Annotated in this window: 179 protein-coding genes, 1 tRNA gene, 2 pseudogenes and 3 CRISPR repeat arrays (2 of these 185 only partly in view); of the genes and pseudogenes, 109 read left to right on the top strand and 73 right to left on the bottom strand. The window is 41.7% G+C overall.

Annotation, left to right across the window (positions count from 1 at the left end):
* A protein-coding gene (locus ACWATR_RS16510) for a pseudouridine synthase (protein ID WP_460334452.1) crosses the window boundary here: on the bottom strand, positions 1-179 show its start. It extends 580 nt beyond the left edge of the window; the window shows 179 of its 759 coding nt (coding positions 1-179); its start codon is at positions 177-179; its stop codon lies beyond the left edge, outside the window.
* Positions 180-316: 137 nt separating this feature from the next.
* Between ACWATR_RS16510 and ACWATR_RS16505 the strand changes: the two genes are divergently transcribed.
* Positions 317-1030, top strand: a complete 714-nt coding sequence (locus ACWATR_RS16505; protein ID WP_460334449.1) for an LmeA family phospholipid-binding protein — start codon at positions 317-319, stop codon at positions 1028-1030.
* Between the two features lie 372 nt (positions 1031-1402).
* Here the strand turns inward: ACWATR_RS16505 and ACWATR_RS16500 are convergent, their stop codons facing one another.
* Together ACWATR_RS16500 and cbiT are read right to left on the bottom strand one after the other, a co-directional pair.
* On the bottom strand, positions 1403-2290 hold the full coding sequence (locus ACWATR_RS16500; RefSeq protein ID WP_460334446.1) for a phosphatidate cytidylyltransferase: 888 nt from the start codon (positions 2288-2290) through the stop codon (positions 1403-1405).
* 106 nt (positions 2291-2396) lie between these two features.
* Positions 2397-2999, bottom strand: coding sequence for a precorrin-6Y C5,15-methyltransferase subunit CbiT (cbiT, locus tag ACWATR_RS16495; protein WP_460334443.1), 603 nt, complete (start codon positions 2997-2999; stop codon positions 2397-2399).
* A 94-nt stretch (positions 3000-3093) separates the two neighbouring features.
* Between cbiT and ACWATR_RS16490 the strand changes: the two genes are divergently transcribed.
* Positions 3094-4497, top strand: coding sequence for a serine/threonine protein kinase (locus ACWATR_RS16490; protein WP_460334439.1), 1404 nt, complete (start codon positions 3094-3096; stop codon positions 4495-4497).
* A gap of 66 nt (positions 4498-4563) precedes the next feature.
* Positions 4564-4737, top strand: a complete 174-nt coding sequence (locus tag ACWATR_RS16485; RefSeq protein ID WP_181932761.1) for a Sec-independent protein translocase subunit TatA/TatB — start codon at positions 4564-4566, stop codon at positions 4735-4737.
* A 52-nt stretch (positions 4738-4789) separates the two neighbouring features.
* Here the strand turns inward: ACWATR_RS16485 and cphA are convergent, their stop codons facing one another.
* Both cphA and ACWATR_RS16475 read right to left on the bottom strand, forming a co-directional pair.
* Complete coding sequence (gene cphA, locus ACWATR_RS16480; protein WP_460340454.1) at positions 4790-7495, bottom strand: cyanophycin synthetase; 2706 nt, start codon at positions 7493-7495, stop codon at positions 4790-4792.
* Positions 7496-7666: 171 nt separating this feature from the next.
* Positions 7667-8530 (bottom strand): cyanophycinase, encoded by an 864-nt coding sequence (locus ACWATR_RS16475; protein WP_069072616.1) that lies wholly within the window; start codon positions 8528-8530, stop codon positions 7667-7669.
* A 538-nt stretch (positions 8531-9068) separates the two neighbouring features.
* On the opposite strand from ACWATR_RS16475, the gene trmD reads away from it, so the two are divergent.
* The 6 genes from trmD (at position 9069) to argH (ending at position 14876) form a co-directional block, all read left to right on the top strand.
* On the top strand, positions 9069-9803 hold the full coding sequence (gene trmD, locus ACWATR_RS16470) for a tRNA (guanosine(37)-N1)-methyltransferase TrmD (protein WP_460334434.1): 735 nt from the start codon (positions 9069-9071) through the stop codon (positions 9801-9803).
* 38 nt (positions 9804-9841) lie between these two features.
* Positions 9842-10327 (top strand): 2-C-methyl-D-erythritol 2,4-cyclodiphosphate synthase, encoded by a 486-nt coding sequence (gene ispF / locus ACWATR_RS16465; protein ID WP_460334431.1) that lies wholly within the window; start codon positions 9842-9844, stop codon positions 10325-10327.
* A gap of 63 nt (positions 10328-10390) precedes the next feature.
* On the top strand, positions 10391-12172 hold the full coding sequence (locus tag ACWATR_RS16460; RefSeq protein ID WP_460334428.1) for an ABC transporter substrate-binding protein: 1782 nt from the start codon (positions 10391-10393) through the stop codon (positions 12170-12172).
* A 114-nt stretch (positions 12173-12286) separates the two neighbouring features.
* Positions 12287-13075 (top strand): nickel pincer cofactor biosynthesis protein LarB, encoded by a 789-nt coding sequence (larB, locus tag ACWATR_RS16455; RefSeq protein ID WP_460334425.1) that lies wholly within the window; start codon positions 12287-12289, stop codon positions 13073-13075.
* A 107-nt stretch (positions 13076-13182) separates the two neighbouring features.
* Positions 13183-13389, top strand: a complete 207-nt coding sequence (locus ACWATR_RS16450) for a hypothetical protein (protein ID WP_069072611.1) — start codon at positions 13183-13185, stop codon at positions 13387-13389.
* 104 nt (positions 13390-13493) lie between these two features.
* Positions 13494-14876 (top strand): argininosuccinate lyase, encoded by a 1383-nt coding sequence (gene argH, locus ACWATR_RS16445; protein WP_460334422.1) that lies wholly within the window; start codon positions 13494-13496, stop codon positions 14874-14876.
* A 180-nt stretch (positions 14877-15056) separates the two neighbouring features.
* On the opposite strand, the gene ACWATR_RS16440 is transcribed toward argH, so the two are convergent.
* Positions 15057-15224 (bottom strand): hypothetical protein, encoded by a 168-nt coding sequence (locus ACWATR_RS16440; protein ID WP_012412073.1) that lies wholly within the window; start codon positions 15222-15224, stop codon positions 15057-15059.
* A gap of 731 nt (positions 15225-15955) precedes the next feature.
* Here ACWATR_RS16440 and ACWATR_RS16435 point away from each other — a divergent pair.
* The 4 genes from ACWATR_RS16435 to ACWATR_RS16420 all read left to right on the top strand — a co-directional run bounded on the left by ACWATR_RS16435 (position 15956) and on the right by ACWATR_RS16420 (position 20182).
* Positions 15956-16450: an NUDIX hydrolase gene (locus ACWATR_RS16435; RefSeq protein ID WP_181927776.1), complete on the top strand. Its 495-nt coding sequence runs from the start codon at positions 15956-15958 to the stop codon at positions 16448-16450.
* A gap of 252 nt (positions 16451-16702) precedes the next feature.
* Positions 16703-17515: an alpha/beta fold hydrolase gene (locus ACWATR_RS16430; protein ID WP_460334418.1), complete on the top strand. Its 813-nt coding sequence runs from the start codon at positions 16703-16705 to the stop codon at positions 17513-17515.
* Positions 17516-17656: 141 nt separating this feature from the next.
* A complete protein-coding gene (locus ACWATR_RS16425; protein ID WP_460334415.1) occupies positions 17657-18223 on the top strand; it encodes a PEP-CTERM sorting domain-containing protein in 567 nt (188 codons plus the stop codon).
* A 504-nt stretch (positions 18224-18727) separates the two neighbouring features.
* Entirely contained in the window at positions 18728-20182 is a 1455-nt protein-coding gene (locus ACWATR_RS16420) for an amidohydrolase (protein ID WP_460334412.1), read from the top strand.
* Between the two features lie 27 nt (positions 20183-20209).
* Here ACWATR_RS16420 and ACWATR_RS16415 read toward each other — a convergent pair whose 3' ends face one another.
* A complete protein-coding gene (locus tag ACWATR_RS16415; RefSeq protein WP_460334409.1) occupies positions 20210-21037 on the bottom strand; it encodes a pantothenate kinase in 828 nt (275 codons plus the stop codon).
* A 110-nt stretch (positions 21038-21147) separates the two neighbouring features.
* On the opposite strand from ACWATR_RS16415, the gene ACWATR_RS16410 reads away from it, so the two are divergent.
* Together ACWATR_RS16410 and ACWATR_RS16405 are read left to right on the top strand one after the other, a co-directional pair.
* Positions 21148-22872: a diflavin flavoprotein gene (locus ACWATR_RS16410; RefSeq protein WP_460334406.1), complete on the top strand. Its 1725-nt coding sequence runs from the start codon at positions 21148-21150 to the stop codon at positions 22870-22872.
* A 206-nt stretch (positions 22873-23078) separates the two neighbouring features.
* The gene (locus ACWATR_RS16405) at positions 23079-24791 is read left to right on the top strand and encodes a diflavin flavoprotein (protein WP_460334403.1); all 1713 of its coding nucleotides are present in this window, start codon (positions 23079-23081) and stop codon (positions 24789-24791) included.
* A 306-nt stretch (positions 24792-25097) separates the two neighbouring features.
* Here the strand turns inward: ACWATR_RS16405 and ACWATR_RS16400 are convergent, their stop codons facing one another.
* Both ACWATR_RS16400 and ACWATR_RS16395 read right to left on the bottom strand, forming a co-directional pair.
* On the bottom strand, positions 25098-25337 hold the full coding sequence (locus tag ACWATR_RS16400; RefSeq protein WP_460334400.1) for a type II toxin-antitoxin system HicA family toxin: 240 nt from the start codon (positions 25335-25337) through the stop codon (positions 25098-25100).
* A complete protein-coding gene (locus ACWATR_RS16395) occupies positions 25337-25561 on the bottom strand; it encodes a type II toxin-antitoxin system HicB family antitoxin (RefSeq protein WP_460334397.1) in 225 nt (74 codons plus the stop codon). Before ACWATR_RS16395 ends, ACWATR_RS16400 begins: the two co-directional genes overlap by 1 nt.
* A gap of 96 nt (positions 25562-25657) precedes the next feature.
* Here ACWATR_RS16395 and ACWATR_RS16390 point away from each other — a divergent pair, with 96 nt between their 5' ends.
* Positions 25658-25909 carry a BrnT family toxin gene (locus ACWATR_RS16390; RefSeq protein WP_460334393.1) on the top strand — a complete coding sequence of 84 codons (252 nt, stop codon included), beginning with the start codon at positions 25658-25660 and terminating at the stop codon, positions 25907-25909.
* 5 nt (positions 25910-25914) lie between these two features.
* Positions 25915-26157 (top strand): hypothetical protein, encoded by a 243-nt coding sequence (locus ACWATR_RS16385; RefSeq protein WP_460334390.1) that lies wholly within the window; start codon positions 25915-25917, stop codon positions 26155-26157.
* 109 nt (positions 26158-26266) lie between these two features.
* On the opposite strand, the gene ribBA is transcribed toward ACWATR_RS16385, so the two are convergent.
* Complete coding sequence (ribBA, locus tag ACWATR_RS16380) at positions 26267-27940, bottom strand: bifunctional 3,4-dihydroxy-2-butanone-4-phosphate synthase/GTP cyclohydrolase II (protein WP_460334387.1); 1674 nt, start codon at positions 27938-27940, stop codon at positions 26267-26269.
* 306 nt (positions 27941-28246) lie between these two features.
* Between ribBA and argC the strand changes: the two genes are divergently transcribed.
* Positions 28247-29305, top strand: coding sequence for an N-acetyl-gamma-glutamyl-phosphate reductase (gene argC, locus ACWATR_RS16375; protein ID WP_420758155.1), 1059 nt, complete (start codon positions 28247-28249; stop codon positions 29303-29305).
* 74 nt (positions 29306-29379) lie between these two features.
* Here the strand turns inward: argC and eno are convergent, their stop codons facing one another.
* Positions 29380-30669, bottom strand: a complete 1290-nt coding sequence (gene eno / locus ACWATR_RS16370) for a phosphopyruvate hydratase (protein ID WP_289796787.1) — start codon at positions 30667-30669, stop codon at positions 29380-29382.
* A 371-nt stretch (positions 30670-31040) separates the two neighbouring features.
* On the opposite strand from eno, the gene gloA reads away from it, so the two are divergent.
* Positions 31041-31475 carry a lactoylglutathione lyase gene (gene gloA, locus ACWATR_RS16365; RefSeq protein WP_460334383.1) on the top strand — a complete coding sequence of 145 codons (435 nt, stop codon included), beginning with the start codon at positions 31041-31043 and terminating at the stop codon, positions 31473-31475.
* Between the two features lie 332 nt (positions 31476-31807).
* Here gloA and ACWATR_RS16360 read toward each other — a convergent pair whose 3' ends face one another.
* Positions 31808-31978: a hypothetical protein gene (locus tag ACWATR_RS16360; RefSeq protein WP_460334380.1), complete on the bottom strand. Its 171-nt coding sequence runs from the start codon at positions 31976-31978 to the stop codon at positions 31808-31810.
* 146 nt (positions 31979-32124) lie between these two features.
* Between ACWATR_RS16360 and clpB the strand changes: the two genes are divergently transcribed.
* The 11 genes from clpB to ACWATR_RS16305 all read left to right on the top strand — a co-directional run bounded on the left by clpB (position 32125) and on the right by ACWATR_RS16305 (position 47971).
* Positions 32125-34767 carry an ATP-dependent chaperone ClpB gene (gene clpB, locus ACWATR_RS16355; RefSeq protein ID WP_460334377.1) on the top strand — a complete coding sequence of 881 codons (2643 nt, stop codon included), beginning with the start codon at positions 32125-32127 and terminating at the stop codon, positions 34765-34767.
* Positions 34768-35404: 637 nt separating this feature from the next.
* Positions 35405-40216, top strand: coding sequence for a hormogonium polysaccharide biosynthesis protein HpsA (hpsA, locus tag ACWATR_RS16350; protein WP_460334375.1), 4812 nt, complete (start codon positions 35405-35407; stop codon positions 40214-40216).
* A gap of 258 nt (positions 40217-40474) precedes the next feature.
* On the top strand, positions 40475-41206 hold the full coding sequence (gene hpsB / locus ACWATR_RS16345; RefSeq protein ID WP_460334371.1) for a hormogonium polysaccharide secretion pseudopilin HpsB: 732 nt from the start codon (positions 40475-40477) through the stop codon (positions 41204-41206).
* 65 nt (positions 41207-41271) lie between these two features.
* On the top strand, positions 41272-42288 hold the full coding sequence (hpsC, locus tag ACWATR_RS16340) for a hormogonium polysaccharide secretion pseudopilin HpsC (RefSeq protein ID WP_460334368.1): 1017 nt from the start codon (positions 41272-41274) through the stop codon (positions 42286-42288).
* A gap of 38 nt (positions 42289-42326) precedes the next feature.
* The gene (locus ACWATR_RS16335) at positions 42327-43016 is read left to right on the top strand and encodes a prepilin-type N-terminal cleavage/methylation domain-containing protein (RefSeq protein WP_460334365.1); all 690 of its coding nucleotides are present in this window, start codon (positions 42327-42329) and stop codon (positions 43014-43016) included.
* Between the two features lie 147 nt (positions 43017-43163).
* The gene (hpsE, locus tag ACWATR_RS16330; protein ID WP_460334362.1) at positions 43164-44123 is read left to right on the top strand and encodes a hormogonium polysaccharide biosynthesis glycosyltransferase HpsE; all 960 of its coding nucleotides are present in this window, start codon (positions 43164-43166) and stop codon (positions 44121-44123) included.
* A 21-nt stretch (positions 44124-44144) separates the two neighbouring features.
* Positions 44145-45137 (top strand): hormogonium polysaccharide biosynthesis glycosyltransferase HpsE, encoded by a 993-nt coding sequence (gene hpsE / locus ACWATR_RS16325; protein WP_460334359.1) that lies wholly within the window; start codon positions 44145-44147, stop codon positions 45135-45137.
* 4 nt (positions 45138-45141) lie between these two features.
* Positions 45142-46215, top strand: a complete 1074-nt coding sequence (locus ACWATR_RS16320) for a glycosyltransferase (protein WP_460334356.1) — start codon at positions 45142-45144, stop codon at positions 46213-46215.
* Entirely contained in the window at positions 46181-46744 is a 564-nt protein-coding gene (locus ACWATR_RS16315) for a pilus assembly FimT family protein (protein WP_460334353.1), read from the top strand. Before ACWATR_RS16320 ends, ACWATR_RS16315 begins: the two co-directional genes overlap by 35 nt.
* Positions 46745-46776: 32 nt before the next feature.
* A complete protein-coding gene (locus ACWATR_RS16310; protein ID WP_460334350.1) occupies positions 46777-47424 on the top strand; it encodes a TIGR04282 family arsenosugar biosynthesis glycosyltransferase in 648 nt (215 codons plus the stop codon).
* A gap of 151 nt (positions 47425-47575) precedes the next feature.
* Entirely contained in the window at positions 47576-47971 is a 396-nt protein-coding gene (locus ACWATR_RS16305; protein WP_460334347.1) for a hypothetical protein, read from the top strand.
* Positions 47972-47999: 28 nt separating this feature from the next.
* Here ACWATR_RS16305 and ACWATR_RS16300 read toward each other — a convergent pair whose 3' ends face one another.
* On the bottom strand, positions 48000-48122 hold the full coding sequence (locus tag ACWATR_RS16300) for a hypothetical protein (RefSeq protein ID WP_460334344.1): 123 nt from the start codon (positions 48120-48122) through the stop codon (positions 48000-48002).
* Between the two features lie 310 nt (positions 48123-48432).
* Here ACWATR_RS16300 and ACWATR_RS16295 point away from each other — a divergent pair, with 310 nt between their 5' ends.
* From ACWATR_RS16295 to ACWATR_RS16275, 5 genes are all read left to right on the top strand, one after another.
* Positions 48433-50202 carry a WD40 repeat domain-containing protein gene (locus tag ACWATR_RS16295; protein ID WP_460334341.1) on the top strand — a complete coding sequence of 590 codons (1770 nt, stop codon included), beginning with the start codon at positions 48433-48435 and terminating at the stop codon, positions 50200-50202.
* A 300-nt stretch (positions 50203-50502) separates the two neighbouring features.
* A complete protein-coding gene (locus tag ACWATR_RS16290) occupies positions 50503-51063 on the top strand; it encodes a Uma2 family endonuclease (protein WP_460340451.1) in 561 nt (186 codons plus the stop codon).
* A gap of 123 nt (positions 51064-51186) precedes the next feature.
* On the top strand, positions 51187-51378 hold the full coding sequence (locus tag ACWATR_RS16285; protein WP_460334338.1) for a hypothetical protein: 192 nt from the start codon (positions 51187-51189) through the stop codon (positions 51376-51378).
* Between the two features lie 90 nt (positions 51379-51468).
* Positions 51469-52620, top strand: a complete 1152-nt coding sequence (locus ACWATR_RS16280; RefSeq protein ID WP_460334335.1) for an AI-2E family transporter — start codon at positions 51469-51471, stop codon at positions 52618-52620.
* A gap of 526 nt (positions 52621-53146) precedes the next feature.
* The gene (locus tag ACWATR_RS16275; RefSeq protein WP_069072583.1) at positions 53147-54316 is read left to right on the top strand and encodes a homocysteine biosynthesis protein; all 1170 of its coding nucleotides are present in this window, start codon (positions 53147-53149) and stop codon (positions 54314-54316) included.
* Between the two features lie 174 nt (positions 54317-54490).
* On the opposite strand, the gene ACWATR_RS16270 is transcribed toward ACWATR_RS16275, so the two are convergent.
* Positions 54491-55516, bottom strand: a complete 1026-nt coding sequence (locus ACWATR_RS16270; protein WP_460334331.1) for a hypothetical protein — start codon at positions 55514-55516, stop codon at positions 54491-54493.
* A 378-nt stretch (positions 55517-55894) separates the two neighbouring features.
* On the opposite strand from ACWATR_RS16270, the gene ACWATR_RS16265 reads away from it, so the two are divergent.
* Positions 55895-56788, top strand: a complete 894-nt coding sequence (locus ACWATR_RS16265) for a tetratricopeptide repeat protein (protein WP_181927748.1) — start codon at positions 55895-55897, stop codon at positions 56786-56788.
* 106 nt (positions 56789-56894) lie between these two features.
* Here ACWATR_RS16265 and ACWATR_RS16260 read toward each other — a convergent pair whose 3' ends face one another.
* Positions 56895-57515, bottom strand: coding sequence for a TMEM165/GDT1 family protein (locus ACWATR_RS16260; RefSeq protein WP_460334328.1), 621 nt, complete (start codon positions 57513-57515; stop codon positions 56895-56897).
* A gap of 501 nt (positions 57516-58016) precedes the next feature.
* Entirely contained in the window at positions 58017-58976 is a 960-nt protein-coding gene (locus tag ACWATR_RS16255; RefSeq protein WP_435026586.1) for a protochlorophyllide reductase, read from the bottom strand.
* Positions 58977-59307: 331 nt separating this feature from the next.
* On the opposite strand from ACWATR_RS16255, the gene ACWATR_RS16250 reads away from it, so the two are divergent.
* From ACWATR_RS16250 to ACWATR_RS16225, 6 genes are all read left to right on the top strand, one after another.
* Positions 59308-60714 (top strand): AAA-like domain-containing protein, encoded by a 1407-nt coding sequence (locus ACWATR_RS16250; protein WP_460334324.1) that lies wholly within the window; start codon positions 59308-59310, stop codon positions 60712-60714.
* Between the two features lie 157 nt (positions 60715-60871).
* The gene (locus ACWATR_RS16245) at positions 60872-62434 is read left to right on the top strand and encodes an AAA-like domain-containing protein (protein ID WP_460334321.1); all 1563 of its coding nucleotides are present in this window, start codon (positions 60872-60874) and stop codon (positions 62432-62434) included.
* Between the two features lie 253 nt (positions 62435-62687).
* Positions 62688-64847: a DNA helicase RecQ gene (gene recQ, locus ACWATR_RS16240; protein WP_460340448.1), complete on the top strand. Its 2160-nt coding sequence runs from the start codon at positions 62688-62690 to the stop codon at positions 64845-64847.
* 193 nt (positions 64848-65040) lie between these two features.
* Entirely contained in the window at positions 65041-65445 is a 405-nt protein-coding gene (locus ACWATR_RS16235) for a hypothetical protein (protein ID WP_460334318.1), read from the top strand.
* A gap of 53 nt (positions 65446-65498) precedes the next feature.
* Positions 65499-66071, top strand: a complete 573-nt coding sequence (locus ACWATR_RS16230) for a Uma2 family endonuclease (protein ID WP_460334315.1) — start codon at positions 65499-65501, stop codon at positions 66069-66071.
* Positions 66072-66083: 12 nt separating this feature from the next.
* Positions 66084-67271 carry an MFS transporter gene (locus ACWATR_RS16225; protein ID WP_460334312.1) on the top strand — a complete coding sequence of 396 codons (1188 nt, stop codon included), beginning with the start codon at positions 66084-66086 and terminating at the stop codon, positions 67269-67271.
* A 262-nt stretch (positions 67272-67533) separates the two neighbouring features.
* Here the strand turns inward: ACWATR_RS16225 and ACWATR_RS16220 are convergent, their stop codons facing one another.
* Entirely contained in the window at positions 67534-67698 is a 165-nt protein-coding gene (locus ACWATR_RS16220) for a hypothetical protein (RefSeq protein WP_460334309.1), read from the bottom strand.
* Between the two features lie 438 nt (positions 67699-68136).
* On the opposite strand from ACWATR_RS16220, the gene ACWATR_RS16215 reads away from it, so the two are divergent.
* The gene (locus ACWATR_RS16215) at positions 68137-68817 is read left to right on the top strand and encodes a hypothetical protein (protein ID WP_460334306.1); all 681 of its coding nucleotides are present in this window, start codon (positions 68137-68139) and stop codon (positions 68815-68817) included.
* Between the two features lie 202 nt (positions 68818-69019).
* Here the strand turns inward: ACWATR_RS16215 and ACWATR_RS16210 are convergent, their stop codons facing one another.
* Positions 69020-69265, bottom strand: coding sequence for a hypothetical protein (locus tag ACWATR_RS16210; protein WP_460334303.1), 246 nt, complete (start codon positions 69263-69265; stop codon positions 69020-69022).
* 251 nt (positions 69266-69516) lie between these two features.
* On the opposite strand from ACWATR_RS16210, the gene ACWATR_RS16205 reads away from it, so the two are divergent.
* Complete coding sequence (locus ACWATR_RS16205) at positions 69517-71493, top strand: AMP-dependent synthetase/ligase (protein WP_460334300.1); 1977 nt, start codon at positions 69517-69519, stop codon at positions 71491-71493.
* 42 nt (positions 71494-71535) lie between these two features.
* The gene (locus ACWATR_RS16200) at positions 71536-71985 is read left to right on the top strand and encodes a YlqD family protein (RefSeq protein ID WP_069072569.1); all 450 of its coding nucleotides are present in this window, start codon (positions 71536-71538) and stop codon (positions 71983-71985) included.
* Positions 71986-72040: 55 nt separating this feature from the next.
* Here the strand turns inward: ACWATR_RS16200 and ACWATR_RS16195 are convergent, their stop codons facing one another.
* Both ACWATR_RS16195 and ACWATR_RS16190 read right to left on the bottom strand, forming a co-directional pair.
* The gene (locus ACWATR_RS16195) at positions 72041-72562 is read right to left on the bottom strand and encodes a hypothetical protein (protein ID WP_460334297.1); all 522 of its coding nucleotides are present in this window, start codon (positions 72560-72562) and stop codon (positions 72041-72043) included.
* Positions 72563-72658: 96 nt separating this feature from the next.
* A complete protein-coding gene (locus ACWATR_RS16190; RefSeq protein ID WP_460334295.1) occupies positions 72659-72823 on the bottom strand; it encodes a hypothetical protein in 165 nt (54 codons plus the stop codon).
* 135 nt (positions 72824-72958) lie between these two features.
* Between ACWATR_RS16190 and ACWATR_RS16185 the strand changes: the two genes are divergently transcribed.
* On the top strand, positions 72959-74260 hold the full coding sequence (locus ACWATR_RS16185) for a dihydrolipoamide acetyltransferase family protein (RefSeq protein ID WP_460334292.1): 1302 nt from the start codon (positions 72959-72961) through the stop codon (positions 74258-74260).
* Positions 74261-74359: 99 nt separating this feature from the next.
* Entirely contained in the window at positions 74360-74605 is a 246-nt protein-coding gene (locus tag ACWATR_RS16180; RefSeq protein WP_460334288.1) for a DUF4351 domain-containing protein, read from the top strand.
* Between the two features lie 123 nt (positions 74606-74728).
* Here ACWATR_RS16180 and ACWATR_RS16175 read toward each other — a convergent pair whose 3' ends face one another.
* On the bottom strand, positions 74729-74899 hold the full coding sequence (locus tag ACWATR_RS16175; protein ID WP_460334285.1) for an ATP-grasp domain-containing protein: 171 nt from the start codon (positions 74897-74899) through the stop codon (positions 74729-74731).
* Between the two features lie 66 nt (positions 74900-74965).
* Positions 74966-76147, bottom strand: a complete 1182-nt coding sequence (locus ACWATR_RS16170; protein WP_460334278.1) for an RtcB family protein — start codon at positions 76145-76147, stop codon at positions 74966-74968.
* A gap of 689 nt (positions 76148-76836) precedes the next feature.
* On the opposite strand from ACWATR_RS16170, the gene ACWATR_RS16165 reads away from it, so the two are divergent.
* The 3 genes from ACWATR_RS16165 (at position 76837) to ACWATR_RS16155 (ending at position 78587) form a co-directional block, all read left to right on the top strand.
* Positions 76837-77724 (top strand): class I SAM-dependent methyltransferase, encoded by an 888-nt coding sequence (locus ACWATR_RS16165; protein ID WP_460334275.1) that lies wholly within the window; start codon positions 76837-76839, stop codon positions 77722-77724.
* Positions 77721-78449 (top strand): HAD family hydrolase, encoded by a 729-nt coding sequence (locus ACWATR_RS16160; protein WP_460334272.1) that lies wholly within the window; start codon positions 77721-77723, stop codon positions 78447-78449. The genes ACWATR_RS16165 and ACWATR_RS16160 overlap by 4 nt, the downstream gene beginning before the upstream one ends.
* A gap of 65 nt (positions 78450-78514) precedes the next feature.
* Positions 78515-78587, top strand: a tRNA-Ala gene (locus ACWATR_RS16155).
* 176 nt (positions 78588-78763) lie between these two features.
* On the opposite strand, the gene ACWATR_RS16150 is transcribed toward ACWATR_RS16155, so the two are convergent.
* The 4 genes from ACWATR_RS16150 to ACWATR_RS16135 all read right to left on the bottom strand — a co-directional run bounded on the left by ACWATR_RS16150 (position 78764) and on the right by ACWATR_RS16135 (position 87443).
* Positions 78764-79519: an alpha/beta fold hydrolase gene (locus ACWATR_RS16150; RefSeq protein WP_460334268.1), complete on the bottom strand. Its 756-nt coding sequence runs from the start codon at positions 79517-79519 to the stop codon at positions 78764-78766.
* 288 nt (positions 79520-79807) lie between these two features.
* Positions 79808-80422, bottom strand: a complete 615-nt coding sequence (locus ACWATR_RS16145; protein ID WP_460334265.1) for a hypothetical protein — start codon at positions 80420-80422, stop codon at positions 79808-79810.
* 140 nt (positions 80423-80562) lie between these two features.
* Positions 80563-85890, bottom strand: a complete 5328-nt coding sequence (locus ACWATR_RS16140) for a WD40 repeat domain-containing protein (RefSeq protein ID WP_460334262.1) — start codon at positions 85888-85890, stop codon at positions 80563-80565.
* A gap of 203 nt (positions 85891-86093) precedes the next feature.
* Positions 86094-87443 carry an ATP-binding protein gene (locus ACWATR_RS16135; RefSeq protein ID WP_460334259.1) on the bottom strand — a complete coding sequence of 450 codons (1350 nt, stop codon included), beginning with the start codon at positions 87441-87443 and terminating at the stop codon, positions 86094-86096.
* A gap of 306 nt (positions 87444-87749) precedes the next feature.
* Here ACWATR_RS16135 and leuC point away from each other — a divergent pair, with 306 nt between their 5' ends.
* Positions 87750-89153: a 3-isopropylmalate dehydratase large subunit gene (leuC, locus tag ACWATR_RS16130; RefSeq protein ID WP_460334256.1), complete on the top strand. Its 1404-nt coding sequence runs from the start codon at positions 87750-87752 to the stop codon at positions 89151-89153.
* Positions 89154-89315: 162 nt separating this feature from the next.
* Positions 89316-89924, top strand: coding sequence for a 3-isopropylmalate dehydratase small subunit (gene leuD, locus ACWATR_RS16125; RefSeq protein WP_460334254.1), 609 nt, complete (start codon positions 89316-89318; stop codon positions 89922-89924).
* A 301-nt stretch (positions 89925-90225) separates the two neighbouring features.
* Here the strand turns inward: leuD and ACWATR_RS16120 are convergent.
* Positions 90226-90315: pseudogene (locus ACWATR_RS16120) on the bottom strand (IS982 family transposase); the annotation flags it as partial.
* 494 nt (positions 90316-90809) lie between these two features.
* Here ACWATR_RS16120 and ACWATR_RS16115 point away from each other — a divergent pair.
* From ACWATR_RS16115 to ACWATR_RS16105, 3 genes are all read left to right on the top strand, one after another.
* On the top strand, positions 90810-92894 hold the full coding sequence (locus ACWATR_RS16115; protein WP_460334251.1) for a calcium-binding protein: 2085 nt from the start codon (positions 90810-90812) through the stop codon (positions 92892-92894).
* Between the two features lie 73 nt (positions 92895-92967).
* Positions 92968-93132 (top strand): hypothetical protein, encoded by a 165-nt coding sequence (locus tag ACWATR_RS16110; RefSeq protein WP_460334248.1) that lies wholly within the window; start codon positions 92968-92970, stop codon positions 93130-93132.
* Positions 93133-93509: 377 nt separating this feature from the next.
* A complete protein-coding gene (locus ACWATR_RS16105) occupies positions 93510-94004 on the top strand; it encodes a DUF6174 domain-containing protein (RefSeq protein WP_460334245.1) in 495 nt (164 codons plus the stop codon).
* A gap of 476 nt (positions 94005-94480) precedes the next feature.
* Here the strand turns inward: ACWATR_RS16105 and ACWATR_RS16100 are convergent, their stop codons facing one another.
* Positions 94481-95674: an FAD-dependent oxidoreductase gene (locus ACWATR_RS16100; protein WP_460334242.1), complete on the bottom strand. Its 1194-nt coding sequence runs from the start codon at positions 95672-95674 to the stop codon at positions 94481-94483.
* A 767-nt stretch (positions 95675-96441) separates the two neighbouring features.
* On the opposite strand from ACWATR_RS16100, the gene ACWATR_RS16095 reads away from it, so the two are divergent.
* The 5 genes from ACWATR_RS16095 (at position 96442) to ACWATR_RS16075 (ending at position 101312) form a co-directional block, all read left to right on the top strand.
* Positions 96442-96945, top strand: coding sequence for a hypothetical protein (locus tag ACWATR_RS16095; protein WP_460334239.1), 504 nt, complete (start codon positions 96442-96444; stop codon positions 96943-96945).
* 5 nt (positions 96946-96950) lie between these two features.
* Complete coding sequence (locus ACWATR_RS16090) at positions 96951-97235, top strand: hypothetical protein (RefSeq protein WP_460334236.1); 285 nt, start codon at positions 96951-96953, stop codon at positions 97233-97235.
* Between the two features lie 378 nt (positions 97236-97613).
* A complete protein-coding gene (locus ACWATR_RS16085; RefSeq protein ID WP_460334233.1) occupies positions 97614-98162 on the top strand; it encodes a (2Fe-2S)-binding protein in 549 nt (182 codons plus the stop codon).
* Positions 98149-99126 (top strand): FAD binding domain-containing protein, encoded by a 978-nt coding sequence (locus ACWATR_RS16080; protein ID WP_460334230.1) that lies wholly within the window; start codon positions 98149-98151, stop codon positions 99124-99126. Before ACWATR_RS16085 ends, ACWATR_RS16080 begins: the two co-directional genes overlap by 14 nt.
* A complete protein-coding gene (locus ACWATR_RS16075) occupies positions 99123-101312 on the top strand; it encodes a xanthine dehydrogenase family protein molybdopterin-binding subunit (RefSeq protein WP_460334226.1) in 2190 nt (729 codons plus the stop codon). The genes ACWATR_RS16080 and ACWATR_RS16075 overlap by 4 nt, the downstream gene beginning before the upstream one ends.
* Before the next feature lie 175 nt (positions 101313-101487).
* Here the strand turns inward: ACWATR_RS16075 and ACWATR_RS16070 are convergent, their stop codons facing one another.
* Positions 101488-102504: a ribose-phosphate pyrophosphokinase gene (locus tag ACWATR_RS16070; protein WP_069074426.1), complete on the bottom strand. Its 1017-nt coding sequence runs from the start codon at positions 102502-102504 to the stop codon at positions 101488-101490.
* Positions 102505-103292: 788 nt separating this feature from the next.
* Here ACWATR_RS16070 and ACWATR_RS16065 point away from each other — a divergent pair.
* The 3 genes from ACWATR_RS16065 (at position 103293) to ACWATR_RS16055 (ending at position 107131) form a co-directional block, all read left to right on the top strand.
* A complete protein-coding gene (locus ACWATR_RS16065; RefSeq protein ID WP_460334223.1) occupies positions 103293-105044 on the top strand; it encodes a protein kinase domain-containing protein in 1752 nt (583 codons plus the stop codon).
* The gene (gene bioD / locus ACWATR_RS16060) at positions 105044-105724 is read left to right on the top strand and encodes a dethiobiotin synthase (protein WP_460334221.1); all 681 of its coding nucleotides are present in this window, start codon (positions 105044-105046) and stop codon (positions 105722-105724) included. The genes ACWATR_RS16065 and bioD overlap by 1 nt, the downstream gene beginning before the upstream one ends.
* 162 nt (positions 105725-105886) lie before the next feature.
* A complete protein-coding gene (locus tag ACWATR_RS16055; protein ID WP_460334218.1) occupies positions 105887-107131 on the top strand; it encodes a M20 family metallopeptidase in 1245 nt (414 codons plus the stop codon).
* A 723-nt stretch (positions 107132-107854) separates the two neighbouring features.
* Here ACWATR_RS16055 and ACWATR_RS16050 read toward each other — a convergent pair.
* From ACWATR_RS16050 to ACWATR_RS16005, 10 genes are all read right to left on the bottom strand, one after another.
* Positions 107855-108850, bottom strand: a complete 996-nt coding sequence (locus ACWATR_RS16050) for an NAD-dependent epimerase/dehydratase family protein (protein WP_460334215.1) — start codon at positions 108848-108850, stop codon at positions 107855-107857.
* Positions 108851-109285: 435 nt separating this feature from the next.
* Complete coding sequence (locus ACWATR_RS16045; RefSeq protein ID WP_460340445.1) at positions 109286-111163, bottom strand: TubC N-terminal docking domain-related protein; 1878 nt, start codon at positions 111161-111163, stop codon at positions 109286-109288.
* Between the two features lie 297 nt (positions 111164-111460).
* On the bottom strand, positions 111461-112795 hold the full coding sequence (locus tag ACWATR_RS16040; protein ID WP_460334212.1) for a phthiocerol/phthiodiolone dimycocerosyl transferase family protein: 1335 nt from the start codon (positions 112793-112795) through the stop codon (positions 111461-111463).
* 168 nt (positions 112796-112963) lie between these two features.
* Positions 112964-113269, bottom strand: coding sequence for a phosphopantetheine-binding protein (locus tag ACWATR_RS16035; protein ID WP_069074437.1), 306 nt, complete (start codon positions 113267-113269; stop codon positions 112964-112966).
* Positions 113270-113593: 324 nt separating this feature from the next.
* On the bottom strand, positions 113594-113881 hold the full coding sequence (locus ACWATR_RS16030; protein WP_460334208.1) for a 2Fe-2S iron-sulfur cluster-binding protein: 288 nt from the start codon (positions 113879-113881) through the stop codon (positions 113594-113596).
* Positions 113882-113930: 49 nt separating this feature from the next.
* On the bottom strand, positions 113931-115229 hold the full coding sequence (locus ACWATR_RS16025; protein WP_460334205.1) for a hypothetical protein: 1299 nt from the start codon (positions 115227-115229) through the stop codon (positions 113931-113933).
* A 14-nt stretch (positions 115230-115243) separates the two neighbouring features.
* Positions 115244-116905, bottom strand: coding sequence for a PfaD family polyunsaturated fatty acid/polyketide biosynthesis protein (locus tag ACWATR_RS16020; protein WP_460334202.1), 1662 nt, complete (start codon positions 116903-116905; stop codon positions 115244-115246).
* A gap of 49 nt (positions 116906-116954) precedes the next feature.
* Positions 116955-120302: a PfaB family protein gene (locus ACWATR_RS16015; protein ID WP_460334200.1), complete on the bottom strand. Its 3348-nt coding sequence runs from the start codon at positions 120300-120302 to the stop codon at positions 116955-116957.
* A gap of 286 nt (positions 120303-120588) precedes the next feature.
* Complete coding sequence (locus ACWATR_RS16010) at positions 120589-127950, bottom strand: SDR family NAD(P)-dependent oxidoreductase (RefSeq protein ID WP_460334198.1); 7362 nt, start codon at positions 127948-127950, stop codon at positions 120589-120591.
* A gap of 726 nt (positions 127951-128676) precedes the next feature.
* Entirely contained in the window at positions 128677-129018 is a 342-nt protein-coding gene (locus ACWATR_RS16005; protein ID WP_460334195.1) for a hypothetical protein, read from the bottom strand.
* A 1110-nt stretch (positions 129019-130128) separates the two neighbouring features.
* On the opposite strand from ACWATR_RS16005, the gene ACWATR_RS16000 reads away from it, so the two are divergent.
* The 4 genes from ACWATR_RS16000 (at position 130129) to ACWATR_RS15985 (ending at position 134004) form a co-directional block, all read left to right on the top strand.
* Positions 130129-130452 carry a hypothetical protein gene (locus ACWATR_RS16000; protein ID WP_069074443.1) on the top strand — a complete coding sequence of 108 codons (324 nt, stop codon included), beginning with the start codon at positions 130129-130131 and terminating at the stop codon, positions 130450-130452.
* Between the two features lie 312 nt (positions 130453-130764).
* Positions 130765-131970: an ABC exporter membrane fusion protein gene (locus ACWATR_RS15995; protein WP_460334192.1), complete on the top strand. Its 1206-nt coding sequence runs from the start codon at positions 130765-130767 to the stop codon at positions 131968-131970.
* A 145-nt stretch (positions 131971-132115) separates the two neighbouring features.
* Positions 132116-133288 carry an ABC transporter permease DevC gene (gene devC / locus ACWATR_RS15990; RefSeq protein ID WP_460334189.1) on the top strand — a complete coding sequence of 391 codons (1173 nt, stop codon included), beginning with the start codon at positions 132116-132118 and terminating at the stop codon, positions 133286-133288.
* Positions 133289-133311: 23 nt separating this feature from the next.
* Positions 133312-134004 carry a DevA family ABC transporter ATP-binding protein gene (locus tag ACWATR_RS15985; protein ID WP_460334186.1) on the top strand — a complete coding sequence of 231 codons (693 nt, stop codon included), beginning with the start codon at positions 133312-133314 and terminating at the stop codon, positions 134002-134004.
* A gap of 539 nt (positions 134005-134543) precedes the next feature.
* On the opposite strand, the gene ACWATR_RS15980 is transcribed toward ACWATR_RS15985, so the two are convergent.
* From ACWATR_RS15980 to ACWATR_RS15970, 3 genes and pseudogenes are all read right to left on the bottom strand, one after another.
* Positions 134544-136016 (bottom strand): sensor histidine kinase, encoded by a 1473-nt coding sequence (locus ACWATR_RS15980; protein ID WP_460334183.1) that lies wholly within the window; start codon positions 136014-136016, stop codon positions 134544-134546.
* A gap of 199 nt (positions 136017-136215) precedes the next feature.
* Positions 136216-136755: pseudogene (locus tag ACWATR_RS15975) on the bottom strand (sensor histidine kinase); the annotation flags it as partial.
* Complete coding sequence (locus ACWATR_RS15970) at positions 136733-136900, bottom strand: hypothetical protein (protein ID WP_460334180.1); 168 nt, start codon at positions 136898-136900, stop codon at positions 136733-136735. The pseudogene ACWATR_RS15975 and the gene ACWATR_RS15970, both read right to left, overlap by 23 nt.
* Positions 136901-137161: 261 nt before the next feature.
* Here ACWATR_RS15970 and ACWATR_RS15965 point away from each other — a divergent pair, with 261 nt between their 5' ends.
* The 3 genes from ACWATR_RS15965 to ACWATR_RS15955 all read left to right on the top strand — a co-directional run bounded on the left by ACWATR_RS15965 (position 137162) and on the right by ACWATR_RS15955 (position 140631).
* Positions 137162-137968 carry an SDR family oxidoreductase gene (locus ACWATR_RS15965; RefSeq protein WP_460334177.1) on the top strand — a complete coding sequence of 269 codons (807 nt, stop codon included), beginning with the start codon at positions 137162-137164 and terminating at the stop codon, positions 137966-137968.
* 436 nt (positions 137969-138404) lie between these two features.
* A complete protein-coding gene (gene dnaK / locus ACWATR_RS15960) occupies positions 138405-140309 on the top strand; it encodes a molecular chaperone DnaK (protein ID WP_335043889.1) in 1905 nt (634 codons plus the stop codon).
* Between the two features lie 133 nt (positions 140310-140442).
* Positions 140443-140631, top strand: a complete 189-nt coding sequence (locus tag ACWATR_RS15955) for a hypothetical protein (RefSeq protein ID WP_460334171.1) — start codon at positions 140443-140445, stop codon at positions 140629-140631.
* A gap of 392 nt (positions 140632-141023) precedes the next feature.
* Here the strand turns inward: ACWATR_RS15955 and ACWATR_RS15950 are convergent, their stop codons facing one another.
* Together ACWATR_RS15950 and ACWATR_RS15945 are read right to left on the bottom strand one after the other, a co-directional pair.
* Positions 141024-142904, bottom strand: a complete 1881-nt coding sequence (locus ACWATR_RS15950) for an ABC transporter ATP-binding protein (RefSeq protein WP_460334167.1) — start codon at positions 142902-142904, stop codon at positions 141024-141026.
* Positions 142901-143191: a hypothetical protein gene (locus ACWATR_RS15945; protein ID WP_460334164.1), complete on the bottom strand. Its 291-nt coding sequence runs from the start codon at positions 143189-143191 to the stop codon at positions 142901-142903. The genes ACWATR_RS15950 and ACWATR_RS15945 overlap by 4 nt, the downstream gene beginning before the upstream one ends.
* Positions 143192-143313: 122 nt before the next feature.
* Between ACWATR_RS15945 and ACWATR_RS15940 the strand changes: the two genes are divergently transcribed.
* The 3 genes from ACWATR_RS15940 (at position 143314) to ACWATR_RS15930 (ending at position 146548) form a co-directional block, all read left to right on the top strand.
* Entirely contained in the window at positions 143314-144336 is a 1023-nt protein-coding gene (locus tag ACWATR_RS15940) for a tetratricopeptide repeat protein (protein ID WP_460334161.1), read from the top strand.
* A gap of 133 nt (positions 144337-144469) precedes the next feature.
* Positions 144470-145420: a GNAT family N-acetyltransferase gene (locus ACWATR_RS15935; RefSeq protein ID WP_460334158.1), complete on the top strand. Its 951-nt coding sequence runs from the start codon at positions 144470-144472 to the stop codon at positions 145418-145420.
* 108 nt (positions 145421-145528) lie between these two features.
* Complete coding sequence (locus tag ACWATR_RS15930; protein ID WP_460334155.1) at positions 145529-146548, top strand: zinc-dependent alcohol dehydrogenase family protein; 1020 nt, start codon at positions 145529-145531, stop codon at positions 146546-146548.
* Between the two features lie 56 nt (positions 146549-146604).
* On the opposite strand, the gene ACWATR_RS15925 is transcribed toward ACWATR_RS15930, so the two are convergent.
* Positions 146605-147876, bottom strand: a complete 1272-nt coding sequence (locus tag ACWATR_RS15925) for a type IV pilus twitching motility protein PilT (RefSeq protein WP_460334152.1) — start codon at positions 147874-147876, stop codon at positions 146605-146607.
* Between the two features lie 729 nt (positions 147877-148605).
* Between ACWATR_RS15925 and ACWATR_RS15920 the strand changes: the two genes are divergently transcribed.
* Together ACWATR_RS15920 and wecB are read left to right on the top strand one after the other, a co-directional pair.
* Positions 148606-148977 (top strand): hypothetical protein, encoded by a 372-nt coding sequence (locus ACWATR_RS15920; protein ID WP_181927651.1) that lies wholly within the window; start codon positions 148606-148608, stop codon positions 148975-148977.
* A 523-nt stretch (positions 148978-149500) separates the two neighbouring features.
* A complete protein-coding gene (gene wecB / locus ACWATR_RS15915; protein ID WP_460334149.1) occupies positions 149501-150631 on the top strand; it encodes a non-hydrolyzing UDP-N-acetylglucosamine 2-epimerase in 1131 nt (376 codons plus the stop codon).
* Positions 150632-150834: 203 nt separating this feature from the next.
* On the opposite strand, the gene ACWATR_RS15910 is transcribed toward wecB, so the two are convergent.
* From ACWATR_RS15910 to ACWATR_RS15890, 5 genes are all read right to left on the bottom strand, one after another.
* The gene (locus ACWATR_RS15910) at positions 150835-151503 is read right to left on the bottom strand and encodes a peptidoglycan-binding protein (protein WP_460334146.1); all 669 of its coding nucleotides are present in this window, start codon (positions 151501-151503) and stop codon (positions 150835-150837) included.
* A gap of 321 nt (positions 151504-151824) precedes the next feature.
* A complete protein-coding gene (locus ACWATR_RS15905; RefSeq protein WP_460334143.1) occupies positions 151825-152235 on the bottom strand; it encodes a response regulator in 411 nt (136 codons plus the stop codon).
* Positions 152236-152397: 162 nt separating this feature from the next.
* Positions 152398-153132: a Crp/Fnr family transcriptional regulator gene (locus ACWATR_RS15900; protein WP_460334140.1), complete on the bottom strand. Its 735-nt coding sequence runs from the start codon at positions 153130-153132 to the stop codon at positions 152398-152400.
* Between the two features lie 81 nt (positions 153133-153213).
* On the bottom strand, positions 153214-153960 hold the full coding sequence (locus ACWATR_RS15895; protein WP_460334137.1) for a Crp/Fnr family transcriptional regulator: 747 nt from the start codon (positions 153958-153960) through the stop codon (positions 153214-153216).
* A 189-nt stretch (positions 153961-154149) separates the two neighbouring features.
* Positions 154150-154887: a Crp/Fnr family transcriptional regulator gene (locus ACWATR_RS15890; RefSeq protein WP_460334134.1), complete on the bottom strand. Its 738-nt coding sequence runs from the start codon at positions 154885-154887 to the stop codon at positions 154150-154152.
* Between the two features lie 706 nt (positions 154888-155593).
* Between ACWATR_RS15890 and ACWATR_RS15885 the strand changes: the two genes are divergently transcribed.
* Positions 155594-156361, top strand: a complete 768-nt coding sequence (locus ACWATR_RS15885; RefSeq protein ID WP_460334131.1) for a circadian clock KaiB family protein — start codon at positions 155594-155596, stop codon at positions 156359-156361.
* Positions 156362-156613: 252 nt separating this feature from the next.
* A CRISPR array of direct repeats spans positions 156614-158030; the repeat unit is 37 nt; unit sequence ATTGCAATCAACTAAAATCCCTATTAGGGATTGAAAC.
* Positions 158031-158081: 51 nt separating this feature from the next.
* On the opposite strand, the gene ACWATR_RS15880 is transcribed toward ACWATR_RS15885, so the two are convergent.
* Entirely contained in the window at positions 158082-159269 is a 1188-nt protein-coding gene (locus ACWATR_RS15880; RefSeq protein ID WP_460334128.1) for an RNA-guided endonuclease InsQ/TnpB family protein, read from the bottom strand.
* A 226-nt stretch (positions 159270-159495) separates the two neighbouring features.
* On the opposite strand from ACWATR_RS15880, the gene rpsO reads away from it, so the two are divergent.
* The 3 genes from rpsO (at position 159496) to aroF (ending at position 161589) form a co-directional block, all read left to right on the top strand.
* Complete coding sequence (rpsO, locus tag ACWATR_RS15875; protein WP_041565894.1) at positions 159496-159765, top strand: 30S ribosomal protein S15; 270 nt, start codon at positions 159496-159498, stop codon at positions 159763-159765.
* A gap of 11 nt (positions 159766-159776) precedes the next feature.
* A complete protein-coding gene (locus ACWATR_RS15870; RefSeq protein ID WP_460334125.1) occupies positions 159777-160247 on the top strand; it encodes a photosystem II biosynthesis protein in 471 nt (156 codons plus the stop codon).
* A 283-nt stretch (positions 160248-160530) separates the two neighbouring features.
* On the top strand, positions 160531-161589 hold the full coding sequence (aroF, locus tag ACWATR_RS15865; RefSeq protein ID WP_460334122.1) for a 3-deoxy-7-phosphoheptulonate synthase: 1059 nt from the start codon (positions 160531-160533) through the stop codon (positions 161587-161589).
* 259 nt (positions 161590-161848) lie between these two features.
* On the opposite strand, the gene ACWATR_RS15860 is transcribed toward aroF, so the two are convergent.
* Positions 161849-163504 (bottom strand): B12-binding domain-containing radical SAM protein, encoded by a 1656-nt coding sequence (locus tag ACWATR_RS15860; RefSeq protein ID WP_460334119.1) that lies wholly within the window; start codon positions 163502-163504, stop codon positions 161849-161851.
* A 161-nt stretch (positions 163505-163665) separates the two neighbouring features.
* Here ACWATR_RS15860 and ACWATR_RS15855 point away from each other — a divergent pair, with 161 nt between their 5' ends.
* The 3 genes from ACWATR_RS15855 (at position 163666) to ACWATR_RS15845 (ending at position 167747) form a co-directional block, all read left to right on the top strand.
* Entirely contained in the window at positions 163666-165285 is a 1620-nt protein-coding gene (locus tag ACWATR_RS15855) for a cyclic peptide export ABC transporter (RefSeq protein WP_460334115.1), read from the top strand.
* A 59-nt stretch (positions 165286-165344) separates the two neighbouring features.
* On the top strand, positions 165345-165575 hold the full coding sequence (locus ACWATR_RS15850; protein ID WP_460334112.1) for a DUF6737 family protein: 231 nt from the start codon (positions 165345-165347) through the stop codon (positions 165573-165575).
* Positions 165576-166652: 1077 nt separating this feature from the next.
* Complete coding sequence (locus ACWATR_RS15845; RefSeq protein ID WP_460334109.1) at positions 166653-167747, top strand: sensor domain-containing diguanylate cyclase; 1095 nt, start codon at positions 166653-166655, stop codon at positions 167745-167747.
* Positions 167748-167992: 245 nt separating this feature from the next.
* On the opposite strand, the gene ACWATR_RS15840 is transcribed toward ACWATR_RS15845, so the two are convergent.
* Together ACWATR_RS15840 and ACWATR_RS15835 are read right to left on the bottom strand one after the other, a co-directional pair.
* Positions 167993-168583, bottom strand: a complete 591-nt coding sequence (locus ACWATR_RS15840) for a thioredoxin family protein (RefSeq protein WP_460334106.1) — start codon at positions 168581-168583, stop codon at positions 167993-167995.
* A 188-nt stretch (positions 168584-168771) separates the two neighbouring features.
* Positions 168772-170682, bottom strand: a complete 1911-nt coding sequence (locus tag ACWATR_RS15835) for an acetate--CoA ligase family protein (RefSeq protein ID WP_460334103.1) — start codon at positions 170680-170682, stop codon at positions 168772-168774.
* Between the two features lie 313 nt (positions 170683-170995).
* On the opposite strand from ACWATR_RS15835, the gene ACWATR_RS15830 reads away from it, so the two are divergent.
* From ACWATR_RS15830 to purH, 3 genes are all read left to right on the top strand, one after another.
* Positions 170996-171199, top strand: a complete 204-nt coding sequence (locus ACWATR_RS15830; RefSeq protein WP_069074004.1) for a hypothetical protein — start codon at positions 170996-170998, stop codon at positions 171197-171199.
* 294 nt (positions 171200-171493) lie between these two features.
* The gene (locus tag ACWATR_RS15825; RefSeq protein WP_460334098.1) at positions 171494-172318 is read left to right on the top strand and encodes a cyanophycinase; all 825 of its coding nucleotides are present in this window, start codon (positions 171494-171496) and stop codon (positions 172316-172318) included.
* A 459-nt stretch (positions 172319-172777) separates the two neighbouring features.
* Positions 172778-174298 carry a bifunctional phosphoribosylaminoimidazolecarboxamide formyltransferase/IMP cyclohydrolase gene (gene purH, locus ACWATR_RS15820; protein WP_460334096.1) on the top strand — a complete coding sequence of 507 codons (1521 nt, stop codon included), beginning with the start codon at positions 172778-172780 and terminating at the stop codon, positions 174296-174298.
* 366 nt (positions 174299-174664) lie between these two features.
* Here purH and ACWATR_RS15815 read toward each other — a convergent pair whose 3' ends face one another.
* The 3 genes from ACWATR_RS15815 to ACWATR_RS15805 form a co-directional block, all read right to left on the bottom strand.
* The gene (locus ACWATR_RS15815) at positions 174665-175174 is read right to left on the bottom strand and encodes a PIN domain-containing protein (RefSeq protein ID WP_460334093.1); all 510 of its coding nucleotides are present in this window, start codon (positions 175172-175174) and stop codon (positions 174665-174667) included.
* On the bottom strand, positions 175171-175443 hold the full coding sequence (locus ACWATR_RS15810) for a hypothetical protein (RefSeq protein WP_194040393.1): 273 nt from the start codon (positions 175441-175443) through the stop codon (positions 175171-175173). Before ACWATR_RS15810 ends, ACWATR_RS15815 begins: the two co-directional genes overlap by 4 nt.
* Before the next feature lie 111 nt (positions 175444-175554).
* Positions 175555-175827: a P-loop NTPase family protein gene (locus tag ACWATR_RS15805; protein ID WP_460334089.1), complete on the bottom strand. Its 273-nt coding sequence runs from the start codon at positions 175825-175827 to the stop codon at positions 175555-175557.
* A 129-nt stretch (positions 175828-175956) separates the two neighbouring features.
* On the opposite strand from ACWATR_RS15805, the gene gatB reads away from it, so the two are divergent.
* The 5 genes from gatB to ACWATR_RS15780 all read left to right on the top strand — a co-directional run bounded on the left by gatB (position 175957) and on the right by ACWATR_RS15780 (position 184776).
* Entirely contained in the window at positions 175957-177432 is a 1476-nt protein-coding gene (gene gatB, locus ACWATR_RS15800; protein WP_460334086.1) for an Asp-tRNA(Asn)/Glu-tRNA(Gln) amidotransferase subunit GatB, read from the top strand.
* A 1104-nt stretch (positions 177433-178536) separates the two neighbouring features.
* Positions 178537-179799: a bifunctional ornithine acetyltransferase/N-acetylglutamate synthase gene (gene argJ, locus ACWATR_RS15795; RefSeq protein WP_460334083.1), complete on the top strand. Its 1263-nt coding sequence runs from the start codon at positions 178537-178539 to the stop codon at positions 179797-179799.
* A 589-nt stretch (positions 179800-180388) separates the two neighbouring features.
* Positions 180389-181777, top strand: coding sequence for a CmpA/NrtA family ABC transporter substrate-binding protein (locus ACWATR_RS15790; protein ID WP_460334080.1), 1389 nt, complete (start codon positions 180389-180391; stop codon positions 181775-181777).
* Between the two features lie 38 nt (positions 181778-181815).
* Complete coding sequence (ntrB, locus tag ACWATR_RS15785; RefSeq protein WP_460334077.1) at positions 181816-182655, top strand: nitrate ABC transporter permease; 840 nt, start codon at positions 181816-181818, stop codon at positions 182653-182655.
* A 114-nt stretch (positions 182656-182769) separates the two neighbouring features.
* Positions 182770-184776 carry an ABC transporter ATP-binding/substrate-binding protein gene (locus ACWATR_RS15780; protein WP_460334075.1) on the top strand — a complete coding sequence of 669 codons (2007 nt, stop codon included), beginning with the start codon at positions 182770-182772 and terminating at the stop codon, positions 184774-184776.
* 341 nt (positions 184777-185117) lie between these two features.
* Here ACWATR_RS15780 and ACWATR_RS15775 read toward each other — a convergent pair whose 3' ends face one another.
* The gene (locus tag ACWATR_RS15775) at positions 185118-185555 is read right to left on the bottom strand and encodes a hypothetical protein (protein WP_460334072.1); all 438 of its coding nucleotides are present in this window, start codon (positions 185553-185555) and stop codon (positions 185118-185120) included.
* On the opposite strand from ACWATR_RS15775, the gene ACWATR_RS15770 reads away from it, so the two are divergent.
* The 3 genes from ACWATR_RS15770 to ACWATR_RS15760 all read left to right on the top strand — a co-directional run bounded on the left by ACWATR_RS15770 (position 185554) and on the right by ACWATR_RS15760 (position 188067).
* Complete coding sequence (locus ACWATR_RS15770; protein ID WP_460334069.1) at positions 185554-186411, top strand: nitrate ABC transporter ATP-binding protein; 858 nt, start codon at positions 185554-185556, stop codon at positions 186409-186411. The two genes, ACWATR_RS15775 and ACWATR_RS15770, sit on opposite strands and share 2 nt — an antisense overlap.
* A gap of 170 nt (positions 186412-186581) precedes the next feature.
* Positions 186582-187061, top strand: a complete 480-nt coding sequence (locus ACWATR_RS15765) for a YbjN domain-containing protein (RefSeq protein ID WP_460334066.1) — start codon at positions 186582-186584, stop codon at positions 187059-187061.
* A 655-nt stretch (positions 187062-187716) separates the two neighbouring features.
* On the top strand, positions 187717-188067 hold the full coding sequence (locus ACWATR_RS15760) for a hypothetical protein (protein WP_460334063.1): 351 nt from the start codon (positions 187717-187719) through the stop codon (positions 188065-188067).
* 223 nt (positions 188068-188290) lie between these two features.
* On the opposite strand, the gene ACWATR_RS15755 is transcribed toward ACWATR_RS15760, so the two are convergent.
* Complete coding sequence (locus ACWATR_RS15755) at positions 188291-189292, bottom strand: cyanophycin synthetase (RefSeq protein ID WP_460334060.1); 1002 nt, start codon at positions 189290-189292, stop codon at positions 188291-188293.
* A 747-nt stretch (positions 189293-190039) separates the two neighbouring features.
* Between ACWATR_RS15755 and ACWATR_RS15750 the strand changes: the two genes are divergently transcribed.
* The 3 genes from ACWATR_RS15750 to ACWATR_RS15740 all read left to right on the top strand — a co-directional run bounded on the left by ACWATR_RS15750 (position 190040) and on the right by ACWATR_RS15740 (position 196529).
* Positions 190040-190276, top strand: a complete 237-nt coding sequence (locus ACWATR_RS15750) for a hypothetical protein (protein WP_460334057.1) — start codon at positions 190040-190042, stop codon at positions 190274-190276.
* Positions 190277-191244: 968 nt separating this feature from the next.
* Positions 191245-195564: a PAS domain-containing hybrid sensor histidine kinase/response regulator gene (locus ACWATR_RS15745; RefSeq protein WP_460334051.1), complete on the top strand. Its 4320-nt coding sequence runs from the start codon at positions 191245-191247 to the stop codon at positions 195562-195564.
* A complete protein-coding gene (locus tag ACWATR_RS15740; RefSeq protein WP_460334048.1) occupies positions 195561-196529 on the top strand; it encodes a GGDEF domain-containing protein in 969 nt (322 codons plus the stop codon). Before ACWATR_RS15745 ends, ACWATR_RS15740 begins: the two co-directional genes overlap by 4 nt.
* Before the next feature lie 41 nt (positions 196530-196570).
* On the opposite strand, the gene ACWATR_RS15735 is transcribed toward ACWATR_RS15740, so the two are convergent.
* Positions 196571-197707: a cob(I)yrinic acid a,c-diamide adenosyltransferase gene (locus ACWATR_RS15735; RefSeq protein ID WP_420762852.1), complete on the bottom strand. Its 1137-nt coding sequence runs from the start codon at positions 197705-197707 to the stop codon at positions 196571-196573.
* A gap of 371 nt (positions 197708-198078) precedes the next feature.
* Between ACWATR_RS15735 and fraC the strand changes: the two genes are divergently transcribed.
* From fraC to ACWATR_RS15720, 3 genes are all read left to right on the top strand, one after another.
* A complete protein-coding gene (fraC, locus tag ACWATR_RS15730; RefSeq protein WP_460334045.1) occupies positions 198079-198621 on the top strand; it encodes a filament integrity protein FraC in 543 nt (180 codons plus the stop codon).
* A gap of 63 nt (positions 198622-198684) precedes the next feature.
* Complete coding sequence (fraD, locus tag ACWATR_RS15725) at positions 198685-199692, top strand: septal junction protein FraD (RefSeq protein WP_460334042.1); 1008 nt, start codon at positions 198685-198687, stop codon at positions 199690-199692.
* Positions 199693-199864: 172 nt separating this feature from the next.
* A complete protein-coding gene (locus ACWATR_RS15720; RefSeq protein WP_460334039.1) occupies positions 199865-200644 on the top strand; it encodes an ABC transporter permease in 780 nt (259 codons plus the stop codon).
* Positions 200645-200754: 110 nt separating this feature from the next.
* Here ACWATR_RS15720 and ACWATR_RS15715 read toward each other — a convergent pair whose 3' ends face one another.
* The 5 genes from ACWATR_RS15715 to ACWATR_RS15695 all read right to left on the bottom strand — a co-directional run bounded on the left by ACWATR_RS15715 (position 200755) and on the right by ACWATR_RS15695 (position 210380).
* Positions 200755-201411 (bottom strand): pentapeptide repeat-containing protein, encoded by a 657-nt coding sequence (locus tag ACWATR_RS15715; protein ID WP_460334037.1) that lies wholly within the window; start codon positions 201409-201411, stop codon positions 200755-200757.
* A gap of 531 nt (positions 201412-201942) precedes the next feature.
* Positions 201943-203697 (bottom strand): asparagine synthetase B family protein, encoded by a 1755-nt coding sequence (locus ACWATR_RS15710; RefSeq protein WP_460334034.1) that lies wholly within the window; start codon positions 203695-203697, stop codon positions 201943-201945.
* A gap of 134 nt (positions 203698-203831) precedes the next feature.
* Positions 203832-204803: a CRISPR direct-repeat array (repeat unit 37 nt; unit sequence GTTTCAATCCCTAATAGGGATTTTAAGTAATTGCAAT).
* 102 nt (positions 204804-204905) lie between these two features.
* A CRISPR array of direct repeats spans positions 204906-206114; the repeat unit is 37 nt; unit sequence GTTTCAATCCCTAATAGGGATTTTAAGTAATTGCAAT.
* A 356-nt stretch (positions 206115-206470) separates the two neighbouring features.
* The gene (locus tag ACWATR_RS15705) at positions 206471-206794 is read right to left on the bottom strand and encodes a hypothetical protein (protein WP_069073361.1); all 324 of its coding nucleotides are present in this window, start codon (positions 206792-206794) and stop codon (positions 206471-206473) included.
* A gap of 637 nt (positions 206795-207431) precedes the next feature.
* The gene (locus ACWATR_RS15700; RefSeq protein ID WP_012407782.1) at positions 207432-207611 is read right to left on the bottom strand and encodes a chlorophyll a/b-binding protein; all 180 of its coding nucleotides are present in this window, start codon (positions 207609-207611) and stop codon (positions 207432-207434) included.
* A gap of 129 nt (positions 207612-207740) precedes the next feature.
* Positions 207741-210380: a CHAT domain-containing protein gene (locus ACWATR_RS15695; RefSeq protein ID WP_460334029.1), complete on the bottom strand. Its 2640-nt coding sequence runs from the start codon at positions 210378-210380 to the stop codon at positions 207741-207743.
* Between the two features lie 753 nt (positions 210381-211133).
* Between ACWATR_RS15695 and ACWATR_RS15690 the strand changes: the two genes are divergently transcribed.
* From ACWATR_RS15690 to ACWATR_RS15675, 4 genes are all read left to right on the top strand, one after another.
* Positions 211134-211808: a response regulator transcription factor gene (locus tag ACWATR_RS15690; protein WP_069073362.1), complete on the top strand. Its 675-nt coding sequence runs from the start codon at positions 211134-211136 to the stop codon at positions 211806-211808.
* A gap of 56 nt (positions 211809-211864) precedes the next feature.
* Entirely contained in the window at positions 211865-212062 is a 198-nt protein-coding gene (locus ACWATR_RS15685) for a CopG family transcriptional regulator (RefSeq protein WP_181927641.1), read from the top strand.
* 543 nt (positions 212063-212605) lie between these two features.
* Positions 212606-213973, top strand: a complete 1368-nt coding sequence (locus ACWATR_RS15680; protein ID WP_460334024.1) for a hypothetical protein — start codon at positions 212606-212608, stop codon at positions 213971-213973.
* A 54-nt stretch (positions 213974-214027) separates the two neighbouring features.
* A complete protein-coding gene (locus ACWATR_RS15675) occupies positions 214028-218758 on the top strand; it encodes a GAF domain-containing protein (RefSeq protein ID WP_460334021.1) in 4731 nt (1576 codons plus the stop codon).
* A 184-nt stretch (positions 218759-218942) separates the two neighbouring features.
* Here the strand turns inward: ACWATR_RS15675 and ACWATR_RS15670 are convergent, their stop codons facing one another.
* Positions 218943-219359 (bottom strand): ATP-binding protein, encoded by a 417-nt coding sequence (locus ACWATR_RS15670; RefSeq protein ID WP_460334018.1) that lies wholly within the window; start codon positions 219357-219359, stop codon positions 218943-218945.
* A gap of 150 nt (positions 219360-219509) precedes the next feature.
* On the opposite strand from ACWATR_RS15670, the gene ACWATR_RS15665 reads away from it, so the two are divergent.
* Positions 219510-220700 carry a SpoIIE family protein phosphatase gene (locus ACWATR_RS15665; RefSeq protein ID WP_460334015.1) on the top strand — a complete coding sequence of 397 codons (1191 nt, stop codon included), beginning with the start codon at positions 219510-219512 and terminating at the stop codon, positions 220698-220700.
* 42 nt (positions 220701-220742) lie between these two features.
* Here ACWATR_RS15665 and ACWATR_RS15660 read toward each other — a convergent pair whose 3' ends face one another.
* Positions 220743-221069, bottom strand: a complete 327-nt coding sequence (locus ACWATR_RS15660) for an STAS domain-containing protein (RefSeq protein WP_460334012.1) — start codon at positions 221067-221069, stop codon at positions 220743-220745.
* Between the two features lie 623 nt (positions 221070-221692).
* Between ACWATR_RS15660 and ACWATR_RS15655 the strand changes: the two genes are divergently transcribed.
* Positions 221693-222160: a VOC family protein gene (locus ACWATR_RS15655; RefSeq protein WP_460334009.1), complete on the top strand. Its 468-nt coding sequence runs from the start codon at positions 221693-221695 to the stop codon at positions 222158-222160.
* Between the two features lie 28 nt (positions 222161-222188).
* On the top strand, positions 222189-222485 hold the full coding sequence (locus tag ACWATR_RS15650; protein WP_460334006.1) for a hypothetical protein: 297 nt from the start codon (positions 222189-222191) through the stop codon (positions 222483-222485).
* A gap of 172 nt (positions 222486-222657) precedes the next feature.
* Here the strand turns inward: ACWATR_RS15650 and ACWATR_RS15645 are convergent, their stop codons facing one another.
* Positions 222658-223407 (bottom strand): class I SAM-dependent methyltransferase, encoded by a 750-nt coding sequence (locus tag ACWATR_RS15645; RefSeq protein ID WP_460334003.1) that lies wholly within the window; start codon positions 223405-223407, stop codon positions 222658-222660.
* A gap of 6 nt (positions 223408-223413) precedes the next feature.
* Between ACWATR_RS15645 and ACWATR_RS15640 the strand changes: the two genes are divergently transcribed.
* Positions 223414-223743: a methyltransferase domain-containing protein gene (locus ACWATR_RS15640; protein ID WP_460334001.1), complete on the top strand. Its 330-nt coding sequence runs from the start codon at positions 223414-223416 to the stop codon at positions 223741-223743.
* Positions 223721-223960 (top strand): hypothetical protein, encoded by a 240-nt coding sequence (locus tag ACWATR_RS15635; protein ID WP_460333998.1) that lies wholly within the window; start codon positions 223721-223723, stop codon positions 223958-223960. Before ACWATR_RS15640 ends, ACWATR_RS15635 begins: the two co-directional genes overlap by 23 nt.
* 8 nt (positions 223961-223968) lie before the next feature.
* On the opposite strand, the gene ACWATR_RS15630 is transcribed toward ACWATR_RS15635, so the two are convergent.
* The 5 genes from ACWATR_RS15630 to ACWATR_RS15610 form a co-directional block, all read right to left on the bottom strand.
* A complete protein-coding gene (locus tag ACWATR_RS15630) occupies positions 223969-225405 on the bottom strand; it encodes a TolC family protein (protein ID WP_460333995.1) in 1437 nt (478 codons plus the stop codon).
* Positions 225406-225521: 116 nt separating this feature from the next.
* Positions 225522-226193 (bottom strand): ABC transporter ATP-binding protein, encoded by a 672-nt coding sequence (locus ACWATR_RS15625; protein WP_460333992.1) that lies wholly within the window; start codon positions 226191-226193, stop codon positions 225522-225524.
* Positions 226194-226261: 68 nt separating this feature from the next.
* Complete coding sequence (locus tag ACWATR_RS15620; RefSeq protein WP_460333989.1) at positions 226262-227542, bottom strand: ABC transporter permease; 1281 nt, start codon at positions 227540-227542, stop codon at positions 226262-226264.
* A gap of 22 nt (positions 227543-227564) precedes the next feature.
* Complete coding sequence (locus tag ACWATR_RS15615; protein ID WP_460333986.1) at positions 227565-229139, bottom strand: efflux RND transporter periplasmic adaptor subunit; 1575 nt, start codon at positions 229137-229139, stop codon at positions 227565-227567.
* 101 nt (positions 229140-229240) lie between these two features.
* Positions 229241-229852 (bottom strand): hypothetical protein, encoded by a 612-nt coding sequence (locus ACWATR_RS15610; protein ID WP_460333983.1) that lies wholly within the window; start codon positions 229850-229852, stop codon positions 229241-229243.
* 441 nt (positions 229853-230293) lie between these two features.
* Here ACWATR_RS15610 and ACWATR_RS15605 point away from each other — a divergent pair, with 441 nt between their 5' ends.
* Positions 230294-230686, top strand: partial view of a tetratricopeptide repeat protein gene (locus tag ACWATR_RS15605; protein WP_460333980.1) — the 5' end (the start) only. 492 nt of this gene lie beyond the right edge of the window; only the first 393 of its 885 coding nucleotides appear in the window; its start codon is at positions 230294-230296; its stop codon lies off the right edge, out of view.

The raw sequence follows: 230686 nt of genomic DNA, 5'->3' as shown, positions 1-230686 counted from the left end.
TGCTTTTCGGATACGGGTTTACCATCAATTGCGATCGCATCTTTTTGGGGATCAACCTTTTGACCTAAATGGGCCAATACCCCATTGATCCGCACCCGTGACTGCCTAATCATTTCTTCGGCTTCACGACGTGAGGCGATACCCCATTGAGCAAGAATTTTTTGTAACCGTACCTCCATGTGGAAATTGCTTATTTACTGTTAACAATTAAATGATATTTGCATTTTGTAGCGAGTAGGCATAAATGTTACATTTAAGGCTTGTTTAATTTCTATTCGGTTGTTGAGCAAATACTCATACATAGATTGGTTAGTAGATGTCAGAGCAAAATTCACAAACAACAAATGCAAATAAAATCCGCATAATTACGCAGGTACTTACAAAAGCACTAAAGCTTTGGTTGAGAACACAAGTGAGCCAAATATCGGAATTAGAAGTGGAGATAAAAGCGAGCGATCGCCAACTTTTCTCTGGACGCATTCCGTTGGTATCTATTTTTGCTAGTCATGCAGTTTATCAGGGTCTCCTCATTACAAAAATTCAATTAATAGCAGAAAATATTCGGATAAATATCGGCTCAGTACTCAGGGGAAAACCCTTGCAACTGTTAGAAACAGTACAAGTAGCTGGTGATTTAATCGTAGACGAGAAGGATCTCAATGCTTCTCTCTCATCTGATTTATTATCAACTGCTTTGAGTGATTTATTGGTTAAGGTTGTACCAACACATTACCCACAGTCACAACCAATTAATTGGCAAGAAATTCTGATTGGGAACAACCAAATTATACTGCGAGGTTTGAGAGTAACCAATAGTGAAACAACGCCTCTAGAGATTTGTCTGGGGTTACAGTTACTCAGTGGACATGAGTTGCAAGTAGCACAGATCCAAATCAACCACGAGCAAGGAAATATATTGGAAGACAATCATGAGTACAATCTGGATCTTGGCTCAGATGTCGATATTGAAGAACTAACGCTGATCCCAGGAAAGCTGGTGTGTCGTGGGCGGATTAACGTTAACCCTTGATGATGACGGATTAGAAATATTAGTACCTTATTTTAAATAATATGGCGTCTCTCGAAAAAAGAGGGACTGGGGACTAGGGACTAGGAACTGGGAAAAAGTTTTCCAAATCCTTAATACCTAATACCCAGTACCCAATCCCAAACTTCCTCGTTCCCAGTCTCCGACTGGGAATGCATTCATTGAGTCTCTGACTCAACGTCTGACTAGAGGCAGCAGCCCCTAATAACCCATTCCCAGTCGGAGACTGGGAACGAGATAATGGCGTCTCTCAGAACAAGAGTAGGGGATGGGGAGCAGGGGGAAAATTCCTCTCCTCTGCACCCTTCCCCCTGCCCCTCTGCCTCTTATGCCCCATGCCCAATTCCCAACTAACTATTTACTAAGTAGTGGCAAAAGTAATGTCACAAAATAATAAACCAAAGGAGCAGTGAAAATATAACTGTCGGTACGGTCTAAAATACCACCGTGACCGGGGATTAACTGTCCAGAATCTTTGACTCCAGCATCTCGCTTGAGTAGAGATTCAGTTAGATCCCCTAAAAGACTAGCAATGCCAATCAGCAAACCCAATGCTAGACCAGTAAACGGGGATCTGGGCAAGTGGAGATAATAGGCTCCTGCTATAGCTACGGCAACACTTGAAGTAATGCCAAAGACAGCGCCTTCTACAGTTTTTTTCGGGCTAATATCAGACAGACGGGTTTTCCCAAAGAATTTACCAATGGTGTAGGCACCAATATCAGCTGCCCAAATACACAAAAAAGTCAGCAGTGTTGCTGTAAAACCTTGTGATAAAGAAGCGGAATTTGCCTTTTCCCAGAAATCTGTCCAGGTTGCGGGCCAGTATCCTCCGAAAGGGAGATTGCTAAAAGCAGCAGTATCAATTGCTCGTAACCGCACCCAGTAACTCGGCAAATAACCTACGTAAAATAGCCCCATAATAGAAGCGGAAACATCAGCGATCGTGGCAAACTTTGGCTGAAACAGCAGGTAAAAACAAATAAGTGTGCCAGCTATTGGCATTACAGGGTCAGCTAAACTGCCATCCAGGGTACAAATCACCAGCAATATTTGGCTGACAGCCATAGTGGTTTTTGCCGCAGGAGCAATGCCTCTGGCTCGCACCAAATTAAAATATTCCTGTTGACCCAAAAAGATGATGACCGCAAAGATGATGGTAAAGTACCAACCCCCCAAAAGGGTTGCGGAAAGAGCAAGAGCGATCGCAACAATTCCACTAATAATCCGAGACCAAGGCATAAAAGTATTTGGGATTGGGTACTGGGTACTGGGGATTGGGTATTGGGGATTGGGTATTGGGTATTTGGAAAACTTTTCCCAGTCCCTAGTCCCCAGTCCCTAATCCCTAGTCCAGTTTCTCACCACTGAGGATAAAAATGGGATCAACGGCGGTAAAGGTTTGAGAAAAGCCACGTGTCTCTAGGCGGTTAACCGCAGACTGGACGACTTCGATATTTCTAGCCCTCAACAGAGAAAAGCTCTGAGAAATAGCATACAGACTTTCTAGATTAGCAGCTGTGGCTACAACCCGACCGGATGGCGGCAAATAATGCCAAGCTGCTTGCAGTATTTCCTGAATGGGTCGACCTCCCTCGATACAAACACGGTGAGGGGTAATTTTGAGATCATGTAAACACTCTGGGGCACTGCCTTCAATAACTTCGACATTTTTCACATCAAAGCGATCGCAGTTACGCTTAATTAGATTAGCTACTTCTTCATCTCTTTCTATAGCGATAATCTTTCCACCTGGACACAATAGCCCCACTTCTACCGGAATTGTACCCGTCCCTGCGCCAATATCCCACAACACAGAATCTGATTTTAGTCGCAGTTGGGAAATTAATAGCAGTCGGACTTCTCGCTGACTCAGGGGAATTCCTGGCAAATGTTCAAACAATTCATCAGGAATACCAGGGGTAATATAGGGCCAAAGTTGGGAGGGCATAGAATTACGCAATTATACTAAAGATATCGATTTGCTAAATTGAAAAGCAATAAGCTATAAAAACTTTTCAACCGTAGCATTAGAAGAAAACATAATGATTGGCGAAATATTAAGCGATCGCTATGAAGTTCAGCAGCTATTAGGAAAAAAAGCAGGGCGGCGGACGCTATTAGCCCGTGATTTGCAAACTCAGGAATTAGTTGTAATCAAGTTACTCTCTTTTGGTAGTGACTTTGAATGGGATTCACTGAAGCTGTTTGAGCGAGAAGCCGAAACTTTAAAAAACCTAGCACATCCCTCAATTCCTGGCTATTTAAACTATTTTGAGGTAAATTTACCAACCATTAAAGGATTTGCTCTAGTACAAACTTATATCCCTGCACAAACCTTAGAGCAATGCTTACAAGCTGGGCGGACTTTTACAGAAGCTGAACTCAAAGATATAGCCAAAGCACTTTTAGAGATTCTCGTTTACCTACATAAGCTCTATCCGCCTGTGATTCACCGTGATATTAAGCCTAGCAATATTTTATTGGGGGAGCGCTCTGGTAATAGTATCGGTCAAGTTTATTTGGTAGATTTTGGCTCAGTGCAGACAGTCCTGGCTACCGAAACCGGGACAAGAACTGTGGTAGGAACTTATGGCTATATGCCACCAGAGCAATTTGGCGGACGCACTGTTGCAGCATCAGACCTTTATAGTTTAGGCGCAACCTTAATTTATTTAGTTACGGGCACTCACCCAGCCGATTTACCCCAAAAGGATTTTCGGATTCAGTTTGAACAACTGGCTAATTTGAGTCCCAGCCTGACTAGTTGGTTAAAGTGGATGATTGAACCAAGTTTAGAACGGCGTTTGAGTTCTGCGGGTGCTGCACTGGCAGCTTTGGAGAAACCACAACCGACAAACTTGCCTACTTTAGTTGTTGGCAAACCAGATGGGAGTAAGATTCAACTAACCAAAAATGCAGACTCTCTAGAAATTATCGTTCCACCTGCTGGTTTTGATCCATCAATAGTATTCACAGGTTTATTTGCGATCGTCTGGAATTCATTTATCCTTTTTTGGACAATTGGCGCACTCTCAGCGCCTTTTCCTGTCAACATCCCCTTTGCCTTGTTCTCACTTCCTTTTTGGGGTGCTGGCTTTATGATGGTGTATAAACTTTTCTTTAATTTGTTTGGACGCATCTGCTTACGCTTGAATCCCGAACAAATTGCCTTAACCTGGGAGTTGTTTGCTTGGAAATTTTATCGTCCTCGCGCATCGCCAAGACAAAGTATTACTAAGTTGGTTTATATTCCAAAACATTTCACTAAAGACTCAGAAGGCACTAGAATTGCCGTTCCAGCACAATTGGATATTTGGGTAGGAGTAAAAAAATATCAACTTGGTAGTATTGGTGGTGCGATTAAATCTGAAGCGGAACTGGAATGGCTAGCTCAGGAATTAAGCGATTGGTTAGGTTTGCCAATTACCAATCCAATTAGAAGTTAGTTGCACTCATCGGATTTGAGCCATCAATGTCTATATTTAATTACAGAAGCCTTAGAGGAAATTTATATGTTTGGATTGGGATGGCCAGAAATAGCTGTAATTAGCATAGTCGCTATTCTAATTTTCGGCCCAAAAAAAATTCCCGAACTGGGAACTGCACTGGGCAAAAGCCTACGAGGTTTTAAGGAGGAGATGAAAACTCCCAGCGAGGAAACCAATCAGGAAGAAGAAAAACAGTAATTAAAGGAGTCAGAAGACAGGAGTCAGCGCACTGCTTCCTCCTGATTCCTGACTACAGCAAGGTATTCACAACAGAAGAAGGTGTGATTCCATTTTGGGAATCGATGACAGTTGTGCCAGGATTTTGTTGGTGTGTCTCTTCTTTCGCTAAACCACGCAGCTTAATTAACTTAATAGCCCTAGTCACGCTTTCTGGTAAAATTACCACCAGACTGTTATCAGGAGCCATGTCTAAGCCTTTATTTATCGCTTGGGTTTCATCCAGAATTGATTCATAGCGGCTATCAGGCTTAACTTCGGTGATGCCTTGAATAATCAATTGGGCGGCTGATCCCCGTGCCCGTCCCCGTGTGTCATCGTCTTCTTTGATGATGATGTAATCAAAAATTTGTGCTGCTAATTTACCCAAAGTAACAAAGTCTTCGTCACGGCGATCGCCTGGGCCACCAATTACGCCAATCCGTTGCCCTGTAGTCCAGTTCCGCACAAAGGAACCGACAGCTTCATAACTGGCTGCGTTGTGGGCATAGTCCACTAAAGCATGGTAGTTTCCTAAATTAAATAGATTCATCCGTCCTGGTGTTTGACTAACTGAAGCCCGGAAGGTCTTCAAACCAGCCCGAATCTGTTCAATTGTGACGTTTTGCACGAATGCTGCCAAACTTGCAGCTAAAGCGTTGGCAATCATAAACGGCGCACGTCCGCCCATTGTTAAAGGTATATTTTCGGCTCTTTCTATGCGGTGTGTCCAATCACCTTTAACAATTGACAAATAGCCATTTTCATATACTGCGGCTACTCCACCCTTTTGGATGTGCTTCCGCACTAGTTCCGAGTCGGGGTTCATGGTGAAGTAAGCAATATTAGCCTTAGTTTTTTCTGACATGGCGGCGACGCGGCGATCGTCGGCATTTAGTACCGCATAGCCATCCGGGAATACGGCTTCTGCTACTACACTTTTGAGGTTAGCTAACTGCTCAATGGTATCTATATCGCCAATTCCTAAGTGGTCGGAGGCTACATTTAAAACCACGCCCACATTTGCTGCTTCAAAGCCCAATCCAGAGCGGAGAATGCCACCGCGAGCCGTTTCCAGTACCGCTACTTCCACTGTGGGATCTTGAAGGATGACGTGGGCACTTTGAGGGCCTGTGTTATCACCAGCTTCTACTAAGTAATCACCGATATATGTTCCATCAGTAGTAGTATATCCAACTACTTTTCCAGTCTGTTTATAAATATGTGCTAGTAGTCGGGTAGTAGTGGTTTTGCCATTAGTACCTGTGATACTGAGAATCGGAATTTGGCTAGATTGCTCGTTAGGGAACAGCATATCCATCACTGCGCCAGCAACGTTACGGGGAATACCCACGCTTGGAGCAACGTGCATCCGAAAACCTGGAGCGGCGTTAACTTCAACAATCACGCCATCGACTTCCCGCAACGGACGGCTAATATCCGTAGTGACGATATCGAGTCCGGCGATATCTAAGCCGATAATCTTGACTACCCGTTGTGCCAACCACAGATTTTCTGGGTGAATTTCATCGGTACGATCTACGGCGCTACCACCTGTACTCAAGTTTGCTGTTGCCCTGAGATAACAAATAGTGCCCTTGGGTGGCACGCTATTTAGGGTGTAGCCTTGCCTTTCTAGCAACTGGTAGCTAGTGCGGTCTAGTTCAATCTTAGTGAGGACGTTATCATGTCCTTCACCCCGATTTGGATCGAGGTTTGTTTCCTCAATTAGTTCGGAGATGGTTGATCTGCCATTGCCAATAACGTGAGCTGGGACGCGCTCGGCTACTGCTACTACTTTGCCATTTACCACTAATACTCTGTGGTCACGCCCAACATAATATCTTTCGACAATAATTGATCGGGAAACCTGTCTAGCAGCTTCGTATCCGGCTTCAGCTTCTTCCCAAGTTCTGATATCAATGGTGATCCCACGTCCGTGATTACCATCTAGGGGCTTGATAACGATGGGATAGCCGCCAACGTATTCAATGGCTTGTTCCAAATCGTCTAAGAAGTTGATCACCGTACCTCTGGGAACTGGCGCACCAGCGGCAGCGAGTATGCGTTTAGTGGCTTCTTTATCGCAAGCTAGTTCTACGCCCAGAATGCTGGTGTTGTCGGTCATTGTGGCCTGCATTCGCTTCTGATTCACGCCATAGCCTAGCTGAATCAAAAAGCGGGCTTCCAGAGACATCCAGGGAATACCTCTTTTTTCTGCTTCTTTGACGATCGCTTCCGTAGAAGGGCCTAAGGAAGCATCACGGGTGAAGTCTTTCAGGTCTTGGATATCTTGCTCTAGTTCTGCCTTGGGATAACGGCCTCGATCAACGATACTCTGGCACAGGCGGACTGCGGCTCGTCCAGCGTAACGTCCCGCTTCCTCATTCAGATACTCGATCACTACTTGGTAAATTCCGGGTGTGGCAGTTTCGCGGGTGCGGCCAAAGCCGACATGCATACCAGCTAATTCCTGGAGTTCTAGGGCTACGTGTTCCACTATGTGACCGATCATAGTGCCTTCTTTCACTCGCATCAGAAAACCACCACGACAGCCAGGCGAACAATAATGGCCTTCCAGACTCGGCAGCGCCTCAACTAATCCTTCATAAAAGCCAGGGATTTCATTCGAGGGCGTCTCGCCAAGGGTTTCTAAATCGAGGCGCATGACGATCAGTTTGTGGCGTCGAATGCTCCAATAGTTTGGGCCGCGTAAGGTCTGGATCTTGAGGATTCTCATGGGAATAGGTAGATGGAGATTCGGAACCAAAATTCTAGTTTCTTACTGGAATTGACCGCTAAACTGTTCATCACAAACAGTTTTTTCTCTTTACATGGTATTCTTATCATTTTTCTACGGTAAGAAATAAATGTGCGGTCAACTCAGTGTAACCTCAGATACTCTATCCCGTCAGCTGGAGATTCGGTGTACAGCAGGCAATACAGTCCGCTGGTACAAGTGGAAGCGATCGCCGTAGCTGAGGATATGGAGACGTAAATTATGCACGGTTAACGGTTCATTAGCACCGACATGGGGTTCGTTGGTGTGGGTCAGCTCAGTGGGATCAACAATGGTGACACTGCCTTTGCCCATAACTTGTAGCCAACCATCACGTTCAAACACAGCACAAGTATCTTCGTCAATGCCAATACCTAAGCGATCGGGATGAGCTGAGATCGCACTAATCAGTCGCCCCATCCGATTACGGTTGTGAAAGTGTTGGTCAACGATGACTTCAGGAATAAATCCCAAACCCGTTGCCATATCAACTAGGGAACGATTGGGCGACTCTCCACTACCGCCGCCAGCAATCATGTGATGCCCCATTACTGCTGCTCCTGCACTGGTGCCTGCTAACGTCAGTTGCCCCGCCCTCACCCGCTGACGAATAATTTCCATTGCTGGCGTATCTGCCAATACGCCACAAAGACGCAGTTGGTCTCCTCCTGTCAAAAATACCCCACTACAGGCTTCTAAGGATGCTTTGATCTGGGAGGCTTCACACTGTTCCCGTTCGCGGATGTCTAAAATCTCTACCTTCTGAGCACCCATTTCTTCAAAAATGCGAATATACCGACCACCGATGATAGCGGGTTCGCGAGAGGCAGATGGAATAATTGTAATATAAGCCTTACTAGCACCGGCACGTCCAAAAAAAGTTCGTAGGATTTCGCGCCCATGAACTTTATCTTCAGCACCTCCGATAACCAGAACGGCAGTTTTAGTTGCTTGGGGTGTCCTCATTTCTAGCGATTTAGCTTGTAATTGCGGCATTGTGTTTCTCCTGTCAACAACTCTCAGGTGAATTTAACAAGGCTCAGTTGCCTGATGATCTTTGCGCTTTGCTTTTTTGAGAGGACACTTTTTGGAAGTTTGGAACTGGGTCAGCCACTCTCCAAATTCTCGCTTAACGCTCGCGTTGCCTCAGTCTAAACGTGTTCGTTCCCGTTTCTCAAAGCCAGCGCCTTGTTTTTCACCTGTCCACTTGCAGCAGGGCAAAATAGTCTTTATGGGGCTAGATTCCCACTCTAGGGTTGGGGACGAGCAGTTAAGACTACGCTTTTTTCTGAGGCTGGCTCGATGCATCCTGGAAGTTGTTAACTTGATATGATTATTAATTTAAATGTAGTTGTGACAACATTTAAACATAAATTAAGTAATTAGAAAAACTTTTGATCCCATCTAAAATCCAAGAGGTCTGGTAGTTTTAGATACTATTGATAAAGTTTAACTGGAGTTTGCCCCGACCTTGGCTTGCTGATGTTTGCTAGACATTCAAATTTAAGATTAGTGTCCTCGAATACGAATAACTGTGCGCTTTGATATAGTTACGCTTTTTCCTGACTGTTTTTACTCTGTTCTCAATTCTGGGCTGCTAGGTAAAGCTTTAGCCAAACAGATTGCCGAAGTGCATCTGATTAACCCACGAGACTTTACCACTGACAAGCACCGAAAGGTAGATGATGAACCTTATGGTGGCGGCGTAGGGATGCTAATGAAGCCGGAACCTATCTTTAGCGCTGTGGAGTCGCTGCCGATTCTACCCCGAAGAGAAATAATTTTGATGAGTCCACAGGGTCAAACAATTAATCAACCTCTTTTAAAAGAATTGGCGACAAATTATGACCAGCTAGTGGTTATTTGCGGGCATTACGAAGGAGTGGATGAGAGGGTGCTGCATTTGGTAACTCGTGAAGTATCTTTAGGCGATTTTATTCTCACTGGTGGGGAAATTCCAGCAATGGCTTTGATTAATGGCGTGGTGCGGCTAATACCAGGAACCGTGGCCAAAACGGAGTCCCTCACAGCAGAAAGTTTTGAGGAAGGGTTGTTGGACTATCCCCAATATACTCGTCCTGCCAATTTTCGCGGTTTGAAAGTGCCTGATGTTTTGCTCAGTGGGAATCACGCAGCGATCGCCCGATGGCGTTACGAACAACAAATTCAAAAAACTCGCGATCGCCGCCCCGATCTCCTGGAGAAATTGGAGCAGGGGGGGCAGAGGAGCAGAGGGGCAGAGGAGCAGGGGGAGAATAATAATTCCTAACTCCTGACAAATGACAAATGACAAATGACTAATGACAAATGACTAACATTCGTATTGGTAACGGCTACGATATCCATCGATTGGTGAGCGATCGCGCTTTGATTTTAGGTGGAATTCAAATTCCTCATGAACTGGGTTTATTGGGACACAGTGATGCTGATGTGTTAACACACGCAATTATGGATGCCATGCTTGGGGCATTATCTTTGGGAGATATTGGCCATTATTTTCCACCTAGCGATCCCCAATGGGCGGGAGCAGATAGTTTAGTACTATTAACTCAAGTAAATAAACTGATTCGGGATCAAGGCTGGCAGATCGGAAATATTGACTCGGTAGTAGTAGCAGAACGTCCAAAATTAAAGCCGCATATTCACAATATGCGCGACAAACTAGCGGCGGTTTTAGAATTACAACCAAATCAAATTGGTATCAAAGCTACCACCAATGAAAAATTAGGCCCCGTTGGACGCGAAGAAGGGATCTGTGCTTATGCTGTCGTCTTGTTAGTTGCTTCAGAGTAACTTTTGTTTTAGCCCCTGATAAAGATGTTCAAGACTGAATAGGATGGAAATAAATTTGAAATTATGAAATTTTTTAGCACAATATTTCTGGCAATTAAACATTTTTGGTTACCAATAATTTTGACTTCAGCAACAGCACTTACACTTACCTCCTGCAACCCTACTAACTTCAAAAGTTCAGCCGCTCAAGTGCCACAATTGGTAAGTGCCATTCTCAGTGATCCTAAAACTTTTAACTACCCTCTCAGTCAGGAATCTCCCAATGTTTTTCCTCTGATTTATGAAGGATTAACTACTGAAAATCCCATAACTGGCAAAATTGAGCCTGCTTTATCAGAATCTTGGGAGATTGCTGATGATAAATTGCGGTTTGTTTTTACCCTACGTCAGGGATTGAAATGGTCTGATGGGGAACCCTTAACAGCAGATGATGTAGTATTTACCTTCAACCAAATTTACCTGAACGAAGCGATTCCCGCAAATGCTAGAGATGTGCTACGAATTGGTGAAAGTCGAGCATTACCAAAGGTACGAAAAATCGATGCTCAACGGATTGAATTCACAACTCCAGAACCCTTTGCACCATTTTTAGGAACTTTAGGACTGCCAATTTTACCTGCCCATACCCTCGAACCATTTATCAAGACAAAAGACCAAGAGGGTAAGCCCATATTTTTGTCAAAGTGGGGCGTTGATACGCCTCCAGAGCAAATTATCGTTAACGGCCCTTACAAGCTAGAGCGTTACGACACGAGTCAGCGTGTAGTGTTCAGACGTAACCCTTACTATTGGCGCAAAGGCCCGAAAGGAGAACCCCAACCTTATATTGAACGGGTTGTCTGGCAAATTGTAGAATCAACAGATACATCTTTGCTGCAATTTCGTTCTGGCGGATTGGATACTGTGGGAGTCTCGCCAGATTATTTTTCTTTGCTAAAGGTGCAGGAAGAACAAGGGAATTTCAAAATTTTTAATGGTGGCCCAGCAACTGGTACGACGTTTATTTTATTCAATTTGAATAAAGGTATAAGGAATGGAAAACCCTTAGTTGATCCAGTTAAATCGCGTTGGTTCAATACTGTAGAATTTCGGCAGGCAGTAGCATACGCAATTGACCGACAAACGATGATTAATAATACTTTTCGTGGTTTGGGTCAACCACAAAATTCACCCATTTCTGTACAAAGCCCTTATTATCTGTCGCCTAAAGAAGGACTAAAAGTTTATGAATACAATATAGAAAAGGCGAAAGAACTGCTACTAAAAGCAGGATTCAAATATAACAACAACCAACTAATTGATGCTCAAGGAAACCGCGTCCGCTTCTCGTTGCTCACCAATGCTGGTAACAAAATCCGCGAAGCAATTGGATCGCAGATTAAACAAGACCTGAGTAAAATTGGTATTCAAGTTGATTTCACTCCTCTGGCATGGAATACTTACACAGATAAGCTATCCAATTCATTAGACTGGGAAGTTTCTATGCTGGGTCTGACTGGTGGTTTAGAACCAAATGATGGAGCTAATGTCTGGTCGCCTGAAGGTGGATTACACATGTTTAATCAGAAACCTCAAGCTGGACAAAAGCCAATTGAAGGTTGGGAAGTTTCTCCTTGGGAAGCAGAAATCGCTAAGTTATACATTCAAGGAGCAAGGGAATTAGATCCAGCAAAACGGAAAGAAATTTATGCTGAAACCCAAAGGATTACCCAAGAAAATTTACCGTTTATTTATCTAGTTAATCCCTTATCAATGTCAGCAGTGCGTAATCGCTTTGAAGGTATCCAATACTCTGCATTGGGTGGCGCATTCTGGAACATTCATGAAATCAAAATAACAAATTAGTCATTGGTCATTAGTCATTAGTCATTGGTCATTACTTGTAGATAAAAACAAATGACAAATGACAAAGGACAAAGGACAAAGGACAAAGGACAAAGGACAAAGGACAAATGACAAATGAAAAATGAAAAAACCTTGCGATCGCTCCTCGAAGCGGTTGCCAATGGTAAAGTTACCCCAGATACGGCATTAGACTCACTCAAAGACTTAACTTATGAATCCGTGGGTGAGTTTGCCAAAATTGACCACCATCGCCAGCTAAGAACTGGTTTCCCTGAAGTGATTTGGGGCCCTGGTAAGACACCCGATCAAATTGCTCAAATTATGGAGGTGATGCGCCTCCGTAACCCGGTGGTGATGGCAACTCGCATTGAACCAGCAGTTTATACAGTACTGCAATCAAAAGTTAGTGGTTCGCGATATTACGAATCGGCGCGAATTTGTGCGATCGCTCCTCCTACCATCGAACCACAATTCCAGGGTGAAATCGGCATTCTTTCTGCTGGTACTGCCGATTTACCCGTTGCTGAAGAAGCCGCCGTCACCGCTGAACTTTCTGGTTTTCAGGTAAAGCGCCTCTGGGATGTTGGCGTTGCTGGAATTCACCGTTTATTAAGTAACCGTCACCTGATTGAGTCAGCATCGGTGTTGATTGTCGTGGCGGGGATGGAAGGCGCTTTACCTAGCGTTGTCGCTGGTTTAGCGAGTTGTCCAGTAATTGCCGTACCCACCAGCATCGGTTATGGTGCAAGTTTTGGTGGTTTAGCGCCTTTATTGACAATGCTCAACTCTTGTGCAGCGGGAGTAGGCGTAGTAAATATCGATAATGGTTTTGGTGCAGCAGTGTTGGCGGGGCAAATTTTGCGGACTGCCGAGAAATTGCGGTTGGCATCGGCTGTATCTTGAGTTAAGACATTGAAGTTATATCCAACTATTTCAGTAAATATCAGTATTTAATGTAAAAAATAAACTGATACTGGAATTTGCCACCCTTAACTTCTTAAGCACCAAATATGAGCCACTACAGCGATTTGACATCTCAGTTACTTTGGCATTTGCCTGTAAATTGGACAGCCCTAGCACAAACAATTACAGATCCAGACCTGATGGGTCAGATTCAAAAATCTTGGAACCACTTTATACAAACAGGTCAAGTGTGGGCATTGTTGATTGGTTTAGTCATTGGCTATATGATTCGGAATCTAACTAGCTACGGTTAAATTTAAAAGTTAGGAGTTGAAAGTGAGGAGTGAGAAGTTAAGAGTTAGAAACTTATAACTCCTCACTCTTAACTCTTAACTTTCCCCCACTTTTTTCATAATTTATGACCAAAGAACAAACTTGGAGCCAGCGGTTTGAATCAGCGTTGCATCCAGCGATCGCTCGTTTTAATGCCAGTATAGGTTTTGATATTGAATTAATAGAATATGACCTGACTGGTTCTCAAGCTCATGCCAAAATGCTCGCTCATACGGGCATTATCTCCCCAGAAGAAGGAGAGCAACTGGTTGCCGGTTTAGAACAAATTCGTCAAGAGTACCGCCAGGGTAAATTTCAGCCCGGTGTCGATGCTGAAGATGTACATTTTGCGGTTGAACACCGATTGACAGAAATTGTCGGCGATGTGGGTAAAAAGGTGCATACGGCGCGATCGCGTAATGACCAAGTTGGCACTGATACCAGACTCTACCTCCGCGACCAAATCCAACAAATTAAAAGCGAATTGCGAGAATTCCAAGGTGTTTTACTGGATATAGCCGAAAAGCACGTTGAAACCTTGATTCCTGGCTATACTCACCTACAACGCGCCCAACCCGTGAGTTTAGCTCACCACCTCTTGGCATACTTTCAAATGGCGCAACGTGACTGGGAACGCTTAGGAGATGTTTCTCGCCGTGTGAATATCTCACCTTTGGGGTGCGGTGCTTTAGCGGGAACCACTTTCCCCATCGATCGCCACTACACAGCCAAACTATTGAATTTTGACGATATTTATGCAAACAGCCTCGATGGAGTGAGCGATCGCGATTTTGCGATCGAATTCTTGTGTGCTGCTAGCTTGATTATGGTTCACCTCAGCCGTCTTGCAGAAGAAGTCATTCTTTGGTCATCTGAGGAATTTCGCTTTGTCACCCTTAAAGATAGCTGTGCTACTGGTTCCAGTATCATGCCCCAAAAGAAAAACCCCGATGTCCCAGAATTGGTACGGGGGAAAACTGGGCGTGTATTCGGCCATCTGCAAGCAATGTTGGTGATTATGAAGGGGCTACCCCTGGCATATAACAAAGACTTACAAGAAGATAAAGAAGGTCTATTTGATAGCGTTAACACAGTCAAAGCTTCTCTAGAAGCGATGACGATTTTGCTCAGGGAAGGCTTGGAATTTCGTACCCAGCGGTTAGCCGAAGCTGTGGCGGAAGATTTTTCTAACGCTACCGATGTAGCAGATTATCTTGCAGCACGGGGCGTTCCTTTCCGGGAAGCCTACAACCTTGTGGGTAAGGTAGTAAAGACTAGTATTGCCGCAGGTAAACTCCTGAAAGATTTGAAATTGGAAGAGTGGCAACAACTACATCCGGCATTTGCAGCAGATATTTATGAGGCAATATCCCCTCGTCAAGTTGTTGCAGCCCGTAACAGTTACGGTGGTACTGGCTTTGCACAGGTAAGCAAAGCACTCATAGCTGCCCGCGCTCAAATGGATTAATAGGGGTAGTGGACAATGGAGAAGAAGAAAGGGAGCAGGGGGAAAATTCCTCTCCTCTGCACCCTTCCCCCTGCCCCTCTGCCTTTTGTTCCCCATTACCAAAAATAAAATAAATAAGGGCGTACAAATGTACGCCCTAAAAAATAAATAATCTAAATAAAAAGAATTTAAGCAAACAGCTTAGTCAGTGTCAGCTGCTGTTGCTGCGCCTTCTTCTTCTTCACTCTTGGGTGGTCTTTGTTGGAACCTTCTCTGCATTCTTCCTGTCGTAGTTCGTTTACGAAACTTTCTGGCATACGCCTGGTTACGTAGCGCCTTTTCTTTTTTCGGGTTACGGCGCTTGGCCATGTTCACCTCATTAATAAACAACAAAAAAGTAGCAACTAGGCATCACGTAGGCAATATCAGTTACCAATGTTATTGATATACTTGTAGCCTAGTGCAGCAATAAATACGCTTTAAACAGTGTACTAGTCTACCGCATTCAACCTTGTTATGTCAATAATAATTCTGAATTATCCCCAGTAGCTAAATGAAAAATACCTTTTCTTAGATCCAAATCTGTAAAATCAGTTGGAAATTAGCTAACTAGTTGTTGTTCTTGAAACAAACCAATCTTATCAAGAAACAATTCAGAATTTAGTATTCATAACTCAGGAATAATAGCTGGATTTAAGCAATAAGTATAATATTTAATTTTGTGTTTTTTATTTAAGTGCAAATTTTAAATCCCCAAATTCAAAATTTTGAATTCTGGATTCTGAATTCTGAATTCTGACTTATTATTCATATTATTTTGTGAATGTGTAGCGAAAAACTATCAGTGATAGCTAGTTTTCAGAAGGCTAATGCTAGCGATCAACTGAAAATTTTACTGATTCAAAAAATTTTATGTATACATAAATACAGTGCTTCTATTGAAACTTGATGTTAGAATTAATAATATTCTACGTAAATCGTGAGAATAAAATCTCAACCCACAAACATTTTTGTATAAAACAAAACTCAACAAAAATTTTATTAGTTGAGTCTATGTAAGTGGTAGAGAACTATAGAATACAATACATAAATTTTGAAGATTGAACGTTATTGCTTTTTTTCCGGCAGCTGTCCAGTCCACACGTAGCTTATGGCGTATTGGACAAACAGTATTGGGTATAATATTTCGTCATCCCATTACTGGCACTAGTATCATCCCAATTTTACCCGATGGTCGGATAGTACTGATCCGGCGGCGTGATGATGGTCTTTGGGCATTACCTGGAGGAATGGTGGATTGGGGAGAAGATATTCCCAACACAGTCCGCCGGGAATTGATCGAGGAAACCGGGCTAGAATTGGTGAAAATTAACCGTTTGGTAGGAGTTTACTCTGCACCAGACCGCGATCCCAGAATCCATTCAATTTGTATTGTGGTTGAAGCCGAAGTACATGGGACAATGGAAATTCAGGATACTTTAGAAGTCATGGAAATCCAAGCTTTCTCTCCCAGTTTCCTACCTTCAGGACAGATGTCTCACGACCATACTCGTCAGTTGCAAGACTACTTGAATGGCTTGACAACACTGGCATAACAATATATTTAGTCATTAGTAATTAGTCCTACCCTGTGGGAAACTGCTGGCGCATCTATATCATTTGCTGCCAAAGTTATGATCTAAGGAAATCTCTCTTCTCTACTAGAGGCTGCCCCAAAGAGAGGCTACGCGAATGGTTCACACTTCTCTGTTTGTAATTGTCCAAAACTAATTGTTAATAACAAATGACAAATGACAAATGACAAATGACTATTTATTATGATGCTAAAAGTTAACTACTAAATTAAAATGGATACACTATTCCGTAACTCGCGGAGAAAGCTCTCTCAAGGGCTATTATTCTGGCGTGAAGTCGGTGAAAAAACTCCTATAATTTTTTTACATGGTGCTTGGAATGAAAGCAGTCAATGGTTATCTGTGATGGAGTCTCTTGCACAAGATTTTCATTGTTTTGCACCTGATTTGTTAGGGTTTGGTGAATCAGAGAATCCAAATATCCACCATTCGATAGATTTACAAGTAGAGTGTTTAGCTGAGTTTTTGCAAGCTGTAAAGCTAGAAAAGGTGTATTTAGTAGGGCATTCTCTTGGGGGGTGGATTGCTGCTAGCTATGCTTTAAAGTATCCAGAAAAAGTTGACGGTGTGGTACTGATAGCACCAGAGGGTGTAGAGATAGCAGGACAAGAACAGTATTGCCGGAAGATGCGGCGATTATTGAATTATCCACCACTAGTAGTTAAATTATTGCGATCGCTAATTCCCTTAACTAAAGTTCTGGGTTGGCATGAAAAAATTACCCAGGATTTGCAATTACGTCAGGAATTGCTGCGTTACCCCATAGCTTGTCAGTTACTTTTCAAACGGCGGCAAGTAGAAATTGAGGCGGAATTACTGCAAAAGCAGCTTTACATGATAGATGCCCCAGTTTTTATTTTACAAGGTGGTCAAGATACACCAGATGCTTTAGCCAAGAGCCGGGTTTATGCTCAACTGATGCCAAAAGTCGAGTTGAAAATGATTGCCCATGCCGGAAATGACTTACCTGAATCTTGTGCTGGGGTTGCGGCGATCGAGATTCAAGAGTTTATTAAAGGGAATTGAGCATTTGGACTAAAGACTACGGCAAAGTACGTAACTTTATAAAGAATTGGTATTTAAATTATTTTTAACGAAGCAATGCAATAATCTATACTAAGCACAGAGCGGCTTTACACAGATTATTAAATTGGAATAACTTTTCTGATGAAATTAACTCAAAAGCTTTGTATCGCTACTACTGCTTGGGTAGTGATGAGCCTGGGTTTACTAAAGGCTACCCCAGTCTACGCAGTTACACTCAACTTTGATTGGACTGGTAATGCTGGGTATTCAGCTACAGGCTCGTTTTCCTATGATGAAACTCAAGGTTACACAAGCATAGACAATTCAAAACTTCAATCCATTGGAGTTTCTTTTTTCGACCCAAGTCAAAAATTGTTGAATAGTTTTGCTCCAATTCGTGATGGAAATATTGTTTATGATTTTTTAGACTTCAACTATGATACAGCTACGAAGTCATTGTTTGGATACTTTGATGTAGGTCAGGATAACGCGCAAAGTACGGATTATTATCTGTTCGGAACTGTTGGTTTAGGACTTAGTCTAAGAAATCCTAGTGAGGGAACAATAGATCAGAACAATGGATTAATTAATGTTACCTCTACAACCCCGGTTCCTGAACCATTAACAACGGGTGGCATAATTTTTACCGGTGGCATCGCCTGGCTGGTGAAGCATAGACAAGTTGCTGCTGAAAAAGCCAAAGCTTAATCCTCTTGGTTCACTCTGATGAAAATTTAATTTTTCGTTAACTGAAACATCAAAAATTCTTTAATTTGTCTAAGACTTATGAAAGTCACTGTCACCAGCTTTCATAAGTCTTAGTTTAAGGCGGCAGGATAGCGCAGCGGTAGCGAGTTTGCGTGTCTCGTAGAGAGCGTCGGCAGGAGGCTTTTATCAATGAAAGCAGGAGGCAGAGGGCAGGAAGAAAACTGTCCTCTGTTTCCTGCCGTGACCAGACGGGTCTTGGGTTTAAGACCCATTCCAAAATTATGCCTATAATAAATTCTCTTTTTTAAAGAAAGTCTATGTAGCAGCGATTATTTTTCTATAGAGAGAGTGATTAAGAAGTGATTAAAAGCTCTATTAAAGACTAGTAATTTGTGAAGAAAATTTACGGATATATTAGCTTAAATCACAATTTTTAATTGTGAAATTAGTAGCAATTAGACGGATGATAAAATCACGGCAAAAATTCAACAAGGATATTTTAGTGTGAAATATCATCTGACAAAATACTATAAGCTATTAGTTCTTTTTGTCTGTACGACATTGTTCGTCTTTTTCGGTCAGATAGTTATTGCTCAGAGTAACTATAATCTAGTTGCTCAAGGGAAGCAAAGAGTACAACTGATTGTGGGTGGCGATTTCATCGTAACGATGAACGAAGCACAACCCGTCATCCAAAATGGTGCGATCGCTATTAGGGACGGCAAAATTGTTGCGGTAGACACACAATACAAAATCATGGCATCTTACAGAGCCGACAGGACGCTGCCAGGCGACGGTCTAGTGCTGATGCCGGGTCTTGTTAACGGTCACTCTCACTCTGCAATGGTTCTGTTTCGCGGTCTTGCAGACGACTTAGCGTTGCAAGATTGGCTCCAAAATTACATCTTCCCAGCGGAAGGGAGGTTCGTTGATGAAAATTTTGTCCGCGTCGGCGAACAGCTTGCCTGTTGGGAGATGATACGCGGTGGCACAACAACGTTTGTTGATATGTACTTTAAGCCAGATGTCGCTGCTAAAGTCGTTAGTGAATGCGGTTTACGCGCGATTATTGCGCCCTCGTCAATAGATTTTCCCAGCCCTGGTTTCCAAGGATGGGATGATGCCTTTGCCTCATCGATAAATTTTCTGAAACGTTGGAAAGGCAAGAACGAACGTATAATGCCAGCGATCGCTCCACATGCTCCCTACACTGTCTCGCCAGAGCATCTCGTCCAGGCTATTCGCGCTGCGCGTCATTATGATGTTCCGCTGACAATTCACTTGGCAGAGACACAAGCTGAAGTTAAAGATGTCCAGCAACGCTATAACGCAACCCCAGTAAAACATCTAGATAATCTCGGCTTCCTGGAACCGCGTGTATTTGCCGCACACGTTGTCTGGCCTAACGCAAGTGAAATCGCCCTGTTGGCTAAACGCGGTGTTGGTGTTATCCACAATCCTGACTCGAATTTGAAACTGGCTTCTGGCTTTGCGCCGATTCCGGCGATGTTGAAAGCTGGAATTAAAGTTGGTTTAGGTACAGATGGAGCCGCCTCGAACAACGTTCTGGATATGTGGAAGGCAATGCGCCTCACCGCCCTTATCCATAAAGGAACTACCCTTGACCCCACTGCTGTACCGGCTAAAACAGTTTTGCGTATGGCAACACTTGGCGGTGCAGAAGCACTCGGCTTATCAGATAAAATTGGTGCGATTAAGGTGGGGCTTCAAGCAGACTTAATTCAAGTCCAGCTTAAAGAACCACACTTGCTCCCGCTTTATGATGTCATCTCGCATCTTGTTTATGCAGCAGATTCCCAAGATGTTGATACTGTGATTGTAAATGGGCAAGTTCTCATGGAAAAACGCAGGATGCTCACGGTTGATCCTGAGAGGATTCGCCGTGAAGCTAATTCCATTGCTCAAAGAATAAAAGCTCAATTCCGACCTTCTAATTGATCAATCTTAAGCTGCTCTAAGTTAAACTTAGAGCAGTTTTACTATTTCTCGCATTCCCAAAAAAATTAAATTTTGTTCCACAATTAAGCGTGCTGTAATTTCAGGATATAAGGCTTGCAAATATTTTAATAAAAAAGTGCGATCGCCACCTTTAATTGCAATTTTCCCATCAGGAAACAATTGCCACCACGCTTCAATAAAATCTTTGATTCCAGCTAATATTGTATAAATAACTCCACTTTGAATAGCCTCTATAGTATTAAGAGCAAAACGCGGTGGTAGATACGAAAAACTTTGATTTTCTACTAATGGTAATTGTCCTGTTTGTTGACCGAGAGTCGCAAACTGCAAACCTAATCCCGGCAAAATTGCACCTCCAACTAGACACTTATTAGCATCCGCAGCCGTAAAAGTCAGCGCTGTTCCTGCATCAATCACCAACATTGGAAAACCCCAAGTTTTTCCCGCACCCCACAAAGCTAAAGCGCGGTCAATTCCTAATGTGGGATAGATACCTTTGAGCGCTACTTGGTTTAAATTAATAACGCGAGTATTTGGGTAAGTTTGCCAAATAGCAGTTTGGCTAGGAACTACGGATGCGAGGAGAAGAGGGTAGGGGGGAGGTGTGTTTGTGAGAAAATCACCTTGCTGACTAGGTAGAAAAATTTTCTCTAGAAAATAATTTAGAGTTTGACATTCAGCCAGTTGTTGTATAACAGACTCAGGAAGATAGTCAGTATCCCAGGCGGAATAAAGTGTTTCGCCAATAAACAATGCCCAATGCAGTCGGGAATTACCAATTTCCAACGCTAGGCAAATTTCCTCTCTGTGTTCTCCGTGCTTCTGCGGTTTCACACTTTTAACTTTTTTAAGTCAACCATAAATTTTTTAATAAAAATTAACATTCAAGCCGTGTCACAATAAAAGAAGAGGAAGAAATACTCATTGTGTTAAGGAGGGGAGTTATGGTAGCGCTCACCGAAAAAACTGAAAAACGGCTCACCATACAGACTGTGGACATTGCTCAAGAGACGACGGCTATTCGCTCTTTGGATTGGGATCGCGATCGCTTCGATATTGAGTTTGGTCTGCAAAACGGTACTACTTATAACTCGTTTCTCATTCGTGGAGAGCAGACTGCCTTAGTTGATACCTCCCACGAAAAGTTTCGCCAACTATATTTTGATACTCTTACCGGACTAATCAACCCAACAGATATTGATTATTTAATTATCAGCCACACTGAGCCAGACCATAGCGGTTTAGTTAAAGATTTGCTGCAAATTGCTCCAGAAATTACCGTTGTCGGTTCTAAGGTGGCGATTCAGTTTCTAGAGGATTTGGTACATCAGCCATTCAAACGGCGGATTGTGAAAAATGGCGATCGCTTAGATTTGGGTAATGGTCATGAATTTGAATTCGTGATTGCCCCAAATTTACATTGGCCAGATACAATTTTCAGCTTCGACCACAAAACCAAAACTCTCTACACCTGCGATGCTTTTGGTTTGCACTATTGCTCAGATACTACTTTTGATGAAGACTTAGCAGCTATCGAAGAAGACTTTCATTACTACTACGATTGCTTGATGGGGCCAAATGCACGTTCAGTTCTCTCTGCCTTGAAGCGGATGGCAGAACTAAAAACCATCGATATGGTTGCTACAGGACATGGGCCATTATTATCTCACAACGTTGAGGAACTAATTGGACGTTACCGCACTTGGAGCCAAACCCAAGCCAAGCCAGAAACAGCAGTTGGAATATTTTACGTTTCCGAATACGGATATAGCGATCGCCTGGCCCAAGCAATTGCCAACGGTATCAGCAAAACCGGTGTCGCCGTGGAAATTGTCGATTTGGGATCTGAAGTCGATTTACAAGAACTGCGGGAATTAGTTAGCCGTTGTGCTGGATTAATCGTTGGTCTACCTCCGGCTTCTGGCGCTGCGAACATTCAATCTGCACTCAGCACAGTTTTAGGATCAGCTAAAGAAAAGCAAGCCATCGGTGTTTTTGAAGCAGGTGGTGGCGATGATGAGCCAATAGATCCTTTGCTGAGTAAATTCCGCAATTTGGGTTTGACAACTGTTTTTCCAGCGATTCGGATTAAACAAACGCCTACGGAAAATACTTACAAGCTGTGTGAAGAAGCGGGTACAGACTTAGCTCAATGGGTAACACGCGATCGCAGTATCAAAGCCATGAAATCCCTTAGTGCTGACTTAGATAAAGCACTAGGTAGAATCAGCGGCGGACTATATATTATTACTGCCAAAAAAGGCGATGTTTCCAGTGCGATGCTAGCCTCTTGGGTGAGTCAAGCTAGCTTTAAACCCTTGGGATTTTCCATTGCAGTCGCTAAAGATCGGGCAATTGAATCACTCATGCAAGTAGGCGATCGCTTTGTTCTCAACGTTTTAGAAGAAGGCAATTTCCAACCACTCATGAAGCACTTTTTAAAACGGTTCGCCCCTGGTGCAGATCGCTTTGAAGGTGTAAGAACCCAGCCAGCTGAAAATGGTGCGCCTATTCTCAACGATGCCCTCGCCTACATGGAGTGTGAAGTCATCAGTAGAATGGATTGTGGCGACCACTGGGCAGTATACAGCACAGTCTACGCCGGACGAGTTTCTAAACCAGAAGCTTTGACTGCTGTGCATCACCGTAAAGTCGGAAACCACTACTAAAAAGTTAGGAGTTAGGAGTTAGAAGTTAGGAGTTAGAAGTTAGAAGTTAAAAATTAATAGTTGTACGGACGAGTTTAACAAAAAATATCGTCTGCACAACGGAAGTTACAAGATTTAGATTAACGACTTTCTTCAACTCATAACTCATAACTCATAACTCATAACTCATAACTCATAACTCATAACTCATAACTCTTATTTTAGCCATGTCAAAAAATAAACCCCGTGATGTTCAAGTTTATCCAATAGCTACAGATACAAAAATACTGCGATCGCGCAGTTGGTCAAGGCTAAGATTTGAAATTGAATATGCTCTTGCTAAGGGTACAACTGCTAATTCTTATTTAATCGAAAGCGATAAAAACGCAATTATCGATCCTCCAGGGGAAACGTTTACACAAATTTATTTAGAAGCGTTACAGCAACGTTTCCATCTCGAAGACCTAGATTATGTAATTTTGGGACACGTAAATCCTAACCGTGCTGCAACATTAAAAGCTTTGTTAGAAATTGCCCCGCAAATCACCTTTGTGTGTTCTAATCCAGGGGCAATAAATTTACGTGCGGCGCTGGAAAATCCAGACTTGCAAATTCTCGTGATGCGGGGCGAAGAAACTCTAGATTTGGGTAATGGGCATAATTTACAATTTATTCCCATCCCCAATCCCCGCTATGCAGATCAACTCAGCACCTACGATCCACAAACAGAAATTCTATACACAGATAAGTTATTTGGGGCACACGTTTGTGGAGATCAGGTATTTGATGAAGGCTGGGAAGTATATAACGAGGATCGGCGCTATTATTTTGATTGCCTCATGGCTCCTCACGCCCGTCAAGTTGAAACAGCGCTGGATAAACTTGTCGATTTTCCTGTGCGAATGTATGCCAATGGACACGGGCCTTTGGTGCGCTATGGCTTAATCGAACTGACCAAAGCTTATCGAGAATGGAGTCAACAGCAAACTTCTGCTGACTTGACAGTAGCGTTAATTTATGCATCAGCTTATGGAAATACAGCAACCTTAGCCCAAGCGATCGCTCGTGGGATTACAAAAGCTGGCGTCGCTGTAGAATCCATTAACTGCGAATTTACTGAACCAGAAGAAATCCGGGCGGCTGTGGAAAAAGCAGGTGGTTTCATCATTGGTTCTCCTACCCTTGGTGGTCATGCACCCACACCCGTGCAAACAGCTTTAGGAATTGTGCTATCCACCGCCACTAATAATAAACTTGCTGGTGCTTTTGGTTCCTTTGGCTGGAGTGGGGAAGCAGTTGATTTAATTGAGGGTAAATTGAAAGATGCTGGCTATCGGTTTGGTTTTGACACCATCCGCGTGAAATTCAAGCCCGACGATGCCACCTTACAATTATGTGAAGAAGCTGGAACCGACTTTGCCCAAGCATTGAAGAAAGCTAGAAAAGTGCGATCGCCAAGTCAACCTGCGACAACTGTAGAACAAGCAGTTGGTCGGATTGTGGGTTCCCTTTGTGTTCTCACAGCCAAAGAAGGCGATCGCTCCAGTGCCATGTTAGCTTCTTGGGTATCTCAAGCCAGCTTTAATCCACCTGGTTTAACCATCGCTGTTGCCAAAGACCGGGCAGTAGAAACACTGACGCATACAGGAAATAAATTTGTCCTCAATATCCTTAAAGAAGGGAATCATTTGGGATTGATGAAGCACTTCCTCAAACCTTTTGGGCCAGGACAAGACCGATTTGCTGATGTAGCCGCCCAAGAAACAGAAAGCGGTTCTCCCATACTTACCGATGCCCTGGCATATCTCGAATGTTCTGTACAAAACCGGATGGAATCTGGCGACCACTGGCTAGTTTATGCGACTGTCGAGAGTGGCAAATTGTTAGATACTGATGGCGTTACAGCTGTGCATCATCGCAAGTCGGCAACTCATTATTAATTGGGAATGGGGAATGGGGCATGGGGCATTGGGTATTGGTTATTAATTCTTCTCCCTCACTCTCTAATCCCCACTCTTCTTTAAAGAACTCAACTCTGGCGTTTTTATCTCGACACTTCGAGTTCCGAACTCGGTGTTTCGTGTTCTGATGTAAAAAGTTGAAGCTTGGAGAGCGATCGCGTATCATCTTGTTTTTACGAATCGTCTAATAATTAGCTTATCTGGAGAGACGTGATCGCCTAGTTCAAGAATTTATTTGTGACTGTATCTTTTAAAGTGTTGTGAGTGAAAACAGAATACAGCCTTTTAGATTTGCTCATAAGCAGACAAAAAATCCTCTCTTGAGATACCTGCTTGAGTACAGATTGATCTCAACGTCGAACCTTTAATTTGAGAGTGGTTAGGCATAGTCAGTGGAGTTTTTGTTCCATCTTCGTTTTCTCGCTCCATAACAATATGCTCCCGCTCCCTAATAATAGTAAATCCCAGAAATTCTAATGTCTTAATTACTTTAGTTTTAGGTGCGTCTACTGGAAACTTAACCATTAAATAGGAACCTCAGCTTCCGCCACAAAAGCTTCTAGCACTGGTGATTCCTCTTCTAAAACCTCTTGACCAAATGTCTCTATATGGCAGTGGATAGCAGATTTAACATCAGCTAGTGCTTCTTCATAGCTATCACCTTCGCCAACTACAACCCCCTTGATACCCAAGGGATATGCTACATAACCGTCATTATGTTTTTCAACAATAATTTTGATTGCTCTCATTGGTTTTCTTTGTAGTCCTATTTCATTGAACTTGCATATTCTATGCTCTCTTGTGATTTTATCAACTCTGCATAGTTAATAGGATATGATCTGGTCATGGAGTTCGAGTGGGATAAATCAAAAGCAGCCGCAAATTTGAAAAAGCACGGTGTCAGCTTTGAAGAAGCCAAAACTGTCTTTAGCAATTCTTTGGCAGTCATATTTGATGATAAAGCGCACTCTATAGATGAGCGGCGAGAAATCATTATTGGTCACTCTCAACAAAATCTCTTGCTGTTGATTTCTTTCACTGAACGTTCCAATGCCATCCGTATCAAGTGCCCGTCTAGCTACTCGAAAGGAACGTGAAGATTATGAACGAAACACCTTTTGAAAAATCAAAAAATTCTGACGACGAGCTTCAAGCTGAGTATCGCTTCGATTATCAAAAGGCAAAGCCCAATCGCTTTGCCGCCCGTAGTGGAACGCAACAATTAACAGTTGTAGTCTTAGATGAAGATGTGGCTCAGGTTTTCACGACACCAGAATCGGTTAACAAAGTGTTAAGGGCGTTAATTGAGTCAATGCCACAAGCAGCAAACGGTGAGACAGCATAATAATTTCGTTGCATCGGGCGATGGTTCGGAAGCGGCGCATCTGTTTGATGTAGTTATTCACAAAAAACATGATATGACCAACTAACGCATCGCTATATATAGTGTGTGGCTATTTGCTAAAGCTGTAAATTTGCTGCGTCTCCAAGCGATCGCTAATCGATGAAGGCAGTGTACCATCGGTGAATATCTGCCGATCTAGTTGGACTTGTAAATTACTCAAAGGATCGCAACCAGAAGAAATCAGAAATTCTAATTTCTGGATGTATGGCAAAGTTGCTAGGTTGTCCAAAATTTGGAAGATTGCCTGTATATAAGGATGACCACTTTGTTGATACCAATCAGAGCTAGCAACTTTTGCCTGATCAAAACCCAAGTGTACTGTTAGAGATGGCTCGTCAAATATAGCGATCGCTAATGGACGCGCTTCTTCCTGCAACAATAAATCATTACTTTTCGCTAAATGTCGCAGTTTCTCTAAGCGTTCATAACGTTCTGTCACAGCTTCCGGGTCATCTTGCCAGTGAATTGCTACTGTCACCAGATAAGTCTGTAACAGCATGTGACCCAGCTTTTTCGCCTTTGTCGCCAGATAATAGGAATTGTAGTCGTTTGCCTCAATCAACAACGGCAAGCGGTCAACTACTTCCAACCCATAGCCCTTGACTCCGGCAATTTTGCGGGGATTATTGGTAATCAGGCGAATCTTTTTGATGCCCAAGTCCATGAGCATTTGTGCCCCCATCCCATAGTCTCGCAAGTCCGCAGGAAATCCTAAGCGCTCATTTGCTTCTACTGTATCCAGCCCCATATCCTGCAACGAGTAGGCTTTCAACTTGTTAATCAAGCCGATCCCCCGTCCTTCTTGACGCAGGTATACAACTACACCTTGACCAGCAGTCTCAATCATTTTCAATGCAGCTTGTAACTGCATCCGACAGTCACAACGCAAAGAACCCAAAGCATCACCTGTTAAGCATTCTGAGTGCATCCGCACCATCACAGGCTCATCTTTGAAGTTAGCTGGATCACCCTTGACAATTGCAACGTGTTCTGTATTGTCTAAGGTGTGGCGGTAGGCGTAAATTTCAAACTGACCGAATTGGCTAGGCAGCTTAGTAACAACTTCCCGATATACTAAGCGATCGTGCTGTAGGCGATAACTGATTAAATCCGCAATACTAATAATTTTTAAATTGTGACGTTTAGCATATTCAACTAACTGCTGCAACCGCGCCATTGAACCATCAGGGTTTTGAATTTCACAAATTACCCCTGCTGGGTACAGCCCTGCTAGTCGAGATAAGTCCACAGCCGCTTCTGTATGGCCTGCGCGTTTGAGTACGCCTCCAGCCTTAGCCCGAATGGGAAAAATATGTCCAGGACGACGTAAATCAGTAGGTTTTGTGGCTGGGTTGAGAGTAACCTGGATAGTGCGGGCGCGGTCTTCTGCTGAAATTCCTGTGGTAACACCCAATTCTGGCCCCGCATCAATACTGACAGTGAAGGCAGTTTGGTTAGTATCTGTAATGTTGCTTACCATCAAAGGTAAGTCTAACTCGTCTAGGCGATCGCCTGTCATTGCCAAACAAATCAGTCCTCTCGCTTCCACCGCCATGAAATTAATCGTGTCGGGTGTAGCAAATTGGGCAGCACAAATCAAATCGCCTTCATTTTCTCTATTTTCATCATCTACCACTACAATTACACGACCAGCTTTTAGGTCTGCTAAAGCGGCATCAATCGAATCAAATTTAAAAACTTGTGTAGTATTAGGCTGTGACACAGAAAGATTTCCAGCTACCAACGTAAATTTTTTTAACAATTTCTTCTTTTAGATTGTAGCTCCTTTATAAGGCAGAGAAGTAGACTAGCAATGATTTGATAACCTAGCAACAAATTTTGCCATTAAAGAAAGTAGGGATATAGTGCAGCGAATGAAGAGGATGAGGAGAAAGAAGAATTTACTTTTTTTGCTCCCCCATCTCCCCCATCTCCAGCTTTGGGGCGTTTTGTACGCTGTGCGTCTAGTGGCTGATATTGTTGATAGCTGAGAACGAATTAACTATTCATGGGATAAGGATTTCAGATCATGGGCAAATTTAGACGCGTACCCGTTGGGATTGTTGGCGCGTCGGGCTATGGCGGAGTACAGTTAGTACGACTACTGATGGATCATCCAGAAGTCGAACTGGTTTATTTAGGAGGTGAGAGCAGTATCGGAAAATCCTTTGGGGATCTTTACCCGCATCTGGCTCATGCAACTAACCTGCTAATAGAGGCGGTAGAACCAGAAATAATTGCTCATCGCTGTGAAGTAGTTTTCCTGTCTTTACCAAATGGTCTGGCTTGCCAAATCGCGCCCAAACTGTTGGAAAAAGGATGTAAAGTATTAGATTTGAGTGCAGACTATCGGTTTAGTGATTTGACAACTTATACAAATTGGTATGGTATCGAGAGAAGCGATCGCACAATTGCAGCTACAGCAGTTTATGGATTACCAGAACTTTATCGCGATCGCATTGCCGAAGCTGAACTTATTGGCTGTCCTGGTTCCTATCCCACCGCTAGTCTCCTTGCACTTTCGCCACTCTTAAAGCAAGGCTTAATCAGACCAGAAACAGCCATTATTGATGCCAAGTCTGGCACATCTAGTAGTGGACGGCAAGCTCAAACCAACTTATTACTAGCTGAAGCAGACAACTCCATAACAGCTTTCAATGTTGGTCGTCACCGTCATACCCCAGAAATTGAGCAAATTTGTAGTGACTTAGCTGGTCACGAACTCATGATCCAATTTACACCGCACCTGATCCCAATGGTGCGCGGTATTTTGGCAACAGTATATGCCACAATGAGCGATCCCGGTCTAGTGCGAGATGACTTAATCACAATTTTCTCAGCCTTCTACCGCAACTCTCCTTGGGTAAAAGTCTGCGGTAGTGGCGTTTATCCCCAAACCAAATGGGCTAACGGCAGCAATCTTTGTTATATCGGTGTAGAAGTTGACCCGCGCACAGGTCGCGTGATTGTCATGTCAGCAATTGACAATCTAATTAAAGGACAAGCGGGACAAGCGATTCAGTGTCTAAACCTAATGATGGGCTGGGATGAAACCTTGGGGTTACCCAAGTTGGGGTTTTATCCTTAATTAGGGGACAGGGTACAGGGTACAGGGGACAGAAAATACCTATTCCCTATTCCCTATTCCCTATTCCCCATTCCCTACTTAGGCCCTAACCCCACAGCACCAGCATAAACGGCGCGATCGCCTAGTTCATCTTCAATTCGCAGCAAGCGATTATATTTTGCTACGCGTTCGCTGCGACAGAGGGAACCTGTTTTGATTTGACCGGCACGAGTTGCTACAGCTAAATCAGCGATCGTTGTGTCTTCAGTTTCACCAGAACGATGGCTAATTACTGAACGGATACTATTGCGAGTTGCCAAATCAATCGTTTCCAAGGTTTCGGTAAGAGAACCGATTTGATTGAGTTTAATCAAAATGGCATTAGCGGCTTTTTCTTGGATGCCTCTTTGCAAACGAGTAGCGTTGGTAACAAACAAATCATCCCCTACCAATTGCACCCGCGAACCTAACTTCTGGGTCAGCAATTGCCAACTTTGCCAATCTTCTTCGTGCAAGCCATCCTCAATTGACACAATAGGGTATTGGTCAACAAGTTGTCCTAAATAATCAATAAACTCAGCCGGAGCGTGAGGTTTACCATCGTAAACATACTGACCATTTTTGTAAAATTCGCTAGCTGCAACATCCAAAGCTAAAGCTACTTGTTCACCTGGCTTGTAACCAGCTTTCTTAATGGCAGCAACCAGCAATTCCAAAGCTACCTGATTAGATTCTAGGTTAGGAGCAAAGCCGCCTTCATCGCCCACACCAGTAAGCAAACCCTTCTCGTCTAATACCTGGCTAAGGGTAGCAAACACCTCTGCACCCCAGCGCAACGCTTCCCGAAAAGAAGTTGCGCCAATTGGGACAATCATAAACTCTTGAAAGTCCACGTTATTTGATGCGTGTGCGCCACCGTTAATCACGTTCATCAACGGTACTGGGAGCAAATTCGCTAAAGGGCCACCCAAATAGCGATATAGAGGAATATCTAAAGATTCAGCACCAGCTTTGGCTGCTGCTAAGGAAACCCCCAAAATCGCATTCGCGCCCAAATTGGATTTGTTAGGAGAACCATCTATGGCGATCATCGTGCGGTCTAGGAGTTCTTGGTTGAGGGCATCCAAGCCGAGTAATTTTGGTGCAAGTGCTTCTTTGACATTTTGTACTGCCTTGAGTACGCCTTTGCCCCCATAACGGCTTTTATCGCCATCACGCAGTTCATGGGCCTCAAAAGTGCCAGTAGAAGCACCACTGGGAACTTGCGCTAGTCCGACAACACCATTGGCTAAATGCACTTCGGCTTCAATTGTTGGTCTACCGCGAGAATCAAGAATTTCACGGGCTGCGATCGCCTCAATGGCAGTATCTAAAAATTTACTCATCTGTACTTTATCCTTTATTCGAGTGTGTTACGCATCCAGTCCAGTTGCCTAACCCAATCGCTAGCATAGGCGTTTAAGAGACTTTATTGGCTGAGATTAAAGAAGATTTCCATTGTATGGATAGGGAGCAACACCAAAAATGGGTAAAGGAATGTTTATGAAGAAGGGGAAGGGGGAAAGGGGAAGGGGAAAAGGTAAAAACCTCGCCCGCAAGTGGCGCGACCTGTTCATCCCTTTCCCCTTTTCCCTTTAACCTTTTCCCCTCTTGTTTATTTGGTTCTTTCCCTGATGGCATTTTTACCTGAAAACTTTCAGCTAGGTAAAATGTTGGCAGAGAATAACACTAAATCAATTACAGAGAAAAGGTCAATATGCGATTACTACACACAATGCTGCGAGTGGGCAACCTTGAAGAATCCTTAAAGTTCTACTGTGAAGTTCTAGGAATGAAATTACTACGTCGAAAAGATTATTCAGGGGGAGAATTTACCCTGGCTTTTGTGGGCTACGGCGATGAAAGCGACAACTCGGTGATTGAACTAACCTACAACTGGGGCGTGGAAAAGTACGAATTGGGTAATGCTTATGGTCACATCGCCCTTGGCGTAGATGATATTTACACTACGTGTGAAGAAATTCGCAATCAAGGTGGTAAGGTTGTACGCGAACCAGGGCCAATGAAACATGGTTCGACAGTAATTGCGTTTGTAGAAGATCCAGATGGGTATAAACTAGAACTGATTCAACTAGGAACTCAAGGGTCAGCAGTCAAACAGGAATCGCAAGAGCAACTAGTGAGTCAGTAATTCGGATTTAGATCCCCGACTTATTGAATAAATCGGGGATCTGGGCAGCAAGTTTTGCTTAAGATATATCTTGAAAAGTTTAACTAGACGCGGGGAGATTGACTTTTGCCGCACATTGACATTTCATGCTGGTAAACCCGAACGCGCGAGACTTTTCGATTTTTGCCTCACCTTTTTCGGCGGGTTAAGTGATCTCCTATGCGTAAATCTTATTAGTATAGGACTCATATTTGATTTCTGAAAAAACTCAGGACAACTAAGAAGCCTTCTTGACTGTTGCCTATTGCCTATTGCCTGCCTACGCAAATTAGTTCAGAAATCAAAGCGGATTCCTATATTATCTCCATACTGTTGTTGATGAGCAACACTAATAGCGACGCCGAATAGCCCGTCGTAGCGATCGCTCCAATAACACCATCTGGCAAAGTCCGTTCATAACAGTGTTTTCGTTTTAAATTAGAAAATAGGTAATGAATTAAACTATCACCAATTACCAATCCCAAATTGCCACCGGAGATACACGCGGATATCCGCTGACAATGTTTGGATAATTAGGGACTGGGGACTGGGGACTTAATTTTCCTACCAATCCTTAATACCCAATTCCACTCCATAAACAACTAAAAATCAAAATTCCAAAATTCTAAAGATGCAACCTACAGATCCGAATAAATTTACTGATAAAGCCTGGGAAGCAATTGTTAAATCTCAGGATATAGTCCGTGCTTATCAACAACAGCAACTAGATGTTGAACATTTAATTATTGCCCTGTTAGAAGAACCTACTAGTCTAGCAATACGCATTCTGGCTCGATCTGAGGTCGATCCAATCCGCTTGCAGCAACAGCTAGAAGCATTTACTCAACGCCAGCCCAAAGTTGGTAAAAGCGATCAGCTTTACCTTAGCCGCAATTTAGATATTTTACTAGACCGAGCCGAGGAAGCTAGAGCTAGGATGAAAGATTCCTACATTTCCGTGGAACATATACTCTTAGCCTTTGCTGAAGACGATCGCCTTGGACGAAAGATTCTCAAAGGCTTTAGTGCGGATGCAGCGAAACTAGAAGCTACTATCAAAGCCATTCGCGGTAGCCAAAAGGTGACAGATCAAAGCCCAGAATCGCGCTATGAAGCCTTACAAAAATTTGGCAGAGATTTGACAGAACAGGCAAAAGCTGGAAAACTCGACCCGGTAATTGGGCGGGATGACGAAATTCGGCGGGTAATTCAAGTCTTGTCTCGTCGTAGCAAAAATAACCCTGTATTGATTGGTGAACCTGGAGTAGGCAAAACTGCGATCGCAGAAGCTTTAGCACAGCGGATGGTAAATGGTGACGTTCCCGAATCCCTAAAAAACCGCCAACTCATCTCTTTAGATATGGGCAGTTTGATTGCTGGGGCAAAATACCGGGGTGAATTTGAAGATCGTCTGAAATCTGTTCTCCGGGAAGTTACGGAATCTAACGGTCAAATTGTCCTGTTTATTGACGAACTGCATACGGTAGTTGGTGCAGGTTCCAACCAACAAGGAGCGATGGATGCGGGAAATCTGCTCAAACCAATGCTGGCGCGGGGAGAACTGCGTTGTATTGGCGCTACTACCCTAGATGAGTTTCGCAAACACATTGAGAAAGATGCTGCCCTAGAACGCCGCTTTCAGCAAGTATTTGTCGATCAGCCAACTGTGGAAAATACTATTTCCATTCTTCGGGGATTGAAAGAACGCTATGAAGTGCATCACAACGTCAAAATTTCTGATTCAGCTTTGGTAGCAGCAGCAACTCTGTCAGCACGTTATATTAGCGATCGCTTCCTACCAGACAAAGCTATTGACTTAGTTGATGAAGCAGCAGCACAATTGAAAATGGAGATTACCTCCAAACCAGCCGAATTGGAAACTATCGATCGCCGCCTCATGCAGTTAGAAATGGAAAAGCTGTCATTAGCTGGCGAAGAAAAGGGTACTCCCCAAACGAAAGAACGTTTAGAGCGCATTGAGCAAGAAATCGCCAGTTTGACCGAAAAACAGCAAGTATTTAATGAGCAATGGCAAGGTGAAAAGCAGCTATTGGAGGCTATAAGCGCCTTAAAGAAAGAAGAAGATGCGCTGCGAGTGCAAATTGAACAGGCGGAACGTGCTTATGACCTAAATAAAGCTGCCCAACTGAAGTATGGCAAATTAGAAGGAGTACAGCACGATCGCGAAGCCAAAGAAGCAAACCTTTTAGAAATTCAAAACCAAGGTTCCACTTTACTTCGAGAACAAGTCACTGAAGCCGATATTGCCGAAATCGTTGCCAAGTGGACAGGAATCCCTGTTAATCGCCTGTTGGAATCGGAACGGCAAAAATTGCTGCAACTAGAAAGTCATTTACATCAACGAGTCATTGGGCAAGAAGAGGCTGTAGAAGCAGTCGCAGCGGCAATTCGCCGCGCCCGTGCGGGGATGAAAGACCCCTCTCGCCCGATAGGTTCATTTTTGTTCATGGGCCCTACAGGTGTGGGCAAAACCGAACTCGCCCGTGCTTTAGCTCAGTTTCTCTTTGATTCTGATGATGCATTGGTGCGCTTAGATATGTCTGAGTATATGGAAAAACACTCAGTTTCTCGGTTAGTGGGAGCGCCTCCAGGATATGTAGGATACGAAGAAGGCGGTCAACTTTCCGAGGCAGTTCGCCGCCGTCCCTATTCGGTGGTGCTGCTGGATGAAGTGGAAAAAGCGCACCCAGATGTGTTCAATATTTTATTACAGGTGTTAGATGATGGGAGAATTACTGACTCTCAGGGAAGGACAGTAGATTTTCGTAACAGCGTCATTGTGATGACTAGTAACATTGGCAGCGAACATATCTTGGATGTATCTGGTGATGACTCCAAGTATGAAACGATGCGAAAGCGGGTAATGGATGGATTGCGATCGCATTTCCGCCCCGAATTTCTCAACCGCGTTGATGATATTATTCTCTTCCATACCCTCAGCCGCACGGAAATGCGGCATATCATCCGTATTCAACTCAAACGGGTAGAAAATCTCCTCCGCGAGCAAAAAATCTTCTTTGAGATATCCCAATCAGCCTGCGATCACCTTGTCGAATCAGGCTATGACCCAGTTTATGGTGCGCGTCCACTCAAACGAGCAATTCAGCGAGAAGTAGAAAACCCCCTCGCCACCAAGTTATTGGAAAATACTTTTATTTCTGGAGACACGATTATCATTGACAAAAATGAAAACGGTCTGTCTTTTAGCAAAAAAATGCTGGTGAAAGTGTCAATACCACAGATTGCTACATAGCACTAGATGAATTCAATTGAAACCCACATCTGTGGGTTTTGCCTGTAGGGATGCAGTTTATAAACCAATACAGTTCAGATAGAGCAACAAAACCCTCATGTAGAGACGCGATTTATCGCGTCTTCAAAGACCAATTACCACACCAATAACCCTTAACCCAAGCATATTGGTTTATAACCACCCTTTTTAACTTTATAAATGACCTCTTAATAAAGGCAATGTAAACAAAAAGATTCCCGACTTCTCTAAGAAGTTGGGAATTTTGGCTGAACATCTGATTATTTTGTACCCACCTGATATTTTTCCTTTAGCCGATGGGTATTATAAGCTTACTCTGCTAACAACATCTTCATAAATTCGCCTTCAAATAAAATACATTTCCGCAATTTTACTGTAAAGTCATGCTCTTCCTCCTGATCAGACTTGAATTAAATAATTTTGAAAAAATCAGTGTTTACCGGATAAAATCAACAATTTATGAATGATATAACTTTAAGTAAATTGTCTTTTGTTTTACCTACTTTATTTGGAAATTATTAAAACCAGATGCAGTAGTTAGATAAATATAGTCTTATATTTTACCTGTAAAAATCATTGGCAGGTATAAATTAAGATGCAAAAAAATAGGGAAGCAGCTATGTCTCGAAAACGTCATTTATTCAAGGCAATCCAAAAAACCTTCAAACAAATTAGTAAGCAGTTTTTATCTGCAATTAACAAGCAAATTATTTGGCTCCTCCGCACTATTTTTGGTACTCGAAGAAGACCTGGATCGGCAAATGCTGGCTTTGTGTTACCAACAGTGGCAATGGTAACTTTAGTAGTCGTATTGTTAACAACTGCAATTTTATTTCGGTCTTTTGAACGCTCCAAAAACGCTAGTAATGTTCGGGTGAATGAAGCGACAATACAAGCCGCTACCCCTGCCTTAGAGAGAGCTAAAGCCAAAATAACTGCACTATTTGCTGACCCCACTTTGCCACGTTCTGTTCCATCAAACGTAACACTATACAGTACCTTAACTAATAAACTTCCTGTCTATACATTTGGTGATGAAACTCCCATAAGCCTGCCTTATGACCTTGATGGAGACGATACGATTGAAGCAGATAGTAGTGTCATTTTAGAGAATAAAGAAAACTTACAAACAGCCTGGAAATTTCCTGCCGATACAGATAATAACGGTAAATTTGATAGCTTTATTCTCTACGGTATCTACTTCCGCACTCCCCCCCAAAATGGTACAACCCAAGAGAGAAAGAGAAGCCCACTAGATGCTAGAACACCTCCAATGCTACCAGCTAAAGCCGGTGGGGCTTGTGATGTAGCTGGTGAAACTAGTGCCAGCTTGGTAGGTGCTTCTGGTTGGTATAAGTTACCAACTGGTGAATTGAAAAAAAGCTTTTTCGTATATGCAGCAACGGTTCCTATTAGTAGTCTAAATGACGATCTTGATACAAACAAATATGAACAGTATCGAGGCAATAAAGGCTTCTCGGCTTTAGAAATGCAACAAGACCGTAGTCAAGTTCCCATTACTAATAATGCTGTAGTTTATGAAGATGACTTAGATATTACACCTGGCCCTAGATTTCGTTTGAATGGGCGCATTTTCACCAACAGTAATCTATTGATGGGTAGAAGTAATCAAGATATTACGCTATTCCAGGTCAGCAGTAGATATTCTTGTTATTACGAGCGAGAAAACGGCAGAATAGTTGTTGGTGGTAATGTTGCAGGTAATGGGCCAATAAGTGCTTCAGATGTTGGGGCAGTTCAAGTAGATTTATTTAGAGAAAATAATGCCCCTTTACAAACATCACTCGCAAGCACAAATAAATCTACCTCGAATGCCCCAAATCAAATTGCCTATAACAGTCAGGCCTATGCTCAACGCATCGACTTGTTGGTAAATGCACAGACACAAGTAACTCACCCTACAACTACTGACCCCCAAGAGGTCGAAGATAATAGAACCAAGCGGATTGCAGCCGACCCAAGTTTAGACTCAGATAAAGTACGTCGAGAAGAACTGGAAACCTACTTCAAAAAACGTACCAGACGAGTACCATTTAATGAGGTAGCTTATGGTACTGATGGTGTTGGTAGTTTTACTACAGCAAATGTTCTGGAAGGATACGAAAGTTCAGCAAGAAGTAACGCCTTACGTCCACCAGATAGCTGGATATATCCTACGAATACCAATACAACACTAACGCTAACTACATCAGAGTTACCTGCTACAGACCCAGCAACCTTAGAAACTTCTCCTGTAGTAGAATCACGATTAGGCGATCGCATTGTAGTAGGAAACAATCTACCTGAACTAAGATGGGACAGCACAAAAGAAATTTTTGTCGGAGAAGAAGAACCTGAAACTATTACTGGTGTGAAATGGACAGGTAGCACTACTAAAGATCGTACTCGTACTACTAGCGTCAAACAGTTGGCAGATTTAGGGGTAACAGGACGTGACGGATTCTGGGAAATAGCAGCCGCTTCACCCCGCGCTGATGTTCTTGATGTAGTAGGCGGACTGCGAGTAATTACAGGCGCAGGAGTATATAGAAGTACTGGCTCTGGACTACCTACGACTTCATCATTAGTAGTCTGGCCTGACACTATGCCCATGCTAGTACCTGATCCTGCTAATCCTATCGACGGTACTCCAACACGTGGGCATTTGGTGATGCGTGCCACAGCAGTTTATCACTACAACCGTGATCCCTATGATCCTAATAATGCGACTACACCAGATCATTATCAAACACCTATAGCCTGTGTCAGCAGCTATTACAATCCCACTAATCAAACAACAGCAACCACAAACACCTACGATCCACTCGTTTCAACAACAGCAGCAGCTTCTAATAATGGGATCGTTTATGAAATTTCCGATACTACATCTGATGAAATAACTAGAGGACAGACTTTAACCAGTGGATTGTTTACAACTGCGGCGAATGCTGATGATGTAACGAACACTGCTGTAACTTTGCTAGATCGCTTAAAGTATCAAGCCAACTTGACATTTCCTAACGGTCGTTTTGTAAATCCGCTACTGCGTCAAGCACTACTCAAAGCAACAGATAAAGACCTCACATTATCTGAGCAATCAGCAATTGATTCGACAATCTGTGCAATAGAAATTGCCGATGGAACTCTCTCAACGAGTGAAACTTATGTTCCTAATGATGCAATTAAGGAAACTACATTTCTTGACGCCAGACAAATTAAAGCTATAGATAAAGGTGGCGCATTAACCGGAAACTACAATTTAGAAGTTGAACAGCGCCAACCTTTAGAAATTCGTGCCACTGTCATAGATTTAAATAAGCTTCGTACAACTCCAATCGCTGGTACTTGGTCTAACGAATATCTGTTACCCAATAGTGGCATTATCTATGCATCTCGTGATGATGCTCAAAAAGATGCCAGTAACTCAAGTGAAAATGTCAGTGCTACTGACTACAGGCTTGATCCAGAGCGGCGACCCAATGCCATTATGTTGATTAATGGCAGTGATTTGAGCCGCGAGAACGATTACAGAGCAGAAGAAAAAGGCTTAGTTTTAGCAACTGACCTGCCAGCTTATGTTAAAGGTAATTTTAATCTGCATACCAAGCAAGAATTTAAAGATGCGGGTCTTTTACCTCCTCCCAGTGATGCTACTTACGATAGTAAATTTTACACTCGTGCTGCGGCAAATCGCGATCCTGACTTTGCTTGTCGTCCAGAAGATTCTAGACTACCTAATTGCGAAGATGGCGAAACCTGGCGATCTGCATCAGTGATTGCTGATGCTGTCACCTTGCTTTCTGGTAACTTCCGCGAAGGTTTTCGTAATGAGGGTGATTACGACTTACGAAATAACCAAGGAAGTGACCCTAACATCGTACTCAGCCGACTGAGGGCGGGTTTCTGGAATAACAACTTCGTCACTTCATCTAAATTCTTCACTGACTCTGGTGGTGATGCCTACTACAAGGGTACTCCCACTAGTACTGACAATAACAGTTCTTATTTGAACAACTTTGTCACACCCATTCAGCGCCGAGGAAATTTCCCAGAGTATGTAATGGAAATGTGCTTCAAGATACCAGTTTCACAATGTGAACCAGGTGACTGGCATGTGGGTTTAGATAATGATGATAACCTAACCAATACTTTAACCTCAGCAGAAATCCTAAAAAGGTCTAGTGAGGTAATAGATGCAAATCCTGACAAACTCTTAGCTGGTACAACTGCGCGATCGCCAAGGGCTGGTTTTGAACGGTTTGCTCGTAGGGTCGCGTTCAAACGGACATACAATGCTGGTGCTGATTTTGCCAAGCTGGTTAATACTGCTAATACTCCCATAACTTTTAGTGCCGCTACTCCTATTCCAGTAGGTATCAAATCAGGTTTAGTAAAAGAACTTCCGCCATTTACTGCAAGTGGTACGCTAGACCCGAATAGCATACCTGACATAGCGACTAATGCTCTATGGTTTGCAACCACGACAAGTAATTCTACTAGCCCTCCAGGGTTCAACACTGGCGAGATAAAATACAACAATACTAATCGTCTATTCTACAGGTATCCGCAACTACCAGCTTCTGGTTCGCTTAGAGATTTCCCCGGAGCCACATCGCCATTCACGACTACACCCATCAGAAATGCGTTGTACCAGCCGCTATTAGAACCTGTATTGCAATTACAGGTAACAACCACTACAGGGCCTCAAGATCAAGATTATGCCAGTTTAGCAGGAGGATTATCCACTGTCGTTAAAAATACTAGATGGTTGTCTAGAGCAAGTGAAACAACTTTTAATCTAGTAATTGCAGCTGGTGATACTCCTGCTCGTGTGGGTGCAACTAGCTACGAAATCAATGGGGGTTTGCATAACTTTGTACGCTTCTTAGAAAATTGGGATGGGGTTAATGCCAATATCAGCGGTTCATTCATCCAATTTAAACGCAGTATCTATGCTACTGCACCATTCCAAGTTCTTGTCAGACCAGGACCAACAACTGCTCCTGCAACCTCTTCTAACCCTAATGCTCTTACCGCCACTGCCAATAACAGTATCTTTATTAGAATTCTGAATTCTAATAGACCTGGTTACACATCAGATAGTACTTCTATAAGTACTGCTGCTGCTGGGGAAGCGCCTTATTATATGCCTCCTAACCGTAACTGGGGTTTTGATGTGGCCTTACTGGCGCAAAATCCCGACTTGTTTGCCCAGCGTTTTGTAATTCCAGCAACAGATCCTCCAAATGAATACTTCAGAGAAGTAGGTCGGGATGACCTTTGGGTGAAAACTCTGTTGTGTGGTGTCCAAACTGAAGCAGCAGATGGGTTTGATATGCCTCCTGCGGACAGCACCTTCTTTGGCAGCGGTTTAAAATTTGCACTACCTGAAAGTGAACGTCCTGGTGACTGCAAACTCCAACCATCATAGTCATCTGTCTCATTAATTTTGCAAGGTTTGTAGTGAGCGATAAATCGCTCAATTTTAGGCACTGAAGTGCTTAAAATTCTAGGACTAAAGTCCTGACTACAAACTTATCTAACCTTCAAAACTAATGACATGAACTAGTAGTACAGCACGGCGCAAATAAACCACCCATTTGAAATATCTGAAACCCTTGCAAAAACGTAATTACGAATTACGCGCAGCGTTACTGGTACTATTTTAGATTTTGGATTTTAAATTTCTATGAACCCACACCAACTACAAGAATCATCTGCTCAGTCTAGCCAGTCTGGTTTTACGATCATTGAGTCGCTGGTGGCAATCCTCGTAGTTAGCGTTTTGCTGGTTGCGATCGCACCTGTCCTAGTCATCTCAACCGCAACTCGTGTGCAAGCTAGACGCATAGAATTGGCAACAGGAGCGGCTAAAGCCTTCGTTGATGCTATTAAGTCTAAAACAATCTCAGAAAATAGCATCACAGATACAATGTCCCCAGTACTCACAGCTGCAACCGCTACCACAAAACTTGCAACTGCAACAACTAATAGCGATTTACAGCGCTATTTACTAGGCAGTGCTGGTGTTCCCGCAAACACAAGTACATTGTATTGCTTTCACAACAATGGCAAAATCACTCTGCCAAGCGACTGTACAACCTATAAAACAACCAGCCCAGTTCAGTTTTACATTCAGGCTTTTGGCAATACAGTTGGAACTATCAGCACAAATAGCGCTCAAATTGATAAGGGTCAAGGCTATCGTTTGGGAATTCGGGTGTATCGTTCAGATGCCGAGTTTGGCTCTCTCAAGAAAAGTGATTTAAACGATGCTACCAATGGCAACCAAAAAACAGCAGCAACATTTACAGGGGGACTAGGCGACCGCAAAGCACCACTAGTAGAAATGACAACTGAAATTGTTAGGGGTCAAAGCTCCTATAGCGCTTTATGCGGAAGGCTTGGTGGTTGTCAATAATTAACCCAGCAAACATAAATAATTTTATGACTCAGTATCCGTCACTAAGGAGAAACTATAGCAAGATGAATATATTGAGGTGGCTGTTAAGTACTCAGCTAAAACTCTCTCACCAGCAAAACAAAAATAGTGGCTTCACCCTGATTGAACTACTAGTAGCTATGATCATTGCATTCCTGGTAATTACGCCGTTGCTAGGTTTTATGATCAGCGTTTTAAACACTGACCGCCAGGAACAAGCTAAAGCCACCTCTGAGCAAGAAATTAAAGCAGCGCTTGACTATATCACTCGCGATCTCCAACAAGCACTATATATATATGATGCTACTGGAATTGCTTGTCTAAGCGGTACTGTTGATACTATTAATACTCCTAGTACTTGCCCAAATGCAGGTACAACTGGGAATCAACTACCTAGTGCAACAGATAGAGTTCCTGTGCTTGTCTTTTGGAAACGAGAATTAGTTAATCAAGCAATTACAATTACAGGCACTCAAAAAGATGATACTTTTGTTTACTCATTAGTTGCCTACTATTTAATTAAAGACAATAATCCTAACTGGTCTAAAGCTGCCCGCATTGCCAGATGGGAAATTAAAGATGGCGTTCCAAATGCTGCTGCTACAGAAGGTGATTGCGATGGATTTGCCACCGAAAAATATCTTCCATGTCCAGATAAAGGTTTTAAACCATTTGACGTGTCACAAAAAGGCATAAAACTACAAGCAAAAATGAATAGTTGGACAAATAGTTTGGCAGGGGAACCTTACGATCAAGATGCCGTAGTTTTGGTTGATTTTATAGATCAAACAACAATAGCACAGGGAGCGCCAGCAGTGACATGCTCTGCTAACTTTAGTCAAATTCCAGTAGCAGCAACTAGTGTCAGAACAGGATTCTATGCTTGTGTAAATTCAGTTAGCGCAAATAATAGAAGTGCTGTTGAAGTTTATTTAAGAGGTAACGCACAAGCTCGCTTATTAGAAGATGAAACTAAAGTACGTTACGCCGAAAGTAAATCTAGTTATTTTCCGAGTGCAAACATTAAGGTTCAAGGAAGCAGCTTTATATTTAGCAAATAGCTTCTATCTTTGACAAAGATTAATAAAAGCAGGATAGTATGCAGAACATTTCTAGTTTAAAATTATTCGATTATTTCCAGTTACACAGCAAAAAAACAAAACAAAAGCAGCAATATTTAGTAAATCGACACTATAGCTACAATCGAGATGATCCTGGTTTTAGCCTGATAGAATTAACAGTAGTACTGTTATTGGTAGCAATTTTAGCAGCGATCGCAGCTCCTGGTTGGAGCGCTTTTGTAAATCGGCAACGGGTAAATAAGGTTAATGACGCTGTTTTCGCCGCACTACAAGATGCACAGCGCGAAGCTAAAAAGAAAAAACTCAGCTACAGTGTCAGTTTGAAAGTTGAAGACAACCTTCCCAAGTTCCTTATTCATCAAGGTTCTGTTCCACCAAGTTCGGGTGTTGTATGGAAGTCTTTAGGCGAGGATATGGCGTCTAATCCAGGGCAAGTTCTGTTGTATACAAATATTTCTGCTTCCAATACAAAAAATGCCACTGGTAACATAGTTGAGACTGCACCAGGAACTGGCACTATTACTTTTGACTACATAGGTGTTTTGGCAAATAAGTCTGGTGGTACTGTTGCCGATACGTGTCTAAAAGTGATGGTAGCTGCACCCAAAACAGGAACTATTGAGGCTAGTTCATTAAAACGCTATGTCATAGTGCAAACTCTTCTTGGGGGAATGCGGACAGCAAAAGATCCTGCGTGCAATAATTAAATATTTTTTTGTAGCGAAACCTATAAAAAATTCCATATAAATACGGTACATAAAACTGCACTTTGAGAGCAAAATTGTAACATCCAGTGCAGTTTTCTGATTTGTAATACCTGACAAATCGCCCTAATAAAACATAACTTTGGGAAAATGACTGAGAACCTTGACTTTACTGTAGCTATCCCAACTTATAACGGTGAAAGTCGTTTGCCTGAACTACTAGAACGACTACAAAACCAACTTCACACCGAAAATTTATCTTGGGAAATTATAGTTGTAGACAACAATAGCACTGATAACACAGCTAAAGTCGTTCAAAACTATCAAAATAGTTGGCAGTGTACTTACCCTTTAAAGTATTGCTTTGAAGCAAAACAAGGCGCTGCTTATGCCCGAAAAAAGGCAGTTGCAGAAGCTAAAGGTAGATTTATAGGTTTTCTAGATGACGACAACTATCCAGTATCAAATTGGGTATCCGCAGCTTATAATTTTGGTGAAAAATACCCCAAAGCGGGAGCTTATGGTAGCCAAATTCACCCGGACTGGGAAGTAGAACCACCGGAAAACTTTAAGCGAATTGCTCCATTTTTAGCCATTACAGAGCGGGGCAATCTACCGCTATTATATGAAGCATCTAAAAAATTACTGCCACCCTCTGCCGGACTTGTTGTTCGTAAACAAGCGTGGTTAGAAAGTGTGCCAGATAAGTCTATTTTAACTGGAAGAGTTAAAGGCAATATGCTTACCAGTGAAGACTTAGAAATGTTGTCTTATATCCAAAAATCAGGATGGGAGATTTGGTATAACCCAGAAATGGAAATTTCTCATAAAATCCCAGAATCTCGTTTACAAAAAGATTATTTAATTCCGTTTTTTCGAGGTATTGGACTTAGCCGTTATGTTACTAGAATGGTTAATATAAAACAGATATATAGACCAGTAGCTCTTTTATCTTATATGATAAATGACCTGCGTAAAATTACTTTTCATTTATTAAAATATCGAACTAAGCTAAAACAGGATTTGGTAGTTGCTTGTGAAATGGAACTTTTTGTTAGTAGCTTAATTAGTCCTTTTTATCTTTGGAAAAATGGATATTTCAAGAAATAAATTATCAAAATATTAGGTATTATGACTGAATTAGCAGTTGAAAATTTAGATGTTAGCATAGCCATTCCTGCATATAATGGAGCAACCCGATTACCTAAAATTTTGGATAAACTCTTATCCCAGACAGGAGTAGAAAATCTTAATTGGGAAATTATTATTGTTGATAACAATAGTTCTGATAACACATCTGAAATCATCCAGAATTACCAAAAAATATATGATGGAAACTGTCATTTAAGATATTTTTTAGAACCCGAACAGGGAGCAGCTTTTGCACGACTGAGGGCTGTACGTGAAGCTAAAGGGCAGCTAATCGCATTTTTAGATGATGATAACTTACCTGCACCTGATTGGTTAGCAGAAGCATATAAATTTGGATTAGAGCATCCTCAAGCAGGCGCTTGGAGTGGACAGATTCATGGTGATTTTGAAGTAAAGCCACCAGAACATTTTGAAAAAATTCAAGGTTTTTTAGCTATTAGGGAACATGGTTCAAATCCACATTTGTTTGATGCGGATAATTTAAGACTTCCTCCTGGTGCGGCGCTTGTTGTTCGCAAAGAAGTATGGCGCAAAAATGTCCCACAACGACCTAATTTAAGTGGCAAGCTGCCTGGTATTTTAGTGCAGGGTGATGACTATGAACCATTGCTTTACATACATTATGCAGGCTGGCAAATTTGGTATAACCCTACCATGCATACTTATCATCAAATACCACATTGGCGACTTGAGAAAGATTACCTCTTAACTCTGGCACGCGGCTGTGGCTTGTGTATTTTCCAGTTACGCTTGATAAATACCACAAATTGGCAAAAACCAATTGTGTTTATAAAAACTATTTTAGGAAATTTACGCCGAGCATTACAGCACTTGATTCACTATAGAGGGCAATTTAAAACTAATCTAATTGCTCTTTTTGAGATGGAGTTTTACTTAGCTAGTATGATGAGTCCTCTCTACTACTTAAAATGCCATTTTGGCAAAGTATTAAAAAATAAATTAGCCCTATAAAATTATGAAAACCAGCAAAAAATTGCCAAAAATCTCTGTAATCATCCCTGCTTATAATAGTGAAAAGACTATTAAGCAGACAATTCAATCTGTTTTAAATCAAACTTTTACTAACATAGAATTAATTGTAATTAATGATGGTTCACAAGACTCAACTTTAGAAGTTGTTACACAAATCCAAGACTCACGAATAAAAGTATTTTCTTATTCCAATGCTGGCGGAAACGTCAGCCGGAACCGAGGGCTACACCGTGCAGTTGGAGAATTTGTTAGTTTCTTAGATGCAGATGATCTTTGGATACCTGATAAACTTCACTCTCAGTTCAAGGCTCTGCAAGAAAACGTTACTGCAAAAGTTGCTTACAGTTGGACTGATTATATTGATACAAATGGTAAATTTCTGCTTTCAGGTAAGCGGATTAATGTAAATGGAAATGCTTATGATCAGTTGTTATTAAATAACTTTCTAGAAAATGGTTCAAATCCCTTAATTTCTAGAAAAGCTTTAATTACATTAGGTGGCTTTGACGAATCTCTCAATGCCGCTCAGGATTGGGATATGTGGCTGCGATTAGCCTCTAAGTTTGATTTTATATGTGTACCATCTGTACAAATCTTATATCGCATAAGTGCTAATTCAGTTTCCTCCAACCTTGTCAGGCAGGAAAAAACCTGCTTACAAGTGCTTGAGAGAGCCTATAAGCAAAGACCTTCTCTACGAGACACTACGCAAACTACACTTAAACAGAGTTGGAATATAAGCCTAGCGAATTTATATAAATACCTTACCTGCAAAGCCTTACAAGAACCCTTTAATCGGCAAAAAGGTCTAGCAGCTGCTAAATTTCTGTGGAAGTATTTTCTTAACGACCCCTCAAGAATTCAGAATATAAATTTCACCCTAAAATTGTTACTGAAAATTGTCATAATTTTTACTTCGCCCACCTTGCTCTACAGTATTCTTAATCGGCGCGAAGTCAGAAACGAAGAAGCTGAAACATTGCTCAATATCTGGGTAGCTGAAAATCGACCAGAAAGCAAAAATGGATACCCAGGTGCATTTACGATCTCTAGTTAATGCAAAAAATCTCTGCAATAAGCACTCTAACAGTGGTTTTACCTTACCAGAGATGTTAGTAGTTGTTCTATTAATTGGTATATTAGCTACGATCGCAATACCCAACTGGCTAGCTTTTGTGGAGACTCGCCGTCTCAACACTGCTCAAAACGAAGTCTATTATGCTATGCGCCAAGCTCAAAGGCAAGCCACCAAAGATAAATTCACTTGGCAAGCCAGCTTTCGCGAACAAAACGGCATCGTTCAATGGGCGGTTCATCCTGCTACAGTAAACCCATCTAATGCTAACTGGAATAACTTAGATGCCAATGTTCGCTTAGATTCTGAGACAAACTTTCAATCATCACTCAGTACTGTACAAGAAGTTAGATTTGACTACAGAGGTAACGCCAAAGATTTAGGACGGATCGCGCTATCGATTAAGTCTGGTGGTAAAACTAAGCGTTGTGTGATTGTTTCTACGATTTTAGGAGCAATGCGAATGGGCAAAGATAATGCGATAGCTAAAGACAATAAGTATTGCTATTAAGATATTCTTAGTTCATTCAAACAAGGTATTGTGTGCTGAACTTACCAGCAAACGCAAAACAACACCTGATTATTTTTACTCGCTATCCAGAACCAGGTAAGGCAAAAACCCGGCTGATACCTGCTTTGGGAAATGTTGGTGCTGCCAATCTTCAACGCAAGATGACAGAACATACAATATTTCAGGTTCAAGAATTGCAAAAAGCCATTGACATATCTGTGGAAGTGCGGTTTGCAGGTGGCAATTCGCAACTCATGCAAGACTGGCTGGGGTTGGATTTAGTTTACCAGTCTCAAGGTGAAGGGGATCTAGGTTTGCGGATGGCGCGATCACTTTTTGATGCATTTGAATCTGGTGCAGAACAAGTAATTATCATTGGTACAGATTGTCCTGGAGTGAATCCCCAGATTCTAGCAACAGCCTTTGAGAAGTTACATACCTTTGATCTTGTACTTGGCCCTGCGATCGATGGTGGATATTACTTAATTGGTTTGTGTCAACCTATCCCAGAATTATTCGTTAACATCGAGTGGGGAACTGCTCAAGTTTTCCAGAAAACTGTGGACATTGCTCAGAAACTTAATTTATCACATGTAAATTTGTTGCCTTTAGCTGATGTTGACCGACCGGAGGATCTACTGATTTGGGAACAAGCTCTTGCAAGGGATATGGAAAAATGAGGGAGAAGTCTCCAAACTGGAGAGAGTCCCCTTTATCCTGCACCTTCTTGACAAAAGTGCAATTATCTCAGCCTATTACAGATAAATTGTAGGAAGTATTTTAGTAAACATTTCTGCCAATGTAGCAAATAACTTTTCAACGGATTTACTTATGGCTAAAAAATCTCAACCCAATCTGGAACAATACCAAGATGTCAGATTATCTGCTACTACAAGAATTTGGGTCATTACAGTAGCTATTCTCGGAGTTTGCGTCCCCCTATCAGCAGTTACTAGAAGTGGTGCTATTCTTCCTTTAGTTGCTATTGGTGGCGCAGCTGTTGGTACAGTTGCTGTTTGGCGTTCTGATGAGCAAAAATCAAAAACTAACTATTTGCAACAACAGCAAATAGAACTGTTAGAGCGGAGATTAGCGAATTTAGAAACAATTGTTAGCAGTGATGACTTGAACCTGCAAATGAAAATTAAACAGATCGAAGCAAGGGATACTTTCGGTGACTCCTCTAATGTAAGTACTACACCCAGACAACCAAAACGTAAAGGTTAAAATAATTCGTAATCACACTCATTCCTCACTAATGCTGCGCTACGGTAATTCGTAATTCCTGTACCGCAAGGGTTTCATAGATTTGGAATGGGTGTTTTACTTCTGCCAAGCTGTACTCGGTTATTTTTGTGTGGGTATTTGTTGACTTCACGTTACTGTACCCCTTAAAATCCCTCTCACATCAAACTTTCCTTTGCAGCTAGAAGTGTTTCCCTAGAAACAGTATCTCTTTGTCCATCTCCGTTAGAATTAACAGACATCATCTAATTTTATATATCTCAGTTGCATCAGTTCATGAAATGTCTAAGTGCTATCCATCTATCTCTTTCCCGGAAACATCTGCCAATGGCTGTGTTTTATTAGACTGCTAACATTACTGAATTTTTAATTAACTAAGGTTATAAACTTGAGTAATTGCATTGGTATAGCTTACCGTAGGTATGCAATAGTTTGCCGCAGGAATGCAGATGGATTGGATTAGCTTGCTCAAAGCTCAACAAACTGACTTCCTTCAACGTGTGAAAAAACCTAAAACTTATGACTTATCTTTGCTAGAAAGTCAAGTCAAAGGTTGTCACACTGAGATTATGGCCTTTTGGGGCGAGCCTTTGGCTAGACTCCAAGAACTTTCTCGCCAACAAGCAGAAGTTCTCGCCAAAAATCCGCCGCCAACGCCGCCTGAATATCCTGAGCCTCCCGACTGGACAATACCTTTTCCCAAATACTTCCAAGGACAAGCGGAAGATTATCTTTTACGGGAGCATATTGTTGACCGAGTAATAACTGAACGCTTGGGCAAATTGGTAAAAAAGGTATCACAAGATACCTTACAAAACATGATTTTAGATGATGAGGGAAATTTGTGTGGCGAAAGCAAATTCTCTTATGTACTAAAAGATAATCCTCAGCTAAGTGTTCAAGTTTACGTTGCTGATGGAGAAAGTTTTAATGGTATTAAGAAAGACAAAATTCGATGGTCAGTTACTCAAGAAGATTTGAAAAATCACCAAGTATTAATTTTTCTGTGTTTGTTTTATCCATCTACAGGTAAATTAGGTTACGAGAAGCAAAGTGTAATAACAGGTTTTTTACCGACAAATCAACTTGAATTTACTGAACCAAAACTCTATATCACTCCGAGTAATTTGTTTTATGCAGGGGGATTGAGTTGGTATTTAGAATCACTTATTGGCAAAAAAGACACGTCACCAGCAATTAATGAGAGAGCGATCGCAGCGACAATACAGACTCTACCATCAGAGCATTGCCTTAAGAGTATAGTCGGTGACTGGGAATGCTGGCAAACTTTGCAAGGACACAACAGAGGCATTAATTGCCTAGCTTTCAGTTCCGGGTGTAACAATGGCCAGGCCTTACCCATATTGGCAAGTGGTAGTCGTGGAGAGACGAAACTCTGGGATTTAAGCAAGGGTGAATTAATAGAGACATTATCCGAGTATCCTTGGGTAATATCTGGGCTGGTGGATGAAGTGAATTCCCTGGCTTTTAGTTCAGATGGACAGACTTTAGTGAGTTGCGGTGCAGACTCCACAATTAAGCTTTGGCATGTAGGCGCTTTAGACTTAATAGATATTTTGCATAAACATAATGGGGTAGTGCGGTGTGCTGCTTTCACGCCAGACGGCAGAATGTTAGCTACAGGTGGAGATGATAGAAAAATTCTATTTTGGGATTTGATGCATCGTCAGGTTGCGATCGCACTTTCTTTAGATGATACAGCTGCTCATTCCCTGGTTTTGAGTCGAGACGGACAAACTCTGGTGACAGGTAGCTACCGCAAAATCAAAGTTTGGCACACTTCACCCCAGACGGGGATCAAAAGTTTAAAGGATGCACAACCGTTGCATACCCTCATGGGTCATTCTCACATCGTTCGTTCCTTAGCAATCAGTGCAGATGGTAAACTGCTGGTGAGTGGTAGCTGGGATCAAACGATTAAAATTTGGCAATTGGAGACTGGGGAATTACTTCATACTCTCAAAGGACATAGAGATAGAGTATATGCGATCGCTTTAAGTCCCGATGGACAAATTATCGCCAGCGGTAGTGCTGATAAAACCATCAAATTATGGCATCTACAAACTGGGGAATTGTTGGGTACGTTTACAGGTCATGGGAATATAGTCACAGCATTAGCTTTCACAGCTTCCGGTGAGATGTTGGTTAGCGGGAGTTTGGATAAGACAATTAAAATTTGGCAACGCAGTTAAACTAATTCGTAATTCGTAATGACGCTCTTACGTCGCTAACGTAATTCGTAATTGTGGGAAACTGAGGATTTAAGTTAAAGGGTTTGTTGGGTTTTGTTTACGCTCAACCCAACCTACGAATATTCTTAACCGATCTGTTTTTTGACGAAAATTACATATCACAAAGACGCGATAAATCGCCGTCTCTACAAAGAACTGATTATTATAAAGACGGCAATTTATCGCGTCTCTTGCCTTAATCAAACTGTATTGGGCGATCGCACGCCCATAATAAAACTATCCCCTCTATGCTATTTGCTTATGGCGATCGCAATTCAACCCCAACTAACTTTAGACGAGTTCCTCAAACTGCCGGAAACTGAACCAGCATCAGATTTTATCAACAGGGAAATTATTCAAAAACCTATGCCTCAAGGTGAACATAGTTTGCTCCAAGCTACTCTTTGCGAAACAATTAACGGCATAGCTAGAAGTCAAAAAATTGCTTTGGCTTTCCCAGAACTGCGCTGTACCTTTGGCGGCGCTTCTATCGTCCCTGATGTGTCTGTGTTTCGCTGGGATAGAATTCCTAAAACTCCATCTGACAGAATTGTTAATCGCTTTGAAATACATCCCGACTGGGCAATTGAGACTCTTTCCCCAGACCAAAAGTTAAAAAAAGTGTTGAGTAAATTATTTCATTGTTCGCGCAATGGTACTGAACTTGGCTGGTTAATCAACCCAGAAGACGAAAGTGTGCTGGGGATTTTTCCTGGACAGCGGGTGGAATTATACGAAGCTACCAATAAATTACCCATTCTTGAGGGTATGGAATTAGAACTAACTGTAGAACAGGTTTTTGGCTGGCTGAGTTTGACGTAAAAAAGCTTTCCGCAAGGTTGCCTAGAGAAAGTTGGAAAGGATTGTATCTGTAGGTTTATTGTAGAAACTGGGCGGTACAACGCAAAGTCGTGTGTAGCATAAAAATTTGTATGCCGTAAATTTATGGAAAATCAACTAGGATTGGTTCTGAAACTGCTTTTACTCTCGGCTTTGTTATCGGTATTGATTAAGTATGCAGGGCCAAGTCTATCAATTTCGGCGACAGCAACCAACGCGCTAATTATAGTATTGTTGCCGATTGTGATAATGGCGATCGCACTACTGTGGCGATTCCAAGCCCAGAAACAAAATTAACTCAAATCATCTACACACAAGTTACTAAAATCAGCTAACCTAGCTGAATTACAAGAAAATTGCATCTCGCCAACCGTTGGGAGTCAGCCTGTGAACCTCGGTCAATGGATCGGCTTAATCGCCATAGTTCTTTCTTTATACATCCTGTGGCAAATTCGGGAAGTGCTTTTGCTAATGTTTGCCGCAGTTGTCTTAGCCACCACCTTAAATCGGCTAGCGAAACGCTTCCAAAGCTTTGGGATGAAACGTGGATTCGCCGTCCTCCTAGCAGTAGCTATCTTTTTGGCAGGCGTCGTGGGTTTTTTCTGGTTAATTGTGCCGCCATTTGCACAGCAGTTTCAAGAACTAACCAATCAGGTTCCTAAAGGGTTTGAGCGCTTTAATGGTTGGCTTGACGCTCTGAGAACTCGTATTCCGAACGAATTAGTTCCTTATATCCCAGACATCAATAGCCTCATTCAACAAGCACAACCTTTCGTGAATCGGGTACTGGGAAACTCCTTCGCCTTTGTATCTGGCTCTTTGGAAGTAGTGCTCAAGATTTTGCTAGTGTTGGTTTTAACAGGAATGATATTAGCCGACCCACTAGCTTACCGCAAAGTCTTTATCCGGCTTTTCCCCTCATTTTATCGGCGGCGGGTAGAAGGAATTTTAAATAAGTGCGAAGTCTCTTTAGAGGGATGGATTACAGGTGCTTTCATTGCCATGTTTGTAGTGGCGCTGATGAGTCTAGTTGGCTTATCAATTTTGGGTATAAAGGCAGCGCTAGCTTTAGCAATTTTGGCAGGATTTTTGAACTTAATTCCCAACTTGGGGCCGACAATTAGTGTAATTCCAGCAATGGCGATCGCACTGTTGGATGATCCGTGGAAAGTTGTTGCTGTCTTGATTCTGTACTTTGTAATTCAACAGGTTGAGAGTAATTTCATCACGCCAATTGTGATGGCACAGCAAGTTTCTTTACTGCCAGCTGTAACCTTAATTGCCCAACTATTTTTCGTCACTTTCTTTGGATTTTTAGGATTATTTCTGGCGCTACCCCTAACTGTTGTTGCTAAGATTTGGTTGCAAGAAGTGTTGATTAAAGATGTTTTAGATCAATGGGGGAATAGCCATAGAAAGGAAACTGAGTTTGTCATAGTTTCTGAATCTCCTAGAGCAGATGATAATTGGACATCAGAAAATACAGATATTAATGAGAAGCCGTCTATTGATGATGATATTTTGAAACAAGAAGATTAGTCACTCGATTATCTAGCCATTTAAAATTATTCGTGAACAACAAAATCCCCGACTTTTTTAAGAGGTCGGGGATTTTGCAAGACGGCTCAATCTAAAATGCAAAATTCAAAATTAATTGACTGATTCGTGATGGTAATCAGTTCATCAACTATTTGAACCCTATCCAGGGTGTTAAGCTGTCGCGCAGAGATTAGCGACAACATTTCGAGATGAAATTAGGGACTTCCAAATCAAAAAACATCCCAAATTTTCTTGTGGGATGGGTGTCCCCACCACTGGTGTCAACTTAACGCGAAACCGCACATCCGCCAGGGATTTACAATCCCTGGCGGGTGAACAACACCCAATCAGTACGCTATTTTTGGCTTAAGTTGACACCAGTGGCTTTTCGGCCCACCCCACAAAATGGATAATTTATTTCTTGGAAGTCCCTTATGCAAGAGTAACCATAATCTGCGCTCACAAGGAGCAATGAAAATTTCTTTTCCCTATTCACCATTCACCAGGAAGCCTTAGCACTGATAAGATGCGAACAATTGCAGAAATTAACGAGAAAATCAGCCGCCAACGTGCGGTAGTGTTGACAACTGAAGAATTAAAAGCACGAGTTGTAGAAATCGGTGTTACTAAAGCTGCGAAAGAAGTTGATGTAATTACCACTGGCACTTTTGAGCCGATGGAATCCAGTGGTGCAATTATCAATCTGGGACACACTGACCCCCCGATAAAAATTCGCCGCTGCTGGTTAGATGGTGTACCAGCATACTCTGGTTTTGGGGCAGTAGATTTATATTTGGGTGCAAGTTCTGCTGTGGAGACGACGGACGGGGAAGAAGTCCGAGAACGTGGCGGCGGTCATGTAATCGAAGATTTGATCGCTGGTAAATCTATACACGTAAAAGCGCAAGGACAAGTAACAGATTGTTACCCCAGAGCAAATTTTGAAACTACCATTACCAGTGACACAATTAATCAGTTTTATTTATTCAATCCTCGCAATCTTTATCAAAATTTTATTGTTGGTGTAAATGGTGGCGATCGCCCCCTCTTCACCTATCTCGGCCCTTTACAACCGCGTCTGGGGAATGCCGTTTACTCTAATCCCGGTGCTATTTCCCCCTTACTCAACGATCCCGATTTGCAACTCGTTGGTATAGGTACTCGAATTTTTTTAGGTGGCGGTATTGGATATGTCGCCTGGGAAGGCACTCAGCACTTCCCCTTACAAAAGCGTTTAGCTAATCGTACACCGATTGGGCCTTCCGCCACTTTAGCTTTAATTGGTGATGCCAAGCAAATGGATGCTCATTGGGTGCGGGGGTGTTATTTCAAAAGTTATGGGCCCTCATTGATGTTAGGCGTTGGTGTCCCACTCCCTGTATTAAATGAACAAGTAGTTGAACACTGTGCCGTCCAAGATCAAGACTTGGTAGCCCCAATAGTGGATTTTTCCATTCCCCGGCGCGTCCGTCCCACCTTTGGTTTGGTGAGTTACGCCCAACTCAAATCTGGGCGGATCACCATTGAGGGCAAAGCAGTACGCTCTGCCCCCTTAGCGAGTTTGTTTTTTTCTAGGCAAGTTGCCCTAGAGTTGAAAAAGTGGATCGAAGCAGGTACGTTTACCCTCACAGAACCAGTTTCCCCAATTCCAATGGAGCGATCTTTTCTACCCCAAGACCGTCGGACGGATTTTTGATGTTGGGGACTGGGGACTGGGGATTGGGGACTAGGGAGCAGGGGAGCAGGGGAGCAGGGGAGACAAGGGGGACAAGGGGGGATGATTGAACAAGTCTCTCCCTTGTCTCCCCCTCTTCCTTGTCTACCTTGTCTCTTCTCCATACCCAATGCCCAATTCCCCATGCCCAATGACCTACTCTTGAGTCGGTTTTGGTCGCTTGATGGGTTTAGGAGCGGGCGTTCTTGGGATAGGTTTTGACACCACAGAGGTGTCGCCGCCTGCGCCTGTTTTTTTGATAGGACGAGGGGTTTCGCCACTGCGTCTGGGGGGGAATGGTTTTCTACCACCAGCACCACCACCACCGCCAGCACGAGGCCCACCTTTGAATGGTGGTCTGCGTTTTTTGGGCAAGTCAGCGATCGCCTCAGCTTTTTCTACTACCAAAACGTCAGCTTCCCGCTTGGCTTGGAAGTCCCAGAATTTTCCTACTGCTTTGGTGGTCAGCACACCCCTCAATTTCAACTTAAAATATTTGGGTTTATCAGTTGATTTGCGTGGAGCCTGCCTAATTTTGACTACCAAGCTTTTAGCATCAAAAGACTGGTATACTACTTCACCACGAACAGAAAAACCACCATCTACAACTTCTGATGAGGGTTTCAGAGCAATTGTACTTAATTCAGAGTTTTCGGATAAGCCATCATCGGGTTTCTGTAACTCTTGCAACTCAAAATCTGACTCGTCCTCATCTGTTGAGTTTTTAGCCAGATTTTCTGGCTCCCAAACTCCGACGATTTGGATGTGCAAGGTATCATTTTCTTGTCTTGTCCGTGGATATACTACCCACAAGTGTTCTTTTTCTAAGTCTAGGTGATTCTTGACTAAGCTCATAATCCGGCCTAGGAGGACGGCATTGAGTTCTACACCATCTGTGGTCAGCAGCGTACCTTGAGTAAATTGTTCGCTGCTAGCATGATATCGACCCCGGACTAACCCGATCGCTCGGTACTGCATCGGTTCGCTGGGAGGCGGAATCGGTTGCTGTCGATTGGCGAACCCATCATTGGAGTCAGTCTCGGTGGGTTTGACAGGCAAATTTTCAGGTTTAGAGGACTGGGCTGCTATGTGAACATTAGCGGCTGCCTCTACGTTAGTTGGGCCCTGGTTAGAGGCAGAAGAATTGGAGGATTCAGGCAACGGCATCAGGTCGGAATTCATAAAAACTCCTTGCGGCGGAGACACATCCCATTGTGGGATTTTACAAAGGCAGCTGGAAAGAGCATTTGTGCGACTGATGAAAGTATATTGGCTTTTAACAAAGTCACACTAGGTTACTCTACACAATCCTAAAGGCGCTAAATTTAGTGTATAAACACTAAATGTGTAATTTAGCGCCTTTACACTAGTTTCGGAAGCATATCATAGCTACAATTCTGACGGCTCCTCCTAAAGTCATCACTTACTTTAGCAGTGTAGATAGTTAATTGTTATAAAATTCACAGGCAATTGGCGGTATTCCGCAAAGTTTTGGAAATTTTTAACTTTACGATTTGTGTAAATGATCATGTCATTAAAATTCAGGAGAAAGACAAAACTGTGTCTCAACCGCGCAATCGTTGGATAGTTCGAGTCGTCTTGGCAGTGGCAATTCTTGCTTTTGTAGGTGTTTCGGTTATTCCTATAATTGGAGCATTTAATAATACGCCACCCTCAAGCCAGAATACCGCTAGCACCAGAGACAGTTTGCCCTCCGCTGACCAAAAATCAAAACTGGAAGACGTAGTACGGGGTTATGAACAGGTTTTGCAAAGGGAACCAGAAAATCAGACTGCGCTTGAGGGACTATTAAAGGCGCGGCTGCAACTACTGAGTCAAAAAGATAAAAGTGAGGTTAAACCAGCTGATATCCAAGTCGTTATTGAACCCCTAGAAAAGCTAGCGAAGCTGAATCCCGAACAGTCAGAATATTCAGTGCTACTGGCTCAAGCCAAACAGCAAATTGGCGATCGCGAAGGAGCCGCTCAAGCTTATCGTTCGATTTTGTCCACGAAACCGGGCGATTTGAAGGCTTTGCAAGGAATGGTGGCTTTGTTGATCAGTCAGCAACGCCCCGAAGCAGCCATTGGTTTGTTGCAAGAAACCCTCTCTAACGCAGCCCAAGCAAATACAATTCAACCTGGAAGTATTGATACAGTAGCGGTGCAGGTATTATTAGGTTCTGTTCACGCTTCCCAGAAACGCTACGCTCAAGCTAGCTCTGTTTATGACCAGGCAATTAAGAAAGATCCCAAAGATTTTCGCCCTGTTGTGGCAAAAGCAATGCTCTTGAAAGAACAGGGCAAAGACGCAGATGCAAAACCTTTGTTTGATAGTGCCGCAGCTTTAGCACCTGCTCAGTACAAAGACGGAATTAAAAAGGCGGCAACGGCTTCCTCCACGCCTAATCCGGCTCAATCTCCCGCACCTTCGCCGGAAAGTACGCCTAAGTAATGGATGTGGGGCATTGGGCATTGGGCATTGGGCATTGGTTATTAATTCTTCTCCCCTGTTCCCTGCTCCTCTGCCCCCTACTCCCCTACTCCCCTACTTCTTCCCCTCACGCTCCCTCAATGGCAGCGAGGACACCAAAGATTAAAAACAGGCATCCGCCAATAAAGGTGATCTGACGCTCAGAAATGCGTCCGGCTATCATTTTGCCGCCGATAACTGCGATCGCAGCACAAATGGCATGTCCTAAAATTGCACCTATTGTCACTCCAATTGGATTATTACCTGCTGCTAGGGCAATGGTGGCAATTTGGGTGCGATCGCCCCACTCTGCCATAAATGTCAACATAAAGGCTTCTATGACAATTGCCAAACCAGTTTTTTGCTTTGGTAACTGCAAATCTGCTTGTTTCACCGCAGCTTCAGCTTCTTCCACAACTTCTGTATCACAAGCCGCCGCCGACATCTTACTAGCGTCATACAGCAGCTTGATACCAAAGGCAATAAATAAGGCTATTTCGGCGTAATGAATATAAACTTTTGGCAACAAAGATACCACTTGTCCAAATAGCACTGAAAGGATTGTCATCGCAGCTAAAGCAGATGTCGCACCTATAAATACCAGCCGCCGAGGGTGGTGCATTGCCAAAATCACAGCAATAAAAAATGTTTTATCGCCTAGTTCTGAAACTGTAATTAGTAATAAACCTGCGGTAAAAGCTGTTAACACTCTCTCAAGCTCCTGAAGAATCGTTTACCGATGTGAAGCTTGATGAGAACCAAAAGACCTCACCAAGTTTACACGTTTCGGTGTGAACTTAGTGAAGGTCTCGCTTTCAAATATTAATTATTTGCCATCTGAACCAGGCTCATCGCCAGTATGTTGATTCAGATGTACTGGCTTTCAAGTTTTTTTGCCAGCAGCTACTCCCCTTCTATGCAAGATGCATTATACATTTTTTATAAGTATATGTCAAGAGTAGGGAATGAAAAGCATCAATAAATTAATTACCAACTCAATAAATAAGACACTATTTCCTACTTTTCTACTTTCTAGAAAAACCCACATATTTTAATTTTTCTGGCAACCAGTTAAAGAAATCTATCAATAAAGTCAGAGGTGACTTAAATAATCACCTCAACTATTCTTTACTTGTACATGATACCAATTCAAAAAAGTGGATTGATGAATCGATAAATTATGCACAAGGTAATACCAAGTCCTGTGTCATCATGCAAGCCCAACCAATTTTGCGCTTAGTTCCCACATGCGATCGCCTTTGTCGTCATCGCGGGCTTGAGGAGAGACTTTTTGCACAAAGGACTTGCCATCTTTCTTCTGGCGATTTCCCCAACTCCAATAGACACCGGATTGATTATACTCAGGATCGGCAACCACGGCTGCGACCCTTTCTCCCGCCAACTCTTGAGACACATATCCTCCAGTGATGTACTTCTGGAATAAGGGGAAGATTTTCTGAAACAGAGGATAGTGGTTTCTAAATAGCGGCGTTTCTGCAACACATCCCGGATAGAGAGAATTGAAGACGATACCGGTTGACTCGTGATAGCGCTCATGCAGTTCCCGCATAGTTAGCACGTTGCAAACCTTACTGTCCTTGTAAGCTTTGACTGGCTCAAATTTCTTGCCATCAATCATTGCGATCGGCTCTTTAAACCCTTCAGCAAAGCCATTTAGTTCGCCCAAATCGGGACGGGGTGGAATCTTCCCACCCAGTTCGTCTGGATTGTGCGTGACGGTTCCTAAAATAACCAGCCTTGGCTCTAAAGATGACTTCTTCAGATCCTCTAGCATCAGGTTACACAAGAGGAAATGCCCCAGATGATTGGTGGTGACAGTTAACTCGTAACCTTCTGGACTGCGTAACGGCTCCTTGATTAAGGGCATATAAATTGCGGCGTTGCATACCAAAGCATCTAGGGACTTTCCACTGGCTCGGAAGTTCTTCACAAACTGTCGAACACTTTCCAAGGAGCCAAGGTCGATATGTATGCTGGTATAACTGTTGTAAGGGATTTCCACAGCTTGGGCAGCTTTTTGTGCCTTTGCTAAATCCCGACAGGCCAGCACCACATACCATCCCCTTTCAGCAAGAGCTTTTGCAGCATACAGACCCACCCCCGAAGAGGCACCCGTAATTACAACCGTTGGCTTCTGATGTTGTTCCATTTTGTTCGCACTCCATTGACTGTCTCTAGGATCTCACACCAGTGAGCTATGATTATCACCAGCTTTTCAAAGCTGTATTAGGCTGAACGAACCTCGGACTCTAAGTAACAGAGACTAATCTTGGAAATAAAAATGTATAATTATACAAAGAATTTTAAAAAATAATATAAATATAATAATTATTGTGATGGATTAATAAAACTGAAAATTGTATCAATGCAATCTTGACTTTTGCTGTTTTCAAGTATTTTTTCAGATGTATTCAGATGTATATTATTACTAGTGAAAAAAGTATAAGTAAATTTCCTAGCTGTTTAATAATTTATACGCAGTGGATGAGCTTCTACAATCTGTAAAAAAAATTCTACAAGACAAACCTCTCGGTTCAATTCAGTGGTTTGTGCTCTATCAATCATGGTTGGGCAAAACTTACGGTGAAATGGCAGAGGCATCAGGCTATGGTAACAATTACATCAAGGAAGTTGGCTCTGAGTTATGGCAAGACCTTTCCATTGCACTTGGAAAAAGAGTAACGAAAAAAAATTTGCATTTAGCCTTGAAAAAACACCTGGAATATGAGATAGCTGATCCGGAAAATCAGATCCAACAAAAGTTCGGCGAAGAATCTAACTTAGAAATGGTTTCTCCAGACTTTTTTTCAGCAAACAAGATAGAATTTCCTAGCGGCCCTGTAGCACTGGGTTCTCCTCTTTATATCAATCGCCCTCCCCTGGAAGAACTTGTTTGTAACGAAATTTTACACCCTGGTTGCTTAATCCGGATCAAAGCACCTAGAAAGACCGGAAAAAGTTCTCTTCTCAATCGGATGATTGCTTATGCTAGAGAGCAAGATTATCAAATTGTCTATTTGGACTTTCAAGAAGCTGATCAAGACATTTTTGCTTCCCTGGATAAATTTTTGCGTTGGTTTTGTGTCAATGTCAGCAGGCAGTTAAATCTCCTTCCCTGTCTCGATGATTTTTGGGATACAGAAATGGGCAGCAAGGTAAGCTGCAAAATCTATTTTGAAGCATATCTTTTGCAATATATTCATGATAGTCCTGTAGTTTTAGCTTTAAATGAAGTCCATCGGGTTTTTGAACATCCCAATATTGCCCAAGATTTTCTGCCAATGCTGCGATTTTGGCATGAACAAGCAAAGCAAGATCAAACTTGGCAAAAACTGCGGATGGTGGTGGTTCACACAACAGAAATTTATATTCCGCTCAAGCTCAACCAATCGCCTTTCAATGTAGGGATAACAATTACGCTGCCGCCATTTACCCTCAAGCAGTTACAGAATTTAGCATTACGTTATGGACTAAATTGTGCAGCAGACTCCGAAGGTGCAAAACGCCTTGCACCACTACAAGCAATGGTGGGAGGACATCCCTATCTAGTGAGCCTTGCATTTTATCATTTATGTCAAGGGGAAATGACAATGGAGGTATTACTAGAAACTGCATCTACACCAGTGGGAATTTACGGTCAGCATTTACGAGAACTGTTGAGCTTACTGCAAAAAGAACCAGAATTAATGACAGCTATGCAACAGGTAATTGCAACAGATGAAAAAGTGGAGTTAGACGCGATCGCTGCTTATAAGCTAGAAAGCATGGGTTTGGTTCAACTCAATGGCAATCAAGCTAGCGCCATGTGTGAGTTATATCGTCTTTATTTTAGCCAACAGTTTGGAAAGCAAAATAGTGCTAATGCTTCTAGTAAATTTTCCAGCTAGTTTTGAGGGTTTGTAGTAAGCACTTTAGTGCTGATAATTTACTGCTTATATAAAGAAGGACTAAAGTCCTTACTACAAACTTTATTATATGAATTTTATCAACTGTTCCAATACAAGTTTTTTGATTTAGATATAGAACGAATTTAAAATAAATTAAATGAACAATTATCGATACCAAGTTGGTGGCACGCTTACCAGTGACGCTCCTAGCTATGTTGAGCGCAGAGCAGATGTGGAACTTTACGAAGCCTTGAAACAGGGTGAATTTTGTTACATCCTCAGCTGTAGGCAAATGGGCAAATCCTCACTTATGGTAAAAACAAAGCACCGCTTGCAACAAGAAGGCTTTAAATGTGCCACCGTTGATATGACTAATATTGGTTGTGAAAATATAACACCAGAACAGTGGTATAAGGGAGTTGTCGGGGACATCTGGTTGAGTTTCAAACTGTTAGGAAAAGTCAATTTAAAAACCTGGTGGCAAGAACAAAATGATATTTCTCTAGTTCAGAAACTCAGTCGGTTTATTTCGGAAAATCTGTTAGCTCAGTTTCCGAATGAAAGACTATTTATTTTTATTGATGAAATTGATAGTATTCTCAGCCTAAATTTCTCTGTTGATGACTTTTTTAACTTGATTCGATTCTGTTATAATCAACGAGCAATTGATCCAGAATATAATCGAATTACATTTGCAATTTTTGGTGTGGCGACACCTTCAGACTTAATTCTAGATCGAAATCTTACTACCCCATTTAATCTTGGGAAAACCATCCAAATAAATGGTTTTACTTTTGAAGAAGCTCAACCACTATCTTTGGGACTGGATATAAAAGACAATCATCCCCAGAAAGTTTTGAAAGAAGTATTAGGTTGGACAGAAGGGCAACCATTTCTTACCCAAAAGCTGTGTCGCCTACTTGTCAGTTTATCTCAAGATGATACGGGTAGAAAGCTCAAAATTCCCCCTGGCACAGAAGAATTTTGGATAGAAAATGTGGTGCGATCGTACATCATCGAGAAATGGGAATCGCAGGATGAACCGGAGCATTTGCGAACTATTCGCGATCGCATCCTCAGAAACGAACAATTTGCTGCCAGATTGCTAGGAATTTATCAGCAAATTCTCCAAGGAGTAAAAGTACCAGCCGACGATAGTCGAGAACAGGTAGAACTATTGCTCTCTGGTTTGGCGATCAAAAAGCAAGGTTTTCTCCAAATAAAAAACCGAATTTATCAAGAAGTTTTCAATTTAGAATGGGTTGGAAAAAAATTAGCTTACTTGCGTCCCTACTACGAAACCTTCAATGCATGGGTAGCCTCAGAAGAAAAGGATAAATCTCGCCTATTGCGCGGACAAGCTTTGATTGATGCCCAAACTTGGGCACATGGTAAAAGCTTAAGCAACTTAGATTATCGATTTTTAGCTGCTAGTGAAGAATTAGATCGACGAGAAGTGCAGCAAGCATTAGAAGCTGAACGTGCTCAAGAAGTCGAAGCACGACTTGCAGAACAACAAAAAAGGCTGGCTCAACAAAAGAAAGCTGCTACAATAGTGACACTTTTGCTCGTGGGAATGACAATCAAATTGGTGATTTCTATAGTGTGGGGAGTGTCGCTTTTACAAAAGATTGATGCTTTAGAATCACAACTAAAATGTACCCAGATAGGGGATAAGGGCAAAGTAATAAATGCAAATTCTCGCTTAGATGGATGCTGAGTGAATTTTAGATTTTGGATTTTAGATTAAAAGTATGCTAATTAAAGAACGCGGTAGAGTATTCCTTGGACAAGCACTGCTGCAAGCAGATCGTTAATTTTGTAGGTTGGCTTGAAGAAAGTACGATCGCCAACAGAAACGCAGTTCTTCTTAAAGCTACGTATGATGTGAGTTAAAATCCTGATATCTTCAATAATTACTCACACAGACAGCCACCGAAAAAGCGTTGGCAAAGACCACCGTAGGTATCGCTATGCTTCAGTATCCCCATCTCGAACAAGCGCTAAAATATCACTTCGGTTATGACCAATTCCGGCCCGGACAACGGCAAATTATCGAAGATGCGCTGCAAAATCGAGATTTAATGGTTGTGATGCCGACTGGCGGGGGGAAATCTCTGTGTTTTCAGCTACCAGCATTGTTAAAAAATGGACTAACAGTGGTTGTCTCGCCGTTAATTGCTTTGATGCAAGACCAAGTAGAAGCACTGCGAAATAATAATATTAACGCGACATTTCTCAATAGTAGTTTGAATCCTTACAAGGTGCGATCGCGGGAAGAAGCCATCCTCAGCGGTAAAGTAAAATTACTATACGTCGCCCCTGAACGTCTCCTCAGTGAAAGGTTTCTCCCATTTCTCGATTTAGTTAAAGAAAAAATCGGTATTTCTAGCTTCGCTATTGATGAAGCGCACTGCGTTTCTGAGTGGGGACACGATTTTCGTCCAGAATATCGTCAGTTAAAATCTCTGCGGAAACGCTATCCTGATGTTCCTACCGTCGCCCTCACCGCCACAGCAACGGATCGCGTCCGTAGTGATATCATTCAACAACTAGGACTAAAGCAACCTAGCATTCATCTTGCCAGTTTTAACCGTGAAAATCTTTATTACGAAGTTCGTCCTAAAACTAAATATGCTTACGCTGAATTATTAGAACTAATTCGAGAAACGGAAGGTTCGACAATTATTTATTCTTTAACTCGAAAAAAAGTTGATGAATTAACTTTCAAACTACAAAACGATAAAGTTATTGCTCTGCCTTATCACGCCGGATTAAGTGATGAAGAGCGTAGTAGTAATCAAACGCGATTTATTCGAGATGATGTCCGGGTGATGGTGGCAACAATCGCCTTTGGAATGGGAATTAATAAACCCGATGTGCGGTTGGTAGTTCACTTTGATCTGCCCAGAAATATAGAAAGTTATTATCAAGAATCGGGTAGAGCAGGTAGAGACGGAGAACCATCTCGATGTACAATATTTTTCAGCTTTGGTGATGTTAAAACAATTGAATGGAGTATCGATCAAAAAACCGATCCTCAAGAACAGTTGATTGCTAAACAACAACTGCGTCAGATGATAGATTACGCTGAAGGCACTGATTGTCGGCGAACGATTCAACTGGGTTATTTTGGAGAAAGGTTTCCTGGGAATTGCGGTAACTGTGACAATTGTCGTCATCCCAAACCGATGCAAGATTGGACAGTTGAAGCCATGAAGTTTCTATCTTGTGTGGCGCGTTGCAAAGAAAGATTTGGGATGCTACACATAATAGATGTGTTGCGAGGGGCAAAAAAAGACAAAATTCTCCAGTACGAACACGATAAACTTTCTACTTATGGTATTGGTAAAGATAGAACTGTAGATGAATGGCGAATGTTGGGGCGATCGCTTTTACATCAAGGGTTACTAGAACAAACTAGCGATGGTTACTCAGTTTTAAAACTAAATGCCTTAAGTTGGCAAGTAATGCGAAAACAACGCACAGTTTCGCTAGCTGTAACCACAGTGCAAAAGATTACCTGGGAACAGGGGAGCGAAAAAGCAGAAGTCGCAGAAATATTATTACAGAAGTTGCGATCGCTCCGTAAACAATTAGCTGATGAGCAATCTGTACCACCTTACGTGATCTTCCATGATTCCACTTTAAAATTGATGGTACAGGTGCAACCTCAAAACTTAGCTGAATTTGCCAAACTTTCTGGTGTAGGTAGTCACAAACTCGCTCAATATGGCGAAAAGTTTATTACAGAAATTCGCGCCTACCGCCAAGAAAAAGGTTTGCAAAATAAATCTGCTACTTCCGTGTCTTCTCCCAAATCATCTTCTTCGTACACCGAATTACAGACATTACAATTGCATCAACAAGGTTTAAATATTGCTCAAATTGCCAAAAAGCGGAACCTTAGTCCGGCAACAGTTAGCAGTCATCTAGAAAAATTAATTGAGAAAAATCAGCCAGTTGATTTAAATCAATTAGTACCTTTAGAACATCAACAAAAAATTTGGCAAGTTTTAGAAGTACTCGGTGACATTTCCCTCACTCCCATCAAAGAACAACTAGGCGAAAGCTACACTTTTGATGAAATTCGTTTAGTGCGGTGTAAGTGGCGGCGTGAAAATCGCAAGTGATGATTTGCTAAGGACGAGTAATACAAAGCAAAACAATTATTGTTTCATTATGAATGACAATAAAAAAATGAACGAGGGAGAGAAATCAAAACTCGCAAATTTGCCAAAATCAATACACTGCTTTAACTTTATATATTTGCTTTTTTGTATTTCGTTTATTGCATTTGGAGTCAAGTTAATATCTGCACCAAAGATGATTACAACTTTATCTTGTGAGCGAACACCAAAGCACATCAATTGTCAGTTGGCTAATCGAGATTGGTGGGAGTCCTCTGTAAAAATCTATTCTGAATTAGATTTGTGGATGGGCGTAGAAGTTAAGGCAATTCATGATGGTGGAGAGAACCGATATTATGTCAACCCTGTTATTAAACATGGGGAAGACTATCGCATTTCTCGACCCTCATACTGGCAACCAGAAGCACAAAAACTTGCTGACAAAATTAATGCTTTTCTAAACGATTCTCAACAGAAATTTCTGACGCTCACTCAAGACAATTCTAACGCACTTATATTAGGTGGCTGGTTTTGCATTTTATTTGGTGCATTTTGTTTAAGTCTTACTATTTGCTCATATATTTGTTTTTTGAAAAACTAGATAAGGAAGCTAAACTTAAGTCTTATTGATTAAAAGATTAAAGGAGTTAGCCAATGAGTGAGATGCTTAATACAGGAGTACGCTGGACAATTCACGATGTAGAATTGTTCCCGGAAAATGAGGGGACGCGCTACGAGATAGTTGATGGAGAATTATTTATGACCAGGGCACCTCACTTTAAACATCAGCAAACTTGTGGCAAGATTTTTCGACAACTTGATGTTTGGTCAGAGTCTACTGGTTTAGGAGAAGCTGTAATCAACCCCGGCGTTTTGTTTTCAGAATCAGATAATGTGATTCCTGATGTAGTTTGGGCTACTAAAGAAACCTTGGCGCTAACATTAGATGAAGCGGGACATTTTACTGGCGCACCAGATTTAGTAGTCGAAGTCTTGTCTGAGAGTAAGTCAGATGAAAGACGGGATAAGGAAGCAAAACTTAAACTTTATTCTTCCAGAGGAGTAAAAAAATATTGGATTGCTGATTGGCGATCACGTAAACTAGAGGTCTATCGACGCGAACAAATTCAACTTAACTTGGTAACAACCTTATTTAGTAGTGATATTATAAGTTCTCCTTTATTACCTGGTTTTAGCTGTACTGTAAACCAGTTTTTTCCTGTATAAATTTTAGGTTGAATGGAAAAACAAATCTCAAGTAGCGGATTAACTAAAGTCCAAGTACTGATTATGGCGATCGCAGCTGGTGTCTGTGTTGCTAATGTTTATTATAATCAGCCAATCCTCAAAGATATTGCATCATCTTTTCGAGTCACTGAAGGCGAAGCGGGTAGCATCTCTGTGCTGACGCAAGTTGGTTACGGTTTGGGGCTTTTCTTTTTAATCCCCTTGGGCGATAAAATCAACAAGAAAAAATTAATTCTTTGTTTACTGACATGTTTGTTCTGTTTGTTAATAGCCATGATGTTTTCACAAAACATCATCCAAGTTTGGATATTGAGCGTAGCAATTGGGATTGCAACAGTCTCCGCTCAGATTATTCTTCCTTTAGCGGCAAGTATAGATAGAGTAACCACAGGCCAAACCGTAGGCAACATTTTTACTGGTATATTGATTGGAGTTTTAGGAGCAAGGGTTTTTAGTGGATATATTGCTGAATGGTTGAGTTGGCGTTATGTATATGGATTTTCGGCAGTAATGATTTTAATTGTTATTGTGTTACTAAATATATATTTGCCTAATGTCAAAAATGAATTCGATGGTTATTATTTGGAATTATTAAGCTCAACACTTCACCAACTAAAGCGTTTTTCATTATTGAGAGAAGCGTCTTTAATTAGCGGGTTATTGTTTGGTGTTTTTTGCTCATTTTGGACAACGCTGACTTTCCATTTAAGTGGAGCGCCTTTTAATTTTCAATCTGACACAATCGGGATGTATGGCTTTGTAGCGATCGCAGGTGCATTGATGGCACCAGTTTTTGGTAAAATAGCTGATCAAGGTAACTCGCAACGTTCCTTGACAATTGCTGTATCGCTCGTCATTGCAAGTTTAGTAATTGCTAAAATTGCTTCTAATTCTGCATTAGCGATCGCGGTTGCTGTATTGTTAGTAGATGTGGGTGTACAGGCAGTCCAAGTCACCAATGTTGCAAGGATATACAGTCTTGATCCTCAATCAAATAGTCGCATCAATACAGTTTACATAACTATCTATTTTATTGGCGGTTCCGTAGGTACTAGTATTGGTCTATTATGTTGGAATCTTGGTGGCTGGAATTTGGTAACTTGGCAAATGTTATTTTTTACTTTGCTTGCATTTTTTGTTATCGTCAGACCTAAAATAACCACAGCAAGACAAAATTAAATAATAACAAAAAAGCGCGGCAAAAAAGTCAAATGAAGCTACTACAAACCTTTTTTAGTAGTAATACTATAATTATTCTCTATTGCCTGGTTTTTGCTGTACTGTAGTCCAGATTTTTCTCCATAAGATTTTATTTTTTGGAAATATGCACACTGATTATTTTCCGAAAAAAAATGTGAATAATTTCCCTTAAGATATCGCTTTGCACCAATAGCTAAATTGTCTCGTCATCAAAGCGATATCTAGAGAAAATCAGCTTATATTACGAAAAACTGGGGATTTCAGAGTTAGAATCTTTTGATATCGCAGTAGACAGCGATGGTGAAGTGTTTTGGCTTTTTGCAGACAGAATTGCTAGCAATTTAGGCAGTGCAAGGCAAGCAACAGTATTTAGCAGCGTCAGTAATATACCATCTATTAAACTCATGTGCGATCGTCCTTTTTTCAAAATTGGTGTTTACTATATTTTTAGTTTGAAGCAAAAATAGTACAATTTCTTCAAAGCAGTATTTGAATTTCTTTTATCGGTTATAAGCTAACTAAATATATTCTGATAATTTAAAGTTGATTAGTAAAATCTTTTTTTCTCTCTGTGTCACCCCAGTTGCTACAACGGGGAACCAGCTTACAGCACTGAACTCACCGCAACACACTGGCTTCTCTGTGGCTATACGGCGAATTAGTCATTAATTTAACCACAGAGATATAGAAAACACAGAGATAAGAGGTTATTGTTATCCATCTTGACAGGGCTAATCTTAAATATTATTTTCTTGACAACCTGAAATTAATTACTATAGTCTATTAATTTACACGTTTTTCAGTAGAACAAATAATAAGAAGCATGAGCAAGAGAGTTAGCATTTTGCTAGTAGCAGTATTGATTACAAATTCTACAGGAGTAAAGCCTTCCACGGCGACAGAAAAGAATCCTACTTTCCTTGTTAATAATATTAACTCTATAGCTTTGGCTCCAATTAAAATAGGACAAGCTATAGAACCTAGAGTTATAAAGCTTCGTCTAGCAGATTCTGGGGTTTCAGTAGGAAGTGTTTTGTCTTGGGGATTTGCTGGTTTGATTCAAAAAAGATCCACTGATTGGGTTCGTTTAGAAATAACTGATAATCAAGTAAAAGTAGTACATACAACAAGAACAACTAATTGGTTAACTCAGGTTTCTAAATGGTGGGATCATCCTGTTAGAAAAATTGCTTTTAAGCCAGATTCTTGTCAAGTAGATAACGTGTCAAATCAAGGTGGCTCAAATATAGAAAACCAACTAAGAGATATAAAAAAGTTATACGATTCTAAATTAATAACAGAGCAACAGTATCAAGAATTGCAGCGTAAAGTTATTAATCAAATAAATACAACACCAAATCAACCTCCCACTAGCAACTCTGAGTGTGTTTTATTGGGAGAAAATGCGATAGTACAACTGAAAGATATTAGTTTAGTGACTAAAGGAGAGTTTAAAATTGAATATTTAGAAGGTAATGAATGGAAATATGCAGCTTTTAGAGTACCAGAAAAAGAATATCGATAGTAGTCTGCGATCTAGAAATTTGCCTGCCGATAAATTGGTGTTTCGACTCGGAAGTTCGCCATGTGGGAAGATTATTAGAAGAAGCTCAATTGAAGCCACACCAAAGTCGGTACTGGCTGACTACCCCCTGGATAAAAAATTTGATGCAAAAGTTGAAAACATTACAGATTTGTATGAGTAGTTTCTCTTGGCAAACAGTCCATCAATTCGGAGAACACTTGGCACAGAAATCAGGACTGAATTTACAAAATTGACTACCTGTTACTGGGTAAGCTGTACAATAAGGAAAACTGGTAAGTTCGATTTTGGCTGTTTGTAATTGGGAACCATTCGGCAACGCTTCAGTAAGTTTGGTTTTCTCAGCCGAAAGGATAGCTAAAATTTTAGGTAATACTATGCAAGCAGCAATATTGAGCAACGTTAGCAGTATTGTGTCTATAAAATTCATAGGTAATCATCTCCTGTGAAAAATAGGCGTAGGCGTAGCCCGTCGTAGACATCGCTGTTCTTAGATGCAAACACAATCTATTGCATTCACTCTATGTAAATTAACTTTACCATAAACTTTTGTAAATATAAACGTGGAATTCCTGGAATTATCATACACAGAAGGGAATGTAAATAATAAGGATGAATATTGTAGCGTAATAACAAAATAAGTTGGAAAATAATCAGTTTACGATACTTAGGTAAGGTGTTATGTCAAAAACCCAAACCGCGTCTTCTTTTTTATCTAACATTAGTGAACGAGAACGCCAAGCATTAAAGCGGGTGGTAGATTACACAAATGTGGAATCGCTGCCAGAAATTTGGCCTTTGGCAGCTCAACAATTTGGTAATATTGTCGCCCTTCACAACCCTCATGCTAAACCAGAAGTAGTGATTACTTATACCCAGTTAGCAGAGCAAATGCGACTATTTGCTGCTGGGTTACAAGCGTTGGGAGTAAAAGTAGGCGATCGCATTTCCCTAATTGCTGACAACAGTCCTCGCTGGTTTATTGCCGATCAAGGCATAATGACTGCTGGCGGAGTTGATGCGGTGCGTAGCTCCCAAGCGGAAAAGGAAGAACTGCTGTTTATTATTGCGAATAGCGGCAGTACAGCGATCGTAGTTGAGGATTTAAAAACACTTAAAAAACTACAAGACCGCCTCAACGATTTACCAATTCAAGTAGTAATCTTACTTTCCGATGAAGCACCACCTACAGGCGAAACCCTAAAGGTAATAAACTTTTCTCAGTTGCTCGAAATTGGGTTAAATCATAATTTCGTGCCAGTCAAGCAAAATCGTGACGCCCTAGCAACTCTAATTTACACCTCTGGTACTACGGGTAAACCCAAGGGTGTAATGCTGTCTTATAACAACTTGATGCACCAAGTGATAACTTTTGGGACAGTATTGCAACCAAACGCGGGTGATATGGTTCTTAGTATCCTGCCTTCGTGGCATAGCTACGAACGGACTGTTGAATATTACCTACTTTCTCAAGGTTGCACGCAAGTTTATACTAACTTACGCTCCGTAAAAGGGGATTTGAGACAATTTAAACCCAACTACATGGTCGGTGTACCCCGCCTGTGGGAATCGATTTACGAAGGAGTGCAAAAGCAGTTCCGTGAACAACCAGCCAAAAAGCAACGCCTAATTAAATTTTTATTGGGCATGAGCGAAAAATATATTAGAGCGCGGCGAGTTGCTCAGGGATTGGATTTAAATAATCTTCATGCTTCAGGCATCGAACGATTAGCAGCTAGGATAATTGCAGCTGCTTTATTACCCCTCCATGCCTTGGGAGAACGACTGGTTTATGCCAAGGTGCGAGAAGCCACTGGAGGACGAGTTAAGCAGATGATTAGCGGCGGCGGTGCCCTTCCCAGACACATAGATAACTTCTTTGAAATTATTGGTGTGCAGATTTTGCAAGGCTACGGCTTGACAGAAACCTCTCCTGTTACCCATGTGCGGCGTCCTTGGCGAAATTTAATTGGTGCATCAGGACTACCACTCCCGGCTACAGAAGCTAAAATCGTCGATCCTGAGACAAAAGCGCCTTTGCCAATAGAAAAGCGAGGCTTGGTATTGTTGAAGGGGCCGCAGATTATGCAAGGCTATTACCAAAATCCGCAAGCGACGGCGAAAGCAATTGACGCTGAAGGTTGGTTTGATAGCGGCGATTTGGGTTGGCTGACACCACAAGATGACTTGGTGCTGACTGGCAGGGCAAAGGATACGATTGTATTGACTAACGGCGAAAACATCGAGCCACAGCCGATCGAAGATGCGTGTTTGCGATCGCCATACATCGATCAGATTATGCTCGTCGGCCAAGATCAGCGCAGCCTGGGAGCCTTAATTGTCCCCAATGTCGAAGCCTTAGAAAAATGGGCAGTCAGTCAGAATTTGATACTGGATACGCCCAATGATCAGGTAACTTCCTCAGATAGTCAAAAAATTGACTTCGAGAGTAGAATGATCCAGGATTTATTTCGCCAAGAATTGAATCGGGAAGTCCAAAATCGTCCAGGCTATCGACCGGATGACCGCATCGGGACATTCAAACTCATCCTGGAACCGTTTTCCATCGAAAATGGCTTGATGACACAAACACTGAAAGTTCGCCGACATGTCGTCACGGAACGCTATCGCGATATTATTGACGGCATGTTTGCCTGATGATTCCACCTGCTAACTGTAAAGAGTGAACGTGAAATATTTATGGATGTCTCCAAGTCTAATTTGCTTCTGAAACGCGTCGTTAACGTCAAAGTCATTGTGACTCCCCTCTGGAAAGAGGAAGTACAACAGCAGCTGCAAACGCAGATCAATCAACTTGATCAGCAACTACAACAGCTAGACGTTGAAGGACAAAGAGCGATCGCGGCAATTCAAAAGCAGAGTCTGCAACCACCAGGCCCCCAGACCCTCCAACAAATTGACAATATCCAACTCCAAGTCAATCAAAAGAAAAGTGAATTTCTAGAGCAGAAAAATCAATTGCTGCAAAACCTCCAGCAAGTACAGTTTCTCCAGCAAGATCAGGAAGTCAACCAATTCCAAATGGAAGGCTTTTTCCGGGTAGAAACCGGTGATAACCTGATTAGCAAAATGCAGGTCGAAATCGTTCTGCGCGATGGCGTTGTAGAAGAAATTCGCGGCGACATTTAAATTTGTCATTTGTCATTTGTCCGTTGTCATTTGTTTTGTGACCAATGACCAATGACTAATCACAGATGTGATTTAACTTTGTTTGGGAGCGGCTTCCAGCCCAACATTCTCTCTGGGAGCCAGCCCAAACAATTTGCCAGACTGGGGGTGAACTGATAAAAAGCGATCGCCCAAAGGTGGTCATCTCAACTCGATATTTAATACCAACTGAATCATCACCCTGTTTGATTTGTGTAATAGTCACTAAGGCCTGATTTCGTTGCGGATAAGCTACTTCTACCTTTCGTGTTCCTCCCACTGATGCTATGTCCTCAAAAGCGTTCAGGGCGAGGGTAGCAGGATCACTACCTTGGAGAGATGAGTTGATCTTTTCTAGAGGTATAGTTTTATAATCGGAACGGTCTAAATATGCCACAACTTCTTGAGACTGATGTATTGCTCCCACCTGCTGGGCTTGTTCGTTACTAGTCTCAACAATCGGTACAGATGCCTGGCGCTGGGTAATATAAACTCCAGCGCCAGCAGTGGCAAAGATACCAAGTATCACAATCAAAAAGAATTTTAACTTTGCCGACATATAAGTAAACAAGAATTTCAAATAGGTTTATTACCAATTTTGAATTCGAGATGGAACTTCACCTTATATCCTCTACTTGTGAAAAGCTCCTGTATCTTAAGCAGTGGTTATGAGGAATATAAATAGCAATCGCATGTGAACTGTGAGAAACTCGTGGTGGTTTTTGCAAGTCACGACTAAAACAACATCGAGATATTGGCCAACCATTGAGGATAGCTCTGTACTATAGACCTCTAAGCCATATTTAGGTTCCTTAGTCATTAGTCATTAGTTCCCAATGCCCAATGCCCCATGCCCAACCTAAAATATAAACAGTCCAAAACTCTCCCGCCAAGATACAATTCGATCTGATAAAAGCTGTTAAAGTCCATAAACCATTGATTCCCAAGCCACCCTATGAGCATTCACGAAGTATTTATGCCGGCTCTGAGTTCTACCATGACCGAAGGCAAAATCGTCTCCTGGGTGAAATCGCCAGGTGACAAAGTGGAGAAAGGCGAAACAGTGGTGGTTGTAGAGTCAGATAAGGCAGATATGGATGTAGAAACCTTCTATGAGGGATTTCTTGCCCATATCATAGTTGAAGCTGGTGAAACTGCCCCGGTAGGATCTGCGATCGCCTTCATCGCCGAAACGGAAGCTGAAATTGAACAGGCTAAATCTCTTGCCAATTCCGGCGGCGCAGCGGCTAGTGCTACCTCATCCCCTGAACCAATCCCCGTCACAGCCTCAGCTGCAACACCTGCCTTAGCCTCTCAAAACGGGTCTAACCACAAAGAAGGAAGGCTTGTAGCTTCACCCCGCGCCCGCAAGTTAGCCAAAGAACTCAAAGTTGATTTAACTACACTCCAAGGCAGTGGCCCCTACGGTCGCATTGTCGCCGAGGATGTAGAAGCATTGTCCAATAAGGGCAAGCAACCCGCCCCTGCCCCAGTTGCCCCACCCGCACCCGTACCAACCAGTGCCCCATCTGCACCCCCAGCAACTCGCACACCAGCACCCGCGCCAGTGGTAGCGGCTGTTCCTGGTCAAACCGTGCCTCTAACTACCTTCCAAAATGCCGTAGTGCGGAACATGGTAGCCACCATATCCGTGCCCGTTTTCCGTGTCGGTTATACAATTACCACCGATGGGTTAGACAAACTTTATAAACAAATTAAATCCAAAGGCGTAACAATGACAGCCCTACTGGCGAAAGCTGTAGCGGTAACGTTGCAAAAACATCCACTTTTGAATGCTAGCTACTCAGACCAGGGTATTGTTTATCATTCTGATATCAACATTTCAGTAGCAGTCGCTATGGATGATGGCGGATTAATTACACCTGTGCTGCAAAATGCAGATGCAGTGGATATTTATTCTCTATCGCGTACTTGGAAGTCTTTGGTAGAACGTGCGAGGGCAAAACAACTACAGCCTCAAGAATACAACAGTGGTACTTTTACCCTGTCTAACTTGGGAATGTTTGGTGTAGACAAGTTTGATGCAATTTTGCCACCTGGGCAAGGTTCAATTTTAGCGATCGGGGCATCCCGTCCGCAAGTGGTAGCAACACCCGACGGTTTATTTGGCGTGCGCCAACAAATGCAAGTCAATATTACTTCTGACCACCGGATTATTTACGGTGCCCATGCTGCGGCGTTCTTGCAAGATTTAGCGAAATTGATTGAGACAAATCCTCAATCTTTGACACTGTAGTTTTGAAAAGACACCCAATTTAAATGTTAGCGCTATCAGTGAACAGCAGTTTTCGTAGAGTAGCGCTAACAATAAATAATAGCTACACTTAAATTTTTTATGGACAAACTATGTAAAGGTGTGGCTATATCACGTCTCTACATTAGTTTCTCTCCAAAAGGAAGACAATCAGAACTAAGGCTAGTGATACGTCTATTAACTAGTCGGCTTGGTTCAATTAATTCTCAGTTAGAATCTCGGTTGCAAGAGTTGTCCTTGACTCAGTTAGAAGACTTAGGTGAAGTATTATTAGATTTTGCCAGTGAGGCTGATTTAATGAATTGGCTAAATACAATAGAGAGTTAGAGTTTGCTTTAAACCTTTCTACCAGTTACAAAAAAAGTCAGATTTTCGTACCAAGCTCCTTGCTCGTTTGCTTTTGCTTCAATTTTTTGACGATACTCTGCTTTTAATTCTGCCAATAAACTGTCAATAGTATATATCTTTCAACTTATTCCACAATTCAAGTGCAGGAATGTGACTCAGACCCGCAAATTGTGCATCGGCTGTTTCTATCACTATCCATTCTCCACTTTCTAATTGCCCGATATCAATTGCTATATAAGGAACACCAAGACGTTCCGAAGCTAGGATTGCCAACTTTAATACTTGCGTCCCTTTGCGTTTAAAAAAATAAAAAAGGTGGGCATTACCCACCCAACAAACTTATCCTTTCACACAAAGAACTTGCTTGAGTGTTGCTACAACCTCAACCAAATCAGCTTGATTTGCCATAACTTGTTCTATTGGTTTATAAGCACCAGGAATTTCATCTAACACACCCTCATCTTTGCGGCATTCTACACCATTTGTTTGCTCTATTAAATCATCAAGTGTGTAGACATTTTTTGCCTTATTTCTAGACATCAAACGCCCTGCACCGTGGGAACAAGAACAGAAGCTATGAGCATTACCTTTACCCTTAACGATGAAAGACTTTGCTCCCATCGAACCAGGAATAATCCCATAATCTTCAGTTTGGGCGCGGACTGCACCTTTACGAGTAACGTAAACATCCTCGTCAAAATGCACTTCTTTTTCGGCGTAATTGTGATGACAATTAACCTGCAATAAAGGTTTAGCTGCCTTCCCACCGACTAAATGCTTCTCAACTATGTGCTTAAAACGCGCCATCATCACATCGCGGTTGACACGCGCATAGTTTTGTGACCATTGCAAATCGTGCCAATATGCCTTGAATTCTGGCGTACCAGCGACAAAATGAGCCAAATCTGGGTCAGGCAATTTATTACCTGCCATTTTTGCTAATTCCCTAGCTGTGTGAATATGACACTGGGCGAGTTTATTGCCAATGTTACGCGAACCAGAATGCAGCATCAGCCAAACTTGATTCTCTGTATCGAGGCACACTTCAATAAAGTGATTTCCTCCACCGAGAGAACCCATCTGTTTCATTGCTTTACTTTGTAGGTCTTGCACGCCGCGATGCAAGTCTTTAAAATCTTCCCAGTGTTGCCAGTTGGTGACAGATTTTTCAATATCTTTATTTTCGTTGAATCCAGTCGGAATTGCTGCTTCAATATCCAGGCGAATTTTCTTCAGTTTACCTTCTAGTTGTTCGGCGGTAAATGATGTTTTGATAGCGCTCATTCCACAACCAATATCCACACCAACAGCTGCTGGTATAATCGCTTCTTTTGTTGCAATTACAGAACCTACTAAAGCACCTTTTCCTAAGTGAACATCTGGCATTAATGCCAGATGCTTAAATACAAATGGTAGCGATGCCACATTCTTTGCCATCTTGGTTTCTTCTGGCCCCAAGGAGTGATTTGCCCAAGATAATACGGGTGCTGGTGTGGTAATTTCTAACTTTTCGTAGGGCATAATTATTTCTATTTTGGATTTTGGATTTTGAATTTTAGATTTTCGATTGGGTCTATGTCACCAAAGAATTGGGTCTGAAGCCCTGTGCTTCACGCAATGCTTTAAAGTAATGATTCTGGAGTAATGAGTGGATGAAAAATGGGTATTTACTCATTACTTATTATTTATTACTCATTACTCCAGAATCACCGCGCCTTTAGGTCGGTGAGGATGTCACTGATAAGTATCGGTATGACTTATAACTTATTATCGATAGGACTAGTATTTGGTTTTTGAAATAAGTTCTGTGGGTTTGTTGTAAGGCATCGATTTCAAATTGACATACTACTAGTACCGCAAGGCGGAATTCGTAATGACGCTCCTGCGTCGCTAACGCTGCGCTAACGTAATTCGTAATTAATTGTTTGCAAGGGTTTCAGACATTTAAAATGGGTGGTTTATTTACGCCGTGCTGTACTAGTTAGTTGTAGCAATTTAAATGTTATATTGTCTTTCATTTTGTTCGCTCAATTTTCGTGAAGCTGAAGAACTAACTTTTAGAGAGTAGCTTCTTTGTATTATAAGTGTAACTAAAATAATTACAAGCGTCAAGCCGATACCACAGACAGAAAGCAGATGTTTCATAAATGTATTAAAATTTGTAAATAAAATTACTTTACTTAAGTAAACTTTTAAAGTTCTGACACAATATGGCAGTGCGTCAAGATACAATCTGGGAACGTTTTTTATCCCCTGTAGTGCGTCTTTTGATTGATGAAGACGGCTTACGGCGTTACGCTGATAGTATTGACTGGGAGAAAGAGAGCGATCGCTATCGACGAGATGATGTGATAATTCCGGCGTACTACAGTAGTCAAAATTTTCACGGTGTTACAGGTGGATATCTCAATTCCAGTGCAGCAGTTACTTACGATCCGATTACCCAATATGTTCTGCCACCGAATGAAAGTATTGTCCGTCAAGCTTTAGTTGATGCCGTCAAGGTGAAACCACGACGCATACTTGATTTAGGTTGCGGCACAGGTTCCACGACTTTAATGTTAAAACAGGCTTTCCCCCAAGCAGAAGTTATTGGTTTAGATTTATCACCCTATATGCTGGTAAGGGCAGAAGATAAAGCTAGAAATGCCGGTTTAGATATAGTCTGGCGACATGGAAATGCTGAAAAAACTGGTTTGAGGGATGCTTCTTTTGACTTAGTAACAGCTTCTTTGTTATTCCACGAAACACCAAACGCGGTGTCACTAGCAATTTTGCGGGAAAGCTTCCGGTTGCTGGTAACTGGAGGGCAAGTATTGATTCTAGATGGCAATCAGAAGACTCTGCGTCAGCTAGAATGGCTCAATGATGTTTTTGAGGAGCCATATATTCGTGAATATGCTGCTAGTAGTATAGATGCGAATATGGGTGCAGTCGGATTTGAAGCAGTGCGATCGCAGGATGTATGGTGGATAAATCAGGTAACTAGTGGCGTTAAACCAATCAAAACCGAAAATGTCCGTCATTATACTCCCACATCAGTAGATAATAAGGATTTGGAGGGACTTGGATCTCCAGCGTTTGGCATAATGGCATGAGTTTAAAGGCAGTTCTTTTTGATTTTAATGGTGTGATCATTAACGATGAGCCAATCCATCTGCAACTGATAGATGAGATTCTCATTGAAGAAAATCTCCAACCCCAAAAGGTGAGTGAGCGTCAAGCTTCTTTAGGACGTAGCGATCGCGCTTGTTTTCAGCAACTACTCGCGAATCGTGGTAGAGTCGCTAACGAAAGCTATTTAACTCAGTTGTTGTACCGCAAAGCCCAAGCCTATGTGGTGGAACTAGAGAAAATAGAGAAACTGCCTTTATATTCAGGTGTAGAAGACTTAATATTTCAAGTGCGATCGCGGAATCTGAAATTAGGTTTAGTCAGTGGTGCTATTCGCCAAGAAATAGAATTGGTACTTAATAGGGCTAAACTAGCCGAGCATTTTAAAATTATCGTCGCCGGTGATGACATCACCACCAGTAAACCAGAACCCGATGGCTATCTACTGGCAGTAAAACACCTAAATAAAGAATATCCGGAATTGAATCTTCAACCACACGAGTGTCTGGCAATTGAAGATACTCCAGCTGGTATCGAGGCGGCGAAGCGATCGCAAATGCAAGTTGTTGGTGTAGCAAATACTTATCCATTCCACATGCTCCAGCGCTGCTGTAACTGGACTGTTGATTATCTCAGCGATTTGGAACTGGAACGGGTGCAAAAGGTTTATTCCCAAAAAGAGCCTCAGCCATCGGTAACTGAGTGTTAGAATACTCTATGGTGATAGTGGATTGAGTTAAAGAGTGATATTACTCTTGACTTGATACCGATCAAGGGGAATTAGCTCAGTTGGTAGAGCGCTGCGATCGCACCGCAGAGGCCATCGGTTCAAATCCGTTATTCTCCATGTACATTCGCTAATTCAACAAACTTTGGGGGTTTGAGTCCCCAGCAAGATAGGCAGCACGTTTTGTGTCGGGGTTAAATCCCCGTTACAAAACATAATTGCGAATTGTTTTAAAGATATTCCCTTGTTCACACTTAATACGGTTCGGTTAATTTCCTAAAATATGGATCAAAAAATTAATTACTAGTTAATATTGAGGCAAGAAGGTCAGGACGAGACAGATGTGGGCAATGTCCAGAAGGTAGCTCAATGGCATCAACTCCTAAGCGCTTGCGTGCAGCGTAGCGCGACCATGTAGGAGATATTATGCGATCGTTCCTACAAACAATATATTTACGCTCAACATGCGGCAAAGCTTTTAAAGGATTCGTTTCAAATATATATGCCATAGATTGTTGCGGACGGCTTTTCGAGATTGCCCACTGTGTTACATCTGGTTGACAATCATGAAAGAAAAAATCCCTTAATACTGCTTCGTCTGAATAATCTTTGCCTACGGAAGCTGGTTCATACATATCAGGCTCATCATAGAACTGTTCGAGTTTACTTGGGTCTTTTGGCTGGTAATTGAATGATTTGAGCGTATCAGAATCAAGACGATGAGAAAATTGGTCGAGTGTACTGACTCCAGGATATGGAAGCAGCGCAGCCACAAACACTAGTTGACGCACTTTTACCGCTTCTGCAACCAAGGGAATTATAGTACCAGCCATTGAGTGACCGACTAGCACAATATCATCATCAGTTTTTGGATCAGTTTTTGGCAGCGCTTGAATTACTGCATTCGCAAGTTGGGACAAAGTAGCAGATGCATTTTCAATTGGCAAATCCATTGCTACGGTTTTGTGACCCTGTGTTTCTAAGTATGGAATTAGCAAATCCCAACACCAAGTGGCTTGGAAAGCACCGTGAACTAGACAAAATAGACTCATATCAATTGAATAATGGTAAGTTGGTAGACATAATTAAATATAAAATAAACTCCTAGTTTGTAGTGAGCGATTTATCGCTCAGAGCAAGGATTATCATGACTAAAGTCCTTACCCTTCGGGTTCGTTAGTCGCTCATGGGGGAAACCCCCAAGACCGCGCTAACTCACTACAAACTTTAAATTTATTTATGCCTAGATACTGAATGGTGAACGGGTTGTTTAACTTATCTTATTTTTTAGCAAATTTTAAAACTTGACCAGGCAAGTTACATTAGCACCTGTAATATATTCAAGCAGTAGTTAAAATAGGCTGAAAAGGTTGCAATAAAATACCTAAAAGTTTATCAACTTCTTTAATATAATACTCAGTCGAATCTATATAAACAGTCGTCCCTTCTAAAAATAAAAACTTCCAGTTCGTTCCACTAGTAACCGAGCCGTAAATTCGCCCAACTTCATTGCCTTGATTTTGATTGAACAGTTGCGCTGCAATCATTGCCGCTACACATTGACCCAGACCGCCGATAATATCTTCTTTTTTCGCTTCAAAAATAAACATTACCGGAGCAGAAAGAAATAATTGTTCTTGGGAATTGCTGATGATGTAATCACAAAAACCTTGCAAGCCTTGAGTTGCATCAACATTAAATTCATTTCCAGAGAACAGTGATATTTTATTATTTAATAATCGTCTGACTTCTGCGAGGATTGGTGCAATTAAAAACTCTGACCTGGCTTTTTCGGTTGAAATTGCAGTTGCTAAAGGAATGTAATCTATTAAAATCGTTCTGAGAGTTTCTGATGGTGTAATAGGTTTTGTATCAACAAATAAATTCTGAGTTTCATCGAGTGTTAAATCAAAACTCTTTTTCACCTTAGCGAGACTAAAATCGCTGTATGCCATCCTTCCACCTTGTGATTATTTATAGCAGTTATCGAATGGAAGCAACACCTTTGACCTCTCTCAAAACCTCTCTCCTAAAAGGAGAGAGGCTTTGAATCTTACTCCCCAACGCTAGCAGGGAAGGGGCTGGGGGTTAGGTCTTACTTAGCTTTATTTGCCAACTCTTTCGCTCTCGCCTGGGAATCAAACTTTAATTTATTATCCCACTGCTGTGCTTTGCCAAACTTTTCAACAGCGCCATTAATATCATCATTTCGCGCTAACTTCTCACCTTGGATGACTAATACTGTCGCCCCTTGCGCTAACCTAAATGGAGTTTGGCATGATTCCAACTCTTCTAACACTTCTGGATGGGCTATGAGGTAATTATTTAGCAACTTGCAACCACTAAGTAATAAATGCTCGAAATCTAAATCCCATAAAATTATTGTTTTGTCAGCACTAGCAGAAGCTAACTGTTGTCCATTAGGGCTGTAGGCGAGGCTATTGACCTCACTGCTATGACCAGTCAGGGTTTTCAGGAGTTGACCACTGCTGACATCCCAGATTTTGATCGTGTTGTCAGCACTAGCAGAAGCTAACTGTTGTCCATTGGGGCTGTAGGCGATGTTAAAGACCTCTTCGCTATGACCAGTCAGGGTTTTGAGGAGTTGCTCGCTGCTGACATCCCAGATTGTGATGGTGTAGTCCCTACTAGCAGAAGCTAACTGTTGTCCATTGGGGCTATACACAACGCTAAAGACCCCACTGCTATGACCAGTCAGGGTTTTGAGGAGTTGACCACTGTTGACATTCCAAATTTTGATCGTCTTGTCAAAACTAGCAGAAGCTAACTGTTGTCCATTGGGGCTGTAGGCGACGCTAAAGACCTCACTGCTATGACCAGTCAGAGTTTTGAGGAGTTGACCACTGCTGACATCCCAGATTTTGATCGTCTTGTCCCAACTAGCAGAAGCTAACTGTTGTCCATTGAGGCTGTAGGCAACCCTATTGACCCTATCCCTATGACTAGTGAGGGTTTTGAGGAGTCGACCACTGCTGACATCCCAGATTTTGATCGTCTTGTCAACACTAGCAGAAGCTAACTGTTGTCCATTGGGGCTGTACGCGACGCTAATAACCGAACTGCTATGACCAGTCAGGGTTTTGAGGAGTCGACCACTGCTGACATCCCAGATTTTAATCGTCTTGTCAACACTAGCAGAAGCTAACTGTTGTCCATTGGGGCTGTAGGCGATGCCAAAGACCCCACTGCTATGACCAGCCAGGGTTTTGGGGAATTGACCACTGCTGACATCCCAAATGTTGATGTTGTTGTCAACACTAGCAGAAGCTAACTGTTGTCCATTAGGGCTGTAGACCACGCTATAGACCACATCGCTATGACCAGTCAGGGTTTTGAGGAGTTTGCCACTGGTGACATCCCAGATGTTGATGTTGTTGTCAACACTAGCAGAAGCTAACTGTTGTCCATTAGGGCTGTAGACCACGCTATAGACCACATCGCTATGACCAGTAAGGGTTTTGAGGAGTTGACCACTGCTGACATCCCAGATTTTGATCGTCTTGTCCCTACTAGCAGAAGCTAATTGTTGTCCATTGGGGCTGTAGGCGACGCTAAAAACCCTATCACTATGACCAGCCAGGGTTTTGAGGAGTTGACCACTGCTAACATCCCAGATTTTGATCGTCTTGTCAACACTAGCAGAAGCTAACTGTTGTCCATTGGAACTGTAGGCGACGCTAATAACCGAACTGCTATGACCAGTCAGGGTTTTGAGGAGTTGACCACTGCTGACATCCCAGATTTTGATCGTCTTGTCCCTACTAGCAGAAGCTAACTGTTGTCCATTAGTGCTATAGGCGATGCTATAGACTCTATCGCTATGACCAGTCAGGGTTTTGAGGAGTTGACCACTGCTGACATCCCAGATTTTGATTGTCTTGTCATCACTTGCAGAAGCTAACTGTTGTCTATTGGGGCTGTAGGCGACGCTATAGACCCAACTGCTATGACCAGTCAAGGTTTTGAGGAGTTGACCACTGCTGACATTCCAGATTTTGATCGTCTTGTCATAACTAGCAGAAGCTAACTGTTGTCCATTGGGGCTGTAGGCGACGCTATTAACGCCTTTGCTATGACCTTCTAAAGTATTAACCTCGATCGCACGATTTTCTTTAGGCTCATTTGGCTTTAAATAAACCGCTTGCTGTAAAGTTGCCGAAGTTTGTATTCGGGTATCGCTTCTGTGCTGTGCCCAAATTGTATGCTTGAGTTTGTTACTTGCCCTTAATGCTGTTATTAGAGCATCTAGATGTTTTCCAGAGACAGCAAAGGCTTCAGAAGAATTATTGATGGCGTTAATTAGCTGAACATTTGCCTCTACTGTCCACTGGAATGTTAGCACTGCCAATCCAGCAAATCCTAAACCTGCGGAGATGGAACTAAAAAGGGCGCGTTTGAGAAAGTTATTCAGTTTCGCTTCACTCAGTTTTCTTTGTTCTCGTTCCTTTTCCAGTTCCGCCATTACCTGCTTTAACTTCGGTTCTTGTTGCTGACGGATAAAGGCGGCGATGTAGTCATGTACCAGTTGATAACGGTCGGCTGGGTTTTCTGGTAGCAAAACCACTAAGCCGGATTGGACAAAAATTTCTAAAATCAAATCTAATTTACTGATTTCAGAAGCTTGTTCCACTCTGGCTTCTGATCCTCCCGCTTGCGGCGATCGCCTTAAAAAGGGGGTTGAAAGACTAAAGCCCCCCTTTTTAAGGGGAGTTGGGGGGATCTCGGAGAAATACGGCATCAAATCGCGTTCCAACTCAGCGCGAGTCTTCAGAGGGCGAGTTCCTTTTTCATCAGTCAGCAAATACAGTAATATGTCTGCTGCTTGGTGATTTTCTTCACCGCAATCATTAACAACTTCATCCAAATAACGCTTAACTAATTCTCCCTTAGTGCCGCGTTGCTGATATTCTGCCAGAGTTGTAATATTCTCCGTTTGCAGTTGCGCCCCTACAACCTGCAACTCAATGGGACGAACTTCACCCAATTCTCCGGCTAAATCCAGCACCATTTGTTCAACTAAAGCAGGTTCCAAACGAAAGCTAGTATTTTCAGTTAAACGCTGAATAATTGACTTTGTATCAGCAGGTGAGAAGTTCCCCAACTTGTAAAGCACATTATTACTGAGAATGTCATTGCCAATAATCTTGAGACTGGACAAATCATTGCACTCTAGCAAGTAATGGATGTAATCTACCCGCAGCGATAAGATGACTTTCACTGATAGAACATTCAGACACTCTCCCAGAAACTCAAAGAATTGCTTTCTTTGGGCTGGTTCGGTGTAAACAAAGAAAAATTCCTCAAATTGATCAAAAATTAGCACTGTGCGGAGGTTGTGCTGTTCGTTTTCTTTGAGTTTGGATATCAAATATTGCGGAGTTCCGAGTTCAGAGGCTCGACGTTGACCTTCTGAGGGTGGAAGTTGACCTTCAGAGGCTCGACGTTGACCTTCTGAGGGTGGAAGTTGACCTTCTGAGGGTGGAAGTTGACCTTCTGAGGCTCGACGTTGACCTTCTGAGGCTCGACGTTGACCTTCTGAGGCTCGACGTTGACCTTCTGAGGGTGAAAGTTGACCTTCTGAGGGTGAAAGTTGACCTTCTGAGGGTGGAAGTTGACCTTCTGAGGGTGGAAGTTGACCTTCTAACTCTCTCTCATCTCCCTCATCTCTTCCCAAAAGCTTTCCCAACTCTTCCAACCAGTTGGTGTAAACGCGCATTACCACCGGCAAATAATCTTGAGTACCGATCGCTTTATTCTTTAAAGCTGGCACTAATCCCGCATTTACCAGGGAACTTTTGCCTACACCCGATTGCCCATGAATTACTATCAGCTTATAATCAGGGCGACCCATGCGTTCTATTAAACGTTCTACATCCAATAAGCGACCAGATGCAGCAATTTCTGGGGCGATATTTCCTTGGGGAGAGTTTGAGCGCAATGTCTCGACAAATGCCTGTTTTGTCGCTTCTAACCTACCCGCACCAATAAAAGCCCGCAAGCCAAATTGTTGTTCAATGGAACGCCACTGCTGTTTGATTTTGTATGCTTTAAGGTATTCTTTTTGCTCAAAATAAAGCTGCTGCAAAAACCTGAGAATATCCAAGTAAATCCTGATATCTTCTAGGGGATTACCCACATTGCTAGCAGTTTCTAAGCTGATAGTCGCCTCTTTGATTTGACCTAAATAATATTGAGAACGACCTAAGATAAACTGGTATAAGCTTAAATCTTTTGAGTTGAAACCTCTTTCGGAAATATCAGATAAACTCCCTGATATATTTGCTGATTCCAGATTGGGAATCGCAGAAAAAACTTTTAAGGCTTGCTGAACAAGCTGATTTGCTTTTAACCAGTTTTTTTGAGCCAAAGCCACCTCAGCTAAAAAACCGTAATCCTTGGCTAATTCCCTTGGCTGGTTGTTATTTTGATGGATTGTTAAAGCTTGTTCGGAAAGACTCTGCAAGGTTTCCCACTTTTGCAAGTCTCGCAAGATATCACCAAACTTAACTACTGAATTAGCAATTAAATCTGGACTTCTCAATCGGCTGATAAAATTTATATATTCTTGGACATAATGCCAAGTTGCTTGCCAATCTGGATGATTGATATCTTGATGTTTAAAAGCTTTGAGATAATAGCAAAAGCCAATTTCACCGAGGATTTTTACCTGATGTTCTAAATTCTGACTTTGCTGCCAGAGCTTATAAGCTTTCTGATAATGCTCTACAGCCGAATCTTTATGATTATTTATCTGTTTGACAAAACCGATTAAAGATTCTAAATTAGCTTGAATTTCTAAATTATAAATGTCTGGCTGATTAAGTAAATATCTTTGTGCCGCTTCTAATTCATTTTCTAGCTTAATATATACATCTACGCTAGATTTTAAGTTATTACTAAACCATTGATTAGCCGTTTCGATGATAAAATCTACTAATTCCTGTGTTGATATGACAAAGTCTCTCGTAGTTGCCCAACTTTCCAAATCTGGTGCAAGCTGGATTAGTTGCTTGTAGATTTCATCGTCAATCCATAACACTAAGGGAAAAGCAAAATTCTTGCGAAACTCTTCCCGCACCTGATTAGCAGAAGTTAACATCACAGACAAATTCTGCACTGATTCCAAACCCACAACCATCACACAGGCTGGCATTTCTGCGCCAAATTCTTCCTGAATCGCAGTATAAAGAGTTCTGTTAGATTGCTGCACCGCCAAGATACGAATTTCGACTTGGCAAATTTCCCGCAATTTAGAGATTAAGCGATCGCGCAAGCTAGCATAATTACACCGTGCCAAAATCAGCTTAAACTGTCCCACGGAGGATTCAATCGCCCAAGCTAATTGTTTCAGAGAGCGCTCGTTGTTTACATGGTCATCTTCTGGTGATTGCGAGTCTGCCATAAGTTGATGTGCTTTTCAGGTGCGAATTTTTACTATATGTTTTGACGTTGAGTCAACATATCCCGCCTTGCACTCAAGTACAAGGCTAATAGCTGAAGTCCACTAAAGTGGACTGGAAAGAATTATTAGTCCTCTTGAGAGGACTTTAGCTATTAGCCTCGGAATTTATTCCCAGGCGGGTGAGTGGATAAGCGAAAAATACCTTACTGCAACTCCCTCGCCTCAGCCAAAACCGGATTAACATCAAACCAAGACTCGCCACCATCCCGATATTCAAAGACAAAGCGACTGCGAATCAATTTTTGATATCCGTGATCATCACTCACCTTTTTCCTTTCCTTGACGTGACGTAACAATTGCCACTCATCCTCAGAAATCGGCAATGTTATTTCATTCCGCCGAGAACGAATCACTTGCTCGAAAGTTGCACCGGTTAGGGGAAGACTCATTTCTTCCATAATCCAGGTATTCAGCAGCCTCAGCACATCTCGCACATGACCACCGCTCATTTTACATAAGCGTTCTAGGCTAGCAGCACTATCAAAAATTTCGGTAACTTTAGTTAAACGCTCCTCTGGTGTCAAGTCAGGAAAAGCTCTAGCTAGTACCATCTGCTGCATGAGTGCCATTCCCTGTGTATGAACACTGCCATCAGACCATTGCACAGGTACCATTGGTAACACCTTGGGATCTTCTGGGAAACGCTGAGTTAGCATTCCGTAATCGTTGGAAAACTTCAAAGACAAAGGCATGGTGTAGATGAGATGACAATTCAGCTTCGTCAAAAACTCACCCTGATCGACAAATAAATATTCTTGCTGCGGACGACCCCAAGGTTTGGCACGATTATCTATGCGGTCAAGATTATCGACAATTACCACCAGACCATTTTTACCTTGCTGTTTGAGTTTAGCGATCGCAGGTTCCAATAATTCTTGATTAATCGCTTCCAGCAGTTTAGTTTTCTGCGGTGCTAAATACTGATTGAGTTTTTCTCGCAGCGTTGGGTCATTTTTCATCTTCGCGGTGATTTCCCCAATGCCCACAGACAGAGAAAACTTATCTTTATCTGCCGATAAACCAACATCACCAAGTACTGGAAGCTTCACTTTTCCCGCCGTCACCTCGGAGTTTAAGACCTTCCAAGCACCTTGGAGCAACTCATTAAACTTGTTGGGTTCCTCTAGGGTAATTTTATCCAGACTTTGACTCACCCGCCGAGCGATCGCTAGCAACACATCAGCAATATCGACATCGGTCATTTCCAAGTCGTCACTAGACTCAAAATAGACCACATGGAAGCCTAACTTTTCCAGTTCTGCCTGTAACCTTAATAATTCTGTCGATTTCCCACAACCAATATGCCCAGTAAATAAAGTGCAAGTGGGTTCATTTGGCTTAAAAAAAGTAATTTTCTGCTTCAGCTTGCCAAGAATATCACCACCTCGTACCGAGGAAAAATCGATGTAATACTTGCCATCAGAGCTATTGTTGACAAACAGAGTTCTGCTGGGATCGCTAGCCTGATAAAATTCCCGTAAATCTATGGGCATAACCTGGTATTGCAATTATCTCGTCTTGTCTTAACATATCCTTGTGGAAAAGGATAAAGTTATTTACATCTTTGCATCTCAATCTTTCGGAGAATTTTCGCATTTACTGCCACAAAGGCGATTGATTTAGATCGCAAATTCTCTGCGTACCTCAGCGCTTACCTCAGCGTGCCTCTGCGTTTAAATTTCCCCCCTCAATTCCCCACGACCTTACCCAAAGCTGCAACTAATATTCAGCGATCTGCCAAAACCTAGACTATTTTTTGATACTATTTAAGACCGGACTCTTTAAATACTGATTGACGTATGAGCAAAGGTACCCTGTTTGACAAAGTTTGGGACTTACACACCGTTGGTACACTTCCCTCAGGGCTGACACAACTATTTATCGGGCTTCACCTAATTCATGAAGTCACCAGTCCCCAGGCCTTTGCTATGTTACGCGAGAGGGGTCTAAAAGTACTGTTTCCACAGCGTACCGTTGCCACGGTTGATCATATTGTGCCCACAGAAAACCAGGCGCGTCCCTTTGTCGATAGCTTGGCAGAGGAAATGATCCAGGCGCTCGAAAATAACTGTCAAGAAAATAACATAACTTTTTACAATATTGGTTCTGGGAGCCAGGGTATAGTTCACGTCATCGCTCCAGAACTTGGGCTGACCCAACCAGGTATGACGATCGCTTGTGGAGATAGCCACACTTCCAGTCATGGGGCATTTGGTGCGATCGCATTTGGTATCGGTACTAGTCAAGTCCGGGATGTTCTCGCTTCCCAAACCCTAGCACTCTCAAAATTGAAAGTCCGCAAAATTGAAGTTAACGGCACTCTCAACCCTGGAGTTTACGCCAAAGATGTCATCCTGCATATCATCCGCACCCTTGGCGTGAAAGGTGGTGTGGGTTATGGCTACGAATTTGCAGGTACGACATTTGAGCAAATGAATATGGAAGAGAGGATGACTGTCTGCAATATGGCGATCGAAGGCGGTGCGCGTTGCGGCTACGTCAATCCCGATCAAGTCACCTACGATTACCTCAAAGGTAGAGATTTTGCTCCCAAAGATGCAGATTGGGATCAAGCAGTGGCTTGGTGGGATTCCATCAAGAGCGATGCTGATGCCCAGTATGATGATGTGGTTGTATTCGATGCTGCGGAAATTTCTCCTACCGTCACCTGGGGGATTACTCCCGGTCAAGGTATCGGCGTCAACCAGTCAGTACCTCAACCAGAAGAACTGCTAGAAGAAGACCGATTTATTGCCGAAGAAGCTTACCGTTACATGGATTTATATCCTGGTCAACCCATCAAGGGCACTAAAATAGATGTCTGCTTTATTGGGAGTTGCACCAACGGCAGAATTAGTGATTTGCGAGAAGCGGCGAAAATCGCCAAAGGTCGCCACGTTGCCGAGGGAATCAAAGCTTTTGTTGTCCCTGGTTCTGAACGGGTGAAGGAAGAGGCGGAAGCTGAAGGACTAGATAAAATCTTTCAGGAAGCTGGATTTGAGTGGCGTGAACCGGGATGTTCTATGTGCCTAGCCATGAATCCCGACAAGCTGCAAGGAAGACAAATCAGCGCTTCTTCCTCCAACCGCAACTTTAAAGGAAGACAAGGTTCCTCTTCTGGTCGGACATTGCTAATGAGTCCGGCAATGGTCGCCACTGCTGCAATTAAAGGCGAAGTCTCTGATGTGCGTGAACTCTTGTAATTTTAGAGGGGCATTGGGAATGGGGAAAGGGAAAGGGGTAAGGGGGAAAGGTTAAATTTATCCCTTTACCCTTTACCCTTTAACCTTTTCCCCTGCCCCTCACTTCCCTCAGTCCCCAGTCCCTTTTTCAACAGTCTGTCATTAAAAGAATAGATAAAGTTTATGGTGAGTGAAGTTAAAACAGTTTCAGGGCGCGGTATACCCTTAGTGGGCAATGATATAGATACCGATCGCATTATTCCCGCGCGATATTTGAAAGCCGTTACCTTTGATGGGTTAGGCGAAGGCGCATTTATTGATGACCGGACAGCACTTAAAGGTGAACATCCCTTTGACCAACCCCAATACAAAGGGGCGAATATTTTAATAGTCAACCGTAACTTTGGCTGTGGTTCATCACGGGAACATGCACCCCAAGCGATCGCAAAATGGGGAATCCAAGCTTTAATCGGTGAAAGCTTTGCCGAAATCTTTTTTGGTAACTGTGTGGCAATGGGTATACCTTGTCTGACAGCCGATGCTGTGACTGTTAAACAACTACAAGAGTTAGTGGCTGCCAATCCTCAAGCCGCCGTAACAGTAAATTTGGAAACATTACAAGTGCAAATTGGTGATTACACAGCCCCAGTTGCGATCGGTGAAGGGACAAGAAGCACATTTATTTCTGGAACTTGGGACGCTTGCGGTCAGTTGGTGGCGAATGCTGCCCAAGTTCAAGCAACGGCTGCAAAATTACCCTACGTCGGTTGGGGCAATTTAGCCGCGAGTTAACATTCTCTCATTCCCTCCCTTGTTAGGCCTACGGTGTACACACAAGTCCTAAAAACCTAGCTTGATAAGCATTTCCTCGTTCCTCGTTCCCAGTCTCCGACTGGGAATGCACTCATTGAGTCTCTGACTCAATATCTGATTAGAGGCAGCAGCGCCTAAATCAGGCATTCCCATGCTCTGCATGGGAACGAGATCAACAAGAAAACAATGAATGGAAAATCAAGCTTTTTTCGACTTGTGTGTACACCGTAGCTTGTTAGGCAGGGAATGAGAATCAGATTAAAGTATTATATTTTACTCATTATATAAATACTTGTTTGAGAGTAAATGCAAAAATAAATGCTTCAGCCTTCAGTAAAAACCCTTTATTAGTAACAGCATGAATTGATTTTTAGTAGCTGCTGTTGGTCGCTGGCGCTTTAAAATACTTTGTATTAAGACTCACTATATTTTACAGATAAACATTCAGTTATTAATACTGCTCGGCGAATTAAGTCTTTGTCAGTAAAGTAACAATATGAACACGGATTAGTATTTAAAATTGTCATTTATTTAAAGCTAATGACATTTGTTTGAACTTGAGCGAAAATGATTAAATCAGTTGAAAGCTAGTTTGGGAAAGGCATTGGCGAACCATTCTTTCTTTTCCACATGACCGAAAAAGTTGAAATGTACTAAGGTCTGTCTGCAAATTTCATAGTTAAGAAGTTTTAGAAAAATCGAAATTCTGCATAAAAGAAGCAAGTATCTCTGAGTAATACTTAGCAGCTAAAAACCATAAGTTTTATAGTTCATAGACCGAAACTAGTACTTTCATATTCTCTTAGAAATGAAGTATTAGTACCTCGTTATTCTCTTAAAAATTAAGAATTTGGAGTATTGATCATGGCAATAAATTGGATTCCAGGGCCAGGGCCAACTAATGGAGCAGATACAGGTACTAGTGATGCCGCTTCTGATAACTTCAATGGTTTGGCTGGAAATGACACCCTCAATGGTGGCGCTGGTAATGACACCCTCAATGGTGGCGCTGGTAATGACTTGCTACGAGGTGGCGACGGTATCGACTGGCTATCGGGTGGGGACGGCAACGATACCGTAGTAGGTGATCGCGGCAACGACATCTTCAGTGGCGGAAACGGCAACGATCGCCTGATCTGGAACAACGGTGACGGTAGCGACAGAATCAGCGGGAATGCTGGCTATGACGTGGTTGAGGTCAACGGCGCAGGTGTTGGAGACAACTTCCGTCTGCAAAAGGACGCCCAATGGAAAGCAATCTTTGATCGGCTGAACTTAGTTCCATTCACCTTGACTGTAGATAGTGCAGAAAGGTTTGAAATCAATGGTGGTGGTGGTGATGACATCCTCGATGTCAACGACCTCACCGGAACTGGAGTAAATGCGGTATGGTTCAACGGTGGGGCTGGAAATGACTTGCTTGATGCTACTGGCACAGCTACACCATTGACTGCCTCTGGTGGTGAGGGTAATGATACCCTAACTGGTGGTACTGGAAATGACACCCTAAATGGTGATGCTGGTAATGACCTGCTACGAGGTGGCGATGGTATCGACTGGCTATCTGGTGGGGATGGCAACGATACTATACTCGGAAATCGTGGCAACGACATCTTCAGTGGCGGAAACGGCAACGATCGCCTGATCTGGAACAACGGTGACGGTAGCGACAGAATCAGCGGGAATGCTGGCTATGACGTGGTTGAAGTTAACGGTGCTGCTGCTGCGGGGGATAGTTTCCGTCTGCAAAAAGACGCCCAAGGAAAAGCAATCTTTGATCGGCTGAACTTAGTTCCATTCACCTTGACTGTAGATAGTGCAGAAAGGTTTGAAATCAATGGTGGTGGTGGTGATGACATCCTCGATGTCAACGACCTCACCGGAACTGGAGTAAATGCGGTATGGTTCAACGGTGGGGCTGGAAATGACTTGCTTGATGCTACTGGCACAGCTACACCATTGACTGGCTTTGGCGGTGATGGAAATGACACCCTAACTGGTGGTACTGGAAATGACACCCTAAATGGTGATGCTGGTAATGACCTGCTACGAGGTGGCGATGGTATCGACTGGCTATCTGGTGGGGATGGCAACGATACTATACTCGGAAATCGCGGCAACGACACCTTTAGCGGCGGAAACGGCAACGATCGCCTGATCTGGAACAACGGTGACGGTAGCGACAGAATCAGCGGGAATGCTGGCTATGACGTGGTTGAGGTCAACGGCGCAGGTGTTGGAGACAACTTCCGTCTGCAAAAGGACGCCCAAGGAAAAGCAATCTTTGATCGGCTGAACTTAGTTCCATTCACCTTGACTGTAGATAGTGCAGAAAGGTTTGAAATCAATGGTGGTGGTGGTGATGACATCCTCGATGTCAACGACCTCACCGGAACTGGAGTAAATGCGGTATGGTTCAACGGTGGGGCTGGAAATGACTTGCTTGATGCTACTGGCACAGCTACACCATTGACTGGCTTTGGCGGTGAGGGTAATGACAGACTCTATGGTGGAACTGGAAATGATAGCCTCTATGGTAATGCTGGTAATGACACCCTTATAGGTGGTAAAGGTAATGATATCCTGACAGGTGGTGGTGCTAGCGATCGCTTCGTGTTTAACTCAGGTGCTCCGTTCAATGCTGCTGCTCTAGGTGTAGATACAATTACTGACTTCAGCCGCACTAGTGACAAAATTGTTCTGGATCAGACAACTTTTGTCGGACTTAACAATCTGTCCCAAATTAAGATAGTAGCCAATGATGCAGCCGCTGCAACTAGCTCTGGACTCATTACTTACAGTCTTGGAACTGGCAACTTGTTCTTCAACCAAAACTTGACATCACCAGGCTTTGGAACAGGTAGTTTATTTGCCAAAATTGATAACGATAACAATCCATTCACAGTTCCACCAGTCTTAGCAGCTACAGACTTTGAGATCGTTGCGTAATCACACAGAATCGCATGGCACTAAGATAAGCCCAAAAGCTTGTGTCGTCTCGTTCCCAGCCTGGAGGCTGGGAATGTATTTAAAAGAGGCTCTGCCTCAATTCAAGCTACTGGAGGCGGCAGCCCTCCCAGAATGGATTCCCAGCCTCCAGGCTGGGAAGCAGTCAGAACAAGGGCTGTATCTTTTCTTAGTGCCATTCTACACAGTATCTAAGACATGTCTGCAAGCTTGCAGCTAGATACCAATAGCCACAATCATCAGCATTGCTAATTAACGTGAGTTCGACAAGTCATATTTGACCTCTCCCCCAGCCCCTCTCCTTTCAAGGGTAGGGAGGGAGAGGTTCATCGAACTCACGTTCATTAGGGATAATTCAATCCTCCTCATACTTCAATTAAGGGAAGGATTGATAATTTAGACTATAACAATCAACACGAAATAAAGAGGCTTGAAAATATTTTTTGCCCGTATTTTCTTATTAATTTAATCTAGCTGTTCACGCAAGACTATTCAGCTAACCACGAAGTAATTTTAATCAAAAGACAAGCTTTCTTTAAATAAGTAAAACAATTAATATATTATGATTATTAGGATTCTTCATCTAAATGGAACGATATGCGTTTACCTATCATTATCAGTGCAGCAATATTACTATCTCTAGGTCTAAACCTACCAGTGATGTCTGAAACTCCCGTAGAGATAGCACAACTTACAAGTAATAATAACTTGAATCTAAGACGATTAAGATTTAATCGCCGTTTGTGGAATCAGGCGAATATTTCTAACTACCGCTATACGTTTAGCAACAGTTGCTTTTGTATACCAGATGCTAGAGGCCCAGTAGTCATTGAAGTACGTAATGGTCAAACAACTTCAATCACTTCTGTCGCTACAGGTCAACCAGTTAATCAGGAATTCTTTCAAGAATATAAAACAATTCCCAAGCTTTTTAATGTGATTCAAGATGCGATAAACCGTAATGCATTCAGCTTGGATATAGGCTACGATCATAAACTCGGCTATCCAACCCGAATTAATATTGATTACAACAGTCAAATAGCTGATGAAGAAATCTTTTTGACAATTGAGAATTTTGAGGAAATTAAATAGATACTAAGCCAATACTGCTTGGGTTTTGCATTTTGAACTCGGAATTGGGTTTTGGGAAAAGGGAAAAAGGAAAAGGTTAAAGGTTTTTTCTTTCCCCTTACCCTTTTCCCCAAAACCCGACAAGTATTGGATACTAAGCTGATTATTTCCACTCAATCTCTACCAAAGATAGGGGTAAATTAGCAACTCCAAAAACAGATTCAATACTTTACTCTTCTCTGAAAAGGTAATAGCGATGCTTACGGCATCGCTTTTCATAAAAATTAACAATTTGATGAAGTTATGTTGATTTTACACGAATAATTCTCAATTATTCAACGAATTTGTTGTGTTTGAGGGCTTGACTAAAAACAGTCACTTCTGATATCTTCAAATTACTTGCTGAAATTAGCGCTAACTATAAGTTTTTTATCTCAATTAACCAGATTTTTTGTTTTTACTTTAAAAAGTAGTTTTCTTGATAGTGAAACTAAAATTTAACTTATTGCAGACGGCTTGAAACTATATAGCCATTTGTGAAAATCATCATTAAGACTCATTTGGCGCTCTTGCGTTTGCTCGGTAGATGCCACGGTGTTAGCGTCGTAGTAGCGCATCTCACCCAAAGCACTACGAGCTTGGATGATTTTTGTCCGCTCAATGCGACGTTGTTCGTAACTAGTTAAAGCTTCTGGGAGATTAGCTGAATCAGAAAAACACTCTCGCAGTTCATAAGCATCTTCAAAAGTGGTATTGGCTCCCTGTCCCATCGCAGGCGCCATTGGATGAGCAGCATCGCCTAAGAGAGTGACTCTGCCTTGACTCCATTGAGTTAACGGTGGGCGATCGCAAATCGGCCCTTCCCAAATTTGCTCGGCTGGTGTTGCTTCGACCACCGCCCGAAATGATTCATCCCAGTCAGCTAATTTATGGAGAATGCAAGACTTGACTTCATCAGCGCTGTGGGAAAGGGAATACTCAGGTGATAATTTCCGACTAATCCAACTGGTATAGCCGCCGCCCACATTGAGAATGTACATAAACTGTTGATTGCCTTTGACAAAAACTAGTTCATAGTCATTAAATAGCTCATGGTGATACTTGATGACGGCACGCCAACACATACTACCGATATAATTAGGCTGACCCTCGCCAAATAAAGTTTCTCTGATGATAGAGTTAACGCCATCAGCCCCAATCAGCAAATCTGCATATACCGATTTTTCGCCATCAAAATGAATTTCCACACCGTTTTCATCTTGTTCAAAGCCGATACAGCGATGATTGAGGTGAATGATCTCAGATGGCAATCTAGAGGCTAAGACTTGCTGTAAACGATACCACCAAATAGTCAATAATGGCTGTCCATAATTCTCCAAGTATTTAGTTGCGTTAGTTCGGAGTGTTTCTCCTTGAATATTCTTTAAAACCGTGTGGTGAACCTCGCATCCTGAACTTTTGAGGGTTTCGACAATTCCCGGCGCGATCGCATCTAGGGAACTCAAGCCATTAGGAGCGAGGCCTAGTCCAGTTCCAGCCGGACGAAATTCTTGGGCTTTTTCGTATACTTGCACATCGATACCTTGGCTTCTCAGTGCGATCGCAGCAGCCAAACCGCCTGGCCCAGCACCGACAATGGCAACTTTGTCTACTATGGGTTTGGATAATTTCTGAGTGAGATTTTTGTTCATATTAAAAGTCAGAATATCCCCACGAGTACATACGCTTCCTTCATGCCTCAAGGCGGTTGCTTTGCAAGCTTACCTTTGAACTAGACCCACAATGATTAATTTTGACTGCTGAGTACTTTTTTAGTCAATCTTTCTTGAGAAACAACTCTAAGAGGTTGTTTGAAAAGTCCTCTTGTCGGTATCAAAAGTTTTAGATCCCCCTAAATCCCCCTTAAAACGGGGGACTTTGACTCCAGTTCCCCCCTTTTTAAGGCTACGGTGTACACACAAGTCGAAAAAAGCTTGATTTTCCATTCGTTTATCTCGTTTACCTCGTTTTTATCTCGTTCCCATGTTCTACATGGGAATGCTCCTCGTGGAGGTTCTGCCTCCAATCTGGCATTGAGTCTCTGACTCAATGAATGCATTCCCAGTCTCCGACTGGGAACGAGGAAAGTCTTATCAAGCTAGGTTTTTAGGACTTGTGTGTACACCGTAGCCTTTTTAAGGGGGGTTAGGGGGGATCAAAAGTGCCTAAAGTTACAGAGAGAAACTTTTCAAACATCCTCCAAATTTGGTGTTCTAATGGATTGCGGTTGCTGGTGGTAACAAAAACTTCACACCCTCAGAATTATTCACCAATTCAACAAACTTGAATAAATGCTATTACATCAGTTTTGGCGCTAAATTCCCTAAAATTGACTTTTAAATTTCATAAACTTCCTGTAACGGAACTAAGCTTGCTGTATCATTTTCATATTCAAAAATGATTGTGAAGATGAGTGTGTATGAACTTTAAGTCAGCTTCCGCATGTATTGGTTTAAGTCTTCTGAGTTTTTCAGTCAGTTCATTGCCGCGTCTTGTAAATTCACCACAAGTCCTTGCCCAAGAAGTTACTTCTTCATGCCCTCTGCCATCTGAGATTGCCATTACCTTCTTAGATTCTAAATGTCAGGAAGTAAAACTAGAACAGCCGAAGACTTTTTATCGCTACTATAGTAATAGTGGAAATAAATACGGTAGGTATTTAACAACTGACAAATATAAAACAAATGTAGAAGTAATCAAAAATCTGGCTCTTAATCAAGCATGGGGCAATGAAGCCACTATGATCCAAAAAATAACTTTACCAGCAGGAACAATAACTTATCAAGGAATTGTTGCCCCTCAAGTGCCTACAGAATGCTATCCAGGGGGTGCTCAACAGACATTTATTCAAGATTCAAAAGATCCAAATATCAAATGGTCTGAGGGAAAAAATCTCGTCGTAAAACCTTTTAGTTGCCCGTAAAATTTATGAAACCTAAGACAGAAGAATTTATCAAGCTGATTGACCAAGCATCTGAAATTGCCAAAGAGATGTTGGAAGACAAAAAACCAGAGTCTTCAGCACATTTAAACAACGCGATCGCTGTTCTACAATCTATTAAAACCAAGGCAGTGAATGGTAAGCTTGAACCATCAGGAGGAGTCTCAACTCTTGGACTAGCTCATGGAGTGGCGGATTGGATTGAGCCGTTAGATTCGCCATTATTAAAAGCTGTAGGTGCGATAGAGGAATATTACCAAAAAAACCTCTAAATTGCCTATCTAGTAACGCAAGGCGTAATTCGTAATTCGTAATTCGTAATTCGTAATTACTTGTTTGCAAGGGTTTCAGACGTTTAAGATGGGTGGCTTATTTACGCCGTGCGGTACTAAACTCTTTACTTGAACATGATCATCATATAGGACTCATATTTGATTTCTGAAAAAATTCAGTACAACTAAGAAGCCTTCTTTCCTATTGCCTACTGCCTATTGCCTATTGCCTATTGCCTATTGCCTGTCTACGCAAATTCGTTCAGAAATCAAAGCGGATTCCTATAAAAGCAGTGCTGAGTACCGAGTAAGAATTCTCATTTGGAACTCAGCACTGTTTTGCTGAAAGTAATGATGTAATTATTATCTACATGAAACATGGAAGAAAATTCCTTAGCTCCAATAACTTCAAACTCATTTACCCAGGAATTGAAAATATTGGGTTCAGAGGAAGTAGAATTATCTTTGAATGTCAATAATATCTCCTACTCAGTCAAGCTAGAACCTCGTGTTACTTTACTGGATGCACTAAGGGAAAAGCTGGGTTTGATGGGAACTAAAAAAGCTTGCGATCGCGGTGAATGTGGTGCATGTACTGTATTAGTTAATAATCGGCGAATTAATTCCTGTATGACTCTAGCAGTCATGCATATCGATGCTAAAATTACCACAATTGAAGGATTAGCAGAAGATGGCAAACTTCACCCGATGCAAACAGCCTTTATCACCCATGATGCTTTTCAATGTGGTTACTGCACATCGGGTCAAATTGTCTCAGCCGTAGGGATGATATTAGAGGAATCGCCAAAATCTGAGGCAGAAATTCGAGAAAAGATGAGTGGAAATCTTTGCCGTTGTGGAGCATATCCTAATATTATTGCGGCGATTCGAGATGTGCTAGAGGAAATGGAAGATGCAGCCATTTAGTTATGCTAAAGTTGCCTCAGAAGAAGTGGCGATCGCAACAGTTAATCAAGACCAAACTGCTGCATTTATTGCTGGCGGCACAGATTTACTCGGATTGATGAAAGATGGAGTCCAAACAGCGAATACATTAATTGATATTAATAGTTTGCCCTTAGCAGATATTGAATCTCACGCTAATGGAATCCGTATTGGTGCGATCTCTCGCATGAGTGATGTGGCTTTTCATCCCCAAATTCAAGAACATTATCCAGTCATTAGCCAAGCTTTATTACAAAGTGCTTCACCGCAACTGCGAAATATGGCAACAATCGGCGGGAATTTACTGCAACGAGTCCGCTGTGGTTACTTTCGCGATCCGGTTTTTCCTTGTAATAAACGCACTCCCGGTATAGGTTGTTCGGCAATTACAGGCTACAATCGAATGCATTCTATTTTCGGGGCGAGTGAACATTGTATTGCTGTGCATCCCTCAGATTTAGCTGTGGCGCTGACGGCATTAGATGCGGTAATTTGCATCCAAGGGATAGAAAAAACACGGCGAATTTCAATTCATGATTTTTATCTCTTACCAGGTGAGACACCAGCAAATGAAACTCTATTACAACCTGGAGAATTAATTGTTGCCATTGAAATTCCAGATTTTGCATATAAGTCCCATTATTTAAAAATTAGGGATCGTGCTTCCTACGAATTTGCTCTCGTTTCCGTAGCTGTTGCTTTAGATATAGAACAAGACATCATCAAATCAGCACGCATCGCTTTTGGAGGAGTTGCACCCAAACCTTGGCGTGGATGGGAAGCTGAAGAATTTCTCCAAGGAAAAGCAATCAATGAAGCTACCTTAACAGCCGCAGCCGCAGTAGCTATCAAAGAAGCGAAACCGCAAACACACAATGAATTCAAAATTGAATTAGTCAAACGCGCTTTGATACGTGCGCTTTCAGTTGTGGGAGGAAAGTCATGAATAAAATTATCGGTAAACCACTCGATCGCGTTGATGGTAAGCTGAAAGTTACCGGAAAAGCACCTTACACAGCCGATGTGCCAATAGAGAATTTAACTTATGGAGTGATTTTTCAAAGCGCGATCGCCAGTGGTAAAATTATCCAAATAGACACATCAGCCGCCGCAATCGCCCCTGGTGTGCTAGATGTCGTTACTTACCAACAAACCCCATCTCTGGTAAAAATACCCTTCTTTGGGCCTCCACAGCCTCAGTCAACCGAAAAAGACCATAATGTTTACTACGATGGTCAACATTTGGGGATTGTAATTGCCCAAACTTTAGAACAAGCTGAAACCGCCGCCTCTAAGATAAAAATTATCTACGAAGAAGCACCTTATACAGTCACGGTGGCAGAGGCAGAGATATTTGAACCCGAATCAATATTTTTTGGCATCATGCCGGGTAAAATCACCAGAGGGGACGTTGAATCGGGTAAAGCTCAAGCAGATGTGCTGGTAGAGCAAGTTTATACCACACCAATGGAACATCATAATCCCCTAGAACCTTCTGCAACGATCGCAATGTGGGAAGGGGATAACTTGACACTGTATGAAACCACTCAAGGCATTTCTGCAACCCAAAGAGCGATCGCATCTGTGCTGAATATTCCCCAAGAAAATGTCCGCGTCATCTCCAAATATTTAGGCGGAGGATTTGGTTGTAAGGCGCTGCTGCGATCGCATACAATCTTAGCTGCGATCGCATCTCGTCAAGTCAAGCGCCCTGTAAAAGTTGTACTAACGCGATCGCAAATGTACACTGCTTGCGGGCACAGATCCCAAACTGAACAACACTTAACACTAGGCGCAACCAAAGAAGGTAAGTTAACCGTCATCAATCACATTGGTACATCCTTAACATCATTATTTGATGACTTTGTAGAACCTGTGGGTGCAGCAACAACGATGATGTACGCCTGTCCAAATTTGGAAGTAAAATACCGTTTGGCACGCATCAACACTGCCACACCAACCTTTATGCGTGGGCCAGGAGAAGCAACGGGAATGTTTGCCCTAGAATCGGCAATGGATGAACTCGCATACACCTTAAATATTGACCCGATTGAACTAAGACTTAGAAATCATGCAGATATTGATCCCCATAAAGAATTACCTTGGTCAAGTAAATCCCTGAAAGAATGTTACCAAAAAGGTGCAGAAATTTTTGGTTGGTCACAACGCAACCCAGTTCCCCGTTCCATGCAGGATGGTTATTTCTTGATTGGTTGGGGAATGGCAAGTGCGACATTTCCCAGCAACGTTGGAACTGCATCAGTCAAGGTAGAAATTTTCGCCAGTGGAGAAGTGAAAGTACGAAGTGGTACACAAGACATCGGTACTGGTACTTATACAGTAATGACGCAGATAGCTTCTGAAGTATTAGGCTTACCAGTGCAGTTTGAACTGGGTGATAGCAATCTTCCTAAAGCGCCGATTGCAGGGAACTCAATTACAGTTGCGAGTGTTTCCCCTGCGGTGCATAAAGCTGCGATCGCAGCACGGGATAGAATAATTCAAATGGCGATCAAAGATGCAAATTCTCTGCTTTACGAATCTCAAGCAGAAGATATTACTGTCGAGTCAGGGCAAATATTTTTAAAACAAGACCCATCGAAGCGAGACAGCTACACCGATATTCTACGCCGTCATGGGTTAGAGAGTTTAGAAGTTACAGAAGAATCTTCAGCCAGTCCAGAGAGCAAAGAATACGCCAAACACTCATTTGGTGCGATATTTGTGGAAGTTGCAGTCGATGAATTGTTGGGAGAAATCAAAGTTAGACGATGCGTAGGCGTTTATAGTGCAGGGCGAATTCTCAACTTCAAGACAGCGCGGAGTCAAGTTGTTGGTGGGATTACATGGGGAATTGGTATGGCGCTGATGGAGAAAACCGTAATGGATATCAATCAGGGCAGAATAGTTAGTGCCAACCTTTCCGATTACCTGATTCCGGTTCATGCAGATATCCCAAATATGGAAGTGCAATTTGTTGAAGAACACGATCCCTTTGTGAATGCACTAGGAACCAAAAGCCTGGGGGAACTTCCCATTGTTGGGGTAGCGGCTGCCATATCTAATGCAGTTTATCATGCTACAGGTAAGCGGATTCGTGATTTGCCAATTACACCAGATAAGTTGTTGTAATGATATTTTGACTTAGAATTCAGCACTCACCATTGTCAAGTCAGACAGGGAGGGGATGCAACATGGTTCGGTTAAGATCCCCAATCTTAGGTCTGTTAAAAGCCCACACTGTCCCCGATTAAGGGGTAAGTGTGAGTAATTTATGGCTGTAACACGAATCACAGCCTTTTATTTGCTAGCGGAACATACTACTTACTGAAGTATCTTCATGAATCCGCCAGATAGTTTCTCCTAAGAGATTAGCTACTGACAGCACCACTAGTTGGGGAAACCGATTGTTTTCTGGTATGGGAATCGTATTGGTGACAATGACTTCCTCAAGCAAGCCACTGGACAACCGCTCCACAGCTGGTGGAGAGAAGACTGCATGAGTTGCACAGGCGTATACTTGACGCGCTCCTTCTTCACGGAGTAATCGCGCTCCTTCTGCGATCGTTCCCCCAGTGTCGATCATGTCATCCACTAAGACTGCTGTTTTGCCTTTAACATCGCCGATAACATTTAACACTTCTGCAACATTATGTGCCTGACGACGTTTGTCAATAATCGCCAGTGGAGCATCATTCAGTTTTTTGGCAAATGCTCTGGCTCGTGCAACACCACCAACATCAGGGGAAACAACTACAAGATCAGGTAGTTGTTTGCTTGCTAGATAATCTAGCAATACTGGCGAACCGTAAACATGGTCAAAGGGTATATCGAAATAGCCTTGAATCTGAGCCGAGTGTAAATCCATTGCTAGAACGCGGTTGGCTCCTGCTTCGGTGATCAAGTTAGCAACCAGCTTGGCAGTTATTGACTCTCGTCCTGCTGTTTTGCGATCGGCACGAGCATAGCCATAGTACGGAATTACTGCCGTTACCTGTCGCGCGGAAGCCCGACGACAGGCGTCAACCATAATCAATAATTCCATCAAATGATCGTTTACAGGTTGACAACATGGTTGGATTAAATAGACATCACAACCCCGAATCGATTCTTGGATTTGAACGTAAAGTTCTCCATCCGCAAATCTTTTACGAATCATTGGCCCCAAGTCCATGCCCACATAACGAGCAACTTCTTGAGACAGTTGTATATTGGCGGAGCCAGAAAAAAGTCTCAGGCGATGATTCTCGGTCAGCCCTGTTGCAGATGGTTGCATTTTGAAAGTTGCAGAACTGAGAACAGCAGATCCTCTATGTGCATTCATAGCAATATTATCATTGGAGATTTAATAGATTTAACCGATAAATAGCCTAAAAAAACATCTGTGAGTTTTGTTAAAGCTTCCATACAAAATTTAAACATTTTCCCATAAAATTATCATTCGCTAACTGTCTAATTTTCTTGGCAAGCAAACTATTGATAGCTTAACGGACATCAAGTCTGTCTACTAGGTCTATAGTTTAAATTTTTTTGAGTTGAGGCAAATAACCTCAATTTATCAAAATATTGGTGTAATAGTTTGCTTCTTCTAAGTACCTCATTTATAACTGACAGTAAAGCATTGACAAATTAAATGATATTTAAGTTTGCTCTTAGACAAGAGAACATTTTGGACTAAGTGTTCAGGGTGTATCTTATTATATTCTATGATACTAGCAATAAATAAATAAACTGGCAGATTTAATTTTAAGTTTTAATTCACACAATAAAATTCCAGAATAGGGGTATATGAAGGGGGCAGGAGGCAGAAAAATACGGTTCGGTTAAAGGGAAAAGGAAAAAAGGGAAAGGCTTTGAATATATTCTTTACCCAATACGCTCTAACCCCATTCCCCAGACCACAAGGAAAGTGAAAAATGCTTATCCAAACCCTATTACCCTGTCCCCTGGCCCCTGCCTCCTACCTCCTTAATTAATTTGCGTATACTCCTAACTGGGGGTATTACCCATTAGGTAAGGTAGAATATCGCTGCATGTAACTGTGTTGCCTCTTGGACTTAATCTTTGTGGGTGACTTCCTCCTCAGTTGCTACTACACTCAATCAATCGATCATGCAACCACCCATTACAGTTGGCACTGTCTTGCAAAACCGTTATCGCATAATTCAAATCCTCGGACAAGGAGGATGTGGTAGAACCTATCTGGCAGAAGACCAGAGGCGCTTTAACGAACTTTGCGCGATCAAGGAATTGATTTCAACAGCAACGGAGGCTTTGGCTTTAGAAAAGGCACAAGAGCTTTTTCATCGAGAAGCTGCCATTTTATATCAAATCGAACACCCACAAGTCCCTAAATTCCGGGAAAGATTTGAGCAAGACCAACGCTTATTTTTGGTAGAGGACTACGTTGCAGGTCAGACGTACCGAACTCTACTGGCTGAACGTCAAGCTGTCGGTCAAACTTTTACAGAGGCTGAAGTATTGCGGCTGATACAGTCGTTGCTGCCTGTTTTAGAGCATATTCACAGTCGAGGGATTATTCACCGAGATATCTCGCCAGAAAATATTATTTTGCGAGATAGTGACGCTAAACCTGTGTTAATTGACTTTGGGGTGGTAAAGGAACTGGCAACGCGTTTGCGATCGCCAGAGAGTGCAATGCCAGAAACCACCGTGGGAAAATTAGGCTACTCTCCTAGTGAACAAATGCAAACAGGGGGAGCTTATCCTAGCAGCGACTTGTATGCATTAGCGGTGAGTGCGGTAGTTTTGCTGACTGGCAAAGAACCAAGGGATTTATTTGATGAAAACCAACTAACTTGGAATTGGCAGCGGTGGGTAAAAGTCAGTCCGCGATTTGCTGTAGTGTTGAATCGAATGTTGAATCATATACCGAGCGATCGCTATCAAAGTGCTGCTAGTGTATCTCAAGCACTACAACCTTCAGAGCAAGTCAGTCTTCCTTCCCTGAATGTGTCTAACTTGCAGACAATGGCTGTTGGTCGCCGTCCTGACCCGGTAGCATCACCAGCTTCGCCGAAGAAGAAACCCGATCCTGTGATTCCACCAAGTCCCTCTAGTTCACTCTTGGATAATCCGTTAGCGATCGCGGCAATTGCCATTGCTGTAATAATCGTCGCGGGATTTGGTTCTTGGGCATTAGTCAGTTCCATCCGCAGTCAGTCGAAAACAGCAACAGATGAAACGCTTCCACAAAATTTCCCTTCACCAGTAATTTCTGGTGGTACTACATTCACAGCCACACCCACACCCACACCTACTAACGATCAACCTGTTGTATCTACTAAGCCCCTCAATCTGGGATCGTTGAATAACACAGCCACGGTTGAAGATACTCTCCAAGCAAATCAGATAATCCGGTATACTTTTTCTGGGCAGGAAGGTGACAAGTTAACTACGTTTATTGAGCCAGGAAGCAACATTTTTCTAACAGTCTTAAGTCCCAATGAACAACCAATTGATCTTAATGCCCGGCAAGTAGCAGCATACCAAGGCACATTGCTGCTAACTGGTAAATATACTATTGAGTTAACTCTGGTTCCAGGAGTTACCGAAAGCAATTACAATCTCAATGTTTCATTAGAAAAACCAGTCAAACCAATTCCCACAGAGACACCCCTACCAATTCCCACAGAGACACCTCTACCAATTCCCACAGAGACACCTCTACCAATTCCCACAGAGACACCTATTCCAATTCCCACAGAGACACCTCTACCAATTCCAACAGAGACACCTATTCCAATTCCCACAGAAACACTCTTCCCAATTCCTCCGACTGGTGAAACGCCAACTTTTCCGCCGGTTGATGAAACACAACCATTTTCTGGCCAAAGAAATTAATGTTAAGCACGCTACTGATTACTGGAACTGATACGGAAGCTGGTAAAACTGTTTTAACAACAGCGCTAGCAGCATATTGGCAAAAATATTACCCGCAGCATAGCTGGGGAATTATGAAACCGATTCAATCGGGAGTTGGCGATCGCGAGTGGTATCAAAAGCTATTTGCGCTAGAACAATCTGCCGAAGAAATTACACCTTTGTACTTTCAAGCACCTCTGGCTCCTCCCATCGCCGCAGCAAAAGAAAATCGCCGAGTAGATTTAGCTCTTGTGTGGCAAGCTTTGTCTAAGTTGCGATCGCATCGTGATTTTGTGCTTGTAGAAGCTTTGGGAGGGTTAGGTTCGCCAATAACCGAGGAATTAACGGTAGCTGATTTAGCAGGAGAATGGCGATTACCAACAGTATTGGTAGTGCCAGTGAGATTAGGAGCGATCGCTCAAGCAGTGGCGAATGTAGCATTAGCAAGACAATCGCGCGTGAATCTCAAAGGCATTGTGCTGAACTGCATACAACCCCGAACGGATGCAGAAATAGCCGACTGGACACCATCTCAATTGATTCAATCACTCACGAATACGCCAGTTTTAGGCTGCTTACCTTATCTAGATAATCTGACTGACTTAGATAAACTTGCTCAAATAGCATCAGATTTAGATTGGGAAACACTGACACTTTAAGTTGGGGATTGAGGATTGGGGATTGGGGATTGGGTATGGATTATTCCTATTGCCTCCCTTGTTTGCTTTGTCCATCTATTCCCCATGCCCTACGATAAACTGGGAAAATAAACATCAGTTAGCCGTCTAAGTTAGCTGTACTTAAACTAGTTTGTCTTCATAATGGTTTCCACCTTTCCCAATCCCTCTTCTGTTGATCTATCTCGCATCCGACTGGCGATCCGTTCATTGCAACCGCAATTAGTAGAGTGGCGGCGGCGATTGCATCAACAACCAGAGTTGGGTTTTCAAGAAAAACTGACGGCTGAGTTTGTATCACAAAAGCTGCAAGAATGGGGAATTGAGCATAAAACTGGCATTGCCCACACTGGCATTGTTGCCACCATCAAAGGCAATAAACTCAGCACTCCCCACTCCCCACTCAGCACTGACAAAGTTTTAGCGATTCGGGCGGATATGGATGCATTGCCAATCCAAGAACTCAACGAAGTGCCCTACAAATCGCAGCATGATGGAGTGATGCACGCTTGTGGACATGATGGACATACTGCGATCGCTTTAGGTACAGCTTACTATCTCCAGCAGCATCGCCAAAACTTCTCTGGTACGGTGAAAATTATCTTTCAGCCAGCCGAAGAATCACCAGGAGGCGCAAAGCCAATGATTGAAGCTGGAGTCCTGAAAAATCCTGATGTTGACGCGATTATTGGTTTGCACTTATGGAATAATTTGCCTTTAGGAACAGTGGGTGTGCGGGCTGGGGCATTGATGGCAGCTGTGGAATGCTTTAACTGCACAATTTTGGGCAAAGGTGGACACGGCGCACTACCCCATCAAACTGTTGACTCAGTAGTTGTTGCTGCTCAAATCGTCAATGCCTTGCAAACCATTGTCGCTCGGAATGTTAATCCCATTGATTCAGCAGTGGTGACAGTGGGTGAACTCCATGCTGGAACCAAGCGTAACATAATTGCTGATACAGCGAGAATGAGTGCAACTGTCAGGTATTTTAATCCCAGTTTGAAAGGCTTTTTTAACCAGCGTGTCGAGCAGATTATTGCTGGAATTTGTCAGAGTCATGGTGCGAGTTATGATTTAGACTACTGGTCACTTTATCCACCAGTAATTAATGATATAAAAATGGCAGAACTGGTACGAAGTATAGCAGAAGAAGTGGTAGAAACTCCTATGGGTATTGTGCTCGAATGCCAAACTATGGCTGCTGAAGATATGTCATTTTTCTTGCAAGAGGTTCCTGGCTGCTATTTCTTTCTGGGTTCTGCTAACCCCGCCAAAGACTTAGCATATCCCCATCATCATCCCCGGTTCGATTTTGACGAAACCGCCTTGGCAATGGGTGTAGAAATATTTGTTAGATGCGTGGAAAAGTACTTTATTTCAAATTAAAGGGTAAGGTGAAAACTATTAAGCGAGTAGGAAAAGATTAGATTGCCTTGGAATTTACAAGCAGATCAGTTACTGTTGCGAAAAACTTGTTTTTCCGTAATACAAGCTTTTCCTTTTTTGAAAACTTGCTAGGGCAATCAGATGTTGCTAATAAGTTATACAAAAACATTCCTTTACTCCTTTCCAATATTTAAATGTTCAGTTTTTATTTGAATATAGTTTTTGATGGGTGGTTTTGGCTCAATGTCATATTAATTAGGGCAATTAAGCCAGCAGCAGTAGCGCCACTAAAAATACCAGCTAATATAGCAAGACTAAGGTGGAGAGAAGAAGTACGTAATACAATACTTGTCGGTTAAGGGGGAAAGGGAAATTAAAAACCTTTAACCCTTACCCTTCAACCCTTACCCAAAACCAAACTTTGGGTTCAAAATGCTTAACCGAGTAGTATTGGTACGTAATAGAAGGTGGATCAGGTTCATAAGTAATTAACAATCCACAGCATTCGGTCTGACGCAGAGAGTTTTTTTGAAGAGTAATTAAGCAGATATATTATTTGCCTAATCAACTCCTTGATAAGGAAGATATTTTACAAATTGGGCTGCCATCAATTTGTACTTAGTGAGTCGTTCTTAAGATGGTCTAACACTTGGTATGTGTGGTGGATGATCTAACACTTGGTATTGAAACTTTATAAATCGACTACATCGACTAAATTATCATTTAGATGTCTGCTTTTTGTAGCCATTCTTGTATGCGCTGCATCCCCTCTTGTAAATCAATTTTGGGTTTATAATCCAAAAGACTTTCTGCTTTAGCAATTGAGTAAGCATAGGGGCGAGTGATAAAATCTATAGATTCCGGCAGAATATCGGCTTTTTTGCCAAATAGTTTCTGCCCTTGGGAACGTAGTTTTATCAGAAGTTTGAGTTCATCTTTTGGCAGAGATATGGGTGTAGGCGTACCTGCCATTTCCACCAAATGTGTAAAATATTCTTTCCAAGAAGTTTCTTGTCCATCAGTGATATTAAATATTTCACCGTAGGTTTCTTTTTCGATCGCCAAAAAGATAGCATCAATCAAGTTGTCTATGTATACATGATTGATAATTCCTCTCCCATCATTGACATAGACAAATTCTTTTTGACGCATCATCAAAATGGGTCGGACTATCCAAGGAATACTTCCTGGGCCATAAACATCACCCGCTCTAATGATGATGAGGCCAAAATCTGGTGGGGAATTTAGTGGTAATATTGCTTCTTCGGCTTCTATTTTCGTTTGACAGTAGGGATTATTATCTCCAGACAATGGCCCAGATTCTGTAATGCGATCGCAATAGTTGAAGCCGTAGACCATCCCACTTGAAAGATGCACAAAGGTCTTAACACCAGCATTCTTAGCAGCTTTAGCTATATTGACAGTGCCGCCAACATTTACCTCGCGAAAATATTCAAGTGATCCACCTTCTTTGGCTAGTTCAGCCGTATGTGCAACTATATCTACTCCCTGACAAGCGATTTTGACGGTAGCTGGGTTAGTAACACTACCAGCAATCACCTCAATGTCCAGCTTTTGCGCTTTTTTTGCTTTAGCTTTATCTGGAGAACTTTGCAGACCACGGACTTTCATTCCCTTTGCTATGGCTAACTCAGCAAAACGCAAGCCGACAAACCCATTAATTTCTGTGATGAGAAGAGTTTTGTTTTCGATATTCACAGATTTAATCTACCACTGTATTGCTGGTTTGATTTCAGGTGCGTCATTGATTCTCACATATATAGTAAGAATGTTTTTAACGCTGCCTAATAATCTCCTCCAGTTGTGATTTATAAGCATATTATGACGGCGAGATACTCAATCGCAACTCACATGCAACTCATATGCAACTTGATAAATCCTTGAGAAATTTTTTATCCAAACTAAAAAGTCATTCGTGTAAAAATGCTAGAAATAATGCTCTAGCATTTTATACGAATGACCTAAGCTGAATCGTGATTGGCTGCTTCAGCTTTGCTGTATTGTATTGTATCCCTACTCTGAAAGCTTGCTACACGTAGGTATTCCGTAGCAAAGCAAATAACTCTTTGGAATGCTACTTATATAGCAATTCTAACGACTAAACAGTGATAATTAAGAGCCTATTTCACAAATTTAGATTCTGTATTCTTCTACTTTTGATTTGAGAGAGGCAAAATGTTTTCCACCTAGTTCAATTTCACCATCTGCACACCCAGCTTTCAATCTTTCGACTAGATAATTTAAATCATGAGCTATAAAATTTGTGCCATGATCTGGTTCTATCAAACTAACTAAAGATATATCTCTTGCTTGTTTTCCAGCCAAGCTAGAAATACCCAAAAAGTTGAATACACCAGATTCATAGGTTCCACAAGGTACTGAAGGATTATGTACTCCAACACAGTATTCATTTGGTTTAAACCAATCAAATGCTGGGTAGCCATGGAAATGAACAATTGCCGCACCATCTTTAATTAATTCTGGCGTATACAAAGCCGCCGAAAGACTAATCGCCAGCATGACATAAATATCATAAGAAGGTTTCATATCTGCTAACTCCGACTGAATCACTTTAGGTAGTTGGAGATATAGCTTTTCTTTCAAACCAATTCTGATAATATCGTCAGCGATATTCAAGTCTGTTTTATTTGACCCTGAACGAGAACTTACAAGCCAAATATCAGGTACTTGTCTAAATACATATTCTTCTACTAACTTAATTTTGACATAGCGTCTACCTTTTTCATTTTGACGAAGTTCGTTACTACTAAAGCCCTTAACAGGTAATAGACCTTCCCACTCATTTTTAGTTAATTCTATATCTCCAAAATATTGTGGAGGTTCAGCATAAGCAACAAAGCCATAGGAGACACCTGTCCTACCGTTTATAATGACGCTGACAATATCTCTGTGAGATTTTCTTTTGATAACTTCATCTAACTTAAAACCAGGTGGGAATAAACCTGTCGATGCTAATTCTTGACCCAGTTTTACTAATTTGGGAGCGTAGATAGATTCTTTAGGATTATATTGTCCTAGCTCAAATCGGCTCAACAAAAGTGGTGCGATCGGTACAAAAACTTTAGGGATTAGTGATTTCAAGACAAACCTATCTATCTCATTTTTAGAGAAAATAGAGTCTGAAAGATTCATGTTCAATATAGAAATTTTATCAGATGATACTCCAACAACAATCTCTGAAAATGTTCTAATTAAAGTATTTAAACCAATATTTATTTTCTGTTTATACGGAATAAGAGGGTTGATAAAATCATGATCTATGTCAGTAATTGTAATTACTTGTGTCTTACTAGGATTATCAACATATTTAGCTGCATGATCCTCAGCCCAACTACTTAGTCGAGCCATTTTGATAACAGGTATTTTGCGACCATTTAAAACGAATTTAGAATAAAATTGATAGAGAGCCTCTGCTGCAAAAATACCAACTTTTCTTAGAATTGAATGAGGTATTTCTACATCAATAATTGCATTAACTTCTGACTTAACTCCTTTGAATTTGAAGTTCTTACTTTTGTTAATTACTGGAATTGTTAGGTCATAGTTAAATTCTGCGATCGCTTCTTCCCAAGTTAACACTTTAACCCCATAATTGATCAGCTTAACCTCCAATTCTTGGCGGAATTTCAAAATTTCTTGATTGTTGTAACTATTAGGCAAAGGTTTAAATGTAACTATCAGTTTTTGAGCCATAACTTTAGGATCGATAATTGGTGGCTTATACTCCACTGTTGATTGTTCTGTAAATCCCCCAATTAGACGACCAATGGTTTGTAAGTTGAGTCCTTGACTTAAAGGAACACACTCTAAGTCAGCAGCTACATCCATCTCGTGCAAAAATGCCACAATCTCTGCTTTACAAGCGACTATCTCTGCTTGCATTTCTAATGTGATGACTCCCTTTGGTGAGCGAATCTTTAATTTGTCGTTATCAACCCATAAATGAACACCTTGTTCAGTAAGATTTGCGACAAGTTTTGATGCGTTCATTGTATTAGAATCTCCTAATTGGTTCAAAATATTCATTAAGTAGTCATTGGTCATTGGTACATACGGCGGGACGTAAAAACCAATGCCACGTTAAAGGGTGAGAGTAGTATCTAAAGGATTAATGACTCTCGCATTGCGGTTTGATTTCTTAGCCTCTCAATTGAGCAATGAATAGTCTAGTGCCGCAAGGCGTAATTCGTAATTCGTAATTCGTAATTCGTAATTCGTAATTCGTAACTAATTGTTTGCAAGGGTTTTAGACATTTAAAATGGGTGGCTTATTTACGTAGTGCGGTACTAGTTGGGCGTTAAACTAGAGTCTAAATTTAAATTGCAAATCTCAAGAATATAAGACATAAAGTTATTGACAAGAGTCTCCATAGTATTCTGACTAATTGAAGGTTCAGAAAAGACAAAATTCAACAGCATTTTTCCTTGAAAAGTTGAGGCGTGGATAATAAAAACACCTGCATACAAAGCATGGGAACCAGCAAAACTGATCTCTTCTAGTTCAAATTCACCGTAATGTTTCGGAATATTGACTCTGCCAACATTAGAAACAGACACCGTGGCAGCTACTTGCCTGGGATAAACAAAACAAAAATCTATAAGATTCTTGGCAATCAAAATCATTTTAAAGAGATCACCAGATTTTTTACTAACTTCAAGCTTTTGTTTTACCTCGCGGGCTAATTCCCATAAGGACGTATTTTTTTCTATGTTATGAAATTCCATGATAGAGGAGGCTAATACAGCCATGTGATTATCACTGATTACTGGTTCGATAAGTCTCCTCAAATCAAAATATGATAGGCAATTTACTCGTATATTTTTTCTATTCCCTTTAATTATTTTTCTCCCTATTGTAAACATCATTACAGCGCATAATGCACTATGTACTGTTGTATTTTCTTGCCGACAATGATTGACAAACTTTTGGGTTAAATCTTGGTCAAGTTGTCTGTGGATAATGTTGCAGCGACGCTTTGCAATAGATACGTACTTTTCAAAACCTAATGTTTTTGGTCGATTCCAGATTTTTTTAAATCCAAGCTGCAACAAAAATATAATGCTGCTTATCCTACCTCTAAACCCTTTAGTCCATTCGGGTATTAATTCTTCGATGGGTGGAAGCGGAGTTAAGGTAGCAACTGGATTGATTGGTTCGCCAGACACAATTTTTTGGCAACAAGTCAATATTTCGGAGTGAAGTTGGATGGATGATAAACCATCTGCGATCGCATGGTGTATTGTTGTAATTAGGTAAGTTATGTGCTTATCACCCAAAAGATGCACAAGAACCACTCGTAGCAAACCTTTGCTACTATCAATTCCTTTGTTCATCTCTTCATAAACCACTTCTTCCCACTGCTGATTATTTGACTGCCTTACAACCCGTAAAGCAATCTTTGCGGTTCCTTGATTTTGAAAACTGAGACTATTCTTAGAACGAACAATTTGAGAATTTAGACGAGGGTGACGAAACTGAATCACGTCTAAAGCTTGTGTTAGAGTTTCTTCGCAGATATAGCCCTTGATACGACTAATAGTTACTATGTTCCAGGTTTTAGCACGGCTATTTAAGATTTCCATAGCTTGCTCGATTCGTCCCAGTTTTCTGTTGTAAATCATATTTACTTTTGATTTGTTCTAACGACTGATGTTTGCAAGCCTAGTTTCTATGGAGGTTGTCATTATTTAACAACCTGTAGAGTAAGCTTTGCTAAAACCTGGATATATTCATAGTTTCAAACTATCAAAGTTTTGTTATGTAAATTTTTCAAGGAACAGCTTTGACGTTCAAATCTCAAAAATCTCTGACTGCGAAGCTTTAGATTCTTCGGCTAAACGCTGGGATAATGTTTCAATAGTGGGGTAATGCCACAATAGAATTGGAGATAGCTCAAAACCAAACAATTTCTCCGCTTTGCTAACAAGAAACATTGCCTGCGCTGACTCTAAACCGTAACTATCTAAAGGCTGACTAACATCTATATCTTTGGGTTCAACTCCTAACTGCTCTGCAATATGAGATACTAACCAAGCTTGAATTTCTTCTGCGGTATAAGACTGCTTTTTAGTTGTCTCAGGAGTAGACTGACTCATTTACACACCTCTGAAGTAAAAGGAATTGGATATGTAGCATTTCTAAATAGGATATGAACAAGCTAAAAACCTATAATTCTTGTTCATAGCATCAATAGGATTGCTATACTTGCTAAAATTTCAGAAAGTTGAAGCTAGGAGATACTAGAAAATGTTTTCACTTTCGCTACTGCTTCATATCTGTAAGACTTACGCAAACAATAGCCAAAATAATGATTTTCAGTTAGGGGCAGCTTTGCATCTACATTGATTACCCCTACAGCCTATAGTTTTGCGTAAGTCCTAATCTCTTAAGCGCACATTGGGCTATATACAATTTGTCAACTAATCAGCGACCCGAATGCGAATATCACCCTGCACAATGCATTGACAAGCTAGGCGAATATTGGGATTCTCTGGAGCCAACACATCAAGCAAAATCTGTTCTTCATCCATCACAGGAGTTAGATTTTCCATCCCACTTACAACTTCTATGAGGCAGGTTCCGCAAGCAACGCAACGACAACCAAATAAAATTGAACTAGGATGATCATCACAAACCTTAGTTAAGCGTTGGTTTGCTTCAACTTGAACTGTTTTTTGATCGTCTTCAAAATGAATAGATACTATCATTTCTCAACTCACTAGGTTCAGGAAATAGGGTTAGCAGATTTAGCAAACCTTAGGCAACTTCAACAACTTTTTGAATTTCCTTAATTGCTAGAGCATCCTTGTAACGCTGATAGCGATTACCTAGCTTAGTTGTATTTAATTCCAATCCCAGTTCTTGTATCAAACGCTCTAGCTGCTGAGATTTGTATTGCCAACTCTTTTGTTCCATGTAACCAATGATATTGCGCCACTTTGAACTCACCTTTCTCCAAGAATCAAGTAGTTGATTTATATCTACCTGCTTATCAGCTAATTCAGGATGCTTCAGAGACATACTTAGCGAATTCAGCCCAACTCTAACATCAGTTAACATGATTCCTTGCACAGTCAGGTCTAACTTCTCCAAATAAGTTGTGAAACTAGCACTAATGTAATCTTCCACAATTAGCTGTATGAAATATCGAATGAAATCTTGACCCTCAGGAGAAGCAGCCCTATATAGTTCTACTCCTAAATCAAATGATGTTGTGTAATGACGTGCTTCATCTGTTAAATGACCCTGATTCAATTCAACAGCTAATGGTTCATAATTAAAGTTTTCAGGGGAATCAAATAAAAAAGCTTCGCTTTTTTTTAACTCAACATTAGCCATATATCGATAAAGTAGAGTCAAACTACCCAAGCCAATTTCTTGAACTATTTGGGCAGGTAACATCCTCATGGCATCCCCAATCATGAACCGTAAAGTTCGATATGTAAAATTTTTGCCTCGCTGCTGCGTCTGCTCGACAATCTTTTTAAGAAAGCTTTTCCCCTTTTGAAGATTCAACAGAGTTTCATTTAAATCTTCATCAAAAGTAAAACGGGTATCAAAGTTATCAAAATCTGATTGAGGTATTGCACCAACAGTTCCATAGAAAAAACTAGGCTCATCAAATGAACTTTGAATTCCTATTTCTCGACAGACCATACTATATACAGTTCTAAAAGACCAAATATGATCCATTTCTTCATTAGTTTCCTGATGAAGAATCATAAATTCATCCGAGTAGGAAGCAAAAACTTTTTCAGCAACACTCATATTGGATATGAGAGACTGATATTCGCTATTGGCAACATACTTGTAAAAGTTAGCAAAAAATGTCGCAGATAAAATTGACATTTGACGAGCATTAAAGGAAAGTAAATACTCACAAATGGGTACGGGTAAAGGAAGCATTCCCGGATGAGAGTAGAGTTTTTCTCCTTTAATTCCCTGCTTGCTCATCGCTATAGCAACAGTTTTTAATTCTAAGGGATGAGTATGTGCCTGCTCGAAAAGCTTATTTTGGATCTTGGGAATTCGATTATCAATTTTAACAGTGCTCATCTGATTTTCCCCCTTTAATTAGCAGTAGATGGACGATATTCAGTGTAATAAGCTGGCATTTGTAAACCCTGGATTTTCAAACTTTGCATCCGGTATAAAAATGCCGCTCCGGTCATAATGTGGTTGGCAATATCAACGACTTGACGATTATTTGATTCAGATAAATAAGAACCTCTAACCCAGTCATTGAAGCTGCCCATAGCTGGCCCACACCAAATTTGATAATCCATTTCCCTACCTTTTTCCCCAAAGTTAGACCAACGAGATGATAATCCCAGATACCAGCGGAAAATTAGAGCCATCTTCAGTTTGGGATTATTAACAGCTTTGGTTAATTTATCGGGATTGCGTTGAGATAAATAATTAACTGTTTCTTCCCAAACTGTTTCCAAACTCTTTCGCAAAACTTGTTTTTCTAATTTCTCTCTTTCTGCTAGTGGAATATCTTCAATTGAGTCATAGTTTTTGTATAACTCAAACAGTTTTTGTGCTCGCAAAGGAAAGAGAGTTCCTCTTTTGAGAACTTGGAGTTTTACCCCCATTTCAAACATATCTGCTGCCGGAGCCATCATTACATCAGCCATCTCGGCTTGAGCCAGCAATTGTTTAGTATGTTGAGAAGTTCCAGCTTCAATACAAGACTGGTTAATTGAGCCGGTTACAACATAAGCAGCCCCCATCATAAAGGCAGCTAATGCTGATTGTGGCGTAGCAATTCCTCCTGCTACTCCGACTCTGACTGGTTTTTCATAAGAAAATTTTCTTTGAATTTCATCTCTCAATTCCAAGATAGATGGTAAAAGACAAATCAAAGGACGATTATCTGTATGACCACCAGAATCAGCTTCTACAGTAATATCATCAGCTACAGGAATTTTTTCAGCTAGACTTGCTTGTAATTCACTAATAAGACCTTGCTCAACTAATTGTTTTAAGATTTTTGTGGGAGCAGGTTGTAGAAATTTAGTTGCAACTTCTCTCCGAGAAATTTTGGCAATAATTTTATTTTTTATTTCGATTTGATTGGCTGTATTCAAACCAAGTCCGGCAGCGCGGTAGTAAACAATGTTGTCAGTCAAATCGAGGAAGGCGGAAGCTTCGATTGTTCTTACCTGATATTTAAGATACAAATCAACAACACCGCGTTCAATAGCAGGTTCACTGGGACTGTGGAGTAAGTTAAATGCGTAAGGCCCTTGGGGTAAAGCTTGTTGAATATGGTTAATGGCTGCTTCGACGCGAGCAGGAGATAAGCCACCAGCACCAAATGAACTTAAGATTTTCTCTTTACCAAGGGCAATTACTAGTTCTTCAGAAGCAATTCCTTGAGCCATTGCGCCCGTGGCATAAGCGTATTTTACGCCATGAAAGCTAAGAAAAGTTGGATCACCTAATTGTCGAATTGATAACGGTGGAACAGCTATTAATATTTCTATATTTTCAGATTTTTCTTGGTTGTAATGATATAAATAGCCTTCATTAGTTGCGCCAATTTTTCCTTCGACCCTAATAATATAACAAGGTTTTTCTAAATTTAGCAATTTAGATTTTATGCCTTTCTCGTTAAAAGATACAGAATCTAAAGCACCTTGCCAAGCTTGATTTTGATGGTAAGAAAAGTCTGATACTTTCAGATAATTACCATTTTTGTTGAGTATATTGTTTGCGCCTATCATCTTTTTCCTGCTCCAGTCAGATAATGTAGTTGCATAGTATGAAAAGTTTTTATTCAAATAACCTTTGATAACAAGCCATTTGCAACTGAATTATGGCGCTGATTTGCTTTAGTGACTCCTGTCGTGCTTGTAAAAAAACAGCATGGGTTTTGGTCATACGAGAAGCATTCTCACTTAGCTTTTGATAGTAAGGGCTACGTAAATTGAGACAATGGGGTTCGTCAATAACATGAGAAACTGTCAAACTAGAAGTCAGAATGGATTGATAATTTTCCTGTTCTGTTATCCAAGTTTCGTTATTTTCTGATTTCTCTACAGTTTCTAAATTACGCTCTTGTAGCAATAGCCGAGTCGATTCTCTAACATTTTTAAGACCTTCTTGCTGTTGGATATGTTCTGTATTTCTAGAGGTATTGACAGGACTTGTAATTGTAGTTTGAAACAAAGAAGAATTCATTTGTGCTAATTCCTTAAAATCTGGTAGTTTATGCTGCTTTTGATTAGCAGTGTAAATGGGATGGCTAAAAGATATATGTTGAAGTTTTTCTTGTTTATTATTGTTCAAAGATGTGTAATTAATCTTGCTACTGTCTAAGGTTAAAAATCTCCCCCTAGAATTGTTTTTCTGGGAACCTTTTGGTTCTTGAGAATATAGTGGTGATAAATCTAAATTAACCCGATGACTGAGGAGTTTTGCTAAGGCTTTGATAATAGAAGTATGATCGTCTACACCTCTTTTATTAAGAGATACCGTGATCTGTTCTTTTGCCTTGAGGGTTTTATCAATCCATCTGGAACAGTTACTACCAGCACCTACTTCGAGAAATATTTTGAAGCCATCTTCATAGACACGGTTAATTAGCTGAGGAAAGTTAAGCTGTTGACAGATGTTTTGAGCAATATTGCGAGCTATTGAATGACTGTCAAGGTCAATTGGTTTATACTCAGCTGTGGAATAAAAAATAGTTTCTGATTTATTTTGGCTAGGGAATGTATTTAATCTCACAAGTTCATGGTATTCAGAGCGCATTGCTTCGCAATGGATGACATGGGTGAAGGGAGCAAGAAAAGCATCACAATTTAGATTGGCAATTACCCGCTTACAAGCTTCTATCTCACCAGCAATCACGACTTCTTCTGGAGTATTAATTAAAAGTAAATAGACGCGATCTTCATCTTGGATGGCTTCCTGAACACGAGATACTGGACATATAAGAATATAGTTGCGCCAAAAATCTCCGCTTTTATCATCCTCTCCTTGAGGTAATCCCCAATATTCGCGCACAGCATTTTTGGAACCAGATAGCCTTGTCTTAAACAGAGGAGATGAGTTAAAGCTCTTACTATTATCTAGAAACTCAGTCCAGACACCTTGAGCCAACATCATGCTAATCTCGCCCAAGCTATAACCAAAAGCACATTGGGGCTTGATCTGAAAATAATTGCTCAGAGTTGCCGTCAAAAGTGTGGCAAAGAGCATTTCTAATTCGAGTATTGCTACTGAATCGTTAATCAATTCCTTTTCAAGGGCTTCCAGTTGACTATTTGAAAATTTTTCTAAACTTCGAGGGTAGACAAGTTTTTCTATATTCGCGAGACGGTTGTAACCACTTTTGATGAGCAGATGATCGTAAAGTTGAGGAAATAAACGAAATAGATTCCGACCTATTCCGAGATAAGCACTAAAGGCTGCTGGATAAACGAAAGCGATTTTACCTTTTTGCCCAAGTGGTTTTGCTGTAAAATAGCTGCCTAGAGGAGTTTGCCAGTCTTTACCTGTCTTGAAGGCATCGGGAATACCCTTGAGGGAGTGCTGAATTTCCCGTTGCAATTCCTCTTGATTGTGTCCGAGAATGGCTACAGCATAAGTTGCCTGTTGACGCTGTTGAAAAGCTGTAAAAGTCTGTCTAGCAGCGTCAGATAGGGAAGAAGAATTTTGAATCGTTTGCTCAAGAGTGCGGATTTCGTCTAATAAAGTTGATTGATCATCAGCTGCGATCGCAAATACATAATAAGGCATTTGCTCTAAATATCGGCTGCTGTGATCTCTCTGATTTGGTTCCTCTGACAAAATTAAATGTGCGTAACTCCCATCTATCTCCATCCCATTAATCGCAGCTATTCTTCTGGTAGCTCCTTTTTCTAAAAACCAGGGTTTTGATTCAGAAGCGACATAAAAAGGACTACCTTGCCAAATCTCTGGCGTTTTGGGACTAGACCATTGGGGAACCGCAGGAATATAGCGGTGATATAAACAGAGTGCTGTTTTAACCAGACTGACTATTCCCGATGCAGTATGTGTATGACCAATATTGGCTTTGACACTACCGATCGCACAAGTTAAATTTGGTTCAAATGTGCGATAAGCTGTGAGCAAACCTTGAATTTCTGACTCATCTTGCTGGGGAATTCCACTACCAACAACTTCCAAATAGTTGATATCTTTCGGTTTGATGTCTGCAAGATGAAAAGCCTGTTGACAAACTTGTGTTACCGGATTTGGGGACTGGGGATTGAGGATTAGGGGCAATGGGGATTGGGAATTGGAGACGCTATTTGTTGAATTTTTCAAGAGACTAAGAGCGTCAATGGTTGCATATATGCGATTGTTCTCTTGTTTTGCTGTTTCGTGGAGCTTCAATACTACAGCCGCCGCACCCTCACCTACTATCCAGCCATTGGCATTCTGGTCATAACTGAGAGTATTCACGCCTGTGTTAACTTTTGTTATTTGATTTCGTCGTAAAACACTAGCGCCATCCCCAGCAAGCTCGATTGCACCGACTAAAACAGCATCTACTTCTCTGATTGTGAGTAGTTTTTGTGCAAGTTCTAAGGCTTTAAAAACAGTATTGTGTTTGGCAATTAATGTGAATGCAGGGCCAGCAAAATTCCATAGTTTGGAAATATAATTAGCCAGTCCATTTTCGATGTAACTTGGATATTGATTATCTTGTTCGATGGCTTCCAATTGCTCTGTTTTCGGAAGTTGATCCAGAGTTAGTTCTGTAGCAGTAGCAATGATTATTGCTATTCTTGTCCCTTGAGGAAGTGCCGCATCTTTGAGGGCATTATCAGCTACCTGAAGCATCAATAGTTCTTGAGAATTAAAATTGTCTGCTTCTTCTGGCGGTATTTCCAAATCTAAAGCATCAATCTCAAAATCTTTGATGTATGCGCCTAATGGTAATGCACCGTCGGCAAAACCATAGTTTTTCAGCAACTTTTCTTGTGCTTCTATTGCTTGCAATCGCTGAGGAGGGATGGGAATAAAATGCTGAGTTCCTTCATAAATACTGCGTTCAAAGGCATCTAATCCTTTGCAGTCACCACCAAAATAGCAATCCATTCCCACAATTGCTATTTTAGGAGTTTTATTTTTTGCAAATTCTTCCATCACCTATCTCCTCAAGCTGATATATAAATTTTTGAGTTGCTGATTCCCGATATCTGGAAAACCTCTCTCCTTTAAGCCCACGGTGTCTGAAATGCTGATTAATCGAGGTTTTACCCCACCCTAACCCTCCCCTTGCAAAGGGGAGGGAACAAGATTTTCCGGTTTCCCCCCTTTACAAGGGGGGATTAAGGGGGGTAATTCTACACCGTAGCTCCTGGACTTTGAATTTCTTACCTGGGGTTAGGAAGCTGTTCCAAATTAAGTGAAAATTTAGGCTAATTCCTAGTTAAATTTCATCTAATTGCTTGGGTAAAATAGTTCCCTTTGCTCCAAGCATTCGGGTATATATTTGTCCTTGCTGATTATGGGCGATGACATCAACCACTAGACCCGATTCTGTTTTAGATTTTATTTCACAAGAAACATAAAATGTTTCATCAAAGGGGACAGCTTCAAACTGTTCAAAAGTTTTGATTTCCGAAGGTAAACAAGCTACCTGATAAAAATGCTGTGCCCAAATCCAAAATGCATGAATCTGCACATCTGCAATATAGGGATTAAATGTTTGGACTGGGAATTGTCCTTGTTGTCTTTTTGCTGGTTCTGGCAAGTAGCATTCTATGGTTATCTTATCCAGAGTGGCATTTAAGACAGATTTTACACCTTGAAAAGTAAGTCCGTGAAATAAGGTAGCTGCCCCATTTTGATAAAGTGATGAAGTCGTAGCGGTGATTCTATGATCCTGGCTTAAGTTCAGAAATTCGAGTGTAGGGGTACTAGGAACTTGCCGCTTCAGTTTCATCTGGCTACTGAAATGATAACGGATTTTACCTTCTGGAGTTTTACTCCAAATTTTGGCATCGAAATCTATTTCATTGATATCATGTTTAGCAATTTCTTGCAATTCTAAAGTGTATTCAGTTTGTAAATTTTCATCGAAGATTAGTCCCTTCAAAACTTTATAATTTGTACAACTGAAAGCTTTGTAACCAGGATAGATTTGTTCACAAGCATTAGCAATCCATAATAGTCCACAAGTTGCTGGTAGAACTGGATAACCAGCAATTACATGGTCTTGTAAAAAGGGATTAGCAGCTAATGTGAGTTGCCGCTGGATACGAAAATTTCTCAACTCACTTGGTAGCCTTTCTGGGATAAACACCAGGGGGCTACCAATCACAACTTGCACAGTTTCTTGATTTTTACTAGCTAATTCATCAACTAAAAATTCTGTGCCAATTTCAATCGGAATAGTCTCGATATTTCGTTCAGCAAAAGCTTGCTTTAATTCAGGAGAAACCATACCACTGTCCCAAGGGCCCCAATTAATCGCTACTACATGAGAATGGGGATGGTTGAGTTTGACAAGGTGGGCTGATTTGTTGAGAATTTCATTTGCGATCGCATAATCTGTCTGTCCGACATTTCCGTAGAAACCAACTACAGAAGAAAATAGGACTAAATAATTCAATTGATTGGGTGGTACACACCGCAACAGGTTTTCTAGACCTTTAACCTTGGCAGTGTAAACTGTTTCAAAATCTTGGACTGATTTTTTCTCAATCCGCTTATCAGCCAGATTACCAGCCCCGTGAATAATTCCTGTCACTGGGCCGAAACGCTTCACAGCATTAGCAACTTGTTCAGAAAGCGCGATCGCATCAGTCACATCAACATTCAAATATTCGGCTTTCCCACCCGCTTGTTTAATGGCTTGTAAGGTTGTGGCAATTTCCCGACTAGATGAAATAACGTTAAACTTTTTCTGCACCATTGCAGGTGTGGGTTTTTCGCCTCTAGCCAAGAAATCCTCCATAATCCGCTTTTTCAAATCAGCTTCACTCAAGTAACCTTCAGTCCACACGGGTTCTGGATCGGCGGCGGAACGACCTAGCAAGATAAATTTGCATTGATAACGTTGCGCTAGTTTGATCGCACACTGAGCCGTTATCCCTTTAGCACCGCCACTTACGAGAAAAACCGATTGGGAATGGGGGATTGGGTACTGGGGATTGGGTACTGGGGATTGGGAAAATTCTTCCCCAGTCCCTAATTCTTGTTCACATATTAAGGTTGATCGTCCTTGTGAGTTATATCCTACTTCCGCAACCAATAGATTGGGATCATGAAGTTCAGCGAGAATATGCTGTGCTGATATTTCGGCATCTAAATCAGGATTGAGGTCGATCGCTCGACAAAATACAGATTCCCATTCCTGGTTCAAACTTTTAGTGAGTCCAAATAGTCCAGCACCAATTGCACCGAAGTTAGTTTTGTGTCCTAGTCCGAATTCGCCATCCAGACGAGCCACAGTTACAAAACTACTGCGTCCTTGAAGTGCTGCTTGATTCAGTGGTTCCTTGAGATATTTGGCGATGAGAAAGACATGGCGAAGAATAGCTTTTTCTGATTCCAGATAGCGGACATTCTTGCTTGTATCTTCGTGATTTGAGGGATTTAGATGGATAAATGTAGCGATTTGTCCATAATTATTAGCGATCGCTGTTAACTGTTCTTGCAAATGCTCCTCGCTCAAATCTGCAAGCACCACACGGCTAACCCCTTCAGGTAAAGCAGATTGCTTAGGAATCACAGTTGAGGGAAAAGTTAAGACAACAGTCTTCCAGCCACGCTTTAACAGAGTCTCAGCTAGTTTCGTCGTGGTGAGAGAACCATCATCAGTAAGCAAGGCAATATGCTGATCTGGGAACGTGAAATCTAAAAAATCAGGTTCAGGAAGATATTTGAGTTTGACAGGAGAGCGAAGAATTCGGGATTGGGTACTGGGGATTGGGGATTGGGTATTGGGTATTGGGGATTGGGTACTGGGTATTGGGGATTGGGTATTGGGTACTGGGGATTGGGTACTGGGTAATGGGGATTGGGAAAACTCTTCCCCAGTCCCTAGTCCCCAGTCCCCAGTCCCCAGTCCCTTCTCTATATATGCAACAATTTGTCCGAGGGTATGAAGTTGGGCTAATGCTTCTGAATTCAGCTTGGGTAAATCAGGATATAGTTCTAGCAACGCTCCTAGAATTTCCACAAGTTTGACGCGATCAATTCCCAAATCTGTCTCAAGATCCATTGATAAATCTAACATCGTCATCGAGTAGCCAGTTTTTTCACTCACGACGTTGGAGACAATGTTAGTAAGCTCTGGAGATGAAGGGGGTGAGGGGGGTGAAGGGGATGAGGGGGATGTTACTGTTACTCCCCCATCACCGTCATTTCCCCCATCTTTCCCATCTCCCCCAGTTTCATCAACAGGTGCGTTGACAAGGCCCACCGCAGGGATCGCTGCTGAGATTTCTGATGCAATTTTCCCCATATACTCAGCTATTTGACCGAGGGTGCGTAGCTGTCCCACTTCTTCGGGATTCGGTCTGGGCAAATCGGGATATAGTTCTAACAACGCTCCGAGAATTTCCACACGTTTGATGGAATCAATCCCCAAATCTGCCTCGATATCCATTGTCAGGTCTAGCATCTCCGTTGGATAGCCTGTTTTATCACTAACAACGTTAATCAGAGTTTCGCTCAGGATGGCTTGATCAATGATTACTGCTGGGGGTGGGGGTGCTACTGGTTCTGTGGGTATTACTGGTTCTGCGGGTATTACTGGTTCTGTGGGTATTACTGGTTCTGCGGGTGCTGGGGGTACAAACGCTACAGTTGCACTCTTATTCTCCTCTAATGGATTAATATCCAAAACTGCTGCTTGATGATGTGCGCCATTACCATTTGTGCCATTACCATTAGTCGAAACTGGCTCAGATTTAGTGGCAAAACCGTTACTCAGTACATCAACCAATGCAGTTTCCAGAACAGAGTTATCCTTTTGGGTTGGTGGAACTACTGGACTAGGTTGATAGTTAATTGGCGGTATCAGACTTGTACTGCTGGGCGACTGTTCATAATGTCGCTGGAGCAATTGGAAAAAGTTGTTAGTGTATTCTTGCTGATGGTTCAGATATTGCTCATGGATGCGGATGCTATCAGCTTGATGGTCGTGAAACCGCATGATGCTGCGTTCTGAACTAGAGACTACTAATTGCTGTGTTTGTGTTTGTGGCTCGCTGAATTTACCATTTCCCCACAACGCATGTTGTTGCTGCATGAGTTGGAAAAAGGTTTTGGTATATTCTGTCTGATGGTTCAAAGATTGTTCATGAACCTGCAAGATATCATGTTGATGGCGATTGAACTCTATTAATGTGTACTCTAAGTTGTCTATAGCTCTTAGGTAACTTAGAGGAAGTTCTGGAATAGGTTGCAAAGACTTGATATCTAGTTGATCTGATTGCCCATTCTGCACAGATTTCACTCCACCATTGACTGCGACTTTCTCTGCTGGATGAGAGGGGTTAGGTATTACTGGTTTATTGCCATTTCCAACGGTGGATTGACCGTTGACTGCAACTTTCTCTGCTGGATAAGAGGGGTTAGCTATTGCTGGTTTATTACCATTGCCAACGGTGGATTGACCATTGACTGCAACTTTCTCTGTTGGATAAGAGGGGTTAGCTGTTACTGGCTTATTGCCATTTCCAACGGTGGATTGAGCGTTGACTGCAACTTTCTCTGTTGGATAAGAGGGGTTAGGTATTGCTGGTTGATTACCATTCGCAACAGTAGATTTCACTTGATGCCCATTTTGCATAGCCTTTTCAAAGGACTGCTTTGTTTTTTCCGATACATAGTTGGTGCTATTTAAGCGGACATTCAAGACCTTATTTGGAGAAGCTTCTGGGATTTTGTACTCCAGTTGATAGGGGTCTAAGTTTTGCAAAGGTAATCCAGCAACGCGCAATTGAATAACAGCTTGCCGTAAAGTGCGATCGCTATCTTTGAGATGACTGGTATTTAAAGCTACTGCTAAATGAGGGCGATCGCTCAGAATATCTTTTACCAAGTTGGTGAGAACACTCCTCGGCCCAAATTCAATAAAGCAATGACCGCCTTCAGCATAAATATTCTCAATTTCCTGCTTAAACAACACCTGATTCCTCAGATGTTCTTTGAGGACTTTTTGAATAACTTGCGGGTCATTGGGGTAACGCTTTCCGGTCACATTGGTGTAAACCGGGATTTGTGGCTCGTTGAAAGTAACTTTTTCAATAGCTCTGGCAAAGGGTTGCTGTGCATAAGCTACTAGTGGAGTATGGAAAGCTGCGGAAACTCCCAGCAAGATAGTAGAGAATCCTTGAGTTTTCAGAGCCTCTTCTACATTGGCAATTTCAGCTTTCGTCCCTGCTAACACCATCTGATTTGGAGAATTCAGGTTAGCAATAGTAATCAGCGGGAAATTCTGAATCAGTTCTGTAACCTGATTAACATCCCCTTTTACCGCCAGCATGGCTCCCGCATCCAACTGCGGATCTTCTGGTGCAGCCATCGCTTGACCCCTAGCTTTGACTAAGAAAAAGTAATCTTTCTCACTCAAAACTCCCGCAGCCCAAAGAGCGGTAAGTTCTCCAAAACTATGCCCTGCCACAAAATCAGGCTTAAACCCAGCTTGTTGCAATATCTTGTACAAACCAGTGCTAAAAGCCCCAATCGCCGGCTGTGCATATTCTGTTTGCTGCAAGACTTTCATCTGGGCAGTCTTTTGATCTAAATCAAACACAGGGTTAGGGAAAACAACCTCCGAAAGGGGTTGCAAACCGTCTTGGTGTAAAAGGTTGTCAATTTGAGTATAGGTCTGCCCCAATTCTGGGAAATTAATTAAGAGTTCCCGACCCATCTCTAAATATTGCGAACCTTGCCCAGAAAATAGAGCAACCACCTTCCCCTCTGTTGCTATGCCAGTTTTGCGGTAGTAAATTCCTTGGGGATGTTCCCATGATTCTGCTTGCAACTTGTTTCTTAGCAACTCAATACTTGTTTGTAATAAGTCGCAAGCTTGAGTGAGAGAATCAGCAACAAATCCAAGTCTGGCATTTGCGATCGGAATTTCTAAAGATTGAGACGCCGAAATCAATTCTGTATAAAGTTGCTCTCCCGTATCGGATTGCAATTGCTGTCCAATTTCTTGACAACGCGACAACAATTCTTCAGGCGTTGACGCAAATAGCAACACCGGCTGGGAAGGTTTGTGTAAACGATAAGGTTGTTGATGTTGACTTGTGTATTCTTCCAAAACGACGTGATAATTTGTGCCGCCAAAGCCAAAAGAACTTACCCCTGCACGTCTTGGTTGCTCATCGCTGCTAATCCAAGGTCTAGTTTCCGTATTTAAATAAAATGGGGAACTATCAATATCTAATTTAGGATGCGGTTTGGTGACATTAATGGTGGCTGGTAAGACTTTGTGGTGGAGAGCCAAAGCCGTTTTAATCAAACTCGCCGCACCCGCAGCCGCTTTTGTATGTCCAATCTGTGATTTAACAGTTCCGAGGGCAATATGTTGTTTTTTGGGATTGTTTTCGCCAAAAACTTCTTTTATCGATGAAAATTCGGCTGGATCTCCAGCCATAGTGCCAGTGCCGTGTGCTTCAATCAAACCAACACTGGTAGGTGAAAATCCGGCATCTTCGTAAGCACGATGTAAGGCTCTGACTTGACCTTCAGGACGCGGTGCATAGATGCTTTTATAACGGCCATCGCTAGAAGTGCCAATACCTTTGATGACTGCATAGATTCGGTCATTATCTCGCTGGGCATCCTCAAGGCGCTTCAGGACTAACATTCCCACACCTTCACCCAGCATCATCCCATCTGATTCGGCATCGAATGGTTTGACATTCTCACCTTGGGAAACAGCAGGAGTTTTGCTGAAACACATATAGGCCATAATTGAGTTGTCGGTGTCAACTCCGCCAGTGATCATCATATCGGCTCGATGCTCAATTAGCTCACTAATTGCCATTTTGAGCGCACCCAATGAACTTGCACAGGCGGCATCGACTACACAATTAGTTCCACCCAAATCTAAGCGATTGGCAATTCTTCCTGTAACTACATTTGCCAGCATACCGGGGAAGGCATTTTCATCCCACTGCACGTATGCACTTTTGATTTTCTCAATGATTTTTTGTGTATCCTCATCGGATAAGCCACTGCCTTTGAGAACTTTTTCCCAAACTGGGTACTGCATTCTCGCAGTCAGTGGAACCGCCAACTGCCTACCTAGCGCTACACCTAAGATTACACCGGTGCGTTCACGACTAAACTGCTTAGATTCGCCGTAACCGGCATCTTCCATCGCTGCTTTCGCAACAAGTAAACCTAGCAATTGCGAAATGTCTGTGACTTCTAGGCTGTTGGGTGGCAGGCCAAATTCCATCGGATTGAAATTGACATCCGGGATAAACCCGCCTCTTTTACAGTAGGTTTTATCAAACGCTCTGGGATTAGGATCATAATAATCCTCTACATTCCAACGCGAAGCGGGAATATCAGTAATACAATCAACTTTGTGAATAATTGTTTCCCAATATTCCTGTAAATTTTTCGATTGGGGAAATATAGAAGCCATCCCGATAATGGCAATATCGGTTTTTTGCCGATGTGTATTTATTTCGCTGGTTAGTGGTGCATTGTCAACCATAACTTTTTTCACCTGTATGAGCTTGATTAGAGCCTGTTCACAATTGCTCACTTCTTCTTGCAACTGTGCCAAAACAGCTTCAATTCTAGAAGCAGCCATGACTTTATCTTTACTATTGGATTTATAAGATGTAGAGATTTTTATAAAAATATTACCTCTACAAAAAAGGTAGATTCGATCGGCTTTTAGAAAGAATTAGGGTTATAGATGATGACTGATATGCTTTGAGTTAAAGATTCAAGAGTTATAACCCTGAATGGAAGAGATTGTAATGGCGATATTGTGAAGTCTAAATGTATAATTCCGACTTCTTTGTTGGACTATTTCACGTATCTGAAAATCTCTTTAAATTAGAGATGAATTCAACGTTAAAACATAAATTATTGATCCAGGGCTATTTCGTTCTAGACATAAACTGCCCATAACTTAAGTTTCCGGCTAATAACTATAGTTTGTTAAAACAGACTATAATCTTTTCTTAGCCGTCTTTAGACGAATTTCGCTATTAGACTCAGAATTCATTCTGAGGCGGACTAGATGAGAATAAAATAGCCCTGGTTGTTGATCAGTTTTAGCTTGGATAGTTTCATCCAGAAAACTTATCCTACTCCGTGTTATCCTATCAACGGTTGCTTGTCCTGAATATTAAACTAGTCGCTTCTCCATTTCAATTGATATGCAACTTACATACGACGAGATAAGTGTTACCACATCAAATATTGTCAAACACAACTTTGTAGGTAACTTCAAATTAACAGTACTATAGTTTTGGTTACACATTTCTTAGCTAACATCCGGTAAGTTATTCAGAATCTACGCATTAAATTATACAGAATCTTCTTCTGGATTAGAATTGTTATCTCCTTTACTTGTTATCGCCTGATGTTGAGCAGCAGCTAATAGCTTTTGTTCAAGTCTACTAATACTAATTCCCAACTCAGAAGCTTTTTTACTTTTCCACTCTTCTAGCTCACAATCATGTTGATTGAGCCATTCACGCACCGCGACGCGGGCCATTTCAGCTTTGCGAAGAGTCTGGCGAGCTGAATGAAAAATCAGTCGCTGGTTATCAAAGCTTGGCAATGAGAGCATGAATCGCTGTAGTTTCATTTTATCTAGGGTCTTTGGAGGGCGATCGCTTTCACTCACATAATTATTAAAACTCATTTCAATTAGTATGTCACATAGTAAAAATACATTTTAGAAATTGCATATAAATTGCATATATCTTCGTTTCAATCATTCTCATTGAATTAAGTAAGTAAGTCGACGTGGAAAATTATAACTATGTAATAAAAAGTTAAAGTCGAAAGCAAGAGTTAAATTTAATACGTTCTACACTGTGTTTTCCACTTTTTCTCCTTGCTTTAATTCCATTGATTACGTCATAAGCAAGGTCTAACTCGCTGTCAAATATTTGTCCTGATAGTTCATTTTTTTAAGATGTTGCCAATCCAATTCAATTTTTCGTCATTCATGTAAGACTTCTTTTATAGTTTGAGGAGTCTAGTTAAAGTGAGCAGCTATTTTTCTACGTATCAGGCATGTGTATTTTATCTTCAAATGTTTACTATGCCTAGAGTGATAGAAGAAGGTTAAGTGCTAATCAAAAGCATTAATTTATCAACCAAGTTAAACTGTATGTCATTTATTTGCGTATTAAAAGACACAGATAACCATCTTTTTACAAAGATTGGGTATCTGTTAATTACTGCTATAGCTTTTACATCTATCTACAAGTTGATTTATTTGTTTAATAAATTATGCATTAATCAATAAGCTAATTTTTTCAAAAGCCATTATTGTACAACAAAATCCATTTACTACAATGTCACAATAGCCACTAGTAGCTATATCTAAGGAATGAAAAACTCTAGTTAACAAAAAATAAATCACAAACCAAAGACCTATTTCGATATGCTGAATAATACCAAGGATATAACAATGTTGAAAAGTAATAAAGAATTGCAAATTCTGTCAATGTTTTATGCCGAAAATGTTGCTAACTATTTATCATCGTCAATGTTGCATGTGGGTTGCAATTGAGTATCATTCAGTTTATCGTAAGTGATTAAATGATGTAATTCAATACTGTTTGTTTAAGAATGCTTAGAGATAGATCAATAGGGAGAAGATAAATATAAATTCACCTGATTTGCTGGTTCCTCTATATATTCATAAACGCACAGTATGACAATGCAATTTAATGCGATGACCCGTGTTGTATGAAGCGTTCTGCATAATTTTACTGTCACGAAAATATAAGGGCTTGCTGGCATGAGACTATCTGAGCTAGATCCACTCATACCGCTAATTAAGTTAAGAGAAGAACTCCTGAAGTTACCGAAAGGCTACTCGTTTTTTGAAGAGGAACTAGTAGATTTTTTATCCAGACGAAGATGGCCAGAAAGTAATCGCCGCATTGACCGGACAACTTTCTGGCGATGGAGAAATGACAACGGGATTGAGCATCAAAAAGTATTTAGCCGATTGGATATTTTGAAACTATGCCAAATCTGCGACCACTATCGCATAGATGGAACTCGTAGTGAATACTTGGCGATCGTTAAAACTAAAAAAGAGGTAGTACTAAACAAATAGAGCTATCTCTGACTAGATGGATAAAGTACCAAATGGCTCTACCGAAAGTTAATTAAGTAGTCATTGATCATTGGTGCATACCCCGTTCCTTGTGGGTGGAAAACTTTGTCTTTCATCGGACTAATTCAAACCATCTTAAAGAGTGGGTGTGATTTCTCTTGGACTAATAACTAATGATTAGTGACTCTGCACAGTGGTTTGATTCTACTAATAGATTGATGAATCAATACCTTTAGTGTTAGTGATATCTGGCTTCGGAAGAACCCCTCACCCCCCCCTTTTGAAGGGGGGCTTAATTCCCTCATTAAAATTATGGTACAAAAACAAAAACAGTCATTCATAAAACCATTCATCAAACCTGTAGGTTGGTGGCCAGTCATGTTAGCAACTACTATGACTGTAGCAACTGGTGCTGTTACTTTCTATACCTTCTCACGATTTCAGTTGTCCTCGAAAGTTGAGCCTCAAGCTACCCCAAATAGTCCTCCTAAAATGACTGCTATTGCTGCTTTAGGACGTTTAGAACCTCAAGGAGAAGTTATTCGTCTGTCGGCCCCAGAATCCCAAGGGGGTGTAAGGGTCACAAAACTCATGGTAAATAAAGGAGATAGGGTGCGACAGGGGCAAGTAGTTGCAATTCTAGACAGTTATTTTCCTCGTCTTGCAGCGCTAGAAAAAGCCCAGCAACAAGTCCTAGTTGCCCAAGCTAGTCTCAACCAGGTAAAAGCTGGTGCAAAAGCTGGAGATATATCTGCACAAAAAGCAACCATTGCTCGTTTAGAAGCTGAATTGCGTGGAGAAACCTCTGCACAACAAGCAACGATCGCTCGTTTAGAGGCTGAGTGGCGTAATGCTGAAAGCGAAAATCAGCGATATCAACAGTTATACAAAGACGGGGCGATTTCAGCTTCCGATGCAGATACTAAACGTTTGCGAGTAGATACAGTTCAACAGCAACTCAATGAAGCTAGGGCTTCTCTCAACCGCACCGTAGAAACTCTGCAAAAGCAGTTAACGGAGGCCAAAGCCAGACTCAAAAGTATTGCTGAGATTCGTCCTACCGATATAGCAGCAGCCCAAGCTGATGTCGAAAGTGCAGTAGCCTCAGTTAACCAGGCTAAGGCAGAGTGGGATTTAAGTATTGTGCGATCGCCTATAACCGGGCAAATCATGAAAATTAATGCTTGGCCTGGAGAAGTTATCGGCAATACAGGAATAGCTGATTTAGGTCGCACACAACAGATGTATGTGGTAGCAGAAGTCTATGAAACTGATATTAAAAAAGTGCGTCTAGGTCAGTCGGCCATTATTACTAGCGATGCTTTGCCAGGGAAATTACGAGGAAAAGTCGCAGATATTGGTTTGCAAATTGGCAAACAAAATATCTTTAATAGCAATCTTCAAGCAGATACTGACAACAAAATAGTTGATGTAAAAATTCGTATTGACAATATGGAAGACAACCAGCAAATCGCTGGCTTGACTGATTTACAGGTGGAGGTCATGATTGATATTTAGTAGTTCTCAATAGAACTTTTTTAACTCACAAAATATTCCTAAATTGCCTAAGATTAATTCGTAATTAGGACACGCTAAAAAATCTTGATTTAAACACAGCACTTTTCCTCAATTTAGTCTGATTTCTATCCTTGAGGTTTACCAAATGATTCTCAATATCCCCTTAGCTTGGCTACAATTAGCTCGACAAAAAATTCGCTTTCTTGTAGCTTTAGCTGGAATTGCTTTTGTTGCAGTTCTAATGTTTATGCAAATTGGTTTTCAAGCTGCCCTCTATGATAGTGCTACCCAGTTGCATAAAAATCTTGAAGGGGACTTATTTTTAATTAGTGCCCAATATAAATCTTTAACATCAAACCAAAGCTTTTTTCGTTCAAATTTATATCAGGTATTAGGTTTTGATACTGTAGAATCAGTTAGCCCTTTATATGTACAATTTGCTAAGTTTAAAAACCCCAATAATGGTCTAAAATTTCCACTATATGTGCTTGGATTTGATCCAGTTAAATCGATTTTTAAGTTTCCAAATATCGAAGAAAAACTTAATCTAATCAGAATCCCTAACGTCGTTTTATTTGACCGCGATTCTCGACCAGAATTTGGTGCGATCGCTAAATATTTTGAGCAAGGAAAAGATATCAAAGTTGAAATATTTAGCTATACCGGATTAGTTGGTTACAAAGTTAAAATTGGTGGTTTATTTAAACTAGGGCCTTCTTTTGGCGTTGATGGAAATTTAATCGTTAGTTCTTCAACTTTTCTGCGAATATTTCAAGATCGTCCGGTACAAAAGATAGATATAGGATTAATTAAACTCAAACCTGGTGCTAACCCCCAAAAAGTTTTAGCAGATTTATCAGCCAAGTTACCCAAAGATGTAAGAGTTATTACCCGCAAAGACTTTATTGCTTTGGAAAAAGCCTATTGGTCTCTTAGAACACCTATTGGGTTCGTGTTTAATTTGATGGTGTTAATGGGGTTTGTTGTTGGTGTAATCGTTGTTTATCAAATACTTTATAGTAATATTTCTAGTCATTTAACTGAATATGCAACTTTAAAAGCAATGGGATTCAAAAATAAATACTTATTAAGTGTAGTTTTTCAACAAGCTTTAATTTTAGCATCTCTAGGTTATGTTCCGGGTTTGGCTATATCTATAGCCCTATATGATGTATCAAAAAATGCTACTAAATTACCAGTTATCATGACTACAGATAAAGCCATCTTAGTATTAATCTCAGCAACATTAATGTGTTTAACTTCGGGGTTTTTATCTACAAATAAACTCCGAAATGTAGATCCAGCGGATATTTTCTAGATTAAATCTAGTGTATAAATAAAATGCTTAAACAAAAATTCATCGTCACCATAGAAAATCTTAATCACTACTTCGGCGATAAAAAAATACGAAGTCAGGTATTATCTGATATTAATTTTAATATCAAATATGGAGAAATTGTGATTATGACTGGGCCATCAGGTTCAGGAAAAACAACTTTACTGACTTTAATTGGTGGGTTACGTTCTGTCCAAGAAGGAAGTTTGAAATTTATCGGTAAGGAGCTTTCTGGAGCTACTAATCAGCAATTAGTTCAAGTACGTCGGCATATTGGCTATATTTTTCAAGCTCACAACTTGCTAGATTTCTTAACAGCGAGACAGAATGTTCAAATGTCACTTGAATTACACAAAAACATTTCTGAATTGGAAGCTCGCAAAAAATCAGAAGCTATACTCAGTGCTGTTAAATTGGAGAATAGAGTCAATTATTATCCGTCTGATCTTTCTGGAGGACAAAAACAACGGGTAGCCATTGCTCGTGCTTTAGTAAGTCATCCCAAATTAGTTTTAGCTGATGAACCGACAGCAGCTTTAGACAGTAAGACAGGCCGAGATGTTGTCACCTTGATGCAGCAACTAGCTAAAGAACAGAATTGTGCTATCTTAATGGTCACTCACGACAATAGAATTTTAGATATTGCAGATCGGATAATTCATATGGAAGATGGTTATCTGGTCAAAGAAGTTTCGTGATTATCCTTAAGAAAACGAAAGTCTCATACCATTTCACGAAAATCTTGATACATATAGATTTTTCGTAGAGGTTTAGCACTGCTCATTGGTGTCAACTTAAGCCAAAAATAGCGTACTGATTGGGTGTTATTCACCCGCCAGGGATTGTAAATCCCTGACTAATTGCTCAAGTCTACTGAAGTAGACTGAAAATTTTTGCGCTATTTAGTCCTCTTCAGAGGACTTTAGCTATGAGACAGGGATTTACAATCCCTGGCGGACGTGCGGTTTTGCGTTAAGTTGACACCAATGAGCAATGTGCTAAACCTCTACCCCAATACGCTTGGGTTAAGGGCTAATTGTACAAAATTGTGGGTTTTCGAGACACGATAAATCTACGTCTCTACAAGTGTTTTGGTCTTATCTGAATTGTATTGAACAACTGGTTTTTACTCAGCACTGGCTCAACGCCCCGCTATCCATGTACAGCGCTCAACACTTAGCTATTATTTAAGTATTTTGATGCAGATATGATATGTCTCCTTGTTGACTCCTGGTTTCTATTTATTGCTAACTTCTAAAGGCAAGAAAATCGTCAAAACTTCCCCATAGTGTGGACGCTGGCGTACAATCAGTTTGCCACCGATCGCCTGGAATAAATGTTTGGTTGCGGCGATATTCAAACTAATCGTACCCGTTTCTGGTTGGAACATCAGCAGTTGACCAAGGGCTTTGCGAATTGGTGGTGTTGCAGGCATGGCCGCTTTATTTGAATCTTTGCACCCAAATTGGGGCGATAATTGTAACTTCAGTTGATCTCCAGCCGGGATAACTTGTACCTGAATATGACTACCTGCGGGTAAACTGCGAGTAAAATTTTCCATCAAACCAGTAAGTACCTGATCCAGCATGGTGGGATTGCTCACCACTGTTGGTAGTTGCTGAGGTAAAACAACATTTAAAGTTAAGTTCCGCCGATGTGCTGCTTGTTCCCAACGGGGAATACTTTGCTGCAACACTTGATCTAAAGACATCGGCGTGAGTTGAGTTTTTGAGGATTTTGCTGAGGTAGTAGTTTCTAGTTCTGCTGCCTTAAACAGCAACTCCATGCGATCAATTTGCTCGGTACACTCATGATCGATAACTTTTAAGCGATTGATCACACTAGGATCTAAGTCTCGCCGTTTCAGCAGCAGACGAGTCATAGTGCGAATCGTGGTTAAAGGTGTGCGGACTTCGTGAGCGAAAGCTTGGAGCAATTCTACATCAGGATTTGGGGATTGGGCAGTGGGGATTGGGCATTGGGGATTGGGCATTGGACATGGGTTATTCTCCTTGTCTCCAGTTCCTAGTAAAGAGTCTCTAGTCTCTTCTGGTTCTGTTACTTCTTGAAGCAGCAACTGGCTAAACTCAATCATAATGCGGTAGTCTGGTGCTACCGGGGAATACTGTTCTACCAATGCATCCAGGCGGGCAAAGAACTCTGGATTAGCGAGCATTACCCTTGCGCCTAGCGATCGCCAAGCCTGCTGTACTACCTCTGGTTCAAAAGAAAATGAAAAGGTTTTTTTACCGTTTTTGTGGGTTGCTAAAACCAGCACTAATCTAAATTTATCTGTAAAAACTAAGCAAAACTGTTCTGCACCGAGTGGATCAGCAGGTAGTAAGGGAAGTACCGATTCATGAGGAGCAATTTCTTCATTTACAGACTCGTTGGCGTATTCCAACCCAGGCATCGCACATGGCATCTGAAATGGCATCAGCGCCAAGGGGTTAAATGGTTTTGCCGTAAAAGTGACTGTTTCTAAGCTTTGAGTCAGTTTTGGCTGACTAAATAAGGGTGCAGGTGCAGCTAATACTAATCCTTGGGTTGTGTTAACCGAGGCAGTTACTAAAGTCTTTAATAGCAAATGTTCTGTCGCTGCTAGGCTGACACGCCACTGCCGCTCTGCTTTGGCAGGTGAACATTCAGCTATACTTGATTGATTTTCAGCCAAGATTTCGCTCAGGCTTGGCAATATCCATTTGTACACAGGCTTTTACCCCTTAATTCAAGAGCGACTAACAGCGTCTAGGGTAGACATTTCACTACTACCTAAGAGGTTATAGCCATTTGTGTACTGGTGACAGTGGTAGAACCGAACAATTCGGGCGCAATTTCCGCTCTAAGGGCGATGTCTACGACGGGCTACGCCTACGCAGTTATGGGCTGAAAAACACTCGCACTGACTTTTACTTATAGACATGGCGATCGCAGATTGATAATTGTACTGAATTCATTGCTCGAATCGGGATTGCAATTACAAACTCTGCACCCTGTCCAGGCGATGAAATACATTGCAAAGATCCACCATACTTTCCAGTAATTATCTGGTAGCTGATTGATAATCCCATACCAGTGCCCTGACCAACTGGTTTTGTGGTGAAAAAAGGGTCAAATAAACGCGACTGGATTGCTTCTGGAATTCCTGAGCCATTATCAGTAATCCGAATAATCACATTTTCGTTTACCTGTTCAGAAGAAATGCGAATCAAAGGATTTGGACAAAGTTCTTTTTGGAAACACTCTTCTAAAGCATCGATTGCATTTCCCAAGAGGTTCATAAATACTTGATTCATTTGCCCTGCAAAACACTGGATTCTAGGCATTTCACCATATTCTTTAACCACTTTAATTTCAGGGCGATTATTTTGTGCCTTGATCCGGTGTTGTAAAATTAACAGGGTACTGTCGATTCCTTCATGTAGATCAACCGTTTTGAACTTGCGATCGCATTTTATGGTATTCAAGCTCATAACTTACAAAATATCCTAGTAGTCCAGCAACTTCTTCAGCCTCTTGTTGAGCAAGATATTTAGCTATCTTCAATTGTTGATGAGCACTAATTGCACCAATTATTCCTGAAAGAGTAGCCATTCCTAGAACACCCAAAATTAATTTTTAACTAATTTTCATTGCTTGCTCGAAACCTCAAGTACTGGCTACTGTGCTAATTCAGTTTTGGGGAGTTTACCCTTTTCCTAAAATTCCCAGTTGTCAGCCTGAAAGCTACAGAGTCAATAACCATTAGCAAAATCTTTAATCTGGGTCTATTTCGGCGATTTACTTAGGGGTAGCCGATCATAGACATCGCATTTTTTTAGGTAGATTAGCAATAGACTATCTCAAAGGTACTTTATGGATTCAGTTAAAGATTTAGTACTAGTTGCTGGTGCTACTGGTGGAGTAGGGCAACTAGTGGTAGGCAAGTTACTAGAAAAGGGCGTGAAAGTTCGTGTCCTGACACGCAATGCCGCCAAAGCTGAAGAGATGTTTAACCAAAGAGTAGAAATTGCCGTTGGTGACATCCGCCAGCCAGCTACGCTGCCAGCCGCAATGCCAGATGTCACCCACATCATAAATTGTACTGGAACCACTGCCTTTCCCTCTGAGCGATGGGAATTTGAGCAATCCCCGAACTTGCTTGAATGGGGGATCACTTTCCTTAACCCCAAATCTAGTCAAGCAAAAGCAAAGAATAGTCCGGAAAAGGTCGATGCCCAAGGTGTAAGCAATCTAGTAGCAGCAGCACCCCGGAATTTGCAGCGATTCGTTTTCGTTTCTTCCTGTGGAATTCTCCGTAAAAATCAGTTTCCTTTTAATATTCTTAATGCCTTTGGTGTGTTGGATGCCAAACAAAAGGGCGAAGAGTCCATTATTAATTCAGGATTACCGTACACCATTATCCGCCCAGGACGCCTCATTGACGGCCCCTATACCTCATACGACCTCAACACCCTCCTCAAGGCAAAAACAGGGGGTAAATATGGTGTGGTCGTAGGCACTGGAGATACACTTGCGGGTGATACCAGCCGAATTGATGTAGCAAATGCTTGTGTAGAATGCCTTTTTTACCCAAGTAGTTCTAGGAAAATTTTTGAAATAGTCAACCAAGGACAAAGACCACCTGTGATTGATTGGGAAACTCTTTTTTCTTTGCTCTGAGTAACTGCTAAGTGCTGAGTGTCATATTTTATTCAATGCCTCATGCCCCATGTTCCATGCCCAATCCTCAGTGTTTCTGTAGTTTATTGCCTCTAAAGACGGCAAACACCACTCGGACGTTACGGTTCACCCTAATTGCTGAAAGTATTAATTCTCATACATTAGACATAGTGAAAGCAAATTAATCCATGAACCAACTAAAAACATAATTTAGTTAGTTTAACCGTCCTAAGCAAGGTTCGGGAAACCACCCTTCATGGACTGGCTACCACTAAGCTTCAGTATATATATCAGCATATCTGGAGTTTTAACCCCAGAAAAGCCAAATCAAAGGTATTCATGCTGAACTGGCTGATTTATTGACCCTGTTGGTTCAAAATTTAGTCCTTTATATTCTCATTCATTCATTTGTAGTTATACGGAGCCAGCACCTAAAATGGCAAAAGTAGTTGGAATTGACTTAGGAACAACGAACTCCTGCGTGGCAGTGATGGAAGGTGGTAAACCCACAGTAATTGCTAATGCTGAAGGTTTTCGGACAACACCATCAGTAGTCGCATTTGCGAAAAATGGCGACAACTTGGTTGGTCAAATCGCCAAGCGCCAAGCGGTGATGAACCCCGAAAATACGTTTTACTCAGTCAAACGCTTTATCGGTCGCCGCTACGATGAAGTAAGTAACGAAGCTACGGAAGTTTCTTACAAAGTCCTGAGCAGCAACGGCAATGTCAAATTAGATTGTCCGATAGCTGGTAAACCGTTTGCTCCTGAAGAAATTTCTGCAAAAGTTCTTCGCAAACTAGTTGAAGATGCCAGCAAATACCTGGGTGAAACTGTAACCCAAGCTGTAATCACTGTTCCTGCATACTTCAACGACTCTCAGCGGCAAGCGACAAAAGACGCTGGTAAAATTGCCGGGATTGAAGTTCTACGGATTATCAACGAGCCTACCGCTGCTTCTCTGGCATACGGATTTGACAAGAAGAGTAACGAAACCATTCTCGTATTTGACCTTGGTGGTGGTACCTTCGACGTATCCGTGCTGGAAGTAGGAGATGGAGTTTTTGAAGTACTAGCCACATCCGGTGATACCCACCTCGGTGGTGACGATTTCGATAAAAAAATAGTTGACTTCTTAGCAGAGAAGTTTAAGAAAGCCGAAGGTATTGACCTGCGGAAAGACAAACAAGCTTTACAACGTCTGACTGAAGCCGCAGAAAAAGCCAAAATTGAGCTTTCTAGCGTCACCCAAGCAGAAATTAACCTACCATTTATCACCGCTACCCAGGATGGGCCCAAGCACCTGGATACAACCCTGACTCGCGCTCAGTTTGAAGAACTTTGCTCTGACTTAATCGACCGTTGCCGTATTCCTGTGGAAAACGCCCTCCGGGATGCCAAGTTAACCAAGAGCGATATCGATGAAGTGGTGTTAGTTGGTGGTTCTACCCGTATTCCCGCAGTCCACCAGATTGTGAAACAGGTATTGGGTAAAGACCCTAACCAAAGCGTCAACCCTGATGAAGTCGTAGCAGTTGGTGCAGCCATTCAAGCCGGCGTACTGGCTGGTGATGTAACTGGCATCTTGCTGTTAGACGTGACACCGTTATCTTTGGGTGTGGAAACATTAGGCGGCGTGATGACCAAAATTATCCCCCGCAACACAACAATTCCCACCAAAAAATCCGAAGTTTTCTCCACCGCTGTGGATGGTCAAACCAACGTAGAAATTCACGTTCTGCAAGGTGAACGCGAATTCTCTAACGATAACAAGAGCTTGGGAACCTTCCGCCTCGATGGTATTCCTCCTGCACCACGCGGCGTCCCTCAAATTGAAGTGGTGTTCGATATTGACGCTAATGGTATCCTTAACGTCACCGCTAAGGACAAAGGCACTGGTAAAGAACAGTCCATCAGCATAACTGGCGCTTCCACCCTGGATAAAAATGACGTTGACCGGATGGTGAGAGAAGCTGAACAGAACGCTTCATCTGACAAAGAGCGGCGTGAGAAGATTGAACGCAAGAACCAAGCCGATTCTTTGGCATACCAAGCTGAAAAGCAGTTACAAGAATTGGGCGATAAAGTTCCCGATGCTGACAAGACCAAAGTCGAAGGTTTAGTGAAAGAACTGCGGGAAGCAGTTGCTAAAGAAGACGATGAGCAAATCAAGAAGCTGACTCCAGAATTGCAACAAGCGCTATTCGCTGTTGGTAGCAACATCTATCAACAAGCTGGTGGTGGTGCTGCACCTGGTGCTGAACCTCAAGATAGCGGTTCTACATCTAGTTCTGGTAGCGGTGATGATGTGATTGACGCTGATTTTACAGAGAGCAAATAATTCCCCCACTTCTGTTGGGAAGATTATCTTGTTCCACCTCATATTACCCACTCAGACAAATCCCTGAGTGGGGATTTTTTTAAGGAGTTAGGAGAGATGCGATTAATCGTGTCTGTACAAGAATTAGGAGTTATTGATATTCTCTGCTGAATTTGAGTCTGTGTTGGGTTTGATTGGTTCTAAGTTAGAAATCCCCGCCGAAAGTCCTTTTTCTGAAATGGGTTTAGGTCAGCCTTGGTTAACTGTGCGTTGTGAGCAGATGAGTCTGCGGATTGATGCCCCAAAAGTGATAGGTCAATCAATTTTGAATTTTAGATTTTAGATTAACCCATACCTAAAGGTAGTTGCTCTGTAATCAGCGTTAAATTTGACAGGAAGGCAATGTCTAATATTAAGCTGCTTTTAATCATATATTCAGGGCATAATCCGGAATGCGGCACTTTTATTTTGTAGCTATATCTATACCTAAAAAAGTAAACATAAGCTAGTCGCTTGAAACTATAAGGGATAGATTAGATAGTTGATCTCGTGCAATATTTAGCAATTTTTTAAATTTAATGTTTACTTAATTGGCAAGTTTGAGAAAACGACACAATTAATAAATTTGCCCTACTGTTAATCAACAGTAGGGTTTTTTATTGGAAATAACAAGATTTCTGAATTTTCTAATAAATTGATATCTAATCTCAAACTTGGGATAATTCTGAAAATATCCTAAGTTCCCAACATCTGCAAATTATGCAAAGTAGCGTAAAGGCCTTCCTGTTGCAGTAGTTGATCGTGACTTCCCTGTTCGATTAATTCGCCACGCTTGAGAACAAAAATCCGGTCTACATTCCGAATTGTAGACAGGCGGTGAGCGATAATAATGGCGGTACGTCTAAGCAAAAGCTGGTTTAATGCCTCTTGAACTAAAGCTTCTGTGCCAACATCTAAACTAGCAGTAGCCTCATCTAGTACCAAAATTTGGGGATTGCGAATGGCAGCCCGCGCGAAGGCTAAAAGTTGCTTTTGACCACTAGAAATATTTGTCCCCCGTTCTCGAAGTTGAGTATCATAGCCTTGCGGTAGTTCTTCTATAAACTGGGCAATGTTGGTTTCTTCTGCTGCTTGTTGAATCTGTTCAATAGTATAGCCATCTCCTAAAGAAATGTTGCTTTTAACATCGCCAGCAAACAAAAAGCCTTCTTGTAAAATTACTGCCATGTAGCGCCGCAGTTCTGCCTGTGGCACTTCCCGAATATCGACGCCATCAATGAGAATGCGTCCTTGGGTGGGTTCGTAGAGGCGGCACAAAAGCCGGATAATCGAAGTTTTACCCGCACCTGTAGGGCCGACTAATGCCACTCTTTCACCAGGATTAATGGTGAAATCTAAGTCTTTAATTACGTAATCATCATTTTTGTAAGCAAACCAGACGTGATCGAAGCGAATTTCTCCCAGTTCTGGGGGGGAAGTGAGGTCTGGGGATTCTAGATTTGCCAAGATTTCGTCTATGTAGCCAAATTTGGCATCAAATATTGAGAACCGGACATTGGCGCGATCGCGGATTTCTATCGGTTCATCTAATATATCGCCTACGCGCTCAATGGCAGTGAAACCAGCTTGAATTACTGTAAATTTTTCCGCAAAATCCCTTAAAGGGTCAAATAATCGCTGGGCATACAAGATAAATGCAGATAAAGTTCCAAAAGTCAAGCTTTCTCCCAAGAGTAACCAACCACCCATCAACAAAACACCTGCGATCGCAATCAGCCCAATCCATTCCAAGGTTGCTGAAATAAATGAATCATAAAAGATGGTTTGATCCATTTGCTGAGTGTAGCGGCTGTTTGTGGTACGAAACAATTCGGCATTAAATTTTTCCCTGCGGAACAACTGCACTACATTAATGCCAACCACATTTTCTTGTAACTGTGAATTCAATATAGAAAGTTCTTCCCGCCCTTTGTAATTGGCTTTGCGGTACTGTTGCTGAATGTAAACAATGACCCAGGTAACTGGTAATAACATCACTAGCAGCAAGCAGGTAAGTTGCCATTGGATGGAAAACATTAAACCCAAAATCACCAGCATGGAAAACAAATTGGATACAATGCCAATTGCCCCAGTCGAAAAGACATCGCCTAACACTTCCACATCGCTGGTGATTCTGGTGATTAATTTACCTACGGGCGTGCGGTCAAAAAACCGTACTGCTAGCGATGTGACGTGCTGGAATAAGTCTTGGCGAATTGCTGCGGTGATTTGTTGTCCTAGCTTCTGTACTATGTAACCTTGGTAGCCCGTCAAAATCAATCGGATTGCGATCGCAATTACCAATAATCCCTCTAGGATATTTAGCCCTTGAGATAAGGGGCGATTCCTAAGAAATTCGTAAGTGCTTGGTTCGTTGCGAATCAGAGAGATTACTTGGCCAATCAACAGCGGTTGTATGGCATTAGCTAGCGCGATCGGTACGAGTAAGCACATTGACAGCGCCAATAGCCGTCCACTACGACGGGCATAGGGCACTAAACGCAAAAACAACCGCCAGTCATTCTCACGCCGTCGGTCTTGGGTATAAGATTTTTTGAGAGATTGGTAGATGCTCATAGTAAGAGCATTATATTTAATGTTTGGAAAAAAACACGCTTGTTTAAAGTAGTGTTTGTCTTGCTACCCCGATACCATGCCTGAGATAGAAACCGCAAGACTGCTACTAAGACCCTATACTCCTCAAGATTTGGATGAACTTGCTCCCAAGAAGTCGCAGCATTCTTACTCAAGGCAGTATTCATTCCTCCATGCCTTCCTTGATCAAGCGTATAGCTGTGCGCTTTTACTGGATTATTTGTATTAATTGCTTCATATATATCTTTGTAAGTATGGAATAATACCATACTTCTCTGTTTACGTCTTATATCTAAAGATAGAAGATAAAGGTTAAAATTTGGGAAACCTAAGAGAGGTTCATTCCTAAAAGATGTCCTGCCTATTTATCGCAGAGTGCAACTGAGGTCAGATGACGCAACCTTTAAATCAAGTCAAAGAGTGGGAACAACGTCGTGATGAAGCAAACCGCTACTATCAGCGGGGGAAATTTCAAGAGTATCTCGACCTGGCTACCAAGAATTTACACTTGGCTAGAGCAATTCCAGACCGAGCCAGAGAAGGTTATACATTAAACGACCTTGGTTTAGCCCACCTCAGTTGCTGGCAACCTCAAAGAGCATTAGAGCGCTTTCATCAGGCGCTTTCGGTTGCTAATGAAATTGGCAACGCGCCAGCACAAGCAACTGCACTTAGCAATTTGGGTTCTACCTACAGCCGTCTTGGACGCTTTTCGCAAGCGTTGGAATATTTTGACAAATCACTACCAATCTTTAGACGATTGCAAGATTCTCAAGGAGAAATTTCTACTCTCAATGATGTAGCGCTAATCTATACGCGGTTGGGAGAACCGAAACGGGCGCTGTTGCTACAACATCAAATTTTGAGGATGCGGCGATTGTTAGGTGACTTTTCTGGTGAGGCAACAACCCTAAATGGCATTGGGTTTGCTTACAATGTCTTAGGCAAGTTTGAGCAAGCGCTAGAATTTTTTGAAGCAGCACTGCCAATTCAACGAGCTATCAAGAATTTGCTCGCAGAAGCAACCACCTTAAACAACATTGCTTCTATTTATCATGATTTAGGAAAACCCAAACAAGCGCTGTTGCTTTACTATCAAGTTCTTTTGACACGTCAGGCAATTAGCGATCGCGCAGGCGTTGCAACAACCCTCCACAACATTGGTTTTACCTACAGTTCCCTGGCCCAGCACCGGCAAGCCATGAAGTTCTACAAACAAGCCATAACAATTTATCAACAACTGGGTGATTCTCTAGGGGAAATTTCAACCTTGCTGAATATGGGAAGCCTTTACGCCACAACCAAACGCAAAAAGTTGGCGCGATCGTGCTACCAAAATGCCCAGGAGTTAGCAGAGCAAATCGAACATCAGCCACTCCTGGAAAAAGTACAGCAGTTCATAGATTCTCTATAGCTTTACAAGGGCGGTTTTTAATCGCCCTTTTAACTTCAAGTTAACCTGCGTATCCCCGCGTCCTAAAAAGTTTGTAACTTGGCATAACTCTAAGTAATAGGATAGAACCTAGCGCTCTCAACATAACAAAGAGATGAACGTTTCTATCCGATTACTCCAAGAGAATGAGTTAGCTGCTGCTGACCATATTTTTCGGCTGGCCTTTGGCACTTTGTTAGGACTACCTGAACCAACCGAGTTTTATGGGGATGCTGCTTACATCCACCATCGCTGGAAAACTGATCCGAATGCGGCATTTGCTGCTGAGGTAGACGGAAAATTAATCGGGTCTAACTTGGTGGTGAATTGGGGGAGCTTTGGCTATTTTGGGCCATTAAGCGTTCATCCTGACTTTTGGAACCAAGGAGTAGGTCAACGTCTGGTTGAAGCTGCCACAACTTGCTTTGACCAGTGGAATACTCCAATGACAGGACTGTTTACTTTTGCTCAAAGTCCTAAGCATCACGTACTATATCAAAAATTTGGCTTCCGTCTGCGTTTTCTCACTGCGATTTTGGCAAAGCAAGTACAGCAATTACAGCAATTACAGCCAATACCTCAAGGAACTAGATACTCACAGATGAGTGAGGATGAACGTATCCAAAGTCTGAAAGCAATTGATCAACTCACTAATTCTATTTATGAAGGACTAGATTTATCACGGGAAATTCTCACAGTTCAAGCTCAAGGACTGGGTGATACGGTGTTGTTATGGAATGATACAAGCTTGGCAGGATTTGCAGTTTGTCACTATGGGGCGGGTACTGAGGCAGGTAGTAATACTTGCTTTGTCCGATTTGGGGCAGTATATTCTGGCAACAATGCAGGGCAACGTTTCGAGCAGTTATTGGATTTGTGTGAAGCATTGACTGCGGCTCAAAAAATGTCACGTTTAATCGCTGGGGTGAATACGAGTCGAGACGAAGCTTACCGCAGGATGCTTGCTCGTGGTTTTCGTAGTGAAATCATCGGAGTTGCAATGCATAGACCTAATGAACCGGGATTCAATCGCCCAGATGTTTTTGCCCTGGATGATTGGCGATAGCCTAGGAGGCAGGAGGCAGGGGCAGAAGTGCAATTCCTCGCGCTGCCAATGCGAATACAGATATGCTAGGGGACTCCTTGCTGTTTGAGCTATTGACAAATAAATTCTATGAAAGCTTACGAAATTCAAAGCAACGCCGGGATTGATGCCCTTGCATTAGTCGATCGCACTGAACCAAAACTCGCAGCTGGACAAGTTCTCATTCAAGTTAAAGCAATATCCTTAAATTACCGCGATTTACTTGTGATTGAAGGAGCTTACGGTGCTGGACAAAAATATCCGTTAATTCCCGTATCTGACGGTGCAGGAGAAGTTGTGGCGGTGGGGGAAGGTGTGACACGGGTCAAAATAGGCGATCGCGTAGCGGGTACTTTCTTCCAAGACTGGATTTATGGCTCTTTAACCAAAGAGAAAATGAAATCTGATCTCGGAGGCGGTATCGATGGAATGCTAGCTGAGTATGTCGTATTACACCAAGATGGTTTGGTGATATTACCAGACTATTTATCCTACATTGAAGGTGCAACTTTGCCCTGTGCAGCAGTTACAGCTTGGCATGGACTAGTGACAAAAGGCAATATTCGCGCGGGTGATAGTATTTTATTACTCGGTACTGGAGGAGTTTCAATTTTTGCTCTCCAGTTTGCCAAGATACATGGTGCTAGAGCGATTATTACTTCCAGCAGTGATGAAAAATTGGCGCGAGCGAAACAGCTTGGTGCTGATGAGACAATCAACTACAAAACAACACCAGATTGGGAAAAGCAAGTTTACCAATTGACTAATCGCACAGGTGTAGATCATGTAGTTGAGGTAGGCGGTGCAGGTACTCTGCCAAAATCGCTACAAGCAGTCCGCATTGGAGGACGTATTAGCTTGATTGGCCTATTGTCAGGCAGAGGAAGTGAGATTGACCCCATGCCAATACTTTTTAAGAGTTTAACCGTTCAGGGAATTTATGTTGGCAGCCGAGAAATGTTTGAGGCGATGAATCAGGTGATGCAACAGCATCAAATCAAACCGATTATTGATCGAGTTTTCCCCTTCACTGAAGCACGAGAGGCTTATCATTACCTCAAAAGTGCAGCTCACTTCGGTAAAGTAGTGATCAGCCTAATTCATAACTAACTCGTTCCCAGTCATAAACTGAGAACGAGACAATCCCTAATCTCCAATGCTTAATCTTAAACCCGACCTCGGAGAAACTGCGCCATTTCGTTAGGAGTTGGCGACATTTCTAAAGCAGTTTCTTCAGTAATGCGACCATCTTGATAGAGATTGAGCAACGACTGATTCATCGTAATCATGCCGTCAAAACTAGCTTGTTTCATCAACTCGCCAATTTCATCATACTTACCATCTTTGATCCATTCTTTAATCGCCTCAGTATTGATCAGCACATCGTGGAAAGCAGCCCGCTTACCGTCAGTTGTGCGACACAAGCCTTGAGCAATTACTGCCACTAAAGACTCCGAAACTGCCACCCGCATTGCATCCTGTTCGTCACCAGAGTAGAGATTAAGAATCCGCTCAATGGTTTTGACAGCGCTATTAGTGTGCAGGGTTCCCATGACTAAGTGACCTGTCTGAGCGGCTTTTAGGGCGGTGTTAACTGTTTCTTTATCCCGCATTTCCCCCACCAGAATCAAATCTGGGTCTTCCCGCAAAGCTGCTTTCAAAGCGTTGTCAAATTTGCGGGTATGCATTCCCACTTCCCGCTGTTTGACTAAAGACTTGCGGCTTTGATGGACAAATTCTATCGGGTCTTCAATGGTGATGATATGCTTGGCCATCTCCTTATTGATGTAGTCAACCATCGCTGCCATTGTGGTAGATTTACCAGAACCAGTGGGTCCAGTCACCAAAATTAAACCTTTGTGGTGATGACAAATATCCCGAAAAACTGGCGGTAAATTCAACTGTTCCATAGTTAAAATTTTCAGTGGAATCAACCGCAACACCATTGCAGCCCCTTTGAGGGAGCCAAAAACATTAATCCGCACACGAGCAAAGTCGTATTGAGTTGCTCCGTCAAATTCTAAATGTTCTTCAAAGCGCTGAATTTCCCCCTCACTCATCACCTCCCGCAACCAATTCATAAAAGCTTCTTTATCTGTTTCTGGATAATCCGTTGATTGAATTTCTCCTCGGCTGCGGAAGCGGGGTACTTCACCTACACCCAAGTGCAAGTCAGAATATCCTTGATCGTAAGCTTCTCTGATTAACTTCGCTAAAGTGAGTTGTGGAACGCTGTTTTGAGGGCGGGCTGAAGTCGGTATTGGCGGTGGACTACCCGGACGATGACCTGCGACAGGAGGGTTGGTTGACATATCCAATGTTTGTGTCATCTGCCGCTGTGTACTAAAGGTTGGCGTTGGAGGTGGTGGCGGCGGCATTGGTGGCACGTTACGTCCGGCAGCAGAGCTAGAATTTAATGGAGACTGTGATTCTGTCATATATCTTCACATTTGGCAGTTAAAAAGTTGAATTAATGAGAAGTAAAGTCACTTGCTTCGATGACTTTTGGAGAATGCTTGTCTGTCAGCACTAGCGACGATGGGAGGCGATTGAAAGTCCAGAACGACGATCAATCCATTTTATCCACCTCAATTGGTATCTTTTTTTCCTGAGATTTCACTATTCAGAAGATTTGGATAAATTATTTAACCTATCTAAACTGGTTTAACACACGTAAGGACTCAAAACACCCTGACAAATATACATAGAAATTTACGTATAATTTAATACAATTAAATATAAAGTAAATATTCTAAGTCCTTAGATGAGAAATTTATCTCAGGTATGGATAGGAATTACCAGCAATTAACAGCACAAATACTAGCAGATCATTTATTCAGCCCATCTATGAATTATGAGAATCGCTACTAGTTTTTATAAGAAATGTTAAGTTGAATAGGAGTAATGTCCTGGGGATCAAGGCTAAAAGCTCATACCTTTTAGGTTATATGCCTTAAGGTAGATGCAGAAAAGAAGTTTTTTTAATAGATAGAAACTTGACTTTATATCCACAATTACAAAAAATTAACTGTAAACTTTAGTAAACGAATGCTCATTTTCCCGATTAGTTTTTATATACTGAATTTCACTGAAACAATTCAGTTTACTCGCGAAAAGTGAGATAAGACTGAAATTAAAATATGCTCTGTATTTTAGGAGGAAAAGTCATGGTTTCTGCTCAAAGCTCTAATCTAGGAAAGACCTACTCCTTGTTGATGATTAAAAGCTTTTTAATATGGACTTTTACATTAGCAGTATGCTTGTTGGTTGTGGGTTTTCCACTAGTTGTCTTGATGGCTACGGTCGGATGTCTGTTGTCGATTATCTTGCAATCTGTGATGCCTGTTAGTGCGGTTTTGCTTGTAGCAGGCGCTCTAATAATGTTTAATGTCATGGCAGTTGTATTGGCTGCGGGTGTGCTAACTGTTAAGGGAGTTCATCCTAGTGAAGTTAAATGGTTAAGCTGGCTGCATGGAGAGGCAGACCAAATGCAGACTACTGTTTACGCTGCTTGCCCTCTAACTTGTGAGATTAAGTAGTCATTACAGTTGAATTCGATAAACAGTGCGTCTGCCCGGTTAAGCCGGGTTTTTTCATGCTCTTTAGACATAATATTGAACTTGTGAGATTAAGTAGTCATTACAGTTGAATTCGATAAACAGTGCGTCTGCCCGGTTAAGCCGGGTTTTTTATCGAAACAGAATTCAGGAGTCAGAATTCAGTTGGGTATTTTGTGCGACTGGTGTATGAATCCAGGGGTTTAAAACCCCCACTAAATCTGTATATTTAGTGGTCAACAAGACAGTGGCGGGTTCTGAATCCCCCACTGATAGCGAGTCTTGTCTGCGACACGCTACGCGAACGAGCGTCGCGTCTTCATTCTGACTCCTGTTAGCGGATAGCTAAGGTTTAGCTCATTCTGACTTCTGAATTCTTCGTCAAATTTTGTGTGATTTATCCATTTATATTTATGGTTTATGTGATGATTGACCGCCAACTATTGACTATTGATCACAGACCATTGACTATAACCATTGGCAAATTACAGATGATTAATGACTAATGACTAATCAAAAACGCGTTTGCATTATCTTAGGTACTCGCCCGGAAGCGATTAAACTAGCTCCAGTCATTCAAGTTTTCCAGAAATATTCAGGTTTTGAGTTGCAAGTAATTCTAACTGGACAGCATCGGGAGATGGTTGAGCAAGTTATGCAACTGTTTAATATCAAGTCAGATTATAACTTGGAAATTATGCAGGTTCAGCAATCTTTAAATGATATTACCTGCCGCAGTTTACAAGGGTTAGAAGCGTTATTCAAGGTGGAAAAGCCAGATTTAGTAATCGTGCAGGGAGACACTACCACGGCTTTTGCCGCAGCTTTGGCAGCTTTTTATCAAAAAATTCCTGTTGGCCATGTAGAAGCAGGATTAAGAACTGATGATATATTCAATCCTTATCCAGAAGAAGCTAATCGGCGGTTGATTTCTCAAATTACTCAGTTGCATTTTGCGCCGACTCCTTGGGCTGTGGAAAATTTGCATCGTTCTGGTGTTTTGGGTGAAATTCACATGACGGGTAACACGGTAATTGATGCGTTGTTAAGTGTCGCTGCAACTCAAGTAGTTTGCAATGTCCCAGGCTTAGATTGGGAATCATATCGAGTTCTGTTAGCAACAGTTCATCGTCGGGAGAATTGGGGAGAACCCCTACAAGCGATCGCTCAGAGCTTTTTACAAATTTTAGACAAGTTTCCTGATACAGCTTTGCTGCTACCATTGCACCGCAATCCGACTGTGCGAGTCCCGTTGCAGGAGCTTTTAGGGAATCATCCCCGAATTTTCTTGACAGAACCTCTAGATTATGGCGAATTGGTGGGAGCAATTGGGCGATCGCATCTTTTGCTTACTGACTCTGGTGGCTTGCAAGAAGAAGCCCCCAGTTTGGGAAAACCAGTACTGGTTTTGAGAGATACCACTGAAAGACCAGAGGCGGTTGCAGCCGGTACAGCCAAACTTGTAGGCACTAAGAGTGAGGACATTTTTGCAGCTACTGCGGAGTTACTCAGCAATCCAGATGCTTATGAAGCAATGGCAAATGCAATCAATCCTTTTGGGGATGGTCATGCAGCAGAGCGAATTTTGCAGATTGTGCAAAATTATTTGGGTATTTCATCAGAAACATCAACTTAGAAACTTAGATTAAACAAAATGCAAAATTTCTGTTTTTCAGGGTGCATAAAATCGGCTTTTATATTGGTTTTTCATTTTTACCAATAAAGGCAGTTCTTGCAGAGGGCAGTAGTTCGAGCAGAAAATCACCCTCTGCTTCCCCTACGGCGGTAAACTACGCTTTTAGAACAAGGGCTTAAGACCTATCGCAGGGTGGCTTCTGGCTAAATACCCAGAGCTGCTCGAGTTTCGGGGCCCACAACACCATCTACAAGTAGACCTTTACTTTGCTGAAAACTTCGGACTCGGCTCACAGTTTGTTGACCATAAATTCCATCAACTCTAAGATTACCTAAAGCTGTTTGAAGGTCTCTGACAAGCTGTCCTCTAGAACCAGGGGTAAGAATCACCGAACCGCCAACGCCACCAGGTCTAGTCACAGGAGGATTGCTAGGTCTATCACCAACCCATCGGGAAAAAACGTATCTACCCGTAGAAAGCCTAGCAAAACCGTTTTCATACCTTTCAATAGCTGGAAGTGTAGTGCCATTTGGGACACAATCTATATATGAGTAATTGGTGCTTGGGCCTGTACGGATACGTAAACAACTGCCGTTAGTTTTTACATAAGCAGCTGAACTCATTTGAATTTGAGTAACAGCAGCAAGTAATACACCAACACCAGCTAAGGCTAACCAAGCCGAAGATTTAAGCAGTTTTTTCCAATTTAATTTATATTTGCTGTTTCCCGATTCCTCTTTTTTAGTAATAACTATGTCAGAAGATTTAAGAGATTTTTCTCCATTGAATTGAGATTTAGGAGGATTATAATTGCTGTTTCCAAATGCCTCTTCTTGAGCAATAAACATGTGGGAATAAGCAAGATATTCCATAATATGCTCCTTTATATGCAAAAATGAGTACTCACAGAGAATAACCAAGTATTTCTCTGTATTTATTGCTAGTATATTTTATATCACTATCTTTCAACAGGTTTTTACTGGTAGCGAAATTAAGAAAAAATAAAATTAGTCAAAATATTCCTGAGAAAATGCGATGTCTACAACGGGCTACACCAAGGCACTGATTTAGGATAAAAATCACCAGGCATTTGGTATAATCCGTCGTAAACATCGCATTCTCAAATTAAATTTAATTTAAATTTAGTTAAAGCTTTCTTCTTTACTGGCTCCCTCCTTATGCATCCAAATATGTCAAGCGTATTGTTTGAGTCCAGTTAAATGAGCAACAGTAGAAGCTAAATCGTCTAAGTCTATCGGCTTGCATCGGTATATATCATAACCTGCTAATAGTGCACGTTTCTGGTCTTCGTCAAAAGCAGATGCCGTCATAGCAATAGCTGGAATTTTTCTCCCTCGCTTTGCTTCTAGATTTCTGACCTTCAAGAGCAGTGAGTAGCCGTTTTCATCTGGTAAATAAATGTCACTAATTAGAATGTCTGGTTTAAACAATGACACTATTGCTATAGCCTCGGCTGCTGAAGCAGCCGCAATAACCTGTGCTCCGTCTAATTCAAACAGAAAGGTAAGTAATGTTCTCGTATCAGGGTCGTCATCAACAACGAGCAATCGCAGACCTTTAAAAGGGATCGATTGATTAGACATTTTCTCACCGCCGTATAGAGCAAAGACTTAGAGTAGCAATTGCATCAAATGACACGTGTTTGTAAATGTCATTTGATGCATACTTTACTAAATCTTAATGGAACTAACTAGCAAGCGTCTGTCCGGTTTCGGACATAGCAAGTTACATTGATTCACTGGGATTCAGTGGCGATCGCGCCTTGGCTGATGATTCCCCAGCAACCGAGCAAATTCGTTTTGGATGACTCGATAACACTCACAGGAAGTTGCTTCCAAATCCTCTCGGTTCAGAATGTTAATTTGACCACGCTGGTAGCGAATCATTCCGGCTCGGCTCAGAGTACCAGCCGCTACTGTCACACCGGAACGCCGTACACCTAGCATCTGGGCGATAAATTCTTGCGTGAGCGGAAAATTCTCAGATTCCAAACGGTCAGAAACGGTGAGAAGCCAACGAGCCAGACGCTCCTCTAGGGTATGAAGACGGTTGCAAGCACATCCTTGTGTAAGTTCAGAGTATACAGCTCGTATATAGCGCAGCAACAGGTTTTGAATAGCTCCGCCCCGATTGAACTCGGTTTTCAGTACATCTGCATCCATCTGCATTCCAATGCCCGAAACTTGTACAAACGCTTTTGTGGTTGTTGTGTTGCCTCCTAAAATAATTGGGATACCCACCATGCCTTCATTACTCACTATCCCAACTTCCACCATCGATCCATCTTTCATACTTGTGACTATAGAAACCACTGCGTTTTGGGGAAAATAGACTTGCGTGATTGATTCTCCTGGTTCATAAATGACTTGTCGAGTGGGAAGCGAAACTAACTTCAGATGCGGAACAAGACGCTCATATTCACTGGCTGGCAAAGCCGCAAGTAACCTATTTACTTGCGGCTTAAGAGTGTTTTCACTCACTGAACATTAAAAAAATAAATTTGCTCAAAACACTTTAAATCAAGTTACTTTTGCGAGTCTGTCCGGTTTCGCACACATAACTCAAAAAAAATTTTTGGCTCGGTTACTGGGCATTTTGCCCAGTAACCGAGTAAATTCCTTTTGTATAACCTGATAACATTCACAGGAAGTTGCTTCCAAATCCTCTCGGTTCAGGATACTAATATGACCACGTTGGTAGCTGATCATTCCGGCTCGGCTGAGGGTGCTAGCCGCTACTGTCACACCAGAACGACGTACACCTAACATCTGAGAGATAAATTCTTGCGTGAGTGGAAAATCTTCTGATTCCAGACGGTCAGAAACGGTGAGAAGCCAGCGTGCCAATCGTTCTTCCAGTGTATGGAGACGGTTGCATGCAGCTCCTTGCGCCAGTTCAGAGTATATAGCTTGTACGTATCGCAGCAGCAGCGTTTGAATCGCTCCACCCCGATTGAACTCGGCTCTCAGTACATCTGCATTTATCTGCATAGCAGCACCCGGAATCTGCACAAATGCTGTCGTGGTTGTGGTGTTGTCTCCTAAAATTACCGGGATACCCACCATGCCTTCATTGCTCACTATCCCAACTTCTGCCGTTGAGCCATCTTCCATAGTGGTGACTATAGAAACCACTGACTTATCAGGAAAATAGACCTGTGCGATCGGTTCGGCTGCTTGGTAAAGGATTTGCTGAACTGAGAGCGTAACTAGCTTTAGATGGGGGACAAGACGTTCATAATCACTGGCTGGCAGAGCTGCGAGCAGCTTATTTGGTGGTTGCTGAAAGAGGTTTTTATTTAATGACATTAGAAGTCACTCTCCTTAAGGTAGGTGACTCTAGAAAAATCAACTTAGGGCATAAGGCAAGAATTTAAGAATCTGATCCTAATGTCAAAAGGTGTATTCTCTAAAGGAACACGGAGACAATCTAAAAAAGCTTAAATGGACACACTTGTTTAAGTTTATATGGTTTCGTACATAGAAGCTTAAAAAAACTTATTTTTGTGGTTTATTGGGCTTATTAGCCAATAAACGAGCAAATTCATTTTCTATAATCTGATAACATTCGCAGGAGGTTTTTTCTAAACCCTCGCGATTCAGGATGTTAATTTGACCACGGTGGTAGGTGATCATTCCGGCTTCGCTCAAAATGTTAGCTGCTTCGGTAACACCAGCGCGACGTACACCCAACATCTGTGAGATAAATTCTTGGGTGAGCGGAAATTCTTCTGATTCCAGACGGTCAGAAACTGTCAGCAACCATCGAGCCAACCGCCTCTCTAGTTTATGAAGACGGTTGCAGGCAGATCCTTGTGCTATTTGAGTGTATACACCTTGCACGTAGCGCAGCAGCAGGCTTTGAAGGCCTGTAGCTCGATTGAACTCGCTCCGGAGTATATCTGCATTCATCTGCATGGCACTGTCTGGAATCTGCACAATTGCCGTTGTGGTTGTGATATGGTCTCCCAAAATTACCGGGATACCCACCATACCTTCATTGCTCACTAAACCAGCTTCCACTGTCGAACCATCTTCCATAGTCGTGACTATAGAAACCACTGCTTTATTAGGAAAATAAACCTGTGTGAGCGGTTCGCCTGCTTCGTAAAGTACTTGCCGATTTGAGAGCGAAACCAGCTTCAGGTGTGGAATAAGACGCTCATAGTCAGCGGGTAGCAGAACTGCTAGCAGATTGTTTACCGGTTGCTCAAGGGCATTTTTGTTGAATGACATTAGGATTATCCTGAATGTAGCCGTTTTTAGAAAAGGTAACTCCAGGCATAAGGAGAAAAATCAAGAGTCTAATCCTAATGTCAAAAGGTGTATTTCCTAAAAAAAAGTTGTAATAAAAATTTGGTATTTTTATACTTATTATCTATAATCTAACATAACAACATTAGCTATTTATAGGAGTGAAAAATATAAATTTTTTCCAATAAATTAGACAGGTTTCTAAAGGATCTATATCAAAACTGTGACAAAAATAATACAAGTTAGCATAGAAAAGTATTAAGTACATACCAGAGCGGATAACTATTTTGGTATTGCTAAATTTTGACTTTATAAAGTTAATAGAAAGTATAAAAAATCAGCAGTTTCCCTCAAACTAAGTAACCCCAACAATCAAATTTGCTAAATTTTACTGTAATTACAGTTGCGATCGCATAATTAAATAAAATTATAATTACTTGCTTACTCTTCAGTATTTAGGAATTTTTGGTATCTAATTTTAAACAAAACGGAGAAAACTGATTTTTGACTCCTGCCTCTGATTCTAGCGACAGCACCGCAATCGAGAGCAAGCATTTCTTGTCTCTAACCTAGAAACAGGATTTACGCAATTTTTAATGGGTTTCCAATTTTCTAGCTGATCCTGGTTGCGGTTATAGCTAAGGTAAAGATAAAGAGAGAATTTTTTACTTTTAGCTCCTTAGCCTCTGTGAATAACTTGACGACAAATAAACTATCTACACCCCAGTTGTTTAAAGGCATTGCGCTATTTACACCTGGAGGAGATTTAATTTACTGCATCGACCCTAGCAAACAAGGCCGATGGCACTTGCATTTGTGCTCGGCTTTGCAGGAAATCCTAGATTTACCAGAGCCGCCGCATTTTTTAGTGCCTTGTTATACTGCGACTATTGACAATTGGTTTGATCCACGTACTCAACAAGTGCGAACTTTTGCTGAAGCTTATCCGGCTGTAATTAGACATCAAGCTTTGCTGAATGCCATTTTTGGCACTGGAGAGTTAGTATGGCAACCAGCTCCTTGGCAGGATGGATTGTGCGATCGCATGGTATTAACAACTTATCGTTCCTCGTTTTCGCAGCTTTGGGAGGATCACGATTTAATTGTCCGTCTAGACCTTTCTGAACCTGTGCCAAAATACCACCAGCCAGTTATAGTACAAAAAAAAGAAGCAATTACACAAGGCTATGTTCTCCGCTTGTTTGTTGCTGGACACAGCAGCACTACTGAACGCATCCTTCAAAATTTACACGAATTGTTAGAGCGATCGCTCGGACATCCTTATACTCTGAAGGTGATTGATGTTTTAAGTCATCCAGAACAAGCAGAACTCAATCAGGTTTCTGCAACTCCTACCCTTGTCAAGGTTTGGCCTCACCCAATTCGGCGAATCGTTGGAGAGTTGGATCATGTAGAAAAGATTTTACAGATGTTAGCTGCTAAGGAAAATTTTTAAATAATCAGGCTAGTTTTTTGCCAAGTGCGCGAATGGGTAGGTGTTGGGGAAGGGGTGACTACAAAAATGGCTAGATTGCCGTATATCAAAGGCTTTGAGGCTTTCAGCATCTTGAAACCATCCGCGCACCTTATGTAGACTGAATTTCAGCTATTTACAGTTAGCACAATTGCCACTCCTTATGTTATGATTTTTCCATTCGCGCTATTGAACCTTGAAAACCAAATAACACACGGCTTTCAGACGCCAGCCATTGCAATCAACTAAAATCCCTATTAGGGATTGAAACCGCATTGGTCAAGGTCGTAAGGTACTTAGAGAATTGCAATCAACTAAAATCCCTATTAGGGATTGAAACAAACCAGAGATTGGGGGCTTATTCTGTGGTCATTGCAATCAACTAAAATCCCTATTAGGGATTGAAACCCCTAAACTGGCTAAGGTTGCTAATAGTATCATTATTGCAATCAACTAAAATCCCTATTAGGGATTGAAACTGATTTAACATTAGCAACTGAGATAGTTAACCGATCTACATTGCAATCAACTAAAATCCCTATTAGGGATTGAAACTCGGAGCCTTTAACCGTGGCATCTCCGACCACATTGCAATCAACTAAAATCCCTATTAGGGATTGAAACTGGTCTGACTGTGGCAGAAAATAAAGATAAAAACCATTGCAATCAACTAAAATCCCTATTAGGGATTGAAACACAAGTTTATGAGTGATTCAACCAAAGGGGGAAGAGGCAAATTGCAATCAACTAAAATCCCTATTAGGGATTGAAACTCAAGCAAAATCCCTTTGGGATCGTAATCTACTTTCAATTGCAATCAACTAAAATCCCTATTAGGGATTGAAACGCAGGATTTCGGAAGCCCGGCAACTTTTAACCTCATTGCAATCAACTAAAATCCCTATTAGGGATTGAAACTCGTTAACTAGCTGGCTGACGAGTTTCCCAGAGATTATTGCAATCAACTAAAATCCCTATTAGGGATTGAAACGTAACTGCCATCACCACCAAAGTTAGCAGTTGCCCATTGCAATCAACTAAAATCCCTATTAGGGATTGAAACAACGATAGTTGTCATCTGCATCCACCACCTCTATGTCCTATTGCAATCAACTAAAATCCCTATTAGGGATTGAAACTTCTAGATTTGCGCCATAGAAATCAACCTTGCTCAAATTGCAATCAACTAAAATCCCTATTAGGGATTGAAACAGTTGCAACCATGACAGAGGATGCGTGGGGTGCGATATTGCAATCAACTAAAATCCCTATTAGGGATTGAAACAATGGTCGTTGCACTTTATCCGATAACTAAACTTTATTGCAATCAACTAAAATCCCTATTAGGGATTGAAACAGTTTTGCGATCGCAGCATTTTCAATCTGTTCATACAATTGCAATCAACTAAAATCCCTATTAGGGATTGAAACAGTTGTAAATAATGATTTTCATCATGACCTTGTTTCATTGCAATCAACTAAAATCCCTATTAGGGATTGAAACAATTAGGAAGATTGGTTTACCTGCCAAATCTAAATATTGCAATAAACTAAAATCCCTATTAGGGATTGAAACACATCTGAAAATAGGTTTAGCTGATTGGGTTCCAAGGTATTGCAATCAACCAAAATTCCTATTAGGGATTGAAATTTAAGTATGTTGACATCCACCCCGCCGTAAACGGTCGGGGATTCCTAAGACTCACGACTTAGGTTTCTGTTTCTTTCCCTTACGGGTATTTTGCAACTGCCCTTCAGCCTTAAGGCTGTTAGGTCTTATGTTCGCTCCACAGACTGAAACTGCGAGTCCCGCAGCCAAAATGTTTTTAGCAGCATTAACATCTCTATCGTGATGTGTACTGCATTTCGGGCAATCCCAATCTCTGATATTTAAAGGCAGTTTATCAACAATGTACCCGCAGTTCCCACAGCGTTTTGAACTAGGAAACCATCGGTCAATCTTGACGAAGTTACGACCATACCAATCGCACTTATATTCAAGCTGTCTGACCAATTCGCCCCAACTAGCATCACTAATCGAGAGAGCGAGTTTTTTGTTTTTGATCATATTCTTCACAGCCAAATCCTCAACAGCAATCGTTTGGTTTTCACGCACCAATCGAGTTGTCAGCTTGTGAAGAAAATCATTCCGCGCATCGCTAATTTTTGTGTGAACTTTAGCTATTTTAACCCTTGCTTTATGGCGATTGTTAGACCCTTTCTGTTTACGACTCAAAGCTTTTTGCGCTTTACGCAATTTTGCTTTTTTTGCCCTAAAGTTTTTGGGATTAGCAATCTTCTCACCTGTACTTAAGGCAACCAAACTGGTGACACCCAAATCAATGCCTATAGAGTTAGAAGATTCAGACAATCTTTCAATCTCTATATCTACTAGCATCGAAACAGTCCAGCGCCCAGAGGGTGAAAGTTTTACTGAGATAGTAGATGGCTCAACACCTTGCGGCAACTGTCTACTCCAACGAATAGCCAAAGCTTGTGGACTTTTAGCAAGGAATAATTGCCCATCTCTAAATTTAAAAGCTGCCTTGGTAAATTCAGCATTACCGCCGTTATGCTTTTTCTTAAAGTTAGGGTATTTAGCCCGTCCTGCAAAAAAGTTACTAAAGGCTGTTTGCAGATGTCGCAAACCTTGTTGCAATGGCACACTACTAACGTCATTAAGAAATTGCAATTCGTCTTGTTTTTTCCAATTAGTCAGCATTGCTGATGTTTCAATATACCCAACCCTTTCTTGTCGTTCATACCACCCCTGCGTCCTTGCAGCGAGAGCGCGGTTATAGACTAAACGAGTACATCCCATCGTTTGCCGAAGCAAGGTTTCCTGCTCAGGTGTTGGATAGAATCGGTATTTGAAAGCTTTTTGTGTCATTCTTACATTATACCAAATATTCTGTAAGAAAATTAATTAATTAAAGCCGCCCTAAAACGGCGGGGTTTTAAACCCATTTTTCTGATAAAAATTTGGCTTCTTGATTACTTTGTATCAAAAAGTACAGACATTAAGCTGTATGAGGTCATTCCACATCCAGCTTGAGGGCTGTGATATTATGGGAGACTGCTACATACATTTAGAAAAACTAGAAACTGAATCGATCATGGCCCTGACGCAACTGCGGAAACAAGAAATAATTTCCAATTACCAAGTTCACGAAACCGACACTGGCTCGGCCGATGTCCAAGTTGCCATGCTCACTGAGCGGATTAACCGCCTCAGCGAACATCTCCAGGCAAATAAAAAAGACCATTCTTCCCGGCGGGGACTATTAAAGCTAATTGGTCAGCGCAAGCGTCTTCTAGCTTATATATCGCAGGAAAGCCGTGAAAAATATCAAGCTTTGATTGCTCGCCTTGGTATTCGTGGATAGGACTACCGCTTATGTCTGCTGAAGAATCTGAACGCAGTCGCTTGCCCTTTGAACCAAATAAAAAGCGCCAAAAACCCGCAAAAACTCAAAGTAAACCAGCAGCACAGCCACAAGAATCCGTCAAACAGGCTGAGAGAAAGGTGCCTTACACCAAACAAGAGATGGCAATTCCCCAAGTAGTCAGCGAACGCATGATCAGACGCGTAGCTGGATTCTGTGGTGTACCAACAGCTTTGGGCATTAGCGCCTTGGTTGTTAGCTATCTGCTTGCTATCTACTCCGACATCCGACTACCTCCCATCGCCGTGCTACTGGTGAACATGGGATTATTTGGTTTGGGGGTCTTAGGGATAACTTATGGCGTTCTCTCTGCCTCTTGGGATGAAGAAAAAGATGGAAGTTTGCTGGGTTTGGGTGAGTTCAACACCAATTGGGGACGAATGGTGGCAGCTTGGCGCGAAACTCGGCAAAAAAACTCATGATAAACGGCGCTCAGGTATTACATAACTGCGGTATTGGGTAAATAAAGAAGTGAATGTTGAAGTTGAAATTTTATAACTTCAACATTGCTAATTAAATTTTATATAATACTTTTTATACCCTACATGCAGTTATTTAGTAGTAAAACTACTGACTGAGCGCTATGTTTTGTCTATTTATTTTGTAAATAAGTTTTATTTTTAACTACTCGTAATTAGGCTGATAAGCAACAATAAAGTTAGCCCATTTACAGAAAATTTTACTCAATTAATCAGGAACTTTCACATGATTATAGTAATGAAAAGTGGTTCCCCAGAGGCGGAAATAAACCGCATTGATGAGGAACTAACTAGCTGGGGACTAACTCCAGAAAAAATTGTTGGTCAACACAAAGTAGTTATTGGTCTAGTAGGTGAAACCGCCAACTTAGATCCATTACAAGTTCAGGAAGTTAGCCCCTGGATTGAGCAGGTATTAAGGGTAGAGCAGCCTTACAAACGAGCCAGCCGCCAATATCGCCACGGCGAAGCTTCAGAAGTGGTGGTTAATACTCCCAATGGAGCGGTGGTATTTGGTGAACACCACCCTTTAATAGTCGTTGCTGGCCCTTGTTCGGTAGAAAATGAAGAAATGATTGTGGAAACAGCACGGCGCGTCAAGACGGCTGGAGCGAAGTTCTTGCGCGGCGGGGCATACAAACCCCGGACTTCACCTTACGCCTTCCAAGGACACGGCGAGAGTGCTTTGGATTTGTTAGCGAAGGCGCGGGAAGTGAGCGGACTAGGTATTATTACAGAAGTAATGGATGCCGCTGACCTGGATAGAATAGCAGAAGTTGCTGACGTAATCCAGGTGGGGGCAAGGAATATGCAGAATTTTTCCTTGCTCAAAAAAGTGGGAGCGCAGCCGAAACCAGTTCTATTGAAGCGAGGAATGGCGGCTACTATTGAAGATTGGTTAATGGCAGCCGAGTATATTTTGGCATCTGGTAATCCCAATGTGATTTTGTGTGAAAGGGGAATACGCACCTTTGACCGCCAGTATACGCGAAATACGCTGGATATATCAGTAGTACCAGTGTTGCGAAAACTAACTCACCTACCAATTATGATTGACCCCAGTCATGGCGTGGGTTGGTCTGAGTTTGTGCCCTCAATGGCAATGGCTGCGATCGCAGCTGGCACAGATTCCCTGATGATAGAAGTTCACCCCAATCCTGCCAAAGCTTTATCCGACGGGCCCCAATCTCTCACACCAGACCGTTTCGACAACTTGATGCAAGAATTAGCAGTGATTGGTAAGGCGGTGGGACGCTGGCAACAACCAGCAGTTGCTTTGGCTTAAAATTCAGTTGCAACTTCCTGCTAATTCCCACTCCCCCTCACCTCCCTCGTTACCTGACACTGACAGGTAACAAGGGAGGTGAGGCTCCGCCTCTAGTTTTGTGTAGACAGGAAGCGGAGCCTCCCTAACTTTATTCCCAGTCTCAGACTAGACTAATCAACGTGTCGCGAACAAAACTTGGTTGAGGTCTGAATCCCTTTCCAAGTTTTCCCAGTCCCTAATCCCCAGTCCCCAGTCCCCAGTCCCTTTTCAATGACAGTTAGCTACGAACTTTAGTAAGAATTTTTTGGGAATAAAACGAAGCCGATTCTTGATTATTGGCACAATCTTGGGCAAACTTAATCAGATGATGTCCGACAAGTCCAACGTGAATCAAGTTTTCAATATTACCTGCTTTGAGTGCTGGCTTGGCCATTTTCCAGAAAGTCTGACGATAGTTACTAAATATACCTATCCGCAGCAAAATATTAGCTAAATAAGTTAAACCTTTGCGAATATTAGCCCCAGAAGTTCGAGACGGGCTGTTAGGAACTGCGATGCGGTTTGGATAGGTGTGTTCCATATTGTAGGCAAACCGCTGATATAAAAATTCTGGCTCATAAGCAGTTGTGATGCAGCGCCGCCACATCTCAACAACTTGCTCGTAAGGCATTAAAAACTCCACATTTGATTCACGGCTTTCATCAAAGACAAGTCGTCCTTCTGCTTCTAATCTCCGCCATAAAGGAGTTCTTGGCAAAGCATGAAGTAGGTTAATTGTCAACATTGGAATTTGGGATGCCCGAATAAATTCGATAATTCGGTCTGCTGTTTCTGGTGTATCTGTATCTAACCCGATGATGATTCCTGATACTACTTCCATGCCATAGCTATTTAAAACCTGAATTGCTTTTAAGATTGGCATACTCAGATTTTGGTCTTTGGAAATAGCATGGAGGGCATTTGGTTCTGGTGTTTCGATACCGCAAAAGATTGTGCAGAAATAAGCTTCGCGCATCATTTCCAGCAGCTTTGGACTTTGAGCTAGGTTGAGCGTTGCTTCACAGGCAAACTGGATGGGATAACCATTGCGCTTTTGCCAGTCAATCAAATGAGGAAGTAACCTCATAGCGGCGCGGCGATCGCCAACAAAGTTATCATCGACAAAATATACTGCCCCCAAATTGCCAGATTGTCGCATTGCATCTAACTCCGCGACTACTTGCTCTGGTGTTTTCATCCGGGGACTGTTGCCATAGAGTTCGGGAATATCACAAAACTCGCAGCGATAAGGGCAACCACTAGAAAACTGGACATTTGCCAAAAAATAATCATTGATATTCAGCAAATGATAAGCTGGGGTGGGAAACTCTGTTAAGGGTAAACGTTCCTTGGTTTCAAAGCGAATTTGTTGTTGGGGACGTTGAGAATTTTGGTCTAGATATTCGATCATGCGATCGCTTGCATCTCCCAATTCACCCAAATGTAAAATATCAAATTCAGGATAATATTCTGGACACCCAGATACCGAAGGGCCACCCACAACTGTAATTTTCCCGGCTCGATGGGCAAGTTCGTTAATTTGATTAATCTGTGGTTTCTGGATATGCATTCCACTCACAATCACCACATTACACCATTGATAATCAGCCCGCGTTGCTGATTTGACATTCTCATCAATAAACCGTACTTCCCATTCTTGAGGTAAGTAGGCAGCCACAATTAAAATACCTTGGGGTGGCATAAAAGCCCGGACATTGCCCATGAGTGGGTAGGCGTGATGAAAAGTACCAAAGGAGCGGCTGTATTTCGGAAAAATACACAGAATTCGTCGATGGTGCGAAGGAACGTAGCGGGTTCTTTGAGTGATTGGAGCGGTTTTGGAATCGGCCGCGACATGAATTTGGTTCTCTAAAGACTTTAGATTCACAGTCATTGCAAATTTCACCCTGGAAAACAGAGCAGCTAATTTGACAATTTATTGACATAATCAGCTGTAATGCAAACTAGCTTACCGTGATCTTTCAGAGGTTTTTAACTGTAAAATATAAAATTTCCCATAGAAGGGCGAACTGAGTTTGTTGGCAAGCCAATATCATGAATTTGATTTATTTTCTTTTGCGTTCTTCGTGGGGGATGGTAGCGATCGCGATCGCTACTGGATTCTTGAGTGGCGGTAGTAGTGCTGGTTTGATTGCCTTAATTAGCCGTGCTGCTAGTAGCAGTTCCCCTTCCCGCCTCACATCGATAATTTGGGGTTTTGCGGGGCTGGCAATCGTTGCACTAATTACCAGTATTATTTCTCAAGTGATGCTGATTCGTCTTTCTCAGAGTGCAGTTTTGCAATTACGGATGCGTTTGAGTCGCCAGATTCTCGCTTCCGAGTTGAGTCACCTAGAACGCTTGGGGAATCCTCGATTATTGGCAACTCTCACAGAAGATATTCAGGCGGTTGCCAATGCTGTTTATCAGATGCCTTTCATCTTTATTAATTTAGCGATCGTCTTGGGTTGTATCGCGTATATAACTTGGCTCTCTTGGGTAGTATTGTTAATGGTTTGTGGGATTTCAGTAGTTGCGATCGCTAGTTGTCAGTGGCTACTCAACAGAGGAGGAAAATTGCTGGCCCTAGCTCGTGAAGATGAAGATCAGCTATTTAAACATTTTCGCACCATTACCGAAGGAGTCAAGGAACTCAAGCTGAATTATAGGCGGCGTCAAGACTTTTTAGAAGAAAAACTCAAATCAACTGCTACCGAGTTCCGTCATCACAACGTTAATGGTCTAACTCTTTTTGCTATGACTTCAAGCTGGGGGCAACTCATATTCTTTTTTGCCCTCGGTTTTGTATTGTTTGCGCTGCCGAATCTGCTTACCATCAATGCCGAAACTCTCTCTGGTTACATTTTGACCTTCACTTACTTGGTGTTACCAATGGATAACATCATCAGCAAACTTCCCCTATTAAGTAAAGCCAGCATTGCCTTTCAAAAAATCGAGTCACTGGGTTTATCTCTAGCTAGTCGAACTGAAATATCCACTGTTCCACCTGCTCTGAAATCTGACTGGCATCGCTTAAAATTTAAAAGTGTTACACACACTTACTACACAGATCAAGAAGATAATAGCTTTATCTTTGGCCCCATCAATCTAACACTATATCCTCAAGAATTGGTCTTCATTGTCGGTGGTAATGGTAGTGGTAAATCTACCCTAGCTAAACTAATTACTGGACTTTACATCCCTGAAAACGGCGAGATTATCTTCGATGAGGAGCTAATTAGCGAACAGAACCGAGAATGGTATCGCCAGCATTTTTCTGTGGTATTTTCCGACTTTTATTTATTTGAAGAACTTTTAGGATTAAAAAATTCTCACTTGGATGCTCAAGCGACAAAATATTTACAACAACTGCAACTAGACCATAAGGTGAAAGTTGAAAATGGACAACTTTCTACCACAGCACTTTCTCAAGGACAACGGAAACGACTAGCTTTACTCACAGCTTACTTGGAAGATCGACCAATTTATCTATTTGATGAATGGGCAGCCGATCAAGATCCAGTATTCAAGGAGATATTCTACACTCAACTTTTGCCAGAACTGCGATCGCGGGGTAAAACAGTGTTGGTGATTAGCCATGACGATCACTATTTTCATTTAGCAGACCGAATTATCAAACTTGACTATGGAAAAATAGAGTACGACAAAACTTAATCTGTCAAAATAATTCATAATTGTTAAAGGAATATTTGGAGTTTTACTAAATAAAAATAATGACTGAACAAAAACCCATAAGTCCTTGGAACTACAAACCTTGGTGGTGTCAGCCCTGGTCTATAATTCTCACAACTGTAATACTGATTAGTAGTAGCTGGTTACTATTTAAAATTATCTGGCTGACAGTTCTCGTCTCTATCCCTGTAGTAACGTGGATGGTATTTTTTGTGTTTTTTTGGCCACAACTAATGATTCGCAGTGGGGTTTTAGAGTCGTATAAAGAATAATTAAAGCCTGATGTGATACTGGAAATTGCTCTAGGGAGAAGAAAATTATTCTACTGTGTTTAGAGATTTAGCAGCAAAGTTTATTTAGAGGATGTTTAAAAAGTTTTGGGCGAATTATATTCCAATACAGTTCAGATAAGATCAAAACACTTGTAGAGACGGCGATTTATCGCGTCTCGAAAACCCACAATTTTGTACAATTAGCCCTTAACCCAAGCGTATTGGAATATAATTCGCTATTACACAGGCTAAGTCCACCTGCGTGAACTAGCAGAAAATCGAGTTTTATAACCCGCGTAGGCGGGTTTTGTATGTGTAGCCGCGACTTCTAGTCGCAGAGGTAACTAATAATTTAGACTTCTCAAACAACCTCTTAGCTTGGTTTGGTCATAGATAGGACTTACGCAAAACTATACGCCGTAGGGGCAATTCATGAATTGCCCCTACCTGAAAATCATTCTTTTCGGCTATTGTTTGCGTAAGTCCTGATAGAGAAAAATTCTGCATAAATTAACGTGAGTTCGACAAGTCTTATTTGACCTCTCCCCCAGCCCCTCTCCGACGCGGAGAGGGGAGCAAAAAGCGGAATTTTTCTTGCTCCTCCCTTTCCGTTTCGGAGAGGGAGGCTGGGAGGGAGAGGTTCATCGAACTCACGTTAAATTATAACTCCTGCTGTAACTACTTTTGAGCCTATCTCTGCGTGTCTACGCAGAGATGATCGAGAGGGATTACAAAGTTAAGCGATCGCCTCCGTAGACCAGAAAGAGAAGTTGCAGGGGTTGGAAGCTAACCCCTGCAAATTGCGTGTATATAGACAAATTAGCGATATCAAAAATATCAATTTTTGACGAAGAAGCCTGACGATATAATAAGTTTTGATAATTTTTAGCTAAAATTAATTATTTTTAAGCCGGCTTTGGGCAAAAGACCTTGTAAGCATTTACATATTCAGGGATTTTGCACAGTGAAAGCTAGGGTGACATGAACAATAGAGCAAACCAAAGGCATGAAGAACATCATATAATACAATTTTTCTGTATATTCAACAGAATGTTGATTGTCGTTGCAGAGATGTTTATGTCACGCAGCCTTGCTGCTGGAGAGGTAATTTTACGGTTGTTGCAAAATTTCCAGCGTCCCAGACTTTTCTGGCTAAGACTCAGACACTCATCTGTGAAAACCCAAGCTGTTCCTCTACCTGAAAATGAAGCAGAAAGACTCAAAGCATTGGCGGAATACAATATTCTGGATACCCTGCCTGAAGAAGCATTTGATGATATAACTGCTCTTGCTGCCTACATTTGTAAGACTCCAATTGCTTTAATTAGCTTAGTTGATAGCGATCGCCAATGGTTTAAATCTAAGGTTGGACTAAAAGTTAGGGAAACACCCAGACAGTTGGCTTTTTGTGCCCATGCAATTCTTCAACCAGAGGATATATTAGTGGTTCCCAACGCCATCAATGACGATCGCTTTAATAATAATCCCCTAGTCAAAGGTAATCTCAAAATTCGTTTTTATGCTGGTGCTCCTCTAATTACACCCGATGGTCTTCCTATTGGGACGTTGTGTGTTTTGGACAGCATTCCTCATCATCTAAGTTACCAGCAGTTAGATGCACTGCGCCGCCTAAGTCGTCAGGCGATCGCTCAGATGGAACTTATTCAGGAAGTTCGCAACCGCAAACAAGCATCGCTGACTGATGAATTAACCGGTTTGCATAACCGACGTGGTTTCTTCTTGATGGCTGAACAAGAGTTAAAAATTGCTCACCACACGAAAGCATTGTGCTGGGTGATCTTCATTGATTTAGATGGGCTAAAACAGATTAACGACACCCTTGGTCACGATATGGGAGATGCCTTGATTATTGATGCTGGTCAATTACTCAAGCAAAGTTTTCGGAACTCGGATATTGTTGCCCGCTTAGGTGGAGATGAATTCATTGTTTTCATCTCCAGCTACTTTAAGGACGCTGATAGCATCCAAGTTTATCTGCAAGCAAATATCGCCAACTTTAATCAACAGCAAAACCGTAGCTATGAACTTTCAATGAGTATGGGGATAGAGCGTTACTCACCAGAAAGCAATATGTCACTAGAACAACTAATCGCCAGTTCTGACGAATTAATGTACGCCCATAAGCGTCTCAAGCGCCAATCCCTTACATAAAGGGGACAGGGAAGTGGGGATTAGGTAATCTTTGATTGCGAATTACGTATTGCATTACGTCCGGCTAATCAAGCTGAATAAAAAATGTTCGTAGTAAGGACTAAGGACTTTAGTCCTGGCTTTGGGGACTTCAGTCCCCACTACAAACTGTTTATTATGGGCAATTTAACGGACATCATATTACGAATTACGTTAGCGACGTAGAAGCGTCATTACGAATTACGAATTACGAATTACGAATTATCTTAATTTACTACTTGGCTGCCATGACTGCGGGGATCATCTTGATTCGCCGTTGGTGCGACTGGGGCTGAAAATTTGGAAACTTTGCCGCTAGCTTGAGCGTAAGGGAGAGAGGAACCAGTAACCAAAGCTTCTAAGTTACTTGCCATAATCGTCCGGGGTTGATCGCCGATGGCTTGGGCGATGGTTTCTCCTTGCTGACTCAAAAATACAAAATGGGGAATTCCATCGACCCGAAATCTCAGCATTTCCGGCAACCACTTAGTGTTATCTACATTCAGCATAACAAAATTCATCTTGTCAGCATACTCTGTTTCTAGTTGAGTGATATCTGGGGCCATTTTTTGGCAGACAGTACACCAATCAGCATAAAACTCTACTAGAGATGGTTTGCCGTTGCTGATTGCTACTTCTAACGGTGTGGAAGTCTCGCTTAACTTAGCTAGAGTTGCCGAGGTGGTTTCAGTTCGCAATCCTAAGACGAGAGAAACGCTAAGTGCGATCGCTACCATTACAATTAAGAAGTTTCTCAGACGCTTCCCGAATGTGGATTCAGGCTTTTCGGGAGACTTAACAGGTGAGTCAGTACTCATAACAGAATTATTAAAACTTATTAAGCAATTCTTCTTTAGTTTAACTGACTCCACGCGCTCTTTTCTCTCTCCCCACCTTTGAAAGCTTGAACAGGGAATCGGGGATTGGGTATCCTTAAAGATTTGAATCGGGAGTGAACTAATCCCATTTACCCAGTCCCCAGTCCCCAATCACCTATTCACTTAACTCACACAATCGTCCCGGTTTCTTTCAAATAAACCCGTGTAAATGGTTCATCTTCACCCAAAGTATAATCTTCAATCAACCCTTTGCGACGAATAGAAATATCATTGCCTTTTCTAATCACCACAGTTGAACCATCGAAAACATCCCGCACCAGAATCATTTCAGTTTCGGTGGGATTATCCAAAACTACCATATTACTACTCTGGTAAAACATCCCCTCTTCTTCTAAGATATCTTCTGCGTACTCAGCAATCAGCAAATCAAGTTTGGGATGGCGCAGCAAAGTTTGGACATTGGTGTTGTAATCTTTGCTTAATACTTTTTTCGAGCGATTCACAAAAACTGCATCACGACAAACAGCACCTATTGTCCAATCGGGATGTTGCAAAAGGATATGATCAATTGTCGCTTGCAGTTCTTCAACCGAGATTTTGTTAAAGGTAATAATTGGTATCCTCGCATCTGTACCTGACTCAAAAAATGTTTCTAAAATATGGGAAGGCACATCAACGCTTTCACCATCAGAAGGTTTCAGATGCATTAAAATTCCCGGTGCAGCATTGATTTCCAGGATGGCAAAGTTACTGGATTTCCAAGATTCTGCAAGACTTTTGGTCATGACATCAATTCCCAGACAAGTCAATTGGAAATGTTGGGCAATATCTTGCGCCAAAATAATATTATCGTCATGAACTGTCGGGGTTGCATCGATGCTTACACCTCCGGCTGAAAGATTTGCAACTTTCCGCAAGTAAACAGTGCGTCCTTTCTCAATCACGCTGTCTAATGATAAGCGCTGTTCGTCTAGATAGAGTTCCATCGCTTCATCAATCTGAATTTTACTCATTGGTGAGGTTGGCGTATCTAAACGCGCAGGTTTGCGATTTTCTTCGCGAATTAACTCTGCAAGAGTTAAATATCCATCGCCGACAACCGATGCTGGACGGCGTTCTGTGGCGGCGACGAATCGGCCATTGACACACAACAAGCGAAAATCCGATCCTGAGATGCTTTTCTCAACAATTATTCGGGTTAGCTGATCTTCGGGAATGGCTGCCACTGCTCTATTGTAAGCAGCTACCAGTTCTTTTGAGTCTTGTATGTCAGCCGTGACGCCAATTCCTTTATGACCTACCACTGGCTTAACTGCTACTGGGTAGCCAATTTCTCTTGCTGCCGCCAAGGCTTCCTTCTCGGAAAAGACAATATCACCTTTAGGCACTGGGAAACCCAAGGTTTTCAAAAATGCCTTACAGTCATCTTTGCGGGTGGTAAACTCCGAATCTAGATGGCTATCACAGTTAAATGTTGTTGCTACCCCTCGGACGTGTTTTTTTCCTAATCCGTATTGCATCAATCCTTCTTCCCACAAATAAAAGGCGGGAATACCTTTCTCGTAGGCTGTTCGCAATAGGGCGTAAACTGTAGGGCCACCGTAGACAGATGCGCGAAATCTATCTTGTAGCCTTACTAGTTCTCCATCAAAGGCGAAGTCTTCGTCTTGGGTAATAGCTTCAAACCAATCCCAAACAAAGTAAATTACCTCTCTGGTTGTGCGTTCATGTAGTGATTGGACACTAATTCGTGTGAAATCTGGATATGGCTTAACACTCCAGTGCTTAAGGTGTAAATCCATGTCCAGTTTTCCGACTTCGGACACAACTTGGGCAAATAGATGGGCATGGGATTCGTAAGTTTGATCGCGCAGCTTTGGATAGCGATCGCCAATGCTCGCAATATAATCTTCAATGGGCAAAGGCTCTCTAGAGTCAACTAGAGCAAAATCAAATACTAGCGACCCTATATTTAAATAAGGGTTAGGCCCTAAATAATGCTTGAAGTTGAAAATATCGAATACATCCGTTCTTCTAGCATTAATGCGGACTAAATCACTGCTTTTTTGTAGAACCATTGATTACGAACCTTTGGCTAAACACCCTGAAATTTCAATTCTGAGTTCTGGTTTCTCAGACTTATTGATTGTAGATTGATTCACATTTATTTTGGAGAGTGATGGCTTTGCAATTAAGCTAATCAGAACCCACCCTAACTCTATTGTTAAGTATTTTTAACTATCTTAAGGCATAATTCAATCTCCATTCCTCAGCCGGGAATCAACAACGGTCAATTCATCCTGACGAGTAATCAAAGCTATAACTTTTGAAGGGTGCAACCTCACCCAAGAATTTGTATAAATAGTGAGGTATCAAAAAGACAGCAAAGGTATGAATAGCACACAAGCTGCTCTAAGAGATGAAATTCGAGAACTTGCTGAGGAAGCTTTTCACCAAAAGCTGATCTCTGGACATGGAGATGGGGCAGATATGAATGAGTATCAAATTGTCTACCAAGGCAAACCCAGACATCTACCACTAGAACAAGCGCGTTTTTTCTTAACTAACTTACTTTACAGAAGTCGGATTCATTAGGAATTGCCATTTAGAGTTAATACCAAATTACTCACGCTCGCACGATAAATCTCCAATTGACAACTAGCAATATAGCTAACAACGCCTCTAGAAAATAACTCTAGAGGCAGTTGACGTTGTAGATTTTATTTAGTAAGTGAAAATTTAGGTAATTTTTCGGAAAATCTTTTGGTCTAATTTTGATTCGCAAATGTTAATCCTACTTCTATCAAGCAATCTACCATAAGGATGGTTTGATAGTTTTAATTGTCATGGTTTAGTGAAATTTACTAACTCAAATCAGGAGTCATCACGATGGAAAGTCATATCAAACGGCAGTTGGTAATTATTGGGGGAGCCGAAGATAGAGATGGCGATTCTGTAATTTTGCGGGATTTTGTACGACGTGCTGGGGGTACAAAGGCGCACATTGTAATTCTGACAGCAGCAACGGAACTACCAAGAGAAGTGGGAGAAAACTATATCAGAGTGTTTGAACGCCTGGGAGCCGAAAATACTCGCATTATTGATACAGAGACTCGTGAAGATGCATCTTCATCCACCGCATTGGAAGCAATTAGTAAAGCAACTGGGGTATTTTTTACAGGGGGAGATCAAGCTCGAATTACCAGCATCCTCAAAGACACCGAAATCGATGCGGCAATTCACAAACGTTTCTCTGAAGGTATAGTTATCGCAGGCACAAGTGCGGGTGCTGCTGTGATGCCAGATAAAATGATCGTGGAAGGTGATTCGCAAACACATCCTCGGATGGAAACTGTTGAAATGGGCCCAGGTATGGGATTCTTACCAGGGGTAGTAATTGACCAGCATTTTTCTCAGAGAGGACGCTTGGGACGCTTAATTTCAGCTTTAATACTGGAACCTGCTGTTTTGGGATTTGGTATTGACGAAAATACCGCTATGGTGGTGACAGATCACCAAATTGAAGTGATTGGTGAAGGTGCGGTTACGATTGTTGATGAATCAGAGGCTACATACAACAATATGGGCGAAATTTTGAAGGATGAGTCTTTGGCAATTTGTGGAGCAAAGCTTCATATCTTGCCACATGGATTCAAATTTGACCTCAAAACCCGTCAGCCTATCCTAAATAATGTTGCTGTACCTGTTGGTTAAATCAACGCCTAATTTTTAGTTATTTCCAGTATTTTCGACAGCAGCACATCCTTGGGTAAAGACGCGATGAATCGCGTCTCTACAAATGGTCTATTTGTCGCATTCTTTTTTCAAACTGGTATAAGGATATAAATTACACGAGTCAATATTATCAAGGAAGGCAGAGGGCAGGAGGCAATACTACTCGCTTTGTGCATTTTGAACCCAAAGTTTGGTTTTGGGAAAGGGTTACTGGGTTTGGGTTAAAGGTTTTTAATTTCCCTTTCCCCCCGCCCCTTATCCCCAGAGGGGGCCCCACCTTCCCCTTTCCCCCTTCCCCTTTCCCCCTTAACCGACAAGTATTGGGGCAGGAGGCAGTTTTCCTCCTGCCTCCTTCAATCCTTATGGTCTTGAAGTGAAGCAAGGCTTATGCAAAACTTGAGATCCTTCGCTTCTAGCCTACTTTTAAGGAATTGATCAATGGCGCGTCTAGCCCTGCTGAGTGTATCTAACAAAACTGGTATAATTGACCTAGCCCGTAGCTTGGTTGAAGAATTTGACTTTGATTTAATCAGCAGTGGGGGAACAGCCCAAGCCCTCAAAGATGCAGGACTCCCTGTCACCAAAGTTGCAGATTATACAGGTTCACCAGAAATTTTAGGTGGTCGAGTTAAAACTCTGCATCCCCGAATTCATGGTGGGATTTTGGCACGGCGAGATTTTCCCGAAGATATTACAGATTTAGAAAATAACCAAATTCGCCCGATTGATTTAGTGGTGGTGAATTTATATCCTTTTGAGGAAACGATCGCTAAACCAGGGGTAACATTATTAGAAGCTGTTGAGCAGATTGATATCGGTGGCCCGGCTATGCTACGGGCATCATCGAAAAACTTCGCCCATCTCGCTGTATTATGCGATCCAGCACAGTATGACGAGTATTTACAGGAATTGCGCCAAAATAACGGCGTAGCATCTCTAGAGTTTCGCCAAAAGGCGGCATTAAAAGGATTTTCGCACACTGCTAGTTACGATCAAGCGATCGCATCTTATCTCGCAGAAGCACAGCAATACACCCTCAGCGGTACACAATTACAATCTCTGCGTTACGGCGAGAATCCCCATCAACCCGCCACCTGGTATCAAACTGGTACTACCCCAACAGGATGGGCAGCCGCGACGAAACTGCAAGGCAAAGAACTTAGTTACAATAACTTAGTTGATTTAGAAGCCGCACGCCGAATTATTGCTGAATTCACTGATACTCCAGCCGCAACGATTATCAAACATACAAATCCTTGTGGTACGGCACTGGGAAGTAGTATTTTTGAAGCCTATCAAAAAGCTTTCAATGCTGATTCTACTTCTGCCTTTGGTGGGATTGTGGCACTCAACCGTCCCATAGATGCGGCGACAGCCAGCGAATTAACCAAAACATTTTTAGAATGTGTGGTTGCACCAAGTTGTGATGCCGAAGCTCAAGAAATCCTTGGCAAAAAATCTAACGTGCGGGTTTTGACTCTAGCTGATTTGAGCATTGGCCCCAAGGATACAGTAAAAGCGATCGCAGGTGGTTTCCTTGTCCAAGCGAGCGATGACGTAATTGCTGACGCCAGTCAATGGCAAGTTGTAACTGAACGTCAACCAACAGCCGACGAATTAGCCGAATTACTGTTTGCGTGGAAAATTTGTAAACACGTTAAATCCAATGCCATTGTTGTGACAAGCGATCGCACTACACTAGGAGTAGGTGCTGGTCAAATGAACCGTGTCGGCTCAGTTAAAATTGCACTAGAACAAGCCGGGGAAAAAGCCAAAGGTGCAACTCTAGCTAGCGATGGATTCTTCCCCTTCGATGATTCGGTGAAAACAGCCGCAGCCGCAGGAATTACAGCTATCGTCCAACCAGGAGGAAGTTTGCGCGATAAAGATTCAATCAAAGCCGCTAACGAACTAGGTTTACTGATGGTTTTAACTGGTGTACGTCACTTTTTACACTAAATCATTGACCCTCAAGTGTGCGGTTTTGAAAGTGTCACACAATATACTTGCTCTTTCATAGGAGTAGTGATATATTTTAGTCGTGTGTGAGGAGCAAGTTAAAAATAAAAAGCGCCTGGGGTGGAAACACGGCAACACTCCCAAGCGCTTTTTAATTTGTCAGGAATTAGATTGTTTGTGCGATTTTAGATGTGTCACTCAATACACTTGCTATTTGATAGAAGTAGTGATATTCTCTATTTGTGTGTGAGGAGCAAGTTAAGAATAAAAAATGCCTGGGGTGGAAACACGGCAACACTCCCAGGCATTTTTTAATTTGCGTATATAAATTATAGAAATTAACGCTTCCAAAATAATTTCATATTTTTACTTCCAGTTAAAGACACGAATATTATTAAAGTTAATTACGTCAATTTCTACACTCTGAAGATAACTTGCTAGCTTGAAGTCATCAGTTAGTACAAGATACTTCCCTTGAGATAAAGTCAGGATTCCACTGTCAGTAAGTCCGAATTTGATAAATTTTTCAGTATTAACAGCATCTAAACTATTTACGTAGTATTCAGCCAAAAGAGCAACATTTTTAACAAATTGAGCAAATATTGCAAAGCACTGAGAACGTTCCGGTTCACCAAGTTGATTTGCAAGGCTATTAACTTCTGTCAGAATATTCGGAGTTGTTACAAGCTTTTGAAATTTTGCAATAAATGCTAGCAGAAGCTCATAATCTTCTGGTATAAATTGCTGGGTTCGATTAAATTTAGTTATTCGTTCTTGATTGACGCTCCCAACTAAAAAGAGAAGCAGGATATTTGTATCAATTAAAACCCCTTTTTGGCAATAACGACGAATAAGGGAAGCAATCAAATCTTTCATACTTCTCTAATTTTCATTGCCTCTACTTCACCAGTTTGAGAATTTACTTTGAATAATTTATAAACTCGTTCAGATGTTCGAGAAGTAGTAAAAATATTGCTTAGACTTTTTTCAGGTTTATCAAAACCTAATGTAATCAGCCAGAAGCTTTGGTCTTCAGAAAGTTCTACTTCTTCAAGTCTTAAATCTGGTAATGAAGATCCCATTATATCTTGTAGGGATTTTAGGTATTCATAGGCAGCATTCACTGCTGTTTTTACATCAATCATAATTTTACTTGCTCTGTTATCTAATTTTCCAATTATTTTTAATATATAGTAGCTGAACGCTGGTAGTGGTAATTGGTTAGCACGTAATTAGCAATATTCTCAATATTCTGTTTAATTAGGGTAAAACTTAACAAAAAATACCGTGTCTGCAACTGACAAACGAATGTCGAGAGTACCACTATAGTTACCATCCATAATCCAAGATTCTCGCAAGGTTAGGTCTTGGATAATACTTTGCCATTTAGTTTTTGGAGTCTCAACCCAACCAGGATTCCAGTACCAAACATCCAAGTGAATGACTTCTAAGCCTAAAATGGTTCCCAATTCGCGGGCTAGGGTAGATTTACCAGCACCCCCAGAACCAATAATCAAGATTTTCTTCACTTTAGGTTTGCACCTTCTTTTTCAAGCTCATAAGGGTAAGCATTACTCACCCAAATAACCGTCTTCAGCGCAACTCAATACGCCGCTACAATAGTACCCTAAGAAGGATTATGCCGAAATAGTGATATTATGACGACTGCTACGACTGTAAAAACTGAGTATGAAGCGATTATTGGTCTAGAAACCCATTGTCAGCTAAGTACTAACACCAAGATTTTTTCTAATAGCTCTACGGCATTCGGTGCTGACCCCAATACTAACATTGACCCGGTTTGTATGGGTTTGCCTGGGGTTTTACCTGTACTCAATGAAAAAGTATTAGAATACGCCGTCAAAGCTGGTTTGGCACTGAATTGTCAAATCGCTAAATACAGCAAGTTTGACCGGAAACAGTATTTTTATCCTGATTTACCCAAAAATTACCAAATTTCTCAATACGATTTACCGATCGCAGAACACGGTTGGTTAGAAATTGAGTTGGTAGATGCTGAGGGGAATCCAACTCGCAAACGCATTGGAATCACGCGTCTGCACATGGAAGAAGATGCTGGGAAATTGGTACATGCAGGTAGCGATCGCCTCTCCGGTTCTTCCTATTCTCTGGTAGACTACAATCGCGCAGGTATCCCGTTAGTAGAAATTGTGTCGGAACCGGATTTGCGTTCTGGACTAGAAGCTGCTGAATATGCCGAAGAGTTACGCCGGATTGTGCGGTATCTCGGCGTTAGTGACGGCAATATGCAAGAAGGATCTCTGCGCTGCGATGTTAACATTTCTGTACGTCCAGTGGGACGAAAGGAGTTTGGCACCAAGGTAGAAATTAAAAACATGAACTCCTTCAGTGCCATCCAACGGGCAATTGATTACGAAATTGAGCGCCAAATCGCCGCAATCGAAGCAGGCGATCGCATCATCCAAGAAACTCGACTGTGGGAAGAAGGCGCTCAACGCACAAGTAGTATGCGGGTAAAGGAAGGTTCTAGCGATTATCGCTACTTCCCCGAACCAGATTTAGCACCAATTGAGGTGACAAATGCCCAATTAGAGCAATGGCGCAGCGAATTACCAGAACTACCAGCCCAAAAACGCCATCATTATGAAAGTGAGTTGGGGCTTTCGGCTTACGATGCGCGAGTTCTGACAGAAGATCGTCCAGTAACCGAATATTTTGAAACTGCGATCGCATCTGGAGCAAATCCCAAAGCTGCTGCTAACTGGATTACTCAAGATATTGCAGCCCACCTCAATAAGCAAAAACTTAATATTACTGAAATCGCCCTGACTCCCACCAATTTAGCAGATATCATCACTCGCATTGAAACGGGCAAAATTAGCAATGCTCAAGCTAAACAAAAGTTGCCAGATTTGCTCAGTGGTGTTTCTCCTGAGAAAGCCTTTGCAGGTCTTGAGTTAATCACCGATCCTAGTGTACTAGAACCCATTATTGATGAAGTCATAGCCGCCAACTCCAAAGAACTAGAAAAGTATCGTAACGGTAACACTAACCTCAAAGGCTTCTTTGTTGGACAAGTTCTCAAAAAGACAGACAAACGTGCCGATCCTAAGCTGACTAACGAATTGGTCGAGAAGAAACTGAATGCCTAGTAGTCTGCCAACCCAAAAATGCTAAGTGAGGACTGGGGAAAGGGGAAAGGGAAAAGGGTAAGAGATTTAAACCCTTTCCCCCTTACCCCTTACCCCTTACCCCTTACCCCTTACCCCGCCAAGTTCACTTGGCGAACTACTAGTACCGCAAGGCGGAATTCGTAATTACGTTTTGTGACGGGGATTTAGCTTAGGCATCAAAACGTTATGCCTGTAGATTCAGGGGACTTAAACGCCCAAACTTAGTTAAATATGATGAGTTTGTAGTAAGCACTTCAGTGCTTAAAAATCTAGGACTAAAGTCCTTACTACGAACTTATTCACCCATCGTAACTAATAAGACAGAACATTGCTGGATGAGGAGTTGCAGTAGGTTTTTCAGCTGTACCCAATTCCCAAGTCAATACTACTCGGGTTTTGCATTTTGAACCCAAAGTTTGGTTTTGGGAAAGGGTTACTGGGTTTGGGCTAAAGGTTTTTAATTTCCCTTTCCCCCCGCCCCTTATCCCCAGAGGGGGCCCCACCTTCCCCTTTCCCCCTTCCCCTTTCCCCCTTCCCCTTTCCCCTTTCCCCCTTAACCGACAAGTATTGATTCCCAAGTAAGTATTTTCCCGGTGCTTCTTTACAGAATCTTCATACAAAAGCTGGTGACAACCCGCATACCTAAAATGATATGCTGTGGTAAGTAGATGCACCCTGATGATCTGGAGAGCTGCCTAAGTGGCTCTCTTTTTTATTTTATTTTTGTAGTATTTAGGGATAATCTCATAAGATTATTAGAAATAATCTCAATTAATAAGTATTAAACCTTAGAAGATAAATGGAAGAGTGCAGTAATTATATGCACCTTGATGATCTAGAGAGCTACTTAGGTCGCTCTCCTTTTTTGCTTTTACCTTTCTTATGACGAAAGATAAAAACAATTATGCCAATCGTCAACTGGTGCATTATTATTGCCATCAGCAAATAAAAGAGATTGGGGATTGAAAACTGGGAAACAGGAGAAGTATGGAAAAACTAATAACTCCTGACTCCTAACTCAGCCCTCAGAACTTTTGCGAGCACAAATTGACATATTTAACCTAATAGTTATAAGGAAAAATAATGGCAGATTGGCAAGAAATAACAGGTGGCATCACAGCACCAAGGGGGTATCAAGCGGCGGGAATTACCGCAGGGTTGAAACCTTCGGGGTTGCCAGATTTAGCTTTGATCTTCTCAGATGTGGAAGCGATCGCAGCGGGTGTATTCACCACCAGCCAAGTGAAAGCTGCCTGCGTAGAATATTGTCGCCAACGCTTGCAAGCCAAACAAAGCGCTCGTGCCATCCTCTGTAACGCTGGACAAGCAAACGCCGCGACAGGGACTCAAGGCAACCTTGATACCATAGAATCTGCTCTGGCAGTAGGTCAAGCACTAAACATCCCATCTGAATCTGTGTTATTGGCTTCCACTGGCGTGATTGGTCAACGAATTAAGATGGATGCTTTGCGAAGCGGAATTCCCAAAGTAGTAGCAGCACTATCAGAAACAGGCTCAGATGCCGCAGCCGGAGCGATTATTACTACAGACTTGGTAACAAAATCTATTGCCCTAGAGACAATTATCAGCGATGCCTCCGGCGGGCTGCGCCAACGCCCAGTACGAATTGGTGGGATTGCCAAAGGTTCCGGCATGATTCACCCCAACATGGCAACCATGCTGGCATTTGTGACTTGTGATGCTGTGGTTTCGCCTCACCTTTGGCAACAGATGTTAGCAAGGGCCGCTGATAGAAGCTTTAATTCCATTACTGTGGATGGTGATACCAGCACCAACGACAGCTTAATCGCCTTGGCAAACGGTCAATCTCGCACCCCAGCAATTACAGAATGGGGTGCAGAAGCAGAGAAATTAGAGGCAATGTTAACAGCAGTTTGCCAGCATTTAGCCAAAGCGATCGCTCGTGATGGTGAAGGCGCAACCTGTCTCATTGAAGTGGAAGTGACTGGCGCTCATGATGAACTTTCAGCCCGACAAATAGCCAAAACCATCGCCGGTTCATCCTTAGTTAAATCTGCAATTTTTGGACGTGATCCAAATTGGGGACGCATCGCCGCCGCCGCCGGACGTGCAGGTGTAGCATTTGAGCAAGAAAACCTGCAAATTAAGCTAGGGGATTTCTTAATGTTAGAAAACGGGCAACCTCTGCAATTTGACCGTGCAGCAGCAAGTGCTTATTTGAAAAAAGCAGCCACAGGTGCTTATCTGCAACAGGATACGGTGTTAATCTCCGTTAACGTTGGCAATGGTTATGGTGTGGGTAAAGCTTGGGGTTGTGATTTGAGTTATGACTACGTGAAGATTAACGCCGAATACACTACTTAAAAGACTCACAATTGTTTGCTTATAGGAGTTACGAACAAAAAGATCCCCGACTTCTTGAAGAAGTCGGGGATCTGAGCCTCTCGGTGTTTCCAAATCAAAATAGTATTGCTAGATAAATCATAGTCTAAATATAATAGTGATTATAAATGAAAACTTATATATGACACATTACGACTAAAATTAAGTTAGAAAATAAACCGAGACAGTAAATCATAAGGTAAACATAATAGTCTTCATAAAGAAGAGTCGATATATTAAAACTTATTCCTATAGTTAAGGAAAATAGATAAATTTTTCCTTATACATCCAATCTAATATTTGTTTAATAATCGCGACTCCAAATTAACAATTTTGGCTTCAAAGGCTGTAAACTGATTTCAACAAGGTGAATGACACCTCTGCATCACACTAGAGCAGAGCTAATAAATTAACCGAGTTTTTATATAGATAGCCGCGTCATTGATGAAATGGCTGCGATCGCTTTGCCAAATTTAGCTTGATTAATTATTAATAGCGCAAAAAACATTCAGGTTTTTTGTCTAAATTGTCATAGCTATAAAAAATAAAATTTACCTTCAAAGGAGATATTATGACAGAACTTTTTAATCAAATTTCCCGTCGCAAATTCATCATCACAGCCGGAGCATCTGCGGGTGCTGTATTCCTCAAAGGCTGTTTGGGCAATCCTCCTGAAAACCTAACTGGTAATGGCACTCAAACTGCACCGACTGCTCAACCAGCTGCCAATACTAATGTTAATCCAGAGCAAGCCCCAGAAGTTACTAAAGTCAATTTAGGATATATTCCAATTGTAGAAGCTGCACCTTTAATTATTGCCAAAGAAAAAGGTTTTTTTGCAAAGTATGGTATGACCAATGTGGAGTTAGCGAAACAAGCGTCTTGGGGTGCAGCTAGAGATAACGTCGAAATTGGTTCCGCTGGTGGCGGAATTGATGGTGGTCAATGGCAAATGCCTATGCCCCATTTAATTACTGAAGGTTTAATTACTAAAGGTAATAAAAAGATTCCCATGTATGTTTTGGCGCAATTAATTACACAAGGAAATGGGATTGCGATCGCCAACAAACACCAAGGTAGCGGTATGGGCTTAAAATTAGCTAGTACTAAATCTCTATTCTCCAAACTTAAAGCTTCACCCACACCCTTCACAGCCGCCCAAACCTTTCCCGCCGTTAACCAAGATTTCTGGATTCGCTACTGGTTAGCAGCTGGTGGTATTGACCCCGATACAGATGTGAAATTGCTCACAGTTCCATCAGCGCAAACTGTCGCCAACATGAAAACAGGAACAATGGATGCTTTTAGCACTGGCGACCCTTGGCCTTTCCGCATTGTTAAAGACAAAATTGGTTTCATGGCTGCATTAACAGCAGAGATTTGGAAAAATCACCCTGAAGAATATCTAGCCATGAGGGCTGACTGGGTTGACCAACATCCCAAAGCGACAAAAGCACTATTAAAAGGGCTAATGGAAGCTCAACAATGGTGCGACAACTTTGATAACCGCAAAGAAATGTCAGAAATTGTGGCACAAAGAGCCTATTTTAACGTGCCAGTTGATGTTTTAATCGATCCATTTATGGGTAAATACGACATGGGTGAAGGTCGTCAAATTGATGATAGATCAATGGCAGCTTTGTATTGGAAGGATGAAAAAGGTAATGTTTCTTATCCTTACAAGAGCCATGATTTGTGGTTCATCACCGAAAGCGTGCGCTGGGGATTCTTGCCCAAAGATTATATTGTGAATAATGCTGCTAAAGCAAGAGCATTAATCGATAAAGTTAACCGCGAAGATATTTGGAAAGAAGCTGCAAAAGAAGCAGGAATTGCGGTGGCTGATATTCCCACAACTACATCTCGTGGTGTAGAGGAATTTTTTGATGGCGTAAAATTTGACCCAGAAAACCCCGAAGCATATCTCAAAAGTCTGCAAATCAAGAAAGTTAGTGTTTAGTTAACAGTCATTAGTGATTATTTAGGAGAACCAAGTTTATGACAATTGCTCAACGAAGACCAGCAAGTTCAAAGTTAAACAACGGTTTTATATCTCGATTACAAAAACAGTTGCCTGAGCTTTTACCCCCATTTATTGCTCTTGTTATCTTTCTGGTTTTGTGGCAACTATTTTCTTGGACTCCTGGCGCAACATTACCAGGGCCAATTAAGGTTATACAGGATACTTGGGTTTTGATTTTATATCCCTTTTACGACAAAGGTGGCATTGACAAGGGACTATTTTGGCAGATTTGGGCTAGTTTGCAACGGGTAGCTATTGGTTACTCTTTGGCTGCTGTGGTTGGTATTGCTTTAGGCATTGTAATTGGTACTAATAAAACCATGTCTAAAGCTTTAGACCCTCTATTTCAGTTATTACGAACTGTACCGCCATTGGCTTGGGTTCCTATTTCTTTGGCAGCATTAAGACAAAATGAACCCGCCGCGTTGTTTGTAATCTTTATCACCGCAATTTGGCCGATTATTATTAACACAGCCGTGGGTGTTAAAGAAATTCCCCAAGACTATAACAACGTTGCCAAAGTTCTCCAACTTTCCAAGAAAGACTATTTCCTTAACATCCTGATTCCTGCTGCTTTGCCCTACATTTTTACAGGTTTGAGAATTGCAATTGGTTTAGCTTGGTTGGCAATTATCGCCGCTGAAATTGTGATGTCAGGTATTGTCGGCATCGGTTTCTTCATCTGGGATGCTTATCAGAATAACTACATCAGCGAGATTATCTTGGCACTAGTCTACATTGGTGCAGTGGGTTTATTACTAGACAAATGTATGGCTTGGATTCAAAACCTGATTTTACCGACAGAACAGAAATAGTCATTAGTCATTGGTCATTGGTCATTGGTCATTTGTAAAAAGCTAAGGACTAATGATCGGTACTAAGGACTAATGACGAAAGACAAACGACAAATGACAAAGGACAAAAGACAAATGAGTATATTTGTAGCTGTTGACCAAATTGACAAAGTTTTTAATCTTACTGGCGGTGGTCAATATATCGCCCTTAAAGGAATTGACCTTCAAATTAAAAAAGGAGAATTCGTTTCTTTAATTGGTCACTCCGGTTGCGGTAAATCCACTCTATTAAATATGATTGCGGGTTTGGATTTGCCAACTGAAGGTATTGTCACTCTCGAAGGACAAAGAATCACCAAACCGGGCCCAGACAGAATGGTGGTGTTCCAAAATTATTCGCTATTACCTTGGCGGACGGTAAGAGAAAATATTGCCCTCGCTGTGGACTCAGTAATGAAAGGTTCACCCGCAGCCGATCGCAACGCTATTATCGAAAAACATATAAATATGGTGGGTTTGCGTCCCCATGCTGATAAACAACCGGGAATGTTATCCGGTGGACAAAAGCAGCGAGTTGCGATCGCCCGCGCCTTAGCGATTCGTCCCAAATTACTCTTGCTAGATGAACCTTTTGGTGCATTGGATGCACTCACACGCGGTAATTTGCAAGAACAACTGATGCAAATCTGCGAAGAAAATGAAGTAACTGCTGTGATGGTGACACATGATGTTGATGAAGCAGTGTTGTTATCTGACAGAATCGTGATGCTGACCAACGGCCCCGAATCTAAAATCGGCGACATTTTAGAAGTGGATATTCCCAGACCCCGCAAGCGGATGGAAGTAGTAGAACATCCCAGCTACTACAGCTTACGAAGTGAGATGATTTACTTCCTCAATCAGCAGAAACGCATCAAAAAAATTCGGGCGCGGAAAACTGCCGACGTTGCCCGTCATGGGTTGGAAAAAGTTAACCTAGAAATTGGCTTTTTACCTCTGACAGCTTGCGCCCCCTTAGCAGTTGCCAAAGAAAAAGGCTTCTTTCTCAAACATGGTTTAGATGAAGTTAACCTGGTGCGAGAGAGTAGCTGGCGGGGTATAGAAGATGGCATAAGTGGTGGTTACTTAGATGCGGCGCAAATGCCTTCAGGGATGCCGATGTGGTTAACCTTGGGAGGACATAATAACCAACCTCTGCCCGTTGTCACGGCCCTCACCATGACTCGCAACGGTAACGCCATTACCTTGGCAAAACACTTTTATGACGAAGGTGTACAAACCTTATCAGATTTTAAAAGATACCTGCTTCGCACCCGCGAACAACGGCACACAATGGGGGTAGTACATGCCGCATCAATGCACAACTTGCTGCTGCGTTATTGGCTAGCGGCTGGTGGAATTGACCCCGATAGCGATGTGGATATGAAAACCATTCCCCCAGCGCAGATGGTAGCCGACCTCAAAGCTGGAAGCATTGATGGTTACTGCGTCGGTGAACCTTGGAACTACCGCGCTGCTGTGGAAAATGTCGGCTTTACCATCGCTACCGATTTAGAAGTTTGGTTGGGACACCCCGGTAAAGTTCTTGGTGTGCGGGAAGATTGGGCAGAAAATTATCCAAATACGCATATTGCTTTAACCAAAGCTTTGTTAGAAGCTTGCGTGTATTGTGCAAATCCCGAAAATACCCAAGAAATTCGGCAAATTTTAGCAGGGCGAGATTACGTCAGCACTGATTTAGAATACATTCAACTTGAAGATCCAGATAGTCTCACCTGTGACTTAAACCATCCGTTGCGAGACTATGCCCATCACCAGTTTTATTCCGATTCCGCGATCAACCGCCCCAGTCGCACCGAACAAATTTGGATTATGAGTCAATTGGCGCGTTGGGGTGACACTCCCTTCCCCAGAAATTGGGTAGAAGTTGTGGAACGGGTGTGTCGCGTGCGTGTTTTCAGCACCGCAGCACGAGAATTAGGTTTGGATATTAGCTATATTCGCCAACCTATCCAACTGTTCGATGGTACTCCCTTTAACGCCGACGATCCGATCACTTATCTCAACAACTTAAAAATTAAACGTGATTTTTCAATTGCGGAAGTTGTTCTTGATGCACCAAGAAGGAGACTCGCTTCATAAAAGAATGGTGAGAGAAAGAAGGAGTGGGATAACTAAGACATCTTACTTCTTGTGGGGTGGGCGTCTCGCCCGCCCGTAATCAAAGGCGGGCAAGATGCCATTGGTGTCAATTTAACGCGAAACCGCACGTCCGCCAGCACGTCCGCCAGGGATTGTAAATCCCTGTCTCATAGCTAAAGTCCTCTGAAGAGGACTAAAGATTGCAAAAATTTTCAGTCTACTTCAGTAGACTTGAGCAATTAGTCAGGGATTTACAATCCCTGGCGGGTGAACAACACCCAATCAGTACGCTATTTTTGGCTGAAGTTGACACCAGTGGCTTTTCGTCCCACCCCACAAGATTAAATAATTTTAGTTGTTAAAAATCTCTTGAACTCCATTAATGAGTCTTTGAACTCCATTAATGAACCTCTGAACTCCGTTAATGAACCTCTGAACTCCATTAATGAGTCTTTGAACTCCATTAATGAGTCTTTGAACTCCGTTAATGAGTCTTTGAACTCCATTAATGAGTCTTTGAACTCCATTAATGAACCTCTGAACTCCGTTAATGAGTCTTTGAACTCCATTAATGAGTCTTTGAACTCCATTAATGAGTCTTTGAACTCCGTTAATGAACCTCTGAACTCCATTAATGAGTCTTTGAACTCCATTAATGAACCTCTGAACTCCGTTAATGAGTCTTTGAACTCCATTAAGAAACCTCTAGGTTGCAGGGAGTAGTCCCCAACCCCTAATCCCCAGTCCCCAGTCCCCAATACCCAATCCCCAAATACCATGCAAAACCACAACTCAACAGCTACAACCACACTAGGAAAACCACTAGCCCCTGCAAGCACCAGCCGCAGACCTTTTCTAGAAATTAAAGACGTTACCAAAGTCTATCCCACAAAGAAAGGCCCCTTCACCGTACTCGACGGCGTTAACCTCAACGTCGAACAGGGCGAGTTTATTTGCGTCATCGGCCACTCCGGCTGTGGCAAATCGACGCTACTAAATATGGTATCCGGTTTTAACTTTCCCACCTCCGGGCAAGTGTTGCTGGAAGGAGAACCAATCACCAAGCCAGGCCCAGACAGGATGGTTGTCTTCCAAAACTACGCCTTGCTACCTTGGCGAACTGCTTTTGAAAACATCTACTTAGCTGTCAACGCCGTTTATCCCAACAAACCACAAGCTGAAAAAAGAGCGATCGTCCGCGATCATTTAGCAATGGTAGGACTGGCTGATGCGATGGAAAAGAAACCAATGCAAATGTCTGGCGGGATGAGACAACGGGTTTCTATCGCCCGTGCTTTGGCGATTCGTCCGAAAGTTTTAATTTTAGATGAACCTTTTGGGGCGCTGGATGCCATTACCAAAGAAGAATTACAGGAAGAATTGCTGAAAATTTGGGGCGATAACCGTTGTACAGTGCTGATGATTACCCACGACATAGACGAGGCACTATTTTTAGCAGACAAATTGGTAATGATGACTAATGGCCCACACGCAAAGATTGGCGAAGTCATGGAAATTCCTTTTTCTCGTCCGCGCGATCGCAGCCGGATCATGGAAGATCCACAATACTACCAACTGCGTAACTATGCCTTAGACTTTCTCTTTAACCGCTTTGCCCACGATGACGTAGGTTGAGCCAATAGTTATCTATTTTTTCAGAATAATTCTTTGTTCTTCCCGTTACCATACCAGATGGTGGCGGGAAGAATCAGTAAGGGCAATTCATAAATTGCCCCTACAACTGCGTCCACAAGTTATAAAGTATGTGTAGATAAAACAGCGAGTATGTTGAGAAAAAAATCTGTATGACAAGCTACCCAGAAACCCTAACTAGTAACGAATCCATTAATGATTTAATCGCCGAGACAACAACCATTAACCATGTGGAGGTAATTGAAAATGTCATCGACTCTTTGGAACAAGATGATAGTGCAATGGTTAGCCACACTCCAGAGGCTGGTTATCTCTGGAAGTTTAAGTACGGAAGTGTAGAAGTATTTGTCCAACTCAACGGGACAACCGATGAAGACACAATAACAGTTTGGTCTGCGGTGCTAAATTTACCTGCCAAAAATGAACCTAAGTTGATGCGGTATCTTTTGGAGTTGAACTGCTCAAGCACTTTTGAAGCACGTTTCGGTATTATTGAAAATCGGGTGGTTGTAATATCGACACGCACCTTAGCCGAGTTATCTCCTGGCGAAGTGTCTCGGCTAATTACCGTTGTGGCAACGATCGCTGATAATAACGATGAAGCCTTACAAACTGAATTTGGTGCGACTTGACTAATCGCATCAGTTCAGTATGAGTTGTGAGTTGCACTATTTTCCCAGTGCGACCCATCAGTAAGTAGGGTTTGCTGTATTACTTGTTTTAGTCGCTCAATCTTGATGATGAACTGAATTTGTTAAGTCAGTCGATTGAAATGACTTTTTCCTCTATACCAATTAAAAAGCGCCTGGGAGTGTTGCCGTGTTTCCACCCCAGACGCTTTTTATTTTTAACTTGCTCCTCACACAACTAGATAGTATCACTGCTTCCATCAAAAGGCGAGTATAGTGAGTGACACTTTCAGAACTGCACCACCAATTGAATTTGGGCATATTCCCTTGACTTGATCCTAGCTAAATTTTGGATTGCGATCGCTCCAGAAAGGCAGTTTCTTGGACATAAGTCATTACAAGCTGTAACGCAATGAATTAAACAATTATTAATATTTTATACGTCCCTTAATTAATCTCTGAAACTCTATAATAATAAATCAAACTAATAAACAAATATTAGCACTCAATGCTTGTTAGTGCTAATTTATAACTGAGTTTAATGCTTATGATATAGACTAAAACTATACTTTTTATAGATGCTTGAGTTTCTTCCTAGATATTTTTTTACAAAAGACTAAATCTTTACTACAAGTAATTTAAAACTGGGAGTACTGACATGAAATACACTTTTGATATTGTAGGAGTATCTCCACTTTTACAGTTTTTTAATCACCAACAGAAAAATGGGCAAAAATCACCCCATCAAGGCGTGGAATATTTGGGAATGCATAAGTGTACACTAGATACGTTTATAGAATCGGTGGAATCAGTTCCAGCAAAGTGGGGTTGGAATCTGGATCAAGTGGTAGATACCGTAATTCAGTTTTGGTTGAACAACTCAGACAGTATTGGTTATTGGAAATCATGTTTAAGTGATGCTGGCAAGGATAATTTACTAGTTGCAAGATTGGCAGATATAACCGCCTTACAAGCTGAATTTGAATCCCTATTAGATAAGGAATGGTGAAGAGATAGGTAGAATTTAACAGAACTTACATAAACAATAGCCAAAAAGAATGATTTTCAGATAGGGATAATACCCTGTCGTTAGAGTAGCCGCGTAGCTTATTTCGACCTAGGAGTATGCATCTATATGAATACCCTAGAGCATGAATACCCTAGAGCGCATATAGTTTTGCATAAGTCCTATTTCAAAAGAATTCAATATTGGAGCAACCCTTGCTTTCCCTCTAGTCAAAATTTTCGTTTTCAAGTGCTTTGAGAACTTTGAGATATAAATTCTCTACTCTTTTCGTCTGAACTTCACCAAATGAAGCATAGTGAGTTAAGCTAGGAGCGCCATTTATTTCAATGATTGTATAATCTACAATTGGTGATGTTATATCACTAGTAAGAATATCCACACCTGCTAATCTCAATTCCATATCTTTTGCAATACTTATTGCTAACTTTTGAAAATCAGGATGTATATTTTCAGTGAAGTCTACTGCTTCGCCACCAGTTGATAAATTTGCATTGTCTAAAAGATAAACTATATTATTCTTGGGTATAACAGTATTAAAGTTTAGCTTTCGTCTCCGCAAATTTTTTTTGATTCTGTAATCTTCAAAATCTATAATTTCTTTTCTACCATTTTTTATAAAAGTCTCCTGTTTTTCTTGCATAAGTTCCAAAACATTAGATTTACCATCTCCCATTATAAATAAAGGAATTCTTTGATAAGCCGAAATTACTTCATCATCAAGGACTACAATTCTATAGTCATTGCCACTATAGAATCGCTCAACAATAAATACTGATGTTTTTTGCAAGATTTTCTTGGCTGCTTGATAATATTCTTGTTTGTTGTGAACCTTTGTAACAAATATTCCTTTACTGAGATTAACCGGCTTGACAATTACGGGAAATCCCAACTCTTTAGCATAATATAATCCTGTATCTATATTTCTGGTATTGGCTAATTCTTCGCATAATTCTTCACTAAAAAATGTTTGTCCTTCAGTAACTTTATAGCCAAACTTATTCAGGAAAAAACTCGAAACCCCTTTATCTTTAGCTATTGCTACTGAACCAGAAGAATTAATACTAAACCTGCTACTACGAAAAAAGGTTTTATTACCATTTTTAAACGTAATCAGTCCTACAAACGCGCATTCTGGGTCTACTAAAACTACTGCTCCTATTTTCTCTGCTACTTTTTGAATGATTGATGTTACAAAGGGTGTTTCCATTATCATAAATATAAATATACCGCGAAAACATTAACTATTCTATGGCAGTTAGTCAAGATATTTTAAACTAAACAATTGCACAATATATTTTGCCTAATAATATAGTGAAAGCCGGAGAAAAAATTCATTTTTTAATATCTAAATAGACTATGAAAATTTAACTATTCTAAACCAACTATAAAAAACGTAAATACCTGCAATTTAGCTTTACCGTAGGCATCGCACCATAGAAAAATTAAGAGTGTGTCAGCGACTATTAATTCTAGTAGTCTGCCAACCCAAAAATGCTAAGTGAGGATTGGGGAAAGGGGAAAGGGAAAAGGGTAAGGGATTTAAACCCTTTACCCCTTCCCCTTTACCCCGCCAAGTTCACTTGGCGAACTACTAGGCGCGTTATTATGCATTTTCTATTTAGTTTTTAATAGTATTTTTTCAGACATTGATATTTGTTTTGCCACCGATGTGGAATTTACGTATGTGTATGCATACAAATTATGCAAACCCAATAATTGCCAAACTTTCTGCTTGAGCATTATTGTGTCTTGCAAACAATTGCAAATTAAGGCTTTGAGATTCATAACCACCTGAAAGTTCCAACTTAGTTGGTCTAAAATATAGCGCTCAGTGTTGACAATCTATAAATAATCGAATAACAAGGTGGCAGCAGCATTAAAAAAAAGCGTTAGTGCATTCCTACCTAGAAACTAATTAACGCCCTTCATTAAACTTCATACGGATAACATAATTATGCCAGAAAATACGGATAATCAAGCTTCCAAATCAGACAATCAGCCTGTTGCTTATAAAGAACGCCTCAATTCTTGGGCGATCGCTCGTCTACTTCCTAATACGCAACGGGAGATTGTTGCCCGCTTCCGCAGCCGTTCTGATGCCGATGGCTATATGCGGCACCTACCCCAGGAAGTACCAAATGCTTCCTACATGGTTGTTTTTGATTGCCAACGCCAAGAAGCTGTAATTTAAAGTGCAAGTATAGGCAATAAACCTATCTTGAAAATAGGGAAAAGGTTAAGGGGTAAAGATGTATTTAAAACCTTTCTCCTTTCCCCTTTAACCGAACCGTATTGAGCCATAGCCCGCCCTTAGACATCGCTTACAACTCCAGATTCCAATTCACGCTTCACTTAAAAATTCTGGATGTTGCCAAGGAGCATAGTACCGCAAGGCGGAATTAAAAATTAAAAATTAAAAATGAATACAGCATAAGGGTTTCATTGATTTGGAATGATTGGTTTATTTCCGCCATGTTGTAATAGCTACTTTCGTATTGCAGCTTTGAAAATCCAAGTTTCCAAGCCACCCTTGCCAATTCAGCAAACCAGTAAGCCTTTATTCGTGTCAGTGGCACATTAGAGAACGCGAGTGCGTCTCACAGAGAAACCAAGTGGGGACAATTTCCGGCTCTTAAAAAAATGCTAATTATAGCGGTTCTCGTTTATATGCAATACACTTTGACCTCTCTCCAAACCTCTCTCCTTTTAGGAGAGAGGCTTTGAATCTTACTCCCCAACGCTAGTAGGGAAGGGGTTGGGGGTTAGGTCTTATTCCACTCAACTGAGAAGCGCTATATAACCAGAAATTATTAAGTTTTTCTGACAAAATTATATATAAATATTCTACTTAAAAATAAATTCGGTAATTATCCCCTTGCTATTGATATTTTAGATTACTTAAAAGTAAAAGTTAGTGCATTCAGGAGGGAGAAGGCAGGAGGCAGAAGTAACTTACGTTTAAAAGCGTGGGATTGAAGCAAGACTGGAGGCGAAATGCCTCGCCTGGGCGCTTTCTATCAAGACACATAGGGCGAGATACAATTCTTCTTTTTAACCTGGGTAATAACCCAGAACTAAAGTTTTTATTCATAATTCTTTCCTCCTACCTCTGCCTCCTATCTTCTCTGATAAGCCCTGAAAGTGCTGGAGGGTTAATAAGTGATCAAACAGCAGCGATATGACTGGTTCAAAGCTGTGAAATTTTTCCGTAAACGAGAATTACTAGCGCTGTTGTTAGGAATTTTCTTCTCAATCTCTGTAGTCCTACTCTGGCAGAGACTTTTAATCCAAACTCCGTGGTTATTAATACAAGTAGTACTGATTGCAGGCTTATTGGCTGTTATCACATTGATATTATCAATTTATTGTGTCCTGGCAATGAAAGCAAGTAACCAAAAAATAACAGCAATAAATCAGGAATTAACTCATAGGATTTTTGAACAAAAACAGGTAGAAATTGCGCTCCGCACCAGTGAAAATCGTCTGCGGCAGTTGTTGGAAACTGTCAAAGTCATCCCTTGGGAATTAGACTTGAAGACTTGGCGATTTATTTATGTTGGGCCGCAAGCGGTAGACTTGCTAAAATATCCGATCGCAGAGTGGTATGAGGAAAATTTTTGGGTTAATCATCTGCATCCAGATGATAAGGAAAAGTCTGTTCGTTTTTGTCAAGAAGCAACTGCTAAGTGCCAGAATCACGAATTAGAATACCGGATGTTAGCAGCTGACGGGCGAGTTATTTGGTTGCGAGATGTTGTTAGCGTAGTTCGGGAAGCAGGAACTCCTACTATGCTGAGAGGGTTTATGTTTGACATTACTGATTTGAAGTTGGTTGAAGAAACTTTGAGACTGAGGGAGAGGGCACTTGCTGCCACCAGTAATGGAATTATTATTGCCGATGCTAGACTCTCTTATACTCCGGTTATTTACGTCAACCACGCCTTTGAGCAAATAACAGGTTACAAGGCTGGTGATGTAATTGGGCAAAACTGTCGATTTTTGCAACGCACAGATACCCAGCAACCAGCACTTAATGAATTGCGGTCATCTATTCAAGCTGGAACAAGTTGCAAAGTTGTTCTCCGCAACTATCGCAAAGATGGTACTTTATTTTGGAATGAATTGAGTATTTCTCCTATCCATGACGAAAATGGCAAGTTAAGCCACTTCATTGGCATTCAGACAGATATTAGCTTACGCAAGCAAGCTGAAGCCAGCCTGCGTCGGCAAGCCCTCACCTTTGAAAACATGCATGATGGCGTAATTATCACAGATTTAAGCGGAAATATTGTTGACTGGAATCCTGCTGCTGAAAGTATGTTTGGCTATACTAAAGCCGAGGTTTTGGCTAAACATCCTAGTTTTTTGCATCAGCCGGAAGTTGCTGCAACATTAAGCGCCAAAATTTTGGAAAGAATCAACCAGCAAGGACGCTGGTCAGGGGAAATACACTTTATTCGCAAAGATGGCAGTGAGGGAATTTGCGAAACAACCGTAGTTTCTTTACAGGATGAACAGGGAGAAACTGTTGCCACAGTTGGCGTCAATCACGACATCACCGAAAACAAACGAGCTAAAGAGGCACTGCAACGGCAATTGCATCGCACCCTACTACTTGAACAAATTACTCAGGAAATTCGTCAAAGTCTTGATGCCAGCAAAATCTTTGAGACGGCTGCTACCCAAATTGGACAAGCATTTGGGGCTGAACGGTGTCTGATTCACTCTTACATTAGTGACCCCACACCTAGAATCCCCTTAGTAGCAGAGTATAATATACTTCCTGGTTATTGCTCCATGTTGAAATTGGAAGTTCCCATGACCAACAATCCTCATGCAGAGCAGATGATGGCACAAGAAATAGCGATCGCTTCTCCAAATGTGTACGTTGATCCTTTACTCCAGGCGGCTGAAACGATCTGCCGAGAAGTTGGATTGAAGTCTATGCTATCAATCCGCACCTCCTATCAAGGAAAACCCAATGGTGCGATCGGCTTACACCAGTGCAGTTATTTTCGCCAGTGGACACAAGAGGAAATCGAATTACTAGAAGCAGTGGCGGCTCAACTGGGTATTGCTCTAGCACAAGCTCACTTACTAGAACAAGAAACACGCCGACGTGAAGAACTTACCTTGAAAAACTTTGCCTTGGAACGGGCAAAACGTCAAGCAGAAGCCGCAAATCGGGCAAAAAGTGAGTTTTTGGCGATGATGAGCCACGAAATTCGGACTCCCATGAATGCTGTTATTGCCATGACAGGTCTATTGCTGGATACTGAACTCACGCCTCAACAGCAAGACTTTGTAGAAACAGTTCGCAGTAGCGGAGATGCTTTACTCACTATCATCAACGACATTCTAGATTTCTCGAAAATTGAATCTGGCAAACTGGAATTAGAAGAACAGCCTTTTGATTTGAGAGCTTGTGTCGAGCAGGCTATTTCGCTCTTAGCCCCGAAAGCTGCTCAAAAGGATATCGAGTTAGCTTACCTAATCCAGCCGCAAGTTCCGACTCAAATCATTGGCGATATGACACGTCTGCGCCAAGTCTTGATGAATCTTCTCAACAATGCCATTAAGTTCACTGAAAACGGAGAAGTGGTACTCTCTGTTGAATTAGGGACTGGAGATCGGGGGTTAGGGACTGGGGATCGGGGATTGGGGATTAGGGGTAATGAGGAGGATCAAGAAACTTCTTCCCAGTCCCCAGTCCCTAGTACCCAGTCCCCAATCCCTAGTACCCAGTCCCTAATCCCCGATCTCCAGTCCCCAGTCCAAATTCAATTTGCCATCAAAGATACAGGTATTGGCATCGCACCAGAGAAGATAGAGCGGTTATTTCAACCCTTCGCTCAGGCTGATGTCTCCATGACTCGACGATATGGCGGCACAGGGCTAGGATTGGTCATCAGCAAGCGGCTCAGTAAGATGATGGGTGGTACTCTTTGGGTAGAAAGTCAGGGCTTTGTCGGTGGCAATCCTAGCCCTAGATGGGAAAATGGACAATTATCAAGAAAGGCAGGAGGCAAAGAGCCGGAGGCAGAAGGAATGTCCGACGCTCTCGACGAGACGCTACTTGCTAACGCTTCGCTATCCTGCCTCCTGCCTTCTTCAACCTCTGTTGCTTCTTTCCAAGGTTCAACATTCTACTTCACCATTACTGCCAAAGTAGCTACTCAGTCAGAACAAGCTGAATTAAGCACTTCGCCAGTACAGCTTGCATCCAAGCGACTGTTGATTGTGGATGACAATTTCACCAATCGCCAAATTCTCAGATTGCAAGCTGAGTCTTGGAAAATGGAAACTTATACTGCCAAATCTGGTAAAGAAGCTTTAGCTGAACTTGCTAAGGGAACGCAGTTTGATATTGGCATTTTAGATATGCAGATGCCGGAAATGGATGGCATCACCTTAGCTCGTCAAATCCGCAAGCAATCTGGTTGTCAAAATCTACCATTGGTGATTCTGACCTCTTTGGGTAGAGTAGAAACTTTTTCTGACTTTCATGATGTCCAGTTTGCTGCCTCTTTGAGCAAACCTATCAAACAGTCTCAACTCTACGATGTCATTACCCGTATTTTGGGTAATCAGCCGATCCAAGCCAGTATTTCTCATTCTCCCTTGGTTGACCGGCATTTGGCCCATCGACTGCCACTGCGAATTCTTCTGGCAGAGGATACGGTTGTCAATCAGAAAGTTGCTCTACTGATGCTTCAGAAAATGGGTTATGGGGCAGATGTCGTCACCAATGGACTAGAAGTGCTCAAGGCTTTGCAAAAACAGCGCTATGACTTAGTGTTGATGGATGTCCACATGCCTGAAATGGATGGGTTAGAAGCAACTCGGAGAATTTGTCAAGAATGGGAAGTAGGTTTTCGTCCTCATATCATCGCCATAACTGCCAATGCAATGCGGGGCGATCGCGAAGTTTGTCTTGCTGCTGGTATGGATGACTACCTGAGCAAACCTATTCAGCTGCAAGAATTGGCTCAGGCACTCAGCAAATGCCGATCCCAAAGAAGTTCTGAATTCACTTCCATAGGAACACAAGGGAAAGTGATGTCTTTAGAATTGCAACCTTCGCCAAATGTTCTACAGGAAGGGCAAAACCAGACATTAAAAAGCGCCAAAATTGATGCCAAAGTTCTCCAATCGTTGCAGAATATCGTCAGAGGAGATCGTGTGGCATTTGTTGAACTAATTGAGTGTTATCTTACAGAAACACCGAGACTGGTGCAAGATATCAGCACAGCTATCACAACTCAGGATACCAAGACTATATGGAAAACAGCCCACAAACTCAAGTCCAGCAGCGCTTCTGTTGGAGCGATGGACTTAGCGCAGCTTTGCAAGGTGTTAGAAGTACAGGGACGCAGCAGTAACTTAGAAAACGACCGAGAATTACTCTCACAACTATACCAGGAATATGAACAAGTTAAAACTGCCTTACAAAAAGAACTTGCGAAGGAAGTACCATGAAAGCCAATGCTCAAGAAAGTCAATCTTTAGTTCTAATTGTTGATGATGAACCTTTTATTCGCTTGATATTGCGGCATTTCTTAGAGCGGGAAGGGTATATAATAGCAGAAGCTCAAAATGGCATAGAGGCAATAAAAGCTTTTAAGCAACTCCACCCTGATATAGTACTCCTTGATGCCATAATGCCGGATATGGATGGGTTCGAGTGTTGTACTCAATTGGAGCTTCTTGATCGTAGCAAGCACACTCCGGTTTTAATGATTACAGGACTTGAAGATCAAGAGTCAGTTGACCGTGCCTTTGAAGTGGGGGCAATGGATTATGTTACCAAACCGATTCACTGGCCAGTTTTGCGACAACGGGTAAAACGTTTGATTCAGCAATCTCAGTTACAGCAAAAACTGGAAGCCGTCAATCTGGAATTGCAGCGATTAGTTACTATCGATGGATTAACTCAAGTAGCTAACCGCCGGCGGTTTGAAGAGTATTTTAACCAAGAGTGGCAGCGGATGAAACGGGAGCAACGGCCGCTTTCCCTGATTCTTTGCGATGTTGATTTCTTTAAATCATATAACGATACATACGGTCATCGGGTAGGCGATCGCTGTCTTCAGAAAATTGCTCAAGCCATCAAAGATATTATTAAACGTCCTGGAGACCTCCTTGCCCGTTATGGTGGGGAAGAATTTGCTGTGATCTTACCTAACACAGATACGGAGGGGGCGACTTATGTTGCTGATAAAATTTGTCATACTGTCCGAACACTAGCAATTCCTCATCAAAATTCCCAAGCTAGTCCTCATGTAACTATTAGTGTCGGGTTTACAACAGAAATTCCTCAGTCCGATTCTGACTTGGAAGAAATGATTGCAGTAGCGGATCGGGCGTTGTATCAAGCAAAGGCCGCAGGACGCGATCGCTTTGTGCAAGATATTCTACTACCCACAAGTAAAAATTCCCGCTAATGCGCCAAAATTCAGTTATCAGTCCAATGCCCTATTCCCATTTAAAAATCTACCCCTCGTTTCAGTTCTACACCTTGATTAGCATAGTGTTTGTGGCAATAAACCTCTGAGTGGACGCTAGCCAAGTCGAAGTATGCGGGTGGATTTTGGCAGCGACCAGTGATAATGATTTCGGTATCGCGGGGTTTGCGGAGTAAAGCTTGAACAATGGGTTCAACGGGGAGTAGTTCTAAATCAACGGTGGGATTGAGTTCATCGAGAATAATCGTTTTATACAACCCAGAGGCGATCGCAACTTTGGCGATTTCCCAACCCCGTTCGGCTTCTACATAGTCTAATTCTTGACGGGAATTTCGCCACACGATGGCATCTCCACCGCAGCGCTGATGATCCACCACTTCTGGATATGACTGCTGTAAGGCGGCGATCGCAGCGTCTTCTGTGTAGCCACTACCACCTTTAAGCCACTGCATAATTAACACACGGGTAGACCCAGGATGATTAATTCCCCTACCAATAGCCTGTAAGGCTTTGCCCAAAGCACTAGTAGACTTGCCCTTACCAGCACCAGTATAAATTTCAATCCCTTCCAGTAAAAGGGCTTTAGCTGTTGGGTGGTGATGAGGTTTCATTTCTGAGTGCAAATCTGCAATATCCAGCAACTTTTGCGGTGCGGCGCGTCCGGTGGCGATGATTTCCAACTCTTGGGGTTTGGATTTTAATGTCTTGACCACTTCATCCACAGGTAGCAAACCTAAATCCAGAACCGGGTTAATTTCATCCAAGACGACAACTGAATATAAACCGCTGGCGATCGCACCTTTGGCGACATCCCAACCCCGCATCGCTTCATCTCGGTCAAATGTGGTAATTTCTTCTGGGCCAAAAAATTCGGCTCTCCCAGTGCGAACCTGGTCAATTAAATGGGGAAACCCGCGCTGCAAAGCTGCGATCGCGCCATCTTCGTCATAATCACGTTCTGGCCCCTTTAAAAACCGCAGTAGTAAAACGCGGTTAGAATTGCTAGGCGTATTTATCCCCAAGCCAATGGAGCGCAAAACCACCCCTAAAGCCGCTTGGGACTTACCTTTACCCAAGCCATCATAGACATGAATTTGACCAATGAGCCGTTCCTGACGCACTTGCGCCGTGCGAATACCGATACCGTTCCTTGTCATCTCTCGAAAAGCTATAACTATTGCAGTCTTTAATCTTACCTAACCTCTTGTACTCTCATCTTAGAAACTGCGCCTCTAGCGCATCCGTACATAATCAGCTTGATGTATTAAGAGTATCAATAAATTACTACTGGCACACCAGCATAGTAAAGGACAAGAACAATGCGATAATTTCCCCCATCACCCTCAATACGGTTCGGTTAAAGGGGAAAGGGGAAAGGGGAAAGGTTTTGAATACATTTTTTACTCCTTAAACCAAAACCAATTCCCAAACCACAAGGAAAGTGAAGAGTGCTTATCCGAACCGTATTGCCATCACCCTCACTATCCCAGTTATACTCTCAACAGTTAACCCTTACCTTTGACCATTTATGCCTGAAAATTGGATGCTTCCCAGGATTTTTCCCATTGGTGGAATTCTGTTTGACTTTTTATTTGTACTGATTGCCATCCCTATCGAAGCGTATGTTTTGCACTTTCGACTAAAATTTGACAAAAAGTCCAGTACTTTTTATGCGATTTCTATCAATCTGTTTTCTAGTGTAATTGGTTGGTTCATATTTTTTGTATCAGAACCAATGTTGCCAGTCCAGGTAAAATCAGAATTAATTAATTATATGTTTTTTAATAATTTTAAATCGCCGAATACACAACCTTTAATTATCTTAACAGCCTGTATAATTTTCTTTACTACTTTTCTGATGAAATTTTTTATTCTAAAGGTTTTGCTACTATCATTATTAAATGATCCACTAGCTAAAAAAGAAGAGCAGCCGAAAACATCTCAGCGGCAGCAATGGCGTCGGTTTAGCAGCCTTAAATTACAAAATACTAATTTAGTTACTACTATATTGATAGCCAATTCTTTGAGCTATACTGCGATAACCATTATTTTATTATTTCGCTCAAAATAGCAAGAATTAACTTGTTTAATTCAGAGGAAGATTAGTGATTTATTAATCAGGTGTGGGGAGAAAATGAATACGCTACTTAAAGATGTATTTGGGGTTTTTAAATTTGCTGAAGGGCTGTATGCGGGAATTAGAAAGGTATTAGTTCCACCCAAAGCTTATTCTTGGCAGACATTTATTTATATGAGTGTTTTTTCTTGGGTACTTTCATATTTTGCCACAGGTTATATCAAAGATATAATTGCATTTTTCGGTTGGTTATTTTTAATTGCCGGCACAGCTTGGTATACAACTGAAGATCCTTTAAGAGTTCCCGGTACTTTTATGCCAGTCGGGGCGGTAATCACTGGATTCTTAGTGAGTGTTTTTGCTTTTGGAAGTCAAGAGGATGTAATTACACCCAGAACAATCATTTTTTGGCCGACAATTTCAGCACTAATTACGGCAATACCAGAATTTATTGAAGGAACTGACACCGACGCTAAAGCTCGCATTCCTAAGCCAGAAGACCGCCAAAAAATCATAGTTTTAGTTGCTAGTAGTATGCTACTAAGTTGCTGGATTCAGTTTTATTTTGTGATGAATAATTGGTTACAACAATATCCCAGTTTACAGGCAGATACTTTTCAACGTAGTACCTTTGTTGTCAGAACAGAAGAACAGGCAAAAATCCCTAGAAATGGCGTAGTAATTCTAGAGGAACTTCAACCAATAGTAGTAGAACAGATAGCTGAAACGCCTTGGTCGGAAGTAGAGAAATGGTTGCTAGAAGCGAGACAGCGGGTAGGAGCTTTGGGTAGGGGAGTAATTCAAAAAAACCTAGCTAAATATGAAGAGAAGGAACTATGGCGCGTTGAACCGCGTGTAGCTAATACTAAATCTGGATATATATTAGATTTACTAAGTATTTGGATAGGCCCAAGTTCTAACCCACGGGGATATTACTTGAAAAAATCTTGTCGCATTGAACCAGTTGCAGTAGGCAATAATTCAGAGAATAAGATTACAGTTGCAGAAATTGAATGCGATCGCGCCAGTAAATTTATTGCTGGAACACCACCTCCACAGCAGTGAAGGATGGGGCAGGGAAGCAGAGGGGCAGAGGGGCAGAGGGGCAGAGGGGCAGAGGGGCAGAGGAGCAGGGGGGCAGAGGAGCAGAGGGGCAGGGGGAAGAATAATAAAATTACTTTTTTACCCTCTGTCTCTTCCCAATGACAAATGACAAATGACAAATGACAAATGACAAATGACTATTAACAGAATTTTTGTATTGGCAAAGAATGTGTTTCAGGAAGTGGTACGCGATCGCATCCTATATATTATTGGTTTTTATGCGTTAATACTCGCCACTGCCTTCCGCGTCCTTCCTGAATTTGCAGCTACGACTGAAGACAAAATGTTTTTAGACTTTGGGATGGCGGCGATGAATGCCGTCGGGTTAATTATCACGATATTTATTGGTACAGGACTCATTAATAAAGAAATTGAAAAACGCACTATCTTGGTGTTAATTGCTAAACCTGTCAGTCGCAGCGAAATTATCGTCGGCAAATACTTAGGTTTATCCGCAGTCCTAGCTGTACTTGTCGCCATGATGACAGCAATTTATCTGGTATTTCTGCAATTTAGTAATATTCCTCATCCTACGGCGAGTATTCTAATTGCAGCCATTTTCTTATTTTTGCAGTTGTCATTAATCACCGCTGTGGCGATTACCTTCGGTGTTTTGACTGCTTCTCTGCTAGCGACTGTTTTAACCTTTGCGGTGTATTTAATCGGAAATATTACTCAAGATTTAGTACAACTTGGTCGTCTTAGCCGTAACCCTGGTATGGAAAGTCTAACTCAAGGTTTGTTTCTCATCTTGCCAGATTTATCTCGATTAGATTTGAAAAATGATGCCGTTTATGGTTTGCAAGCACTACCTGACACAACTGCACTGATTACAAATGCTGGCTATGGCTTACTTTATAGTGCCATGTTATTAGCGATCGCTATTTTCATCTTTTCAAAACGCGAATTTTAGCCATTGGGCATTGGGCATTAGGGCAAACAGAAAGTTATTCCCTCTAACAAATGACAAATGACCAATGACAAATGACAAATGACAAATGACCAATGACCAATAACAAATAACTAATAAATAACTATCTGAGGTTGCTCAATTGTGCCATCAGGCATGATAGTATCTCGCAACTTCGCATAAGTCAGATTTGCCTTCCAAAGGTTTGCCTTACTCAAGTTTGCATTGGTTAAATTTGCCCATGTCAAATCTGCGCCAGTTAAGTTGGCTTCAGTCAAATTAGTTTCTAGTAATTTTGCTCCACATAGTTTTGCTCCTGTAAGATTTGCAAAACTTAAGTTAGCTTCAATCAGTGATGCTTCAATTAATTTGGCTTCACTTAAGTCTGCTTCTCTCAAATCCACATCACACAGAGAAGCACCCCAAAGATTACTACCTATAAATTTCACCCGCCATAAGAAAGTTCCACATAAATTTGCTTGTGTTAAATCAGCATTAGTCAAATTGGCTTCACACAAAGATGCTTCATATAAATTAGCTTCACGTAAACTAGCTTGCATCAAATTTGCGCCACTTAAATTAGCACGAGTGAGAACACAGCCAGATAAATTTGCACCACGCAAATCCGCTCCAATAAAATTAATACCACTTAAATCAATTCCTTTTAGGTCGATTCCACTCAAGTCACATTTACTGAAATCCCGGCGCTGAAAATATTTATTTGTGATTTGACTTAATATAAATTCCTGCTGTTGGGCATAATTTTTCATGGTATTCACCTCTGGGTGTAATTTATCTCAAAGGTCGAGTGTGAAAGGTCGAGTGTGATAGTTACCGTATATTGAGAGTACACCCGAAATGGATATCCGCTCAGTAAATAATCAAGAATAAATTGACAAAAAACCGCCAATCGCTTGAAAATACGCGTTTTTGGTGGTTTTTAAAACAAAAAATGCTGACATAAGTCATGAAATATTCATACAACAATAGTTATTTGTCATTTGTCATTAGTTCTTGGTCACTAGTGGTCTGTCTCATTAGTTCCGAGGGGTGAACAAGTTCGTAGTAAGGACTTTAGTCCTGGATTTTTAAGCACTGAAGTGCTTACTACAAACTCATCAAGATTAATGGGACAGGCCACTCTACGGATTTTCATAAAAGCGGTGGGATGAGTTAAGATTCAAAATTTCCATCGTTACTGAGTACTTCTCCTCACTCATCACTCATAATGTAGGCGTAGTCCAATTTAATCATTGCGTATTTTTTTATTGCTTACCCATTAATTTGAACTTGACAGACTACTATTGCGCTTTTTTATTTACTTGTAACCAAATTTCTAAACTAGTAAGCAGCCACAACTTCACACCATAACGACTCCAAGTATCTCCTTGATAGTTTAACCAATTGCTAATTGGTAACTGGTTTAAATAAGGAGTGATAGCTGCATTCCGATTGAGCAATAAATCTCTGGCTTCTTGTTGCCAATATTTGCGAAATCCTAATTGCACTGGCACCATCATTCCACTTTTGGGACGATGAATAATTGTGTCTGGTAAAATATCTATGATCGCTTGTTTTAAAACCGCTTTCTCTTCCACTCCAGAAAGCTTATACTCTGGAGGAATTTCCATGCTTAAGTCTACTACTCGTTGGTCAAATAAGGGAGAACGACCTTGCAAAAGAGCTGCTTGAGTCAAGTTACTCACTTTCGTCAGAATTTGGTCAGCGCCTTTAAATTTGATGTTCATCGCCATCAAACGATTCAGATAACTCGCTTGGGAATATAAATCTTCTTCAAAAACCCAAGGTGCGGTTTGTACTGCTTGCCAAACTTCTGGTTTTAAAAGTTGCGGTAAATCAACAGCGCACTTTTGAAAGGAAATTAAATAAGCTTGCAATGCATCCTGATTGGTGACAGAGCCATATAAACTATTAATTAACATTGGCTGATTTTTTGGCCCACCAAAACAGGGGTCGCCACCTTCACCATTTAAAACTACTTCTACGCTTTCTCTCGCCAATCTTCCCAGCAAAAGGTTGGGAACAGTCAGTGGGTCGCCAATGGGGTCATCTAAATACGCCATTGTTTCTGGTAGACGTTCCCACATATCCTTAAAAGTAATTTCCAAAATGTGGTGCTGTGTCTGACAATGGGATGCAACGAGACTGGAAAATTCTAATTCATTGGAAGATTCCGAACCAAAATGAATTGAGAAGGTGTGGACTGGTGCTTTGTGGAATTTTGCTACCAAAGCAGTGATACCGCTAGAGTCCAAACCACCAGAAAGAAAAACGCCAACGGGTTCATTTGCTGGTGGTAAATATTCTTGAACAACTTGGTCTAAGAGTTCTCGCAAGCGATCGCCATGCCATACTAAGGGTTGATCTATTGCTGTAATCTGTTCTTGAAGCTGCCAATAAGCTTGAACTTTGTAGTCGGGAAGTTCTAAAACGGTTCCAGACCGCAATTCCCGCACCTGTTCCCAAAGGGTTCGTTCTCCTGGAATAAATGCACAACAAAGATAATCTCGTAACGCTACCAAATCTAAATCAGATGAATGATGGGGTGATAAAGTTCTTAGTTGAGGCGCAATCCAACGAACTGAACCAGTGGTAGTGTAATAGAGGGTACGAACACCGATGCGATCGCGAACCAACCTCAAAACCTGTTTTTCTCTATCCCAAATCACTAGGGCAAACATCCCCACAAGTAGCCGAAGAGATTCAAAACCCCATCGTTCCCAAAGATTGGCCACCAGTTGCAGAGAACTTCCTTGAAAGCTATCCGGTTCAATTCCCAACTTCTGTAGCAACTGCACTTGGTTAGTTAACCAAACATCACCAACAACAACAAATCGTCCTCCAGAACTGATTGCTAATTTTCCCGTCAGAAATCCAGAAACCTTGCGTGGTAAAATTACAGAAATTTTTTCATCTCGCCAAGCTATATTTTCATAATTTTCATCAACTGTTCCCCAACCTACGCGCCAGGTTGGGTCAGTCTTGATGGATTCGATTTTAGGAGATTTACGGTGTTTAAACGCATCAAATAGCATGGGAAATTTTCAACGCATAATCAGTAATTTTAAGGTATTGCACAAACCTATTTTCTGAAAATGGCTGTAATTGCAGTATGAATAACTCTCATACTTTTTCCAACTTTTCCAACATGGAAGCAGATTCTATCCCTAAAACGATCCCTAATAGGGATTTTAAGTAATTGCAATCTTTACCTGTACTAGATTTAGGTGATATTCCTTTAGTTTCAATCCCTAATAGGGATTTTAAGTAATTGCAATGCTTTTAAAACTTCAGAAAAATAACGATTATTTCCGTTTCAATCCCTAATAGGGATTTTAAGTAATTGCAATTTTCTCGGTGTTGATAGGGAGGTTTGCACCATTAAGTTTCAATCCCTAATAGGGATTTTAAGTAATTGCAATTTGTAAAAATCTCAGTTCCAAGGCAGTGATGAGTTTCAATCCCTAATAGGGATTTTAAGTAATTGCAATAAGTTACCGCCGCCACTGGCATTACTAGCGCTGCGTTTCAATCCCTAATAGGGATTTTAAGTAATTGCAATAAAAGAAGGGAAAAAAGTTAGACGTTCTTTTACCGTTTCAATCCCTAATAGGGATTTTAAGTAATTGCAATTAGAGGGTATGGCGATTGCTTTTTAAGTGTTTCCAGTCTGTTTCAATCCCTAATAGGGATTTTAAGTAATTGCAATCAGGTTTGGTTTGAATCTCGGCACAAACGCGTGGTTTCAATCCCTAATAGGGATTTTAAGTAATTGCAATGTGTAGGTACTTGCTGAGTAGTAGTCCCGTTGACGTTTCAATCCCTAATAGGGATTTTAAGTAATTGCAATGGAATGATGGGTTAACATATCCATTACCTGCCAAGTTTCAATCCCTAATAGGGATTTTAAGTAATTGCAATAGACGAGCAAGTTTTCATTGATGCCATAGGACTTGGGTTTCAATCCCTAATAGGGATTTTAAGTAATTGCAATATGATTTCTCTACAGCTTTCTGAGAGATTAGCTCGTTTCAATCCCTAATAGGGATTTTAAGTAATTGCAATTTGGGAGTACTCCAATTACATATTGAAGCCTCTGATAAAGTTTCAATCCCTAATAGGGATTTTAAGTAATTGCAATGAGTTTGGCGTAAATACTTTGTTCACCATCCAAATGTTTCAATCCCTAATAGGGATTTTAAGTTGGCAAATAATAGCCGAATCAAACGGACTTCCATCCAAATGTTTCAATCCCTAATAGGGATTTTAAGTAATTGCAATCGTTGGTAAGTTGGTCATGGCGATCGCTTTATGGTTTCAATCCCTAATAGGGATTTTAAGTAATTGCAATGACTATACAGCCGCACATAATAGCCTAGCTTTTGGGTTTCAATCCCTAATAGGGATTTTAAGTAATTGCAATTCGAGTTTGAATTATTTGAAAGATAGAGATTAAATAGTTTCAATCCCTAATAGGGATTTTAAGTAATTGCAATGTTGCCGTTCGGGTGTCGATCGCGGTGGCTGCACTGTTTCAATCCCTAATAGGGATTTTAAGTAATTGCAATCCCAAATTGTTGGCATTGAAGGAGGAACTTAAAAAGTTTCAATCCCTAATAGGGATTTTAAGTAATTGCAATTCAAGGGTGTATTCAAGAAGGGATGAGCTATATTCAGTTTCAATCCCTAATAGGGATTTTAAGTAATTGCAATTTTGTATGCTGCACCAGTAATTCGACTATTTTTCTTGTTTCAATCCCTAATAGGGATTTTAAGTAATTGCAATGTATTGACGTGTGACACGTCAATGTATATCACAAAGTTTCAATCCCTAATAGGGATTTTAAGTAATTGCAATCATTTCGCAAAGTTCTCTTACGCTGCGATATTTGAGTTTCAATCCCTAATAGGGATTTTAAGTAATTGCAATTGGGGCGAAAGAGGCAGCTAAAAGGATGAAAGCCCTTAAGTTTCAATCCCTAATAGGGATTTTAAGTAATTGCAATAATAAAACTTTCACGGCAGCTACAGCGTGTTCGTAGTTGTTTCAATCCCTAATAGGGATTTTAAGTAATTGCAATGTTGGCAGAGCAGAGGGCAAAATTACCCACTTCTGTTTCAATCCCTAATAGGGATTTTAAGTAATTGCAATCTGAGAAATTAAGGACAGATGCGGCAGGCGATCGCATTAGTTTCAATCCCTAATAGGGATTTTAAGTAATTGCAATTTCAACCGACAAAGAAGCCACTAACGTTCTGGGTATCTTTGTTTCAATCCCTAATAGGGATTTTAAGTAATTGCAATCTAGTGTTGTAAGCTGGTCTGTAGCGCTCCAGTAGTTTCAATCCCTAATAGGGATTTTAAGTAATTGCAATTCTACTACGGGTAGCTGACCAACCAAGTTATTCCAGAAAGTTTCAATCCCTAATAGGGATTTTAAGTAATTGCAATGGCTGGCATCTGAAAGCCTTGTGTTATTTGGTTTTCAAGGTTCGGTTGCGCGGATGCGAAAATCATAACACGAGGAATTGTGATTTGGCTAGAGGCAAATGGCTGAAAACTAGTCCCCATAAGGTGCGCGGATAGTTTAGAAATGCGATCGCTCTCAAGTTCTTGCAGATAAGCCAATTCAGCCATTTTTGTAGTTACCTCTTCCCCAACACCTACCCATCCGCGCATTTGGCGAAAAAAATTAATCCGATTGGAAAGCTACTTACTAGATATCCTACTCGATTAGGTTAGCTGAGTTCAGGGCAATAACTGATTTGGGCTACGCCTACGCAATACCAGCACCCCTATAACCAACTTTATTTGGCTACATCTTCAAAGTCTGTTATCGCACAAGCAAATTCTCTAAAAGCTGTTTTAATCAGAACCTCTTTCGTTCCCCTTTCCAGCGAAGAATTGCGTATGAGGTCTGTTAATTCTATGAACAACAGAGAAAACATAAAACGATCTTGACGGTCAACTTGTTTCAAACAAGACGATATAAACTGATAAAGCTCTGTTTTTCGAGGTTTGGTTTGTTCTTCCCATATTTGTAACCCAAGCCGAAAAGTTCTCAAACGGATTTCATTGGTGTTGAAGGACGCGTCTTTGTAGCGGACTGATACGCGTTGGGGTATTTCCATGAGTTTTAGCTATACATATTCAATGTAAAGTAATTATTCACTTATATTTTGGCTCAACCGGAAAAATCTGATATTTTGCACCAATCCCAACAACCGCCATAGGTTAGAAACGAATTACTTGGTGGACTGACAGGAATGCACACAATACTTTTCGGGGAAAGGGGAAAGGGGAAAGGGGAAAGGGAAAAGGTTTGAATTTACCTTTAGGGAATTCCAGAAATTAAATTATTCAATTTTGGGAGCGAAGATAATCATTAGATTCTTCTTCCCCTGCGCCCCAAAATCCCCCTTTTCGCCAAAGTGATGGGATATTTTTTGAGTTGGAAGTCCCTTACCCCTTGCTTTTAACCTTTCCCCAGACCAAAAGAGAGATTGTTGGGTTTATCCAAAAAGTGTTGGGGAGGCACAGACGTCATTAGTGTCAACTTAAGCTAAAACCCTTTTCAAATCTCGTTTCCAGCCTCTGGCTGGAAATGTACTTCAATTGCGGCTCTGCCGCCAATAAGGGAGGCGGAGCCTCAACGATGAGCATTCCCAGTCGGAGACTGGGAACGAGGCAAGCTAAAAGCTAGTTATAGGCCGACTTTTACGCTAAGTTGACACCAATGCACAGACGTGCGCTCCTACCATCATCAATTTAGAGGATGCCCCAGAAATGGAGTAAACCTTGACCAGAAAAAGCTTCAATCAAAATCGCAGATAGAAAACCAATCATTGCAAGACGACCGTTCCAATTTTCACTCTGAGGGGTGAAACCAAAACGCACAGCATTAGGATCTTCTGAAACAATAGGCGCAGGATTCTTAAAACCTGTCATCAGTAAAACTCCAAATTTCAAGTGTTGTAGCAGTTGTAACTATCTGTAAAGTAATGTAACAGATAGTTAATAAAATGCAACATTGAGTGAATAAAGAAAATCTGAAGAAAAATCTGCTCCCTTGCCTCTTCATTTCCATTCACCTTGTAGAGTGAAAGCTGCCCAATAATAAGGTGCGGCATATTTTTGAGTCTGCCATATTTCTATTTGGGCTGTCCGCAATGCTGCTGCTGGCTTTAATCCTTCTTGCAGCATCTTTTTGTAAAATACCTTCATGAGTTCGGATGTTGCCTGGTCATCCACACTCCACAGACTCACCACGACTCGCGGACTGCCTGCATACATAAACCCTCTGGTTAACCCTACTAATCCTTCTCCCTTAACTTCTTCTCCCAATCCGGTTTTACAGGCGCTAAGTACCACCAGTTCTGCTTGCAGATTGAGGTTAAAAATATCGTGCAAGCGCAAAAAGCCATTTTGTGGCATTCCCTTCTCGTCAAATAGCGATAACACCACTCCTGATAATTCTGGATGCTTACTGTTGAGAATGCCATGAGTAGCAAAATGGATAATCTGATATTGATTTAAATTTTCGCTGCTAGCAGTGGTACGACTAGCGGTAAAATCAAAGGCTTGCTTGCGATCGCTAACAGGTACAAGAGAAAGAATTTGCTCGGCTTCTTGGCGTGTAAAACGCAGACGCTCAAAGTTAATATCTGAGTCTTTAGCGGATCTTGTTAAAGCCAGGTTGTCTAAATTGTTTTCTGCTACAGGTGGGCGAGACAGTTGTACTTTACCTTGGAGACGCTCATCATCACTATTAAAAATCGGATCTGCTAACACAACTAACTTCTTAGGAGCGGATTTGCGTTCTTTGTGTTCGCTTCTGAGGATAGCTAATGTAGAGGCTGAGGGTAGAGTGATGATTTCGTGGTTGAGCAGTAATGGTTCATAGCTGCTACTTCGTGGTGTTGCTAGGGCCGCAAATGGAACATACTGCAAAGCGCCATCGCTGACAACCACTAAACGTTTCTTTTGCAGTTGTTGGGTCACTGGTGCAAGTATTTGTTGAGATAAAACATCTATAGATGGGCTATTTCTCAGATACGGGGTAGTAATTTCTTGACGGAATTTTTGGACAGTAGCTTCAATGTCTGCACGCTTGGGAAGTTCGTAACTGGTAATACTCTTATTTGTAACGGCCCAAACATAACTACGCTTTTCCCCCAGAGAATATTCTAAAAGTAGGGTGTTGTCATCAAGTACTTGCTGCTGAATTTGCACCAGTGAGAGAGGCTGGGGTTGAGTTAGTGCCGCATAACGCGGACTGGTAGCACGGATTTTTGCCTGGACTTGCTTATACTGTTCTAAAAGTGTCTCATTTTCTTTTTCTAAAGCTTGTGCCTGCGCTTCGGTATAGTTACCACTTAATAGTTGTATCCGGCGTTTTTCTAAAGTATCAAGTTGTTGCTGCAAGTCGCGTTCTTGAGAGAGTAACTTGGGTTCCACACCTTGGCGAATATTGGCATTAGCTTCTGTCAGCAGTTCCAAAAGGCTGCGGGCGCGGGCGCGTTCGCTGGTTTGCAGTGCCAGAGCATCATATCCTTGTGATGGTTGTTGTTTGTGTAACTGCATCAACAAATCGATGTATAACTCATAATAATTCTGCACTGTGGCAAAATAAGAAGTGCGGAGTTCCTGAGAGCTAATTTTGGTGCGGAGGTCTTCAACAATTTTGATTACTCCCTCTATCTGAGTCAGTGCAGCCTGAAAATTGCCTTCATCGTGTTGAACAGAAGCGATGTTATAGAGTGTACGAGCTTCCCTTGCTTTGTTTCCTGTCTGTTGATATAGAGGCAGAGATTGGTTGTAATAATCTAGCGCCTTTTGGTATTCTCCTAAATTTGAGTAAGCTTTGCCAATATTGTTTAGAGCAGTTGCTATCCCTCCTTTGTCTCCCGATTGTCGATATAAAACCAGGGCTTGGTTGAAGTATGAGAGTGCTTTTTGCTGTTCTGCTAACTCTAAATAAACTGTGCCAATATTGCTCAAAGCAGTTGGTATCCCTTCTTTTTCGGCGTTTTTAGCCTGTTGGTATAACGACAGAGATTGACTAAAGTATGAGAGTGCCTTTTCGTTTTCTCCTAAGTCTAAGTAGACTTTGCCAATGTTATTCAGGGTAGTTGCTATCCCTGCGTTGTTTCCTTCCTGTCGCTTGATTAACAGGGATTGGTTGTAGTAATCCAGCGCCTTTTGCTTTTCTCCTAAGAAATGGTAGACGGAGCCTATATTATTGAGGCTTATAGCTTCGCCATTTTTGTCTCCCACTTGTCGCCTTAAGGATAGGGATTGGTTGTAGTAATCCAGCGCCTTTTGCTTTTCTGCTAACTCTGAGTAGATTTTGCCGATGTTATTCAGGGTAGTACCTTGGGCTTGCTTGTCCCCAACTTGTTGAGATAGAGGTAGGGATTGCTTGTAATAATCTAGTGCCTGGTGCTTTTGTCCTAAATTTGAGTAGATTTTGCCAATATAAACGAGAGTAGCAGCTTCTAAGGAGCGTAGGTTTGGTGCAGCGGAGCGATCGCTCACTTGACGATATAGTGAAAGTGCTTTCTCAAATTTTGCGATCGCTTGTAGCAGAGATTCTGCTGTTCCTTGTTCATATAGTTGCTTTCCCTGTTTATATGCAAGTTCAGCAGCTACAAGAGTTCCATCACTTGTCTGCCTCATCTGTGCAATGTTTACCGGATACTGCCTAGCAGTTGCCACATTTGATTCTGAAAATAACAAAATGCTGGTAAAAAGAATAATACTGTGACCTGTTATAAAGGGCAGAAGTTGCCATTGCCTTGAGTCACATATCTGAAATTTAGTCATAGACATCTACGGTTTCTATAGCTTATTAGATTTAGAATTCCCAAACTAAAGCAAGAAAGCGATAGATTCGATTTGCTCACAGATAGCCAACAAGAAGCTTTACCCGTATTTCTCACCTAACTTTTCACGGCATCTGGAAAACCTCTCTCTAAATCTCTCTCCTAAAAGGAGAGAGACTTTGAATTTCCCCCTTCCCGCAGTCGGGAGGGGGTTAGGGGGTTAGGTTTTTCGTGGACTTCTCCACATAACGTGAAAAGTCAGATTTCTCACAAGCTTCAGGCGTTTGATGGAGCAAAGGAGCAGAGGGGAAAGAACTTGGTATTTGAACTCTCCCCTGCTCCCCTGCACCCCTGCACAAGCGCAGGCTTTGAGAGGTGTGGTGAGAAATCCGGGTTTAGAGATCGCGCTGTCTCAAAAGCAGCTCACATGACTCAGATTTTGCAAAACTTATTGGATCTAGCACGAGCTAGTCACAGTATGATGCCCTTACAACCTGAATTATTGCTACTCAATTATTTGGTTGCAGACATAGTATAGATAACAGAGAAATTTGAGCATCAGGTATGGAAGGCAAAGTTGCCGTACTTTCAAAGCCAGGTTATGGTAGCACTTTTATCTCACATTACCTGCTTTAGGAGCAAAAATATGACAGCACATATCCTTTTGGTGGAAGATGAAGTCAAACTGGCGCGATTTGTCGAATTAGAGCTTAGTAGCGAAGGATACAAAGTAAGTGTAGCCCATGATGGCATTGCTGGTCTAACCTTGGCGCGAGACTCATCACCAGATTTAGCGATTCTGGATTGGATGCTACCAGGTTTGACGGGTTTGGAAATTTGTCGGCGTTTGCGAGCAACAGGCAGTACAGTACCAGTAATTTTGCTGACAGCAAAAGATGAAGTGAGCGATCGCGTGGCAGGATTAGATGCAGGAGCCGATGATTATGTAGTTAAGCCCTTCAGCATTGAGGAACTACTAGCTAGAATTCGCGCTCATCTCCGCCGCACGCAAGAAACAGACGAAGATGTGCTGCAATTTGAAGACTTAAGCTTAAATCGTCGCACCCGTGAAGTTTTTCGGACAAAACGAAGCATTGAGTTAACAGCAAAAGAGTTTGACTTATTAGAATATCTCCTTTCACATCCTCGTCAAGTGTTTACTAGAGACCAAATTTTAGAGAAAGTTTGGGGTTACGACTTTATGGGCGATTCTAATATTATTGAAGTCTATATTCGTTATTTGCGACTCAAGTTAGAAGAAAATAATGAAAAGCGTTTGATTCATACAGTCCGTGGTGTAGGCTATGCACTACGTGAGTAATCATAATGACTTGGTGATTTCAATAAAAAGCAACATATTTAAGACAAAAGAGGATCATGAATAAAAAATGGGCTGTTAAACGACTAACAGTAAATCTCACAATCGAGGAAATGAAGAAACTTGAATGCTACTGTGCTTTGACAGGAAGACCAGCAACAGATGTAATTCGAGAATTGCTCCGAACTCTTGAGGTTGACAATGCTGAAAACTCTGAGATGAAAGCAGCAGATTTAACTAGAACTGTTGGTAGTTGATCAAAATCACAGTAACTATCCACTCAAATATCCCGCCAAATCTCAGAAATCTGCTACTGTGATTTGCCACAAGTTCGATTTTCCATTGTTCTCTCATTCCCATGCAGAGCATGGGAATGGCTGATTAGCTTACTTTGTGATTTATTTAGAAGATAATTTGTTTTCTGGCAGTACCTCAATACAGTTCAGATAAGACCAAAACACTTGTAGAGACGGCGATTTATCGCGTCTCGAAAACCCACAATTTTGTACAATTAGCCCTTAACCCAAGCGTATTGGGCAGTACCTTTCGTCTCTCGGTAAAGTTATTCTAAGTCCGAACAAATGCTGAGAGCTATAAATTATTCTGCTACTTGCTTACTTAAAGCATCAATAAATACTTGTGTTTAGCTAATCATTCCTCCGTTTAGTAACGGCTTTTTTCTTTGCCATGTCTTAACAAGCAAATATTTTGGGCATCATAATCCCAAACCAAATACATCAGCTAGCAGCCAGAAAACTTTTTGGCAGCAAGTTTTTTATTTACAAATATAGTATCGACCGATGGCAAATAGTTTTAGATGTTATCTCTTTGTTTCTCCATATAGTTTGTACACTGAGTTTATTTTGGGATGCCTACAGATTCAATTGGGAGTAATCTGTAGCATAGGTATTTGGACATTATCAGAAGCTAAGTTACAAGCTGCTCAAGCACATCAGGCCTGGAAATCACCTTCAGAATTGACCGAGCAAGTCACCAAAGTAAATCGTGAGTCTGGAACTTACAGAGAAGTCAAAACGACGGATTGGGCTGATAAGGTTGCGCCAACGAGTCTGCAAGCTAGCAAGAGCGATCGCACCAGCGCATCTGGCTTTGCTAAAAATGAACCGAATTTCGGTGACTTAAAGTTTTCAATACCCTTTTTGATGGCAGCACCCGAAAACTTCAATCCCGATCTGCGATTACCGCCAGTGTTACCCAAACCACCGCAGAATTCCAGCCCACCAACAACTTCCACTGAACCAGAAACGCCTGATGCAGTTTTGGAAAGCATTGATACGAATTATCGCTATGACACAGACAACTTTGGCCAAACCAATTTTTTCCTCGAACCAACAATTAAATTTCGATTGAATAATGGCAACAAAATATTTTTCAAGACAGGTTTTAATTTCTTTGAGCAACGCGGTGTTGAATCAGTAACCAATTTTCCCTTGCAAATTGGATGGCAAGGAAAAATAGGGCAAGTGACTCTACAAACAGCAGCCGGAGTCGATGTCTTCAATCGTTTACCCACAGCTATTAATCTCAATGCTAAGGTGGAGGCTCCCATTTCGCCGCCGCAAGTTTCGTCATCAGGTAAATTACTATCGGCAGTAATACTATCAGGTAATTTAGAACAAGGGCCTTATAAATCCAATGCCCGAACTTTAGAGAATCAAATTACTGCTTGGCGATTTGGGCCTGATTTATACTGGCAGATTGACCGTAATACCAGCTTATTTTCATCATTGCGTTTGGGTAGTTACAACGATGGTAATTCTGAGGTGCAGTCTTTTAGTCGGTTAGAGCGTAAGTTCGGGCAATTTTCTCTGGCAGCTAACTTATTTACTTGGAGTTACGATCGCGATTTAGAACGCACAAGTGGCTATTTTTCTCCACCAGATTTCCTAGTTTACAACGGTGAGGTGGCTTGGGAGGGAGATATTGCTAATTTCTTACGCTGTCGTCTCGCAGCCAACTTAGGACGGCAGCGACTTAAAGGAGAATTTGACAACGCTAATACCTATCAAACGCGCTGTACGGTAAAACTGTCGCCCAATATAGAAGCAGACTTGGGCTATAGCTTTAGTAATGTCCGCAATCAAGAAACTGGGGGAAGTGCCTACGGTGGTAATTCCTTGACAGGACAGTTGCGGGTCAAATTTTAATAAAAAAGAATTCAGGAGTCAGAATTCAGAATTCAGAATGAATAAGGCTAAAGAATGAAATCACCATTACCTGATAATGAAACACAGCGAATCGAATCTCTTTTGCAGTATAAGATCCTTGATACTCGTTCGGAAGCTGCCTTTGACGACCTTACCCGTTTAGCCTCATATATTTGTGGAACTCCTATTGCCTTAATCAGTTTAATTGATAGCGATCGCCAGTGGTTTAAGTCAAAAGTTGGTTTGGATGTCCTAGAAACACCCCGAAATGTGGCATTCTGCGCCCATGCGATTATGCAACCTGAAGTTTTTGTTGTGCCTGATGCCACACAAGACGAAAGGTTTGCGACAAACCCGCTAGTCACCTCTGACCCGAATGTTCGGTTTTATGCTGGTGTACCACTGACTAACCCTGAAGGATATGCACTAGGAACACTTTGTGTAATTGACCATATACCAAGAAACCTCTCTCCAGAACAACTTGAAGCATTACGAATTCTCGGTCGCCAGGTAATTAAGCAACTAGAAATGCGGCGCACTTTAGCAAGTTTGGTATTGGCAAGTAATACACGCAAACAGGCACAAAAGGGAAGCAAACAATTTTTTAAAAGAGTAGCCGGAGGGTTTGGGTTAGCATCGGCAATTTTAGTTTTGATTGGGGTGATTTCTTATCAAAATACACGTATATTGATTGATACTAAAAATCAGGTACAAAAAACTCAAGAGAAAATCAATAAACTGGAAGAATTACTGTCCGAGATGAAGGATGCTGAGACTGGACAACGCGGTTATATCCTCACTGGACAAGAAAGTTATCTAGAACCTTATCAAGTAGTAGTTGGAAACATCGATCAAAAAATTGTCGAACTGAGGGATTTCATCGCAGATCAACCTAGCCAACAAAAGCAGTTTGCAACCCTTGAATCTCTAATAGCTGCAAAACTTGCCATACTCAAGCAGACTATATACCTGCGTCAAAATCAGGGATTTGAGGCGGCGTTGCGGGTAATCCAGACAAATCAGGGAAAATATCTCATGGATGATATCCGCAAGTTTATATATGAGATCGAGAATGAGGATAGAAGGTTGCTTCAACAGCAGTCACAAGCTGCAAAAGCCAGTGCTAACAACACGGTTTTGACACTTGCGATCGCTATTTGTCTAAGTTTTATAATTCTGGCTATAGTTTACTACTTCATTTATCGTGAGGTTAGAGAGCGTAAATTCACAGAGGAAACACTAAACACAGAACGCAACTTTATTTCAGCAGTCCTGGACACAGCCAGCGCTTTGGTCATAGTTATTGACACACAAGGGCAAATCCTTCGCTTCAATCAAGCTTGTGAACAAACAACTGGTTACTCATTTGATGAGGTGAGAGGCAGACATTTATGGAATCTGTTTCTACTCCCGGAACAGGTAGAGCAAGTTAAAGCAGTTTTTGAGCAGTTGCGATCTGGTGAAGCGCCTAAAGAGTACGAAAGCTATTGGGTAACTAAAGATGGCAGTCGGCGGCTGATTGCCTGGACTAACACTATTTTGCAAAACTATGAGGGTAACGTTGAATATATTGTTGCCACAGGTATTGACATCAGCGATGTCTACGAGGAACTGCGCTTACGCAAACGAACTGAACAGCATCTGAAAGCACAGTATGCTACAACCCGCGTCTTAGCAGAATCTACTACAATCAACGAAGCCATGCCCCAAATTATGCAAGGAATTTGCGAAAGTTTGGGATGGGATCTAAGTGAATTTTGGATGGTAGATCAGCAAGCAAATCTACTGTCCTGGCTAAATACATGGTATAAACTATCCTACAAAATCCAAGAATTTGACATCCTCAGTCGGCAGACTACGTTTGCACCAGGAATTGGGCTACCTGGTCGTGTCTGGGCCACTGCTGAACCTGTTTGGATTGCTGATGTTGTGAAAGATCAGAATTTCATCCGCTCTCAAATCGCTGTCGCAGCAGAGCTGCACGGAGCTTTCGGTTTTCCGATCCGTAGTGGTAAAAAAATCCTCGGTGTCATTACCTGCTTTAGCCACGAGATCCAGCAAGCTGATCCAGATTTGGCAATAGTGATGAATTCTGTTGGTGAGCAAGTAGGGCAATTTATTGAGCGCAAACAGGCAGAAGAAGAACTCCAACGGCAAAACTTGCGATCGCAACTATTTACTGAAATCACCCTCAAGATTCGTCAGTCTTTGCAAATCAAAGAAATTCTCCAAATCACTGTTACCGAGGTACAAAAAATCCTCCATAGCGATCGAGTTTTGATTTATCAACCTTTGGCTGATGGATCTGGAGCCACCATTGTTGAGGCGGTAGTTTCTGGCTGGCTGGCAATTAAAGAGAAAAAGCTCACCGATGCTTACTTTCAAGCAGAATATATACAGCAGTACTATCTACAGCAGTACCGTCAAACAAGGAATCTGGGGCTTGCTGAATTAGATTTAGATATAGTTGCAGCCCAAAAAAGCCATATCGAATTACTGCAACAATTTGGAGTTAAATCCAATTTGGTCATACCGATTCTGGTCAAAGAAGAACTCTGCGGTTTACTGATTGTCCATCAGTGCGGCAGTTCCCGCCAATGGTCTAGCTTTGAAACTCATCTTTTACGGCAAATAGCTGATCAAGTAGGTATTGCCTTAGCCCAAGCCCAAATGTTAAACGCAGAAACTCAACAGCGACGAGAACTTGAAATTGCCCGTCACCAAGCTGAATTAGCTTCTCAAACTAAAAGTGCCTTTTTGGCGAACATGAGCCATGAAATTCGGACTCCGATGAATGCTGTGTTGGGAATGACAGGCTTAATGTTAGAAACTCCCCTAAATTCGGAGCAACGGGATTTTATCGAAACAATTCGCATTAGTGGAGACGCTCTCTTAAGCCTGATTAACGAAATTTTGGATCTGTCCAAACTAGAGGCTGGGGAAATGGCATTAGAAACTCTAGATTTTGACTTATCTACCTGTGTAGAAGAGGTGTTGGAATTATTGGCTCCCCCAGCCCATAATAAGGGATTAGAAATTGCCGCGTTAATTTATCCCAACGTCCCCACCCATCTGCAAGGCGATGCTGGCCGCCTACGGCAAATTCTGATGAACCTGATCAGCAATGCGATCAAGTTCACCAGCAATGGAGAGGTAGTATTAAGAGCAGAATTGCGATCGCAAAGTTCTACTACAGCCACCGTCTATTTTGCGATCACAGATACCGGTCTTGGCATTACCCCTGAAGATCAATCCAAACTCTTTAAGCCATTTACCCAAGTAGATGCTTCCACCACCCGTAAATATGGCGGTACAGGTTTGGGATTAGCTATCTGCAAGCAACTGGTGACTTTGATGGGAGGAGAAATGGGTGTAGAAAGTCGCTTGGGGAAAGGATCTAAGTTTTGGTTTGAAGTAACCCTCGCCAAGCAACTTCACCCTATTTCCTCAGAAGGCGAACGCGAACTTTTGCTCAATCGGCGCTTGTTAGTAGTGGATGATAATGCTACTAATCGCAAAATCATCCACCATCAAGCTACCCGTTGGGGGATGCTAGTAGATCAGGCTGCTTCGGCGACTATTGCCCTCAAAGCTATTCAGGAAGCCATCAAGCAAAAAAATCTCTATGACATAGTTGTGATTGATATGCAAATGCCAGAAATAGATGGCATGACTTTAGGAGAGCAAATTAAGACAAATTTAGCGATCGCTAGTTTACCTTTGATTATGCTTACCTCTACTAATCAACGCGATGAAATCCAACGAGCGCTAAAAATAGGATTCGCGGCTTATTTAGTCAAACCTGTTAAGCCGTCCCGACTCTTCGATACCATCATGACTATCTTAGGAACGCAGCTGGAAGAAGAGGAGACAGAAGTCAGAAGTCAGGATTTAAAACTGAAAAATTACGAAAACAATAGTAACCATCATTCTCCTGGCTCCCGGATTCCGGCTCCTAACTCCCCCAAATTGAGAATTCTCTTAGCTGAAGATAATCTGGTGAATCAAAAAGTAGCCTTGAAACAACTCCAAAGCCTGGGCTACAGTGCTGATGTCGCTGGTAATGGGAAAGAAGTTTTGCTGCTATTAGAAAAAATTCCCTACGATTTAATTCTGATGGATTGCCAAATGCCAGTTCTCGACGGTTTAGAAACCACAAAAGAAATGCATCGTTGGCAAGAAAGCAGATTTGCCAGTGGTTGTCGTCCTGTGGTAATTGCAATGACAGCTAATGCTATGAAAGAAGACCAGAAAATGTGTCTAGATGCCGGAATGGATGACTATTTGAGCAAGCCAGTAATCAAAGAAAAATTGGCGATGGTGCTAGAGCGTTGGGGAAATGTGATATTCAAGGCAAAAGAAACAGTTGCCACAGAGACAGTTTCTACAACAGATGTAGATTCAATTGACCTTCCAATTGATTGGGAACGTTTGCACAAACTCTCAGAAAACAACCCAGAATTTGAATTGGAACTGCTGCAAATCTTTGTTGAAGATATGCAACCTCGTCTAGAGGTAATTAAAATAGCGATCGCATCTCATGATTTTGAGCAACTAGCACACGAAGTCCATCAAATTAAAGGTGCTAGTGCCAATATGGGAGTTACAACCATGCATCTGGTAGCAGAAAAACTAGAACAACTAGCTTACAAACAAGAACGTCGAGGTACAACTAACTTAATTTTAGAGTTAGAAGAGTTTGTTAAACGCATCCAAGAGTTTTTAACAAAAAATAATTCAGGAGTCAGGAGCCAGAATGGGCTAAACGCCCCGTTAACAGAATAGAAATCTATGCGACTTGTGTATAGCGCAATCCGATTCAGCTAAAACTAAAATCATGATTGATGATGCGAAATTAGGAGCTTTAATACATATTTATGTACTTCTATTTTTTGTTTTTTTTGAGCGAAATTTCATTACTTCTGTTAGCGCAGCGGTGGGTAGCCCATTCTGAATTCTGAATTCTTCTTCAATAATATTTACTAATAAATAAACAGTAACGATTATCTACCGCTCGCTCATAACTTAACTTATCGGCAATGGCGGACATGATTTTTAAACCACGCCCGCGCTCTTGATCATTATCTTCAAATTCAGATGTTTGCTGCAATTGCTGCTCTAAGTCAAAGGGTTCACCTTGAGACCAGATGCGAATTTCTATCTGTTCATCTAACCGCACAGCTTCCATCTCAATAGGAGTTTCAATAGATAAATTTTTGTGGGCATGTTCAACAATGTTAGTAAAGCCTTCTATCATCAGTGTTTGACATTGCCACCAAATTTGTTTGTTAGGAATAGGTGGTTGATTCAGATCCTCGAACCAAGACAAAACTTGAGGTGAAGCTGTCAGGTCTGTGTTGACTTTGAGATAAATTTTATTATTCACTTCTTAACTAAGAAAATATTTTTAAATCATCATATTCGTTAATTAGTTTATTTAATTTGAGTATTTTTACTATACATTAAAAGTTAAATTGCATATAACTTAAATTAAAGCAACTATTTACTGATTATTTTACTTAATAAACTGTGATTTATGTTTAAAATTCTGGTTATTGATGATGATCCTACAGTGCGAGCAGTACTGAAAAATACACTCCAAAGGCAGGGTTATGAGACTACTGTAGCCAGCAATGGCGAAGAAGGAATTATCCAAGCACAACTGCTACATCCTGCTCTGATTATCTGTGACTGGATGATGTCCCAGGTAGATGGGCTAGAAGTATGTCGGCGAATTAGAACAGATCCAGAGTTGGCAACTACTTTTTTTATTCTATTGACGGCTAGGGGAGCAGCTAGAGGAGAAGAAGAAGATAGAGTTAAAGGACTTGACGCTGGAGCAGATGAGTTTATCTCTAAACCAATAGAGATGAATGAATTGAAAGCACGGGTAAGAGCAGGACTAAGATTACACCAGCTAAATCAGGATTTACAAAGTCAAAAGCAAGCTTTGGAGACATTAAATCAGGATTTGCAAACTCAAAAGCAAATTTTGGAAGCAGAATTGTCTGAGGCTGCTGCTTATGTGCGATCGCTTTTACCCTCACCGCTTGTAGGAACAGTAACTACAGAAAATCTGTTTATTCCCTCAGCGCAGCTAGGAGGGGATTGCTTCGACCATCATTGGATTGACGAGGATAATTTGGCAATTTATTTGTTAGATGTATCAGGTCATGGGGTGGGTTCAGCCCTCCTATCTGTATCCGTGCTGAATGTTTTGCGATCGCAATCTCTACCGAACACTAACTTTTGTCAACCAAGTGAAGTCCTCAAAGCCCTAAATCATGCCTTCCAAATGAGAAAGCATGGTGATAAATACTTCACCATTTGGTATGGAGTTTATCACCGCCCTAAACGTCAACTCATTTATGCCAACGCTGGACATCCACCAGCTTTACTATTAGCTAATACTTCTACAAATAGCATCGAAGTTAAACAGCTAAGTTCTTTAGATTTACCAGTTGGCTTTTTACCTGAAGTTCAATTTGAGGATGCTATTTTTGATGTCCAAAAAAACAGCACTTTATACATCTTTAGTGATGGTGCTTATGAAATTAATCAGTCAGATGGTGAAATTTGGGGTATTGATGCTTTTATTGACTTACTAATCAAATACAGCCAGAAAGATACCTGTAATCTAAATCAACTATTAGCAAAGATTCTCACCTTAAATGCTCAAGATAATCTTGATGATGACTTATCTTTAGTCAAAGTTAACTTTGGTTAGAATAGGCAAATGTGTATATTTAATTTTGGATTATCTAACAGCTTATTGTGTTGCCAATACTTGGCGATTAAATTCATCTTGGTCAGCAAATGTTTGAAAAATTCTATCCATCTTAGTCAGCTCAAACAACATCCTGACTTGATCGCTTACAGAACAGACAAATAGTTTAGCATTAGCAGCTCGTACAATTTGCATTGCTGATACTAAAGCACCCAAACCAGAGCTATCAACAAACTTTATTTCTTTAAGATCAAGCAACAAAATATCGGCTCCATTGGCCACAATATTACTAACTTCACGACGTAGTTCATTACCTCTAACACCATCTAAAATTCCAGACAATTCTAGTACCTTTACACTCAAACTCATAGTTTTATTTCCCGATTATTTTGGTTGAAAATTATATATTTATATTTTGGCATTGACCAAATACAAACCGCAATAGATACATCAATACTTTTGTGTTGCCTATGCAATTAGCTTTGTTTTACTACTTGGTGATTCTGATTATTTAGGATTGCAGCAAAAAAGCTTGCACCAACCCATTGCCAAAAAATTCCCAAAGCTTCAAAATAACCATCTTTTAACCTAATGATCGTGATGGAAATGCGGCGATAAACATTAGAGCGGTAGGTGACGCTCCTTTGTCGCTAACGCTTCGCTATCAGCCGTCTCTGCTATAGGAGAAAAGGTAAGTCCACAACTATGGCGAAGGCTAAAATCTAAGTTTAGGCACTCCCCCGTGATTACAGAAGCTCCTAGTACCGCAAGGCGGAATTAAAAATTAAAAATTAAAAATGAATACAGCATAAGGGTTTCGTTGATTTGGAATGATTGGTTTATTTCCGCCGTGTTGTACTAGTTCAGCGGTAGGCAACTAGGAATAGCTCACAGTCTAAAGAATAATCAAAAGCCATGATAGATTTTTAGTAGGAATAGTAAACTTTAAAAAAAGTTCAACTTCTATCCTAGTAAAAAAATTTTGTTTGATTATGCTATCTAGCACCCAATCCCTGAACAGTGTTCTTGCGCCAGGAAATCTGCGTAGAGTACATCACATTGCCCTCAACGTCCAGGATATGCAAGCCTCGCGCTACTTTTATGGCACGATCCTGGGTTTGCACGAACTCACAGGCGACGAAGTACCCGCAACTCTGGTGGAACTTGTCGCATCGGGGAAAGTAGCCAACTTTATTACTCCCGATGGTACAATTTTGGATTTATTTGGGGAACCAGAATTATCACCACCAGATTCCAATCCAGAAAAGACCTTCACCAGAGCGTATCATCTAGCTTTTGACATCGATCCGCAGTTATTTGATCGCGCGGTGACAGTGATCAGAGAAAATAAAATAGCGATCGCACACGGCCCAGTCACTCGTCCTACTGGCAGAGGAGTGTATTTTTACGATCCAGATGGCTTTATGATTGAAATTCGTTGCGATCCAGAAGCTAGTTAACTTAAGGCTAATAACAAAAGTATCTACTATGACCGCAAAACTCACGCAATTGTTTAAAGTCATTGAAGACACAATCACAAAACCGCCAATTCCACATGAACCATACAAGCAATCATTGAAAGCTTGGGCGATGTATTGTTTGCGAGACAAAGGTTTTATAGTCGCTTATGCTCAAAATGCCGACTTTGCCATTGAAAGAAAACGTGAAGAAAAGCTATATTTTAAAGTTTCAAATAGCCCTGATGATTTAGATGATTCTTTTAGCTGGATTGTTTGGGATAGTGCAACCAAAAGCGCCAGTCTCATTCCCCAAAAAATAGACTGATGTCAAAATAGTTATCAAATATTTCCCTGAATTCTGATTTCTGAATTCTGACTAACTACCTTTATTCCCCAGACAATTGCCGCACAAATCTTTGATGTTCTGGCGAATTTAATCCCAACTGACACCTTAATTACGAATTACGAATTACGAATTACGAATTACGAATTACGAATTACGAATTAGTATTGGGTTTCTCAAACACCATTAAATGCTGTTGAGGTAACAAGTTTTTGGTTTCCCGCCAAACCAAACCAACTGCTTGCATTTCTTTGCGGACTTGCTTTTGAGTCATTTTGTGCAGACCTTTAATCATAATAAAAGGATTTTCACCCCGGTACTCAACCAACACTACCCGACCACCTGGTTTAAGTGCTTTCACAATTCCTTGCATCACTTCTTGGGGATACTCAAGTTCATGATAAGCATCTACCATCAAGGCTAAATCGATACTTTCAGATGGTAAGTTGGGGTTACTAAGAGTTGCCAAAACAGGCTCAACATTGGTGATATTTTTCTCTTTTTTGAACAACTCAATGATTTCTAACATTTCTGGCTGAACATCTACAGCCAATACTTTCCCATCTATTAAAAATGGTGCGATGCGAAAGCTTAAGTAACCTGTACCAGCACCAATATCTGCTACTACATCGTTAGGTTTAAGGTTAAGGAGACTGACTATTTTACTTGGCTGTTCCTCTCCCTCTCGGCTGGGACGTTCTAGCCAACCTGCGCCTGTGTATCCCATAACTTTGGCAATTTCTCGCCCCATGTAATATTTACCGATACCATCTGGACTGTGGATAAGCCGTTGTTCGTAAACTGTGGTCGATGAAGTTGCGGCTTGTGCTGTCAGGGTTGGGTTCAGCAGTGAGCAACTCAATATCACAACAAACGATACTATAAAGTGGAGAAAATTTGACATTTGGTTATGACTGATCGGGATAACTATAAGCAGCAACTAAGAGAATTTTATGGTAGTAGAACTACTTATGACCATGAGAAAGGTACTCGCCATCCTTTAGAAGCCAAGATTTTACTTGAATTTTTACCGCTAGAACTGGGGCAGAAAATCCTTGATGTAGCGACTGGAACAGGTTTATTGGCGATTCCCGCAGCTGAAAAAGTTGGTTTTGAGGGTTATGTGATTGCGATTGACATGACCCCTGGAATGTTGCATCAAGCAAGACTGAAGATTGCCGCAGCAAAGTTAGAAAATATCGAGTTGATTGAGGCAGATGCAGAATATTTTCACTATTAAGATTGAGCCATCAGGACGTTATCGCCCTCTAAGGGATAAAGAATTATCTGAGATAGCAATGAATATAAATTTTAAAGGTAATCCTTTGTTGTCAAAATTATCACAAGAACAACTAAATCAGTTGCAAGTTGAGTACAAAGCAGAAATTGAGAAACTAACAACTGATCGAGGTATTTGGGAAGATACGACAAAGTTATTTGTTCGCGCTCGAAAATAAGTTTTACCTTAACGCGAAGCCCTGGAAGTGACTGATCTTTGCAAACTAGCTAGAGCGCGATTGTAATCTAAAATAGCTGTGATTCGATTACCTTCTGCTCTTGTCAGGTCATTTTCAGCTGCAATTACCTCTGTTTGAGTACCCACACCAGCTTGGAACCTGAGCCTTGCTAAATTCAAAGCTTCTCTGGCTTGATTTAAAGCCACAGTAGAAGTTTGGACATTCTCTAAATTGGCTTGCAATTGAGAGTAAAACTGTTCGACATTAAAGCGGATGATGTCGCGCTGGCTACCAAATTGACTCTCTGCGATCGCAATATTAGCTTTCGACTGAGCCGCCCTTGCTCTTGCTGCTCCCCCATCATACAAATTTAAATTTCCTTGAATTCCCACTGAATAGCCATCAGCAACGCTGACGCCATCATCAAACCGATCTATCAAGTTATAGTTACCTGTCAAACTCAGTTGCGGCCCCAACTGTGAAAGTGCTTGTCGTCGCTGTTGCTCACCAATATTACGTTGTGCTAATTGCTGTTGCAGTTCTGGACGATTTTGAAAGGCTCTGACAATAGTTTCTTCAAGTGTTGGCTGCCAAAGACCCGCTAATTGTACCGGATCTGCCGCAGCGATATTAACTGATTGTGCCAAACTTAATCGAGTTGCTAGCTGACGACGAGCAACTTGCTGGTCTGAGATAGCATTAGTCAGTAGTTGTTGGGCGTTTGCTAAATTCACCTGAGCTTGCAGCACATCAAATCGCGTACCGACTCCAGCCTGTTCTCTCGCTTGGGTATCTCGCAAACTAGCCTGGGCATTTTCCACAGCAGACCGATTAATTCGTACTTGTTCATCTGCTTCTTGCAAATCGTAATATTCAGTTGTGACATTCAACTCGATTTCCAGAGATGTACTTTCAACATCTAACTCATCTACCCGTAGCCGTTCCTCCTCAGCTCGGATAGCAGCTTGTCGGTTCCCAGAAGTATAGAGGTCATAGTTCAGTTGTGCTGAACCATTGAAAGAGGTGCTAGCTTCTGATGAATTGCTAGTAAAACCATTGCCACTGTTAGTTAAACTACTGTTAATACCAACAGTAGGAAGCAAGGCAGCTTGAGACTCGCGTAGGGATGAGCGACTGCGTTCTAGCTCTAATATGGCTACTTGTAAATCTCGATTGTTGCGTTTTGCTAGTTCTAAAGCTTGTGCCAAACTGATTGGCACAGTTCCCTGAATTTGTACTTCCTCCGGTTTGGTAGGAAATTGGAGAGGATTAGGATTAGGGTTGAGGTTATCGGGAACCTGTACAGGACTTGAAGAATTTTGTGCTTTTGGGGGAGTTGCCGCACTTGCTAAAGTTGGAAAAAGAATAGCGATGCCTGACGGCAAGGCTACCGCCAACGCTACGGGAATCCAGGTAGAATGCGCGAAGAATAAGCTGAAATTCATAATCTAGATGTAGTCATTAATGAGGCTTCTTTGAGGATAAATCAAAAGTTTTGATCCTGATTGACCTACAGAGATTTAAATCTTAAATTCCCCCTCCAAGGTGTAATCTTAACAAATTAGCCTACAATCAAACCATCCTGAACTCGAATAATTCTTTTGGTTTGAGCAGCGATATCTGGCTCATGAGTAACGATAACAATTGTGATTCCTTGGTTATTAAGTTCTGTTAGCAAACTCATCACTTCATAGGAAGTTTCAGTATCTAAAGCCCCGGTTGGCTCGTCTGCCAAAACTAATGCAGGTCGGTTGACCAAAGCACGAGCGATCGCTACTCGTTGTTGTTGTCCCCCAGATAGTTGACTAGGACGGTTAGATGTGCGTCCTTCTAGTCCTACTTTTTCCAGGGCTTCTAATGCTCTTTCACGGCGTTTTGGTTTGGGTAAATTAGCGTAAACCATTGGTAACATGACGTTTTCCAGTGCTGTCGCCCGCGCCAATAGGTTAAATTGTTGAAAAACAAAACCTATTCTTTGGTTACGAATATAAGCTAATTCATCATCATCAAAAGTCGTCAGGTTTCTCCCTTCAAAAATATAGTCCCCAGTTGTGGGACGATCCAGACATCCCAAAATATTCATCAGCGTAGATTTTCCCGAACCTGACGCACCCATAATCGAGACATATTCTCCCTCCTCAATAGAGAGTTCAATTCCCTTAAGTATAGGAACACTAACTTCTCCCAAGTAGTAAGTTTTAGTAATAGATTCCATCCAGATCATTGTTGGCATAGTAGAGAGACGCGATTAATCACGTCTGTACAAGAATTACGAATTACGAATTACGAATTACGAATTATTTAGTCGCTTCTTAAAGCAGTGATTGGATCTAATTTAGATGCGTTCCGTGCTGGAATCACCCCAGCAACTAAGCCAACGCTCAATGAGAGTCCAAACCCAGCAATAATCGACAAAAAAGAAATGACAAAGGGAAATTTGAAAATATTTGCAGCAGTAAAAGCTAATACAATCCCAGTGGCCATACCAATAGTGCCACCAGCAATGGAAATCACGATCGCTTCGGCTAAAAATTGATTCAGGATTGCAGAATTAGTTGCCCCTACGGCTTTGCGAATCCCAATTTCTCGCGTCCGCTCAACTACGGAAACCAGCATAATGTTGGCAATACCAATTCCACCAACCACTAACGAAATTCCTGCGATCGCTACTACCATGACTGTAAATAAACCCACCACATTAGTGAAGGTGCTAACAATATCAGCTTGATTGGTCAGCCGAAAATCATCAGCTTGCGGCGGATAAATGTTGTGACGCAACCGTAAGAGATTGGTGACTTGAAACTGAGCGGCTTCTAATTCTTCTTGATTCGCACCTTTGACTAAAATTCCATTTACAGAAACGCCTACCAAGGCATTATTCCCAACTAGTCTCTTTGACATACTAGTTAGAGGAATGAAAATCTGGTCATCTCGATCCATCGGCCCTTGAGAACCTTTAGGTTCCATCACCCCAATCACTTCATAAGCCTCTCCCTGAATCCGAATTCGCTCACCGATAGGATTGACACCCTGTCCAAAGAGTGTGTTTTGGACTGTGGGACCAAGAATAGCTACCTGTGCGGCAGTATCTAATTCTTCTTGAGTGAAATATCTCCCTTGCTGGGGGTTGGTATTTCTGACTTCTGGGTAGTTCAAATCCGTGCCATAAATGGTTGTTGAAGTATTCTGTCCTGCATATACAACTTGGGCAGTCCGTTGGAGATAAGCAGAAACCATCTGTGCTGATGGCGCTTGTGTAGCGATCGCCTGTGCATCTTCCCAAGTCAAGGTGCTGCTAGAACCGACTCCTTGACGGACATTCCCGCTTCTTGCAGCACCCGCTAAGATTTGGATCACATCTGTACCCAATGCTTGTATCTGTTGTTCAACCCCTTTTTGCACTCCCTGGCCAACAGAAGTAATCGCAATGACTGATGAAATTCCAATAATCACGCCCAACATCGTTAGACCTGTGCGTAATTTATTACTCCACAGAGTCTCTGCCGCCATTGTCAAAATTTCCAACAACGGTACTGTGCGGGTATTCTTAGCTTTTTTAGAGCCGCTAAATATCTTAAACATAAGGTTTTATGTACAACTAACTTTAAGAACGACCGCCTCCTCTTCCGCCGCCACCGCCTCCTCTTCCACCACTACCACCACCTCCGCCTAGACCAGGAAAAACTCCGCCTCGTGGTGTTGATTGCGGACGTGATCCTGGTGGGAAACTGAGTAATACTCTTTCGTTTCCTGTCAATCCAGACTTAACTTCGGTAAAGTTGTTGGCAGTGACGCCAGTCTCGATGGGAGTAAACACAGGTTTGTTATCTGCTCCAGCCACAAACACACCTGTGGCATTTTGTTGGCGCACCACTGAGGCTGTTGGCACTACTAAAGCATTTTCAACTTGACCGACTTGAAAATCTACTTCGACATTCATTCCAGACCGCAGTAGCCTTTCTGGGTCTGAAAGCGATACTCTCACTTCAAAACTGGTGACGTTTTGCGCCACTATCGCTTGGGCGGCAATTTGGCTGACTTTACCTTCAAAAGTTTTTCCTGGATAGGCATCTGCTTGAATCGAGACTTTTTGACCAAGGCTGATTTTAGAAATATTTGTTTCCGCTAAACTTGCGACAATCTCATTTGTTGAAGCGAGAGACAAGATTGAAGAAGAAGAGGAAGAAGCTACTTCACTACTAGCAGTTGTGGGTGTCACGAATGCGCCGGGATCAGCAAACTTCTTTGTCACCACACCATCAAAAGGGGCGCGAATAATCGTGTCATTAATTTGAGCTTGGATGTTTTGCAGCGAACCACGAGCTGATGTTACCTGGGCGCGGGCTGCGTCAATATCTTCTTGGCGCGTTCCGGCTTTCACAAGTGCCAAAGCTTGCTGTCTCTGCTTCACCACAGCTCGGGCTTGCTCGATGTCTTCTGGACGTGACCCGGCTTTTTGCAACCCCAGTGCTTGTTGTGCTTCATTTACTTGAGCTTGAGCGCTGTCGCGATTGGAACGGTTTTGGTTAAGAGTCTGAAGGGAAATACCGCCTGCATTGTAAAGTTGTTGATTACGAACCAAATCATCTTCTGCTTGGCGAAGGGAGGCTTGAGCGCTTTGCAAGCGTGCCTGTGCTTGAGCTATATCTTGAGAGCGATTACCTGCTTGTACCTTTTGCAGATTTGCCTGGGCTTCGTCTAATACTCCTTGGGCTTGAGCAATATCTTGAGGGCGATTACCTGCGATCGCTTTTTGCAAATTTGCCTCGGCTTGTGCCAACTGTCCTTGAGCAGAGGTGAGTTGCCCCCGCAGGTTAGAATCATCCATGTAAGCAACAATCTGTCCTTGTTTGACGAGATCGCCTTCCTTCGCCAGCAGTGTTTTCAAGATACCGGAATTTTTCGGGCTGAGGTTAATTGACCGCTCAGGCTTCACCGTTCCGTTCGCTGAAACTGTCATTGTTAAACTCCGCCTTTGTACAGGTCTTGTCAGCACCCGACGACTGGCTTCTTGGCGGGAAACAACTGCTACTTGGTAATAAACTGCATAGCCAATTCCCCCCAAAAGGCAAAGAGCAATTAGCCAAGAGAGCCAGTTACGTCTGCCCTTTTTTTTCTTTACCTCTGGAACCAAAACTGATGATGGGGAATCTACTGTGTTTGATGTATCAATTTTCATATCCACTTTTTCTATAAAGAACGGCTACCGAGCTTGTTATTCACGGCTAAAACTATAGCCTGGTAGCCCTATACTGACAATGATTTTGAGTTTTTAGTGTTTTAAAGGTTTATTTGCAGTACCAATCCACTAGGAAGTCTGAAGAAATTATCACGGACTCTCACTAATCTTCTAGATGGAACAACTTCCTGATTAGGAAGAAGAATATCTCCGTTGGGAAGTCTGTAATAACCTTGATTACGCAGTCTGACTATGGATCTAGCAGGAATAATTTGCCCATTGGGATATCTGATATCACCATTACCAAGTCTGACTACTCTGCTATAAGGTTGGTTGTTACGATTCCAATTGTCCCTGTCTCTAGAGTTTCTAACTTCTCCAGGATAGGGTCTGCCGTCACGGTTCCAATTGTCCCTATCTCTAGAGTTTCTGACTTCTACAGGATAGGGTCTGCCATTACGGTTCCAATTGTCCCTATCTCTAGAGTTTCTGACTTCTACAGGATAGGGTCTGCCGTTACGGTTCCAATTACCCCTGTCTCTGGAGTTTCTGACTTCTCTAGAGTTGCTTCTGCCGTCGCGATCCCAATTTTGATTGCGATCGCTAACAACATAGACTTTCGTCTGGGCATTTGCAGGCGCAGTCAACAGAGTGGGAACAATGATCAAAGCAGCAGTAGCTAAAACTATCGATACACGGTTTGGTTTCAACATGGAATTAACTCCTAATTGGCATTAAACTTCTATTCTGCTGAGGTTTGAATTCAGCAATCTTAGACAGTTGCTTTTGTTTGAACATCAAAGTGTTTAATATTTACCTCATCGTATAAATTCATACATTATAATTATCGATCAAAAAGTCCAAACCTATGTATGACGAAAGTCACTAGTAATTCCAGGCTGAGGTATGACGAAAGTCATCAGTTTTTTTAATGGGGATTGGGGACTGGGTATAAATTGTTTTTGTTATAGGGATGTCAAGAACTAATAACTTCAGGAAGGAGGAGGAACCACGCTTTTAAGTCAACTAAAGTTTCTGTTAATACTTCTGCCTCCTCCCTCCTGCCTTTGTTTGTAAGATTTTACTGCCGTCAAGAGCGGAGATCGTTTAAGCTAGCTGAAAGATTCTTTGATTAGTGGCTTAAAGGCGGTAATGTGCCTAAACATGTTAGTTTGATTTCTCTTCTAATGGTTTGTAGTTTGTGGAGTATGCCAAAAGCCGCTAACGCGCAGGCATTAATACCCCATACACTGCAACTGGATGCAACAAAGTTAGAAAAGCAGGGTTTGAGCTTGGCGCAAGAGGCGGCTCAACTAGCTCAGTTTCAACAGGTTGAATTAGCTTTGCCACGAGCGCGGCTGGCTAGTCAACTGGCTCCTGGGAATGATAAGGTATGGTTGCTGTTAGGTGGATTGCAACTGCAAACTAAAGAGTTTGACGCAGCGATCGCTAGCCTAAAAAAAGCGCAATCTATCAACCCCAAAAATGGTGATATTTTGTTTGCTTTGGGTTCAGCTAATTTTCAGCAGAAAAATTACCAAGCAGCT

Source organism: Nostoc sp. UIC 10890, assembly GCF_054786515.1.
The sequence above is the reverse complement of the archived record's forward strand: the minus strand, read 5'-3'. Positions and strand labels throughout refer to the sequence as shown.

Excerpts from the sequence above, each read along its gene's own strand:
- ACWATR_RS15655 (WP_460334009.1), top strand. The coding sequence starts at position 221,693 with ATGCTATCTAGCACCCAATCCCTGAACAGTGTTCTTGCGCCAGGAAAT.
- ACWATR_RS15780 (WP_460334075.1), top strand. The coding sequence starts at position 182,770 with ATGAGTATATTTGTAGCTGTTGACCAAATTGACAAAGTTTTTAATCTT.
- ACWATR_RS15880 (WP_460334128.1), bottom strand. The coding sequence starts at position 159,269 with ATGACACAAAAAGCTTTCAAATACCGATTCTATCCAACACCTGAGCAG.
- ACWATR_RS16160 (WP_460334272.1), top strand. The coding sequence starts at position 77,721 with ATGAGTTTAAAGGCAGTTCTTTTTGATTTTAATGGTGTGATCATTAAC.
- ACWATR_RS16055 (WP_460334218.1), top strand. The coding sequence starts at position 105,887 with ATGGTTTCCACCTTTCCCAATCCCTCTTCTGTTGATCTATCTCGCATC.
- ACWATR_RS15770 (WP_460334069.1), top strand. The coding sequence starts at position 185,554 with ATGCAAAACCACAACTCAACAGCTACAACCACACTAGGAAAACCACTA.
- ACWATR_RS16490 (WP_460334439.1), top strand. The coding sequence starts at position 3,094 with ATGATTGGCGAAATATTAAGCGATCGCTATGAAGTTCAGCAGCTATTA.
- hpsA (WP_460334375.1), top strand. The coding sequence starts at position 35,405 with ATGTCTCGAAAACGTCATTTATTCAAGGCAATCCAAAAAACCTTCAAA.
- ACWATR_RS15855 (WP_460334115.1), top strand. The coding sequence starts at position 163,666 with ATGAATTTGATTTATTTTCTTTTGCGTTCTTCGTGGGGGATGGTAGCG.
- ACWATR_RS15870 (WP_460334125.1), top strand. The coding sequence starts at position 159,777 with ATGTCTGCTGAAGAATCTGAACGCAGTCGCTTGCCCTTTGAACCAAAT.
- ACWATR_RS15850 (WP_460334112.1), top strand. The coding sequence starts at position 165,345 with ATGACTGAACAAAAACCCATAAGTCCTTGGAACTACAAACCTTGGTGG.
- ACWATR_RS15925 (WP_460334152.1), bottom strand. The coding sequence starts at position 147,876 with ATGACAGAATCACAGTCTCCATTAAATTCTAGCTCTGCTGCCGGACGT.
- ACWATR_RS16335 (WP_460334365.1), top strand. The coding sequence starts at position 42,327 with ATGCAGAACATTTCTAGTTTAAAATTATTCGATTATTTCCAGTTACAC.
- ACWATR_RS15860 (WP_460334119.1), bottom strand. The coding sequence starts at position 163,504 with ATGACTGTGAATCTAAAGTCTTTAGAGAACCAAATTCATGTCGCGGCC.
- ACWATR_RS15720 (WP_460334039.1), top strand. The coding sequence starts at position 199,865 with ATGACTATTAACAGAATTTTTGTATTGGCAAAGAATGTGTTTCAGGAA.
- ACWATR_RS15890 (WP_460334134.1), bottom strand. The coding sequence starts at position 154,887 with ATGTCATTCAACAAAAATGCCCTTGAGCAACCGGTAAACAATCTGCTA.
- ACWATR_RS16440 (WP_012412073.1), bottom strand. The coding sequence starts at position 15,224 with ATGGCCAAGCGCCGTAACCCGAAAAAAGAAAAGGCGCTACGTAACCAG.
- ACWATR_RS16505 (WP_460334449.1), top strand. The coding sequence starts at position 317 with ATGTCAGAGCAAAATTCACAAACAACAAATGCAAATAAAATCCGCATA.
- ACWATR_RS16220 (WP_460334309.1), bottom strand. The coding sequence starts at position 67,698 with ATGAGTTTAATAGATGGTATATTACTGACGCTGCTAAATACTGTTGCT.
- ACWATR_RS15625 (WP_460333992.1), bottom strand. The coding sequence starts at position 226,193 with ATGCCAACAATGATCTGGATGGAATCTATTACTAAAACTTACTACTTG.
- ACWATR_RS15735 (WP_420762852.1), bottom strand. The coding sequence starts at position 197,707 with ATGACAAGGAACGGTATCGGTATTCGCACGGCGCAAGTGCGTCAGGAA.
- ACWATR_RS16290 (WP_460340451.1), top strand. The coding sequence starts at position 50,503 with ATGGCGATCGCAATTCAACCCCAACTAACTTTAGACGAGTTCCTCAAA.
- ACWATR_RS15790 (WP_460334080.1), top strand. The coding sequence starts at position 180,389 with ATGACAGAACTTTTTAATCAAATTTCCCGTCGCAAATTCATCATCACA.
- hpsE (WP_460334359.1), top strand. The coding sequence starts at position 44,145 with ATGACTGAATTAGCAGTTGAAAATTTAGATGTTAGCATAGCCATTCCT.
- ACWATR_RS16390 (WP_460334393.1), top strand. The coding sequence starts at position 25,658 with ATGGAGTTCGAGTGGGATAAATCAAAAGCAGCCGCAAATTTGAAAAAG.
- ACWATR_RS16145 (WP_460334265.1), bottom strand. The coding sequence starts at position 80,422 with ATGGCATACAGCGATTTTAGTCTCGCTAAGGTGAAAAAGAGTTTTGAT.
- hpsE (WP_460334362.1), top strand. The coding sequence starts at position 43,164 with ATGACTGAGAACCTTGACTTTACTGTAGCTATCCCAACTTATAACGGT.
- ACWATR_RS15965 (WP_460334177.1), top strand. The coding sequence starts at position 137,162 with ATGGATTCAGTTAAAGATTTAGTACTAGTTGCTGGTGCTACTGGTGGA.
- ACWATR_RS16225 (WP_460334312.1), top strand. The coding sequence starts at position 66,084 with ATGGAAAAACAAATCTCAAGTAGCGGATTAACTAAAGTCCAAGTACTG.
- ACWATR_RS16165 (WP_460334275.1), top strand. The coding sequence starts at position 76,837 with ATGGCAGTGCGTCAAGATACAATCTGGGAACGTTTTTTATCCCCTGTA.
- ACWATR_RS15930 (WP_460334155.1), top strand. The coding sequence starts at position 145,529 with ATGAAAGCTTACGAAATTCAAAGCAACGCCGGGATTGATGCCCTTGCA.
- wecB (WP_460334149.1), top strand. The coding sequence starts at position 149,501 with ATGACTAATCAAAAACGCGTTTGCATTATCTTAGGTACTCGCCCGGAA.
- ACWATR_RS15640 (WP_460334001.1), top strand. The coding sequence starts at position 223,414 with ATGACTGATCGGGATAACTATAAGCAGCAACTAAGAGAATTTTATGGT.
- argC (WP_420758155.1), top strand. The coding sequence starts at position 28,247 with ATGGGCAAATTTAGACGCGTACCCGTTGGGATTGTTGGCGCGTCGGGC.
- ACWATR_RS16195 (WP_460334297.1), bottom strand. The coding sequence starts at position 72,562 with ATGTCGGCAAAGTTAAAATTCTTTTTGATTGTGATACTTGGTATCTTT.
- ACWATR_RS16315 (WP_460334353.1), top strand. The coding sequence starts at position 46,181 with ATGGATACCCAGGTGCATTTACGATCTCTAGTTAATGCAAAAAATCTC.
- ACWATR_RS16115 (WP_460334251.1), top strand. The coding sequence starts at position 90,810 with ATGGCAATAAATTGGATTCCAGGGCCAGGGCCAACTAATGGAGCAGAT.
- ACWATR_RS16070 (WP_069074426.1), bottom strand. The coding sequence starts at position 102,504 with ATGAATGCACATAGAGGATCTGCTGTTCTCAGTTCTGCAACTTTCAAA.
- ACWATR_RS15835 (WP_460334103.1), bottom strand. The coding sequence starts at position 170,682 with ATGGTTCTACAAAAAAGCAGTGATTTAGTCCGCATTAATGCTAGAAGA.
- ACWATR_RS15845 (WP_460334109.1), top strand. The coding sequence starts at position 166,653 with ATGTCACGCAGCCTTGCTGCTGGAGAGGTAATTTTACGGTTGTTGCAA.
- ACWATR_RS15755 (WP_460334060.1), bottom strand. The coding sequence starts at position 189,292 with ATGGAAACACCCTTTGTAACATCAATCATTCAAAAAGTAGCAGAGAAA.
- ACWATR_RS16430 (WP_460334418.1), top strand. The coding sequence starts at position 16,703 with ATGGATACACTATTCCGTAACTCGCGGAGAAAGCTCTCTCAAGGGCTA.
- ACWATR_RS16385 (WP_460334390.1), top strand. The coding sequence starts at position 25,915 with ATGAACGAAACACCTTTTGAAAAATCAAAAAATTCTGACGACGAGCTT.
- recQ (WP_460340448.1), top strand. The coding sequence starts at position 62,688 with ATGCTTCAGTATCCCCATCTCGAACAAGCGCTAAAATATCACTTCGGT.
- ACWATR_RS15950 (WP_460334167.1), bottom strand. The coding sequence starts at position 142,904 with ATGAGCATCTACCAATCTCTCAAAAAATCTTATACCCAAGACCGACGG.
- ACWATR_RS16170 (WP_460334278.1), bottom strand. The coding sequence starts at position 76,147 with ATGCCCTACGAAAAGTTAGAAATTACCACACCAGCACCCGTATTATCT.
- ACWATR_RS15810 (WP_194040393.1), bottom strand. The coding sequence starts at position 175,443 with ATGATTGATGTAAAAACAGCAGTGAATGCTGCCTATGAATACCTAAAA.
- ACWATR_RS15815 (WP_460334093.1), bottom strand. The coding sequence starts at position 175,174 with ATGAAAGATTTGATTGCTTCCCTTATTCGTCGTTATTGCCAAAAAGGG.
- ACWATR_RS15970 (WP_460334180.1), bottom strand. The coding sequence starts at position 136,900 with ATGGCTACTCTTTCAGGAATAATTGGTGCAATTAGTGCTCATCAACAA.
- ACWATR_RS16030 (WP_460334208.1), bottom strand. The coding sequence starts at position 113,881 with ATGATAGTATCTATTCATTTTGAAGACGATCAAAAAACAGTTCAAGTT.
- leuD (WP_460334254.1), top strand. The coding sequence starts at position 89,316 with ATGGTGAGTGAAGTTAAAACAGTTTCAGGGCGCGGTATACCCTTAGTG.
- ACWATR_RS15650 (WP_460334006.1), top strand. The coding sequence starts at position 222,189 with ATGACCGCAAAACTCACGCAATTGTTTAAAGTCATTGAAGACACAATC.
- rpsO (WP_041565894.1), top strand. The coding sequence starts at position 159,496 with ATGGCCCTGACGCAACTGCGGAAACAAGAAATAATTTCCAATTACCAA.
- ACWATR_RS16035 (WP_069074437.1), bottom strand. The coding sequence starts at position 113,269 with ATGAGTCAGTCTACTCCTGAGACAACTAAAAAGCAGTCTTATACCGCA.
- ACWATR_RS16395 (WP_460334397.1), bottom strand. The coding sequence starts at position 25,561 with ATGAGAGCAATCAAAATTATTGTTGAAAAACATAATGACGGTTATGTA.
- ACWATR_RS16140 (WP_460334262.1), bottom strand. The coding sequence starts at position 85,890 with ATGGCAGACTCGCAATCACCAGAAGATGACCATGTAAACAACGAGCGC.
- ACWATR_RS15660 (WP_460334012.1), bottom strand. The coding sequence starts at position 221,069 with ATGAGTTTGAGTGTAAAGGTACTAGAATTGTCTGGAATTTTAGATGGT.
- ACWATR_RS15830 (WP_069074004.1), top strand. The coding sequence starts at position 170,996 with ATGAATAGCACACAAGCTGCTCTAAGAGATGAAATTCGAGAACTTGCT.
- ACWATR_RS15945 (WP_460334164.1), bottom strand. The coding sequence starts at position 143,191 with ATGGTATTATTCCATACTTACAAAGATATATATGAAGCAATTAATACA.
- ACWATR_RS15685 (WP_181927641.1), top strand. The coding sequence starts at position 211,865 with ATGAATAAAAAATGGGCTGTTAAACGACTAACAGTAAATCTCACAATC.
- ACWATR_RS15825 (WP_460334098.1), top strand. The coding sequence starts at position 171,494 with ATGGAAAGTCATATCAAACGGCAGTTGGTAATTATTGGGGGAGCCGAA.
- leuC (WP_460334256.1), top strand. The coding sequence starts at position 87,750 with ATGAGCAAAGGTACCCTGTTTGACAAAGTTTGGGACTTACACACCGTT.
- ACWATR_RS16080 (WP_460334230.1), top strand. The coding sequence starts at position 98,149 with ATGCAGCCATTTAGTTATGCTAAAGTTGCCTCAGAAGAAGTGGCGATC.
- cbiT (WP_460334443.1), bottom strand. The coding sequence starts at position 2,999 with ATGCCCTCCCAACTTTGGCCCTATATTACCCCTGGTATTCCTGATGAA.
- gatB (WP_460334086.1), top strand. The coding sequence starts at position 175,957 with ATGACGACTGCTACGACTGTAAAAACTGAGTATGAAGCGATTATTGGT.
- devC (WP_460334189.1), top strand. The coding sequence starts at position 132,116 with ATGATTCTCAATATCCCCTTAGCTTGGCTACAATTAGCTCGACAAAAA.
- ispF (WP_460334431.1), top strand. The coding sequence starts at position 9,842 with ATGACTAACATTCGTATTGGTAACGGCTACGATATCCATCGATTGGTG.
- ACWATR_RS15905 (WP_460334143.1), bottom strand. The coding sequence starts at position 152,235 with ATGTCTAATCAATCGATCCCTTTTAAAGGTCTGCGATTGCTCGTTGTT.
- ACWATR_RS16320 (WP_460334356.1), top strand. The coding sequence starts at position 45,142 with ATGAAAACCAGCAAAAAATTGCCAAAAATCTCTGTAATCATCCCTGCT.
- ACWATR_RS15750 (WP_460334057.1), top strand. The coding sequence starts at position 190,040 with ATGCCAGAAAATACGGATAATCAAGCTTCCAAATCAGACAATCAGCCT.
- ACWATR_RS16090 (WP_460334236.1), top strand. The coding sequence starts at position 96,951 with ATGAAACCTAAGACAGAAGAATTTATCAAGCTGATTGACCAAGCATCT.
- ACWATR_RS15910 (WP_460334146.1), bottom strand. The coding sequence starts at position 151,503 with ATGGAATATCTTGCTTATTCCCACATGTTTATTGCTCAAGAAGAGGCA.
- ACWATR_RS15995 (WP_460334192.1), top strand. The coding sequence starts at position 130,765 with ATGGTACAAAAACAAAAACAGTCATTCATAAAACCATTCATCAAACCT.
- eno (WP_289796787.1), bottom strand. The coding sequence starts at position 30,669 with ATGAGTAAATTTTTAGATACTGCCATTGAGGCGATCGCAGCCCGTGAA.
- ACWATR_RS16305 (WP_460334347.1), top strand. The coding sequence starts at position 47,576 with ATGGCTAAAAAATCTCAACCCAATCTGGAACAATACCAAGATGTCAGA.
- ACWATR_RS15645 (WP_460334003.1), bottom strand. The coding sequence starts at position 223,407 with ATGTCAAATTTTCTCCACTTTATAGTATCGTTTGTTGTGATATTGAGT.
- ACWATR_RS16015 (WP_460334200.1), bottom strand. The coding sequence starts at position 120,302 with ATGGAAGAATTTGCAAAAAATAAAACTCCTAAAATAGCAATTGTGGGA.
- ACWATR_RS16075 (WP_460334226.1), top strand. The coding sequence starts at position 99,123 with ATGAATAAAATTATCGGTAAACCACTCGATCGCGTTGATGGTAAGCTG.
- ACWATR_RS16190 (WP_460334295.1), bottom strand. The coding sequence starts at position 72,823 with ATGACTAAGGAACCTAAATATGGCTTAGAGGTCTATAGTACAGAGCTA.
- larB (WP_460334425.1), top strand. The coding sequence starts at position 12,287 with ATGAAAAATGAAAAAACCTTGCGATCGCTCCTCGAAGCGGTTGCCAAT.
- ACWATR_RS16180 (WP_460334288.1), top strand. The coding sequence starts at position 74,360 with ATGGACAAACTATGTAAAGGTGTGGCTATATCACGTCTCTACATTAGT.
- ACWATR_RS16275 (WP_069072583.1), top strand. The coding sequence starts at position 53,147 with ATGCGAACAATTGCAGAAATTAACGAGAAAATCAGCCGCCAACGTGCG.
- ACWATR_RS16085 (WP_460334233.1), top strand. The coding sequence starts at position 97,614 with ATGGAAGAAAATTCCTTAGCTCCAATAACTTCAAACTCATTTACCCAG.
- ACWATR_RS15775 (WP_460334072.1), bottom strand. The coding sequence starts at position 185,555 with ATGGTATTTGGGGATTGGGTATTGGGGACTGGGGACTGGGGATTAGGG.
- ACWATR_RS15635 (WP_460333998.1), top strand. The coding sequence starts at position 223,721 with ATGCAGAATATTTTCACTATTAAGATTGAGCCATCAGGACGTTATCGC.
- hpsB (WP_460334371.1), top strand. The coding sequence starts at position 40,475 with ATGAACCCACACCAACTACAAGAATCATCTGCTCAGTCTAGCCAGTCT.
- aroF (WP_460334122.1), top strand. The coding sequence starts at position 160,531 with ATGATTATAGTAATGAAAAGTGGTTCCCCAGAGGCGGAAATAAACCGC.
- ACWATR_RS15715 (WP_460334037.1), bottom strand. The coding sequence starts at position 201,411 with ATGAAAAATTATGCCCAACAGCAGGAATTTATATTAAGTCAAATCACA.
- ACWATR_RS15690 (WP_069073362.1), top strand. The coding sequence starts at position 211,134 with ATGACAGCACATATCCTTTTGGTGGAAGATGAAGTCAAACTGGCGCGA.
- ACWATR_RS16045 (WP_460340445.1), bottom strand. The coding sequence starts at position 111,163 with ATGAACGCATCAAAACTTGTCGCAAATCTTACTGAACAAGGTGTTCAT.
- ACWATR_RS16410 (WP_460334406.1), top strand. The coding sequence starts at position 21,148 with ATGGTAGCGCTCACCGAAAAAACTGAAAAACGGCTCACCATACAGACT.
- ACWATR_RS15630 (WP_460333995.1), bottom strand. The coding sequence starts at position 225,405 with ATGAATTTCAGCTTATTCTTCGCGCATTCTACCTGGATTCCCGTAGCG.
- ntrB (WP_460334077.1), top strand. The coding sequence starts at position 181,816 with ATGACAATTGCTCAACGAAGACCAGCAAGTTCAAAGTTAAACAACGGT.
- ACWATR_RS16255 (WP_435026586.1), bottom strand. The coding sequence starts at position 58,976 with ATGGAACAACATCAGAAGCCAACGGTTGTAATTACGGGTGCCTCTTCG.
- ACWATR_RS16150 (WP_460334268.1), bottom strand. The coding sequence starts at position 79,519 with ATGAGTCTATTTTGTCTAGTTCACGGTGCTTTCCAAGCCACTTGGTGT.
- ACWATR_RS16400 (WP_460334400.1), bottom strand. The coding sequence starts at position 25,337 with ATGGTTAAGTTTCCAGTAGACGCACCTAAAACTAAAGTAATTAAGACA.
- ACWATR_RS16460 (WP_460334428.1), top strand. The coding sequence starts at position 10,391 with ATGAAATTTTTTAGCACAATATTTCTGGCAATTAAACATTTTTGGTTA.
- ACWATR_RS15705 (WP_069073361.1), bottom strand. The coding sequence starts at position 206,794 with ATGGAAATACCCCAACGCGTATCAGTCCGCTACAAAGACGCGTCCTTC.
- cphA (WP_460340454.1), bottom strand. The coding sequence starts at position 7,495 with ATGAGAATCCTCAAGATCCAGACCTTACGCGGCCCAAACTATTGGAGC.
- ACWATR_RS15615 (WP_460333986.1), bottom strand. The coding sequence starts at position 229,139 with ATGAAAATTGATACATCAAACACAGTAGATTCCCCATCATCAGTTTTG.
- ACWATR_RS16105 (WP_460334245.1), top strand. The coding sequence starts at position 93,510 with ATGCGTTTACCTATCATTATCAGTGCAGCAATATTACTATCTCTAGGT.
- ACWATR_RS16285 (WP_460334338.1), top strand. The coding sequence starts at position 51,187 with ATGGAAAATCAACTAGGATTGGTTCTGAAACTGCTTTTACTCTCGGCT.
- ACWATR_RS16425 (WP_460334415.1), top strand. The coding sequence starts at position 17,657 with ATGAAATTAACTCAAAAGCTTTGTATCGCTACTACTGCTTGGGTAGTG.
- ACWATR_RS16485 (WP_181932761.1), top strand. The coding sequence starts at position 4,564 with ATGTTTGGATTGGGATGGCCAGAAATAGCTGTAATTAGCATAGTCGCT.
- ACWATR_RS16500 (WP_460334446.1), bottom strand. The coding sequence starts at position 2,290 with ATGCCTTGGTCTCGGATTATTAGTGGAATTGTTGCGATCGCTCTTGCT.
- ACWATR_RS16100 (WP_460334242.1), bottom strand. The coding sequence starts at position 95,674 with ATGAACAAAAATCTCACTCAGAAATTATCCAAACCCATAGTAGACAAA.
- ACWATR_RS16095 (WP_460334239.1), top strand. The coding sequence starts at position 96,442 with ATGAACTTTAAGTCAGCTTCCGCATGTATTGGTTTAAGTCTTCTGAGT.
- ACWATR_RS15895 (WP_460334137.1), bottom strand. The coding sequence starts at position 153,960 with ATGTCATTAAATAAAAACCTCTTTCAGCAACCACCAAATAAGCTGCTC.
- ACWATR_RS16210 (WP_460334303.1), bottom strand. The coding sequence starts at position 69,265 with ATGAATTTTATAGACACAATACTGCTAACGTTGCTCAATATTGCTGCT.
- ACWATR_RS15935 (WP_460334158.1), top strand. The coding sequence starts at position 144,470 with ATGAACGTTTCTATCCGATTACTCCAAGAGAATGAGTTAGCTGCTGCT.
- ACWATR_RS16185 (WP_460334292.1), top strand. The coding sequence starts at position 72,959 with ATGAGCATTCACGAAGTATTTATGCCGGCTCTGAGTTCTACCATGACC.
- ACWATR_RS16205 (WP_460334300.1), top strand. The coding sequence starts at position 69,517 with ATGTCAAAAACCCAAACCGCGTCTTCTTTTTTATCTAACATTAGTGAA.
- fraC (WP_460334045.1), top strand. The coding sequence starts at position 198,079 with ATGCCTGAAAATTGGATGCTTCCCAGGATTTTTCCCATTGGTGGAATT.
- gloA (WP_460334383.1), top strand. The coding sequence starts at position 31,041 with ATGCGATTACTACACACAATGCTGCGAGTGGGCAACCTTGAAGAATCC.
- ACWATR_RS16230 (WP_460334315.1), top strand. The coding sequence starts at position 65,499 with ATGAGTGAGATGCTTAATACAGGAGTACGCTGGACAATTCACGATGTA.
- ACWATR_RS16295 (WP_460334341.1), top strand. The coding sequence starts at position 48,433 with ATGCAGATGGATTGGATTAGCTTGCTCAAAGCTCAACAAACTGACTTC.
- ACWATR_RS16245 (WP_460334321.1), top strand. The coding sequence starts at position 60,872 with ATGAACAATTATCGATACCAAGTTGGTGGCACGCTTACCAGTGACGCT.
- ACWATR_RS15985 (WP_460334186.1), top strand. The coding sequence starts at position 133,312 with ATGCTTAAACAAAAATTCATCGTCACCATAGAAAATCTTAATCACTAC.
- bioD (WP_460334221.1), top strand. The coding sequence starts at position 105,044 with ATGTTAAGCACGCTACTGATTACTGGAACTGATACGGAAGCTGGTAAA.
- ACWATR_RS15920 (WP_181927651.1), top strand. The coding sequence starts at position 148,606 with ATGGTTTCTGCTCAAAGCTCTAATCTAGGAAAGACCTACTCCTTGTTG.
- ACWATR_RS16005 (WP_460334195.1), bottom strand. The coding sequence starts at position 129,018 with ATGAGTTTTAATAATTATGTGAGTGAAAGCGATCGCCCTCCAAAGACC.
- ACWATR_RS15665 (WP_460334015.1), top strand. The coding sequence starts at position 219,510 with ATGTTTAAAATTCTGGTTATTGATGATGATCCTACAGTGCGAGCAGTA.
- ACWATR_RS16405 (WP_460334403.1), top strand. The coding sequence starts at position 23,079 with ATGTCAAAAAATAAACCCCGTGATGTTCAAGTTTATCCAATAGCTACA.
- ACWATR_RS16110 (WP_460334248.1), top strand. The coding sequence starts at position 92,968 with ATGTATTTAAAAGAGGCTCTGCCTCAATTCAAGCTACTGGAGGCGGCA.
- ACWATR_RS15710 (WP_460334034.1), bottom strand. The coding sequence starts at position 203,697 with ATGCTATTTGATGCGTTTAAACACCGTAAATCTCCTAAAATCGAATCC.
- ACWATR_RS16010 (WP_460334198.1), bottom strand. The coding sequence starts at position 127,950 with ATGGCTGCTTCTAGAATTGAAGCTGTTTTGGCACAGTTGCAAGAAGAA.
- ACWATR_RS16450 (WP_069072611.1), top strand. The coding sequence starts at position 13,183 with ATGAGCCACTACAGCGATTTGACATCTCAGTTACTTTGGCATTTGCCT.
- argH (WP_460334422.1), top strand. The coding sequence starts at position 13,494 with ATGACCAAAGAACAAACTTGGAGCCAGCGGTTTGAATCAGCGTTGCAT.
- ACWATR_RS16200 (WP_069072569.1), top strand. The coding sequence starts at position 71,536 with ATGGATGTCTCCAAGTCTAATTTGCTTCTGAAACGCGTCGTTAACGTC.
- ACWATR_RS16000 (WP_069074443.1), top strand. The coding sequence starts at position 130,129 with ATGAGACTATCTGAGCTAGATCCACTCATACCGCTAATTAAGTTAAGA.
- dnaK (WP_335043889.1), top strand. The coding sequence starts at position 138,405 with ATGGCAAAAGTAGTTGGAATTGACTTAGGAACAACGAACTCCTGCGTG.
- ACWATR_RS15610 (WP_460333983.1), bottom strand. The coding sequence starts at position 229,852 with ATGTTGAAACCAAACCGTGTATCGATAGTTTTAGCTACTGCTGCTTTG.
- ACWATR_RS16025 (WP_460334205.1), bottom strand. The coding sequence starts at position 115,229 with ATGAGCACTGTTAAAATTGATAATCGAATTCCCAAGATCCAAAATAAG.
- fraD (WP_460334042.1), top strand. The coding sequence starts at position 198,685 with ATGAATACGCTACTTAAAGATGTATTTGGGGTTTTTAAATTTGCTGAA.
- ACWATR_RS15740 (WP_460334048.1), top strand. The coding sequence starts at position 195,561 with ATGAAAGCCAATGCTCAAGAAAGTCAATCTTTAGTTCTAATTGTTGAT.
- ACWATR_RS16065 (WP_460334223.1), top strand. The coding sequence starts at position 103,293 with ATGCAACCACCCATTACAGTTGGCACTGTCTTGCAAAACCGTTATCGC.
- ACWATR_RS15840 (WP_460334106.1), bottom strand. The coding sequence starts at position 168,583 with ATGAGTACTGACTCACCTGTTAAGTCTCCCGAAAAGCCTGAATCCACA.
- ACWATR_RS15760 (WP_460334063.1), top strand. The coding sequence starts at position 187,717 with ATGAAATACACTTTTGATATTGTAGGAGTATCTCCACTTTTACAGTTT.
- ACWATR_RS15675 (WP_460334021.1), top strand. The coding sequence starts at position 214,028 with ATGAAATCACCATTACCTGATAATGAAACACAGCGAATCGAATCTCTT.
- hpsC (WP_460334368.1), top strand. The coding sequence starts at position 41,272 with ATGAATATATTGAGGTGGCTGTTAAGTACTCAGCTAAAACTCTCTCAC.
- ACWATR_RS15765 (WP_460334066.1), top strand. The coding sequence starts at position 186,582 with ATGACAAGCTACCCAGAAACCCTAACTAGTAACGAATCCATTAATGAT.
- argJ (WP_460334083.1), top strand. The coding sequence starts at position 178,537 with ATGGCAGATTGGCAAGAAATAACAGGTGGCATCACAGCACCAAGGGGG.
- purH (WP_460334096.1), top strand. The coding sequence starts at position 172,778 with ATGGCGCGTCTAGCCCTGCTGAGTGTATCTAACAAAACTGGTATAATT.
- ACWATR_RS16475 (WP_069072616.1), bottom strand. The coding sequence starts at position 8,530 with ATGCCGCAATTACAAGCTAAATCGCTAGAAATGAGGACACCCCAAGCA.
- ACWATR_RS16135 (WP_460334259.1), bottom strand. The coding sequence starts at position 87,443 with ATGCCCATAGATTTACGGGAATTTTATCAGGCTAGCGATCCCAGCAGA.
- ACWATR_RS15940 (WP_460334161.1), top strand. The coding sequence starts at position 143,314 with ATGACGCAACCTTTAAATCAAGTCAAAGAGTGGGAACAACGTCGTGAT.
- ACWATR_RS15680 (WP_460334024.1), top strand. The coding sequence starts at position 212,606 with ATGGCAAATAGTTTTAGATGTTATCTCTTTGTTTCTCCATATAGTTTG.
- ACWATR_RS16235 (WP_460334318.1), top strand. The coding sequence starts at position 65,041 with ATGATTACAACTTTATCTTGTGAGCGAACACCAAAGCACATCAATTGT.
- ACWATR_RS15620 (WP_460333989.1), bottom strand. The coding sequence starts at position 227,542 with ATGTTTAAGATATTTAGCGGCTCTAAAAAAGCTAAGAATACCCGCACA.
- ACWATR_RS15700 (WP_012407782.1), bottom strand. The coding sequence starts at position 207,611 with ATGACAGGTTTTAAGAATCCTGCGCCTATTGTTTCAGAAGATCCTAAT.
- ACWATR_RS16020 (WP_460334202.1), bottom strand. The coding sequence starts at position 116,905 with ATGATAGGCGCAAACAATATACTCAACAAAAATGGTAATTATCTGAAA.
- ACWATR_RS16270 (WP_460334331.1), bottom strand. The coding sequence starts at position 55,516 with ATGAATTCCGACCTGATGCCGTTGCCTGAATCCTCCAATTCTTCTGCC.
- ACWATR_RS16040 (WP_460334212.1), bottom strand. The coding sequence starts at position 112,795 with ATGATTTACAACAGAAAACTGGGACGAATCGAGCAAGCTATGGAAATC.
- clpB (WP_460334377.1), top strand. The coding sequence starts at position 32,125 with ATGCAACCTACAGATCCGAATAAATTTACTGATAAAGCCTGGGAAGCA.